The sequence below is a fragment of the Streptococcus parasanguinis genome, assembly GCF_023109675.1.
GTDB lineage: Bacteria > Bacillota > Bacilli > Lactobacillales > Streptococcaceae > Streptococcus > Streptococcus parasanguinis_I.
Map to the genome: position 1 here is coordinate 113481 of NZ_JALDUR010000002.1, position 189529 is coordinate 303009.

At 41.0% G+C, this 189529-nt stretch carries 197 protein-coding genes, 4 tRNA genes, 1 CRISPR repeat array, 2 riboswitches and 1 other annotated feature (1 of these 205 running past the window's edge); of the genes, 166 read left to right on the forward strand and 35 right to left on the reverse strand.

Annotated features, from left to right (window positions below; all coding sequences use genetic code 11):
• The 9 genes from M1G14_RS02105 to M1G14_RS02145 all read left to right on the forward strand — a co-directional run.
• On the forward strand, nt 1–40 hold the 3' portion of the coding sequence (locus M1G14_RS02105) for a DUF2142 domain-containing protein (RefSeq protein WP_049496030.1). 1262 nt of this gene lie to the left of the window's left edge; 40 of the gene's 1302 nt are visible here — the last part of the coding sequence; its start codon lies off the left edge, out of view; its stop codon occupies nt 38–40.
• Nucleotides 41–48: 8 nt separating this feature from the next.
• Entirely contained in the window at nt 49–1281 is a 1233-nt protein-coding gene (locus M1G14_RS02110; RefSeq protein ID WP_049496028.1) for a glycosyltransferase family 4 protein, read from the forward strand.
• Between the two features lie 99 nt (nt 1282–1380).
• Nucleotides 1381–2529 carry a beta 1-4 rhamnosyltransferase Cps2T gene (cps2T, locus tag M1G14_RS02115; protein WP_247926229.1) on the forward strand — a complete coding sequence of 383 codons (1149 nt, stop codon included), beginning with the start codon at nt 1381–1383 and terminating at the stop codon, nt 2527–2529.
• Nucleotides 2526–3467 (forward strand): glycosyltransferase family 2 protein, encoded by a 942-nt coding sequence (locus tag M1G14_RS02120; protein ID WP_247926230.1) that lies wholly within the window; start codon nt 2526–2528, stop codon nt 3465–3467. The genes cps2T and M1G14_RS02120 overlap by 4 nt, the downstream gene beginning before the upstream one ends.
• Nucleotides 3467–4276, forward strand: a complete 810-nt coding sequence (locus M1G14_RS02125; protein WP_247926231.1) for an ABC transporter permease — start codon at nt 3467–3469, stop codon at nt 4274–4276. Before M1G14_RS02120 ends, M1G14_RS02125 begins: the two co-directional genes overlap by 1 nt.
• Entirely contained in the window at nt 4276–5484 is a 1209-nt protein-coding gene (locus tag M1G14_RS02130; RefSeq protein ID WP_247926232.1) for an ABC transporter ATP-binding protein, read from the forward strand. Before M1G14_RS02125 ends, M1G14_RS02130 begins: the two co-directional genes overlap by 1 nt.
• Nucleotides 5477–6343 carry a rhamnan synthesis F family protein gene (locus M1G14_RS02135; protein ID WP_247926270.1) on the forward strand — a complete coding sequence of 289 codons (867 nt, stop codon included), beginning with the start codon at nt 5477–5479 and terminating at the stop codon, nt 6341–6343. The genes M1G14_RS02130 and M1G14_RS02135 overlap by 8 nt, the downstream gene beginning before the upstream one ends.
• The gene (locus M1G14_RS02140) at nt 6343–8016 is read left to right on the forward strand and encodes an LTA synthase family protein (RefSeq protein WP_247926233.1); all 1674 of its coding nucleotides are present in this window, start codon (nt 6343–6345) and stop codon (nt 8014–8016) included. The genes M1G14_RS02135 and M1G14_RS02140 overlap by 1 nt, the downstream gene beginning before the upstream one ends.
• Nucleotides 8017–8129: 113 nt before the next feature.
• Nucleotides 8130–8606, forward strand: coding sequence for an EbsA family protein (locus tag M1G14_RS02145; protein ID WP_023917814.1), 477 nt, complete (start codon nt 8130–8132; stop codon nt 8604–8606).
• A gap of 9 nt (nt 8607–8615) precedes the next feature.
• On the opposite strand, the gene M1G14_RS02150 is transcribed toward M1G14_RS02145, so the two are convergent.
• Nucleotides 8616–8816 carry a ferredoxin gene (locus M1G14_RS02150; RefSeq protein WP_003006690.1) on the reverse strand — a complete coding sequence of 67 codons (201 nt, stop codon included), beginning with the start codon at nt 8814–8816 and terminating at the stop codon, nt 8616–8618.
• A 45-nt stretch (nt 8817–8861) separates the two neighbouring features.
• Here M1G14_RS02150 and M1G14_RS02155 point away from each other — a divergent pair, with 45 nt between their 5' ends.
• The 17 genes from M1G14_RS02155 to M1G14_RS02235 all read left to right on the forward strand — a co-directional run bounded on the left by M1G14_RS02155 (nt 8862) and on the right by M1G14_RS02235 (nt 22749).
• Complete coding sequence (locus M1G14_RS02155; RefSeq protein ID WP_003006692.1) at nt 8862–9317, forward strand: SAG1386/EF1546 family surface-associated protein; 456 nt, start codon at nt 8862–8864, stop codon at nt 9315–9317.
• Between the two features lie 14 nt (nt 9318–9331).
• Nucleotides 9332–10012, forward strand: coding sequence for a (d)CMP kinase (gene cmk, locus M1G14_RS02160; protein ID WP_031574170.1), 681 nt, complete (start codon nt 9332–9334; stop codon nt 10010–10012).
• 23 nt (nt 10013–10035) lie between these two features.
• Nucleotides 10036–10164, forward strand: a sequence feature (ribosomal protein L20 leader region).
• A gap of 16 nt (nt 10165–10180) precedes the next feature.
• Entirely contained in the window at nt 10181–10711 is a 531-nt protein-coding gene (gene infC / locus M1G14_RS02165; RefSeq protein ID WP_003003721.1) for a translation initiation factor IF-3, read from the forward strand.
• A 33-nt stretch (nt 10712–10744) separates the two neighbouring features.
• Entirely contained in the window at nt 10745–10945 is a 201-nt protein-coding gene (gene rpmI, locus M1G14_RS02170) for a 50S ribosomal protein L35 (protein ID WP_001125942.1), read from the forward strand.
• Nucleotides 10946–10994: 49 nt separating this feature from the next.
• On the forward strand, nt 10995–11354 hold the full coding sequence (rplT, locus tag M1G14_RS02175) for a 50S ribosomal protein L20 (protein ID WP_000124830.1): 360 nt from the start codon (nt 10995–10997) through the stop codon (nt 11352–11354).
• A gap of 104 nt (nt 11355–11458) precedes the next feature.
• Nucleotides 11459–11926 carry a deoxycytidylate deaminase gene (locus tag M1G14_RS02180; protein WP_129824413.1) on the forward strand — a complete coding sequence of 156 codons (468 nt, stop codon included), beginning with the start codon at nt 11459–11461 and terminating at the stop codon, nt 11924–11926.
• Nucleotides 11927–12097: 171 nt separating this feature from the next.
• Nucleotides 12098–12538: a hypothetical protein gene (locus M1G14_RS02185; RefSeq protein ID WP_247926234.1), complete on the forward strand. Its 441-nt coding sequence runs from the start codon at nt 12098–12100 to the stop codon at nt 12536–12538.
• Between the two features lie 135 nt (nt 12539–12673).
• Nucleotides 12674–13105: a hypothetical protein gene (locus M1G14_RS02190; protein WP_247926235.1), complete on the forward strand. Its 432-nt coding sequence runs from the start codon at nt 12674–12676 to the stop codon at nt 13103–13105.
• A gap of 139 nt (nt 13106–13244) precedes the next feature.
• Nucleotides 13245–14480, forward strand: a complete 1236-nt coding sequence (locus M1G14_RS02195; protein WP_247926236.1) for an ABC transporter permease — start codon at nt 13245–13247, stop codon at nt 14478–14480.
• A gap of 390 nt (nt 14481–14870) precedes the next feature.
• Nucleotides 14871–16061, forward strand: a complete 1191-nt coding sequence (metK, locus tag M1G14_RS02200; RefSeq protein WP_155125101.1) for a methionine adenosyltransferase — start codon at nt 14871–14873, stop codon at nt 16059–16061.
• A gap of 192 nt (nt 16062–16253) precedes the next feature.
• A complete protein-coding gene (murA, locus tag M1G14_RS02205) occupies nt 16254–17513 on the forward strand; it encodes a UDP-N-acetylglucosamine 1-carboxyvinyltransferase (RefSeq protein ID WP_155125100.1) in 1260 nt (419 codons plus the stop codon).
• Nucleotides 17514–17569: 56 nt separating this feature from the next.
• Complete coding sequence (locus M1G14_RS02210; protein ID WP_024055817.1) at nt 17570–18121, forward strand: GNAT family N-acetyltransferase; 552 nt, start codon at nt 17570–17572, stop codon at nt 18119–18121.
• The gene (gene spxR, locus M1G14_RS02215) at nt 18114–19391 is read left to right on the forward strand and encodes a CBS-HotDog domain-containing transcription factor SpxR (RefSeq protein WP_049515543.1); all 1278 of its coding nucleotides are present in this window, start codon (nt 18114–18116) and stop codon (nt 19389–19391) included. Before M1G14_RS02210 ends, spxR begins: the two co-directional genes overlap by 8 nt.
• A 20-nt stretch (nt 19392–19411) precedes the next feature.
• Nucleotides 19412–20272, forward strand: a complete 861-nt coding sequence (locus M1G14_RS02220; protein WP_049483232.1) for a methionyl aminopeptidase — start codon at nt 19412–19414, stop codon at nt 20270–20272.
• Between the two features lie 83 nt (nt 20273–20355).
• Nucleotides 20356–21327, forward strand: coding sequence for a YihY/virulence factor BrkB family protein (locus M1G14_RS02225; protein ID WP_155125098.1), 972 nt, complete (start codon nt 20356–20358; stop codon nt 21325–21327).
• 253 nt (nt 21328–21580) lie between these two features.
• On the forward strand, nt 21581–22045 hold the full coding sequence (locus tag M1G14_RS02230) for a MarR family winged helix-turn-helix transcriptional regulator (protein WP_155125350.1): 465 nt from the start codon (nt 21581–21583) through the stop codon (nt 22043–22045).
• Nucleotides 22042–22749, forward strand: a complete 708-nt coding sequence (locus M1G14_RS02235) for a B3/B4 domain-containing protein (RefSeq protein WP_155125349.1) — start codon at nt 22042–22044, stop codon at nt 22747–22749. The genes M1G14_RS02230 and M1G14_RS02235 overlap by 4 nt, the downstream gene beginning before the upstream one ends.
• A gap of 24 nt (nt 22750–22773) precedes the next feature.
• Here the strand turns inward: M1G14_RS02235 and M1G14_RS02240 are convergent, their stop codons facing one another.
• Entirely contained in the window at nt 22774–23217 is a 444-nt protein-coding gene (locus tag M1G14_RS02240) for a GtrA family protein (RefSeq protein ID WP_129824171.1), read from the reverse strand.
• Between the two features lie 28 nt (nt 23218–23245).
• Nucleotides 23246–23352, forward strand: a riboswitch (PreQ1 riboswitch).
• On the opposite strand from M1G14_RS02240, the gene M1G14_RS02245 reads away from it, so the two are divergent.
• From M1G14_RS02245 to pulA, 4 genes are all read left to right on the forward strand, one after another.
• Nucleotides 23350–23859: a QueT transporter family protein gene (locus M1G14_RS02245; RefSeq protein WP_049471983.1), complete on the forward strand. Its 510-nt coding sequence runs from the start codon at nt 23350–23352 to the stop codon at nt 23857–23859. It overlaps the preceding riboswitch by 3 nt.
• Nucleotides 23860–23943: 84 nt before the next feature.
• Nucleotides 23944–25902: an NAD-dependent DNA ligase LigA gene (ligA, locus tag M1G14_RS02250; RefSeq protein WP_155125348.1), complete on the forward strand. Its 1959-nt coding sequence runs from the start codon at nt 23944–23946 to the stop codon at nt 25900–25902.
• Between the two features lie 9 nt (nt 25903–25911).
• Nucleotides 25912–26874: a diacylglycerol kinase family lipid kinase gene (locus M1G14_RS02255; RefSeq protein WP_021153031.1), complete on the forward strand. Its 963-nt coding sequence runs from the start codon at nt 25912–25914 to the stop codon at nt 26872–26874.
• Nucleotides 26875–26952: 78 nt separating this feature from the next.
• Complete coding sequence (gene pulA / locus M1G14_RS02260; protein WP_247926237.1) at nt 26953–29262, forward strand: type I pullulanase; 2310 nt, start codon at nt 26953–26955, stop codon at nt 29260–29262.
• A 52-nt stretch (nt 29263–29314) separates the two neighbouring features.
• Here the strand turns inward: pulA and M1G14_RS02265 are convergent, their stop codons facing one another.
• Nucleotides 29315–31474 (reverse strand): LTA synthase family protein, encoded by a 2160-nt coding sequence (locus tag M1G14_RS02265; protein ID WP_049474753.1) that lies wholly within the window; start codon nt 31472–31474, stop codon nt 29315–29317.
• 230 nt (nt 31475–31704) lie between these two features.
• Here M1G14_RS02265 and M1G14_RS02270 point away from each other — a divergent pair, with 230 nt between their 5' ends.
• The 15 genes from M1G14_RS02270 (at nt 31705) to msr(D) (ending at nt 47752) form a co-directional block, all read left to right on the forward strand.
• Nucleotides 31705–32868 carry a class I SAM-dependent rRNA methyltransferase gene (locus M1G14_RS02270; RefSeq protein ID WP_247926238.1) on the forward strand — a complete coding sequence of 388 codons (1164 nt, stop codon included), beginning with the start codon at nt 31705–31707 and terminating at the stop codon, nt 32866–32868.
• Nucleotides 32865–33542, forward strand: coding sequence for a type I 3-dehydroquinate dehydratase (gene aroD / locus M1G14_RS02275; RefSeq protein ID WP_003014374.1), 678 nt, complete (start codon nt 32865–32867; stop codon nt 33540–33542). The genes M1G14_RS02270 and aroD overlap by 4 nt, the downstream gene beginning before the upstream one ends.
• On the forward strand, nt 33532–34404 hold the full coding sequence (gene aroE, locus M1G14_RS02280; protein ID WP_247926239.1) for a shikimate dehydrogenase: 873 nt from the start codon (nt 33532–33534) through the stop codon (nt 34402–34404). The genes aroD and aroE overlap by 11 nt, the downstream gene beginning before the upstream one ends.
• 162 nt (nt 34405–34566) lie before the next feature.
• Nucleotides 34567–35640 (forward strand): 3-dehydroquinate synthase, encoded by a 1074-nt coding sequence (gene aroB, locus M1G14_RS02285; protein ID WP_247926240.1) that lies wholly within the window; start codon nt 34567–34569, stop codon nt 35638–35640.
• A gap of 6 nt (nt 35641–35646) precedes the next feature.
• Nucleotides 35647–36813: a chorismate synthase gene (gene aroC, locus M1G14_RS02290; protein ID WP_223344517.1), complete on the forward strand. Its 1167-nt coding sequence runs from the start codon at nt 35647–35649 to the stop codon at nt 36811–36813.
• A 16-nt stretch (nt 36814–36829) separates the two neighbouring features.
• Nucleotides 36830–37936, forward strand: coding sequence for a prephenate dehydrogenase (locus tag M1G14_RS02295; protein WP_247926241.1), 1107 nt, complete (start codon nt 36830–36832; stop codon nt 37934–37936).
• Between the two features lie 99 nt (nt 37937–38035).
• On the forward strand, nt 38036–38374 hold the full coding sequence (locus M1G14_RS02300; RefSeq protein WP_003014453.1) for a YlbF/YmcA family competence regulator: 339 nt from the start codon (nt 38036–38038) through the stop codon (nt 38372–38374).
• Between the two features lie 172 nt (nt 38375–38546).
• Nucleotides 38547–39830, forward strand: a complete 1284-nt coding sequence (gene aroA / locus M1G14_RS02305; protein WP_247926242.1) for a 3-phosphoshikimate 1-carboxyvinyltransferase — start codon at nt 38547–38549, stop codon at nt 39828–39830.
• A complete protein-coding gene (locus tag M1G14_RS02310; protein WP_049506069.1) occupies nt 39823–40308 on the forward strand; it encodes a shikimate kinase in 486 nt (161 codons plus the stop codon). Before aroA ends, M1G14_RS02310 begins: the two co-directional genes overlap by 8 nt.
• Nucleotides 40299–41153 (forward strand): prephenate dehydratase, encoded by an 855-nt coding sequence (gene pheA / locus M1G14_RS02315; RefSeq protein ID WP_049522892.1) that lies wholly within the window; start codon nt 40299–40301, stop codon nt 41151–41153. Before M1G14_RS02310 ends, pheA begins: the two co-directional genes overlap by 10 nt.
• Nucleotides 41150–42463, forward strand: a complete 1314-nt coding sequence (locus tag M1G14_RS02320) for an LCP family protein (protein WP_049490723.1) — start codon at nt 41150–41152, stop codon at nt 42461–42463. Before pheA ends, M1G14_RS02320 begins: the two co-directional genes overlap by 4 nt.
• 62 nt (nt 42464–42525) lie before the next feature.
• Nucleotides 42526–43881 (forward strand): 23S rRNA (uracil(1939)-C(5))-methyltransferase RlmD, encoded by a 1356-nt coding sequence (gene rlmD / locus M1G14_RS02325; protein WP_049522891.1) that lies wholly within the window; start codon nt 42526–42528, stop codon nt 43879–43881.
• A 514-nt stretch (nt 43882–44395) separates the two neighbouring features.
• Nucleotides 44396–44566, forward strand: a complete 171-nt coding sequence (locus tag M1G14_RS02330) for a hypothetical protein (RefSeq protein WP_000873143.1) — start codon at nt 44396–44398, stop codon at nt 44564–44566.
• 385 nt (nt 44567–44951) lie between these two features.
• Nucleotides 44952–46169 (forward strand): macrolide efflux MFS transporter Mef(A), encoded by a 1218-nt coding sequence (mef(A), locus tag M1G14_RS02335; RefSeq protein ID WP_000417519.1) that lies wholly within the window; start codon nt 44952–44954, stop codon nt 46167–46169.
• A 119-nt stretch (nt 46170–46288) separates the two neighbouring features.
• Nucleotides 46289–47752, forward strand: coding sequence for an ABC-F type ribosomal protection protein Msr(D) (gene msr(D), locus M1G14_RS02340; protein ID WP_000420313.1), 1464 nt, complete (start codon nt 46289–46291; stop codon nt 47750–47752).
• 117 nt (nt 47753–47869) lie between these two features.
• Here the strand turns inward: msr(D) and M1G14_RS02345 are convergent, their stop codons facing one another.
• From M1G14_RS02345 to M1G14_RS02360, 4 genes are read right to left on the reverse strand one after another with little or no spacing between them, the layout of a single operon-like run.
• Complete coding sequence (locus M1G14_RS02345) at nt 47870–48169, reverse strand: DUF5960 family protein (protein ID WP_001072467.1); 300 nt, start codon at nt 48167–48169, stop codon at nt 47870–47872.
• Nucleotides 48156–48524 (reverse strand): hypothetical protein, encoded by a 369-nt coding sequence (locus M1G14_RS02350; RefSeq protein ID WP_000567222.1) that lies wholly within the window; start codon nt 48522–48524, stop codon nt 48156–48158. Before M1G14_RS02350 ends, M1G14_RS02345 begins: the two co-directional genes overlap by 14 nt.
• A 12-nt stretch (nt 48525–48536) precedes the next feature.
• On the reverse strand, nt 48537–48872 hold the full coding sequence (locus M1G14_RS02355) for a DinB/UmuC family translesion DNA polymerase (RefSeq protein WP_000806926.1): 336 nt from the start codon (nt 48870–48872) through the stop codon (nt 48537–48539).
• Entirely contained in the window at nt 48869–49114 is a 246-nt protein-coding gene (locus M1G14_RS02360) for a hypothetical protein (protein ID WP_001813542.1), read from the reverse strand. The genes M1G14_RS02355 and M1G14_RS02360 overlap by 4 nt, the downstream gene beginning before the upstream one ends.
• A 378-nt stretch (nt 49115–49492) precedes the next feature.
• Here M1G14_RS02360 and aac(6') point away from each other — a divergent pair, with 378 nt between their 5' ends.
• From aac(6') to M1G14_RS02495, 26 genes are all read left to right on the forward strand, one after another.
• Nucleotides 49493–49921, forward strand: a complete 429-nt coding sequence (gene aac(6') / locus M1G14_RS02365) for an aminoglycoside 6'-N-acetyltransferase (protein ID WP_002912789.1) — start codon at nt 49493–49495, stop codon at nt 49919–49921.
• Nucleotides 49922–49968: 47 nt separating this feature from the next.
• Nucleotides 49969–50577: a Type 1 glutamine amidotransferase-like domain-containing protein gene (locus M1G14_RS02370; RefSeq protein WP_070465751.1), complete on the forward strand. Its 609-nt coding sequence runs from the start codon at nt 49969–49971 to the stop codon at nt 50575–50577.
• A 180-nt stretch (nt 50578–50757) separates the two neighbouring features.
• Nucleotides 50758–51510 carry a CPBP family intramembrane glutamic endopeptidase gene (locus M1G14_RS02375; RefSeq protein ID WP_070465753.1) on the forward strand — a complete coding sequence of 251 codons (753 nt, stop codon included), beginning with the start codon at nt 50758–50760 and terminating at the stop codon, nt 51508–51510.
• 88 nt (nt 51511–51598) lie between these two features.
• Nucleotides 51599–52090: a phosphoribosylanthranilate isomerase gene (locus M1G14_RS02380; protein WP_247926243.1), complete on the forward strand. Its 492-nt coding sequence runs from the start codon at nt 51599–51601 to the stop codon at nt 52088–52090.
• Nucleotides 52091–52365: 275 nt separating this feature from the next.
• Nucleotides 52366–53142 carry an alpha/beta fold hydrolase gene (locus M1G14_RS02390; protein WP_247926244.1) on the forward strand — a complete coding sequence of 259 codons (777 nt, stop codon included), beginning with the start codon at nt 52366–52368 and terminating at the stop codon, nt 53140–53142.
• 32 nt (nt 53143–53174) lie between these two features.
• On the forward strand, nt 53175–53912 hold the full coding sequence (locus M1G14_RS02395) for a DUF4336 domain-containing protein (RefSeq protein ID WP_023917879.1): 738 nt from the start codon (nt 53175–53177) through the stop codon (nt 53910–53912).
• A gap of 259 nt (nt 53913–54171) precedes the next feature.
• The gene (gene relB, locus M1G14_RS02400) at nt 54172–54465 is read left to right on the forward strand and encodes a type II toxin-antitoxin system RelB/ParD family antitoxin (protein ID WP_023917881.1); all 294 of its coding nucleotides are present in this window, start codon (nt 54172–54174) and stop codon (nt 54463–54465) included.
• Entirely contained in the window at nt 54458–54796 is a 339-nt protein-coding gene (locus M1G14_RS02405) for a type II toxin-antitoxin system RelE/ParE family toxin (RefSeq protein ID WP_247926245.1), read from the forward strand. The genes relB and M1G14_RS02405 overlap by 8 nt, the downstream gene beginning before the upstream one ends.
• 14 nt (nt 54797–54810) lie before the next feature.
• The gene (locus tag M1G14_RS02410) at nt 54811–55248 is read left to right on the forward strand and encodes a hypothetical protein (RefSeq protein ID WP_024054822.1); all 438 of its coding nucleotides are present in this window, start codon (nt 54811–54813) and stop codon (nt 55246–55248) included.
• Nucleotides 55249–55266: 18 nt separating this feature from the next.
• The gene (locus tag M1G14_RS02415; RefSeq protein ID WP_049483189.1) at nt 55267–55707 is read left to right on the forward strand and encodes a GNAT family N-acetyltransferase; all 441 of its coding nucleotides are present in this window, start codon (nt 55267–55269) and stop codon (nt 55705–55707) included.
• A gap of 184 nt (nt 55708–55891) precedes the next feature.
• Nucleotides 55892–56911 carry a DNA/RNA non-specific endonuclease gene (locus tag M1G14_RS02420; RefSeq protein ID WP_049506078.1) on the forward strand — a complete coding sequence of 340 codons (1020 nt, stop codon included), beginning with the start codon at nt 55892–55894 and terminating at the stop codon, nt 56909–56911.
• Nucleotides 56912–57030: 119 nt separating this feature from the next.
• The gene (locus tag M1G14_RS02425; RefSeq protein ID WP_141760623.1) at nt 57031–57207 is read left to right on the forward strand and encodes a hypothetical protein; all 177 of its coding nucleotides are present in this window, start codon (nt 57031–57033) and stop codon (nt 57205–57207) included.
• Complete coding sequence (locus M1G14_RS02430; protein WP_023023568.1) at nt 57207–57818, forward strand: Fic/DOC family protein; 612 nt, start codon at nt 57207–57209, stop codon at nt 57816–57818. The genes M1G14_RS02425 and M1G14_RS02430 overlap by 1 nt, the downstream gene beginning before the upstream one ends.
• Nucleotides 57819–58071: 253 nt before the next feature.
• Nucleotides 58072–59820, forward strand: a complete 1749-nt coding sequence (locus M1G14_RS02435; RefSeq protein WP_070845502.1) for a glycoside hydrolase family 13 protein — start codon at nt 58072–58074, stop codon at nt 59818–59820.
• Between the two features lie 84 nt (nt 59821–59904).
• Complete coding sequence (locus M1G14_RS02440; protein WP_049483183.1) at nt 59905–60444, forward strand: RDD family protein; 540 nt, start codon at nt 59905–59907, stop codon at nt 60442–60444.
• Nucleotides 60445–60835: 391 nt separating this feature from the next.
• On the forward strand, nt 60836–61423 hold the full coding sequence (locus M1G14_RS02445; RefSeq protein WP_049483180.1) for an Ltp family lipoprotein: 588 nt from the start codon (nt 60836–60838) through the stop codon (nt 61421–61423).
• On the forward strand, nt 61411–61746 hold the full coding sequence (locus tag M1G14_RS02450; RefSeq protein WP_003006842.1) for a hypothetical protein: 336 nt from the start codon (nt 61411–61413) through the stop codon (nt 61744–61746). Before M1G14_RS02445 ends, M1G14_RS02450 begins: the two co-directional genes overlap by 13 nt.
• A gap of 150 nt (nt 61747–61896) precedes the next feature.
• Nucleotides 61897–62208 carry a hypothetical protein gene (locus M1G14_RS02455; RefSeq protein WP_049485929.1) on the forward strand — a complete coding sequence of 104 codons (312 nt, stop codon included), beginning with the start codon at nt 61897–61899 and terminating at the stop codon, nt 62206–62208.
• A 148-nt stretch (nt 62209–62356) separates the two neighbouring features.
• Nucleotides 62357–63133: an Ltp family lipoprotein gene (locus tag M1G14_RS02460; RefSeq protein WP_229099231.1), complete on the forward strand. Its 777-nt coding sequence runs from the start codon at nt 62357–62359 to the stop codon at nt 63131–63133.
• 200 nt (nt 63134–63333) lie between these two features.
• Complete coding sequence (locus M1G14_RS02465; RefSeq protein ID WP_049483176.1) at nt 63334–64221, forward strand: DUF4300 family protein; 888 nt, start codon at nt 63334–63336, stop codon at nt 64219–64221.
• Between the two features lie 3 nt (nt 64222–64224).
• On the forward strand, nt 64225–64641 hold the full coding sequence (locus M1G14_RS02470) for a hypothetical protein (RefSeq protein ID WP_247926246.1): 417 nt from the start codon (nt 64225–64227) through the stop codon (nt 64639–64641).
• 22 nt (nt 64642–64663) lie between these two features.
• Nucleotides 64664–65419 (forward strand): CPBP family intramembrane glutamic endopeptidase, encoded by a 756-nt coding sequence (locus tag M1G14_RS02475; protein ID WP_049483172.1) that lies wholly within the window; start codon nt 64664–64666, stop codon nt 65417–65419.
• The gene (locus M1G14_RS02480) at nt 65416–66171 is read left to right on the forward strand and encodes a CPBP family intramembrane glutamic endopeptidase (protein WP_049523031.1); all 756 of its coding nucleotides are present in this window, start codon (nt 65416–65418) and stop codon (nt 66169–66171) included. Before M1G14_RS02475 ends, M1G14_RS02480 begins: the two co-directional genes overlap by 4 nt.
• Nucleotides 66172–66329: 158 nt before the next feature.
• Nucleotides 66330–67001, forward strand: coding sequence for an ankyrin repeat domain-containing protein (locus M1G14_RS02485; protein ID WP_049483168.1), 672 nt, complete (start codon nt 66330–66332; stop codon nt 66999–67001).
• A gap of 187 nt (nt 67002–67188) precedes the next feature.
• Nucleotides 67189–68697 (forward strand): glycerol kinase GlpK, encoded by a 1509-nt coding sequence (gene glpK, locus M1G14_RS02490; RefSeq protein WP_049483166.1) that lies wholly within the window; start codon nt 67189–67191, stop codon nt 68695–68697.
• Nucleotides 68698–69022: 325 nt separating this feature from the next.
• Nucleotides 69023–69787: a (S)-acetoin forming diacetyl reductase gene (locus tag M1G14_RS02495; protein WP_049483164.1), complete on the forward strand. Its 765-nt coding sequence runs from the start codon at nt 69023–69025 to the stop codon at nt 69785–69787.
• A gap of 114 nt (nt 69788–69901) precedes the next feature.
• Here M1G14_RS02495 and M1G14_RS02500 read toward each other — a convergent pair whose 3' ends face one another.
• From M1G14_RS02500 to M1G14_RS02510, 3 genes are all read right to left on the reverse strand, one after another.
• Nucleotides 69902–70144 (reverse strand): type B 50S ribosomal protein L31, encoded by a 243-nt coding sequence (locus M1G14_RS02500; RefSeq protein WP_003016441.1) that lies wholly within the window; start codon nt 70142–70144, stop codon nt 69902–69904.
• Between the two features lie 161 nt (nt 70145–70305).
• A complete protein-coding gene (locus tag M1G14_RS02505; protein ID WP_239682951.1) occupies nt 70306–70854 on the reverse strand; it encodes a lantibiotic ABC transporter permease in 549 nt (182 codons plus the stop codon).
• 45 nt (nt 70855–70899) lie between these two features.
• Nucleotides 70900–71844: a DHH family phosphoesterase gene (locus tag M1G14_RS02510; protein WP_049474861.1), complete on the reverse strand. Its 945-nt coding sequence runs from the start codon at nt 71842–71844 to the stop codon at nt 70900–70902.
• 148 nt (nt 71845–71992) lie between these two features.
• Between M1G14_RS02510 and M1G14_RS02515 the strand changes: the two genes are divergently transcribed.
• The 17 genes from M1G14_RS02515 to M1G14_RS02595 all read left to right on the forward strand — a co-directional run bounded on the left by M1G14_RS02515 (nt 71993) and on the right by M1G14_RS02595 (nt 89331).
• Entirely contained in the window at nt 71993–72262 is a 270-nt protein-coding gene (locus tag M1G14_RS02515) for a TIGR04197 family type VII secretion effector (RefSeq protein ID WP_049474993.1), read from the forward strand.
• 17 nt (nt 72263–72279) lie between these two features.
• Nucleotides 72280–72639: a DUF3958 family protein gene (locus M1G14_RS02520; RefSeq protein ID WP_049474862.1), complete on the forward strand. Its 360-nt coding sequence runs from the start codon at nt 72280–72282 to the stop codon at nt 72637–72639.
• On the forward strand, nt 72629–74548 hold the full coding sequence (locus M1G14_RS02525; RefSeq protein WP_247926247.1) for a DUF3114 domain-containing protein: 1920 nt from the start codon (nt 72629–72631) through the stop codon (nt 74546–74548). The genes M1G14_RS02520 and M1G14_RS02525 overlap by 11 nt, the downstream gene beginning before the upstream one ends.
• 34 nt (nt 74549–74582) lie before the next feature.
• On the forward strand, nt 74583–75116 hold the full coding sequence (locus tag M1G14_RS02530; RefSeq protein WP_229100811.1) for a cobalamin biosynthesis protein CobN: 534 nt from the start codon (nt 74583–74585) through the stop codon (nt 75114–75116).
• A 116-nt stretch (nt 75117–75232) separates the two neighbouring features.
• Nucleotides 75233–75676 carry a flavodoxin gene (locus M1G14_RS02535; RefSeq protein WP_003007049.1) on the forward strand — a complete coding sequence of 148 codons (444 nt, stop codon included), beginning with the start codon at nt 75233–75235 and terminating at the stop codon, nt 75674–75676.
• 63 nt (nt 75677–75739) lie between these two features.
• Complete coding sequence (locus M1G14_RS02540; RefSeq protein ID WP_049523030.1) at nt 75740–76012, forward strand: chorismate mutase; 273 nt, start codon at nt 75740–75742, stop codon at nt 76010–76012.
• 46 nt (nt 76013–76058) lie between these two features.
• Entirely contained in the window at nt 76059–77222 is a 1164-nt protein-coding gene (locus tag M1G14_RS02545) for a chloride channel protein (RefSeq protein ID WP_193389409.1), read from the forward strand.
• Between the two features lie 123 nt (nt 77223–77345).
• Nucleotides 77346–77693, forward strand: a complete 348-nt coding sequence (gene rplS, locus M1G14_RS02550) for a 50S ribosomal protein L19 (RefSeq protein ID WP_003003254.1) — start codon at nt 77346–77348, stop codon at nt 77691–77693.
• A 43-nt stretch (nt 77694–77736) separates the two neighbouring features.
• Nucleotides 77737–77808: transfer RNA gene (locus M1G14_RS02555), tRNA-Arg, on the forward strand.
• Between the two features lie 302 nt (nt 77809–78110).
• A complete protein-coding gene (gene cas9, locus M1G14_RS02560; RefSeq protein ID WP_247926248.1) occupies nt 78111–82211 on the forward strand; it encodes a type II CRISPR RNA-guided endonuclease Cas9 in 4101 nt (1366 codons plus the stop codon).
• Entirely contained in the window at nt 82211–83077 is an 867-nt protein-coding gene (cas1, locus tag M1G14_RS02565; protein ID WP_049523027.1) for a type II CRISPR-associated endonuclease Cas1, read from the forward strand. The genes cas9 and cas1 overlap by 1 nt, the downstream gene beginning before the upstream one ends.
• The gene (gene cas2, locus M1G14_RS02570) at nt 83074–83418 is read left to right on the forward strand and encodes a CRISPR-associated endonuclease Cas2 (protein ID WP_065427741.1); all 345 of its coding nucleotides are present in this window, start codon (nt 83074–83076) and stop codon (nt 83416–83418) included. The genes cas1 and cas2 overlap by 4 nt, the downstream gene beginning before the upstream one ends.
• Nucleotides 83408–84070 (forward strand): type II-A CRISPR-associated protein Csn2, encoded by a 663-nt coding sequence (gene csn2, locus M1G14_RS02575; protein WP_049523025.1) that lies wholly within the window; start codon nt 83408–83410, stop codon nt 84068–84070. The genes cas2 and csn2 overlap by 11 nt, the downstream gene beginning before the upstream one ends.
• Before the next feature lie 90 nt (nt 84071–84160).
• Nucleotides 84161–86110: direct repeats of the CRISPR family, unit length 36 nt; unit sequence GTTTTAGAGCTGTGTTGTTTCGAATGGTCCCAAAAC.
• Between the two features lie 50 nt (nt 86111–86160).
• Nucleotides 86161–86448, forward strand: a complete 288-nt coding sequence (locus tag M1G14_RS02580) for a hypothetical protein (RefSeq protein ID WP_239683031.1) — start codon at nt 86161–86163, stop codon at nt 86446–86448.
• Between the two features lie 287 nt (nt 86449–86735).
• On the forward strand, nt 86736–87704 hold the full coding sequence (locus M1G14_RS02585) for a DUF6287 domain-containing protein (protein ID WP_247926249.1): 969 nt from the start codon (nt 86736–86738) through the stop codon (nt 87702–87704).
• A gap of 169 nt (nt 87705–87873) precedes the next feature.
• Nucleotides 87874–88365 carry a hypothetical protein gene (locus M1G14_RS02590; RefSeq protein ID WP_003007074.1) on the forward strand — a complete coding sequence of 164 codons (492 nt, stop codon included), beginning with the start codon at nt 87874–87876 and terminating at the stop codon, nt 88363–88365.
• Between the two features lie 153 nt (nt 88366–88518).
• Nucleotides 88519–89331: a PrsW family glutamic-type intramembrane protease gene (locus M1G14_RS02595; protein ID WP_049523022.1), complete on the forward strand. Its 813-nt coding sequence runs from the start codon at nt 88519–88521 to the stop codon at nt 89329–89331.
• Nucleotides 89332–89527: 196 nt separating this feature from the next.
• Here the strand turns inward: M1G14_RS02595 and mnmE are convergent, their stop codons facing one another.
• On the reverse strand, nt 89528–90901 hold the full coding sequence (gene mnmE, locus M1G14_RS02600) for a tRNA uridine-5-carboxymethylaminomethyl(34) synthesis GTPase MnmE (RefSeq protein ID WP_037607860.1): 1374 nt from the start codon (nt 90899–90901) through the stop codon (nt 89528–89530).
• 162 nt (nt 90902–91063) lie between these two features.
• Between mnmE and rpiA the strand changes: the two genes are divergently transcribed.
• The 9 genes from rpiA (at nt 91064) to M1G14_RS02645 (ending at nt 99009) form a co-directional block, all read left to right on the forward strand.
• Entirely contained in the window at nt 91064–91735 is a 672-nt protein-coding gene (rpiA, locus tag M1G14_RS02605; protein WP_049497341.1) for a ribose-5-phosphate isomerase RpiA, read from the forward strand.
• A gap of 248 nt (nt 91736–91983) precedes the next feature.
• Nucleotides 91984–93195: a phosphopentomutase gene (locus tag M1G14_RS02610; protein ID WP_049522569.1), complete on the forward strand. Its 1212-nt coding sequence runs from the start codon at nt 91984–91986 to the stop codon at nt 93193–93195.
• Nucleotide 93196: 1 nt separating this feature from the next.
• Entirely contained in the window at nt 93197–93742 is a 546-nt protein-coding gene (locus M1G14_RS02615; protein WP_049474872.1) for a DUF1697 domain-containing protein, read from the forward strand.
• 12 nt (nt 93743–93754) lie between these two features.
• Entirely contained in the window at nt 93755–94564 is an 810-nt protein-coding gene (locus tag M1G14_RS02620) for a purine-nucleoside phosphorylase (RefSeq protein ID WP_003007090.1), read from the forward strand.
• Between the two features lie 4 nt (nt 94565–94568).
• Nucleotides 94569–95801: a chloride channel protein gene (locus tag M1G14_RS02625; RefSeq protein ID WP_193389403.1), complete on the forward strand. Its 1233-nt coding sequence runs from the start codon at nt 94569–94571 to the stop codon at nt 95799–95801.
• The gene (locus M1G14_RS02630; protein ID WP_186821440.1) at nt 95801–96511 is read left to right on the forward strand and encodes a type 1 glutamine amidotransferase; all 711 of its coding nucleotides are present in this window, start codon (nt 95801–95803) and stop codon (nt 96509–96511) included. The genes M1G14_RS02625 and M1G14_RS02630 overlap by 1 nt, the downstream gene beginning before the upstream one ends.
• A 288-nt stretch (nt 96512–96799) precedes the next feature.
• Nucleotides 96800–97510 carry a purine-nucleoside phosphorylase gene (gene deoD / locus M1G14_RS02635; protein WP_049474996.1) on the forward strand — a complete coding sequence of 237 codons (711 nt, stop codon included), beginning with the start codon at nt 96800–96802 and terminating at the stop codon, nt 97508–97510.
• Complete coding sequence (locus M1G14_RS02640) at nt 97510–98277, forward strand: hypothetical protein (RefSeq protein ID WP_053091124.1); 768 nt, start codon at nt 97510–97512, stop codon at nt 98275–98277. The genes deoD and M1G14_RS02640 overlap by 1 nt, the downstream gene beginning before the upstream one ends.
• Entirely contained in the window at nt 98278–99009 is a 732-nt protein-coding gene (locus tag M1G14_RS02645) for an NAD-dependent protein deacylase (RefSeq protein WP_247926250.1), read from the forward strand.
• Nucleotides 99010–99046: 37 nt separating this feature from the next.
• Here the strand turns inward: M1G14_RS02645 and M1G14_RS02650 are convergent, their stop codons facing one another.
• Nucleotides 99047–99955, reverse strand: coding sequence for a LysR family transcriptional regulator (locus M1G14_RS02650; protein ID WP_049474876.1), 909 nt, complete (start codon nt 99953–99955; stop codon nt 99047–99049).
• A gap of 243 nt (nt 99956–100198) precedes the next feature.
• Between M1G14_RS02650 and M1G14_RS02655 the strand changes: the two genes are divergently transcribed.
• The 22 genes from M1G14_RS02655 to M1G14_RS02760 all read left to right on the forward strand — a co-directional run bounded on the left by M1G14_RS02655 (nt 100199) and on the right by M1G14_RS02760 (nt 120429).
• Nucleotides 100199–101638 (forward strand): DUF6688 domain-containing protein, encoded by a 1440-nt coding sequence (locus M1G14_RS02655; protein WP_049522567.1) that lies wholly within the window; start codon nt 100199–100201, stop codon nt 101636–101638.
• A 190-nt stretch (nt 101639–101828) separates the two neighbouring features.
• Nucleotides 101829–102635, forward strand: a complete 807-nt coding sequence (locus M1G14_RS02660) for a dihydroorotate dehydrogenase electron transfer subunit (RefSeq protein ID WP_049522566.1) — start codon at nt 101829–101831, stop codon at nt 102633–102635.
• 9 nt (nt 102636–102644) lie between these two features.
• Nucleotides 102645–103583, forward strand: a complete 939-nt coding sequence (locus tag M1G14_RS02665; protein WP_049483142.1) for a dihydroorotate dehydrogenase — start codon at nt 102645–102647, stop codon at nt 103581–103583.
• A gap of 179 nt (nt 103584–103762) precedes the next feature.
• A complete protein-coding gene (gene pyrF, locus M1G14_RS02670; RefSeq protein WP_013903499.1) occupies nt 103763–104455 on the forward strand; it encodes an orotidine-5'-phosphate decarboxylase in 693 nt (230 codons plus the stop codon).
• Nucleotides 104456–104883: 428 nt separating this feature from the next.
• Nucleotides 104884–105516 carry an orotate phosphoribosyltransferase gene (pyrE, locus tag M1G14_RS02675; protein WP_024055762.1) on the forward strand — a complete coding sequence of 211 codons (633 nt, stop codon included), beginning with the start codon at nt 104884–104886 and terminating at the stop codon, nt 105514–105516.
• Between the two features lie 142 nt (nt 105517–105658).
• A complete protein-coding gene (locus M1G14_RS02680) occupies nt 105659–106258 on the forward strand; it encodes a hypothetical protein (protein WP_049483137.1) in 600 nt (199 codons plus the stop codon).
• 56 nt (nt 106259–106314) lie between these two features.
• On the forward strand, nt 106315–106806 hold the full coding sequence (locus tag M1G14_RS02685) for a DUF3592 domain-containing protein (protein ID WP_031575802.1): 492 nt from the start codon (nt 106315–106317) through the stop codon (nt 106804–106806).
• A 66-nt stretch (nt 106807–106872) separates the two neighbouring features.
• Complete coding sequence (locus M1G14_RS02690; RefSeq protein WP_239683021.1) at nt 106873–107370, forward strand: hypothetical protein; 498 nt, start codon at nt 106873–106875, stop codon at nt 107368–107370.
• 274 nt (nt 107371–107644) lie between these two features.
• Nucleotides 107645–109147 carry a glycosyltransferase family 39 protein gene (locus tag M1G14_RS02695; RefSeq protein WP_049522564.1) on the forward strand — a complete coding sequence of 501 codons (1503 nt, stop codon included), beginning with the start codon at nt 107645–107647 and terminating at the stop codon, nt 109145–109147.
• 130 nt (nt 109148–109277) lie between these two features.
• The gene (locus M1G14_RS02700) at nt 109278–109931 is read left to right on the forward strand and encodes a uracil-DNA glycosylase (RefSeq protein ID WP_023917989.1); all 654 of its coding nucleotides are present in this window, start codon (nt 109278–109280) and stop codon (nt 109929–109931) included.
• A 9-nt stretch (nt 109932–109940) separates the two neighbouring features.
• Nucleotides 109941–110405, forward strand: coding sequence for an NUDIX hydrolase (locus M1G14_RS02705; RefSeq protein WP_049522563.1), 465 nt, complete (start codon nt 109941–109943; stop codon nt 110403–110405).
• 11 nt (nt 110406–110416) lie between these two features.
• Nucleotides 110417–111685, forward strand: a complete 1269-nt coding sequence (locus M1G14_RS02710; RefSeq protein ID WP_049522562.1) for a dihydroorotase — start codon at nt 110417–110419, stop codon at nt 111683–111685.
• A 14-nt stretch (nt 111686–111699) separates the two neighbouring features.
• A complete protein-coding gene (locus tag M1G14_RS02715; RefSeq protein ID WP_049522561.1) occupies nt 111700–112542 on the forward strand; it encodes an SGNH/GDSL hydrolase family protein in 843 nt (280 codons plus the stop codon).
• The gene (locus M1G14_RS02720) at nt 112511–113143 is read left to right on the forward strand and encodes a YpmS family protein (protein ID WP_049522560.1); all 633 of its coding nucleotides are present in this window, start codon (nt 112511–112513) and stop codon (nt 113141–113143) included. Before M1G14_RS02715 ends, M1G14_RS02720 begins: the two co-directional genes overlap by 32 nt.
• A 568-nt stretch (nt 113144–113711) precedes the next feature.
• Nucleotides 113712–115274 (forward strand): 2-isopropylmalate synthase, encoded by a 1563-nt coding sequence (locus M1G14_RS02725; RefSeq protein WP_049522559.1) that lies wholly within the window; start codon nt 113712–113714, stop codon nt 115272–115274.
• Between the two features lie 12 nt (nt 115275–115286).
• Complete coding sequence (leuB, locus tag M1G14_RS02730; RefSeq protein ID WP_049522558.1) at nt 115287–116324, forward strand: 3-isopropylmalate dehydrogenase; 1038 nt, start codon at nt 115287–115289, stop codon at nt 116322–116324.
• A gap of 1 nt (nt 116325) precedes the next feature.
• Nucleotides 116326–116604 carry a DUF1294 domain-containing protein gene (locus tag M1G14_RS02735; RefSeq protein WP_042766154.1) on the forward strand — a complete coding sequence of 93 codons (279 nt, stop codon included), beginning with the start codon at nt 116326–116328 and terminating at the stop codon, nt 116602–116604.
• Nucleotides 116605–116628: 24 nt separating this feature from the next.
• Nucleotides 116629–118011 (forward strand): 3-isopropylmalate dehydratase large subunit, encoded by a 1383-nt coding sequence (gene leuC / locus M1G14_RS02740; RefSeq protein WP_049522557.1) that lies wholly within the window; start codon nt 116629–116631, stop codon nt 118009–118011.
• Between the two features lie 11 nt (nt 118012–118022).
• A complete protein-coding gene (leuD, locus tag M1G14_RS02745) occupies nt 118023–118613 on the forward strand; it encodes a 3-isopropylmalate dehydratase small subunit (RefSeq protein ID WP_049522556.1) in 591 nt (196 codons plus the stop codon).
• A 98-nt stretch (nt 118614–118711) separates the two neighbouring features.
• Nucleotides 118712–119497, forward strand: a complete 786-nt coding sequence (locus tag M1G14_RS02750) for an L-threonylcarbamoyladenylate synthase (protein WP_003003291.1) — start codon at nt 118712–118714, stop codon at nt 119495–119497.
• A 99-nt stretch (nt 119498–119596) separates the two neighbouring features.
• A complete protein-coding gene (locus M1G14_RS02755) occupies nt 119597–119962 on the forward strand; it encodes a hypothetical protein (protein ID WP_049474893.1) in 366 nt (121 codons plus the stop codon).
• A 56-nt stretch (nt 119963–120018) separates the two neighbouring features.
• Nucleotides 120019–120429, forward strand: a complete 411-nt coding sequence (locus M1G14_RS02760; RefSeq protein WP_049474894.1) for a hypothetical protein — start codon at nt 120019–120021, stop codon at nt 120427–120429.
• 74 nt (nt 120430–120503) lie between these two features.
• Here the strand turns inward: M1G14_RS02760 and plsY are convergent, their stop codons facing one another.
• Complete coding sequence (gene plsY, locus M1G14_RS02765; RefSeq protein ID WP_024055815.1) at nt 120504–121148, reverse strand: glycerol-3-phosphate 1-O-acyltransferase PlsY; 645 nt, start codon at nt 121146–121148, stop codon at nt 120504–120506.
• A 187-nt stretch (nt 121149–121335) separates the two neighbouring features.
• On the opposite strand from plsY, the gene parE reads away from it, so the two are divergent.
• The 9 genes from parE (at nt 121336) to M1G14_RS02810 (ending at nt 130374) form a co-directional block, all read left to right on the forward strand.
• Nucleotides 121336–123285, forward strand: a complete 1950-nt coding sequence (parE, locus tag M1G14_RS02770) for a DNA topoisomerase IV subunit B (protein WP_049522553.1) — start codon at nt 121336–121338, stop codon at nt 123283–123285.
• Between the two features lie 55 nt (nt 123286–123340).
• Nucleotides 123341–124159 (forward strand): aminoglycoside 6-adenylyltransferase, encoded by an 819-nt coding sequence (locus M1G14_RS02775; RefSeq protein WP_049522552.1) that lies wholly within the window; start codon nt 123341–123343, stop codon nt 124157–124159.
• Between the two features lie 172 nt (nt 124160–124331).
• Nucleotides 124332–126785 (forward strand): DNA topoisomerase IV subunit A, encoded by a 2454-nt coding sequence (gene parC, locus M1G14_RS02780; protein ID WP_049522570.1) that lies wholly within the window; start codon nt 124332–124334, stop codon nt 126783–126785.
• Nucleotides 126786–126960: 175 nt separating this feature from the next.
• A complete protein-coding gene (locus M1G14_RS02785; RefSeq protein ID WP_049522551.1) occupies nt 126961–127983 on the forward strand; it encodes a branched-chain amino acid aminotransferase in 1023 nt (340 codons plus the stop codon).
• Between the two features lie 234 nt (nt 127984–128217).
• The gene (locus M1G14_RS02790; protein WP_021153135.1) at nt 128218–128448 is read left to right on the forward strand and encodes a DUF2969 domain-containing protein; all 231 of its coding nucleotides are present in this window, start codon (nt 128218–128220) and stop codon (nt 128446–128448) included.
• 52 nt (nt 128449–128500) lie between these two features.
• Nucleotides 128501–128581: transfer RNA gene (locus tag M1G14_RS02795), tRNA-Tyr, on the forward strand.
• Nucleotides 128582–128630: 49 nt separating this feature from the next.
• Nucleotides 128631–128702, forward strand: a tRNA-Gln gene (locus tag M1G14_RS02800).
• 168 nt (nt 128703–128870) lie between these two features.
• Nucleotides 128871–130070 (forward strand): 30S ribosomal protein S1, encoded by a 1200-nt coding sequence (gene rpsA, locus M1G14_RS02805; RefSeq protein ID WP_003011990.1) that lies wholly within the window; start codon nt 128871–128873, stop codon nt 130068–130070.
• Between the two features lie 232 nt (nt 130071–130302).
• Nucleotides 130303–130374: transfer RNA gene (locus M1G14_RS02810), tRNA-Arg, on the forward strand.
• An 88-nt stretch (nt 130375–130462) separates the two neighbouring features.
• Here the strand turns inward: M1G14_RS02810 and M1G14_RS02815 are convergent.
• On the reverse strand, nt 130463–131449 hold the full coding sequence (locus M1G14_RS02815; protein WP_023918022.1) for an L-lactate dehydrogenase: 987 nt from the start codon (nt 131447–131449) through the stop codon (nt 130463–130465).
• 198 nt (nt 131450–131647) lie between these two features.
• On the opposite strand from M1G14_RS02815, the gene gyrA reads away from it, so the two are divergent.
• The 4 genes from gyrA to radC all read left to right on the forward strand — a co-directional run bounded on the left by gyrA (nt 131648) and on the right by radC (nt 136053).
• Nucleotides 131648–134104 (forward strand): DNA gyrase subunit A, encoded by a 2457-nt coding sequence (gyrA, locus tag M1G14_RS02820; RefSeq protein WP_247926251.1) that lies wholly within the window; start codon nt 131648–131650, stop codon nt 134102–134104.
• 13 nt (nt 134105–134117) lie between these two features.
• Nucleotides 134118–134861, forward strand: coding sequence for a class A sortase (locus M1G14_RS02825; protein WP_003007173.1), 744 nt, complete (start codon nt 134118–134120; stop codon nt 134859–134861).
• A gap of 175 nt (nt 134862–135036) precedes the next feature.
• The gene (locus tag M1G14_RS02830; protein ID WP_003003299.1) at nt 135037–135315 is read left to right on the forward strand and encodes a hypothetical protein; all 279 of its coding nucleotides are present in this window, start codon (nt 135037–135039) and stop codon (nt 135313–135315) included.
• 54 nt (nt 135316–135369) lie between these two features.
• Nucleotides 135370–136053, forward strand: coding sequence for a RadC family protein (gene radC, locus M1G14_RS02835; protein WP_045759397.1), 684 nt, complete (start codon nt 135370–135372; stop codon nt 136051–136053).
• 202 nt (nt 136054–136255) lie between these two features.
• On the opposite strand, the gene M1G14_RS02840 is transcribed toward radC, so the two are convergent.
• The 6 genes from M1G14_RS02840 to M1G14_RS02865 form a co-directional block, all read right to left on the reverse strand.
• Entirely contained in the window at nt 136256–136903 is a 648-nt protein-coding gene (locus tag M1G14_RS02840; protein ID WP_003007178.1) for a redox-sensing transcriptional repressor Rex, read from the reverse strand.
• A gap of 129 nt (nt 136904–137032) precedes the next feature.
• Nucleotides 137033–137248, reverse strand: a complete 216-nt coding sequence (locus M1G14_RS02845) for a DUF4649 family protein (RefSeq protein WP_049484051.1) — start codon at nt 137246–137248, stop codon at nt 137033–137035.
• 1 nt (nt 137249) lies between these two features.
• Nucleotides 137250–137597, reverse strand: a complete 348-nt coding sequence (locus M1G14_RS02850) for a DUF1831 domain-containing protein (protein WP_009730974.1) — start codon at nt 137595–137597, stop codon at nt 137250–137252.
• Between the two features lie 9 nt (nt 137598–137606).
• On the reverse strand, nt 137607–138719 hold the full coding sequence (locus tag M1G14_RS02855; RefSeq protein ID WP_049485620.1) for a cysteine desulfurase family protein: 1113 nt from the start codon (nt 138717–138719) through the stop codon (nt 137607–137609).
• 9 nt (nt 138720–138728) lie between these two features.
• The gene (locus tag M1G14_RS02860; RefSeq protein WP_003007186.1) at nt 138729–139685 is read right to left on the reverse strand and encodes a ribose-phosphate diphosphokinase; all 957 of its coding nucleotides are present in this window, start codon (nt 139683–139685) and stop codon (nt 138729–138731) included.
• Nucleotides 139686–139757: 72 nt separating this feature from the next.
• Complete coding sequence (locus M1G14_RS02865) at nt 139758–140315, reverse strand: CYTH domain-containing protein (RefSeq protein ID WP_049523196.1); 558 nt, start codon at nt 140313–140315, stop codon at nt 139758–139760.
• Nucleotides 140316–140409: 94 nt separating this feature from the next.
• Here M1G14_RS02865 and yjbM point away from each other — a divergent pair, with 94 nt between their 5' ends.
• From yjbM to mutY, 5 genes are all read left to right on the forward strand, one after another.
• Entirely contained in the window at nt 140410–141081 is a 672-nt protein-coding gene (gene yjbM, locus M1G14_RS02870; RefSeq protein ID WP_009730977.1) for a GTP diphosphokinase, read from the forward strand.
• On the forward strand, nt 141065–141883 hold the full coding sequence (locus tag M1G14_RS02875; RefSeq protein ID WP_282184817.1) for an NAD kinase: 819 nt from the start codon (nt 141065–141067) through the stop codon (nt 141881–141883). The genes yjbM and M1G14_RS02875 overlap by 17 nt, the downstream gene beginning before the upstream one ends.
• Nucleotides 141880–142773 (forward strand): RluA family pseudouridine synthase, encoded by an 894-nt coding sequence (locus M1G14_RS02880; RefSeq protein WP_049484048.1) that lies wholly within the window; start codon nt 141880–141882, stop codon nt 142771–142773. The genes M1G14_RS02875 and M1G14_RS02880 overlap by 4 nt, the downstream gene beginning before the upstream one ends.
• Before the next feature lie 21 nt (nt 142774–142794).
• Nucleotides 142795–143769: a phosphate acetyltransferase gene (gene pta, locus M1G14_RS02885; RefSeq protein WP_049484047.1), complete on the forward strand. Its 975-nt coding sequence runs from the start codon at nt 142795–142797 to the stop codon at nt 143767–143769.
• A 92-nt stretch (nt 143770–143861) separates the two neighbouring features.
• Complete coding sequence (mutY, locus tag M1G14_RS02890; protein ID WP_049484046.1) at nt 143862–145016, forward strand: A/G-specific adenine glycosylase; 1155 nt, start codon at nt 143862–143864, stop codon at nt 145014–145016.
• Nucleotides 145017–145043: 27 nt separating this feature from the next.
• On the opposite strand, the gene M1G14_RS02895 is transcribed toward mutY, so the two are convergent.
• The 5 genes from M1G14_RS02895 to M1G14_RS02915 form a co-directional block, all read right to left on the reverse strand.
• The gene (locus M1G14_RS02895; protein WP_023918049.1) at nt 145044–145391 is read right to left on the reverse strand and encodes a DUF6568 family protein; all 348 of its coding nucleotides are present in this window, start codon (nt 145389–145391) and stop codon (nt 145044–145046) included.
• A 256-nt stretch (nt 145392–145647) separates the two neighbouring features.
• Nucleotides 145648–147363 carry a phospho-sugar mutase gene (locus M1G14_RS02900; RefSeq protein WP_049499034.1) on the reverse strand — a complete coding sequence of 572 codons (1716 nt, stop codon included), beginning with the start codon at nt 147361–147363 and terminating at the stop codon, nt 145648–145650.
• Nucleotides 147364–147513: 150 nt separating this feature from the next.
• Nucleotides 147514–148074, reverse strand: a complete 561-nt coding sequence (locus M1G14_RS02905; RefSeq protein ID WP_024056113.1) for an ECF transporter S component — start codon at nt 148072–148074, stop codon at nt 147514–147516.
• Nucleotides 148071–148610 carry a phosphopantothenoylcysteine decarboxylase gene (coaC, locus tag M1G14_RS02910; protein WP_024056114.1) on the reverse strand — a complete coding sequence of 180 codons (540 nt, stop codon included), beginning with the start codon at nt 148608–148610 and terminating at the stop codon, nt 148071–148073. Before coaC ends, M1G14_RS02905 begins: the two co-directional genes overlap by 4 nt.
• 10 nt (nt 148611–148620) lie before the next feature.
• Nucleotides 148621–149298: a phosphopantothenate--cysteine ligase gene (locus M1G14_RS02915; RefSeq protein ID WP_024056115.1), complete on the reverse strand. Its 678-nt coding sequence runs from the start codon at nt 149296–149298 to the stop codon at nt 148621–148623.
• A 175-nt stretch (nt 149299–149473) separates the two neighbouring features.
• Between M1G14_RS02915 and M1G14_RS02920 the strand changes: the two genes are divergently transcribed.
• Entirely contained in the window at nt 149474–151144 is a 1671-nt protein-coding gene (locus M1G14_RS02920) for a formate--tetrahydrofolate ligase (RefSeq protein ID WP_049485605.1), read from the forward strand.
• Between the two features lie 68 nt (nt 151145–151212).
• On the opposite strand, the gene M1G14_RS02925 is transcribed toward M1G14_RS02920, so the two are convergent.
• On the reverse strand, nt 151213–152556 hold the full coding sequence (locus tag M1G14_RS02925) for an MATE family efflux transporter (protein ID WP_049484040.1): 1344 nt from the start codon (nt 152554–152556) through the stop codon (nt 151213–151215).
• A gap of 96 nt (nt 152557–152652) precedes the next feature.
• Here M1G14_RS02925 and M1G14_RS02930 point away from each other — a divergent pair, with 96 nt between their 5' ends.
• The 4 genes from M1G14_RS02930 to M1G14_RS02945 all read left to right on the forward strand — a co-directional run bounded on the left by M1G14_RS02930 (nt 152653) and on the right by M1G14_RS02945 (nt 156357).
• Nucleotides 152653–153207 carry a GNAT family N-acetyltransferase gene (locus M1G14_RS02930; RefSeq protein WP_031576258.1) on the forward strand — a complete coding sequence of 185 codons (555 nt, stop codon included), beginning with the start codon at nt 152653–152655 and terminating at the stop codon, nt 153205–153207.
• A 145-nt stretch (nt 153208–153352) separates the two neighbouring features.
• Nucleotides 153353–154669, forward strand: a complete 1317-nt coding sequence (gene brnQ / locus M1G14_RS02935) for a branched-chain amino acid transport system II carrier protein (protein WP_049507731.1) — start codon at nt 153353–153355, stop codon at nt 154667–154669.
• Nucleotides 154670–155064: 395 nt separating this feature from the next.
• Entirely contained in the window at nt 155065–155772 is a 708-nt protein-coding gene (gene ccdA2 / locus M1G14_RS02940; protein WP_045759415.1) for a thiol-disulfide oxidoreductase-associated membrane protein CcdA2, read from the forward strand.
• 21 nt (nt 155773–155793) lie between these two features.
• Complete coding sequence (locus M1G14_RS02945; protein ID WP_080978242.1) at nt 155794–156357, forward strand: TlpA family protein disulfide reductase; 564 nt, start codon at nt 155794–155796, stop codon at nt 156355–156357.
• 30 nt (nt 156358–156387) lie between these two features.
• On the opposite strand, the gene M1G14_RS02950 is transcribed toward M1G14_RS02945, so the two are convergent.
• The 3 genes from M1G14_RS02950 to M1G14_RS02960 are packed head-to-tail and all read right to left on the reverse strand — an operon-like array spanning nt 156388 to nt 159205.
• Complete coding sequence (locus tag M1G14_RS02950) at nt 156388–157632, reverse strand: NAD(P)H-dependent oxidoreductase (protein ID WP_049507732.1); 1245 nt, start codon at nt 157630–157632, stop codon at nt 156388–156390.
• An 18-nt stretch (nt 157633–157650) separates the two neighbouring features.
• Complete coding sequence (locus M1G14_RS02955) at nt 157651–158256, reverse strand: NADPH-dependent FMN reductase (protein WP_045759417.1); 606 nt, start codon at nt 158254–158256, stop codon at nt 157651–157653.
• 25 nt (nt 158257–158281) lie between these two features.
• Complete coding sequence (locus tag M1G14_RS02960; protein WP_193389408.1) at nt 158282–159205, reverse strand: FAD:protein FMN transferase; 924 nt, start codon at nt 159203–159205, stop codon at nt 158282–158284.
• Between the two features lie 225 nt (nt 159206–159430).
• On the opposite strand from M1G14_RS02960, the gene nox reads away from it, so the two are divergent.
• The 15 genes from nox to ilvD all read left to right on the forward strand — a co-directional run bounded on the left by nox (nt 159431) and on the right by ilvD (nt 176639).
• Nucleotides 159431–160807: a H2O-forming NADH oxidase gene (gene nox, locus M1G14_RS02965; protein WP_247926252.1), complete on the forward strand. Its 1377-nt coding sequence runs from the start codon at nt 159431–159433 to the stop codon at nt 160805–160807.
• A 117-nt stretch (nt 160808–160924) separates the two neighbouring features.
• Entirely contained in the window at nt 160925–162469 is a 1545-nt protein-coding gene (locus M1G14_RS02970; RefSeq protein ID WP_247926253.1) for a ClC family H(+)/Cl(-) exchange transporter, read from the forward strand.
• Between the two features lie 109 nt (nt 162470–162578).
• Nucleotides 162579–163451, forward strand: coding sequence for an iron uptake system protein EfeO (gene efeO, locus M1G14_RS02975; protein WP_049490869.1), 873 nt, complete (start codon nt 162579–162581; stop codon nt 163449–163451).
• Nucleotides 163452–163456: 5 nt separating this feature from the next.
• Nucleotides 163457–164662 (forward strand): iron uptake transporter deferrochelatase/peroxidase subunit, encoded by a 1206-nt coding sequence (efeB, locus tag M1G14_RS02980; RefSeq protein WP_049490868.1) that lies wholly within the window; start codon nt 163457–163459, stop codon nt 164660–164662.
• A complete protein-coding gene (locus M1G14_RS02985) occupies nt 164640–166325 on the forward strand; it encodes an FTR1 family iron permease (RefSeq protein WP_247926254.1) in 1686 nt (561 codons plus the stop codon). The genes efeB and M1G14_RS02985 overlap by 23 nt, the downstream gene beginning before the upstream one ends.
• A complete protein-coding gene (tatC, locus tag M1G14_RS02990; RefSeq protein ID WP_031576239.1) occupies nt 166312–167031 on the forward strand; it encodes a twin-arginine translocase subunit TatC in 720 nt (239 codons plus the stop codon). Before M1G14_RS02985 ends, tatC begins: the two co-directional genes overlap by 14 nt.
• Nucleotides 167031–167228: a Sec-independent protein translocase subunit TatA/TatB gene (locus tag M1G14_RS02995; RefSeq protein WP_023918087.1), complete on the forward strand. Its 198-nt coding sequence runs from the start codon at nt 167031–167033 to the stop codon at nt 167226–167228. Before tatC ends, M1G14_RS02995 begins: the two co-directional genes overlap by 1 nt.
• Before the next feature lie 713 nt (nt 167229–167941).
• Nucleotides 167942–168559, forward strand: coding sequence for an SAP domain-containing protein (locus tag M1G14_RS03000; RefSeq protein ID WP_023918090.1), 618 nt, complete (start codon nt 167942–167944; stop codon nt 168557–168559).
• A 314-nt stretch (nt 168560–168873) separates the two neighbouring features.
• The gene (locus tag M1G14_RS03005) at nt 168874–169389 is read left to right on the forward strand and encodes a hypothetical protein (protein WP_247926255.1); all 516 of its coding nucleotides are present in this window, start codon (nt 168874–168876) and stop codon (nt 169387–169389) included.
• Nucleotides 169390–169428: 39 nt separating this feature from the next.
• Complete coding sequence (locus tag M1G14_RS03010) at nt 169429–170154, forward strand: alpha/beta fold hydrolase (RefSeq protein WP_024055829.1); 726 nt, start codon at nt 169429–169431, stop codon at nt 170152–170154.
• Nucleotides 170155–170336: 182 nt separating this feature from the next.
• Nucleotides 170337–171320 carry a GMP reductase gene (guaC, locus tag M1G14_RS03015; protein ID WP_021153179.1) on the forward strand — a complete coding sequence of 328 codons (984 nt, stop codon included), beginning with the start codon at nt 170337–170339 and terminating at the stop codon, nt 171318–171320.
• A riboswitch (purine riboswitch) is annotated at nt 171310–171405 on the forward strand. Its footprint overlaps the gene before it by 11 nt.
• A gap of 90 nt (nt 171406–171495) precedes the next feature.
• A complete protein-coding gene (locus M1G14_RS03020; protein ID WP_049522975.1) occupies nt 171496–172077 on the forward strand; it encodes a xanthine phosphoribosyltransferase in 582 nt (193 codons plus the stop codon).
• Nucleotides 172077–173336: a nucleobase:cation symporter-2 family protein gene (locus M1G14_RS03025; protein WP_247926256.1), complete on the forward strand. Its 1260-nt coding sequence runs from the start codon at nt 172077–172079 to the stop codon at nt 173334–173336. Before M1G14_RS03020 ends, M1G14_RS03025 begins: the two co-directional genes overlap by 1 nt.
• 114 nt (nt 173337–173450) lie before the next feature.
• Nucleotides 173451–174794, forward strand: a complete 1344-nt coding sequence (locus M1G14_RS03030; RefSeq protein WP_247926257.1) for an MATE family efflux transporter — start codon at nt 173451–173453, stop codon at nt 174792–174794.
• A 126-nt stretch (nt 174795–174920) separates the two neighbouring features.
• The gene (ilvD, locus tag M1G14_RS03035) at nt 174921–176639 is read left to right on the forward strand and encodes a dihydroxy-acid dehydratase (RefSeq protein ID WP_049474932.1); all 1719 of its coding nucleotides are present in this window, start codon (nt 174921–174923) and stop codon (nt 176637–176639) included.
• Nucleotides 176640–176698: 59 nt separating this feature from the next.
• Here ilvD and M1G14_RS03040 read toward each other — a convergent pair whose 3' ends face one another.
• Nucleotides 176699–176881 (reverse strand): 4-oxalocrotonate tautomerase, encoded by a 183-nt coding sequence (locus tag M1G14_RS03040; protein ID WP_001117401.1) that lies wholly within the window; start codon nt 176879–176881, stop codon nt 176699–176701.
• A gap of 114 nt (nt 176882–176995) precedes the next feature.
• On the opposite strand from M1G14_RS03040, the gene M1G14_RS03045 reads away from it, so the two are divergent.
• The 9 genes from M1G14_RS03045 (at nt 176996) to M1G14_RS03085 (ending at nt 184734) form a co-directional block, all read left to right on the forward strand.
• Nucleotides 176996–177580 carry a thymidine kinase gene (locus tag M1G14_RS03045; RefSeq protein WP_049474933.1) on the forward strand — a complete coding sequence of 195 codons (585 nt, stop codon included), beginning with the start codon at nt 176996–176998 and terminating at the stop codon, nt 177578–177580.
• A 21-nt stretch (nt 177581–177601) separates the two neighbouring features.
• Entirely contained in the window at nt 177602–178075 is a 474-nt protein-coding gene (locus tag M1G14_RS03050) for a GNAT family N-acetyltransferase (protein WP_247926258.1), read from the forward strand.
• 15 nt (nt 178076–178090) lie between these two features.
• Complete coding sequence (prfA, locus tag M1G14_RS03055; protein WP_003007273.1) at nt 178091–179170, forward strand: peptide chain release factor 1; 1080 nt, start codon at nt 178091–178093, stop codon at nt 179168–179170.
• The gene (gene prmC, locus M1G14_RS03060; RefSeq protein ID WP_049474935.1) at nt 179170–180006 is read left to right on the forward strand and encodes a peptide chain release factor N(5)-glutamine methyltransferase; all 837 of its coding nucleotides are present in this window, start codon (nt 179170–179172) and stop codon (nt 180004–180006) included. The genes prfA and prmC overlap by 1 nt, the downstream gene beginning before the upstream one ends.
• On the forward strand, nt 179993–180604 hold the full coding sequence (locus tag M1G14_RS03065; protein ID WP_049474936.1) for an L-threonylcarbamoyladenylate synthase: 612 nt from the start codon (nt 179993–179995) through the stop codon (nt 180602–180604). Before prmC ends, M1G14_RS03065 begins: the two co-directional genes overlap by 14 nt.
• 38 nt (nt 180605–180642) lie before the next feature.
• Nucleotides 180643–181899, forward strand: coding sequence for a serine hydroxymethyltransferase (gene glyA, locus M1G14_RS03070; protein WP_247926259.1), 1257 nt, complete (start codon nt 180643–180645; stop codon nt 181897–181899).
• Nucleotides 181900–181907: 8 nt separating this feature from the next.
• A complete protein-coding gene (locus tag M1G14_RS03075) occupies nt 181908–182882 on the forward strand; it encodes a nucleoid-associated protein (RefSeq protein WP_247926260.1) in 975 nt (324 codons plus the stop codon).
• Complete coding sequence (locus M1G14_RS03080; protein ID WP_003007284.1) at nt 182882–183484, forward strand: lysozyme family protein; 603 nt, start codon at nt 182882–182884, stop codon at nt 183482–183484. The genes M1G14_RS03075 and M1G14_RS03080 overlap by 1 nt, the downstream gene beginning before the upstream one ends.
• A gap of 239 nt (nt 183485–183723) precedes the next feature.
• Nucleotides 183724–184734, forward strand: a complete 1011-nt coding sequence (locus M1G14_RS03085; protein ID WP_247926261.1) for a DUF1002 domain-containing protein — start codon at nt 183724–183726, stop codon at nt 184732–184734.
• Between the two features lie 269 nt (nt 184735–185003).
• Here M1G14_RS03085 and M1G14_RS03090 read toward each other — a convergent pair whose 3' ends face one another.
• From M1G14_RS03090 to M1G14_RS03110, 5 genes are all read right to left on the reverse strand, one after another.
• Entirely contained in the window at nt 185004–186242 is a 1239-nt protein-coding gene (locus M1G14_RS03090) for a tyrosine-type recombinase/integrase (protein WP_247926262.1), read from the reverse strand.
• Nucleotides 186242–186436, reverse strand: coding sequence for a DUF3173 domain-containing protein (locus tag M1G14_RS03095; RefSeq protein WP_049473220.1), 195 nt, complete (start codon nt 186434–186436; stop codon nt 186242–186244). The genes M1G14_RS03090 and M1G14_RS03095 overlap by 1 nt, the downstream gene beginning before the upstream one ends.
• A 259-nt stretch (nt 186437–186695) precedes the next feature.
• Nucleotides 186696–186956: a hypothetical protein gene (locus tag M1G14_RS03100; RefSeq protein WP_247926263.1), complete on the reverse strand. Its 261-nt coding sequence runs from the start codon at nt 186954–186956 to the stop codon at nt 186696–186698.
• Nucleotides 186956–188056: a hypothetical protein gene (locus M1G14_RS03105; protein ID WP_247926264.1), complete on the reverse strand. Its 1101-nt coding sequence runs from the start codon at nt 188054–188056 to the stop codon at nt 186956–186958. The genes M1G14_RS03100 and M1G14_RS03105 overlap by 1 nt, the downstream gene beginning before the upstream one ends.
• Before the next feature lie 330 nt (nt 188057–188386).
• A complete protein-coding gene (locus M1G14_RS03110; RefSeq protein WP_007521711.1) occupies nt 188387–189397 on the reverse strand; it encodes a site-specific integrase in 1011 nt (336 codons plus the stop codon).
• Nucleotides 189398–189529: the final 132 nt, after the last annotated feature.

Below are 189529 nucleotides of genomic sequence, written 5' to 3' on the forward strand. Positions count from 1 at the left end.
TTCTCTTTACTTATTAATTCCATTTTATTGGGTATTTTAGGAGTTGCGATGACTAAAACAATTTTATTTATTTCACCTACTGGAACAATGGATAATGGCGCCGAAATTTCAATTTTTAATTTAATGAAATTTTTAGTTAGTAAAGGCTTTCGAGTCTTAAACGTTTTCCCTGATTATCGTGTACCAGTTCAAAAAAATTATTTGGAGCAGATGAAGAAAGCTGGAATTCAAGCTATTGGTATTCCAGCAGTTAAGTGGTGGTGGGAAGAAGCTCCAGGTGGATTACCTGGGACACATTATCAGCGAGTAAAAAGTTACGAGGATAATATTAAAAGAATTCGAGATATTTTGAATCAGAATAAAGTTGATTTAGTTATTAGTAACACAGCTAATGTCTTCCAAGGAGCTTTGGCTGCAGCTGAAGAAAATATTCGTCATTTTTGGCTAATTCATGAATTCCCTGAGGGAGAATTTGGTTATTATAAAGAAAAACTTGGATTTATTGAATATTATTCTGATCAAATTTTTGCTGTGTCTGGTTCTTTGCAAAAGGAATTATCACAATTATTAACTGATAAGAATATTTTAAGTTTTATACCATACTCTGAAATAAGTGGTACAAATTTAAAAACCTCTAATTCTCATAGGATTATTCAGATTGGAAGAATAACTGAAAATAAAAATCAGTTGGAATTAATCAAAGCTTTTCACAATTTAAATATTTCAAATATTCCATTGATATTTATTGGTGCAGAAGATGAAGAATATGCAAAAAGATGTAAAGATTATGTAAAAAATAATAGCATTCAAAATGTTCATTTCATAGGTTTTCTTGAAAAACCTTGGGAATTTTTAACCGATAAAGATATATGTGTATTTACGTCAAAAATAGAAACGTTTGGAATGGTATATATTGAAGCACTAATAAATAGCATTCCAACAATTGTATCGAATAACAAGGGATATAGATCTGTTAAAGACCTCTTTATACAAGGAGAAATGTACTGCTTGGGCGATATACCTGATTTATCAAGACATATCTTAAATTTATTGACAAATTTTTCTATGAAGAAAAATGAAATGGTACAAAATAAAGAAAAAATAACAGCAATATACAATTTAGAAAATGCTTATAAGTGTATATTGAAACATGTAAATGAGGATGTAGAGATTAATGTAAAAGAAAAAGATAAATTTTTAAATATTAAGGGTGTAAAATCATCTAAAATTGATGTATTTAAAAATTTTATTAAAAAATTATTTGTATTAAAAAAGTTATAGAATGATTGCAGACAAATACCGTCACTACAAAATGGTTATACAAGCTTTCTTTAAAATGGTATAATTGAATAGACTGTGAATGATCTGAAAGGGAACTCTATGCAACACGTTTTTATTATCGGAAGTCGTGGACTTCCGGCTCAATATGGTGGTTTTGAGACTTTTGTGGACCAATTGGTCTCGCATCAAGTATCTCCAGATATCCAGTACCATGTTGCTTGCCTTTCTAATGATCAAGCCTATCATCATTTTGACTACAAGGGTGTCGATTGTTTTACGATTAAAGCTCCGAAGCTTGGGCCTGCGCGTGTCATTGCCTATGATATGATGGCCATCAACTACGCCTTGAAGCTTATTAAGAAACAAGGAATTAAACAGCCGATTTTTTATGTCTTGGGCAATACAATCGGAGCCTTTGTGGCACCTTTTGCGCGCAAGATACATAAAATGGGTGGTCAATTCTATATCAATCCAGATGGACTGGAGTGGAAGCGGGCCAAGTGGACCAAACCGATCCAAGCTTATCTCAAGTATTCTGAAAAAATCATGACACGCCATGCTGACTTGGTGATTTCTGACAACCCTGGTATTGAGTCCTATATAAAGGAAGCCTATCCTTGGTCCAAGACGACCTATATTGCCTACGGAACGGACCTATCTCCGACCAGCCTAAACAGTCAGGATAATAAGGTCCGAGAATTCTATCACAAGTGGAAGACTCAGGGAAAAAACTATTACCTAATTTTGGGCCGTTTTGTCCCAGAAAATAATTATGAGACCGCCATTCGTGAATTTATGGCCTCTTCCACCAAACGGGATTTGGTGATCATTTGTAACCAGGAAGGCAATCCTTATTTTGAGGAGCTCCGAGATCGAACTGGATTTGATCAGGATCCTCGTGTTAAGTTTGTAGGAACGGTCTATGATCAAGACCTGTTGAAGTATATCCGTAAAGAAGCCTTTGCCTATATCCATGGTCATGAAGTGGGCGGAACCAATCCAGGTCTCTTAGAGGCTCTTGCTCACACAGATCTGAATTTAGTTTTAGGAGTCTCCTTTAACCAAACGGTCGCTAAGGATTCGGCTCAATATTGGACTAAAGAAACTGGAAATTTGGCGCATTTGATTGATCGGGTTGATTCTTTAGAAGATGTATCTGAATGGGGTCAACGTGCCAAGGACAATATGAAGCAAAACTTTACCTGGGAAAAAATTGTAGGTGAGTACGAGGAATTATTCTTATCATGAAAGTAAATATCTTGTTGTCCACCTATAATGGTGAACAGTATCTAAAAGAGCAGGTCAAAAGTATCCAAGACCAGACCTATCAAGACTGGCAACTCTTGATCCGAGATGATGGATCGACAGATGGTACGGTGGAGATCATTCAAGAGTTGGTGGCCCAGGATGAGCGCATTCGCTTTATCAACCAAGGAGCTATCGAAAATCTCGGTGTTATCAAGAGCTTCCATGCGCTTCTGAAATATGAAAAAGCTGATCTTTATTGCTTCAGTGACCAAGATGATGTCTGGCTTCCTGAAAAGATTGCTCTTCAAGTAGCAGAAGCGGCCAAGCATCCTCAAGAAGTGCCTTTGCTGGTCTACACCGATTTAAAAGTGGTCGATGAAAACTTGAATGTTCAACATGAGAGCATGATTCGTACCCAGTCTGATCATGCCAATACAGAACTGATTCAAGAGTTGACGGAAAATACGGTAACTGGCGGAGTGGCCATGATTAACCACGCGCTGGCTGACTTATGGACAGGTCAAGAAAAACATGCGCTCCTTATGCATGATTGGTATTTGGCCTTGTTGGCAACTGCCTTTGGGAAGCTCATCTATATCGATCAGCCAACAGAATTGTACCGGCAGCACAGTAGCAACGTTCTGGGTGCTCGTACCCTTAGAAAACGGGTCAAAAACTGGGTTCGCCCTCATATTCTTTTTGCTAAGTACTGGAATCTCATTGAGTCCAGTCAAGAACAAGCAAAAAATCTATTGGATCTGCCTGTCAGTCTCCAAAATAAAGAAATCATTGAAAACTTTGTGACAATCATGGACGTCCCGTTCAAGGAACGTTTGGCTCGTATTCGCAAGTATGGTTATCGTAAGAACCGAGCCTTTCACACCTTTGTGTTTACCAGCTTGATTCTGACAAAGTTTGCATATCGAGGTAAAAAATAATGTTTGACGTTTTTAGTCAGAAAAATCGAATTTTATTACGAGAGTTAATCAAAACAGACTTTAAATTACGCTACCAAGGATCAGCGATCGGTTATCTTTGGTCTATTTTAAAGCCCCTGATGATGTTTAGTATCATGTATGTGGTATTTGTTCGCTTCTTAAGATTTGATGATGGAACACCGCATTATGCTGTTGGATTGCTTTTATCAATGATCTTTTGGACGTTCTTTACGGAAGCAACAAATATGGGAATGTTGTCTATTGTTTCAAGAGGAGATTTGCTACGCAAATTGAATTTTCCTAAGCAAACAATTGTTGTCTCTTCAGTTTTTGGAGCTGCAATTAATTTTTCTATTAATCTTTTAGTAGTAATTGTATTTGCTCTCATAAATAATGTTTCATTTGGTATTCATTCTCTAATAATTATTCCTTTATTTATTGAGATGTTGATCTTAGCTATGGGGTGTGCATTTATCCTATCGGCCTTATTTGTTAAATATCGAGATATTGGTCCGGTTTGGGAAGTTGTTCTTCAAGCAGGTATGTACGCCAGTCCTATTATTTATTCGATTACCTATTTATTGCAACGAAATCATTTGGCAGTTGCTAAAATGTTGATGATGAATCCAATAGCTCAAATGCTACAAGATATGCGTCATTTTATTATTGATCCAGTTAATCCACGTGGTTGGGATATCTTTGATAATAAAATGATAGCTTGTATTCCATATTGTATTCCAGTATTCATTTTTGTGATTGGTTTGATTGTATTCAATAAAAATTCGAAACGATTTGCGGAGATTTTATAATGTCAAGTAATGTAGCAGTTAAGGTAGACCATGTAAGTAAATTTTTTAAATTACCAACAGAGTCAACTCAAAGTTTACGAACAACACTAGTAAACCGTTTTAAAGGAATTAAAGGTTACAAAAAGCAAGAAGTTTTGCGAGATATTTCCTTTGAAGTTCAAAAAGGAGATTTCTATGGTATTGTAGGAAGAAATGGTTCTGGAAAATCTACTCTCTTAAAAATTATTTCAGAAATCTATGTGCCGGAAAAAGGTTCTGTCACCATCGATGGGAAATTGGTGTCTTTCATTGAGCTTGGAGTGGGCTTTAACCCAGAACTGACAGGTCGTGAAAATGTCTATATGAATGGGGCCATGCTGGGCTTCTCAACATCTGAAATTGATGCTATGTATGATGACATCGTAGACTTTGCTGAGTTGCATGAATTCATGAACCAAAAACTCAAGAACTACTCATCAGGTATGCAGGTTCGTCTAGCTTTTTCGGTCGCGATTAAGGCCCAAGGCGATATCTTGATTTTGGACGAGGTCCTTGCAGTAGGAGATGAAGCCTTCCAACGCAAGTGTAACGATTACTTTATGGAGCGTAAAAAATCAGGTAAGACGACGATTCTTGTTACCCATGATATGAATGCCGTAAAAAAATATTGTAATAAAGCTGTTTTGATTGAAAATGGCTTGGTTAAAGTAGTTGGAAACCCTGACGATGTTGCAAATCAATATAGTTATGATAATGCATCAAGTCAAAGGGTTTCGAATGATGATGTTATAGTTGAGGATTCAGCTGTAAGCAATTTAAATATAAAATTGCTTTCGAATAAAATGTCAAGTCCTGAAGATCCCATTGAGTTTGAGGTGTCATATGATGTTAATCAGGAAATTAAAACTTACATAGCTTTCTCACTAACTGAAATTGACCGCGGACTTTGGGTATATAACGATAATTCTTTAGATTTTTTGACGGCTGGAAAAGGAAGAAAGAATTTCCGTTACTCATGTAGTTTATCAAGCTTGAATGATATCAAATTAAAACTTCAAGTTTCTGTAAGAGATAGTTCGAATACAATGCTTGCATTTGCAAAGGGAAATAATTCACCTATAATTTTGTTAAATCGAACTGACATTTCTGATGATGATATTTCTGCAAAAGACTCTGCTACTGGATTGATTCAGAGGAATGGTCATTGGGAGACTTTAGTTGATGAATAGAATTCTTTTGTACATTCATTATAATAAATTTGATGAGGTGAGTGAGCATGTTCTTTATCAGTTAGAGCAAATAAAACCACTTTTTTCTCGTGTAATTTTAATATCCAACAGTCGTTTAGAAAAGAATTACATGCGAAAATTAGAAATAATTGGAATAACTGAAATTATTCAAAGAGCAAATATCGGATTTGATTTTGCAGCTTGGCGAGATGGAATGGATTACGTTGGTTTTGATCATTTGGAAAAGTATGATTCTGTGACATTAATGAATGACACTTGTATAGGTCCTCTTTGGCCATTAGAACCTTATTTTAGATCATTTGAATCCGCTATAGATTGTGATTTTTGGGGAATGACAAACTTTAAAAAAACAAAATATTTTCGAGAACATGTGCAAAGTTATTTTGTTTCCTATTCCCGAGAAGTTGTTTCATCAAAAGTGTTTAAAAGTTTTTGGATGAATGTAAAATCTTATGATAATGTGAGACAAGTTATTGATAATTATGAAACGAAATTTACATCTGAATTAAAAAGAACAGGATTTAACTACCAGGTTGTATTTAATACTTTAGGGGAAAAATCAGATGATATGCTTCATCCCGATTTTTCTTACTATAGGCCGTTTGACATCTTGAATCATAGGGTACCATTTTTAAAAATAAAAGCGCTACAATCACATCAAGAACAAGCAAATCAATTAAAATGTGAAATAAAATCAATTTCAGACTTTCCTTCTGAAATCTTGGAAAATGTGTATTCATCAATAGAATTTTTCTCAAACGAAATTGTGAGAAATGAGAAAATTAGTATCTTTAAAAAAGTAGTTAATAAATTAAAGAGAGTAGTAGAGAGAAGTTAATGGAATTAAAGAGAAAGATAATAAAGGCTAAAGAGTTATATTATTTGAAGAATTTATTTTTGATAAAATATTTATTTTCACTAATAATTTCATTACTGGCTATCAGTAGTACAAAGGATTTTGGTTATACAATCATATCTTTAATTGAATTGTCATTAATTTTTTTTCTGAGTAATTTCTTTATCAAGAGATTTCAAGTTATCACTCAAATTTTCAATAGTGTGTTACTGCTGTTATATAATACACAAATACTTGTGTTAAATTTTGGAACTTCGTATGTTACATTGACTATGGTTGATAACATAAGTTCATGGGAAGCATTGGGTGGTAGAGCGTTTATCTATGGTTTTGCTATTTTACTATTATTGTTTTTTAGTTTTTTACCGATTAATAAAATTGAATTGTTAGATACCTCAAAATTCAAAAGAGCAAGTCTGCAAGATGACCCAATATGGAAATTCCAAGATCTTATTTTTGTTATTTTGATTTTTGTATTTGAATTAATTGTATTACAATTTTTATCGGTAAAAATGTCTCCTACTGTTTCAACATATAATTTGGTACAAGATAAAATTGAGTTTGAAAAAGTAAAACGAGAGACCCTAATAAAATCAGAAAAGCTTAAACAAAAATTTCTTAAAGATGGAGTTCAAGATTATGTTAAAAAACCATCAAACCTCCCTGATAAGCCAAATATAATCTTAATTTTTACTGAGGGATTTTCACATCATATTATCGATGACAGTAGAAATATTACTCCAACAATTAAAGAATATGAGTCGAAATCTATATCGTTTAGAAATTATTATAATCATACGTTTGCAACATACCGAGGTATAGAAAGTCAATTATTCTCGGGTTATCAAATTGAGAATAATTCACGGAATTACTTAATTTCTCTTCCTAAATTTTTAAGTGGACAAGGATATAAAACTGAATTTATAAATACTGAACCTAAAAATAAAGAATTTACAGATTACCTTTCTGATTTAGGTTTTGATAATATTTATAGTTCAAAGTTGGAAAATGGTAGAAAAATCTCATTTGACAAAGAAGCGTATGAGGAACTGTTCTCACAAATAGAGAATTATTCAAAAAATAAATCTCCGTTTCTAATTTCAATGTACACATTTGGGACACATGTAGGTTCTGATGGATATAATTATAAATTAGGAGATGGTAATGATAGAGTTCTCAATCGATTCTATGAGATGGATCAGCAGTTTAAAAAATTCATGGATCGATTTAATTCAAGTCCAATCTCAGAAAATACAGTCCTTATTTTCACCACTGACCATGCGACGTATGTTGATGATGAATATAAAAAAGCATTCCCAAATGAAAACCGTGATCATGTAAGTTTGGATAAAATTCCATTTTTTATATACTATAAAGGTGTATCGTCTCAGACAATAGACGTGAATGGGAAAAATTCTCTTAATATGACACCAACTGTTCTAGATTTTTTAGATTATTCTTCGACAAATTATTTTTTAGGCACCTCCCTATTTTCACAAGATAACAATGACAATATGTTCAGTTCTATATACTCCGAAGGTACTGTTTTGAAAAAAACGTCAGGGAGTAAGGTAGAGGAAATTCCTGAAAGTGAATTAAAAATGATCAAAGAAAAAGTTTATGAATACTTTAAAGTATCTCAAAATAAAAACTAGGACAGAATGAAACTTTTAAAAGGAGTGCTAGCAGTTAAAAATCTTTGTGATTTTGGCTGTCTGGCTCCCTTTTTTTTGTTTTTTATGCTAAACTATTAGATGGGGGTACGCTCATGATTAAGATATTTGGAAAGGTCCATTATCATTGGCAACCGGACTTATCTATTCTTGTGACTTATTGGTCCATTGCAGTGATTCCGGTCTTTATTGGACTGGCCTTGATGTATGAGAGTTCTAGTGTGCCAACGCTAGTTTTGTTTTCGTTCTTTTTATTTATGGTCTTGCTTGCGATTGGGGTCCATCGTTACTTCACGATCTATGAGGATGGGATCTTGCGGATTATTACAGCCAATCCTTTTACTCCAATCAAAGTGAAGATTGACTCGATCGAAAAGGTCGAAGTAAATAAGAAATCGATCAAGCTCATATTTAATGATGGATCGCGCAGTCGAACATTCTGTATGCGTAAATGGCCGAAAAAATACTTTATCAATGCACTTGCCTTAAATCCTTATTTTAAGGGAGAAGTAATCCTGACGGACAATTTCATCCATGTGGATTACTACGAGATGTATTATGCAAACAAATAAAAAGCCCTCTTAATCTTTTAAGAGAGCATGAGTGGGGCATTCTTTAATAGCCTCGAGAACATCGTTTGTGACAGGGACTTCCTTTTCAAGGAGGTCGTCCTCTTCAGCAGCAAATTTAACGATGCCATTGTCATGGTAATCAAATAATTCAGAATAGGTCTGACAGAGACCGCAAGCGATGCAACGATCTGGAATTAACGTAACTTTCATACTTCTATTGTAATGATTTTTACGAGAAAAAACAAGGAGGAAGTCATGGCAAAAGAACCATGGGAAGAAGATATTTACGATGATGGAGAAGAAACATTGAAAAGAACGAGTAAGTTAAACGGAATCAAGGCAGACCGTCTATTGACGATTTTAGCCATTATTTTCTTTGTAGTAGTAGTGGCGATGGTCTGCTTGTTGATTTTCCTTTCAACAGGTGGCAGCAACAAATCAAAACAAATGTCTGGTTTCTACAATGGAGAGACTAAGGTTGAACAGAAATCATCAGCCCCTGCAGCACAAACTGACCAAGCGGCTAAAGACGATAGTTCAAAAGATGAGAACTCTGAAGAAGGTACGATCACTGTTCAAGCAGGTGAAGGGGAAGCAGCGATTGCTGCGCGTGCTGGTATTTCCATTGCCCAATTGGAACAGTTAAATCCTTCTCATATGTCTACAGGATCATGGTATGCGAATCCTGGTGATGTCGTTAAGATTCAGTAGGAGTTGAGGACAGCATGAAACAAATTCAAATTGCCATTGATGGACCGGCTTCTAGTGGAAAATCCACAGTCGCAAAGATCATTGCCAAGGATCTAGACTATACGTATCTAGACACGGGAGCTATGTATCGTGCAGCGACTTACCTAGCTTTGCAAAATAATCTGACAGCTGAACAGGTTGATGACCTCTTAGCCCTTTTAGATCAGTATCCAATTAGTTTCGGTCGTTCAGAAGAAGGAGAGCAGCTTGTCTTTGTAGCAGACGTGGATATTACCCACCCAATTCGCGATAACCAAGTGACCAACAATGTTTCATGGGTTGCAGCGCTTGCGCCAGTCCGTGAAAAACTTGTCGCTCTACAGCAAGAAATTGCAGCAGAGGGGGGCATCGTTATGGATGGACGCGATATTGGGACGGTCGTCCTTCCACATGCAGAGTTGAAGATCTTTTTGGTTGCTTCGGTTGAGGAGCGGGCAGAACGTCGTTATAAGGAGAATGTTGAAAAGGGCATCACAGCGGATCTTGAATTGTTGAAAAAAGAAATCGCTGAGCGGGACTATAAGGACAGCCACCGTGCCGTTTCTCCTTTGAAACCTGCAGCTGATGCCATTCATTTTGACACAACGGGTGTTGGAATTGCAGATGTTGTTGCCTTTATTGAAGAAAAAGCAAAAAAACTTCTTGACAAAGAATAAAAAACTTGATATCATATAAAAGTTGAGAAAAGCAGAAGTGAGAACTTCTCGCCTTGTGACGCAAGTTGCCTGGCCCCTACGGATCAAGTTTCAGTAATGAAATACATCATGTAGTTCGGGCCTGTATTGCAGGTCCGTTCTTTGTTTTTCTCGAATAATAAAAAAGAGGTGAAAACCATAGCAAAGCAAGACTTATTCATCAATGATGAAATTCGTGTACGTGAAGTTCGCTTAATCGGTCTTGAAGGTGAGCAATTGGGTATCAAACCACTTAGCGAAGCGCAAGCACTTGCAGACGACGCTAATGTTGACTTGGTTCTCATTCAACCTCAAGCTAAACCTCCTGTTGCGAAAATTATGGACTACGGTAAGTTCAAATTTGAGTACCAGAAGAAGCAAAAAGAACAACGCAAAAAACAAAGCGTTGTGACCGTGAAAGAAGTTCGATTGAGCCCAGTGATTGACAAGGGTGATTTCGATACAAAACTTCGCAATGCTCGCAAATTCCTTGAAAAAGGAAATAAAGTGAAGGTATCCATTCGCTTTAAGGGTCGTATGATTACCCACAAAGAGATTGGTGCTAAAGTTTTAGCCGACTTCGCTGAAGCGACACAAGATGTGGCGATCATCGAACAACGTGCTAAGATGGATGGACGTCAAATGTTCATGCAATTGGCGCCAGCAACTGACAAGAAATAATCTGTCAGAAAGTTAAAAAAAGGAGAAAATATCATGCCAAAACAAAAAACACACCGCGCATCAGCTAAACGTTTCAAACGTACAGGTTCTGGTGGACTTAAACGTTTCCGTGCTTACACTTCTCACCGTTTCCACGGAAAAACTAAGAAACAACGTCGTCATCTTCGTAAAGCATCTATGGTGCATTCAGGAGATTTCAAACGTATCAAAGCAATGCTTACTCGCTTGAAATAATTGCGTATTCGTAAGTAAAGAATTCTAGGAAATATTGGAGGAAATATAAATGGCACGTGTTAAAGGTGGCGTTGTATCACGCAAACGTCGTAAACGTATTCTTAAATTAGCTAAAGGTTACTATGGAGCTAAACATATCTTGTTCCGTACTGCAAAAGAACAAGTAATGAACTCTTACTACTATGCATACCGTGACCGTCGTCAAAAGAAACGTGACTTCCGTAAATTGTGGATCACACGTATCAATGCGGCAGCTCGTTTGAACGGACTTTCATACTCACAATTGATGCATGGTTTGAAATTGGCTGAGATCGAAGTGAACCGTAAAATGCTTGCTGACTTAGCTGTTAACGATGCAGCAGCTTTCACAGCTCTTGCAGATGCAGCTAAAGCAAAACTTGGTAAATAATATTTATAAGGCTGAGGAGTTTTCCTCAGTCTTTTTTTCTTGCTGATTTCATGCTATAATGAAAATAATCGTAACCGATATGAGGAGAGATGGAGGATACAAAGGTGACACACAATCGACTAGCATGGGATGAATATTTTGCAGCACAGGCCTTACTGATTTCGAATCGAGCGACATGTAATCGAGCGAAAGTAGGTGCTGTTCTGGTTAAGGATAATAAGGTCATTGCAACAGGGTATAATGGATCCGTTTCTGGGACAGATCATTGTCTAGAGGATGGCTGTCTTATGGTCGAGGGACACTGTGTCCGGACGATTCATGCGGAAGTCAATGCGATTTTGCAAGGAGCTGAACGTGGAATTCCTAAAGGCTTTACAGCTTATGTGACGCATTTTCCTTGTCTCAATTGTACCAAGCAGTTGCTTCAAGTCGGTTGCAAGCGAGTGGTATACATTCATCAGTACCGCATCGATGAATATGCCGAATACCTCTACCGCGAAAAAGAAGTAGAACTGGTTCATCTGCCGATTGAAGAAGTCAAAAAGGCTATTGCAGAGGCTGATTTTATTTAGGGAAGGCTTCCAGTCTATTTCATGATATGTTAGCAATCTAACTGGAAACCTGTCCAAATTAATGTTTAAGAGATAGCATTGAATAGATGGCTATCATGAAAAGAATGATGGAATCAAGAATAATGGTGTTAACGGAAAAACATAAAAATATAAGAAAGTTAGGAGAAAGTGATGACAAACCAAGAGAAACATCTTGAGGAAAATAAAGAACATAGTAAGATAAGTGAAGATTATCCTAATTCTGTATCTGTTCAGAATCCTCCAAAAGAAAATAGCTTACATTCTATTCTTCTTTCAGCGACATTTTACTTATCTATTATCTATCTTGTATTGTTTGTCTTTTACTTTGCACCTTGGGGTGATGGTTGGGGATTTGTCGTTTTGATTTTCCTTGGTCCAAACTTATTAAGTCTTGCGATTGGGGCCTTTCTAATTCGACTAGGGATGAAGAAGAGGAATAAAAGTCTTCTCTATGCGAGTGTTGGACTCTATCTGCTGTCTATCATCTTGGCTTTTGATCCGGACTGGGAAATATTTCGAATTGCTCCCTTATGTTTAGGTATTTTGGATTTAATCGGAACACTCCTGGTTAAAGAAGAGAAAAGCTCTTAATCAAAAAATGGGTATGGTCAACTCTACTCAATAAAAAGTATTCGGGTCGATCAAAGAGATAGTTAAATCAGTTCTTCCGCTCTATTTTTAAGCGCTATTATTTGAAAGAATAACTAAAAATGTTAGAAGAAAGTTATGACAGATCAACAAAAAAATCCTGAAGTAGATAAAGAAAATGAAGCATATGCTTCAGATGAAAGTCTTTTTCCGAACAATGAAATGAAGCCAGAGAAGAGAATTGGAAATTCTGTAATCCTTTCTATTGCTTTGTTTTTGGCCATTGTTTATATAGTTTTACTTTTATTAGGTCTCTTTTCAATGGGAGCGTGGGCTGGTGGCTTTTTGTACTTTTTGGGAATCCATATGATTAGTTTTGTGATTGCAACCATCCTGCTTTGGAATGGAATAGTGAATGCCAATAAAGCAACTCTTTTTATAGCAGTAGCTATTTATGTTTTTTCATTTATTGCTGCGGGTGATCCGGATTGGGTGATTAATCATATACCACCGCTTGTGGTAGAAGTGCTGGTATTGATTGGAACTGTATTGTTAAAAAATGAAGAGTGATGATAGGAGGTAGGGTGTTCAATCCTATCTTTTTTATTTATTTAGTACTGATAACGCACGAAGAAAACGGTTACAAATTGTGTTATAATTTAAATAAATGAATCGTTAAATACTGTTCTTAGAAAGTGGAGGAGAATCTATGTCTAGAAAAAAATGGTATGGTATACTGTTAATTTTTGAAGCAATTCTTTATTTTGTTTCTTATGGTAGTAGTATAGTAGTGAACTATAGTCCCCAAAATTTAAATGGAAATACACCACTGTTCACTGTCTCTAGTATTTTTTCTATATGGAATGGAATGATTATTTGCTGGGTAATTTGGAGAATCATGAAGCAGCGTTTAAATGTTGAAGGATTGATAGCTGCTCTTCTCCTCTCAATTACCCAACTACTGATGTTTTTTTTACCACCTTTCTCCCCAACAAATCTGATGAACATTTCCTTTGTGCTAAATATCATTTGTTTAATATGGATTTGCTTGCTTATAAAGAATGTAGAAATGAGGGAGCTTTTAAACAATTGGAAAAGTAAAGATGGTTGGAAATCATCGATAGCTTATTTAGTACTATTTGTTTCCTCTACAAATATTTCTCCACTATTTATATTGATTGGTATGGATAGAACGAGTGATATTTACGCTTTTACACTTCGATACAGTGTAATGGAGTTAATGTTTTTACTTCTGATTAATGTTATGATCACAAGTACAAGTGATAAACTTCAGAAAGTCTCTTCTCTTTTACTCATTTTATCTTCCCTTGTTGAAATAGGTATAGTATACTCTTTCATCTCTCGTATAAGCTTTTACGGTCTCTTTTATCTTCTCCTATCGATTTATATTGTTTGTCGTGTTTTTGGTTTGCTTGAGAAAGTTGCAGATGGCTGGGAGTCCAAGGTGAAAGTACAAGATCTATCATCTATTGAAACTAAACCAGAGATGGCGGACTCTCAAGTAGAAGGAGAGATAGATGTAAACGATCAGTTGAATGCTGAGATACGATCAAACAATGATAAAGAAAATTTGCCAAAAAGAATTATTCTTCAGTCGTCCTGGTTATGGAGCGCCCTTATAATAGCAGTCTGTCACCTTGGTATTATGATTTTTCCTTTATTTTTAGGAAACCCCATGTATCTACTGATCTTATATATTGGTGCCATCCATTATATTTGTTTTATGATTGCGACTATATTACTTTTCATTGGTATGAGAAAAGGAAGTAAAGGACTCCTAAATGCGGCAGCTATCTTATTTGTTATTTCCATTATAGGTACGCCAGATACTTATTGGATAGGTCCAAATATTTTATCCTTTATTCTTGGGGTCTTGGTATTTATTGGAACTATATTATTTAAAAATGGAGACTTATTAAAGTAGATAGGGTTGAAAATTTTTAAAGATATGTTATCATTTAAGTAGGTGGTAGGTCATCGAGCACCCATAGGTGCGCGGTAGCCTACCATTTTTGAAGATAAAAAAAGCACCGTGTGAGGGTGCTAGATCTTGCCTGCTGAACTCGTCAATTGATAGATACCCTACGGGGTATTTTTGTGAACTTTTTAGGAACTTTGAGGACTGTTTAAGTCAGTTTAACTGGGTAGTGCATAGACTGAAAAAGCTGATTTAATGGGCTTTTTGAAAAACCATTTTCCATATCATATGTAATGTGTTATAATGAAGTGTTATATGGTCCCGATAAGGTGGTAGAAATCTTCTATCAGTACTTTGTAACTCTATAACAATATTTTTTTAAGGGGGGACATTTTTATGTCAGAACGTAAACTTTTCACGTCTGAATCAGTATCTGAGGGGCATCCAGATAAGATTGCAGACCAAATTTCAGATGCTATTTTAGATGCTATTTTAGAGCAAGATCCAGAATCACACGTTGCGGCTGAAACAGCTGTTTATACAGGTTCAGTCCATGTTTTTGGTGAAATTTCAACAAATGCATATGTCGATATTAACCGTGTTGTTCGCGATACGATTGCAGAAATTGGCTATACCAATACAGAATATGGTTTCTCTGCTGAAACTGTTGGAGTACACCCATCATTGGTGGAACAATCTCCTGATATCGCTCAAGGGGTAAACGAAGCCCTAGAAGTACGTGGGAATGCGGATCAAGATCCACTCGATTTGATCGGTGCAGGAGACCAAGGTCTCATGTTTGGTTTTGCGGTGGATGAAACAGAAGAACTCATGCCATTGCCAATTTCACTCAGCCATAAGTTGGTTCGTCGCTTGGCAGAATTGCGTAAGTCAGGTGAAATCAGCTATCTTCGTCCAGATGCGAAATCGCAGGTCACTGTTGAGTACGATGAAAACGACCGCCCAGTGCGCGTGGATACGGTTGTTATTTCAACCCAACACGATCCAGATGTCAGCAATGAACAAATCCACGAAGATGTGATTAACAAGGTCATTAAAGAAGTGATTCCAGCTTCTTACCTAGATGATGAGACTAAATTCTTCATCAACCCAACTGGCCGCTTTGTTATTGGTGGACCTCAAGGGGACTCAGGATTGACAGGTCGTAAGATCATCGTCGATACCTATGGTGGTTATTCACGTCACGGTGGTGGTGCCTTCTCTGGTAAGGATGCAACCAAGGTGGACCGTTCGGCTTCTTATGCAGCTCGTTACATTGCTAAAAACATCGTAGCGGCAGGTCTTGCTAAGAAGGCAGAAGTGCAATTGGCTTATGCGATCGGGGTGGCACACCCGGTATCTGTTCGTATCGATACTTTCGGTACAAGTACTGTTGCTGAGAGCAAATTAGAAGCAGCAGCGCGTGAGATCTTTGATCTTCGCCCTGCAGGGATTATCCAAATGCTGGACCTCAAACGTCCAATCTACCGTCAAACAGCAGCATACGGTCATATGGGACGGACAGATATCGATCTTCCATGGGAACGTTTGGACAAGGTAGAAGCTTTGAAAGATGCTGTAAAATAATTCGTTGAAATGGAAAAGTTAGGGTCAAGTTGATCCTAGCTTTTTTTCGTTTTGAAAATTCCTACAGATGGAAAAATAGGTCGATCTGTGGTATAATAGATGCAGTATTTTGAATACGTTGTCCCTTTTATTTCCGTTACAAAAAACGATAGTAAAAGGAAAAAGACTTGAAAGAGCTAATAAATTATTAAGATGAAAAAAATTGTAATAAATGGTGGTCACCCTCTAAAAGGAGAGGTGACCATTAGTGGTGCAAAAAATAGTGTAGTAGCCCTGATTCCGGCGACCATTCTGGCGGATGATATCGTGACCCTTGATGGGGTACCGGATATCTCTGACGTGGCGAGTCTGATTGAAATCATGACCATCATGGGGGCTAAGATCGAGCGCAAAGAAGACAGTTTGATCATTGATCCACGTGGGGTGAAGAATATGCCTATGCCATTTGGAAAGATCAATAGCTTGCGAGCTTCCTATTATTTCTATGGTAGCTTGTTAGGACGTTATGGTCAAGCAACTGTTGGACTACCTGGAGGGTGTGACCTTGGACCACGTCCGATCGATTTGCATTTGAAGGCCTTTGAAGCAATGGGAGCCGCTATGACCATGGATGGCTCTAGTATGAAACTTGCGACTGATGGCAAGCCTCTTCAAGGAGCAAACATCTACATGGATACTGTTAGTGTCGGTGCAACGATCAATACGATTTTGGCAGCGGTCAAGGCTGAAGGTCGGACAGTGATCGAAAATGCTGCGCGGGAACCTGAGATTATCGATGTGGTAACCTTGCTCAACAACATGGGAGCCCATATTCGGGGAGCAGGTACGGATATCATAATCATTGATGGTGTTCCACAATTGCATGGAACTAGACATCAGGTGATTCCAGATCGCATCGAAGCTGGAACCTATATTGCCCTTGCAGCTGCTATTGGAGAAGGTATCCAGATCAATAATGTCCTGTATGAGCATTTGGAGAGCTATATTGCCAAGTTAGAGGAAATGGGTGTGCGCATGACCATTTCTGAAGATAGCATCTTTGTAGAAAAGCAGACGGGCTTGAAGGCGATCCAGATTAAAACGTCTCCTTATCCTGGTTTTGCGACTGATTTGCAACAACCGATCACACCTTTGCTCTTAACGGCTGCAGGACGTGGGCGCATTGTTGATACGATTTATGAAAAACGGGTCAACCATGTGCCAGAATTGGCTAAAATGGGAGCCACCATTTCGACCTTAAACGACCACATTATCTATGAAGGGCCAAATCAATTGACAGGATCCAGTGTGAAAGCGACGGATCTTCGAGCTGGTGCGGCTTTAGTGATCGCCGGTCTCATGGCTTCTGGAACAACAGAAATTACAAATGTGGAATACATCCTTCGCGGGTATTCAGATATTATTCATAAATTGACCCAACTTGGAGCAGACATCCAGTTGGTAGAGGAATAGTGACAGAACTAGGGATCTGATAGTGGCGGCTGGATACACGAACAATGGAGTTTGAAATGAATATTTGGACGCACTTAGCTGCCTATTCACTAATTGAAACACAAAGGTTGTATTTACGACCTTTTCTCTTTGAGGATGCGGAAGATTTTTATAAGATTGCTTCGAATCCTGATAACCTACAATTTATCTTTCCTGCACAAGCCGATCTTTCTGAAACTCAATATGTACTAGCCAACTATTTCATGAAAAATCCTTTGGGGGTTTGGGCGATCTGTGATCAGGAAACCAATCAGATGATCGGTTCGATCAAGTTTGAAAAGTTGGATGAAATCAAGGGTGAGGCTGAGTTAGGCTACTTTTTACGCAAAGATTTTTGGGGAAAGGGTCTGATGACAGAAGCGGTCAAAGAGTTGGTCTATCTATCATTTGAGAAATTTCAACTGAAGGAGCTTAAGATTGTCACCCATGTTGAAAATGCAGGGAGTCAAAAGGTCGCTTTGAAGGCTGGTTTTCGTCTCTTTCGTCAATTCAAAGGGAGTGACCGCTATACGCGTAAAATGCGCGATTATTATGATTTCCGCCTAGGTAGAGGGGACTTCTATGAGTAAACACCAAGAGATTTTAGACTATCTCGAAAAATTACCGATTGGAAAACGGGTCAGTGTCCGCAGTATCTCCAATTTTTTGAATGTCAGTGATGGGACGGCCTATCGTGCCATTAAAGAAGCTGAAAATCAAGGAATTGTCGAAACGCGTCCTAGAAGCGGGACCATCCGTGTCAAATCGCAAAAAGCTGTACTAGAGCATTTGACCTATCGGGAAATTTTAGAAATCACCGGCTCTGAAATATTAGCAGGTGAAGAGGGACTCGAAAAAGAATTTAATAAATTTTACATCGGTGCCATGACGGAAAAGCACGTCCTAGACTATGTGTCTGAAGGGGGACTTTTGATCGTGGGTGACCGCACTAGCATCCAACGATTGGCTCTTAAGCATGACAATGCGGTCTTAGTGACAGGTGGCTTTGAAGTGAGTGAGGATGTGATTGATCTGGCCAATCAGGTACAAATCCCAGTCATCCGAACTTCACACGATACCTATACCGTCGCGACTATGATCAATAAGGCCTTGTCTAATATGCAGATCAAGACGGATATCTTGACAGTCGAGCAGGTCTATCGGCCCTTCCATGAGTACGGCTATCTTTCTGAGACGGATACGGTCCGGGATTATTTAGATTTGGTTCGAAAGAATCGCTTTAGTCGTTTTCCGGTTGTCAATCAGCACCAGATGGTAGTGGGCGTCGTAACCATGAGAGATGCTGGAGATAAGGCGCCTCAGACGACCCTTGATAAGGTGATGTCACGGACCATTTTTACCACTAATTTGTCCACCAGCATTGCGACGATTAGCCAACGGATGATCGCTGAAGATTATGAAATGATTCCTGTTGTTCGTAATAACCAGACCTTGCTGGGTGTTATTACGCGTCGGGATGTCATGGATCGGATTAGCAAGGTGCAGTTTTCGAGCTTACCAACCTTTAGTGAGCAAATTGGTCAAAAGATTCAAACAGAGAACGACCATTACCAATTCACAGTGGAGCCAAGTATGCTGGAGAAAAGCGGTGTTTTGGCCAATGGAGTCATGATCGAAGTGCTGATGAAGGTTATTCGCAAGATGATGCAACACAGTGGGCGTAGCTTGATTGTCGAACAGTTGATCATCAATTTTTTACAGGCTGTGCAGGTGGATGATGTGATCCGCATTGAACCACAGCTTGTTCGGCGAACCAGACGTTCGGCTTTGGTTGATTTTAGCTTGTATTTAGATCTGCAGCTAGTCGCGAAAGCAACCATTACGATTAAGATTAATTAAACAAAAGAAATGAGGAGACAATGATTACATTAAAATCACAACGTGAAATTGAAGCCATGGATCGTGCAGGAGATTTCCTTGCCAGCATCCATATTGGATTACGTGACCTGATCAAGCCAGGGCTTGACCTATGGGAAGTTGAAGAATATGTCCGTCGTCGCTGTAAAGAAGCCAATGTCTTGCCGCTTCAGATCGGTGTAGAAGGTAGTCTCATGGACTATCCTTATGCGACTTGCTGTGGTTTGAATGACGAAGTAGCCCATGCTTTTCCACGTCACGTCATTCTCAAAGATGGGGATCTCCTCAAGGTAGACATGGTCTTGTCAGAACCACTGGATAAATCTGTTTTGGATGTATCGAAATTAGATTTTGACAATGTGGCGCAAATGAAGAAATACACTGAGTCATACAGTGGTGGCTTGGCGGACTCTTGCTGGGCTTATGCGGTTGGCAATGTTTCCCAAGAAGTCAAAGATTTGATGGACGTGACCAAAGAATGTCTCTATAAGGGAATTGAGAAAGCGGTCGTTGGCAATCGCTTGGGAGATATTGGTGCAGCGATTCAAGAGTATGCGGAAAGCAAGGGCTATGGCGTGGTGCGTGACTTGGTAGGACACGGTGTTGGGCCTACCATGCATGAAGAACCAATGGTCCCACATTATGGTCGTGCTGGACGTGGTCTTCGCTTACGTGAAGGCATGGTCTTGACGATTGAGCCAATGATTAATACCGGTACTTGGGAGATTGATACAGATATGGAAACTGGTTGGGCCCATAAGACCCTTGACGGTGGCCTTTCTTGTCAATACGAGCATCAATTTGTGATTACAAAAGATGGTCCAGTGATCTTGACTAGTCAAGGTGAAGAAGGAACATACTAAAAAATAGAGAGGAAAGAATGGAGCTGAAGGCAAGTGTCTGGTTTCGCTCTTTGCTCTTTTTTAGTAAAATGGGGAGGTGACGAATGAAAAAGGTCCTACAAAAAATACTGGGACAGCCATTTATAAAGGGCTTCGTGCGGTTTTATCAGAGTGCAGAGTCTGATATCACTAGCATTGCGGTGGCCTATTATTTGCTGATCTCCATTTTTCCATTGATGCTGATTGCAGCCAATATTTTACCCTACTTTCATATTCGTCCCACTCAGATTCTTTTAAGCTTACAGAAAGTTTTGCCAGCCTCCTTATATCGAATAGTGGCACAGATGATTTCGAGTGTGTTGACCAAACCTTCGACAGGCTTACTGAGTTTCTCGATTATTTCTGCTTTGTGGATCTTCTCTCAGAGCATTGCCTACCTCCAAAAAGCCTATAACAAGAGTTATGGGGTGGAAAAGGAGCGTGGTATTATCTGGGGGCGACTCTTTAGCTTTCTGATCAGTTTTGCCTTGCAGGGTTTGTTTGGACTCTCGCTGATCCTTTCCATGTTTGGGAAAATGATCGTTCGCTATCTCTATCAGACTTTTTCGTTTGATCGGACGATTTATGTGCGCTTACTGAATTTGACAGAGCCAACCATCTACCTCTTACTCTTTGTTAGTCTGGTCTTGCTCTATTACACCCTTCCAAATGTCAAAATTCCAAAATTTAGATATGTATTGCCAGGGGCGACCTTTGTTGTTGCTGTCCTGTATGCGATCTTAAATATCTTTTGGAAATATGTGGATCGCTATGTGAGTCATTTCTTAGATGCCCGTTTCTTTGGTTCGGTCGTCCTAGCGGTCATTATGTTCTGGTTCATCTTGGTGGCAAAAATCATGATTATTGGTTGTATTTTAAACGCCAGTATCCAATTTGCCAGAGAAGACAAGTTCCAAACGCGCAGTGGAGAAATTGTCTCTAAGTTAAAATCAGAAGAAGTGGACTTTCGACATAGAGAAGTTTCACAAAAATTAAAGCGTCGGTTACGCTTGATAAAAAAAGAAAAAACGGAATAAGGGAGAGTGGGACAGAAATCGGTAATTCGTTAGAATTCGATTTCGTCGTCCCACCTCCGCACAGTTGAGTAGGGCTGTAAAAGCTGATGGGATCAGCGTAGTAGAGCCCACTCAACCACTGCGTCTTGCTCGACAATTCAAAAATAATTGAGAGGCTAGGACTTTTGTCCCAGCCTCTTTTTTTCTTATTTATTTTTATTGCATTTGCAACAAAAATATGTTATGCTACTGTTAATAGGAAAGGAGGAGTGAGATGAGTATTTTGCGTGAGATCGGCATCATTGCGCGAGCTCTGGATTCTATAGCAAATATTGAATTTCGAGATTTGGATTTGGCGCGTGGTCAATACCTTTACCTGGTGCGAATTGCCGAGCAACCTGGAATGATTCAGGAAGAACTCTCTGAAGTCTTGAAAGTAGATCGATCCACCGTTGCAAGGTCCGTAAAAAAACTAGAAGAGCGTGGCTTGATTCAGCAACGTCCGAGAAGTGAAAATCTCAAAACAAAGGAATGGGAGTTAACTGAAAAAGGTAAGCAGATTTACCCCTTCATTTTAGGGGAGCATCTTTACTCTGAGAGAACTGCTTTAAAAGGATTTTCCAAAAAAGAAGTCTCACAGTTAGAAGAGTATCTCATCCGAGTTCGTGAGAATATCACCTTGGATTGGGAACTAGTTAAAAAAGGTAAAAAAAGAAATTATAGTGAGGTAAAGCAATGAAAGTAACAGTCGATCAAGCATTTTGGGATTTGTTCCCAACAGCTAGAATTACAGTGATGTCCTTGTATGGCATTGATAATACAGTAGATGAAGCCAAGGATCCTTATTTCAAAGAATTGTTGGACAAGGGTGCCAAGAGAGCATGGGAATTTATCGATGAAGAAAACTATACCCAGAGTGGGTTCGTTCAAGAGTGGCGCCAAGCTTTTAGCAAGTTTAAAACAAAAAAAGGAGCCCGATCTTCAATCGAAGCACTCTTAAAACGGGTTCACCAGGGTCGTGAATTTTATCCGATTAATCCCTTGGTTGATTTATACAATAGTGTGTCTATGGCTTATGCCCTTCCTTGTGGAGGAGAAGACATGGATAAATTAGTGGGTGGACTCTCTCTAGGACAAGCGAAAGGAGGCGAACCGTTCTTTCCATTAGGAGCCGAAGAAGATGCGCCAGCTTTGGAAGGGGAGATCATCTACTATGACCAAGAAGGAGCCGTTTGTCGTTGTTTGAATTGGCGAGAAGCTCAAAGAACCATGCTAACTGAAGATACCAAGGATGCTATTTTGGTGATTGAAGCCATTGATGAGGAGCAGGCCAAACGTGCACAAACAGCTATGCAGGAATTGAAAGACCTAGCCAAGGATTATTTTGGAGTCGAAGGAACGATCTATCAATTAAGTGCAGAGGATGCAAGTATAGAAGTTTAAAAGAATAAGGCTGAAACAAATGTTTCAAGCCTTGTTTTTATTTTTAAAGACAAAGAGTTTACTAAAGACATAATTGAGGACCACTATAGCAACTTGCGCAAAGAGGGTTTCAATTAGATTAATTTGACTCTTGTTGTTGTGGACAAATTGCCCGATGATTCCTGGGAATTGCTTGACAAAAATCTCGGTCAAGACCATGTCTAGTATAAAGGTCCCAGAGCGCGCAATCGCAAATCGGATCAAGCGCTGAAACCAGCCCTTTCTTTCTTGCTTAAAGACGATGGTATCGTTGGTCGCAAAGGCAAAGAGGATCCCAGCAATGTTTCCAATCGCTGTCGCCAATCGTTCATCACGAGACATATGATAGATGAAGAGGCGGGTTCCGACGGAAACAAGGGTTGTTGCCACACCAAAGAAGAGATAGGATAAAATTTCATTATCAAAAAATTTTTTAATTAGTGTTTTCATAAATTCAGTCTACCATAAAACCTCAAAATATGCTATACTTGAAAGGTTGAAGAAATCAAACCTTCGACCCTTGGTGCTTAAAATCCTTTCGCCAAGCATATTAAACGCGGGAAAACCGCTAAAGGAGAATAGATGAAACAGTTAACTGCTCGTGATATGGCACAAATTGCCATTGTTGCTGCGATTTATATCGTATTGACCATTACCCCACCTCTCAATGCTATGGCCTACTATGGCTATCAATTCCGTGTTTCGGAGATGATGAATTTCTTAGCCTTCTACAATAAGAAGTACTTGATTGGAGTGACTCTTGGTTGTATGATTGCTAACTTATTTAGTTTTGGATGGATCGATGTCTTTGTCGGTGGAGGTTCGACCTTTGTCTTCTTAGGACTCGGACTCATTTTATTTGGTCGTTTTAAAAACAAGTTCTTGTTTGACGGTCTTATTCGCTTGGACCATTTCTTGTTTGCGATTTTCTTTTCCATTTCCATGTTTACGATTGCCTTGGAACTTTACTACCTTCAAGGCCAACCATTCTTCTATAACTGGTTGACCATGGGATTGGGTGAATTCGCATCCTTGATTTTTGGAGCGATTGTGATCAATCAACTTTCTAAACGGATCGATTTTACAAAATAAGAAAAGGGAGCTTTGGCTCCTTTTTTAATGCTAAGAATGCAGTAAATTCAAGGCTAAATTAAGATTTTATGATAAAATAAGAACATGAAAACCAGAATGAAAGAATTAGTGGAATTACTCAATCGTTATGCTTACGAGTATTACACAAAAGACGCTCCATCTGTTTCAGATAGTGAATATGATCAATTGTATCGGGAGTTGGTGGAACTAGAAACCGCTCATCCTGATGAGATCTTACCAGAGAGTCCAACTCACCGTGTAGGTGGGGTGGTTTTAAAAGGCTTTACCAAATACCAGCACCAGTATCCCCTTTATAGTTTGCAGGATGCTTTTTCGCGTGAAGAATTAGAAGCCTTTGATCAGCGTGTCCGTAAGGAATTTCCTTCTATCAGCTATGTATGTGAGCTGAAAATTGATGGCTTGTCCATTTCCCTCACCTATGAAAATGGAGTCCTCGTAACGGGGGCGACACGTGGGGATGGTTCTGTCGGTGAGGATATTACAGAGAACCTCAAGCGGGTCAAGGACATTCCTTTAGTGTTACCAGAGCCAGTGAACATCACGGTTCGAGGCGAGTGCTACATGCCACGGGCTTCCTTTGATCGGGTCAATCAGATCCGTCAAGAAAATGGTGAGCCGGAGTTTGCTAATCCGCGGAATGCTGCTGCAGGAACGCTTCGCCAATTGGATACGAAAATCGTGGCCAAGCGAAATCTCGCAACCTTCTTGTATCAAGAAGTGAGTCCAACTGATCAAAGCAGTCAGGAAGGCGTGCTTGAGAAATTAGCCCGCTTAGGCTTTGTCGTGAACCAAGAGCGAGTGCTGGCTGAGGATATGGAGCAAATTTGGGACTTCATCCAAAAAGTAGCTCAGCTTCGAGAGGATCTTCCCTACGATATCGATGGGATCGTCATCAAGGTCAATGACCTAGCTGTTCAAGAAGAACTAGGCTTTACTGTTAAAGCCCCTAAATGGGCTGTCGCCTATAAGTTTCCAGCTGAAGAAAAAGAAGCGAAAATCCTATCGGTGGATTGGACGGTTGGACGGACCGGAGTTGTGACGCCAACTGCCAATCTAACTCCAGTCCAGCTAGCCGGAACCACTGTTAGTCGGGCAACCTTACACAATGTGGACTATATTGCCGAAAAAGATATTCATCAGGATGATACCGTCATTGTCTACAAGGCTGGTGATATCATTCCTGCGGTCTTGCGTGTTGTTAAAGATAAGCGAGTCTCTGATCAAGCATTAGCCATTCCAACTCATTGTCCGAGCTGCCAGAGTGAGTTGCTTCATTTTGAGGATGAGGTGGCCCTTCGCTGTATCAATCCACTCTGTCCAGCGCAGATCAAGGAAGGATTGAACCACTTTGCAAGTCGGGATGCTATGAATATCACAGGCTTGGGTCCAGCTGTTGTAGAGAAACTCTTCGCAGCTCAGTTGGTAGAGGATGTAGCTGGGATCTATCGTCTTACAGTCGATGATCTATTGACCTTGGAAGGCTTTAAAGAAAAATCTGCTGAAAAACTCTATGAAGCCATTCAAGCTTCAAAAGAGAATTCAGCTGAGAAATTACTCTTTGGTTTGGGGATCCGCCATGTCGGTAGCAAGGTTAGTCAAATCTTGCTCCAAGAATTCCATGACCTCGATCAATTGGCTACAACTGATCCAGAACGAATTGCCAGCATTGATAGTCTCGGTATGGTCGTGGCTGAAAGCCTCAAGCGTTATTTCGCGCAAGAAGGATCCAAGCGTCTCTTGCAAGAGCTTAAAGAAGCTGGCGTCAATCTGGCTTATCTTGGTGAGAAAGTCGCTGCTGATGCAGCCCTATCAGGAATGACAGTCGTTTTGACTGGGAAGCTAGAGCGCCTCACGCGTTCAGAAGCGAAGGCAAAATTAGAAAGTCTGGGCGCTAAGGTAACTGGATCAGTTTCCAAAAAAACAGATTTGGTCGTTGCAGGTAGTGACGCTGGTAGTAAGTTAACCAAAGCACAAGAATTAGGAATCCAGGTAGAAGATGAGGCCTGGCTTGAAAGTTTGTAGAGGATCTTTATGGTAGAACGAATCAAAAAAGCCCGTTTAATTTATAATCCGACCTCTGGGCAAGAAATTATCAAGAAAAATATTGCGGAAGTCTTAGACGTACTTGAAGACGTGGGCTATGAAACCAGCGCCTATCAAACGACTCCAGAACCATTTTCTGCCCAAAATGAAGCAGAAAGAGCCGCTAAAGCCGGCTTTGATTTAATCATTGCTGCTGGTGGAGATGGCACGATTAATGAAGTGGTCAATGGAGTTGCAGGTCTGGAGAATCGTCCGCAGATGGCCTTTATCCCAACCGGCACAACCAATGACTATGCGCGTGCCTTGAAGATCCCGATGGGAGATCCAGTGGCAGCTGCCCGCATTATCGAAAAGAATCAAACCATTCAAATGGACATTGGTCGTGCTTATGGCAGTAAGTATTTTATCAATATTGCTGCAGCAGGGACCATGACAGAATTGACCTTCAGTGTCCCAAGTAGTGTCAAATCTCGCCTGGGTTACTTTGCTTATGTAGCTGAAGCAGCTAAAATGTTGCCGAGGAACAAGGCTCGTAAGGTACGGATCGAACACGATAATGGCGTTTTTGAAGGTCCAGCTTCGATGATTTTTGTGGCTTTGACCAACTCTATTGCTGGCTTTGAAAGTGTCGCACCAGATGCTAAGCTCGATGATGGAAACTTCACCTTGATTATCGTAAAAACTGCTAAGCTCTTTAACATGTTGTCCTTGATGATTCAGGCCATTAATGGAGGCAAGCATGTGCACGATGAAAATGTAGAATATCTCAAGACCAAGAAGTTGTCGATCGAAATGTTAGGGAAAAATGCTCAACCATTCCGCATCAATCTAGATGGCGAATATGGGGGAGATACTCCAGTTGAATTGGAAGTCTTTCATAATCACTTGGAATTCTTTGCGAATATTGATGAAATCAACAACGATGCTTTGGTTCACACATCTGAAGAATAAAAACAAATAGTTGGAACCATGTACGTGTTTCACGAGCGAATGGTTCCTTCGGTATCAAATTGGAAATAGGAAAATGTTATGCGACAATACCATGTAAAGCTTCATTTTCATAAGCAAAAAGGAAATTATTTTGCCTATGATATGTGGCAATGGCAGGATCAAGTAGAAGGAAAATCAGTCTCTTTCTCCAAGTTGGATTATTTTGGAGTAGAGGGAAATCTGGTATACGAGAGTGAGGATGCCTTGAATCGGGGTCATGTCTTGGTTAAAGAAGGAGATTGGCTCACCAAAACCCGTGATTTTGAAATCGAACTCTTACCAGAAGGGCATGTTCGAGAAGTTTGGATTCTCGATGGGGACGATACTGTCTATTATTCTTTGCAAGCTGCTTTGACGAGTCATGCTTATAGCCATCGTCAGCCTCATGCCTACGATATGGCGACCCATGCCAAGGAATTTGACACCAAATGGGCTTATCAAGGCTGGCTTGGTTATCGTGACGAAGAAGGGGAGTATTGCTTTAAGCTGTGGGCCCCTACTGCTAAGAAAGTTGAATTGTTGCTCTATCAATCAACAGAGTTGGATGCGCCTATTTGGAAGACTATTCCGATGATGCGAGGCAAACAAGAGTCTAGCTACCATCCAGAAAACACCCAAGGTGTTTGGATTCTAGATTTTCTAGGAAATTTAAGTGGCATGGCTTATCAATATCGTGTGTATTTTGAACACCAGACTCAAGTGACGCGCGATCCTTATAGCATTGCAACGACAGCCGATGGAATGCGCTCAGCCATTCTCTCAAGAACAGATCGTCAGTTTGATTGGGGCACTAAAAAAGGCGCCGATGAGACTCCCTGGCGCCTGGATAATCCTTGTCAAGCAGTGATTTATGAGATGCACCTTCGGGATTTGACCAAGTCACCGACATCAGGTGTGGACGAGTCTTTGCGTGGGACCTATCTGGGGGCTTGCCAAGAAGGAACTGTCAATAGCCATGGCGATGCGACTGCCTTTGATTATATCCGTCAGTTAGGGGTCAATGTCGTGCAATTGCAGCCGATATCTGATCGCTATAAACAGTACGATGAAGAAGGTCGTGTGACCTACAATTGGGGTTACGACGTTCAGAATCATTCTGCACCAGAAACCAGTTTTTCAACGGATCCATCCAATCCTAAGCAGACGATGAAAGAGCTTAAAACTATGATCCGGGCTTATCATGAAGCTGGGATTTCTGTAGTCATAGATGTGATCTACAATCATACCTACTCAACTGAGAATGGTCCTTTCCAAAGTACAGTTCCGGATTATTATTACCGGATGGAGCCAGATGGGCGCTTCCAAAATGGGACAGGTGTCGGTAATGAGACGGCAAGTGAGCATGAAATGTACCGCAAGTACATGATTGATTCCCTTACGCACTGGGTAAAAGAGTACCAGATCGATGGTTTCCGCTTTGATTTGATGGGCATTCACGATGTGACGACAATGAATGCTATTCGGGAGGCTATGGATGCTCTGGATCCTCGCATTCTCCTTTATGGAGAAGGTTGGGACATGGGAACTGGTCTCGCACCAGAGGATAAGGCTAAGAAAGACAATGCGGCGCAATTGCCACGTATTGGATTCTTTAACGACACGGAGCGCGATGCTATTAAAGGGGCTGAGGTTTATGGTTCTATCAAACGTGGCTTTGTCAGCCGAAAATCAACAGAGAATATCGTTGCGCGTGCTGTTCTAGGTAGTGCGGAGCTGGGTCATTATTTAAGTCCCAATCAGGTCTTGAATTATGTGGAGGCTCATGACAATTATAATCTCTATGACTTGCTTCAGACTCTTCATCCGAATGAAAAAGTAGCAGGATTGGTCAAGCGCTCAGAGTTGGCTACGGCCATGAATCTGCTCTTTCAGGGCATGACCTTTATGCAATTGGGTCAAGAGTTCATGAGGACCAAATTGGTAGCGACAGGTCCTGATGGAGAAATCACTCCTTTGGATCGTGAACGGGCCATGAATTCCTACAATGCTCCAGATTTTGTGAATCAGGTCAACTGGGATCTGGTCAGTCAAAACAAGGAATCAATTGCCTATATCCGAAGCTTGATCAATTTGAAGACAAGTCTTCCTGTCTTAGGGCTTGAAAGCTATGATAAAATCTATCAACAAGTCTTTATCCAATCTGCAACTGATTGTAGTGGACTTCTGATATTTGAACTAACAGGAGACAAGAAGTACTTGGTCATCTTCAACGCCAGCGGGCTTCCATATTACCTCCAAAATTCAAATAAATTGAAATTGATGGTTGGGAATAGTCGTCATAAACGACCATTCTATGTGGAGAATTTAACAGCTTCTGTTTTTGAAGTCCTAGATGAAGGTAAAGCGTAATCTTTTTAAAGAAATCACAAAATCCCTGAGTTTTTAAACTCAGGGATTCTCTTTATTTAGAAGAACTGCTACTGGTCTCTGTTGAGGAAGAACTATCGTCTTCTGGGTGCAATTCTTTATAAGTAGGTGCCTTGAAGAGATCAACGGTGGACTGATTGCCACGTTGGTTATAAAGGCTGGTTGATTTGTCACCTTTTTCCTTTTCAATCTTCTTCAATGCCTTGAAGGAATTAGTGTAGGAATAATCATCTGGATTGACTTTTCCAAGATCATTGCCCTTGAAGAAGCGAAGGAGGTCACCGGTCTGGATGCTATCGCTAATCTTCAATTGCAGGTTAGCAGCCTCCCTAATCTTGTCCAGTTCTTCCTTGGTTTTTTCGTCTGGGTTCGTGATTTCCTCACCTGTTTTGGTGTAATAGGTCCGGCCACTATAGCTCGTATACTCAGGAGTCACAAAGTAGTTAGCGGAGCGGAAGGCTACGATTTGATCATGATCTGGTGAGAGCATATCTTGACCAACTTGGAGGAATTTGTTGGATTCAATGCCTAGCAAATGTTCCAAGGTTGGGAGCATATCAATTTCGCCACCATAGGTGTTGATAATGCCTCCCTTGTCCATTCCAGGAATAACTACCATATAAGGAACGCGTTGCAACATGGCATTGTCATAGCTTGACCACGTTTCAGAGTTCTTACCAAGTAGAGGGGCAAGAGCTGGGTTGCGGGAGTTTGAAATTCCGTAGTGGTCCCCATAGAGAACGATGATGGAATTTTTGTAAAGACCAGATTCTTTCAGGTAATCAAAGAAGGCCTTGATCGAAGAATCTAGGTAGTTAGCGGTCGCAAAATAGCCATTGATGGTTTCGTCCTGAGTCTTAGCTAGAGGGAAGCCGAGATCATCTCCTGACAAGCTAGTTGTATAAGGATAGTGGTTGGAAACCGTAATGAACTTCGTATAGAAAGGCTGTTGCAATCTTTCTAGGTATTTGATGGAATCCTTGAGCATGTATTTGTCATTAAGACCATACTGGAAGGAATTGCTGCTGTTTTGTTTGGTGAAGTAGCTGGCATCAAAGAAGTAATTGTAGCCCCATTGTTTATAGGCGGTATTCCGGTTCCAGAAACTTCCAGCATTCCCGTGGAAAACAGCGCTCGAGTTGTACCCATTTTTTGAAAGAATAAATGGTGCAGCCTGTTGGGTATTAGTTCCACCATAGTTCACCATAAAGGAACCTTGGTTGAGTCCGAAGAGGCCTGTTTCAATCATGGTCTCAGCATCGGACGTTTTCCCTGCCTTGACTTGGTTAAAGACGTTTGAAAAGGCAAAGGTTTCTTTCGAGTGGTAAAGTGAGTTTAAGAAAGGTGTCACTTCATATTCTTTATCGTCTACTTTCAACTTGTAATCGATCAAGAATTGTTGGAAACTTTCCAAGTGAATGTAGATAACATTACGGCCTTTGGCCATTCCAAAGTACTCAGGATTAGGCTTGGCATAATGCTGTTGGATATATTCTTCCACCGGTTTTAAATCTGCTTCGGAGGCTTTGGAACGTTCTTTGTTGGCAGCATAGGTCTGATTAGCGCTATAACCCAGAAAGGCTGGTAAGCCTAGGGCACGAACGACATAGTAGTTTGAGAACCCACGAGTCAAGAGCTCAGGTCGGTCAATTTCTGCGAGGAAAAGGTTGGCCGAAAAGAGCATAGCCGATAAAGAGGTAACCGCAAAACTAGCTCGTTTATTGAAGGGACGATTGTCCATTCGAATCCATTTCTTAAAGAAGAAGAAAGCTAGAATAGGGAAATCTAGAATGTAGATCACATCCCAAGGTCGGAACAATTCTAAAGCAGCAGCTCCGAGACCGGCAGAAACCTTGCTGGAAGCCAACATGGTATTGACCGTTACGAAGTCTGTAAACTCTCGATAATAGATGGAGTTGGAAATCAACCAAATAAATAAGAGAAGGTAGATCCCAAAGGCCAAACTATAAAAGAGCTTGGTTCGTTTGATATAAAGTGCAAGACCAATGAAGAGCAGACTAATCGGCAATGGGTTGATCACTGCTAGAAAAATCTGATACGGTCCCTGAATGTCTAAATTAAAATCAACTGAATAGGCCCACATGGTTTTGAACCAGTAGAGCAACAGAAGGGTCAAGACAAATCCTAGTCTGGTACTCATGAAATTGAGTATCGAATTCGTAATTTTTTTCACAAAATGTTACTTCCTTGTCTTATTTCCTAAAAATTTTCATATACAAGTATACCACAATTTTATGGAGAAAGAAAAAAATGACTGTAAAGGAGAGGAAAGAAATAGGAAAGATCCGGCATTTTATATCATTTGAAGCTAAATGATGAAAGCTAGGATAAAACGGTAAAAAAAGTTCCAGTAAATAAAGCCTCTCTTTGTGAAAACTGCAGACTTTTGCTATAATAGAGGATATGAAAAAACTCACAGTTAGTCGCCAAGTCGCAACAAAAATCAAACAAGGACAATCCCTTCTTGAAAAGCAAGATTTTGAGTCACTTCCTGCTTTGGATCAAGAGGTTCAATTGCTTTCAGGAGATGGACAATACCTCGGAGTCGGATACTTATCTGAACAAAATAAAGGGATTGGATGGTTTGTTTCACAAGAGTTGGTCGCTTTTGATCAAGACTTTTTTAAAAAGCTTTTCATCAAAGCCAAGCAATACCGTCGTTCTTATTATGCGGATGAAACGACGACGGCCTTTCGTCTCTTTAACCAAGATGGAGATGGTTTTGGTGGCTTTACGGTTGACTTATATGGTGAGTTTGTTGTTTTTTCTTGGTACAATCCCTTCGTATTTCAGATTAAGGAAACCATTCTAGCAGCCTTTCAAGAAGCTTTTTCAGAAGTCCGAGGCGGCTATGAAAAGATTCGCTTTAAAGGTTTGGACTATGAATCGGCTCATGTCTATGGAGAAGAAGCTCCGCAAGAATTTTTGATTCTTGAAAATGGGGTCTCTTACCAAGTCTTTCTCAATGATGGCTTGATGACGGGGATCTTTTTGGACCAGCATGAAGTCCGAGGAAGTTTAGTTGAGGGGCTCGCTGCTGGTAAGTCCTTGCTCAATATGTTCTCCTATACGGCGGCCTTCTCTGTGGCTGCGGCAATGGGTGGAGCAGTTGAGACAACATCGGTCGATCTGGCTAAGAGAAGTAGAGAACTATCAGAAGCGCATTTTGTGGCAAATGGCTTGGCGCTGGATGCTCATCGTTTTGTCGTGATGGATGTCTTTGACTATTACAAATATGCCAAACGCCATGACCTAAGCTATGATGTGATCGTGCTCGATCCGCCTAGCTTTGCGCGGAATAAAAAACGGACATTTTCAGTCGCTAAAGATTATCATCGATTGGTCAGCGAGGCTCTTGAGATTTTACATCCAGGTGGGACCTTGATTCTCAGTACCAATGCGGCAAATGTCGACAAAGATAAATTTAAAAAACAAATCGAAAAGGGATTTCAAGGTCGTAAGCATCGCTATGTAGCGGAATATGGACTTCCGGGTGATTTTCGATGGAACAAGAAAGAAGAAAGTAGTAATTACTTAAAAGTATTTACGATTAGGGTGGATGTATGAAGTTAGTTGTTTCGATTATGCCTCGCTCCTTAGAAGAGGCGCAACAACTAGATAGTTCGCGTTACGAGGATGCAGATGTTATTGAGTGGCGTGCGGACTTTTTAGAAAAAAGCGAGATCTTAACCGTTGCTCCTGCAGTTTTTGAGAAATTTGCTGGACGCGAGATTTTATTCACCTTGCGGACTCGAGCTGAAGGTGGAGAGATGGAGCTGACCAACGAGGAATATGTTGGAATCCTGAAAGATATTCAATCCATCTATCATCCGGATTATATCGATTTCGAGTATTATAGTCACCGTGAAGTCTTTGAAGAGATGTTGGAATTTTCAAATCTTGTTCTCAGCTACCATAACTTCCAAGAAACTCCGGAAAATATGATGGAGATCTTATCGGAATTGACCAGCTTTTCTCCAAAATTAGTCAAAGTATCTGTCATGGCCCACAATGAACAAGATGTTCTTGACTTGATGAATTATACGCGTGGTTTCAAGACACTGAACCCTGAGCAAGAATATGTAACGATTTCCATGGGCAAGGTCGGGAAGATTTCGCGCTTGACAGCTGATTTGACAGGCTCTTCTTGGTCTTATGCTAGAGTCGGAGATGAAAGTGCTCCAGGTCAAATTCCTCTTGAAAATATGAGAAGAATTCGGGAGTTATTAAATGAAGATTGACGGATATACTCGGATGGCAGCGGTCATTGCCCATCCCATTCGTCATAGTATTTCTCCTTTCATCCATAATCTAGCCTATGAATTAACAGCGACCAATGCTGCTTATCTAGCTTGGGATATTGCTGAAGAAGACTTAGAAAGCACCATCAGCCAAATTCGTAAGTTGGATATGATTGGGGCCAATATCTCCATGCCCTACAAGCAGAAGGTCTTTCCTTACTTAGATGAAGTGGATGAGATGGCCCGAAAGATCGGTTCTGTCAATACTATCGTTCACCGCGATGGTAAGCTTAAAGGCTATAATACGGATGGGATTGGTTTCTTTCGTAGTTTACCTCCTGCTTTCTCTATTAAGGGAAAAACAATGGTTCTCTTAGGTGCAGGTGGTGCAGCTTTAGCGATTATTGCACAGGCGATTCATCTAGGTGTAAAACGTATCCTTGTCTTTGTGAGAGAGGAAAGATTGGTTCATTATCGTTCAATAGTTCAGTTGATTGAAGAAGGCTTTGATTTCTTGATAGAATTGTATGCGATTGAGAAAGATGAAGACGTTCAAAACTTTTTTCATCAAGCTGATCTCATCTTAAATGCCACTGGTGTTGGAATGGATGGTCAGTCTCTTCCAATAGCGAGTCACTTGACCTTTCCCCCACATGCCTTAATCGTAGAGATGGCTTACTATCCGGCAGTGACCCCCTTTCTGCAATTGGCAGTGAATCAAGGAAACCAGAGGGAAAATGGGCTGGGAATGCTCTTTTATCAAGCTGAAGCAGCCTTTGAATTAATGACTGGGAAAGTATTTCCTACAGAGTCTGTATGGGAAGCATTGACAACAGAATATCGCCAATTTGTATGTGACTAAGAGAGGGTTTTACCTTTTCCTATTGAAAAAGCTTTATGAGATTAGAACAGGAACTGATTTTTTAAAAAACAGTCTTGCTCTAGTCTCTTTTTCATTTTGATTGAGACATGTGCCCTATTTCATGATAAGATAGAATCAAAGAAAAACGTGAAGGAGATTCCTATGAACGTATCGGTACCTATTCCAGGACATTCCTATGATATTGTGATTGAAAGAGGTGGTCTTAACCAGGTTGGAGACTGGTTGCGCACTCTTTGGAGCGATAAAAAAGTCGCCATTATTTCCGATAACCGCGTGGCTAAGCTATATGCGTCTATCGTAGAGAAGAGCCTTGAGAAAGCTGGTTTTCAAGTGGTGCGCTTTGAGTTTCTTCAAGGGGAAGCCAGTAAGAATCTAACCACTGTTTCAAAAGTTTATGAATTTCTAGCTACCCAGGGCATGACGCGCAGTGATGGAATCGTTGCTCTTGGGGGTGGCGTAGTTGGTGATTTGGCTGGTTTTGCTGCCTCGACCTATATGCGGGGAATTTCCTTTGTTCAGATCCCGACTAGCTTGACCGCACAGGTAGATTCTTCTATCGGGGGAAAGACGGGGGTCAACACAGCACTTGCTAAAAACATGGTAGGGACCTTTGCTCAACCAGACGGTGTGTTTATTGATCCTGAAGTGTTGAGCACGTTGGGGCACCGTGAATTGATCGAGGGAATGGGCGAAGTCATTAAGTACGGCCTCATCCAAGATACGGAACTTTGGGAAGAATTGGAAGCCATGGATGGTTCTGTCCAGAGTATTTTAGAGCATGCAGAGAGCATCATTTCCCATTCTTGCCTGGTGAAGCGTGACCATGTGGTGGCAGATGAGTTGGACAATGGTATTCGACTGTATCTCAATTTTGGTCATACCATCGGGCATGCCATTGAAGCGACAGCTGGTTATGGTCAAGTTATGCATGGAGAAGCTGTCAGTATGGGCATGGTGCAGCTCTCCCGAGTTGCAGAAGAAAAGGGCTTGATGCCAAAAGGAATCAGCCAACAAATCGAAGAAATGTGCCGGAAATTTGACCTTCCGGTGACCTATGAGAACTGGGATAAAGAAGCCCTTTATCAAGCCTTGACCCATGACAAAAAGGCGCGTGGGACGAACTTGAAATTAGTAATTGTTCCAGAGTTGGGGCAAGCAGCGATTCATCAAATCCCTCTTCAAGAAATGAAGGACTTTTTAGAAAGAAAGGAATAAGGTCGTATGAGATATTTAACAGCAGGAGAGTCCCATGGGCCTCGATTAACAGCCATCATCGAGGGCGTTCCAGCAGGCCTTCCTTTATCTGAAGAGGATATTAATAAAGAGCTCAAACGTCGACAAGGTGGCTATGGTCGTGGTGCTCGGATGAAAATTGAGAGTGACCGGGTTGAGATCACATCAGGGGTCCGTCATGGCTTGACCATGGGAGGTCCGATTACTCTGAACGTGACCAATCTGGATCATCAAAAATGGCTAGAGATCATGAATGTAGCACCGGTCGAAGAAAAAAAGAAAAATCTGCGTAAGATCACCAAGCCACGTCCTGGTCATGCCGATCTAGTCGGAGGGATGAAATACCGTTTCGATGATCTCCGTAATTCCTTAGAGCGTTCTTCTGCCCGTGAGACGACCATGCGTGTAGCCGTTGGTGCAGTTGCTAAACGGATTTTAGAAGAGATCGGCCTTGAAGTAGCCAGCCACATTGTGAATTTTGGGGGAATCGAGATTGCAATTCCCGAGAATCTAACCGTTTCAGAAATCAAGGAAAAGGCAGGTCAGTCGGAAGTTTCGATCGTTGTGCCAGAACAAGAAGAAGCCGTTAAGGCCTATATTGACCAAGTGAAAAAAGATGGCGATACCATAGGGGGAATTGTGGAAACCTTGGTTGGCGGTGTGCCTGTTGGACTAGGATCCTATGTGCAATGGGACAAGAAATTGGATGCCAAAATCGCTCAAGGAGTGGTCTCTATCAATGCCTTTAAGGGTGTTGAGTTTGGCCTTGGTTTTGAAGCAGGTCGCCTAAAAGGTAGTCAAGTCATGGATGAGATCATCTGGTCTCAGGACACTGGATATACCCGTCGCACCAATAATCTTGGTGGTTTTGAAGGGGGCATGACCAATGGTGAGCCCATTCTGGTTCGTGGTGTCATGAAGCCTATTCCGACCCTCTACAAACCTTTGATGAGTGTGGATATTGAAACCCATGAGCCTTATAAGGCAACGGTTGAGCGCAGCGACCCAACGGCTCTGCCAGCTGCAGGAGTGGTGATGGAAGCAGTGGTCGCAACAGTCCTTGCTACAGAAGTGCTTGAAAAATTCTCATCCGATAACTTGGAAGAATTGAAAGAAGCTGTTGCTAAGCACCGGGACTTTACGAAGAATTTTTAAGAGAAAGAGTTTTCCTTTGGAGAAGAAAGTTGTCTATATTGCAGGACTGGGCTTGATTGGTGCTTCACTTGCGCTAGGCATTAAGAGGGCCCACCCACATGTGACCATTCTTGGTTACAATCGTAGTGAAGCCTCTCGAACCATCGCCCTTGAAAGAGGAATGGTGGATCAGGTGACGGATGATTTCGCAGCCTTTGCCCCTTTAGCAGATATCATTATTTTGGCCCTTCCCATCAAGCAAACCAAGTCTTACTTAGAAACCTTAGCTGGCCTGAATTTGAAAGACCAGGTACTGGTGACTGATGCAGGCTCTACCAAGGCAGAAATTGTCGCACAAGCTGAAAAAGTGTTTACAGATAAGGATGTACGCTTTGTGGGAGGACACCCCATGGCTGGTAGTCATAAGACAGGTGCTGCAGCAGCAGATGCCACCTTATTTGAAAATGCCTATTATATTTTTACCCCTTCTAGCTTGACCACGGGGGGTGCCATGGAAGAGTTGAAAGAGCTTCTGAGTGGATTGAGATCTCGCTTTATTGAAGTCGATGCCGAGGAACACGATCGGGTGACTTCCCAGATCAGCCATTTTCCTCATATTTTAGCCTCGACACTGGTCGAGCAGGCCGTAGCTTATGGGGAAGAGCATGAAATGACCCGCCGTTTTGCGGCTGGTGGCTTTCGGGATATGACACGGATTGCGGAAAGTGAGCCAGGCATGTGGACTTCTATTCTCTTGTCCAACCCTCAAGCGATATTAGAGCGGATTGCAGATTTCAAAGAGCGTTTGGATCAGGTGGCTGAGACCATTCAAGCAGATAACGAGGAGGCCATTTGGTCCTTTTTCCAAGAAGGGCGGAAGCACCGAAAAGAAATGCAGATCCATCAGCGTGCTGGCCGCGATAGTGCCTATGATCTCTTTATCGATGTCCCCGATCAGGAAGGCGTGATCCTCGAAATCTTACAACTCCTACAAGGGATTTCCTTGGTCAATATTCACATCAATGAAGAGAATCGTGAAGATATCCACGGAATTTTGCAGCTGACCTTTAAAAATGCAGAGGATCAGGAGCAGGCTCAAACATTGATCAGCCAGGCGACGTCTTATACCGTCCTTGCTCGCTAGGTCTAAAGAAGGATTTGCGTCAAAAGGCCGCTTCATTTTAGGAATATTGAAGGAAAAGCAGTATAATAGAAGTATCTTATCAGTAAAGGAGCCTAGAAAATGGCAAATATTTATGATGTAGCAAACGAACTCTCTCGGACCCTGCGAGACCTTCCTGAATACAAGGCTGTCGTAGAAAGCAAGCAAGCGATCGAAGCAAATCCAGAAGCGAAAACGCTGTTTGACGAATACGTCGCTTTCCAAAATCAACTGCAAGGCTTGATGCAATCCGGTCAACTTCCAACAGAAGCTGTGCAACAAGAAATGAAGGACTATATGGAAAAAATCCAAGCAAGTCCGATTGTGAATGAATTTTTCACCAAACAACAACAATTGTCTATTTATCTTGCAGATCTTGAAAAGATCATCTTTGAGCCGATTCAAGATTTATACAAGTAGAAATTTCTACCAGAGTTGTCATTTCGACTCTGGTATTTTCGTTCGCCACTAGAGGAAAACAAGCTCAAAAAATGCTTGGAAACATTCGTTTTTTGTTCCAAATTTTTGATCAAAAATTGAATTCATGTCCTATTTATGATAGAATATGTGGAAAAGCACTCTGGAGATGGCAATGAAATTAAGAACCAATAGCAAGGGTCTAAAGGGAACCATTCGAGTCCCTGGTGACAAATCCATCAGTCACCGATCCATTATTTTTGGAAGTCTTGCAAAGGGCGAAACTAAGGTCTATGATATCTTGCGAGGCGAAGATGTGCTTTCTACCATCCAGGTGTTTCGAGACTTGGGAGTTTCTATCCAGGATGATGGGGATGTGATTCGGATTCAAGGAGTAGGCTTTCAAGGTCTTCAAGCCCCGACATCTCCCCTTGATATGGGCAATTCAGGAACTTCTATTCGTTTGATCTCAGGTGTACTAGCAGGTCAGGATTTTGCAGTGACCATGGTCGGAGACGACAGTCTTTCCAAACGGCCCATGGATCGTGTCGCGATCCCACTGCGTCAGATGGGGGTAGAGATTACTGGTCAGGGAGATCGCGATTGCCCACCTTTACATGAAAAAGGGACCCATCAGCTTCAACCCATTCATTACCGTTTGCCAGTGGCATCGGCCCAAGTCAAGTCGGCTCTCATCTTTGCTGCTCTACAGGCTGAGGGTAAATCGACGATTATCGAGAAGGAAAAGACCCGTGACCATACAGAGGATATGATTCGCCAATTTGGTGGGGAGATCCAGGTAGACGGAAAAACTATCCACATCCAGGGTGGACAAGAGTTCAAAGGTCAAACAGTCATTGTTCCTGGAGATATTTCCAGTGCGGCTTTTTGGTTAGTGGCTGGGCTCATCCTTCCAGATAGTGAGATCAAGATTGAAAATGTTGGCATCAACCAAACGCGGACAGGGATTCTCGATGTCATCCAGGAAATGGGGGGAAATCTCACTGTTGAGGATCGTGATGAAAAAGCTGTCTCGGCAAGTCTTACCGTCAAGACTTCGTCCTTAAAAGGGATTCGGATTGATGGGGAGTTGATTCCACGCTTAATTGATGAATTGCCGATTATTGCCTTACTAGCGACACAAGCCAATGGTCAAACTGTGATTGCGGATGCTGAAGAGCTTCGTGTGAAAGAAACGGACCGCATCCAGGTCGTAGCAGATAGCCTCAATGCTATGGGAGCCAATGTTGTGCCAACGGAAGACGGAATGCTCATCACTGGTCCGACTCCCCTGCATGGAGCTGACTTAGAGACCTTTGGAGACCATCGGATTGGGATGATGGCTGCCATTGCTGCCTTATTAGTGAGTGAAGGAAATGTGATGCTGGATCGGGCAGAGGCCATTAACACCAGTTACCCTAGTTTTTTTGAAGATTTGGAGACCTTACTGCATGGCTAAAATTTTACTTGGTTTTATGGGAGCTGGAAAAACGACCGTTGGCCGGATTCTTGATCCAAAATTCCATGATATGGATGAATTAATTGTTAAAGAGATCGGCATGTCGATCAATGACTATTTCGCAGTGGAAGGAGAAGCTGCCTTTCGTCGCCGCGAGGCTGAAATGCTGGAACGTTTATTGGAAAACGAGGCAGCCATTATTTCCCCTGGTGGCGGGATTGTCGTCAATCCTCATAACCGTGCCCTCTTGGAAAAAAATCCATACAACATTTATTTGCGCGTGGATTTTGAAACCTTGTACAGTCGCATTCAAAATGACAAAGCTATGCAACGTCCCCTCTTTTTAAACAATACCAAAGAAGAATTCAAGAAGATTTTTGATGGCCGTTTGCCTTTGTATGAAGCGATTGCTACCCATATTGTGGATGTTAAGGACAAAACACCTGACGAAATTGCGGAGATTATTCGATGCTTGTAGGCTATCTAGGTCCCAAGGGATCTTTTACCCACGATGTGGTGACTCATAGTTTTCCAACTTCTGAACGCATCGCTTATCGAACGATCACAGATGTTATTAAGGCCTATGAAAATCAAGAAATTGATTTTGCAGTCGTCCCCGTTGAAAACTCTATCGAAGGCAGTGTCCACGAGACCATCGATTACCTCTTTCACCAAGGGACCATCCAGGCCGTTGCAGAAGTGGTCTATCTCATTAAGCAACAGCTCTTGGTGGCTAGAAAAGATCGGCCTATTCGAACGGTCTATTCGCATCCACAGGCCTTGGCCCAAGGGAAGGCTTTTCTAAGAGCCCATTATCCAAATGTGGCTATGGAAATGACGGCTTCAACAGCCTATGCGGCTCGCTATGTGGCAGAGCATCCAGACTTGGAAATTGCGGCGATTGCCCCTCTGGCAGCAGCTAGTGAGTACGGCTTGGAAGTCCAGGCCAAAGACATCCAAGAAATCGAGGACAATTATACACGTTTTTGGATTTTAGGGGCAACAGAGCCAGCGATCTCAGAAGCATTGAATCCCTCTCTTCAAAAAGTTAGCTTGGCCTTGACCTTGCCAAGTAACCTAGCAGGAGCCCTCTATAAGGGTTTGTCCACCTTTGCTTGGCGGGGGATCAATTTAACCAAGATTGAAAGTCGCCCCCTAAAAACAGCTTTAGGAGAATACTTTTTCATTATTGACCTTCTAAATCAAGCGCCTGATCTTCTGCAGTTTGCCTATCAAGAATTAGACAGTTTGGGCATTCAGACAAAAGTCCTGGGTCAGTATCAGGTCTATACCTTAAAAGATAACGGAATGGAGAAAAGATGAGTAACGAATCCAACTTTCTATCTCACCACGAGCGAAAGCGATTAGAGTACTTATACTCAAATTTTCATTATTTGAATGAACGAGAACAACTAGAATACAATTACCTGCTCAAGAAGAGCCAAGGAGCTTATGAGGAAGCAGAAGCCCTTCAACCTGAGGTAGACGCTACAGAAGAAGTGCAAGGTGAGATTGCTGAACCAATTGGGGATCTCCCTGTTTACCAATCACGTAGCAAAAAGTCTAAGAAGAAAGCAGTTGCTGCGACGAGCGATATACCTAAGAAACCACGGAAAAAGATCCGCGTCAAACGGATCCTCAAGTGGCTTGCTCTCTTTTTCTTGCTCATTATCGGTGGCATGGTCTTCATGTTTGTGAAAGGCCTCAACAGCAAGCCGACAGGTCCAGATGCCAAACCAGCTGTCGTCGAGAAATTTAACGGCAAGAAGTCGCGAGATGGGGTCAATATCCTGATCTTGGGGACAGATGGTCGGATCGGTGAGAAATCAGATGAGACTCGGACAGACTCCATCATGGTGGTCAATGTCAATAACAAAGAAGGCAAGATCAAGATGGTCAGCTTCATGCGGGATACACTGGTCCATATTGATGGGGTGAGCCAGCAAAATATTCCTGAATATGATGGCTACTATGATCAAAAACTGAACACTGCCTTCACCATAGGGGAGCAAAATAACAACCAAGGGGCTGAATTGGTGCGTCAGATGCTCAAAGATAACTTTGACATTGACATCCAATATTACGCCATGGTCGATTTCAAGACCTTTGCGACGGCGATCGATACCCTCTTCCCGAATGGGGTCGAGATGAATGCACAGTTTTCAACGGTTGATGGCGAGAAGGTCAGTGAAGTAGAAGTACCAGATGATTTGAACATGAAAGACGGTGTCGTTCCGCAGCAAACCATCAAGGTTGGAAAGCAACGGATGGATGGCCGGACCCTTCTCAATTACTCGCGTTTCCGTAAGGATGATGAAGGGGACTTTGGTCGGACCCGTCGCCAACAAGAGGTCATGTCCGCCATCATGCACCAGATCAAAGATCCAACAAAACTCTTTACGGGATCAGAAGCCCTCGGGAAAGTCTTTGCTATGACGTCTACCAATGTACCTTTCTCCTTCCTATTGACTAATGGACTTGGCTTAGTCGGTAGTGCTGGAAAAGGAATTGAACGAGTGACCATCCCAGAAAATGGGGATTGGGTCGATGCCTACGATATGTATGGGGGCCAAGGCTTGCTCGTCGATTTCGATGCTTATAAAAAGAAATTGTACCAAATGGGACTGAGATGATATAATAAGGGGATAGGAGTTTTGAACTCCACCCCTTTTAATTTGTAGAAAGATAGAACACCATGTTAAAGAAAAATGAAATTGTAACCGTTGAGATTGTCGATTTGACCCACGAAGGAGCAGGAGTGGCTAAGGTCGATGGCCTGGTCTTTTTTGTGGAGAATGCCCTGCCAGGAGAAGTTGTCCGCATGCGCGTGCTTAAAGTCAACAAAAAGATCGGCTACGGAAAAGTAGAGGAGTACCTAGAAAAATCGCCTCACCGTAATGAAGAGCTTGATCTTGCCTATTTACGAAGCGGAATCGCCGACTTGGGGCACCTGGCTTATCCCGAGCAACTGAAATTCAAGGCCAAGCAGGTCAAGGATAGCCTCTACAAGATGGCAGGAATCTCTGATATCGAAGTACCCCTGACCTTGGGAATGGACCATCCTGTCCAATACCGTAACAAGGCCCAAGTCCCTGTTCGTCGGGTAAATGGTCAGGTCGAAACAGGCTTCTTTCGGAAGAACTCTCATGATTTGATGCCGATTGAAGACTTTTATATCCAAGATCCAGTCATTGATCAAGTGGTCTTGGCGCTTCGTGATTTGATTCGTCGGTTTGACCTCAAGCCTTATGATGAAAAAGAACGGTCTGGCCTGATTCGTAACCTTGTTGTTCGTCGAGGCCATCATTCTGGACAAATCATGGTCATTTTGGTCACCACTCGTCCCAAGATTTTCCGTGTGGACCAGTTGATCGAGCAGCTGCTCAAGCAATTCCCAGCCATCAAATCTGTTATGCAGAATATCAATGACCAGAATACCAATGCCATTTTTGGGAAAGAATGGCGTACGCTTTATGGTCAAGACTATATTACGGATCAAATGTTGGGAAATGATTTCCAAATCTCTGGACCAGCCTTTTATCAGGTCAATACCGAAATGGCAGAGAAGCTCTATCAGACAGCCATTGACTTTGCAGAGTTAAGTAAAGATGATGTGGTCATTGATGCCTACTCCGGAATCGGGACCATTGGCTTGTCAGTTGCCAAGCATGTCAAGGAAGTTTATGGTGTTGAAGTCATCCCCGAAGCAGTAGAAAATAGCCAGAAGAATGCTAGTCTAAATGGCATCACCAATGCCCACTATGTCTGTGACACAGCTGAAAATGCTATGAAAAATTGGCTCAAGGAAGGCATCCAACCAACAGCCATCCTGGTCGACCCACCACGCAAGGGCTTGACCGAAAGCTTTATCAAAGCAAGTGCCCAAACAGGAGCTGACCGCATCGCCTATATCTCTTGTAATGTCGCGACCATGGCGCGTGATATCAAACTCTACCAAGAATTGGGCTATGAATTGAAGAAAGTACAGCCGGTGGATCTTTTTCCGCAAACGCATCATGTTGAGGCGGTAAGTTTGCTAGTCAAGGAGTAAAACGACGAAGATTAGCATTTACTTCCGCCCATGCGATAGCTGTCCGTGATTGACAAGTGCTAGCACGCAGACAGAACGGAGATAGCGAACCGCTGAGTGTGTCGCTCTGCTCGTAAAAGCTTAGAAACCTTTGAACGAAAGGGATAATGAAAGCCTTGATTGCAAGGCTTTTTGCTTTATGGTGGGTAAGTATCAGAGTGAGAAAATTTTTGGAATGAGTAGAAGTGATAGCTAGAAATTATCAGTTTCTATTTCCATTTACCCTGTGGGTACGTGTTTGTTTCCATTGACAAGGAGTTTGTGGGAATAGAAATGTACCCACCTTGTTTGAATCAAGTGAAGTGTAGTTGAAGGAAATCTGTTGAAAGCAATACTTCATTTTACCGAATAAGTAATAATTTAGGCAACTTCAAATCGATTAAAAAAAACTATTTTAAAGGTTAAGAGTAGACAAAAATTGTCCACTCTTTTTTGCAAACTCAATTTATCAATAAATGAAATGAGGGAATGTAAAATGAAATATTTTGAGGTTGAGTTAGAAAATCCTGATGAATTTTTAAAACTACAAACAGAAGATTTTGTGAAAGCTAATCGCTTGCTACTAAGGAAGATAATCCAGAGCGTTACAGTCTATGAAGAAAACTTCGTCATATCCTTTAAATCTGGCATCGAATTGGAAGTATGAGTCTCATTCCATAACTTTTATATTGAACATATCATCTTGTTGTGTTATACTATAAATTGATATAAACAAAGATGTAGGAGGAACCGAAACTATGACAGCCTCAATGCGTTTAAGATAAGCTGGCAATAAAAAAAGCAGAATCTATACCCGATGATAGGCTTTTTTGTTGTGCTTATTTATACGATATTGAGCATTCATTAGTTACGGTGAGGATATTGGTTATTTAACTATACCTTTATTTAACTATGTCTTTAATATGAATGTTTCCAAATTGTATGTATGCAGACCAAAAGCCACATTGTGGGGTTTGGCCTGCATTTTTTATTGCCTAGAATGCTATTCAAAATAGAAATTCAAGCAAAATAATATGCAGGAGATAATATAAATGGAAAAATACAACAATTGGAAACGAAAATTTTATGCAATATGGGCAGGGCAAGCAGTATCATTAATCACTAGTGCCATCCTGCAAATGGCGATTATTTTTTACCTTACAGAAAAAACAGGATCTGCGATGGTCTTGTCTATGGCTTCATTAGTAGGTTTTTTACCCTATGCGATTTTGGGACCTGCCATTGGTGTGCTAGTGGATCGTCATGATAGGAAGAAGATAATGATTGGTGCCGATTTAATTATCGCAGCAGCTGGTGCAGTGCTTGCTATTGTTGCATTCTGTATGGAGCTACCTGTCTGGATGATTATGATAGTATTGTTTATCCGTAGCATTGGAACAGCTTTTCATACCCCAGCACTCAATGCGGTTACACCACTTTTAGTACCAGAAGAACAGCTAACGAAATGCGCAGGCTATAGTCAGTCTTTGCAGTCTATAAGCTATATTGTTAGTCCGGCAGTTGCAGCACTCTTATACTCCGTTTGGGATTTAAATGCTATTATTGCCATCGACGTATTGGGTGCTGTGATTGCATCTATTACGGTAGCAATTGTACGTATACCTAAGCTGGGTAATCAAGTGCAAAGTTTAGAACCAAATTTCATAAGGGAGATGAAAGAAGGAGTTGTGGTTCTGAGACAAAACAAAGGATTGTTTGCCTTATTACTCTTAGGAACACTATATACTTTTGTTTATATGCCAATCAATGCACTATTTCCTTTAATAAGCATGGAACACTTTAATGGAACGCCTGTGCATATTTCTATTACGGAAATTTCCTTTGCATTTGGGATGCTAGCAGGAGGCTTATTATTAGGAAGATTAGGGGGCTTCGAAAAGCATGTATTACTAATAACAAGTTCATTTTTTATAATGGGGACCAGTTTAGCCGTTTCGGGAATACTTCCTCCAAATGGATTTGTAATATTCGTAGTTTGCTGTGCAATAATGGGGCTTTCGGTGCCATTTTATAGCGGTGTGCAAACAGCTCTTTTTCAGGAGAAAATTAAGCCTGAATATTTAGGACGTGTATTTTCTTTGATCGGAAGTATCATGTCACTTGCTATGCCAATTGGGTTAATTCTTTCTGGATTCTTTGCTGATAAAATCGGTGTAAATCATTGGTTTTTACTATCAGGTATTTTAATTATTGGCATTGCTATAGTTTGCCAAATGATAACTGAGGTTAGAAAATTAGATTTAAAATAAACAATATTGGAGGAATATTTATGTATCTTATTTTCATGTAACTCTTCCTGCTAAAATCGCAGGGTTTTCCCTGCATACAAGCAAATGAAAGCATGCGATTATAGACAGGAGGAAATGTTATGGAATTAATATTAAAAGCAAAAGACATTCGTGTGGAATTCAAAGGACGCGATGTTTTAGATATAAATGAATTAGAAGTATATGATTATGACCGTATTGGTTTAGTAGGAGCAAATGGTGCTGGAAAAAGCACTTTACTCAGGGTACTTTTAGGAGAATTAACTCCCCCAGGATGTAAAATGAATCGTCTGGGTGAACTTGCCTATATTCCCCAGTTGGACGAAGTAACTCTGCAGGAGGAAAAAGATTTTGCACTTGTAGGCAAGCTAGGTGTTGAGCAATTAAATATACAGACTATGAGCGGTGGTGAAGAAACAAGGCTTAAAATAGCACAGGCCTTATCGGCACAGGTTCATGGTATTTTAGCGGATGAACCTACGAGCCATTTAGACCGTGAAGGAATTGATTTTCTAATAGGACAGCTAAAATATTTTACAGGTGCACTGTTAGTTATTAGCCATGACCGCTATTTTCTTGATGAAATAGTAGATAAAATATGGGAACTGAAAGATGGCAAAATCACTGAGTATTGGGGAAACTATTCTGATTATCTTCGTCAGAAAGAGGAAGAACGTAAGAGCCAAGCTGCAGAATACGAACAATTTATTGCGGAACGTGCCCGATTGGAAAGGGCTGCGGAGGAAAAGCGAAAACAGGCTCGTAAAATAGAACAGAAGGCAAAAGGTTCTTCAAAGAAAAAAAGTACTGAAGACGGAGGGCGTTTAGCTCATCAAAAATCAATAGGAAGTAAGGAAAAAAAGATGTATAATGCTGCTAAAACCCTAGAGCACAGGATTGCGGCCTTAGGAAAAGTAGAAGCTCCGGAAGGCATTCGCAGAATTCGTTTCAGGCAAAGTAAAGCATTGGAGCTCCATAATCCATACCCTATAGTCGGTGCAGAAATTAATAAAGTATTTGGGGATAAGGCTCTGTTTGAAAATGCATCTTTTCAAATTCCGTTAGGAGCAAAAGTGGCGTTAACTGGTGGTAATGGAATCGGAAAAACAACTTTAATCCAAATGATCTTAAACCATGAAGAAGGAATTTCTATTTCGCCTAAGGCAAAAATAGGTTACTTTGCACAGAATGGTTACAAGTACAACAGTAATCAGAATGTTATGGAGTTTATGCAGAAGGATTGTGACTACAATATATCAGAAATTCGTTCAGTGCTAGCATCTATGGGGTTCAAACAGAACGATATTGGAAAAAGTTTATCTGTTTTAAGCGGTGGAGAAATTATAAAATTGTTGCTTGCTAAAATGCTCATGGGTAGATATAACATCCTAATAATGGATGAACCCAGTAACTTCCTTGACATACCAAGTTTAGAGGCTTTGGAAATACTAATGAAGGAGTACACCGGAACTATCGTGTTTATCACCCACGATAAACGATTACTCGAAAATGTAGCAGATGTAGTTTATGAAATTAGAGATAAGAAAATAAATCTGAAACATTAAATTTAAGGTAGTCGCTGGTCAGTATAGTCTGTTCTGGTTGGCGACTCCATTGTTAAAGAGTATAAAGACTTTAGATTTTATGAATATTAAAAATAGGAACAGTCAATTGAACTGCTCCTATTTTTCTGCTAAATATATTGTAGTTTTCTTATATGTATAATGATAGATTAGCGGATTCTCATCTACGGTACTTACTTCAAATATGAAGAAGTGATCGCGGTTATCTCTGGACTTTTCCTTATTGAGGACAAAGTAATTCTTACGTGAAGTCGCCATTGTTTTTAGGATATCATCAGTTAGGAAGGTCAATGGAATATTCATGTTAGAGTAGCGGTAGAAGTCACGTTCAAAATCTTGGTAGCTCTCGCTATAATAGTCCATTTGTAGGTGATTACGCTGAAACTCAAGCTGATTCATAGAGCACCTCCTCGACAAGTTCAATACTAATAATGTCTTTTAATTTCAAATTGATGTGACCTGTTGTAGTTTTTATCAAAATGAAATCTTTGGTCAGACTTGGTATTGTTCCAGTGTAGGAAACACGCTTGTTTTTTTCAATCACTTGAATGCGTGTGCGTAGCTGCCCGGCGTATACTTGACTGAGGAGTAATAATTTCTTCTCTAGTGATAAGTCAGACATGTACGTTACTTTGTTTGTATCATCAGAGAGTGCTGATGCATGTTCAGATAGGAAAAAGCCCATCCATTTTTGCATCTTTGTATCCTGGTACTCTCTTGCTGATTGAAATGGTAAATATGAACGGTCAATCATATCAAATCCTTTCTATGCAGAGGCAAGGGTATTTTTATCAAATTGAATCGTAAAACCTTGAATTCCCCCACCTGTGTAACATTCTTTAAAGCGATTGATTACCTCAGTATAGATTATCACAGATGAGCTTGTTGGCTTAATGCTAAATGTAAATTCCAATGGTAATCGGTTTTCAGATTTAGCATGTACTAGTCGTATCGATATTTCAGTTGTTTTGAGTTTTCTCTGACGAAGTTTTGAAGTTGCTGTTTCAACGATTCCATGTAAAAATCTTTCAAGCATTTCAATATCATTACATCCTTTGCTACGGATTTCTGAAAATTGTACTGTATTTTTTTCTTGTTTCATTTTAATCCCTCCAATCCACCCGCGGAATGACCACCGATAAGTTTACTGCGTTCAATATTTCTGGAACCTTCAGTTAGGACGGTTCCTTTTTGTATGGCTAAAAAACCAAACTGTTCTCTGACAACATCAATAGCTGTCTGAAGTCTATTATCTTTTTCAATTTGTTCTACATCATCAAAGAGTGATAGTAGAGTATAGCTTTCATCTACGAAGCCACTATAAGATACACCAATTTGTCTCACTGCACCAGAGGTGTATTTTTTCGGAATAATACAAGTACATGACTCACCATTGTTTTGGGGAGATTTGCGGGTTCAATTTTATTCTGAGCATTTATAGATTTTTTCATCTCAGTCCTAGAATAGCCAATATGAATAGAAACGACAGTAGTCAATACTAGGGCTACTGTTCCGTTCCACAGTATCATTTAAAAATCATTTTCACACCCTTTCGTCTATTAGTATAGAAGAAAGCTCTCAGCACAAGTTGAGGCAGTATCACTGCTCTTCCAATCTGAGACAGCGATAAATAGAAGGGGATGGTATTGGTGTCAATCAATGAGTAACAAAGTAACAGCATGATTTGAAACATTTGCCTGTAATTTGCGGAGGAACATCAATATGGATGGAATAACAAAAGATTCTATAAAAACGGCTAAACTAATGAAACAATTATGGCCCCAATTAACCGATAAAGAAGCTATTGATGAAGTAAAAAGATATACGAATGGCAAAAATACTGCAATCTTTACTGAAGTTGAAGGTGACACAATTGTAGGTCTAGCACTATGTTCACTCAGATTTGATTATGTTGAAGGTTGTAAATATAGTCCTGTTGGATTCTTAGAAGGGATTATTGTCGACGAGGAATATCGTTTAAAGGATATTGCTAAAAATCTCTGTACAAAATGTGAGGAATGGGCGAAAAATAAAGGATGTAAGGAATTTGCAAGTGACTGTACTTTAACGAATACGGATTCTATAAGATTTCATCTCAATATTGGATTTCAGGAGGCAAATAGAATTATTCATTTTAAGAAGAAATTATAATTTCAGTACGTGGTCAAAATTTATGTATCTTTAGGAAGTGTGAAAGATTGGACGAACAAATTTTTTTGATGGGTGGAAATCCGCCGATAAAGAACCATACGATTGTTCATAAAATTGTGTCATCAAGGAAGATTGGAAGACTTGTTATTTTTACAGTTTATCGAGAAAATTGGGAACCGTATATGAATAAGTACACGGAAGTTTTCCAAAGTCAACTTCCTAATCTAAACACTGATTACTTACTTTTGGACTCTGAGCAGGTTGATTTTGATAGCTATTTAGATGCTGATCTAATTATCATCGATGGTGGAAATACAGAAAAGTATCTAGCTACTTATGTCAATCAAGAGTTCAAAAATTATATCAAGCATATGCTGAATAAAGGGGCAAAAGTTATGGGATTTTCTGCAGGAGCCCTATTATTAGGAGAAAAGGTCTATATCTCACCTAATGATAATTCAGATCATCAGATAAAGATAAAAAATGGATTAGGACTCTTTAGTCAGTTTTTAATTAGTGTCCATTATGATTCCTGGAATGATAAAGCTAATAAGGATAGAGCTGAAGAACTCGTTAATGTTCCCATAATTCCACTAAATGATCATTCCTGTCTTGTATTAGATAAACTTGGAAACATTATTGAGAAAATTGACTAGTTTTAATCATGCGAATCTGAATCTACGAAACTAAAGTATTGACGAAATGAATAATGAAAAGCCTTGATTATAGGGCTTTTTTTTGCATTTTTGTGATAGAATATAGGTAGTTATAATCGAGAGCAACTAAGAAGCAGTAACAAATATTACATATAAAATAATAAAAATAAGGGCAATAAAATGACAGAAATTGACAAAAAGAATTTAAAAAAATATCTTTATTGTACATTTGGAATTACTTATATATCTTGGGGGATTCTTGCCATCTTTACTCAATCTCATATTTTGGGTTTAGAAACAATCATAGGAAGAATATTACATATAGTAGGTGCACTTGGACCAGCTATTGCAAGTGGCTTTTATTTGAAAAGGAATAATATAAAATTTAAACATTTTTTATTTAGTAAGAAAGAAAATAGTAGTATTTATTTCATTATTCATTTGTTAGCAATTTTGATACTATTTTCTGTATCTTCCTTAGAATTTAATGGAGTATCCATTTATCTAATGCCACTATTCTTTATTCAATTAATTTTTTTTGGTGGTGGACATGAAGAATTAGGATGGAGAGGAATATTACAGCCGTTACTTGATAAAAAATATACATATTGGCAATCTAATTTGATTGTAGGATCAATTTGGGAAATATGGCATCTGCCTTTATGGTTTATAGTTGGAGAAAGTCATCAAGGATTTCCTTTTATTTTATTTTTTATATATACATTATTTTTAAGTTTTGCTTTAGGACTTCTTTACCGTCAAACCCAATCAGTGGGTTACTGTATATTATTTCATGCGTTCGCAAATTTGTTAAATCTCTATTTTGTGTTAAAAATTAATCTTATTTTTATTATCATTTTTATTGGTTATTTGATTTATACGATATTGGCGAGTAATAGAATTAGTAAGGAAAAGAATTTGTATCCAAAATAAATGGATACACTCTAGAAAATGAAGATGATTATGTTCAAGGTAATAAAGTAGAAATAACGAACATTTAGATGAAAGGTTTAGAGTAAATATGAGTCTCTTATTTGAAGAATTTAAAACCATTTGTTTCCATTTAAATCGAGTCGGAATTACACCGACACTGATGGGGTCTTTGGGATTGGAGTTTAGAACGAAAGAAAATTGGGGGCCGTCTGACATTGACATTCATGTGCCTGGTGACCCTAGAGGTTGGGAAGCGCCTGATCCTCTCAGAATTTATGACTGGGACAAGATAATGAAAGTGATGAAAGACTTAGGCTACGTTTTAATAGATATTCATGAGCATGAATTCCAAAAGGATAGAGTGAGTGTTGAATTTGGTAGTATCGATTCCTTACCTGATTTTGCAGGAGTTTCGGAATCGGATATAGAGCTTATTCACATTGAAGGCATCACTTTTCGTCTTCCAAGTCTGGAGCAGTATCTAAGTATTTACAAAGCTTCTTCTCATGACTCCTATCGAAATGATCACAATGACAATAAGGATTTTAAAAAGATCGAGTGGCTGGAAAGACATTTGTAAATTCTCATATGAAAAGTAGTAAGTTGTAAAACTGGCTGCTATGTTATTTTTATTATCATTTTGGTTGGTTATTTAATTTATAATATATTGGCTAGTAATAGAATTGGTAAGGAAAAAATATTTTAATTTTTAGAACAGGAAATCCATTATTAAAGGTAACATTCTATCTAGATAATCGATGTTAGAGATTTTCTGTTTAAAGTGGTATCACTGCTTGTTCAAACAGATTAAACAAGGATGTATCTAGTGAAAGTCTCACAGTAAGGAGTTTAAACATGAAATTCCATGAATTTGGTGATAAGAATTTGCCTCCTATCTTACTGATACATGGCGGTGGCAGTTCTTGGTGGAATTATCTTCGTCAAGCACGGATTTTATCAAAAGGCTACCGTGTTATTTTACCTACTTTGAATGGCCATGGCGAAGAATATCCACTCGATTATGTTTCTACGGAAGATTCTGCTTTGGAGATCCTAGACTATGTCAAAGCAAACTGTGGTGGAAAGGTGTTTGCGATCGGTGGCGTTTCACTTGGTGGTCAAATTGCCATGGAGCTTTTGTCCTTAGACAGCGAGATAGCTGAGAAGGTCATCATAGATGGAAGCCTCTGTATTCCTCAACCAAAGCTAGCTAAAATCAGCATCTTTCTAGTATCATTATTTGGTAAACTGATGTTCAGTAAATTCTCTTGCAAACTTCAATTAAGCATGATGAACAAACTCTATCCTAAACTGGCTTATCCAGAGGAGATAAAAGCATATTATTTAAAGGATCTGCCAAGGACACCTATCAAAACATTGGTGACCATTTACAAAACCTATATGGGACGTTACAAGCTAAAGGAGACAATTTCTGCTAGTAAGGCGCAGGTTCTGTATATCTATGGTGAAAAAGAATTGAACTGTGTGAAAGCATCGGCGAAATTATTTCAGCAGCTCCATCCCAATACGATCCTGTATGAAGCTAAGGGCTATAACCACGGCTATTTATCAGCTTATCTACCTCAAGAGTGGATTGATTTGGTGGTGCCATTTTTGGAGAATAACGATTGATTATACTTTATTAATTTAGAAAGCAGAGTTTCATGAAAGTCAGAAAATATAGTCCCCTCAATTCCTTAAAAAAGATAGCAGATAATCTATGGATTGTGGATGGGGAAGAAGTACTGATGGATTTTAAATTCTTCAAAGTGCCTTTTTCAACTAGAATGACAGTTATCCGTCTACAGAACGGTGGTCTTTGGGTGCATTCACCGACTAAGCCTAATGACAATTTACTTTTTGAAATCAAGCGATTAGGTGAGGTAAAACACCTTATTGCACCCAATGTCTTACATTATAGTTATATAGATGAATGGCATCAACTATTTCCTGAAGCAAAAGTTTGGCTAGCTAGTGGTGTTCAAAAGCGTGCCAGAAAATCGGGAATGAGTTTGGATTATGGTCAGGAATTAAGCAAGGCCAATTGGAACGAAGAAATTCTTTTTACAACATTTGAGGGAAGTTTTTATGTAAAAGAGGTTGTTTTTTTCCATAATGAAAGTTCAACTCTGATTTTAACGGATCTTATTGAAAACATAGAAACTGAGAATGTATCGATTTTTGAAAAGCTACTGTTTAAAATAGGCGATAATCACTATCCAAATGGTAAAACACCAAGAGATTTAAGAATGACTTTTTTATTTAGTAAAAAACAGGCATTGAAGAGTTATCGTATAGTAAAGAAATGGGAACCTAAGAATATTATTATTTCTCATGGACCGTGTATAGTTGGACAAGCAAAAGAAATGCTAAACCAAGCGTTCTCTTGGCTAGAGAAATAGTAATTTACTATAAAGAAATTAATAAAATATATCTAATATAATTGACTACAATTACTTGGAGTTGTCAAATTAAGATGTGGAATCTACTTAAATTGTTGATTCTAGGAGGTATCAGATGACACGAGAGAAAGAATATAGATTAGCTATCGGTATCTCTTAATTAGATTTAGTGAAAGAAGAATCCATTTTTTACTTGATTCCCCTCTCTATCTTATGGTAGTATGTATATACAAATTGTATGTACAAAGGAGAGGTAGAAATGGCAAACACGAAAGCAGTGAATTTTCGAGCAGATGCGATGTTTTACCAAAAAACAAAAGAGGTGCTTGCGGATAAAAAAATTTCTGTGTCAGATGTCCTAAATGCAGTACTTCGAAAAATTGCTAATGGGACTGTGGATCCAGAAGAATTTGTTTCGAGTGATTTGCAGGACAAACAGTATCAGGTAGCCTTTGAAGATTTGAAGAAGGAGATTTTAGTGGGGCATCAGGAAATCGCTCAAGGAAAAGTTACTTCTGTAGCCGATGTGAGAAAGGAATTTGGTCTTGACTAACTTGAAACGTTATCAGGTCTTTCTTTCAGATCGTGCTAAGCAGGACTTGCGTGACATTCACGACTATATTCTTGTGAATTTTTATAGCCAGCAAGCTGCAGATGGCAAAGTCGATTTGCTATTGAGCGCTCTTGAGACCCTAGAACTCTTTCCAGAAGCCTGTCCTCTGGTATCAAGCCGGGGCTATGGTGAGATGACGAATGATGGAAAACCCTATCGTTATATGCCAATAGAGAACTATCTTACATTTTATTATATTGAGAAGCATAGGGTGTATGTTGCTCGTATCCTTAGTGCAAAGCAGGATTGGGTCAAGATTTTTTATAAGTAGGATGCGGAACCTCCATGTTAAAATCAAATAAGCTAATCATTTTTTTAATTTCTCTCCCCTTTCTGATGGTCATTGTTTTCTATTCTCTTAGTGAGCATCCTGGATATAGTGATGATGGGAATTTCGTCAGAAATCATGAGGCTACTATTAAGGAGGAGATCATCGCACACTTAGCTCAGGAAAAGCAAGACATAAAATCTGTGACGCTCTTACCAAATACTGCTAGAGGAGAGTATGATAATGGTGGTGATGTTAGTGGAAATTACCATATCTATTTTACAGCCTACGTTGATCATAATCGCGAGCGAACGATAAGCGTAGAACTATTCTTCCCAGATGCCAGCATTCCCCCTTTCACCTTGTTTCCTCCCAATCCTTATAAAGACAAGGGCAAAAAGATGTCCAATTGGTTGATTGGGAATATTGAAGTATCGGAAGAAACCTCTAAATAGAAATAAGAATAAGTAATAATGAATAGAATAGTAGATGATCAGATCACTCTTATACCTTATTATAGGAATGATGCCATCTCCCTTCTTTGGTATCAAGATAGTGATGTTTGCAAACAAGTGGATAATACTGATCAGATTTACGATATTACAAAACTTCATAAAATGTATGATTATCTAACTTCACATGGTTCTTGCTTTTATATCCAATATGAGGGAGTGTTAGTTGGAGATGTGACTCTTCAAGATAATTCAGAGCTTTCTATAGTGATCAGCAAAGAGTATCAGAATTTACAGATCGGAAGACGGTGTATTTCTGAAATGATACAGATGGCCAAAGAGAAAGAAATGGTTAGGGTAACTGCTCAAATTTATCCTTTTAATACTCAAAGTCAAAGAATGTTTTTGGCTTTGGGATTTCAGAAAGTAGATGAAGAGTGGTATGAATATAAGTTGATTTAGGAAAGCTGTGTATTATTTTATGTATTTAAATAATAGTCCGTATTTTATATACTAAAGAATATTAAAGTGAGAATAAACTCATTAAAAACATATAATTGAAATAGGAGAAGAAATTATCTATCTTCTATGTCTGTAACCGTTTTTTCTGCTATAATAATACTAGATAGTAATACGGGAGTTTATCATGGTTACAAAACGGTTTTTGAAAAATGTTATTGTTGCGATAGTCTCGGTTTTTATGTTCTTGGTCGTTGTTCAAGGGGCCCAAGCTCAGCAAACTGGACTCGATTACCAGAGTCTTCATCTACTGCCTTTTAATGGCAATAAGCAGCTAGTACTGGGGGATTTTGATCATTTGGGTCGTGCAACCTCCGCTCATATTCAGCTGCAGGACAAGGATGAGCCAAAGAAAAAAAGAGAACCACGTCTCAGCTATAATCCGGTTGGCTGGCACAATTATAAGATTGCTTATGGAAATAAAGGAAAGAAGGCCTGGTTGTTCCATAGAGGGCATTTGATCGGCTATCAGTTTAGCGGTCTGACCAATGAAGGGAAAAATCTGGTTCCTCTAACTGCCTGGACCAATACGGGGAATTATAAAGGGACAGCAGATAGCAATGTGGAGGGCATGCTCTACTACGAGAAACGACTCGATAGCTGGCTATCCACCCACCCCAATTATTGGCTGGACTACAAGGTGACTCCGGTCTATACGGGGGATGAATTAATTCCTCGGCAGGTGACCTTGCAATATGTAGGAATTGATCGAGATGGCAACCTTCTACCAATCAATTTAAGTAGTCCCAAAGAGTCAGTAGATGCTTATGGGATCACCACCGTTACCTTGGACAACTACTCTAAGAATGCGACCATTGACTATCTCAAGGGGACTGCCAAGCCATCTTTAGTGCCGACAGAACCAAGTAGTCAACCTCAACCTGCTAGTCCTTCTGTAGAGACGCAACCAAGTCAAGCCCCTCAACCGAGTCAAGCAGTAGAGCCAGTTCAGCCAGTCCAACCTGTCGAGCCTGCAGCACCAATTCCTCAACTAGCTCCAGTTGTTTATGTGGCCAGAAATGGGAGTGCGGATGTTTATTGGTATTCTAAAGATAGCATGCCACGAAATACCAACTTTGCGAAAGTAGTTGAAATGTCAGAAGAGCAAGCGCTAAGTCTTGGAAAGCGGCATACAAGTAAGGAATGAGTATAAGTTATTATGATAATGAGAAAGCCCAATCGCTGGGCTCTTTGTGTAGGGTAAGTACTAAATAGGAGAACTAAAATGATTGAAAATATGCTATAATAATAGGACGGAGGTAGAATATGACCTTAGATATAGATAAAGAAAAAATGATGATTATGGGTGTGATTTTTGACAACAAAAAGGTTTTTAAGAGCGTCTGGTTTGCTCTGAGCACCAATATGATTGAAGGATGGCATCCCACGGTAGAAGACGTGGAGCGACTGAGAGAAGAGGCAGTTGCATTAGGAGTTGGATAATGGTCAGAAAAATATATGATGGGTATGATTATATAGACCCTGATAATTTATACACCTATCCCCATTCATCTGTTCTCATAAATAAATTTAATGAGAAAAATGATAATAAAGCACGAGAATTAGAATATCGTTTAGTAGCAAGCCAAAGTTTAAAACTGTTTATTAATCCAATTGAAGTAAATACTGTTTCAGATATTTTAAAGATTCATAAGTTTCTTTTTGAAGGAATGTATACTTGGGCAGGTCAATACCGTCAAGTAAATATCTCTAAAAGTGGAAATGCTTTTATGCCAGTTCAGTCTTTTGATATGGCAGAAAAATTTTTAAATACCTTGCTTTCAAACTATTTACTTAACGCAAATAATAAAATTGAGATTTGTAAAAGTTTAGCTGAGATATTAGATAATCTAAATTATTTTCACCCATTTCGAGAAGGAAATGGTCGTACTCAACGAGAAGTTATCCGTTCTTTAGCTTTGATGAAAGGGTATGAATGTGAAATTTCAATTGGTTTAGATGATGATATCTATCACTTATATATGGATGGAACAGTTTATGGAGATACTAGTAAGCTCGAACAACTGTTCAATAAACTATTAACAGAAATATAGATCTGTAGTATATTTTAGTAGGAAACAGTATAAAGTGATGCTTATAAGGTAAAGTCATTGCTTCAACAAAAATCTTTAAGCCCAATTGCTGGGCTTTTTGTTTTGCAATACAATTATAAAAAGTGAGTAATCTAAAATGATCTCTCAGAATCTTGCAAACGTTTTTATAAAGTAGTATACTAGAAATAGTTTATGGAATCGTTTGCATAAATTGGTAAATGATGAAAAGAGAGTATAGTAGGAGACGAGACAGATGGAATTAACAGCGATTTATCACAGGCCTGAATCGGAGTACGCCTATCTTTATAAGGACGGCCAGCTTCACATTCGCATCCGGACCAAGAAAGAAGATATCAAACGAATTGTCTTGCACTATGGGGATCCCTTTATTTTTATAGAGGATCTTTATGAGGCAACTAAGGAAATGGACAAGGTGACGACAGACGACCTCTTTGATTATTGGCAAGTGTCGGTATCTGTCCGCCATGCCCGGATCCAGTACCTCTTTGAATTAGAGGACACAGCGGGAGAGAAGGTCTTGTACGGAGATCGGGGTGTGGCAGCCTACAACAAGGAGAACCTGGACTTCGTCATGAACGGTTTTAAGCTTCCCTTTATCCATGAGATTGATGGGTGTGCTGTTCCAGATTGGGTGGCTCAGACGGTTTGGTACCAAATCTTTCCTGAGCGCTTTGCCAATGGGAATCCAGCCATTTCCCCAGAAGGTGTTCGTCCTTGGGATGCCTCTATTGCTCCTCAAGTATTGGATTTCTTTGGTGGTGATTTGCAAGGGATCATCGATCACTTGGACTATTTGCAGGATCTAGGGATTACAGGGCTCTATCTTTGCCCGATTTTTGAATCGCCGAGCAATCACAAGTACGATACCATTGATTATTTTGAAATTGATCGACATTTTGGAGATAAGGAGACCTTCCGCCAGCTAGTGAAAGAGGCCCATGCGCGTGGGATGAAGATCATGCTGGATGCCGTCTTCAACCATATTGGCTATGATTCACCCCAATGGCAGGATGTGGTCATATACGGGGAGGATTCGATTTACAAGGACTGGTTCCATATCAAAGAGTTCCCTGTCTCCTCAGAAAATCTGTGGAATAGTCGCAACTTATCTTACCATGCTTTTGCCTTTGCGGGCTTTATGCCTAAGCTCAATACGGCTAATCCTGAGGTGAAGGCCTATCTCTTGAAGGTGGCGACTTACTGGATTGAAGAGTTTGATATTGATGCTTGGCGACTGGATGTGGCCAATGAGATCGACCATCAATTCTGGCGGGATTTCCGTAAAGCGGTCTTGGCCAAGAAGCCGGATCTCTATATCCTCGGGGAAATCTGGCATTCGTCCCAACCTTGGCTCAAGGGCGATGAGTTCCATGCGGTGATGAACTATCCCCTCTCTGAAAGTATCAAGGATTATTTCCTGCGGGGGCATAAGGAGACGCAACGCTTCATTTGGGAAATCAATAGCCAGTCCATGTATTACAGGCAGCAGATTTCTGAGGTGATGTTTAACCTCTTAGACTCCCATGATACAGAGCGCATCTTGACGACGGCCAAAGGGGATCTTCAGTCTGTCAAGTCTGCTCTCACCTTCCTCTATCTGCAACGGGGTACGCCTTGTATCTATTATGGGACGGAGCTAGCCCTCATCGGCGGCCCAGACCCGGATTGCCGGCGTGTCATGCCTTGGGAGCGCGTGTCAGCAGACAATGACATGCTGAACTTTATGAAGGACTTGATCCAGCTCCGAAAAGAAGTAGCGGGCGTTATCCAGCATGGTAAAGTGAGTCTGAAAGAAGTAGAGCCAGATGTAGTGGCAGTAGAATGGCAGCATGAAGGTCACATTCTCAAAGCCTACTTTAACCACTCTAAGAAAGAATTTGTATTAGAAAGAAGACAAGCAGATCTGATCAGCCATGGGACCATTTCCGATGATCGATTGATCATCCAACCAAATGGATTTGTTATTTATAGGGAAGATTAGTAAGAAAGAAGCCTGGAATCGAGAGATTGCGGGCTTCTTTTTATAAATAGTATCTTTATTCGCACCCTTATATTATAATAGGAGATGAGAAGGGGGGAGACGGTGATGAAGATGTTAGCAATCAATCCTATTTCGTTAAAAAAAAGAATGACAGAATTTCTGTTTGATTATCTTTTCATTTTAGCTTACCTAGTTCTTCTGTTTTTAGGTTCGATGCTTATTTACATCATCTTTTTTAATGGTGTCCCAGAGTTTACAGAAATTCAGTCGCAGTGGCTTGTATTTTTCACCTCTATTTTGCCAATCACGCTCCTTTTCACATTCTTTGATTATAAAAATGGTGGCAGTTTTGGGAAGGTAAAAGCGGGACTTGAATTGGTCTACCAGAAAAAAACAGTGCAGGCTAGCTTGATTAGAAATGTCATCAAATTTTTACCTTGGCAACTCGGTCATATGGGCACGATTCATGGTTTCTATAGTGATTTTGATGTGTTATCCATTATCCTCTCGTTTTCAGCAACTCTACTCGCAGTTTTGCTACTGGCAATGACAATGTTTAGAAATGATAAGAGGCATCTAGGAGACCTGCTAGCCCATACGCAAGTGCAACTAAAAGGTGACTAGGATGAAATGTTAGGCTGTCGATAAGAAAAAATGGAAACATAGCTAGGAAATAGGGCTATGAATGAGACTCTAGAATTCACAAATCTTTGTATGGTAAGAGACGGCGATAGAGTTCTTGTTATGGATCGTGAGAAAGAGTCTAGGCAAGGAATGACATTGCCTGGTGGTCCTGTCACAAATGTTGAGTCTTTTATGGAACCAACTCATTTTTTAACATCATTAAGAATGAGTTGCTATATTTAAACAGGGATTAATAAAACCGTTATTGAAGGATTCTATAGGAATTGTTTTGAGTGACTGGAGAAGTTAATTCTCCTAGTGTTGAGTGACAATATTGTTTTATTAAGCACAAAATAACAAATTAGACTAAAAACAAGTAAAGGTATTCATTATGAAAAAATTTTTGATATTTATTTTTACAATGTTTGGATTGATGTTAGGAATGTTAGCTATGATATATAATGAATATATTCGAGCTTATGAAGCGGCTCATCATAGATCAAGCTTTCCAGAACCGAAAGAAAATTTACTAGTACCAGTAAGTACAAGGGCATATGCAAAAGCTAAATCTTGGTCAGAGAAATCTCCTTTATCGAAGCAACAAATTAAAAATTATCTTACTAAGTATGGCAGGTATTCAGAGTATACTTCCCAGTCCGCTGTCAATAAGCTTAATATAGACTGGAAAGAGCAGGCTGTTTTAAGAGCAAAATCATATCAAAAGTTTCATTATTCAAAAGAAAAGTTAGTTGGGCAACTTGTAGATGTTGATCTATTTACTCCAGAAGAGGCTGACTATGCTATAGAAAAAGTTCATTTCGATTGGAAAGAGGAAGCTGTGAAAGAAGCGGAATCTTCTGCAAACGGTGGCAATATTTCGAAAGAAAGGTTATTAGAAATACTTGTTGAAAATAGAAAATTTACTCAAGAGGAAGCGGAGTACGCAATAGAACATGCTCAAGTAGATTGGTTAAATTAAACAATAATTTTACTATTGATTTGAAGAACTTAAAAGAGGCTGATGAATCTAAAATAGCTACGATAGAAAGTAATGAAAAGTGGCATAATGAAAATAAGGACACAATTTCTATTTATGATCGCTATTTGAACAGTGATGATTACAAAACAAGTCCAATGAAAAATATTCAAGATCAACTGAAAACATTTTTGATGGACCATCACTACTATGAGGTCGCTATTCCGCTGATTAGACAATTTAGTAAGAGTTACGATCATTATTATAAAAAACTAACTGAGGCAAGTGACTATTATTTAAAGCAAAAGGGTGATGCTCCACAGTAAATCGGAAATTAATATCCTTCATAAGATTTTACGATTAAGAGATAGAGTGAGGGATGACTTGCCCTTGCTCTATTTTTCGGTTCCTTTAGTTGTAGTTTTCACTACATAGGTGTATAATGTGTCCTTAGATAAACAAATGAGGAATTTACTATGGAATTAAAAGATTTTACAGAAAAAGAACAAGAACAAATCAACCAAGGTTTGAGTACAGCTGAGATTACTGATAAAGAAGCGGCGAAGAAGTTGCTCGCTTTAGTCCCGCAAGAATGGATCAAACGTATTCCATTCTTTGTCAGAGGGCATGCGACGACCAAGACAGTTGAGCGTGTAGCCAAGCAATCCCCTGAACTCTATGCCGTGGCTAAACGTCAAGGGGACCTTCCTGAAAAAGAAGGAGAAGAGCTCCGCAAGATTATGACAGCCATCTTTGAAGAAAAGATGAACAAACACAAGATTAAATAATCCTTTATTATTTTTTATCTCACATTGAACGAGTGATTGCAGTTGAAATGCAGTCACTTTTTTATTTACTAGCATAGAGACTTTTACACTAGTAAATAAAAATGAACAATATTTCATGGTATAATACTAATGAATGTAGTTCAAGAGGATGAAAGATTCCATTGGAAAAAAACAAGTAAAGGTAGTCATTATGAAAAAATTTTTGATATTTATTTTTACAATTTTTGGATTATTTGCAGGAATGCTAGCTCTGATGGCAATTGAGTATCAAATAAGTTATAATAAATGGATAAATTCACGTTCAGGATCACAGTTGACTAATCCTGTACAAAAATACTCTTCTTCAAGTGATGGAAATAAGGATGATTTAGAATCATCAAAACAAGAATACGCTTCTTCAAGTGATAGAAAAAATAAGGATGATTTAGAATCATTAATGAATATGTTTATGAAAAGACTATTTCCTCCAACTTTACTAGATCCAGATTATACATATGCATATGAAGAAGCTAAATCTTGGTCAAAAAAGCATTTATCGAAGGAGCAAATTAAAATTTATCTTACTAAGTATGGCAGCAGCTATTCAGAGGATGCTACTCAGTACGCTTTAAATAAGCTTAATGTAGACTGGAAAGAGCAAGCACTTTTAAGAGCAAAATCATATCAAGAGTTTCATTATTCGAAAAATAAATTGGTTGAGCAACTTATAAATATTGACAAATTTACTCAAGAAGAGGCTGATTATGCCATAGAACATGTTCATTTCGATTGGAAGGAGAACGCTGTGAAAGAAGCAGAATCTTCTTCAAACGGTGGCAACATTTCGAAAGAAAGGCTATTAAAAATACTTGTTGAAAATAGAAAATTTACTCAAGAAGAAGCTGAGTATGCAATAGAACATGCAAAAATAGATTGGTTGAATTAAACAATAGTTTTAATTTTGATTTTTATAACATATTGAAGAGCTGGACAATTTGCCAGCTCTTTTTGCTGTTTATTAACTTTTCTCATTTCGTAAAAAATAGTTGGAGCAAAGCCAGTTTTAAACTATAATATAGGAGAAGGATTATCAATATGAAAAATTTATGGTACAAATATTTTAATCAATAGAGAAGGAACCAATCTATGAAACCATCTAAAAAAATCATGCTCCTTACTAGCTGTGCTTTGGCGATCTTTGCTTTAGTAGCTTGTGGGACCAACCAAAAGCAATCCAAGGAAAAGAAGGAAACTTCCACTGTGCAGAAATCTAGTTCAGACAAGGAGCACTACAAGGGAACATACAGCAACCTCAATAGCAAGGCTAGTGTCGAAGAAGTGCGCACTCTCTTGTCTGCTTATTTGGATCAGGAGAGTGTAGACAAGTTTCTTGGTCTAGTAACGGACTATGATAGCATTGTCGGCTCGGTCGGTTTGACGGGTGACTTCAGCAAGTTCAAGAAAACAGACTACAATGTCGAGAAGATCAGTGACTTATGGACCAAGCAGAAGGGCGATTTTGTCGGGACCAACTGCCGGATCAATAGTTATACCTTGCTGAAGAATCGCATCGAGATTCCTAAGATGAAAGCGGATAGTGAACTCTTGTTCGTGGATAATGATGCCATTGACAAAGGGAAGATCTTCGATGAGGCAGACAAGGAAGTTTTTAACATTCTGTATTCACGGGTTCCGACAGAGGCGACAACGGATGTCAAAGTCCATGCCAAGAAGATGGAAGAGTATTTTTCAAACTTCAAGTTCAATGAAAATGCACGCATGCTTTCCGTTATCGTTCATGATAACCTAGACGGAAATACCCTTTTTGTCGGCCACGTCGGTGTCTTGGTTCCTGCAAAGGACGGCTATCTCTTTGTTGAAAAGCTAACCTTTGAAGAGCCTTACCAAGCCATCAAATTTGCGACCAAGGAAGATGTTTACAAATACTTGGAGACCAAATACCAGGACTACACAGGCGAAGGTCTAGCTAAGCCCTTTATCATGGACAATGAAAAATGGGTAGAGATGAAGTAGAAGATGAAAGACAGCGTGTTAGAGTTTAGAAAGATGATGGAGTATGCTCCAATTCTATATGTGCTAGTTTTCTTGCTCTTTTTCACTCTTCTCCTTATCTTGAGAAGAAGGGCAATCGCGAGACGTAGTGGTGGTCCCTTCTTTGCGCCCTTCCATATTAACCGTGAAATCTTCTATATCCATGTTGCTCTGTGTTTCAGTCGTCGCAGGATCCCACTGAAAGAGATCAAGCAAATCACCTATGCAATTTTTCGTGGACGATCTGGTGGTGGGGCTCGCTATGCTTTTTATATCGAGCTTAGAAATGGAAAGACTATTCCCTTCTTTTTTGGAAAAAGCAAGCGGAATGAAGAGCTAGTGGACAAGCTCAAACGAAATGCAGGTAGGTATGGGTTTAAGGTAGATAGCACTGGTAATTAATTGAAAGAAAAAGGAATCGCGAATGAATAGAAAGCAAGCCCTATCTATGTATTTGTTAGGGACCTTTGGTCAAGTATTAGGAGTCAGCCTTCTGGTTTGTTTTTTAAGAGCAGGAGGAGTCAAGGTTGATTTTACATCATCATTGGGGATCATCGCTGTTGCTTTAGCTGGCTTATCATCTGCTTTTTGGGGGAGTCTTGCTAGTATTGGCTACCATCAATCTAGTTTCAAACAAGTTCTCAAAGATTTTTTTCAAGTCAAAGACAGTTTATCTAATTATTGTTTAGTGCTCGTTTTCTTGCTGCTCGACTTTTTCCCCTTTATCTTTGGTGGTAAGATAACCACTCAATCGTTGGTCTTGCCAGTAGTACTCTTTTTTAAGGCTCTTCTTTTTGGTGGAGTTGAAGAAATTGGCTGGCGTTATTTCTTTCAGCCAACTTTGGAGGAAAAAATACCGTATCTTTCAGCTACTTTAATCACCTTTTTAGCCTGGTCTAGTTGGCATCTGTTATACTTCTACATTGATGGTTCTTTAGGTGTCATTCAGTTGCTTCCGTTTCTAGTAGGTTTGCTAATTAACTGCTTTATCTTATCGGCCTTGTATCATAAAACGCAAAATTTATGGCTCAGTGTCATGACCCATGCCTGTATCAATTCCTTGTCTCAGATTCTAGTGAATGAAGAGGTATGGCTATCTATCGTCAGTAAAATTCTTATTATTAGTTTAGCAATCTGGATTGCAAGAAAGAAGTATGTAACTGTAAAGGAAGAAAAATGAGCAAATTTATTTCAAAACAATCAGTCGCTATCTGGTATGCATTGACTGCCCTCCTTGCTACTTTTCTAGTAGGTCAAGTTATCCTTTTCTTTTTCCCAGATAGGAGTAGTTTGGGTGCCTCACTACTGTTTATCCTAATGAACTTGATTCCCATGATTGTGGCGGCTGTTTTTTCTCTGGTGTTGAGTGAAGTCAACTCCTTGGGTGAATTTTTCAAAAAGGTCTTTCTTCAAAAAGAAAGTCCCCTATCCTGGATCCTAGCATTCTTCATCCCCGTCATTTATTATGGGATTTCCATCCTGCTCATGAATGTTCGCTTTACTGGGAACTCCCTCTTGGCCTTCTTCCTTTATTTCCCCTGGACATTATTATATGGCGGTCTAGAAGAAGTCGGTTGGCGTTGGTTTTTACAAGATCATCTTTCCTTTAGTAAGCACTTTATACCTAAAATGATGCTTCTTTCCATTGTCTGGTTCCTCTGGCATATTCCTATCTATCAACTCCCTTGGATTACAGCAGGTTCGTCCAACTATCTCATCTTTTACCTGATGATTTTAGGGAATACCTTCCTATTTGGAGCGCTCAAGGAGTACTCGAAAGGTGCTGTTCCTTGTATCCTCGCTCACATGCTGATTGATAGTCTAGCTGTCCTTATGCTGGTTCAGAGTTCTCTTCCTCAGATTATCCTTCTGGTTATGTTCGAAATCCTAGTATCCTCTTGGCTAGTAGCAATACGAAAATCGGAAAAATAAAGTTTAACCTCTTTCTGTGAGAGTCTGTCATCTTCACCCTTTAGGACTTCAATGTAGAGTCCATAAAATGGTATAATCAGTTTAACGAAGAAACTAGAGGTAGGACCATAGTTTTAACACAGTCTGATATTTATTTACTAGGTAAGGGGGGAAAGACCATGCAAAAAACCTTTCAGTTATTGCGAAGAAGAGATATAGAGGGAGTCCGTCAGATATTGGATAAAAAGCCTGAAGAAGTCAATGCTGTTTCGGGTGACAAACCTAAAAGAGATCAAGGCCAATCCCTTCTTCAAGTCGCTATTAAATCGGGACATTTAGATATTGCGGACTTACTTATTGATAGAGGGGCAGATCTTAACTTTATTGAAGAACCTACAGAGCTGAATCCATTTTGTCAACCGGTTATCCAAACTGCCGGTGGAAGAGCTGTATTTGACTGCAGGCGCATGATCAAACGTTGGAATGGTCAATATGAGATGTATTCGTCTAAGGAAAAGGCTGACCAATCCTTCAAGGTTTTTAAAAAAATGTTAGAACTTGGAGCAGATATCTCTCAGAAGGATAGTCATGGGGGAACTTTATTGCAAACTATTTTAATAGAAACCAAGGAAGTGCTGCCATCTTATTATTGGAAAACAAAAGAAACCAGCGATAATGTCCTCATAACGGATGAATTACGACATGATTTAAATCGTATTTATGATCTATTAATTCGTTACGGTGTGACTGCGGACGAAATAGCTGTCTATCAGAAGATTCCTCTCAAAGAACTTTACCAAGACAGCCCTACCATGGAGTTCTTAAATCGGTTAGATCAGAGCAGATCTTGATAAGCATTTGAACTACTAGTTTAAAGAGCCTCGGGGCTCTTTTTGCTTGGTCTGATAGAGCTGGAAGTACTAGGAAAATGTTAGACCGAATTTTCTTTAAAAAATGGATACAAATCCATGATGAAATAGAGTATACTAGTTTATGAAAGAACAAGATTTTTAAGTACCTAATTCAGGAGGGCAGTTTATGTCTCAAGAAACTTTCATCATGGCGATTGACCAGGGAACCACTAGTTCGCGGGCTATCATTTTTAATAAAAAAGGCGAGCAAGTCAGCTCTAGTCAAAAGGAATTCACTCAGATTTTTCCGCAGGCTGGTTGGGTGGAGCACAATGCCAATGAAATTTGGAACTCGGTGCAGTCGGTGATTGCTGAGGTTTTTATTGAAAGTGGCATCAAGCCCAATCAAATAGAGGCGATCGGCATTACCAATCAGCGAGAAACGACAGTTGTTTGGGATAAGAACACGGGGCTTCCTATTTACAATGCCATTGTCTGGCAATCACGGCAAACTGCTCCACTGGCTGAAGAACTTAAAAACCAAGGCTATGTAGAAACCTTCCATCAAAAGACAGGTCTAGTTATCGATGCCTACTTTTCAGCGACTAAAGTCCGTTGGATTTTGGACCATGTTGATGGGGCGCAAGAGCTTGCGGAGAAGGGCGAATTACTTTTTGGAACCATTGATACTTGGTTGGTCTGGAAGCTGACGGATGGAGCTGCCCACGTGACAGACTATTCCAATGCAGCCCGTACCATGCTTTACAATATCAAGGAACTGAAATGGGACGATGAAATCTTAGAAATCCTCAACATTCCTAAAGCCATGCTTCCTGAGGTGCGGTCAAACTCTGAAATCTATGGCAAGACAGCGCCTTTCCATTTCTACGGTGGACAAGTGCCGATTGCAGGAATGGCGGGGGACCAGCAGGCTGCCCTCTTTGGCCAATTGGCCTTTGAACCTGGGATGGTCAAAAATACTTATGGGACTGGATCTTTCATCATCATGAATACGGGTGAGGAGATGCAGTTGTCAGAAAACAACTTGCTGACGACGATTGGTTATGGGATTAATGGTAAGGTCTACTATGCCCTTGAAGGATCTATCTTTATCGCTGGAAGTGCCATTCAATGGCTTCGTGACGGTCTGCGTATGATCGACAGTTCTCCTGAATCTGAAGCTTACGCTCTGAAGTCTCAGAACCAGGATGAAATCTATGTGGTCCCTGCCTTTACTGGTCTTGGAGCACCATATTGGAATCAAGAGGCGCGTGGTTCTGTCTTTGGGCTTACCCGGGGAACGACCAAGGAAGACTTTATCAAGGCAACCCTTCAATCCATTGCCTATCAAGTACGCGATATCATCGACACCATGCAGGTAGATGCAAAAACTCCTATCCCTGTCTTAAAAGTAGACGGAGGGGCAGCGAAAAATGATTACTTAATGCAGTTTCAGGCAGATATTCTTGGGATTGCGATTGCCCGCGCGAAAAACCTGGAAACAACGGCTTTAGGAGCAGCCTTCCTAGCAGGTCTGACCGTAGGCTATTGGAAGGACTTGGAAGAATTAAAATCTCTTCATGGAGCAGCCCAAATCTTTGAACCCAAGATGAATGAATCCCGAAAGGAAGAGCTGTACAAGGGGTGGAAGAAAGCAGTCAAAGCCACTCAAGTATTTGCGGAATCTGATGACTAAAGGGACCCATCAAACGAATAGTTTAAGAGAAGCCTTCGAAAGAAGGCTTTTTATGTAGCTTTTACAGAATAGAACAGTTATCTGTTTGGCTAAAAGCTTTACTCTATTTCACGCTTTCGTTCATTTATCACTAAATAAAAATATCATATAAATAAACTTTTTTTAAAAAATAACAGGCCAGAGTTTGACACTTTTTTCACAAAGGAGTATACTGTTAGCATAGTTTTGTCGGAAATTTATAATAGACCCCATCAAAACTAGTTGTCAACCCTTGCTGTTCTGATAGGAACGTTTGCTGGTATCGTTGATACCAAGGAGGAATCATATGTCTAAAGTAGCTATTGTCACAGGTGCTGGTCAAGGAATCGGTTTTGCAATCGCAAAACGCTTGGTGCAAGATGGCTTTAAGGTTGGAGTATTGGACTACAATGCTGAAACAGCTGAAAAAGCAGTTGCTGAGTTATCGGCTGAAAATGCTTTTGCGGTTGTTGCTGATGTATCTAAAAAAGAAGAAGTGGCTGCAGCTTTCCAAAAGGTTGTTGACCATTTTGGAGATTTGAATGTTGTCGTAAATAATGCAGGTGTTGCGCCAACTACACCACTTGATACAATTACAGAAGAACAATTTACACATACATTTGCTATTAACGTTGGTGGCGTGATTTGGGGTGCTCAAGCTGCACAAGCTCAATTCAAAGCGCTTGGCCATGGCGGAAAAATCATCAATGCAACTTCACAAGCAGGTGTTGTCGGAAATCCAAACTTGACTGTTTATGGTGGTACTAAATTTGCAGTTCGTGGTATCACACAGACTTTGGCGCGTGACTTGGCTGATTCAGGCATCACTGTCAATGCCTACGCACCAGGTATCGTCAAGACTCCAATGATGTTTGACATTGCCCATGAAGTTGGTAAGAACGCAGGTAAAGATGACGAATGGGGTATGCAAACATTCGCTAAAGATATCACTTTGAAACGTCTTTCTGAACCAGAAGATGTAGCAGCGGCTGTCAGCTTCCTTGCTGGACCTGACTCAAACTACATCACAGGTCAAACCATTATCGTGGATGGTGGTATGCAATTCCATTAAGATGAAAAAAGAGGTTGGGATCAACATCCTAACCTCTTATTTTGTGCGTTCACAATAAAAGAAACAGATATCAAAAAAACCACTCCCGAAAGGGAAGTGGTTCTGTGTTGGTTCTTATTTGAGACCGTATTTTTTGTTGAAACGATCCACACGTCCATCTGCTTGAGTGAACTTTTGACGTCCAGTGTAGAATGGGTGTGAGTCTGATGAAATTTCAACACGGATCAATGGGTAAGTTTCACCTTCGAATTCAACTGTTTCGCTAGAGTACTTAGTTGAACCGCTGAGGAACTTGTAACCAGTAGTAGTGTCCATGAAGACAACAGGGCGATATTCTGGATGGATATCTTTTTTCATTTTGCAATATTTCCTTTCTGCCATGGTCTCTTTCCGAGCCATAGATTGTTACTAAGCTAGTTTACCAAATTTCCAGGATCTTGACAAGTATTTTCACTAATTTTATTTAAATTAATGATCAAAAAAATCACCCTGTCTAAGCCAAGGTGATGATAATTTTATTATTGTTCAGATTGATTTGGATCTTTTGGTGCTTCCACTGGTTGATCAGCTTGTCCCTCAGTGTGTTCGTGTGTTTCTTTTTTGATTTCATTTACAGCAGTTTTTACAGTAGAAGTTGTCACGCGTCCAACAGATTGGGCAAATCCTTTACCAGATTCAGCAAGTTCTTCGAATGTTCCTTTAGTGATTTTACCACCTGACATCGCCAAGAGACCAGTTACAACAATAGCGATTGATGCGATTAAAGCAAGGATCAAACCAAAGCCAATTGAAACGCCATAACCATTGAAGTCAACAGCGTACTTGTTCACACCGAAGACATCGATCAATGTTACGATAGTTGAGAGAGCTCCTGCTACGATAACACCAATTGCAAAACCTTTTGGTAGTGAAGATTTTACATCGTTCAAGCAAGCAAGGACAATCGCAACGACTGCGAAGATAATAACAAACCATCCATCTCCGCGAAGGCCATTCCAGCTGTATGAACCAAAATTTCCAGCATTCAGGCTTGCCCATGGCAAGAAAGAGCTAAGAATCGCTACCACAAATGAATACCCCGTGACCAAGATAAAAAGGCTGAGAATCGGTTCTCAGCCTTCGTTCGTGCGAGCTACTTCTTGTAGCTCTTTGTAGATTTGGTCGTTTTCCTCAAGAGAGTAGGAGTTGGCTCCACTGGCTAGTGGATGGCCACCACCATTATGACGTTTGGCAATTTCGTTGATCACCTTTCGTTTGCTACGCATCCGGACACGGAAGTGACCGTCGGCCTGCTCGACAAAGATAGCCCAAACAGACACGGTATCAATGCGCCCAGGAGCCCCAACAATCGCAGCAGTCTCTGAATCACGTAGATCGAATTTCTTCAAGAGCTCTTGTGTCAAGGTCACACGCGCAGCACCATGTTCATCGATCTCAAGATGGTCATAGACATAGCCTTGAAGCTTAGCTGTTTTGAGATTGATCGTATCCATCTGACGAGCAAGGGCTGTAAAATCAAAGGGAATGCTTCGAAGAGTTGCAGCGATCTCAAAGGTCCGAGTCGAAGTAGCAGGATAAAGGAAGCGACCAGTATCGCCGACAATCCCAGCATAGAGAAGACGCGCAGCACTCACAGGAAGTTCAAGATCCAATTCCTTAGCAAAAAGTGCGATTAACTCACTGGTAGAGCTAGACTCAGTATCGACCCAAAGCAGATCGCCATAAGCATCGTCATTTGGGTGGTGGTCGATCTTGATCAGGAAATCACCATTCGTATAGCGCTTATCATCGATGCGGGGAGTATTAGCCGTATCACAGACAATCACCAAAGCTCCAGCATAGTCCTCGTCCTTGACCTCATCCATCTCAGCAAGCCAAGTCAAGGTCGGTTCATCATAGCCAGTTGCCAAGACCCGCTTTTGAGGGAATTGCGCACGCAGGAGATCCCGCAAGCCCACCTGGCTACCAATCGCATCCGGATCCGGATTCTGATGGCGGTGGATAATAATCGTGTCATAAGCTTGAATCTTTTCAAGAATTTCATTCATTACGTTCATACATTACCTCATTTTCTCTGTCAATTTTAACATAAGAAAGGCCCATCCAGCAAGCATTTATCACTAATTAGGAGCTATGGAAGCGGTTTTACAGAAGATCAATATTTTGGTAGAATGGATAAATAGATTTAGTATGGGAGGGACTAGGATGATTGAAATTAAAAGTAATGCTGATACGGCGCAAGAGTTAGCGGCTTCTTTAAAAAGTAGTGGAGATGCACTTTCGGGAGTTTCATCAGCTTCAAAAGATGAACAAACCAAACTATCTGGTAATGATGCGGCCCATCAAGCCATTGATACTGCTAAAACCAAAGCAGAAGAAATTGCAGCGGCGATTGAATCAATCGGGACCAACTTGCAAAGTGTTTCAATTGGATTTACAGCAGTGGATGAAGCGACTGCTGCGAGCATTCAATAGCTTGAAAGAGTAGGAAGATGAATCACGATCAACAACTATCGGAATTAAGAATACAAGAAGACCAACTTTCCCAAAAAGAAAGAGAAATTGTAAGAGAAAAAAGAAATCTGGAAGATGAGTTGAACCGCTTTGAGGGCTATAGGTCTGATGCGCACCGTTATTTATGGGATGCATTTGAATCCTATCCTTCCTCTAGAAATTTTTTTGACCAACTTCAAGAGGGATTTCTTCATGAATCGCGAAAAATTTCAAATAGTTATTTAGAAGAGCTGGATGAATTAGCTATTCAAAAAAGAAAAGTCGAAGATGATTTAAATGATATCTATCATGAACGGAAAAAATTAATGATTGAAAAGGAGTGTGACGATGGGAATTGAAGTTTATCGCGGTAGTTTGGATAGCCAAGCTAGTAGCACAGGTACTATGATTGAGCAACAATTGAAAGCCTATGAATCACTAGAAGCATCATTAACTCAAATAGAAAATTCTGCCTCGCGCTTGTCTGGCCAAGCTTACGACTCTTTTAGAAGCTTTGTGACAAGTGTTGTCCAGCCATTGAAGGAGGCCGGAGTAGCTTTAGCAGAAGCTACACAAGAAAGTGTGAAGAAGCTTCCAGCATCCTATCGCTCGGAGGTGGCTGACGAGGACTTACAGGAAGAAAAGTTGGTTTCTGATATTGAACAGTGTGATCGGATGATTGCTATCTTTCATGCAGAGATCAATGAAATTGCTGCTAGTAAATCGACTAGTGCTGGAGATTTTCAACGGTTGCAGAGATTACAAAGGATTCAAGGATTAAATGTATTAAATGGTATTTTTCAGGCTGCTAGAAACAAACTACAAGAAAAATTAAATAAACTCAGAGCATTTAATGCGACATCGCCAAGTATCTTCTGGGAAATTGATGTCTTAGCCCAAGCTATTCAAATAGCTGTCAATCAAATTAACGTAGCGTGGGATCCAAATACTGGAATGTATTCTATTCCAAAGGATTTATCCTGGTCAGATCTCGTAAATGAAACGATTAAGAATAAAGAGTTTGAAAATGAATATTTGCCAAAGAAACCAAAGGATGTAACAGCGTTTGAATATAACCAATTTCTTACGGGATTACGTGAACAATCAGTGAACCTTAAAAAAATAGATGGCTGGGATAAGGACGCTATCAAAGGTTATGTCAAAGGCGTTTCAAAAAGAACAGCTGATATCAAGACAGGCAGTGAGTTAAATGCAAGGAGAGATGCTTTGTATGCGGAAACCAAGGAGATTGGATCCGATATCTATACAGAGATGTACGCTAGTAGTAAACTCGATTTAGAAGCGAAAGTAAAACTTGTTCTTAAGCAATTAGGTGCAGAAACGGATGGTAATCAGTTTATGCATTTGACAAGCAAAACGCATAAGATTTCAGAGAACCTACCACCACACGGTGATTTCAACATGTATTTCAGACGTGATGTTGTAAAAGCATTCGGTGATAAACATCTTAATTACAAAGAAGATTTACTTAGGCAGCAAGTCCATTTCTTCCGCTACTATCTGGATCGTCAAGCGATTTACTATATTCGGAGTCACTACGAAGGCGCAAATGATTACGAGAAACTGTTAGCATATGGTAAAGAAAATAATATTGAATTTGATTACACAACCGGCTCTAACTACCATAATCGCTTTACTCCTAAAGATGGCTTTAAACGTCCCTATAATATGAAGGTTCAAGTCCCTCAGGGCAATTCAGCTAAAGGAAAAGATTTGAACAATGCGCGGATGGTGGAGTTTATTGTGAATTTAGATACCGGCGAGTTTGAGAGTCAATGGGATGCCTATGACAATCATAAACTAGCAGATGGTCGCTATGATTCCAATCCAGGAAAATATTCTAATGAAGAATTAAGAGAAATCGCCAATACGGAGTCCTTTAACTATGGTCCCTCAACAGGTCAAAATTCAGATGTTACTAAGTTTTACGAAGGTAAACATGGAATGCTCGATGTGGATGGCACTCCTGAACCAGCTACTCGAGTTAGAGCTAAAGAGTTATTCCGTTATGAAAAAGACTTGGGCAAAAAAGATGAAAATACAGGACATGTTGGTCAATTTGCGGATATTGTAAGGAAAGGGAACCAAGATTATGAAACATGGCAACGAAATACAAAAGGAATGTCAGAAGAAGAAAAAGTGGAAGAGTATAATAAATTTAAGAAATCTCTTAATGGCAGTGCTGATAATAATACTGGCTATTATGACTATACTCAAAGTCAATTCTATCCGAAAGACCACCAGTAGTGCGTATGATATTTTACAGAAACAGAGATTTGTTTTGGTACAAGATAAAAATGACTGGGGAAAAGAGTGGAGTACTGGAGTAGGATTTGATTTAAAAGATAAGGAATTGTACAATTCGTATTTTGCAGTTATTAAGAGGAATAAATTATATGGTGGTTATGGAAATTATGGAACTAAAGAAATGTACCAACGTTCTTTTAACAGAGAAATATCATCCATTTTAGTTAATCTGAAAATTTCACCAGATGAAATCAAAAAGAATAATTATCAAATTACACGCTCACCAGATTCTTTAGTAAATAAAGAATTATTGAAAGAGGAATATCCGCCAGAATTTGAAGGTAGATATTCTATCAAGGATAGTCAGTTTTCCAAAGTTCGTATCACCTACAACAAAGAATTCTTACCCACTAAAATCGAATGGTACTATAAGGGTGAAGAAGGCCTCAAATGGTACACTTGGCGCACCTATTCGTATCCCTTCAAAAATAAGGCTAATTTTGATAAGAAATTAGATGAAGAAATTAAAACTATTAAAGCAATTCAAGAAGAAAACGAGGGCGATTAGGTTGAATCGGTCCAAATTCTTGAAACGTGTCCCTTCTTTCAGCTTATCGGGAAAGGTTTCGTGCAAAATGCTTGAAAAAGTGGTATAATACGGGAAATAGCTTTTGGGAGGAAATTATGACTGTAGCGAAGATTGTTTTTGCTAGTATGACTGGAAATACTGAAGAAATCGCTGATATCGTAGCGGACAAATTCCGTGATCTTGGTGTCGAAGTAGATGTGGATGAGTGTACAACTGTGGATGCGGAGGACTTCCTTGATGCGGATATCGCAGTAGTAGCGACTTATACATACGGCGATGGAGAGCTTCCAGATGAGATCCAAGATTTCTACGAAGATTTGGCTGGCCTTGATCTCAAAGGCAAACTTTACGGTGTTGTAGGATCAGGTGATACCTTCTACGATGAATTCTGTAAAGCAGTTGATGATTTCGACCGTTGCTTCGCTGCGACTGGTGCTGAAAAAGGTTCTGAGTGTGTCAAAGTTGATTTGTCTGCAGAAGACGAAGACATTGAAAAATTAGAAGCCTTTGCAGAAGAACTTGTAGCAAAAGCAAATTAATGACAAAGAGGCTGGATAGATGGATTACAGCCTCGATTTATATCCAAAATAAAGAGGAGACACATGGATTTAGATCAGATTCGTAAGGACATTGACCAGATCGATCAAGAGCTTGTAGCCTTGCTGGAAAGACGGATGGTCTGTGTCGGTCAGATTGTAGAATATAAGGAGCAGCAGGGCTTGCCAGTGCTCGATCAAGGAAGGGAGAGAGAAGTGCTTGAGAAAGTCGGCTCTCTCGTGACGGATGAGCAGTATCGGGCGACTATTCAAGCTCAGTTTCAAGATATGATGAAGCGCTCGAGAGATTACCAAGAGGAGGTGAGGGTGCGTGACTAGTCTATCGATCAAGCAAAAAGCACAACAGTATGTGGTCCTAACAGGTATGGCTCTTTTCATTGGACTCTTGGTTGGTGCCATTGACATGATTTTTGGTCAAGGTCTTCTTCTGATTGGAGATTTCCGAAGTCAGCATTGGCCCTTGATTCTTTTTCTAGCCATAGCGGGTCTTGTCATCGTTTATCTTTATAAACGTTTTGGTGGCAAGGCTTCAAAAGGGATGGGCCTCATCTTTGATGTTGGACACGCGCGTGAGGAGAAAATCCCCTTGGTCTTGGTGCCTTTGATCATGCTGACGACCTGGATGAGCCATCTCTTTGGTGGTTCGGTCGGTCGGGAAGGTGTAGCGGTCCAGATCGGAGCGACCCTTTCGCACCGTTTTGCCCGTCATATCAAGATCCCAGATGCTTCGCGTATCTTTCTCATGACTGGGATGGCAGCCGGTTTTGCGGGGCTCTTTCAGACGCCGCTCGCAGCAACCTTTTTTGCCCTTGAAGTCTTGACAGTTGGGGAGTTGCAGTTGATGGCTCTCTATCCAGCGCTCATTGCCTCAATCGTGGCTAGCTTCACCTCTCATGCCCTTGGTTTAGAGAAATTTGCTGTGCCACTAAGAGAAACGCTGAGCTGGACACCAGAGACCTTGATCAAAGTTGCCATTCTTGGCCTGGCTTTTGGCCTTGCTGGGAAACTCTTTGCAATTAGCCTTTCCTGGTTGAAGAAAACGGTCGCTCAAGTCTTGCCCAATCCTTATATCCGGATTGCCCTTATAGGGGCCGGACTCAGCTTGGTCCTCTTGACCCTCCAGCTGACCAAGGTCGGCACTTATAGTGGACTTGGAACCAATCTGATTGATGTAGCTTTTCATCAGGGCAGTGCGCAGAGTTATGACTGGATCTTGAAGCTCCTCTTTACCGTAGTGACGATCTCTGCTGGATACCAAGGAGGAGAAGTGACACCGCTCTTTGCGATCGGAGCTACACTTGGAGTCTTTCTTGCTCCGATGTTAGGTCTACCAGTCTTAGTCGTGGCCGCTATCGGATATGCCAGTGTCTTTGGCAGTGCGACGACGACCTTGCTCGCACCGATCTTAATCGGAGGAGAAGTCTTTGGCTATGCCAACCTGCCATTCTTCGTCATTGCTTGCGCCATCGCCTATTGCCTACCAAAAGAGTGGAGCATTTATTCCGGTCAAAAAGTTGCGAAAAAGTAGAGAAAAGAGCTTTACAAACCTGAAATTATCTGATATGATAGTTTCTGTGCGTAATGGAAGCACAAAAATACAGTTTATCCGCTGAGGGAGGTCCCTCAAGATTGACGAAGATAGGAGAATAAAATGAATCCATTAATCCAAAGTTTGACTGAAGGTCAACTTCGTACTGATATCCCTGCATTCCGTCCTGGTGACACTGTTCGTGTACACGCGAAAGTTGTCGAAGGATCTCGTGAACGTATCCAGATCTTTGAAGGCGTTGTTATCGCTCGTAAAGGTCAAGGACACACTGAAATGTACACTGTTCGTAAAATCTCTAACGGTGTCGGTGTTGAACGTACATTCCCAGTACACACTCCACGTGTAGAAAAGATTGAAGTTGTACGTTACGGTAAAGTACGTCGTGCGAAATTGTACTACCTTCGTGCATTGCAAGGTAAAGCAGCTCGTATTAAAGAAATCCGTCGTTAAGACGAACAAGGAGGCGGGAGTGATCTCGCTTCTTTTTTTATCGGTCCCCTTAGTTCAATGGATATAACAACTCCCTCCTAAGGAGTAGTTGCTGGTTCGATTCCGGCAGGGGACATAAAGAAAAAGGAACTCGTGCATGCGAGTTCCTTTTTTGTGTAAGAAAGAAGTTAATAATAGATGGAATATCTCCATATAATGAATTGATTTTTGAGGAAGGAAGGAGTAAAATGTAGTTAATATAATGACTAATTAGGGATAGATGAAAATAGGCACAAAAAAAGCACCGAATCGGTGCGCACTTTTTCAAGTTGGATACGGACAAAGCCTTATTTTAACTTGCTGTGTTGTTTCGAATAACCCCAACACTATTATTCTACAACTTTATCATCGCAAATGCAAGACATAAAGGAGAAAATTATGAAAAAACCATATTCAATTGGCTTAGATATCGGTACAAATAGCGTAGGCTGGGCAGTTATCACAGATGATTACAAAGTTCCAGCAAAAAAAATGAAGGTTCTTGGGAATACCAACAAGGAGTCTATTAAGAAAAACTTAATAGGTGCACTTCTTTTTGATGCAGGAAATACTGCTGCAGATCGTCGGTTAAAAAGAACTGCCAGACGTCGCTATACAAGACGTCGGAATAGAATTTTGTATTTACAGGAAATATTTGCTGCAGAAATGAATAAAGTGGATGAGAGTTTTTTCCATCGCTTAGATGATTCATTCCTAGTTCCTGAAGATAAGAGAGGAAGTAAATATCCAATTTTTGGAACCTTAGAGGAGGAGAAAGAGTATCATAAACAATTTCCAACCATTTATCATTTGAGGAAGATTCTTGCAGATTCGAAAGAGAAAGTTGATTTGCGTTTAATCTATTTAGCTTTGGCACATATTATTAAATATCGTGGGCATTTCTTGTATGAAGACTCATTCGATATTAAAAATAATGATATTCAAAAAATCTTTAACGAATTCACAATTCTCTATGATAACACTTTTGAGGAAAGTTCACTTAGCAAAGGAAATGCACAGGTAGAAGAAATTTTTACCGATAAGATTAGTAAATCTGCTAAAAGAGACCGTGTCCTAAAACTATTTCCTGATGAAAAATCAACGGGTTTATTTTCTGAGTTTTTAAAATTAATTGTTGGGAATCAAGCTGATTTTAAGAAACATTTTGACTTAGAAGAAAAAGCTCCACTACAATTTTCTAAGGATACTTATGAAGAGGACTTGGAAAGTTTGTTGGGGCAAATTGGGGACGTATATGCTGATCTTTTTGTTGGGGCTAAAAAACTCTATGATGCCATACTACTAGCAGGTATATTATCTGTTAAAGATCCTGGGACAAAGGCTCCACTATCTGCTTCTATGATAGAACGTTATGACAATCATCAAAATGATCTTTCAGCATTAAAACAATTCGTAAGAAGAAATCTTCCAGAAAAATATGCTGAAGTTTTTTCAGATGATTCTAAAGATGGATATGCTGGATATATTGATGGAAAAACTACTCAAGAAGGATTTTACAAATATATCAAAAATCTCATTTCTAAAATTGAAGGAGCAGAGTATTTTCTTGAAAAAATTGAACGTGAAGATTTTTTGAGAAAACAACGTACTTTCGATAATGGTTCAATTCCTCATCAAATTCATCTTCAAGAAATGAATGCCATTCTCCGGCACCAAGGAGAATATTATCCATTCTTAAAGGAGAACAAAGATAAAATTGAACAGATCCTAACATTCCGTATTCCTTATTATGTAGGCCCATTGGCACGTGGCAATAGTGATTTCGCTTGGCTTAGTCGAAACTCTGATGAAGCAATCCGACCATGGAATTTTGAAGAGATGGTTGATAAATCAAGTTCTGCTGAAGACTTCATCCACAGAATGACTAACTATGACCTGTATTTGCCAGAAGAAAAGGTTCTGCCTAAGCATAGTCTTCTGTATGAAACTTTTACAGTTTATAATGAGTTGACAAAGGTGAAATACATTGCTGAAGGGATGAAAGACTATCAATTTCTTGATAGTGGACAGAAGAAGCAAATTGTCAATCAATTATTCAAAGAGAAAAGAAAAGTAACTGAAAAAGACATCATTCATTATCTACACAATGTTGATGGATATGATGGAATCGAACTAAAAGGAATTGAAAAACATTTTAACTCTAGTCTTTCTACTTATCATGATTTGCTCAAGATTATCAAAGATAAAGAGTTTATGGATGACCCTAAAAATGAAGAGATTTTTGAAAATATCGTCCATACTCTCACAATCTTTGAAGATCGAGTGATGATCAAACAACGCCTTAATCAGTATGATTCTATCTTTGATGAAAAAGTGATCAAAGCACTAACTCGTCGGCATTATACTGGTTGGGGAAAACTTTCTGCTAAACTGATTAACGGTATCCGTGATAAAAAAACCAGCAAAACGATTCTTGATTATCTGATTGATGATGGTTACAGCAATCGTAACTTTATGCAGTTAATTAATGATGATGGACTTTCTTTCAAAGAAACTATCCAAAAAGCACAAGTGGTTGGTGAGACCAATGATGTGAAGCAAGTTGTCCAAGAACTTCCAGGAAGTCCTGCCATTAAAAAGGGAATTTTACAAAGTATTAAAATTGTTGATGAACTTGTCAAGGTTATGGGCCATGCTCCGGAGTCTGTCGTAATTGAAATGGCGCGTGAAAATCAGACTACTAATAAAGGAAAAAGTAAGTCACAACAACGCTTGAAGACACTCTCAGATGCTATTTCTGAACTCGGAAGCAATATTCTAAAAGAACATCCAACGGATAATATTCAACTTCAAAACGACCGTCTCTTCCTTTACTATCTACAAAATGGGAAAGATATGTACACTGGAGAAGCTCTTGATATCAACCAATTGAGCAACTATGATATTGACCACATCATTCCACAGGCCTTTATAAAGGATGATTCTCTTGATAATCGTGTTTTAACTAGTTCAAAAGATAATCGTGGTAAATCCGATAATGTTCCAAGTCTTGAAATAGTTGAAAAGATGAAAGGTTTTTGGCAACAATTATTAGATTCTAAATTGATTTCAGAACGTAAATTCAATAATTTAACCAAGGCTGAACGAGGTGGATTAGATGAACGTGATAAAGTTGGTTTTATCAAACGCCAACTAGTTGAAACACGACAAATCACAAAACATGTTGCACAGATTTTAGATGATCGCTTCAATGCAGAAGTGAATGAGAAAAACCAAAAGCTTCGTAGCGTTAAAATCATCACTTTGAAATCAAATCTAGTTTCCAACTTCCGTAAAGAATTTGGATTATATAAGGTACGGGAAATCAATGACTACCACCATGCACATGATGCATACTTAAATGCAGTGGTAGCTAAGGCTATTCTTAAGAAATATCCTAAACTAGAGCCTGAATTTGTCTATGGTGACTACCAAAAGTACGATCTTAAGAGATACATTTCAAGAACCAAAGATCCTAAAGAAATTGAAAAAGCAACAGAAAAGTATTTCTTCTATTCAAATTTATTAAATTTCTTTAAAGATAAAGTATATTATGCGGATGGCACTATCATTCAGAGAGGAAACGTTGAATACTCTAAAGATACTGGCGAGATTGCTTGGAATAAAAAGCGTGATTTTGCTATTGTCCGTAAAGTGCTTTCTTATCCACAAGTGAATATTGTTAAAAAAACTGAGGAGCAAACTGGAGGTTTCTCTAAAGAATCTATATTACCTAAAGGGAATTCTGATAAGTTAATTCCAAGAAAAACTAAGAATGTTCAATTAGATACTACGAAATATGGTGGTTTTGATAGCCCTGTTATTGCTTATTCTATTCTATTAGTTGCTGATGTAGAAAAAGGAAAATCAAAAAAATTAAAAACTGTTAAGTCTTTAATTGGCATCACTATAATGGAAAAAGTTAAATTTGAGGCAAATCCAGTTGCTTTTCTTGAAGGTAAAGGGTATCAAAATGTTGTTGAAGAAAATATCATACGGTTACCTAAGTATAGTTTGTTTGAGCTTGAAAATGGGCGGAGACGGATGCTAGCAAGTGCCAAAGAACTTCAAAAAGGAAATGAAATGGTGCTTCCATCGTATTTAATAGCCTTACTTTACCATGCTAAAAGAATTCAGAAAAAAGACGAACCAGAGCATTTGGAATATATCAAGCAACATCATAGTGAATTTAATGATTTATTAAATTTTGTATCTGAGTTTTCACAAAAATATGTACTTGCAGAGTCCAATCTAGAGAAAATTAAAAATTTATATATAGATAATGAACAAACTAATATGGAAGAGATTGCAAATTCATTTATCAATCTGTTGACCTTCACTGCATTTGGTGCTCCTGCCGTCTTTAAATTCTTTGGAAAAGATATTGAAAGAAAACGCTACTCAACTGTTACGGAAATTCTTAAAGCTACCCTTATTCATCAATCTCTCACAGGCCTTTATGAAACTCGGATCGACTTGAGCAAATTAGGAGAAGAGTAATGGGCTGGCGTACAGTAGTTGTAAACACTCATTCTAAATTAACCTATAAAAACAATCATTTAATTTTTAAAGATGCATCTCGGACAGAACTAATCCATCTGTCTGAGATTGATATCTTACTTCTTGAAACAACTGATATAGTCTTTTCGACCATGCTTGTAAAACGGCTTATTGATGAGAATGTGTTAGTGATCTTTTGTGATGATAAAAGACTTCCAACTGCCCATTTAATGCCTTATTATGGACGTCATGATTCAAGTTTACAATTATCTAAACAGATTTCTTGGAATGAAGAAACTAAAGGTTTTGTATGGACAAGCATCATTTCTCAAAAGATATTGAATCAAGCAATATATTTAGGAAGTTGTGGTTTTTATGAAAAATCACAATCTATCATAAAGTTATATGACGGGTTAGAAATTTTTGATCCAAATAATCGAGAAGGACATGCTGCGCGAATATATTTCAATACCTTATTTGGAAATGATTTTAGTCGTGAGCAAGATAATGATATCAATGCTGCATTGGATTATGGGTATACTTTATTAATGAGCATGTTTGCGCGTGAGATTGCGTTATCAGGCTGTATGACTCAGCTAGGATTGAAGCATGCGAATCAGTTTAATCAATTTAACCTCGCAAGTGATATTATGGAGCCGTTTCGACCAATTATTGATCGTATTGTATATGAAAATAGAGGTTCAGAATTTGTAAAGATCAAAAGAGAATTATTCTCGATATTTTCAGATACTTTTCAATACAATGATAAAGAAATGTACTTAACGAATATTGTCAGTGATTATACGAAGAAAGTCATTCAGTCATTAAATAATCCTGAGAAAGGGGTTCCTGAGTTTAGGATATGAGTTATCGATATATGCGAATGATTTTAATGTTTGATATGCCAGTTGAAACAGCAGAGGAGAAGAAAGCCTACCGTAAATTTAGGCAATTTCTGATTGATGAAGGATTTATCATGCATCAGTTTTCTATCTATAGTAAGTTGTTGCTAAATAATTCAGCAAATAATGCAATGATTGAACGATTAAAAAACCATAACCCTAAAAAAGGGAGTATTACATTGCTGACAGTTACGGAAAAACAGTTTTCCCGTATGATTTATTTATGCGGTGAAAGAGATACAAGTGTAGCAAATTCAGATTCACGTTTAGTATTTTTAGGAGAGGAATTTTCAGATGAAGATTAATTTCCCTATATTAGATGAGGCAATAACGATATCAAATGCTACCTTCTTAGCTCTTGAAGATCAGCAAGTATTTTCAGAACTTGTGAAGCAATTTTATCAATACAATGGTGATAGTGATTTAAAGATATTTGACTCTCGTCTGATATCATTAAAAGAATCCGAACTTCTGGTAATAACTGATATTTTAGGCTATAATTTGAATTCAATTTCCATGCTAAAATTGATTCATACTGATTTAGAAAATCAATTGAATGAAAAACCAGAAGTGAAGTCAATGATAGAGAAATTAGTCGTAACAATTACGGAATTATTAGCTTATGAGTGTTTGGAGAATGAATTGGATCTAGAATATGATGAAATCACTATTCTAGAGTTGATCGAAGCATTAGGTGTTAAAGTAGAAACAATAAGCGATACTGTATTTGAAAAGTGCATGGAAATTGTACAAGTTTTCAAATATCTATCTAAAAAGAGACTCCTTGTTTTTATAAATGTAGCTGCTTACTTATCAGAGAACGAAATTGAAAGTTTAATAGAATATATTGGATTAAATCAATTATCTGTCTTATTTTTAGAACCAAGGCAAGTCTACAATTTTCCCCAATTTATACTAGATAAAGATTATTTCTTAAATGCTGAAAATATGCTATAATAGCAGTAATGACGGGATTCAGACGGACTGAAGTCTAGCTAGGACGAATGGCGCGATTACGAAATTTCGAAAGAAAAATCATTCTACGAGGTTTTAGAGCTGTGTTGTTTCGAATGGTCCCAAAACATCCATAAAGCACTACTTACACGAGCATCTGTTTTAGAGCTGTGTTGTTTCGAATGGTCCCAAAACTCTCGCAGAATCTCGCAAATGCTATCGTTGGTTTTAGAGCTGTGTTGTTTCGAATGGTCCCAAAACCGGAAGATTTAAATATAAAAATCATTGACGGTTTTAGAGCTGTGTTGTTTCGAATGGTCCCAAAACGATGCTAAGGCTAGCATCCGTGAACGTGCTGTTTTAGAGCTGTGTTGTTTCGAATGGTCCCAAAACTTTGACCATTTCGTACGATACATTCAATGTGTTTTAGAGCTGTGTTGTTTCGAATGGTCCCAAAACTTCAATACCTGTATATATGGACCCGATGGAGTTTTAGAGCTGTGTTGTTTCGAATGGTCCCAAAACGTTACCTCCAGATGATTCCCCACCGTCTTTGTTTTAGAGCTGTGTTGTTTCGAATGGTCCCAAAACATTACTTGAATCCGTTTCAAATGTGCGCATGTTTTAGAGCTGTGTTGTTTCGAATGGTCCCAAAACTACACCTTTCTTGTTGTATGCTCTACAACTGTTTTAGAGCTGTGTTGTTTCGAATGGTCCCAAAACAAATACTGATCAGGTTGAAACATGGGACCGGTTTTAGAGCTGTGTTGTTTCGAATGGTCCCAAAACGCTGCAAATAATAAATAGATAAAGTTTTGTGTTTTAGAGCTGTGTTGTTTCGAATGGTCCCAAAACATTTGCTAAGGGCCTTGGAACGATTGCTAAGTTTTAGAGCTGTGTTGTTTCGAATGGTCCCAAAACGTTATCAAGAAGTCAGTATCGACTGGCTAAGTTTTAGAGCTGTGTTGTTTCGAATGGTCCCAAAACGCGATTCGGGCGCCTGATACGGTAAAATCAGTTTTAGAGCTGTGTTGTTTCGAATGGTCCCAAAACGTGGACCGAAGCAGGAGATAAAGCCAAGGAGTTTTAGAGCTGTGTTGTTTCGAATGGTCCCAAAACTGCCTTTGGGATAATCCAGCGATTAGCCCTGTTTTAGAGCTGTGTTGTTTCGAATGGTCCCAAAACACTAAAAGCCCTTATAAGATCATACATAGAGTTTTAGAGCTGTGTTGTTTCGAATGGTCCCAAAACGTAAAACGCTAGTTATTGACACGATCGATTGTTTTAGAGCTGTGTTGTTTCGAATGGTCCCAAAACCCAGTTGATCGGTAGCCTCGTTCAAGGCGTGTTTTAGAGCTGTGTTGTTTCGAATGGTCCCAAAACGTGTCATGTACACGAACCACCGGCCAGCATGTTTTAGAGCTGTGTTGTTTCGAATGGTCCCAAAACATGTCATTACTGAGTTCGACAAGATGAGCAGTTTTAGAGCTGTGTTGTTTCGAATGGTCCCAAAACCTAGTGTCTGGTAGCGTTCCGGCTTTCTTTGTTTTAGAGCTGTGTTGTTTCGAATGGTCCCAAAACAAAGAAAGTTCAGAAGTCGCTTCCAACTCTGTTTTAGAGCTGTGTTGTTTCGAATGGTCCCAAAACATTCGGGCGTACTTGCTGATATTCAGTTAGGTTTTAGAGCTGTGTTGTTTCGAATGGTCCCAAAACACTTTTTCCATCGTCAGTCTCAGAAATAAAGTTTTAGAGCTGTGTTGTTTCGAATGGTCCCAAAACAAGAAGATATTGATTTTATTACAGCGGTATGTTTTAGAGCTGTGTTGTTTCGAATGGTCCCAAAACACGACCTTCTACAAGGTAACCATTGATACCGTTTTAGAGCTGTGTTGTTTCGAATGGTCCCAAAACCATCCGTGGAGGAAGACTGACAGCAAATTCGTTTTAGAGCTGTGTTGTTTCGAATGGTCCCAAAACCATCTAATAGGGCATTTAGCGGGTCAATTTGTTTTAGAGCTGTGTTGTTTTGAATGATCCCAAAACTTATTTTTTGTATGATATAACAGAATATTTTAAAAATGAAGGTTTTTTCTATGGAAGGTGATGTGTTTTTTGATTATTATTTAAAATCACTTAGGTTTTATTTTGGTGATAGGTGTAAGGAAATTGGATTTATAAAATTTTTCAAAGATGAAAACAATAGTTTTATTACTATAGAGGATTATGTTTTGGAATCATTTGTAGTATTGTCAAATATTTTGAGTACGGATAGGATTGTGTTTTCTTGTGGAATTATTCATAGTAAGGGGGTAGTTACTGGAGTAGAAGTATGTATGAATGTATCAGAGTTAGAGAGATTAAATAAATTGTATAAGATATAGTTTTGATGAATATTAAAAAACATAAGGGTATTTATCTACGTGGGATGTGTGGAGTGATAGGATTAATGTTTCCTAGTTCTAGAGCTCTGTTGTTTTGAATGATCCCAAAACAAGAAAAACAAAAAATGATTGTCTAGGAGCTCGATACATTGAGCTTCTTTTTCTTTAGAAATTCAAATCATAATTTTACAGACTTTTATGTCATTAATTTATTTCCCCCCTCCGCTTTTTCTTTGACTCTCCTTTCTTATTTTTCTAAAATAGTAGGTATGTGAAGGGAGATTGATATGAAAAAAGGTTTGGTAATTGTGCTTTCTGCTTTGGTCTTGGCTTCGTGTGGTCGTCCTCAGAGGACGGTGTCGCCTAAGAGTTCGGATACCAAGCAGACCAGCACTTCGGAAAAGAAACAGTCTGGTATGGATTTGAAAGCCATTAAGGCTAAGGACTACTCGAGTATCAAGGGGACTTGGATCGATGGTCGTGGCAATGAGCTGGTCTTTGATGACAAGGGCTTGGTCAGCGAGGATGTTGAGCTTGATGCATCGAGCTTTAAGCAGAAGGACCAGATCGCTGAGATGACGGTTAGTGCCAAGTCGGGTGTTGGTGGCTACGGTCTCTTGCTCCTTCCAAAAGGTCAGAAAGCGGGCAAAGACGATGCTTCGGATAAGTCTAAGGATCGGATCTGGGCTGGTCAGTCACCGGCTTATGGCGATGATGGCAATTTCTATTATCGCAAGAAAGAGCAGCCGAAAGATCGGGAACAAGCTGATACAGATGATAGCAGTAGTACGTCTAAAACGAGTAAGGCTAAGAAGTGGAATACTCGCCCGGATGGCGAGGTCAAATCTTCGAAGAAGGCAGATCAAAATGATTATCCAGGCTACACCGATGCTCAGGTCGAAGCTGCGCGTGTCTGGGCTTATGTGATCAAGTCTGTACCGACAGAATTGAGTATTAATGAAAAGAGTGCTGGTACAAAAATTTACTTTGGTGGGCTAGGAGTTGACTATCCTAAAGATGTTCGTCAGCTGTTTACACCAATTTCTGCAGAAGGTCATGTGACTTATGCATCCAACGGTGATGGGACAGTGACGATCTATCCTGTACCGAGCCACTGGCAACAGTCTGCGGATGAGCTTAATAGTGAAGAGTTTATGACGCAATTTACCCAAGGGATCTTGGACCATGCTGAAACGGTGACTTTGCCAGATGGGGATCCAGACATGATTCGCCAGATTCTTGCAGTACTGAAGTAAGAGAGATTATGGTAGAATAATATTAGATAAAAATTTTTTAAACTATTAAAGTTCTAATGACCTATTAGGTTATAAGATTAAAGGTTTGGAATATCTTTTACAGGAAGCTTATGCAATTTTGGTCAATTACAGGTCGTTTTCTACTTGTAAAAATAAAAGGAGAAAATCTATGAAAAAAACTATGTTTGCAACAATGACCATTCTCTCGCTATTTCTGTCATCGTGCGCGCAAAAAGAAGTGAAGAATGAAGACAAAAAAGAGCAGTCTACTGAACAGAATGTAAAAGATTCTACAAAGGAAAGTAAAGAATCAGTGGTCAAAGGGATGAATCAAGCCCCTACCTCATTGGTTGGAAATGAAAAACCTAATGTAGTATTTGCTTATATGCTTCAAAATCAAATCAATGGCGAAATTGAGATGGCGAAAGTGTATTATAATGAAGAGTATGTGATCCTTGTCTTCTCTGTATCAGAAAATATGCTATCTTTAGCAAATATAAATCCAAAAGATTATTGTAAGACGCTTTTTGATTTAAAAGAAGAGATAGTAAAGCAATACAATGCAACTCAAAACAAACCGAGCAGTATAAAACTTAAAATATATGATAAAGATGAGAAGCTCTTGGCGACGGAGGAAAATGGAGCGTTGGTGATTAAGTAACTAAATTTAGTCAAACATTTGTCGCCATCTACGTTTTATATTTTTCTCACTAATCCACATTTATTGTTTTTTTAAGCTGATCCTGTTACAATGATAGTACTCGGAAAAGACTGGGCTTCCAGCCTTTTTCATTTCACTTTAGAAAGGTCTTTTATGAAACGCAAATCGATTTTGTTTCTCTATTTACTCTTGCTAGCGATCGGCCTAGCCTATGAGACCCAGTCACTGACAGAAGGCTGGATGTCTGGTAGTCAGTATGGGATTGTGGGACTTTCTACCCTGATCCTTTTGGTCTATGCGCTTCCTGCTGTCTGGGCCCTCTTTCATTTTGCTAAGAAGTGGAAGTTGTCTTGGGTACCGGTTCTCTTTTCTCTATTAGGTGGGGGCTTTGTTGCCGGTTGGTTGTCTAGCTTTGCCAATACCTATTTCCATGACATGATTCAAGCGATCGCTCCAAATAGCGACTTTTGGAACCAGTACGAGAGTGCCATCGCTGCGCCTCTCTTTGAGGAACCCTTTAAGTTGATTCCGATCTTCTTTGTCCTCTATTTGTTCAGTGTTCGTCGCATCAAGTCGATATTCCTCTTAGCTATTGCGTCTGGTCTTGGCTTCCAGATCGTAGAGGACTTTGCCTATATCCGTCAGGATCTGCCGGAAGGTTTCTCTTACACGGTGTCAGGGATTCTCGGTCGTGTGGCTAATGCGCCCATGTCTCACTGGGTCTACACAGGTCTTGTTATGCTAGGGCTCTTCTTGATTGTCCAAGCAAGCAGAGGACGCAAGGATCTACGTCTATCAGGCTGGGGATATTTAGTAGCAGGGTTTGGACTCCATTTTGTTGGCAATTCACCCTTCTCACAAATCGTGACCGAGTTGCCGATTGCGATTCCAGTCTTGAATGCTACGGGGCTCTTCCTAATCTACCAAGCTTATCAAGACGTCGAGCGATTAGAACAAGCAAAATAAAACAAAGAAAGAATGAGAGTGGGACAGAAATCGGTAATTCGTTAGAATTCGATTTCGTCGTCCCACCTCCGCACAGTTGAGTAGGGCTGTAAAAGCTGATGAAATCAGCGTAGTAGAGCCCACTCAACCACTGCGTCTTGCTCGACAATCCAAAAATAATTAAGAGGCTAGGACTTTTGTCCCAGCCTCATTTTTGTTATTTTCCAAGACAGAACTGGCTGAAGAGTTGGGTGATGAGCTCATCTGGTGCAGCATCCCCAGTGATTTCTCCGAGGATTTCCCAGGTGCGGGTGAGGTCGACTTGAAGCAGGTCTACCGGCATACCGAGGGCCAAGCCTTCGTTGACCGCTTGCAGGCTTTCAACAGCTTTCTCGATAAGGGAGATGTGACGGGCATTAGAAAGATAAGTCGCATCTTGCTCAACCAGCCCAGCATTTTCGAAGAAGAGGGCGTTGATCCGGTCTTCGATTTGATCGATGTTTTGGTTTTTCAGAACGGAAATCTTGATATGATCTTCCGGCAGTTGGTCGATTTCGATCTTCTCTGGGAGGTCGACCTTATTGAGGAGAATGATACGGTTGCTGTCTTGAGAGATTTCAAGGAGTTGGCGATCTTGATCAGTCAAGGGTTCGCTGGCATTGAGGACCAGAAGAACCAGATCAGCTTCCTTGAGGGCTTTTTTCGAACGTTCGACACCAATTTGCTCGACGATGTCTTCGGTTTCCCGGATCCCGGCTGTATCGACTAGCTTGAGGGGAACCCCGTTGATGTTGACGTATTCCTCGATAACGTCACGGGTGGTTCCTTCGATATCGGTCACGATAGCTTTTTCTTCGCGAAGAAGATTATTGAGGAGGCTGGACTTGCCGACGTTTGGTCGACCGATGATAGCAGTAGAGATCCCTTCACGCAAGATCTTACCGCGACGGGCAGTCTTGAGGAGGTTGGTCAAGAGGGCTTCAAATTCACTGGTCTTTTCCCGGATGATCTCAGTGGTTGCTTCTTCGACATCATCGTACTCAGGATAGTCGATGTTGACTTCGACCTGGGCCAGAGTATTGAGGATCTCTTGGCGCGTGTTGTTGATGAGGTCAGACAGTGAGCCATCGAGTTGCTTAACGGCGATGTTCATAGCCTTGTCGGTCTTGGCGCGGATGATGTCCATGACGGCTTCGGCCTGGGTTAAATCGACCCGACCATTTAGAAAGGCCCGCTTGGTAAACTCACCAGGCTCAGCCAAACGAGCTCCTTCACGGATGACCAATTGCAAGATTTCATTGGTTACGGCAATCCCGCCGTGGGTGTTGATCTCGATGATGTCCTCACGGGTGAAGGTCTTCGGCGAGCGCATGGCTCCCACCATGACTTCGTCAAGAATCTCGTCCTTATCAGGATCCACGATATGGCCGTAGTTGAGCGTGTGGCTCGCCACCTTGCTTAAGTCTTTTCCCTTAAAGATTTTTTGCGCAATGGCAAAGCTGTCGGTTCCGCTCAAGCGGACGATTCCGATAGCCCCTTCACCGAGAGGAGTCGAGATGGCAGCAATGGTATCAAATTCTTTAGTAATCATGTCATTTCTCTTTTCCTGTAGATTCATCTCTATTCTATCGTAAAGTCAGCGGACGGGCAAGATTTTGCTTTTAGAACTAAAAGATGGAAAGGTTTTCAAATAATTAGTGAAATCTCTTTCAGAATATGCTATACTGTAATAGAATATAAAAGGAGGTCTATGATGGTAAACCTAAAAGAACAGGTAGGAATTAAAGCGGCTGAGTTTGTCAAAGACGGCATGATTGTCGGTCTCGGTACAGGGTCAACTGCTTATTATTTTGTGGCTGAATTGGGTCGTCGCATCAAAGAAGAAGGCTTGCAGATCACAGCTGTCACAACGTCGAGTGTGACCTATGATCAGGCTGAAAGTTTAGGCATCCCGCTCAAGGCTATCGACGATGTCGAAGTGGTCGATGTGACAGTGGATGGCGCAGATGAAGTGGATCCTCAATTAAACGGGATTAAAGGGGGCGGTGGGGCTCTCCTCATGGAAAAGATCGTCGCAACCAATTCAAAAGATTGCATTTGGATCGTGGATGAATCCAAACAAGTCGCAACTCTTGGGGCTTTCAAACTTCCAGTGGAAGTAGTGCAATACGGAGCTGAAAATCTCTTCCGTCACTTTGAGCAAAAAGGTTACCATCCTGCTTTCCGTATCGCGGATGACCAACGTTTTGTCACCGACCAAGGCAACTTTATCATTGACTTGGATCTCAAGGTGATCGAGGATGCAGAAGCTCTGGCCAATGAACTGGATCACACCGTAGGCGTCGTAGAGCACGGTTTATTCTTGAACATGATTTCAAAAGTGATTGTAGGGACACCAGATGGTCCTGTCATCATAGAAAAATAGAGAGTGGGACAGAAATCGGTAATTCGTTAGAATTCGATTTCGTCGTCCCACCTCCGCACAGTTGAGTGGGGCTGTAAAAGCTGATGAAATCAGCGTAGTAGAGCCCACTCAACCACTGCGTCTTGCTCGACAATCCAAAAACAATTGAGAGGCTAGGACTTTTGTCCCAGCCTCGGATCAAATAACGGCTCTCTTCTTATAGGGATATGGTATAATATAGCTAGTTTAATAAAGGAAAGAGGCAGTATATGTCAAAATTTAAACGCATGCACTTAGTTGTGCTGGATTCAGTTGGGATCGGTGCTGCACCAGATGCCAATAACTTTGTCAATGCAGGAGTTCCAGATGGAGCATCTGATACATTGGGTCACATCTCTAAAACCGTCGGTTTGAATGTACCAAACATGGCCAAAATCGGTCTTGGAAATATTCCTCGTGAAGTACCATTGAAGACTGTGCCAGCTGAAAGCAACCCAACTGGTTATGCGACAAAATTGCAAGAAGTCTCTCTTGGGAAAGACACCATGACTGGTCACTGGGAAATCATGGGGCTCAACATTACAGAACCGTTTGATACTTTCTGGAATGGTTTCCCTGAAGAAATTTTGACTAAAATTGAAGAATTCTCAGGACGTAAGGTCATCCGTGAAGCCAACAAACCTTATTCTGGTACAGCGGTTATCGATGACTTTGGACCACGTCAAATGGAAACTGGCGAGTTGATCATTTATACATCAGCAGACCCTGTGCTTCAAATCGCAGCTCACGAAGACATCATTCCTTTGGATGAACTCTACCGTATCTGTGAATACGCTCGTTCCATCACTTTGGAACGTCCAGCTCTTCTTGGTCGAATCATTGCTCGTCCTTATGTTGGGGAACCTGGAAACTTCACACGTACAGCCAACCGTCGTGACTTAGCTGTTTCACCATTTGCGCCAACTGTTTTGGATAAGTTGAACGAAGCGGGTATTGATACCTATGCAGTTGGTAAGATCAACGATATCTTCAACGGAGCTGGTATCAACCACGATATGGGCCACAACAAATCAAATAGCCACGGTATGGATACCTTGATTAAGACCATGGGACTTCCTGAGTTCCAAGAAGGGTTCTCATTTACCAACTTGGTAGACTTTGATGCTCTTTACGGTCACCGTCGCAATGCTCACGGCTACCGCGATTGCTTGCATGAATTTGACGAACGCTTGCCAGAAATTATTGCAGCTATGCGTGAAGATGATCTCTTGATGATCACTGCAGACCACGGGAATGACCCAACCTACGCTGGTACAGACCATACGCGTGAATACATCCCATTCTTGGCTTATAGCCCATCTTTCAAAGGTAGCGGCTTGATTCCAGTTGGCCACTTTGCGGATATCTCAGCTACTGTGGCGGAAAACTTTGGTGTTGAGAAAGCCATGATCGGAGAAAGCTTCTTAGATAAATTGGTCTAAGATGATGCTCTTTGCTCTCCTCGTAAGAGGAATCAATGTTGGCGGCAAAAACAAGGTCGTGATGGCAGAACTTCGAGAAGAGCTTCAAACGATCGGGCTGGATGGGGTAGAGACCTACATCAATAGTGGCAATATCTTCTTTGAATCTGCTGGTTCTAAAGCAGAATTGGTGGATTTGCTGGGACATTTCTTTTGTGATCACTACCCCTTTATCCAGTCTTTTTCTCTCTTTTCAGCTGAGGACTATGCGCAAGAACTCGCTGCTCTACCAGCCTGGTGGCAGGAGGATCTGGCCCGCAAGGATGTTCTCTTTTACACAGAAGGCCTCGATCAGGATGCTGTCTGGGAGCTGGTCTCTTCTTTTTCGCTCGGTGATGAAATCATCCATCGTGGGAATCTAGGGATCTACTGGGGCAAATACTCAGAAGAGACCTATACAAAGACCGCTTACCACAGACAAGTCCTCAAGATGCCGGATTACCGTCTTTTGACCATTCGCAATGCCAATACATTTGACAAAATTGGCCAATTTTTAAGGAAATCATAAAGGAGATATGCAATGACATTATTAGCAAAAATCAATGAAACAGCTGCTTTTTTGAAAGGCAAAGGAATGGAAGCACCTGAGTTTGGCTTGATCCTTGGATCAGGTCTTGGAGAACTGGCTGAAGAAATCGAAAATCCAGTCGTAGTAGACTACTCTGAAATTCCAAACTGGGGTCGTTCAACGGTTGTCGGCCATGCGGGTAAATTGGTTTATGGTGATCTTGCTGGACGCAAGGTTTTGGCCCTTCAAGGACGTTTCCACTTCTACGAAGGAAACCCACTAGAAGTAGTGACTTTCCCAGTTCGTGTCATGAAAGTTTTGGGATGTGAAGGGGTTCTTGTTACCAACGCTGCCGGTGGTATCGGCTTTGGTCCTGGTACTTTGATGGCCATCACAGACCACATCAATATGACTGGTCAAAACCCATTGATCGGTGAAAACTTGGATGACTTTGGTCCACGTTTCCCAGATATGTCAAAAGCCTACACTCCAGAATATCGTGAGACTGCTCATAAAGTAGCAGACAAATTGGGTATCAAATTGGATGATGGGGTTTATATCGGTGTGACTGGTCCAACTTATGAAACTCCAGCTGAAATCCGTGCGTTTAAGACACTTGGCGCAGATGCTGTCGGAATGTCAACCGTTCCGGAAGTCATCATTGCAGCACACTCTGGTTTGAAGGTTCTTGGTATTTCATGTATTACCAACTTTGCGGCTGGTTTCCAAGAAGAGCTCAACCACGAAGAAGTGGTAGAAGTGACAGAGCGCGTCAAAGGCGACTTCAAAGGATTGCTGAAAGCGATTCTTGCTGAACTCTAATCCAATGAAAGTACGACTCCAAAGTCTGCCCTACGGACTGAGGTTACTTCTAGCTACTTTATCCTTGGGAATAGGAACAGGTCTGGTCGGAATTGCCTGTCATTATCTACTAGAAGGAGTGCAGGGACTGGCCTTTGGCCAAGCTAGTTCCGATTTACTCCATCAATTCCAAGAAGCTGGAGGTCTCCGTAGATTTCTGGTCTTGTGTGTGACTGGGTGCTTGGCAGCTGGCTTCTGGTATCTCCTGCAAAGGCGTTATCAGATCCTGTCTATTCGCCAGCAAATGGACTTACCTGGAGACAGGGAACCAGCGCCCTTAGCCCACCTCCTTCATGCAGGGATGCAGGTGGCAATTGTCGGAGCAGGTGCATCGGTCGGAAAAGAAGGAGCCCCACGTGAGATCGGGGCTCTTCTAGCTGGTCGCTTGGCGAAGGGATTCTCACTAGCTCTCAAAGAGCGAAAAGTCTTGATCGCCTGTGGGGCTGGAGCTGGTTTGGCTGCGGTCTATCAGGTCCCCTTTGCCAGTAGCTTATTTGTCTTTGAGACCTTAGGACTCGCCTACAGTTGGCAGAACTTTCTACTGGTTTTGACCAGCACTTATCTGGCCACCTGGGTCGCTCAGTCCATCGTTGGTCAGGAGGCCATTTATCACCTGTCCGCAGTTTCATGGTCGGCTAGCAGTTTCTTACAGGCTATTGTGATTGCTTTCTTAGTCACTCCCTTGGCTCTGGTCTTTGCTTTCCTCGCCAAGCGGGCTAGTCACAAACGGCGGAAGGACGGGACGATTCTTTTGGCTCTTCCTCTAGCCTTTCTAGTCTTGGGGAGCCTAGTAGCCTTTTTCCCTATCTTTATGGGAAATGGCCAGGTACTAGCGCAAGCCCTCTTATCTAGCCAGTCGATTCCTTATCTTCCACTGACTCTTGCAGTGAAGGGGCTTCTGGTTTATCTCCTCTTGCGCAATGGTGCCTATGGGGGAACCTTGACACCATCATTTGCCCTTGGGATTGGATCTGGCTATTTAGTGACCTTGCTTTTGACAGCCCTTGGGATTCATCTGGATCCTGCTCTAGGGATGTTACTTGGAGCGACCGTCTTTTTAGGAACGACCCTAGAAGCTCCTTTAACAGCTATTGCCCTAAGTCTTGGATTTACAGGCCAACCTTTGAGTTTGACAATCCCGCTTGTACTTGCGGCTGGTTTGTCTTACGTGATTCGAAAAAGATGGGAGAAGAAATAATGAAGGTACATTTTGTACTGCATGAAACCTTTGAAGTACCGGGCGCTTATCTAAAATGGGCGCAGGAGCGTGGTCATCAAGTGACCACGACCAAAGTCTATGAGAATGAAGCTTTACCAGAGACAGTGGATGAGATTGACTTCTTAATTGTGATGGGAGGTCCTCAATCGCCAGATGAAGATCGGGAAGCTTTTCCATACTACGATCCTCAGGCAGAGATCGAACTGATTCAAAAGGCCATGAAGGCAGATCGTTATATTGTTGGAGTCTGTCTGGGTGCCCAGCTCCTGTCTGTTGCTTATGGAGCGGAGTATGAACACAGTCCAGAACGTGAGATTGGGGTTTATCCTGTGACCTTGACGCCTGAAGGACTTACAGATCCACATGTCGGTGAGTTTGGAGAAACTCTTGAAACTGGCCACTGGCATGGCGATATGCCAGGATTGACAAAAGATGCTGTTGTTCTTGCGACCAGTCAAGGGTGTCCACGTCAGATTATCCGCTTTAGTCCGAAACATTATGCCTTCCAAGCTCACTTGGAATTTGATCCAGAAGCAGTCAATCTCTTGATTGCTGCAGACGGGGAAGATGTTATAGAAAAACAAAGTCAAAAATTGACCTTTGTTCAAAAACCTGAAGCCATTCGTGCTTACGATTATCGAGAAATGAATGCCAAACTCTTTACGTTTTTGGACTCATTAACAAAATAAATATAAAAGAAAGGTAGAGCATGTGTTCTAATTTGAACACGAGCGGAAAGCTCGGAAAATAGATAATCTGACTGAGAAATCAGGATTTCTCGTCAGATTCCTAATTTTCAGTCGCTTTCTGGTCGCTCTCCTAATTACTCAATAAAAAAAGAAAGGATGGGTTTACCGTATTCGCTGAACTGAATACGGGCGGAGAACTGTGTAAAAAAGATAAACTGTCTAGCATCTGCGATGCGTCGTCAGTTTCCTATTTTTACTTTGTTCTCTGTCGCCCTTTATATCTTAATTATGTCTATCCATATTGCTGCTAAGCAGGGTGAAATTGCTGATAAAATTCTTCTTCCTGGGGATCCTCTTCGTGCGAAATTTATTGCTGAGAATTTCCTTGAAGACGCTGTTTGCTTCAACGAAGTCCGTAACATGTTTGGTTACACGGGTACTTATAAAGGTCACCGTGTATCTGTCATGGGTACTGGAATGGGAATGCCATCCATCTCCATCTATGCGCGTGAGCTGATTGTCGACTACGGTGTGAAGAAATTGATCCGTGTGGGAACGGCTGGTTCTTTGAATGAGGATGTGCATGTTCGTGAATTGGTCTTGGCACAAGCTGCCGCAACCAACTCAAACATCATCCGCAACGACTGGCCTCAATACGATTTCCCACAAATCGCTAGCTTTGATCTTTTAGACAAAGCTTACCACATTGCCAAAGACCTTGGCATGGCGACTCACGTCGGCAATGTCTTGTCATCAGATGTCTTCTATTCAAACTATGGTGAAAAGAATATCGAGCTTGGTAAATGGGGTGTGAAAGCTGTAGAAATGGAAGCGGCAGCCCTTTACTATCTTGCTGCTCAACACCATGTTGATGCGCTTGCTATCATGACGATTTCAGACAGTTTGGTTAATCCAGATGAGGATACAACTGCTGAAGAACGTCAAACTACTTTCACAGACATGATGAAAGTTGGTCTTGAGACCTTGATTGCAGACTAATGGCAAAATTCCTTCATGATGAATGGCTCTACGATCTCCAAAATTATCACTACAGCCGGGCTCTGCGATCTATCAAGCAGCAGGAAGAAGTACCGGATTTGTTGGTGAGCTTACTGCAGTTAATGGCGGAGCGTCGAGAGCTTAATATCCAACCCGTCATGAATCAAAAGTTGAGAACTGAGTTGCTAGAAGCGACTGGTTTTCAGCTTTTTTGGCATGAAGATCCAGAAGACGAGCAGTTGGCCAACTACCTTTATGACTTAGAGGCGAAGTTGCGAAATGAGCAGATTATTGACTTTGTTCGTGCCGTTAGCCCAGCCATCTATCGGATCTTTATGCGATTGATTCAGTTGAAAATTCCTGATATTACCAACTATATTCATAACTCCAAAGAATCGAGTTATGACCGTTGGAAGTTTGAGAGCCTGCATGCGTCTGACAACCCTATCCTGCAGCAATTCCACAGCGAAAGTGTGGTCAATTCGTCCAGTTTGACGGAGTTGATTGCGCAGTTGGACTTGCCAGATAGCGTCAAAGTTGCGGCCCAACAATTGCGGGAGTTAGAAAAATCAGTTCGCAACCCCTTGGCCCACTTGATCAAGCCCTTTGATGAAGAAGAGCTCCATCGGACGACGGGTTTCTCTTCTCAGGATTTTATGAAGAATTTGATTGACCTTGCAAGCTACACAGGCATCCATTATGATCAAGCTAACTTTTATTTTGATCAGGCCAATGCTGTCATGGAAAAGCTACTAAAGGAGAAGTAGATGGATAAGATTGCTCAACTACAGGAGATGATTGATCAGAGTCAACGGATCGTGTTTTTCGGAGGGGCAGGAGTTTCTACAGAGTCAAATATTCCAGATTTTCGAAGCTCAGACGGTGTCTATAGTGTTCAGGTGGGGCGGCATTTGACAGCTGAGCAATTGGTCTCCCATACCATGTTTGCGCGCTATCCAGAGGACTTTTTCGACTTTTACAAGAAGTACTTGCTCTACCCAGATGCCAAGCCCAATGCTTCCCATCAGTATTTGGCTCGGCTTGAAGATACAGGTAAGCTCCAGGCAGTTGTGACACAAAATATTGATAGTCTCCATGAAATGGCTGGTTCTAAAAAAGTTTTGAAGCTCCATGGCAGCGCCGATCGCAATTACTGTACGGGTTGCCAGCGATTTTATGATTTGGAGGCCTTTCTAGCTTTAGAAGGCCCGGTTCCACACTGTCTGGACTGCGGCAAGGTGGTCAAACCTGATGTGACCCTCTACGAGGAACCTCTCGATATGGACGTCTTTAGCCAAGCAGCCCAAGCAATCCAAGAGGCTGATCTCCTGATTATCGGTGGAACTTCCCTTGTGGTCTACCCAGCGGCTAGCTTGATCCAGTATTTTCAAGGGAAGAAGCTGGTTGTCATCAATAAAACCAGTATCCCTCAAGACAAACAAGCAGACCTGGTTATTGAAGGGAAAATTGGCCAAGTATTTTCACAATTAAGACAATAAAAAATATCTGAGTGAACATGAGACACTCAGATATTTTTTATTTATCAAACTTCACTTCCTCAAGCAAGTACTCGATGAATTTTTCTCCCATTTTTGAGAGAGCTGTTTTTTCATGTTTGATGTAGACCAACTCGATTGTGTCTTCGATATCAAGGGGAATGGAGACGATGTTATTTCCGTTGAGATTGCTGTTGAGGATCCCGGTCGCAATGGTGTAGCCATCCAGACCAATCAAGAGATTAAAGAGGGTCGCCCGGTCACTGACAACGATGGATTTCTTATGATGCTCTTGAGAGAGAATCTCTTCTGAGAAGTAGAAGGAGTTGTGGGTTCCTTGGTCATAGCTAAGGTATGGGAAATCTTCCAGATCTGACAAGTGGACGATCTCCTTCTTGGCAAGAGGATTGGTCTTGCTGACAAAGATATGAGGTTGCGCTGTAAAGAGGTGGGTGGCAATCAGGTGATTATCATCCAGCATCTTAGAGAGGACATCTCGGTTGTAGCTATTCAAAAAGAGTACGCCAACTTCGCTTCGGAAATTCTTGACGTCATCGATGATCTCCCAAGTTCGCGTCTCCCGTAGGAAGAGCTCGTATTTTTCCATGTCGCTTTTCTTGAGGAGAGAAACGAAGGCCTCAACCACGAAGGCGTAGTGCTGTGAAGAGACACTGAAAAGCTCACGAGAACCCACGGGATTTTTATAGCGCTCGGATAAGAGGTCGATTTGCTCCACCACCTGGCGGGCATAAGAGAGGAACTCCATCCCATCGCGGGTCAAAGTGATCCCTTTAGGATTCCGGATAAAGATTTCAATTCCCATCTCATTTTCCAAGTCCTTGACGGCATTGGAAAGGCTAGGTTGCGTGATGAAGAGTTGTTTTGCGGCCTCATTCATAGAGCCGGTTTCGACGATTTTGATAATGTATTGTAATTGTTGTATTCTCATGCTTTTATTTTAACATAAAAGAGCGCGTTTTTCCCGTAAAATGTGGTCTTTCAAGGACTGTATCAGAGAATAAGACAGGCTAGAATAGGTAATAGAAATTAGGCTAGATCAAATAGTTAAAAAATAGAAGATTGGAAACAAAATCTACATCTGGGGACTGATTTTGATGGAAAAATACAGTTTTGCCTTGCTGAAGGTAAGATCTGATTGATAGAATGGTAAAAAATTGATTGAGGAGATCTTATGAAAAAACTCGTTTCCTGGTATAAGAAAAAGGATAAGGAATTGGAAACCCATTTCACAGCTGGTCTGTTGCAGATCAATTTTGTGACCAATGCTCTGATTCTATTGGCCTTTTACATCTATTTGGTTATTAGTCAGTCGCTCTACGCAATAAAGGATCCATTCATTCAATTTAGTGTTTGGGAGGTCATTGCCTTCACCATGGAGATCTTTCCTTACGGTTTGACTCTGGCCCTCTTTGTCCCCAATATTTTTGTCATCATTTATGGGATTGGTCGGTGGTCTAGCCTCCAGTTCAAAGAATCTGAGGAAGAAGCTCTCGAAGATCCTGATTTGTTTGAAGATAGAATTCCAAAGGAAGGAGAAGGGACAAGAGAAGATGACGCATTCCTTATGAAAGAAAGGCAAGAATCACCTAGTCCTAAGCCTGTCAAAAAGAAAAAGCAACAGCCTACCATTGTTCTTTGGTTTGGACTCTTTGGTTGCTTTCTCGAAGCGATTTTCATTTACATCGTCAAGGATATGACCTTTTACGAATGGAATGAGCCTTTGATCAATTCTCAGAAGCATGCTCTGATCTGGTCAGGTGCCTATCCAACCTTCTTCACCTTTGCTGCTCTCTCCTTACTAGCCTTGATCATCTATTCCTATCGGGATGCGAATTCACTCTCGCCGCTAGCGAACGTCTTCTGCATCAGTGGCATTCTAGGAGGAGTGGTTCTCCTCTTAGTTTTTGATAATCAACTGCAGGTAGCAAGTTTTCACACCTTTTTCTTACTGATCTATTCCATCCATCTCTTATGGGTTCGCATTAAGGAGTGGCAGGAAGATCGAACAGAGATAAGCTATGAGAATCGTCTACTTCAATGGCTCCATCAGCTCTTAAACAAGTCACGGAACTGGCCTTGGCTAGCGGTTTTGCTTGCCCTTCCGACGCTGGCTCTCATCGTCCTCATTCTCATGCTCTTTGGGCAGCAGCCTGATTCCATGATCAAGGCCTGGACCAATACAGCTGACTGGGCCTTCTCACAAAAGATCCCTCCTCAGAATCTCATCATTGATGAGCACTATCTCTGTACGGTTGCGGCTGGTGGGCATGAAAAAGTTGTCAAACCCCAACGGATGGGAGTCCGGCACGGTCATCCTGTTGTGGTGAATCGCCAGCTCTGTATTGCCAATGCCTTTGAGCAGGTGCTAGAAGAAAAGACGCCACGATTCCATCACTTCTTGCGTCGCAATTATGACCGCTATGGCTATCCCTTTGCCAAACATATCAAGAAGAAATGGGCTATGGACCTGATCTATTACCTGATGAAACCCTTGGAATGGCTCTTTTTACTGGTTCTTTATCTAGTTGATCGTAAGCCTGAAAATCGAATCGCTTTACAGTATATTCCACCGGTACCAGAAGGGTTTTCTCCTGAGACAGATGGGAAATGAGCGGAGCCATCGGCTTCTACTTGACAAGCGACAAGGAGAGCGATATAATGAGACAAATTTAACCTTTAAGAGGTCCAGAGAGGCCTGCAAGGAAAGACAGAAAAAAGATCAGCGGACGGAGTCTAGCTGATGATTTGTAGGGCCTTGCTTTTGCGAGGTCTTTTTTGCTGGAAGAAAGAAGAGGAAATCAATGGTCAGTGACAGTTGTAAAAAACGCTTTGGCAAAATCATGATGGAGGAGATGGAGCTGGTCGCTCAAGAAGAGATCGCTCCTCGCATCTATTCTATGATCTTAAAAGGGGAAATGGTGGAGCAGATGCTGCCAGGTCAATTCCTTCATATCCGCGTCCCTGATGGGTCTAAGCTCCTTCGCCGTCCGATTTCAATTTCTGAGATTGATCCTGAGACACAGACGTGTCGTTTGATCTACCGCATCGAAGGTGGGGGAACAGCTATCTTTTCCCAATTGCCAATCGGTAGCAAACTAAGCGTGATGGGGCCTCAGGGAAATGGCTTTGATCTCACCAATCTCGGCCAAGGTCAGAAAGCCTTGATCATCGGTGGCGGGATCGGTGTTCCTCCTTTGGTCCAAGTGGCCAAACAACTTCATGAGCAAGGGGTAGAAGTTGAAGTGGTTGTCGGCTTTGCGACCAAAGAAGCTGTCATTTTGGAAGAAGAGCTTTCTCAGGTGGCTCATGTCACTGTAACGACAGACGATGGGACTTATGGCACTAAGGGCTATGTCTCAACCATCGTTGATCAGATGGACCAGGAGTTTGATGCTATCTATTCTTGTGGAGCACCTGGCATGCTCAAATATGTCAATACCAAATTCCATGACCATCCTCGCGCCTATATTTCTATGGAATCGCGTATGGCTTGTGGGATGGGTGCTTGCTATGCCTGTGTAGTGCATCTGGAAAATGAAAGTCAGGCAGCTAATAAGCGCGTGTGTGAAGACGGACCGGTCTTTGAAACCGGTACGATTGTGATGTAGGAGGACCTTATGACAGCAAATCGACTAGCCGTATCCTTACCTGGTTTAGACTTGAAAAACCCGATTATTCCGGCATCTGGCTGTTTTGGCTTTGGTCAAGAATATGCCAAATACTATGACTTAGACCTGCTTGGATCCATCATGATCAAGGCGACAACTGCTGAGGCTCGCTTCGGAAATCCGACTCCACGAGTTGCTGAGACGCCTGCCGGCATGCTCAATGCTATTGGTCTCCAAAATCCAGGCGTAGACGTGGTCCTAGCAGAGAAACTCCCTTGGTTGGCTCAACATTATCCAGATCTACCGATTATTGCCAATGTAGCTGGCTTCTCCAATGAAGAGTATGCAACGGTATCAGGCAAGATCTCGAAAGCGCCAAATGTCAAAGCAATTGAGCTCAATATCTCTTGTCCAAACGTAGACCATGGGAACAACGGTCTTTTAATCGGGCAAGTTCCTGAATTGGCCTATGCGGCTGTGAAAGCAGCGGTAGAAGCATCCTCCGTCCCTGTCTATGTCAAATTAACACCAAGTGTAGCAGACATCACGCAGGTCGCAAAAGCAGTAGAAGATGCAGGGGCGACCGGCTTAACCATGATCAATACCTTGGTTGGGATGCGCTTTGACCTCAAGACTGGTAAGCCTATCATTGCTAATGGAACCGGAGGCATGTCGGGTCCAGCTGTTTTCCCAGTTGCTTTGAAACTCATCCGCCAGGTTGCCCAATCCACTAAACTTCCGATTATCGGAATGGGAGGTGTGGATTCAGCAGAAGCAGCCATTGAAATGATGATTGCAGGAGCCTCTGCGATTGGAGTTGGAACCGCTAATTTCACCGATCCTTATGCTTGTCCAACCATCATCGAAGATCTGCCACAGGTCATGGATCGCTATGGTATTGACACCCTTGAGAACTTCCGAAAACATGTACGGGAAAATCTACTGTAAATCCTTGACTTTTCCCAAATATCGTACTACAATAAATAAAAACCTTTAAAGCAGTCCAGAGAGGCTCCTAAGGTCTAGACGGTGAATCATGGTAGTTGTTCCTACCTAATTTTCGTGTAACCTTGCCTCGTGCAAGGTTTTTTTGTAGACAAAATGATCAATCAAAAAAGGAGTAATCCATGCGTGAAGAACGTCCTATTATCGCCCTTGACTTCCCAGCTTTCGAGGATGTCAAAAACTTTTTAGAGCATTTTCCAGAAGACGAAAAATTATTTGTAAAAATCGGAATGGAATTTTTCTATGCAGTTGGTCCTGAAATTGTACATTACCTCAAAGGGCTTGGACACAGCATTTTCCTTGATTTAAAATTGCATGATATCCCAAATACAGTCAAATCAGCCATGTCCGTACTGGGGACCTTCGGAGTAGATATGGTGACAGTTCACGCAGCTGGTGGTGTAGAGATGATGCGCGAAGCCAAGGCAGCTCTTGGTGAAGGAGCTAAATTGGTAGCCGTGACCCAGTTGACTTCTACCAGTGAAGAAGACATGCGTGATTGCCAAAACATCCAAACAACGGTCCAAGAGTCTGTAGTTAATTATGCTCGCAAGGCCCAAGAAGCAGGCTTGGATGGCGTTGTCTGTTCAGCCCATGAAGTAGCCTTGATCAAGGATGCCACTTCATCAGACTTTGTCTGTGTCACACCAGGGATTCGTCCTGCTGGAGCTGAAATCGGCGACCAAAAACGGGTCATGACCCCACAAGAAGCTCATAAAATTGGATCTGACTATATTGTCGTTGGACGCCCAATCATCCAAGCAGAAAACCCATGGGACGCTTACCATGAAATTAAGAGACAGTGGAATAGTTAAGAACGTCTAAGAAGCTATGCTTCAAGACGTTCTACGGAAAGTCCGATGGGATCTTTCCTAAACTATTCACTAACTTAGTTGAAAAAAAATGATCGTTTCTTTCAACTAAGTGTCGGAATTTAAAAAGTCCTATGGGACCTTCCCTAACGCATTCACTAGATTACAGAAGAGAAAATGATCGTTTCTCTTCTGTGATCGTCGGAATAATCGGAGCCCGATAGGGCCTTCCCTAAACTATTCACTAGATTTAGAGGATAAAAATAATCGTTTTATCCTCTAAATCGTTGGAAGACTAATCGCTACTAAAGTAGCTCTACGGGAAGTCGGATGGGATCTTCCCTAACGCGTTAACTAACCTTTAATGTTGTTGTTTAAATCTAAAAATGATTTAATTCGTATATGATTAAAATCGTAAAAAAGGAGTCGTCATGTCATTAGCTAAAGATATTGCTAGCCATCTTTTGAAAATTGAAGCGGTTTATTTGAAACCAGAAGAACCTTTTACTTGGGCATCTGGGATCAAGTCCCCTATTTATACAGATAACCGTGTAACCCTCGCTTATCCAGAAACTCGTACCTTGATCGAAAATGGATTTGTAGATAAAATCAAGGAAGCTTTCCCTGAAGTGGAAGTGATTGCAGGTACAGCAACTGCAGGGATTCCTCACGGAGCCATTATTGCGGACAAGATGAATTTGCCATTTGCCTACATTCGTAGCAAACCAAAAGACCACGGTGCTGGAAACCAAATCGAAGGCCGTGTACCACAAGGTCAAAAGATGGTCGTAGTGGAAGATTTGATTTCTACTGGTGGATCTGTCTTGGATGCTGTCGCAGCTGCCAAGCGTGAAGGAGCAGATGTCCTTGGTGTCGTAGCTATCTTCACCTACCAATTGGAGAAAGCTGATAAGAAATTTGAGGAAGCTGGCGTTCAACTTGAAACCTTGTCTAACTATACAGAATTGATTCATTTGGCAGAAGAACAAGGTTACATCACTTCTGAAGGATTAGAGTTGTTGCACCGTTTCAAGGAAAACCAAGAAACTTGGCAAAATAAATAATAACACGGAAGCGTTTCTAACGCTTCTTTTTTATACTCTTTTCACTAGTTGGTGGTTAACTTGAATCTCAAAGTAAAATCCGGTATGATAGTAGTAATTGTTTTTATGGATGAAGAAAAAACTATTTTTAAGGGAGAATAAGATGACGAAAGAAGATTATTTGCAAATGAAGAAGGAATTTAAAATTAGATTTACAATTATTATCGTCCTAGGTATAATTGCTAGTGTATTTTATATTCAGATATTGCTTAGCCACTCTCGTGAAGTGCCCTTTTTTATAACCTGTCTTGGAACTCTCACCTTCATCAATCAGTCATTGATTGCACCTGTCTTTTATGAGAAAAAAGCAGCTGAGAAGGAACATCCAGAATGGAAGAATTTATCAACAAAAGGAGTAGAAATTCCTCAGGAAGAAATTCAAAAACGAAATGGGATATCGATTCTATCTTTCATCATTGTAATTATTGGTTTCTTCATGTTCTATCGTCCTCTTCCGACAACAGACGCAGGAACTGAAGTGATCAAAACCTATCGCGAGATCCAGTCTGTGCCAGAAAATTCAATAGAAAAAAGATCTAGCACAGTCTCTAATTTAACTCCGAAAGACGTTCAAACCTTGCAAGAATTGAAAGAAGAAATCGAATCCAATGCCCCATCAGATTCAAATTCACTGGATCTTAATAAAGCAAAAGATCTTGCAGAAAAAGCACAGCAACAGAATTGGTTGAAAAGAGGAGAGTAAGATGACTTTTCAAGTGGTTTGAATTCAACTAGTTTATGTGAAAGGGTAAAAAACAAATGACAGTAACAACATTCTGGCTTAGTTTGGGAATCTTGACCCTTGTTTTCTTGATCATGCTGCTTATCTTTTACACCTTGTATCGCCGTGAAATAAAAGTGAAAACAGAATCAACCGCAAAAGTTCTGGGAGAAGTAGTTGCTTTTGATTCCAAAAATCAACTGCTTATTTCTCTGCCTGTGGTGGAGTATCAAGTCGAGGGTGAAAGATACCAAAAGACCTTTACCTACGCTTATTTCAGAGAGACTTCTTCTAAGTCAAGACAAACCAATGTTTTCGATAGAACCTATGTTCTTGGGGCAGGTAAAAATCTGGATTTGCGGATGATATTCCCAATTGGGTTTCCTATGACAGTCTTTTATAATCCAGTCGACCCACAGATTGGTTTTGTCGAACGGTATGCCGGCTTAGTCGGTTTCTATAAAATCGGAATGACTCTAACGGTTGGAATTTATCTTGGGTTAGTATGCATTCTAGCTTTGTTAGGTTGAATTGTTCGGACCCATCTTAAATAAAAAGCACATTCATATATATTTGGTTGAATGAGAGGATTTTCAATGCTCACAAAAGGAACATGTTTTAATATCAGTTTGAATGGGAAAAGGCCTCTCTGGGGCTACTTTTTGTTGGTAACAGATCAAGGGGAAGAATTTATTATCAAACGCAATAGTAAAATCCCTTTCGACAGATACCGAAAAGTGTACCAGACCAGTTATTCGTTTAAAGATCAAATTTTTTCAAAGAAAGCACCAGCAAATGTTTCTTCTTTGATTGGTGTTCCATTAGGTTTATTATTAGCAAGGACATATAGAAAGATCCTTCCCATGGATCTTTTCTTTGGGAAAGCAAATCTTGATTTGAATGTTAGAGAAGGAGCGATAAATGTCCTTTTGTTTCTCTTTGCAGTTATGATCACTTTATGGTTGGTCACTATTGCCAGATATGTGCAGTTGAAATGGTTTGTTGAAAAAAATGGAGCAGAACTAGCATTAGTTGGTCAGATAAAGCCTACAGAGTATCTTCAAAAAACAGCAAATGGAACCGAGGTGTGGTGAATGCGAAAAATGAGAAAACGTCAATTGTTTGCCCTGATTTGTTTAAGCATGATAGTCCTGTTTTTAGCATATTTTGTTCAAATGCGCTTGTTTTTGGGATTGATTTTATATTTGTTGGTCGTTCTCTTTTATAGGGGCCTTGAATTCACAGAGCCTCGGGAAATAGAGTTTGATTTTAAGGATGATCGAAAATAACAATGATATTTCCCTGAACTGAATGATTTCGTACCACCCCAAAACAGCAGAAATGCTGTTTTTTTGATATAATGGACCTATGTTATCGAAAAGTAAACGTATTCTATTTGGGATGCTTCATGTTGTCATGTTGCTAGTGATGGTCCACTGGTTCTTGATCAGTGTGACCTATCTGAGAGAGATTTCGTGGCTAGCCATTTCAGGTGCTGGATTGCTATTTCTGCTAGCCTGGCTGAAACGCGATGGGCTAAAGAGTGCCTTTGCTTGGTTGACTCGGCATAAAAAAGGCTTCTTACTTGGAGCGGTTGTCTTTCAGTTGATTGTTATGGTTTGTGCGGAGCTCTTTATCCGTCGGGATGCTGCGGTTGTTTTCAAAGGGGCTTTTGATCTTCTTAAGCAATCCTCTATCACCAACTATCTCAGTCGCAATCCCAATAACATTCCGCTCTTTCTTTACGAGAAGTTTTTCTATGTCTTATTTGGCTCTAGCGGTCTGTGGGTCATGCAGGCTCTCAATATCCTCTATGTCAATCTGGGTGCAGTCCTCTTGTACAAGCTGTCCCAGAAGCATTTCAATCAAAAAACGGCTGATCTGGTCTATCTCTTCTATGTGAGCTTGATCTGTTACTCGCCTTATTTCTATTCCATGTACACGGACATTCCGCCACTTCCTTTGATCGCTCTTCAGTTATGGTGGGCTTTGGATCTCTTAAAGGAAGATCAAGCAGTCTCCTGGAAGAAGATTGTTGGCTTGGGGATCTTATCTGGCGTGACCATGTTGATCCGTCCAACGACGATTATTGTCATGATTGCCTTTTGGGCTGTACTCTTCTTCAGAGGAAATTGGAAGGCCTTTGGAAAGATTGCTACGGTGACCGTGATGATGACGGGTTTTGTCTTTGCAGGATTGAATACAGCGGTCAATCATCAAAGAGTTGTGCCGATCTTGAAACAAGAAGGGCTGGCTAAAGGACCGCTCTTATTTATCAATCTGGGCTTGACGGATATGGGGCATAACCAAGAAGATATGAAAGAAGGCTTGTTGTCCTATATCGATGAGGATAAGCGCTCGGATTACAACAATGGCCTCTTTAAAAAAGAAAATGTGATCAAAGAAATCAAGCGCCGTCTCAAGGAGTACGGACCGTTCGGTTTGATCGGGCATATCTACTACAAGCAATCCTTGACGGTAGCAGAAGGGACCCTGGGCTGGCTGTACCGAGATGTAGAGTATGAGAAGACGCCTTTTATCAATCCTCTCTACGCACCCCTGACTAAAAATAATGGTTTGGCAAAATGGGTGCGGACCTATTTCCTTAGCATTGATCGCCCGCAGTACAAGTATTATGAATTTGTCAAGCAGGTGATTTGGATCGTCCTATCGGCTGGTTTGGTTGGAGCTTATCTCAAACGTCGAGATACAGATGATTTTAACTTCCTTTCCTTAGCGGTCTTTGGTGGCTTACTTTTCTTAACCATCTTTGAAGGCGGGAAGACCCGCTACCTCATCCAATTCTTACCGCAAATTTTACTAGTCGCTTCGATTGGTCTTGCAGGATATTTTAAGAAAGAAAATACATAAAAACTCTGGCTTGTTTGGCAGGCTGAAAAAGAGGTTGGATAAAATTGTCCAGCCTCTTTTTTATCCAGTGGATCTGTGCCAAATGTGGTATAATGGAAGGTAAGAATTTATTGGATAGCGGAGAGTTTCCATGCAACATTCACCCTGGCATGAAGCCATCAAATCCCATCTTCCAGAAGGGTATTTTCACCAGATCAATGACTTTATGAATGAAGTCTATAGCAAAGGAGTGGTTTATCCACCGCGTGACAAGGTCTTTAAGGCCTTGCAGACGACAGAGATGGATCAGGTCAAGGTCTTGATCTTAGGCCAAGATCCCTACCATGGACCGGATCAAGCGCAGGGCTTAAGTTTTTCTGTTCCGGATCATGTACCAGCACCGCCTTCTTTGCAAAATATTCTCAAAGAATTGCGCTCAGATATCGGAGAGAAGCGTTCTCATGATCTGACTTCTTGGGCAGAGCAAGGAGTGCTCTTACTCAATGCCTGTTTGACGGTGCCTGCTGGTCAGGCCAATGGTCATGCAGGACAAATTTGGGAGCCTTTCACAGATGCTGTGATCAAGGTGGTTAATGAGTTGGAGGAGCCTGTTGTCTTTATCCTCTGGGGATCTTATGCCCGTAAGAAAAAGCCTCTGATTACCCACGATCGACATTTGGTCCTTGAATCAGCTCACCCAAGTCCTTTATCGGCCTACCGAGGATTCTTTGGTTCCCAACCCTTTTCAAAAACCAATCAATTTTTGAAAGAGGCGGGACGCGAGCCGATTGATTGGTTAAGATAGGAGAAAGAAATGCCACAATTAGCAACAATTTGTTATATCGACAATGGGAAAGAATTTCTCATGTTGCATCGCAATAAAAAGCCCAATGATGTCCATGAAGGCAAATGGATCGGAGTGGGTGGAAAATTAGAACGCGGGGAAACCCCTCAGGAGTGTGCTGCCCGTGAGATTTTTGAGGAGACCGGCCTTAGAGCCAAGCCAGTCTTGAAAGGGATCATTACTTTCCCTGAGTTTACTCCAGATCTGGATTGGTACACCTATGTCTTCAAGGTAACTGAGTTTGAAGGGGATCTCATCGAGTGTAACGAAGGGACCTTGGAATGGGTACCTTATGATCAAGTCCTCTCAAAACCAACCTGGGAAGGGGACCACACTTTTGTCGAGTGGTTGTTGGAAGATAAACCCTTCTTTTCAGCAATGTTTCGCTATGATGGGGATCGCTTGCTAGAGACCCATGTTGATTTTTATAAATAAAGGAGAATGCAATGGTTGTCATTAAAAATGGTCGTGTCATGGATCCAAAGACCGGTTTGGATCAAGTCTGTGACCTTCGCATCGAAGGAAAGAAAATTGTAGAGATCGCTGAAAATCTCCCAACGGATGGACAAGAGGTCCTTGATGCGTCTGGTCTAGTGGTAGCTCCTGGTTTGATCGATGTGCACGTGCATTTCCGTGAACCCGGTCAAACCCATAAAGAAGACATCCATACAGGTGCTTTAGCAGCAGCTGCGGGTGGGTTTACCCGAGTGGTCATGATGGCTAATACCAATCCGACCATTTCAGATATTGCTACCTTAGAGGAAGTCTTAGCTTCTGCAGCCAAGGAAAATCTCCACATTCATACGGTTGCGACGGTGACCAAGAATTTTGACGGTCAACACCTGACAGATTTTGAGGGCTTGCTTAAGGCTGGTGCGGCTGGTTTTTCAGATGATGGGATTCCCCTTCAAAGCACCAAGGTTGTCCGTGAAGCCTTGGAAGAAGCTAAGCGTCTAGGAACCTTTATTAGTTTGCATGAAGAAGACCCTGAGTTGAATGGCATTCTTGGGTTGAATGAAAACATTGCAAAGGAACATTTCCATGTCTGTGGAGCGACGGGTGTGGCCGAATACTCGATGGCTGCGCGGGATGCCATGATTGCCCATGCGACAGGTGCCCACCTTCATATCCAACACCTTTCCAAGGAAGAAAGTGTCAAGGTTGTAGAATTTGCCCAAGGATTAGGAGCTCATGTGACGGCAGAAGTGGCACCTCAACACTTTTCGAAAACCGAGAGTCTCCTCTTAACAAAGGGAAGCAATGCCAAGATGAACCCACCTCTTCGCTTGGAATCTGACCGCCTAGCAGTGATTGAAGGCTTGAAGTCAGGCGTCATATCCGTAATTGCGACAGATCACGCGCCTCACCATGCGGATGAGAAGAATGTTCCTGATATTACCAAGGCACCATCTGGAATGACCGGTCTTGAAACCTCACTTTCTCTTGGTTTGACCTACTTGGTCCATGCAGGACATTTGAGCCTCATGCAATTGCTAGAAAAGATGTCCTATAATCCAGCACGTCTCTATGATTTTGATGCTGGCTATATCGCAGTGGATGGACCGGCAGATTTAACCATCTTTGATCCAGAAGCAGATCGTCTGGTATCGGATCATTTCGCTTCAAAAGCAGGCAATTCACCATTTGTAGGTGAAACATTAAAAGGAAAAGTTGCTTATACGATCTGTGATGGACAAGTGATTTTTCAAGGATAAGTGATCGTATTCATATGAATCTTAAAAAAATGATGCAAGGCTTGGTTTTCTTTTTAACCAGCCTTCTTGTCTTTGTCTTTCTATTTTGTGCTTTGCTACCAATTGCATCTCCTCGCATGACCAAGCCCAAAACGGCTGCGAAAGAAATCACCTATACTTATGTAGCTCTAGGGGATTCACTGACCGAAGGAGTAGGGGATAGCACCAAGCAAGGGGGCTTTGTGCCCATCCTTGCCCAAAGCCTGTCCAATGAAAATGACGGCCAGTACCAGCCTGTCAACTATGGAGTAGCTGGGAATACAAGTTCTCAGATCTTAGATCGGCTCAAGAAGCAAACAGATCTTCAGAAGGATCTCAAAAAGGCGCGTGTCATGACCTTAACGGTTGGGGGAAATGATCTGCGCAAAGTAGTTGTTGATCATCTGAGTGATTTTTCTCTATCAGATATTCAAAAACCGCTCAAGAATTATACAGCGAACCTCAAAGAAATTATTACAAAGGCCAGAAAGGACAATCCCCATCTTCCCATTTATGTAGTGGGGATCTACAATCCTCTTTACCTGAATTTTCCTGAATTAACTAATATCCAGACGGCTGTCGATCGTTGGAATGAGACGACGGAAGAAACCATTGCGCAATTTGATCAGGTTTATTTCGTTCCGATCAATGACCTACTCTATAAAGGAATTGATGGCAAAATGGGCGTATCAGAAGTCAGTGACGGGAAGACAACCGTTATCAATGATGCCCTGTATGAAGAGGATAGTTTTCACCCCAACAATACGGGCTATGAAAAGATAAAACAAGCAATATTGGAGAAAATCAATGCCACGAAGAAAACTTGGAGTCAAAAATAATCCCATCAACGAGAAGGTCCCCTTCCTTCAAAAAATCAATATTTGGAAATGGTTATTTTTAGGTTTAGTCAGCCTTCTCTTAGCCTTCGCTTTAGTTGTGCAAGGACGCTTAGCGACGCCAAGAGAAGATGTTAGCCAGCTTCATCAATCAGTTGGCACCAAAGATGTCAAAGTTGGAACCATGACAACGACTCGAGATCAACTCAATGACACCATCAAATCGCTTCTGAAAAAATATAAGCTGTCCGACTACAAGGTCTATGCAGACAATCAGCAAATCCTATTAGAAGGGCAGTTGAGTCTCTTAGGGAAGGATTATCCCTTATACATTTACTTTCAACCATCCAAATTGGAAAATGGGAACATCCTCTTGACGGTGAAAGATTTTTCAGTCGGAACCTTTCAAATTCCACAAAGGATGGTCTTGCAGCTCTTGAGTAAAAATAAAAATATCCCAAAATTTGTTCAGATCTCACCCAAGCAGTCTACCATCACCATTGTATTGCCAGAAATTGACAATGACTTTGGAATCTATGTTAAGGCCAATACCATTGACCTCTATAATGACAAGATCGTTTTTGATTTGTATCAGAAGAAGTAGGGCGAAAGAGGCTATTCAAATTGAATTCAAAGTCATCTTAAAAACTTTCCTTAGGTGAGTACGGACGTCAGCGAACTTCTACTAAGTTCCATGACTAATTATTGAGCCTAAGGTCTCAATAATTCCGAGTGCTAGAAACAACCGTGTTTCTAGCACTTTTCTCACGGCGGAAAGTTTCATTATATGATGTGTTTGAATGATCCTAATTGTTTAGATCATTATAATTTTTTTAATAGCATCTCGGTTTTCTTATGTAAAAACAGGCTGTCTATAGTCTAAGAAGATCAGAAAGAATTATTTTGTTTCTATTCAAAAAATTCAGAATATTACGGAAAATTCTTGACATTGTTTTTTCCCTATGCTAAAATACTAAACAAGACATTGAACAAAGGAGAAAGTCAAACATGAAAACAGCTAAGTTTATTCAATTTGCTTTGTTGTTGAGGTATAAGGGCTAGTGCAGAAGCATTAGTCCTGTTTGGCTTACCAAGCGGGCAACAACATCTCGCTTGGTTGACCGAGTGAGATGTTTTTCTTTATATCCACTACATAGAAATGAGGAGACCCTATGCGTAAAGTTGAATTTTTAGATACCAGCCTTCGGGATGGCGAACAGACTCCAGGAGTTAATTTCTCTATCAAAGAAAAGATTGCCATTGCTAAACAATTGGAAAAGTGGGGCATTTCTGCTATTGAAGCAGGTTTTCCTGCAGCTAGTCCTGATTCCTTCACAGCTGTTCAAGAGATTGCCAAGGTCTTGACCAAGACAGCCGTGACAGGTTTGGCCCGTTCTGTCAAATCAGATATTGATGCTTGTTATGAAGCCTTGAAGGATGCTAAGTATCCACAAATTCACGTCTTTATCGCAACCAGTCCGATTCACCGGGAGTTTAAACTCAACAAGACAAAGGAAGAAATCCTTGAAACGATCAAAGAGCACGTTTCTTACGCTCGCTCAAAATTTGAGATTGTGGAATTCTCTCCCGAAGATGCGACCCGGACGGAATTGGATTTCCTCTTGCAAGTCGTACAGACTGCAGTCGATGCTGGTGCCAGCTATATCAACATTCCTGATACAGTCGGTTTTACGACACCAGCAGAGTACGGTGCCATTTTCAAATACTTGATTGACCATGTCAAGACAGACCGCGAGATTATCTATTCCCCTCATTGCCATGATGACCTAGGTATGGCCGTGGCGAATAGCCTCGCTGCTGTTAAAAATGGTGCCCGTCGTGTCGAAGGAACCATTAATGGAATCGGGGAGCGGGCCGGCAATGCGGCGCTTGAAGAAGTAGCAGTTGCTCTCAATATTCGCGAAGACTATTTCCAAGTGGAGAGTCCGATTGTCCTTAATGAAACCATCAACACTTCTGAGTTGGTCTCTCGTTACTCTGGTATTCCAATTCCTAAAAACAAGGCAGTTGTTGGTGGCAATGCCTTCTCACACGAGTCTGGAATCCACCAAGATGGGGTCCTTAAAAATCCTCTTACTTATGAAATCATCACCCCTGAGTTGGTGGGTGTTAAGAGCAACAGCCTTCCGCTTGGAAAATTGTCTGGTCGCCATGCCTTTGTCGAAAAACTGCATGAGTTGGGACTGGAATTTACAGAGGAAGACATCAAGCCATTGTTTGCTAAGTTCAAATCTCTGGCAGACAAGAAACACGAGATCACAGATGCCGATATCCGCGCCCTTGTTGCCGGTACAGCAGTGGAAAATCCAGAAGGATTCCAATTTAATGATCTCCGCTTAACCACCAATGCAGACGAAACGATTACAGCAGCGGTTAGCCTCCGCAATGAAGAAGGGGAAGTGCTTGAGTTCCTTGCCAATGGTCAAGGGTCGGTTGAAGCCATCTTTAATGCGATTGATAAATTCTTCAACCAAACTGTTCGCTTGACCTCATACAATATCGATGCAGTGACAGATGGGATTGATGCCCAAGCCCGTGTCTTGGTATCCGTGGAAAATGTCGATACAGATACGATTTTCAATGCCTCTGGTTTGGACTTTGACGTATTGAAAGCCTCTGCCATCGCTTATATCAATGCCAACACGCTGGTTCAAAAAGAGAATGCGGGTGAGATGGGACGAGCTGTCTCCTACCGTGATCTTCCGCAAGCCTAAGAGGAAATGAACATGACAAAGAAAATTGTAACACTTGCAGGAGATGGGATTGGCCCTGAGATCATGACAGCTGGACTAGAGGTCCTCGCAGCCGTCGCTCCCAAAATTGGCTTTGATTATAGTCTAGAAGACAAACCTTTTGGGGGTGCTGGAATTGATGCCTCTGGCCACCCACTTCCCCAAGATACTCTAAAAGCAGCTAAAGGAGCGGATGCTATTCTTCTCGCAGCCATCGGGAGTCCTGAGTATGACAATGCTCCTGTTCGTCCAGAACAAGGCCTGCTCGCTATTCGTAAGGAATTAAACCTTTTTGCCAATATTCGTCCTGTACGGGTTTTCGACGCCTTGAAACACTTGTCTCCTTTGAAGCCAGAGCGTATTGAGGGGGTCGACTTCGTGGTCGTGCGTGAATTGACAGGTGGGATTTACTTTGGAGAGCATATCTTGAAAGAAGATACAGCGCGTGATATCAATGATTACAGTGCAGAAGAAATTCGTCGGATTATGCGCCAAGCCTTCAAGATCGCGCAAGGACGTGGTAAGAAAGTGACCAGTATCGATAAGCAAAATGTCCTTGCAACGTCTAAATTGTGGCGCCAAGTGGCAGAAGAAGTTGCCAAAGAATTTCCAGATGTAACTTTAGAGCACCAGCTTGTCGATAGTGCGGCCATGATCATGATTACCAATCCAGCCCGCTTTGATGTTGTAGTGACAGAGAATCTATTTGGAGATATCCTATCTGACGAATCCAGCGTCCTTCCTGGAACACTAGGTGTGATGCCATCTGCCAGTCATTCTGACCAAGGACCAAGTATGTACGAACCGATTCATGGTTCAGCACCTGATATTGCTGGTCAAGGCATTGCCAATCCGATTTCCATGATCCTGTCCGTTGCTATGATGCTCCGAGACAGTTTTGGAGAAACAGCAGGTGCAGAAATGATCGAGGAAGCCGTCAATCAAACCTTGAATCAAGGAATCTTGACACGAGACTTAGGTGGTCAGGCTTCTACTGCAGAGATGACTGCAGCCATTATTGGGAATCTCTAAGATGACATGGAGAGATCGCTGTTTAGTTCTTATTGCTATTTGGAATAGTATCGTATTTCTGACCTATGGTTTAGATAAACGAAAAGCTATCCAAAACAGGTGGCGGATTCCTGAAAAGGTCCTGTTACTCGAGAGCTGGGTGCTTGGTGGATTCGGAGCTCTACTAAGTGGATATCTCTTTCACCACAAGGTGCGGAAATGGTATTTTCAAGCCACCTGGTGGGGCAGTAGCCTTCTTTTAGCAGGTGCCCTTTTTCTAATCCTTCAATGGATTTCATAACAAGAAGATAAATGGAGAAAGACGATGAGTGGAAAATCTATCTTTGATAAACTTTGGGACCGCCACGTGATTACAGGAGTGGAAGGACAACCCCAACTCATGTATGTGGACCAACACTACATCCACGAAGTGACGAGTCCGCAAGCCTTTCAAGGATTACGGGACGCAGGACGCAAGGTTCGACGACCCGATTTAACCTTTGGAACCTTTGATCACAATGTTCCAACGGTCAATATTTTTGATATTCGAGATGTGATTTCAAAAGCCCAGATTGATAAATTAGCTGAGAATGTGGTGGACTTTGGGATTGATCATGCTGCCCATGGTTCTGCTAAGCAAGGAATCGTTCATATGGTGGGCCCTGAAACCGGTCGGACCCAGCCTGGGAAATTTATTGTCTGTGGAGACAGCCATACCGCAACCCACGGAGCCTTTGGTGCCATTGCCTTTGGGATTGGAACCAGTGAAGTGGAGCATGTCTTTGCTACCCAAACCATCTGGCAAGTCAAACCCAAGAAAATGTTGGTTGAATTCACCGGAACCCCACAAAAAGGGATCTATTCAAAGGATTACATCCTAGCTTTGATAGCGCGCTACGGTGTTGCTTGTGGAGTTGGCTATGTCGTAGAGTATCGGGGAGAAGCAATTGATCGTTTGACTATGGAAGAACGCATGACCATCTGTAACATGTCGATCGAGTTCGGGTCCAAAATGGGGATCATGAATCCAGATGAGACGACCTTTGACTACCTCCGAGGACGTGAATGTGTGCCAGATGATTTTGAGGCCGCAGAAGCTGATTGGAAGACTCTGGTTAGTGATGACGACGCCGTTTATGATAAGGTCATCCGTATGGATGTATCTGATCTTGCTCCGATGGTGACTTGGGGGACCAATCCTTCTATGGGAGTGGACTTCGAGACTCCTTTTCCAGAGATTCGCGACATGAATGATGAACGGGCTTATCATTATATGGATCTCAAACCTGGCCAAAAACCAGTAGACATTGAATTAGGCTATATCTTTATCGGTTCTTGTACCAATGCGCGTCTCAGCGATTTGGAGTTGGCAGCCAAGTTTGTGAAAGGCAAAAAAATTGCGCCAAACTTAACTGCTATTGTGGTACCTGGCTCTCGTCCAGTTAAGCAAGCCGCTGAAAAATTAGGCTTAGACAAGATCTTCATGGATGCGGGCTTTGAATGGCGTGATCCAGGATGCTCCATGTGTCTAGGAATGAACCCAGACAAGGTTCCAGATGGCGTCCACTGTGCTTCTACTAGCAACCGGAACTTTGAAGATCGTCAAGGATTTGGGGCTAAGACCCATCTCTGTAGCCCAGCAATGGCTGCAGCAGCAGCAATCGCTGGTCGCTTTGTCGACGTGCGCCAAATGCCAGAAGTCGAGTAAAAGGAGGAGTCATGGAGAAATTTACCATTTATACGGGGACTACGGTTCCTTTGATGAACGATAATATTGATACCGACCAAATCCTCCCCAAGCAATTCTTAAAGCTGATTGATAAAAAAGGCTTTGGGAAATACCTCATGTATGCTTGGCGCTATTTGGATGACCAGTATACCGAGGATCCAGATTTTATCTTTAACAAGCCAGAATATCGTCAGGCAACCATTTTGATCACTGGCGACAATTTTGGGGCTGGTTCCTCTCGGGAGCACGCAGCCTGGGCTTTAGCTGATTATGGCTTTAAAGTCGTTATCGCCGGATCGTTCGGAGATATCCATTACAATAATGAGCTCAATAATGGCATGCTGCCGATTGTCCAACCACTAGAGGTTCGTCAAAAATTGGCAAGTTTGAAGCCGACAGATCCAGTGACAGTAGATTTGGAAGAACAGAAGATCATCTCGCCTGTTGGAGAGTTTCGCTTTGAGATCGATCAAGATTGGAAACACAAGTTGCTCAACGGCTTGGATGATATCGGGATTACGCTTCAGTACGAAGACTTGATTGCAGCTTATGAGAAGAACCGGCCAGCTTACTGGCAATGATAAAATTGTATACTTAATTACGAATTTTCTGAAAATATATTGAATTTGAGACTATTTTTTGATACAATACTAAAAAGAATAGAAAAGGAAAGAGACTTATGACAAAACACATTCAATGGGACGGACAACTTTCACAAGAAGGATTTGATATTCTTAAAGGAGAGGGTGGCTGTATCGTCTGCCCTACCAAAGTTGGCTATATCATCATGACCAGTGATAAGGCTGGCTTGGAACGTAAATTCGAAGCCAAAGAACGTAACCGCAACAAACCAGGTGTGGTTCTTTGCGGAAGTATGGATGAACTTCGTGCCCTTGCGCAATTGAATCCTGAAATTGAAGCCTTCTACCAAAAACATTGGGATGAAGATATTTTGCTTGGTTGTATCCTTCCTTGGCGTGAAGATGCTTATGCAAAATTGCAAGCCTTCGGAGATGGACGTGAAGAACTCATGACAGACGTTCGTGGAACTTCATGCTTTGTCATCAAATTTGGTAAAGCTGGTGAGCAAATTGCCAAAGAAATGTGGGAAAAAGAAGGCAAAATGGTTTACGCTTCTTCAGCCAACCCTTCCGGTAAAGGTAACCGCGGGAAGGTCGAAGGAATCGGTGAGCGCATCGAAGGTGCCGTGGACTTGGTCATTGAAGCCGATGATTATGTAGCTTCTATCCAACCTGACAAAACCATTGAAACTCGCTATGAACAAGGCGTGATGGTCTCTATGGTTGATGCCGAAGGAAAACTCATCCCAGAACAAGGAGCAGGTAGCCGTTCTGTCAATACTTGTCCAGTTGTGATCCGTAAAGGATTGGATATTGATAAGATCATGATGCACTTATCTGATCATTTCAACTCTTGGAACTACCGCCAAGGGGAATACTATTAAGAAACAGAAAAAAGCATTCCATTTGGGATGCTGTTTTTGTGAAAGGTTAAAAGATGGTATAATAGAGTCAAACGATGTTCCATTAGAAGAGGAGTTAGTATGGTCTCCAGAAAAGCATTTATCGACAAAGCCAATCAGGAAGGTTTTTCCTTCAACATCCAAATCCCATGGTGGCGGTACAATAACTTCAAGTCATTGGTTTGGAGAAAAAGGCTCTCTGAGGAGCAACTCTATCAGATTTTTCTTTTACTTTGTAGAGAGGTAGAACACCGGCAAATGAAAGTAGTAGCGGATAAGAGGAAGTATCAGACTGGATTTTATGTAGCTGCATGCAATGGTCGGGAGTTTCGCTTTGAGTTTGTATTCAAAAAGAATCAACAACTAAGAGTTTTTAATCTATTTGAGACAGTCAATGGTCGGAAGAAACTAACCTTGATGGATTTGCTTGATTACATAATGGATTGACGATTTATAGAAACAATAAGGGTTCACTACAGATTGATAAAAGAAAGAGTGGTTCTATGATTTCAAGAGATGCATTTTTAGAAAGAATCAATCAGGAGGGCTTCTCATTTAGTATTGACATCCCGCGCAGAAATTTTTCGGATTTTACATCATTAGTTCGGAGAAGAAGAATTTCAGAAGAAGACCTCTATCAGCTGTTTTATAACTATTGTCAAGAACTAGAAAACTGTTTGAAAGAAGCAGGGGAGAAACGACGCTTGCTCTTCAATAAGTTTCCAGTTAGCCCCGTTCATGATAAATATAAAACGAAATTTGATACAGTGGCACCCAACGGACGCGAATTCCGCTTTGAATTTGTCTTTAGCAATGACAATCGTTTAAAAGTTTATCACATGATCGAAACTGTTAATGGTCGTAGGAGAAAAACTCCAATGGAAATATTGATGGACTTAGTCGATACTTTATAGTTGATACAGATTTCAGAGCTTGAGAATTGTAAAATGACTTCCGTTCAAATCATAAAAAAACTAGAGCGCTTGCTCTAGTTTTTTGGTTGTTGATGGGTGATGTTCTTTCCCCAAGGGATGAGATTTTCTTTTTTCTCTTTGATCCGTTGGATATTATCCTTGTGACGAAGAATGATCAAGGTCGCTAAGGCCAAGACAATGACTGTAAAAAGTGGATCATAGTTGTGCAAGATCCATCCAGTCAAAGGGAGAAGGAGGACCGATAGAATTGCGAGTAGCGCAACGGTAACACTCGAAAACGAAATCATGCTGGTTAAATAAAGGCTGGCTACAAAATAAACAGCTAAAATGAGTAGCAGGATAGGCGAGAAACCAAGTAAAACACCAGCACTCGTCGCCACTGCTTTTCCACCCTTGAATCCAGCAAAAATTGGGAAAGTGTGCCCCAAAACGGCTAAGAGACCAAAGACCATCGGCGAGATCCCCTGAATTCCAAAGAAAGTCGGAAGGAGAACGGCCAAAGTTCCTTTCAAGAAATCAATCGTAAAGACAATGACCCCAGCTTTCTTCCCTAAAATCCGAAAGGTATTGGTCGTTCCTGTATTGCCCGAGCCATGTTCCCGTAAATTAATATGGAAAAAGATTTTCCCAATCCATAATCCCGAAGGAATGGAGCCTAACAGATAGGCTAAAATTAAAACACTTATTTCTTTTATCATACTCTCATTATATCAAAAAGCCATCGATAGAAAAAGCAATTTCTGGAGTTCAAGTGTGACATCTGAAGAAAGTGTCAAGCCAGCTTTTTTTACTGAGATATAGAAATCTCCATATAAAGAGAAAAAATTTTGCAAAATTTCCTAAAAAACTGTAATATAGAAAAGATGAACAAACAGGAGGTTCCTTGTGGCAAAAAAGGAAATCAATATTAATAATTATAATGACGATGCCATTCAGGTACTAGAAGGGTTGGATGCGGTCCGTAAACGTCCAGGGATGTATATCGGATCGACCGACGGAAATGGCTTGCATCACATGGTCTGGGAGATCGTGGATAATGCGGTCGATGAAGCCTTGTCTGGCTTTGGATCACAAATCGATGTAACGATTAATAAAGATGGTTCTCTATCGGTAGAAGACCAGGGACGTGGAATGCCGACCGGGATGCATGCTATGGGCAAACCAACCGTTGAGGTGATCTTTACGGTCCTCCACGCCGGAGGGAAGTTTGGCCAAGGAGGCTATAAGACATCTGGAGGTCTTCATGGAGTGGGATCTTCTGTCGTCAATGCCCTTTCTAGCTGGCTAGAGGTAGAAATTACGCGTGATGGAGCTGTCTACAAGCAACGTTTTGAAGATGGGGGAAAACCAGTTACGACCCTTGAAAAGATTGGCTCTGCTCCCAAGTCTAAGACAGGGACCAAGGTCACCTTCATGCCAGATCCAACCATCTTTTCAACGACGGATTTCAAATTCAATACCATTGCTGAGCGAATCAAAGAATCAGCCTTCTTGCTGAAGGACGTGACGCTGACGCTGACCGATCTCCGCAAGGAAGAAGACAACCATGTGGCCTTTCATTATGAAAATGGTGTCCAAGATTTCGTAGAGTACTTGAACGAAGACAAGGAAACTTTGACACCTGTTCTCTACTTTAGTGGCGAATCAGATGGTTTTCAGGTAGAAGTGGCCATGCAATACAATGATGGCTACTCAGATAATATCTTGTCCTTCGTTAATAATGTTCGCACTAAAGATGGGGGAACCCATGAGACGGGTCTGAAGACAGCCATTACCAAGGCTATGAACGACTATGCAAGAAAGACAGGGCTCCTCAAAGAAAAAGACAAGAATCTGGAAGGATCAGATTACCGTGAAGGTTTGTCTGCGGTTCTTTCGATCTTGGTTCCAGAAGCTCATTTGCAGTTTGAAGGACAAACCAAAGACAAATTAGGAAGTCCCTTGGCTCGTCCAGTAGTCGATAGCATTGTTTCTGATAAATTGACCTTCTTCCTCATGGAAAATGGGGAGTTGGCTTCTAATCTCATTCGTAAGGCTATTAAAGCCCGGGATGCGCGTGAAGCTGCTCGAAAAGCGAGGGATGAAAGTCGAAATGGCAAGAAGAGCAAAAAGGACAAGGGACTTTTGTCTGGTAAATTGACACCAGCCCAGTCTAAAAATCCTAAGAAAAACGAACTCTATCTGGTCGAAGGAGACTCAGCCGGCGGTTCTGCCAAACAAGGACGGGACCGGAAGTTCCAAGCGATTCTTCCACTTCGTGGGAAGGTTCTTAATACTGAGAAGGCCAATATGAGTGATATCCTCAAAAACGAGGAAATCAACACCATGATCTATACCATCGGTGCTGGAGTTGGGGCTGACTTTACGATCGAAGATGCCAACTATGACAAGATTATTATCATGACCGATGCGGATACGGATGGTGCCCACATTCAGACCTTGCTCCTAACTTTCTTCTATCGCTATATGCGTCCCTTGGTCGAAGCAGGACGTGTCTATATCGCCATGCCTCCTCTTTACAAGATGTCTAAAGGCAAAGGGAAGAAAGAAGAAGTGGCTTATGCCTGGACAGATAGCGAATTAGAGGAGTTGCGTCGGACCTTTGGCCGTGGAGCAACCCTCCAACGTTACAAAGGGTTGGGGGAAATGAATGCGGATCAGCTTTGGGAAACCACCATGAATCCAGAGACCCGTACCTTGATCCGTGTCACCATTGATGATCTAGCTCGTGCAGAACGCCGTGTCTCCGTCCTCATGGGCGATAAAGCGGCCCCTCGCCGCCAATGGATCGAAGATAACGTTAAGTTTACCTTGGAAGAAAATACGGTATTTTAATTACTTTCTACTATAAAAAAAATAAGCCGTAATGTAGAAATGTTAAGGAATCGACATGAGAACTGAGACAGAAATGATGGCCCTGATCTTGCAGATAGCCGAATCCTTGCAAGTGGAAGCAGTGGCCTTATCCGGATCGAGGATCAATCCACATTCCCAAAAAGACGAGTTTCAAGATTATGATGTGGTCTATATTGTTGATGATCTGGAAGACCTGATTTCAGATTTATCATGGTTGGACCAGTTTGGTAAACGTATCATTGAGCAAGAAGTTACTCTTGGGCACCGACGACTTTACCTCATGCTCTTTGAAGATGGAAATCGCATTGATTTGACCCTCTGTCCCAAGGAGTCTATCCAAGAGTGGGTGGATAGCGAGGCTGGTTTCAAAGTTTTAAAAGACGACAACGGTTTGTTTGAAGCCTATCAGCCTAATCTGAAGCGCTATTGGACCTGTCCGCCTACCGAAGAAGAATTTGTAGCATCCTGCAATGAATTTTGGTGGGTATCGGCTTATGTTGTCAAGGCCATTCGAAGAAATCAGCTTATCTATGCGACCGACCACCTCTATGGCATTTGTCAGCAAGAACTCCTCAAGGTCTTAGCTTGGCTGGTGACAAGCGATAGGGGAGTAGTTGATATCGGAAAGAACTACAAGTACCTCTTCCAGTATCTACCAGCCGGGCAAGAGAAGGAGTTCTCAGCTTTGCTTGATTTATCTAGTTTCGATAAAATCACACAGTCTTTATTTGCTACCATGGGGCTATTCGATCGAGAAGCTCAAATTCTGGCCCAAAAGATGGGGTTTACTTACGATATGGAAGTTGCAGAGAAAATGATTTCTTATGCTAAAGAGAAACTTTCTAATCGTTAATGAATCTATTTTAAACTAAAAAAATGATCCTTTGGTTGCTTGTGGTAACCGATTGCCTTTTTCTACAAAAGACTACTCAACATTCTTTGAAAGGAGTTGAACACGCCCTGAGTGCTGTGTGAAAAAGATAAATTTCTTATTTTCACTATGTATTTTACGGGCTTTGTATCTTATGTCTAATATTCAAAATATGTCCTTGGAGGACATCATGGGGGAGCGCTTTGGTCGCTACTCCAAATACATTATTCAAGAGCGGGCTCTTCCTGATATTCGGGATGGCTTGAAACCTGTACAACGGCGGATCCTTTATTCTATGAATAAGGATGGCAATACCCATGACAAAGGCTATCGCAAGTCTGCCAAGTCTGTCGGTAATATCATGGGGAATTTCCACCCTCACGGGGACAGTTCCATCTATGATGCCATGGTCCGCATGTCTCAGGACTGGAAGAACCGTGAGATCCTTGTGGAAATGCACGGAAACAATGGTTCCATGGACGGTGATCCACCAGCGGCTATGCGTTATACCGAGGCGCGCTTGTCTGAAATTGCGGGTTATCTTTTGCAAGATATCGAAAAGAATACAGTGCCTTTTGCCTGGAACTTTGACGATACAGAAAAAGAGCCAACTGTTTTGCCGGCAGCCTTTCCAAATCTCTTGGTCAATGGGGCAACAGGGATTTCAGCTGGTTATGCGACGGATATTCCACCACATAATCTTGCTGAAGTCATTGATGCCGTGGTCTACATGATTGACCATCCATCTGCCAAGGTAGACAAGCTCATGGAGTTTTTACCTGGACCTGATTTCCCAACTGGCGCCATTATCCAAGGCCGGGATGAGATTAAGAAAGCCTATGAAACTGGTAAGGGCCGAGTAGTTGTCCGATCTAAAACAGAGATCGAGCAGCTCAAGGGCGGTAAGCAGCAAATTGTGGTTACCGAGATCCCTTATGAGATCAACAAGGCTGTTTTGGTCAAGAAGATCGATGATGTTCGTGTCAACAACAAGGTGGCCGGTATCGCTGAGGTTCGGGATGAGTCTGACCGAGATGGTCTTCGTATTGCCATTGAGCTCAAAAAAGATGCCAATGCAGATTTGATTTTGAACTACTTGTTCAAGTACACAGACTTGCAGGTCAACTACAACTTCAATATGGTGGCGATTGACAATTATACCCCTCGTCAAGTGGGGATTGTACCGATTCTCTCTAGCTACATTGCACACCGTCGGGATATCATTGTCGCTCGCTCGCGCTTTGATAAGGAAAAGGCCGAACGGCGTCTCCATATCGTAGAAGGCTTGATTCGCGTCATTTCCATCCTTGATGAGGTCATCGCCTTGATCCGCGCTTCTGATAACAAGGCAGATGCTAAAGAAAACCTCAAGGTCAGCTACGATTTCACGGAAGAACAAGCTGAAGCTATCGTTACCTTGCAATTGTACCGCTTGACCAATACGGATATTGTCACCTTGGAAGAAGAGCATGCTAGTCTCAAGGAGCAAATCGCGACCTTGGCAGCCATCATTGGGGATGAACGGACTATGTTTAACCTTATGAAGAAGGAGTTGCGTGAAGTCAAGAAGCTCTTTGGGAATCAGCGTCGCAGTGAATTGCAAGACACTGCTAAAACGATCGAGATTGATACAGCCAGTCTCATTGTTGAAGAGGAAACCTTTGTCAGCGTAACCCGTGCTGGTTATATTAAACGGACCTCGCCTCGTTCTTTCAATGCCTCAACACTGGAAGAAGTCGGTAAGCGAGACGATGACGAGTTGATTTTTGTAGAGCCTGCTAAGACCACTCAGCATCTTTTACTCTTTACCAACTTGGGGAATGCCATTTATCGACCAATTCATGAATTGACAGATACCAAGTGGAAGGATATCGGAGAGCACCTCAGTCAGACCTTGACCAATTTCGAGCAAGAGGAAGAAATTCTCTTTGCGGAGATTGTCGATCAGTTTGAGGGAGTAACCTACTTTGCGGCAACTCAACAAGGACAAATCAAGCGCTTTGAACGCAAGGAATTGAGCCCATGGCGGACTTATCGTTCTAAATCGACTAAATATGCTAAGCTAAAAGACCAAGACGACCGTATCGTAGCAGTTGCGCCAGTTGTTCTTGAAGATATCATGATCATTACTAAAAATGGGTACGGGTTGCGCTTCAATATTGAGGAGGTCCCTGTCGTAGGAGCCAAAGCAGCAGGGGTCAAAGCCATTAACCTCAAAGACGGAGATCAAGTTGCTGCCGCCTTTAAGTCGACGACTCCAAGCATGTACATTCTGACCCAGCGAGGCAGTCTCAAACGGATGTTACAAGACGATATTCCTGTGACCAGTCGGGCTAAACGGGGACTACAGGTCTTGCGTGAGTTGAAAAATAAACCACACCGCGTCTTCAAGGCAGGTCCAGTCTTCACTGACCAGGGAGATTTTGATCTCTTTACGAGCCAAGATGAAGTGGTAGAACAAGATCAAATTCTTCAGATCACTTCTACAACAGGTCAGGTGACAGAAGTTGATTTGACACAATTAAGTATTTCTGAAAGAACAAGCAATGGATCCTTTGTCAACGATACCATTTCGGATCAAGAAGTTTTTTTAGCTACTATCAAATAAAAGAAAGCGTCGGTCCATTCTAGGACTGACTTTCTTTGAAAATAAATTTTCTGAAAATTGAAAATTTCTCTTGAAATTCTCATGAAATGGTGTACAATAGTGTACATAGATTGAGAAACTAAATCGACCTACATCAGATCGACAAGGAATAGAAAGAATTAAAAGGAGCACTATCATGACAGTATCACTTGATTGGGAAAACCTTGGCTTTTCATATATGAAATTACCTTATCGCTATTTGGCACATTATCGCAATGGAGCTTGGGAAAAAGGGAAATTGACAGAAGATGCGACTTTGCATTTGTCCGAATCTTCTCCAAGTTTGCATTACGGTCAGCAAGCCTTTGAAGGGTTAAAAGCCTACCGTACAAAAGACGGAAGTATCCAATTGTTCCGTCCAGATCAAAACGCCAAACGTTTGCAACGCACAGCAGATCGTTTGCTGATGCCTCAAGTACCTGTTGACATGTTTGTGGATGCTTGTAAGGCAGTGGTGAAAGCCAATGAAGAGTATGTTCCACCATATGGTACTGGAGCTACCCTTTACCTTCGTCCACTTTTGATTGGGGTTGGTGATATTATTGGTGTGCATCCAGCAGATGAGTATATCTTTACCATCTTTGCCATGCCTGTCGGTAACTATTTTAAAGGTGGTTTGGTTCCAACGAACTTCTTGATTCAAGATGAGTATGACCGTGCTGCACCAAATGGTACTGGGGCTGCAAAAGTTGGTGGGAACTACGCAGCTAGTATGTTGCCAGGTAAGATTGCGCATGATCGTAACTTCTCTGACGTGATTTATCTCGATCCAGCGACGCACACCAAGATTGAAGAAGTTGGTTCTGCAAACTTCTTTGGTATCACTGCTAATAACGAATTTGTGACGCCATTGAGTCCGTCTATTTTGCCATCGATCACCAAGTACTCTTTGCTTTACTTGGCAGAACACCGTCTTGGTATGACACCAATTGAAGGGGATGTCTTTATTAATGAGCTGGATCGCTTTGTAGAAGCAGGAGCTTGTGGTACCGCAGCTGTCATCTCTCCGATCGGAGGTGTTCAACACGGTGATGACTTCCATGTCTTCTATTCTGAAACAGAAGTAGGTCCTATCACACGTAAGCTCTATGACGAGTTGACCGGTATCCAATTTGGCGATGTCGAAGCGCCAGAAGGATGGATTGTCAAAGTCGATTAAACCGAAAGCATCTGAGATAAAAGTGTCCAGGCTTCAATGAGAACGAGTCTTAACGAAGGACGTAGTAGCTAAAGTTTCTCTTCATTCGCTTTTAGGCTCAAAAGAGTGCCGAATGACCTTTTCGGGGGTGGGAGAAAGAAGGAATTTCTAACTAAATTCTTTCTGCCCACTCCCTTTTCTCTTGCGTCATCAAGAGAATTTTTGTAAAATAGAAAAAGTGAAAAGAGGGTTGAAATGAGTAAAAAAGATAAGAAAATTGAGATTCAAATCGTTGATAGTAAAGTAACCGTCGGAAAAGACACTTTTGATGGATTCACTTTGTCCATTGGCAAGAAAACGATTGGTGAAATTGCAGACATGGGTGGGCAATTTGCCATTATCAAAAATGGAAATGTGGATTCTCTTTACAAAAAACTTGAAAAAGCCGTTGAAATTTTGATAGAAAATTATAATTTGAATAAATAAGGGCTTGCAATCATAATAAATCAATGGTATAATAGATCCTGTTGATTTATATGGAGAGATAGCGAAGAGGCTAAACGCGGCGGACTGTAAATCCGCTCCTTCGGGTTCGGGGGTTCGAATCCCTCTCTCTCCATTAGCGTTCATTGTGACGATGATAAAGTGACTATTGTCAGCGCTCTTTTTGGGGTATAGCCAAGCGGTAAGGCAAGGGACTTTGACTCCCTCATGCGTTGGTTCGAATCCAGCTACCCCAGTTCTTAGGTAATATCAGATAAGTGATAAAATATCTATCCAGGTATTTTATTTCTTTATAGGATGAGTCGTTAAAGATTGTAGTTGATCTCATTGCGAGTGCTTGCTTAGGAAAAATAATTATAAGTATGTCAAGTTTTAGAAAACTTGATTGTTGGAGGATTTTTTAGATGAATGAATTTGAAGATTTGCTAAACAGTGTTAGCCAAGTTGAACCAGGTGACGTTGTTACTGCTGAAGTATTGACAGTTGACGCGAACCAAGCTAACGTTGCAATCTCTGGAACTGGTGTCGAAGGTGTCTTGACTCTTCGCGAATTGACAAACGATCGTGATGCTGACATCAACGACTTGGTAAAACCAGGTGAAACACTTGAATTGCTTGTTCTTCGTCAAGTAGTTGGTAAAGATACTGATACAGTAACTTACCTTGTATCTAAAAAACGTTTGGAAGCTCGCAAAGCATGGGACAAATTGGTTGGACGTGAAGAAGAAGTTGTTACTGTTAAAGGAACTCGCGCTGTTAAGGGCGGACTTTCAGTAGAATTTGAAGGACTTCGTGGATTTATTCCAGCTTCAATGCTTGATACTCGTTTTGTACGTAACACTGAACGTTTCGTAGGTCAAGAATTTGATGCTAAAATCAAAGAAGTAGATCCAAAAGAAAACCGCTTTATCCTTTCACGTCGTGAAGTTGTTGAAGCTGAATCAGCTGCAGCACGCGCAGAAGTATTTGGTAAATTGAACGTTGGTGATGTCGTAACTGGTAAAGTTGCACGTATCACAAGCTTCGGTGCCTTCATCGACCTTGGTGGTGTTGATGGATTGGTTCACTTGACAGAATTGTCACACGAACGCAACGTATCACCTAAATCAGTAGTAACTGTCGGTGAAGAAATCCAAGTGAAAGTTCTTGACTTGAACGAAGAAGAAGGTCGTGTATCACTTTCATTGAAAGCTACAACACCTGGACCTTGGGATGGCGTAGAACAAAAATTGGCTGCTGGTGATGTTATCGAAGGAACTGTTAAACGTTTGACTGACTTCGGTGCATTCGTTGAAGTATTGCCAGGTATCGACGGACTTGTACACATCTCACAAATTTCACACAAACGTGTTGAAAATCCAAAAGATGTTCTTAAAGTTGGACAAGAAGTAACTGTTAAAGTTCTTGAAGTAAATGCTGCAGATGAACGTGTATCACTTTCTATCAAAGCTCTTGAAGAACGTCCAGCTCAAGAAGAAGGCGAAAAACAAGAAAAACGTCAATCTCGCCCACGTCGTCCAAAACAAGAAAAACGTGACTTTGATCTTCCAGAAACTCAAACTGGATTCTCAATGGCTGACTTGTTTGGCGATATCGAATTGTAATATTCAAAAGAGGCTGGGACAAAAGTCCTAGCCTCTCAATTATTTTTGGATTGTCGAGCAAGACGCAGTGGTTGAGTGGGGCTCTACTACGCTGATTTCATCAGCTTTTACAGCCCTACTCAACTGTGCGGAGGTGGGACGACGAAATCGAATTCTAACGAATTACCGATTTCTGTCCCACTCTCTTTTTTACTTGTAAAATTTTTGAAAATTTGATATACTATAACAGTTGCCACCCTTAGTGTAATGGATATCACGTAAGATTCCGGTTCTTGAGATGGGGGTTCGATTCCCTCAGGGTGGAAAGAAAAAAGGTTGAGAACTCTCAGCCTTTTTTGTTCGTTTCAAAGCTCAAAAAAGACTCTCAAAGTATGAGAGTCTTTTTAATTGAATTAGTTGATTGAAGCTTCTTGGAATTCAGGGTTTTTCCATGCTTCATCAATGATTGCTTGCAATTCATCAGCAGAAGCTTTCATTTTTTGTTGTTCTGCATCGTTCAATGGGATGTTCACTGGACGTACAATACCGTGTGCACCTACGATGGCAGGTTGACCGATAAAGACGTTGCTAACACCATATTGACCTTCTTGGAATACAGAAAGTGGAAGTACTGCATTTTCATCATCAAGGATTGCTTTAGTGATACGAGCAAGGGCAACAGCGATACCGTAGTATGTAGCACCTTTTTTGTTGATGATGGTGTAAGCAGCATCACGAACACCTTCGAACAATTCGATCAATTCAGTTTCTTGAACGTTTTGAGTGTCTTTAAGGAATTCTTCAAGGTTTACACCAGCGATGTTAGCGTGTGACCATACAGCGAATTCTGAGTCTCCATGTTCACCCATGATGTAGGCGTGCACTGAACGAGCATCAACGTCCAATTTTTCAGCAAGTGCTTGACGGAAACGAGCTGAGTCAAGAGAAGTACCAGAACCGATAACGCGTTCTTTAGGGAATCCTGAGAATTTCCATGTAGAGTATGTCAAAACGTCAACTGGGTTAGCAGCTACAAGGAAGATACCGTTAAATCCTGATTCAATAACTTGTGTTACGATTGATTTGTTAATGGCAAGGTTTTTACCAACAAGATCAAGGCGAGTTTCACCTGGTTTTTGAGGAGCACCTGCAGTAATTACAACAAGGTCAGCATCCGCACAGTCAGCGTACTCAGCCGCATAGATCTTCTTAGGTGAAGTGAAGGCAAGGGCGTGGCTAAGGTCAAGCGCATCTCCGACAGCTTTTTCGTGCAATTGAGGAATTTCGATAATTCCAAGCTCTTGTGCAATTCCTTGGTTGACAAGTGCAAATGCATAAGATGAACCTACGGCACCGTCACCGACAAGGATAACTTTTTTGTGTTGTTTAGTCAAATCCATGAGTCTAAACGTCTCCTTCATTTTTTTTTGAGATAGATTCTCATACGACTTCATTCTACCACTTTTGAAAGTCTTTGTCATCTGAAACAGTATGAATCCTTGATGTAAACGTTTTTACGTTTGTGTTCCTAAGAAGAAAAATAGGCTAAAATGTGTTATAATAGTATGGTGAATTAAGTAAAGAGAGGCATTTTTTGAATGCAGGATAATAATCTAATTGATGTGAATTTAACATCAGAAATGAAGACGAGTTTTATCGATTATGCGATGAGTGTTATCGTAGCTCGTGCCCTTCCTGATGTTCGTGATGGTTTGAAACCTGTTCACCGTCGTATTTTGTATGGAATGAATGAATTGGGTGTTACGCCAGATAAACCACATAAGAAGTCAGCCCGTATCACAGGGGATGTTATGGGTAAATACCACCCACACGGGGACTCCTCGATTTATGAAGCCATGGTTCGGATGGCGCAATGGTGGAGTTACCGTTACATGTTAGTGGATGGCCATGGTAACTTTGGTTCTATGGACGGTGATGGCGCCGCTGCACAACGGTATACCGAAGCTCGTATGAGTAAGATTGCTCTTGAAATGCTGCGGGATATCAACAAAAATACAGTTGATTTCGCTGATAACTATGATGCCAGCGAGCGTGAACCTTTGGTCTTACCTGCACGTTTTCCTAATCTTCTTGTCAATGGTGCTACAGGGATTGCCGTTGGGATGGCAACCAATATTCCTCCACACAATCTGGGAGAAACCATTGATGCAGTGAAGCTGATGATGGATAATCCTGAGGTAACGACCCGTGAACTCATGGAAGTTCTTCCTGGTCCAGATTTTCCGACAGGTGCTTTGGTCATGGGGAAATCAGGTATCCACAAAGCCTATGAAACCGGAAAAGGATCAATCGTTCTTCGTTCTCGTACAGAGATTGAAGTAACCAAGAGTGGCCGTGAACGGATTGTTGTCACTGAGTTCCCTTATATGGTCAATAAAACCAAGGTGCACGAGCACATCGTTCGCTTGGTGCAAGAAAAACGGATCGAAGGGATTACAGCTGTACGTGATGAATCAAACCGTGAGGGGGTTCGTTTTGTGATTGAGGTCCGCCGAGATGCTTCGGCTAACGTTATTTTGAACAATCTCTTTAAAATGACACAAATGCAAACCAATTTTGGATTCAATATGTTGGCGATCCAAAATGGTGTTCCAAAGATTCTTTCTCTTCGCCAAATTTTAGGTGCTTATATTGAGCACCAGAAAGAAGTGGTGACTCGCCGGACTATCTTTGATAAAGAAAAAGCGGAAGCACGTGCCCATATTTTAGAAGGTTTGCTCATTGCCTTGGATCACATCGATGAAGTGATCCGGATTATCCGCAATAGCCAGACAGACGCTGAAGCACAAGCTGAATTGATGGCTAAATTCAAGCTTTCTGAACGTCAAAGCCAAGCTATTTTGGACATGCGTCTTCGTCGTTTGACCGGTTTGGAACGAGACAAGATCCAAAGTGAATACGATGATTTGGTTGCCTTGATTGCTGATTTGGCTGATATTTTGGCGAAACCAGAACGTGTGGCGACCATCATCAAGGAAGAACTGGAAGAAGTCAAACGCAAGTTTGGCGATGCTCGCCGAACTGAGTTGATGATCGGAGAAGTCCTTTCTCTTGAAGATGAGGACTTGATTGAAGAAACAGATGTCTTGATCACCCTTTCTAACAAAGGCTACATCAAACGTTTGGACCAAGCGGAATTTACGGCTCAAAAACGTGGTGGACGTGGGGTTCAAGGAACTGGTGTCAAAGATGATGACTTTGTCCGTGAATTGGTCTCTACGAGCACCCATGATCACTTGCTCTTCTTTACCAATAAGGGACGTGTCTATCGTCTGAAAGGTTATGAGATTCCAGAATATGGCCGGACAGCTAAAGGATTACCAATCGTCAATCTCTTAAAATTGGACGAAGGTGAATCGATTCAAACCATTATCAATGTGGAGCAAGACCGCAGTGACGAAGCTTATCTCTTCTTTACGACGCGACAAGGTTTAGTTAAGCGGACCAATGTAGCTGAATTTTCAAATATTCGTCAGAACGGTCTCAAAGCTCTGAATCTGCGTGATGAGGATGAATTGATCAATGTCTTCCTTACAGATGGCAATGCTGACGTCATTATCGGTACCAAGTATGGTTATTCTGTCCGCTTTAATGAGGCTGTAGTCCGCAATATGGGACGTTCTGCCACAGGTGTACGTGGTGTGAATCTCCGTGAAGGAGACAAGGTTGTTGGGGCTAGTGTCGTTACGGATCAAGATGAAGTATTGATCATCACTGAAAAAGGGTATGGTAAGCGTACAATGGCTAGCGAATACCCAACCAAAGGCCGTGGTGGTAAAGGTATCAAAACAGCCAATATTACAGAGAAAAATGGTCCTTTAGCTGGTCTTTTAACCGTTAAAGGGGATGAAGATCTGATGATCATTACCGATACCGGAGTTATGATCCGGATAGGTGTGGCTAACATTTCTCAAACGGGTCGTTCAACTCAGGGTGTGAAAGTCATGAGACTGGATCAGGATGCGAAAATTGTGACCTTTACAACAGTCCAGCCCGATGAAAAAGATGAAGAAGTAGTGGAAGAAAACGAATAGATAAGGGGACAGCATGTCACGCAAAAGAAAAAAGAAAAAGAGTTTACGCAATACTCTTATCAACATCGTTGCAACACTTTTGATTATTCTCTCGCTTCTCTTGATTTTCAATGCTCCGATCCGAAATATGATTATGGTTTGGCATACCAACCAATACCAGGTTAGCAAGGTCGATAAAAAGACTATTGATAAAAACAAAGAAGTGAAGACGAGCTTTGATTTCCAACATGTCCAGTCACTCTCGACAGAGGCCGTGATCAATGCCCAATGGCAGGCTCAAAAACTTCCTGTAATTGGGGGAATTTCGATTCCTGAATTGAACATGAACCTTCCAATTTTTAAAGGACTCGAAAACGTAGCCCTTTACTATGGAGCAGGGACTATGAAGGAAAACCAAGTCATGGGACAAGGCAATTATTCTCTTGCTAGTCACCACGTATTTGGCCTTACTGGAGCAAATGCCATGTTATTCTCACCATTAGAGAAAGCCAAGGCGGGAATGAAGATTTACATCACGGACAAAGAAAAAATCTATACTTATGTCATCTCGTCTGTTGAGACAGTGACTCCAGACCGTGTAGATGTGATTCAAGATCGTGAAGGCGTCAATGAGATCACCTTGGTGACCTGTGAGGATGCTGCAGCGACTTACCGTACGATTGTAAAAGGGAATTTGGAAACTTCTGTTGACTATGACAAGGCTCCAAAAGACATCCTGGATTCATTCAGCAAGACTTATAATCAAATGCAACTTTAAGAAAATAAAGCCCATGGCAGAGATGCCAGGGCTTTTTCTATGTAGGAAGCAAAACTAGGAGAAATTCTTGTAAAATTGTAAGAGATTGGTAATATTATGTAAGGAATTTGTCATAACATTAAGGGAAAATCAGTATATAATAAGAGGAGAAAGAGTATGATAAGGAGGTAGAATAGTGACAAAAGAGCGAATTTACCATCTCTTGCATCATTTCTATAATCTCTTAGTAAACGATTTTCCACGAAATGGTTTAATTACGAAAGGAATCTATGAAGTAGAGCAGGTCTACCAAGCTTTAGAGGCCATTCCTCAGAGCCAGGAGTACTTGATTCGCTGTGAAATTCAACAGTTTTTAAAAGAGCTTGAACAAGTTCAAACAGGTTACCAGATCCGCTTTAATAAAGATGAAGTCTTAGTGTTAGATGATTTGAAGCAAGAAATTGCCTGTAAATAATGCAAGGTCGTCGTTTTCTCTATTTATTACGAATTAATAAGTGAGGAGGAAATTATGTACGACATATCATTTATTGAACCATCTTTGCTTCCTAGAGAACGTTTGGTTTCTGAAGGGGTAGATAAGCTGAGTCATCAAGAATTGCTATCCATTCTCTTACGGACAGGCAATAAGAAAAAAAGCGTTTATGAGATTGCACAAGGTCTTTTGAGTTCGGTTAATAGTTTAAAGGAGTTAAGTCAATTAACTCTAGAGGAGCTACAGGAAATCTCAGGTATTGGCCGGGTGAAGGCCATCGAACTTCAGGCTGTGATTGAGTTTGGACGAAGGATTCATAAAGACGAATTGATGAGTTCTGAACAGATCATGAGCAGCCAGAAATTGGCCCATAAAATTCAACAGGAAATCGGCCATAAGAAACAGGAGCACCTGGTTGCCCTCTATTTAAATACGCAGAATGAAATTATTCATCAGCAGACCATTTTTATTGGAACCGTGAATCGAAGTATTGCGGAGCCACGTGAAATCCTGCATTATGCACTGAAGCACATGGCAACCTCTATCATCTTGGCTCACAATCATCCATCTGGTGCCGTATTTCCCAGTAAAAATGATGATGAAGTAACGCAACGAGTTTTAGAGGCCTGTGAAGTGATGGGTTTAACCCTATTGGATCACTTGATTGTATCTGAAGAAAACTATTATAGTTACCGTGAAGAGACAGATTATTTGGTATAAAAAAGAGAGTGGGACAGAAATCAGTAATTCGTTAGAATTCGATTTCGTCGTCCCACCTCCGCACAGTTGAGTAGGGCTGTAAAAGCTGATGAAATCAGCGTAGTAGAGCCCACTCAACCACTGCGTCTTGCTCGACAATCCAAAAATAATTGAGAGGCTAGGATTTTTGTCCCAGCCTCTTTTCTTGTTAATGTATAAATCTTTATTCTTCGTTTTTTCGCATGAAATAAAGGAGTGTTTGCAATTCACTAGTGAGATCGACATATTGGACAACAACGTCTTTAGGAACTGTCAGATGAACCGGAGAAAAGCTTAGAATTCCTTTGACACCGGCATCTACTAAAAGACTAGCAACTTCCTGCGCTTTAATACTTGGGACAGTTAAAATTGCTGTTTGAATGTCTTCTTGTTTGAGCTTTTCTTTGATCGTAGAAATCCCATAAATGGGGATCCCATCCTTACTTTTGGTATTAATCAGTTCATGATCATCTACATCAAAAGCCATGACAATTTTCATCTTATTGCGTTCATGGAAGCGATAATTGAGGAGCGCACTTCCCATATTTCCGATCCCCACAATAGCGACATTGGTAATGGCATTATCATTTAAAAGATCGGCAAAGAAGTTCATCAGTTTTTTTACGTCATAACCAAATCCCCGTCTTCCTAATTCACCAAAATAAGAAAAATCTCGGCGAACGGTAGCAGAGTCAATCCCAATTGCATCAGCAATTTGCTTGGAATTGGCGCGCTCTATTTTTTCAGAGTTAAAGCGTTTAAAAATGCGGTAGTAGAGCGATAAGCGTTTTGCTGTTGCGCGTGGAATTGGAGTATTTTTATCATGTTTCACAATATCACAACCTTTCCCTCTTATTGTATAGGAAGATTGTGAAAAAATCAACTATCTAGAGCGGTTTTTCAAAAATATTTTTGTCTAAAGAAAAAGCTGATGGCGATGGAGAGTTCCATCAGCATCAGCTTAGTTTTCAGCTTGTTCTACCTTTTTCAAAAAAGCATAGAGTCCATCGACTCGCCCTGTATAGGGGAGCTTTTTCCCCTTGTATTCAATGGATACGATTGAGTAAGAGTCAGGCAAGGTTACACAGCCTGAAAAAGCTAGAATGCAGGCTGCAAGGTTGGGATAAGTAGTTGTTCGTTCTACTTGGTAAGCGTCGATATAAGTTAAGGTTACCATATTAGGCCTCTGTTTTGTTGAAAATTTCTCTTTCGACAAGACTATCCATTAAGAAATAGAATTTTTGTTGGATAATGTCATTTTCTGGATTTTTAAAGATATTAACCAGGCGAAGTCCAGACTTGTCTGTAATATTGATCTTAAAACCTGTCAAATCTTTATTGAAAATAATTTTAAGTAGGAAGCCTTCGCCGCTATTTGGAACGGCTTCGAGCAAACGATTTAACTCGTAATTTCCAACTTTTGTAACAGCGAATGTATTGTCACGTAAGGTATATTTTTTAACATTTGGGTGTAGACTATAGGTATATTTGCAGTCTTTCAATGAAACACTTGTTTCAAAAGCCATATTGTTCTCCTATAATAAAATTTCTTTAAGTTTTGTGAGGAAGTCTTGGACCTCCTCTATGGTATTGAGTTCTGAAAAACTAATTCGAAGGGATTCTTTTAGGCGTGAGCTATCTTTTCCATAGAGCGCCTCAAGGACATGGCTGGGTTGAACTGTACCAGCGGTACAAGCAGAACCTGTAGAGACAGAAATTCCAGCAAGATCGAGTCGCATCAGTAAAACGTCATTTTGGAAACCCGGAAAGCCAAGGTTCCAAACAAATGGAAGATGATCGTCATTCGCATTTACGTAGTAGTCGTAGGCTGCTAAACCATTGACTAGCTCTTGGCCGAGTTTTTGAACCTGGTTGAAATTTTCTTCTTGATGAAGTGTAGCTTGCTGAAGCGCGGTTGCCATCCCGACAATAGAAATAAGATTTTCCGTGCTGGCTCTCATCTTACTTTCCTGATCCCCACCATGGATGAGATTATCAAAATCTGGGACGGCTGCATAAAGGAAGCCGACTCCCTTTGGTCCGTGGAATTTGTGGGCAGAAGCACTGAGAAAATCAATTCCCAACTCTTCGGGATAGACAGGGACCTTTCCGATTGCTTGGACCGCATCAACGTGAAAGGCAGCTGGATGATCTTTTAAGAATTCTCCGATTTTTTTAATCGGTAGAAGATCGCCTGTCTCGTTATTGGCAAACATGGTAGAGACAAGAATGGTATCCGGTCTAAGTGCAGCCTTGATATCACTAGCCTGAATGCGTCCATCTCTTGGTTGGACGATCGTAACTTCAAATCCGAAACGTTCTACAAGGTATTCGATGGGTTCGAGAACCGCATGGTGTTCCAAAGCGGTCGTAATGATGTGTTTGCCATCTGCTTGGTGTTTCAAGCAGTAGCCTTTTATAACGGTATTATTACTTTCTGATCCACCTGAAGTGAAGAAAATACGATTTGGAAGAGTATGGAGAGACTGAGCAATCTGCTCGCGAGATTCTCGGAGGAGTTTACTAGCCATCCGTCCATGAGCATGAAGGCTCGATGGATTTCCAAAAGTGGTCTTCATAGTTTCAGACATTTTATCAATGACTTCAGGTAGAAGGGGAGTTGTTGCGGCATTATCAAAATATATCACATTAAGACCTTATTTCTTGTGGTAGGCAAATAGAGGACTAACAGGTTTTCTTTCTTGAATGCGAACAATAGCTTCAGCGATCAGTTCGCTAGCTGTTAGATAGTTAATATTTTTTGGTGTTGGTCCATTTGGAGCAACAGAATCGGTTACTAAGATTTCTTTGATCGGAGCTTGGTCTAATAATTCAACAGCTCCTTTTACAAATAAACCATGGCTTGATACAGCATAAATTTCAGTAGCACCTTCGCGTTCGACGATTTTCGCAGCTTCTGAGAATGTCTTACCAGTATTGAGGATATCGTCAATCAAGATCGCTTTCTTATCTTTGACATCCCCGATAATATAGCCATAATCACGGTTTGCATCATCTTGCTCGTAATCAATGATCGCAATCGGTGCATCAAGATATTCAGCTAAACTACGAGCCCGTTTAACACCTGAGTTTTTAGGGCTGACGACTACAACATCAGGACCAGTTAGACCTTTGTTGATGTAGTGCTCTGCAAAAAGTGGAATGGTAAAGAGGTTATCTACGGCAATATCGAAGAAACCTTGAACTTGCACTGCATGGAGATCCAGTGTGACGACGCGATCCACCCCAGCTTTGACCAACATGTTTGCGACGAGCTTAGCTGTGATTGGTTCGCGAGGAGCAGCAGTTCGGTCTTGGCGAGCATAGCCAAAATAAGGCATGACCACATTGACGGTGTTTGCGCTAGCCCGTTGGCAAGCATCCACCATGATTAACAATTCCATCAAGTGATTGTTAACAGGAAAACTGGTTGATTGAATGATATAAATATCATATCCACGAACACTTTCCTCAATATTGACTTGGATTTCACCATCTGAAAACTGACGGGATGAAATTTTCCCAAGTGGAACCCCAGCATGATCCGCGATTTTTTGCGCAATCTCTGGGTTTGAATTGAGAGAGAAGAGCTTCATATTTTTTTTATCTGACATGTGATTCCAACCTCATTTAGATTTTTAATCTTAGCACTATTTTAGCAAAAATTTGCGATAATTTCAGCTATTTTACAATCTTTCCGCTAATCTAGCGATTTTATTTTTTGCTGCTTTGTAGACGATTCCATGCTCTTTGATGAACTGATGGAAATTTTCTTCCTGCTCAGCAGTTTCGACCTCGATTTCTAATTCATAATCTTCAGTGTCTAAATAGAGACTGTGGTCTAGTGCCACCAATCCTGCAGCTGTTTCTTTTTCGAAGCGTTCTGTTGTTAGGCTTCCCCAGACAGCGAGTTGCTCAACAGGGATTTCTTTAGATATCAAGAGGTTTTTGATTTCCCCGTCAGGAAACTGTTGGTGTTGAAGGATCGCTTCGGTTTCTTCTGGGCTGAGGTCTTGATTGTACTCGAAATGGCCAACTGCTTCAGGAACCTTGAGAGTCAATTCAGCTTGATCTGTGAAAGTACGCACCCGCAAAGCCATTTTTTCCTTACGCATGAGCTGGTCGGGGGTATCGATATAGTGATTGGTTTGGACAACCAATTCTGTATCAGCAAAAAGTGGAAGGAGGGATTGGTATTCCTCCTTATCTAGCAAGGTTTTGTATTCAATTTCTAAATGGTTCATTTGTAGTCCTTTGCTTTTTTTCGAAAGCGATTCATGATATAATAAGATATGTGTTTATTGTATACAAAAATGGTTCAGATTACAAGGTGGTAGGATGGCAATTGATTGGGAAAACTTCTTAGATCCTTATATCCAAGCAGTTGGGGAATTAAAAATCAAACTGCGTGGGATTCGTAAGCAATATCGTAAGCAACAAAAGCATTCTCCAATTGAGTTTGTCACAGGACGGGTCAAGCCGATTGAGAGCATCCGCGAAAAGATGATCCGAAGAAATATTTCTGAAGAAAATTTGGCTCAGGATATGCAAGATATTGCTGGTCTTCGCATCATGGTCCAGTTCGTAGATGACGTCGAAGAGATCCTAGAGGTTCTGAGACAACGGCAGGATATGCACGTGGTCCAAGAGCGAGACTACATCCGCCATAAGAAATCAAGTGGCTACCGGAGTTACCACGTTGTGGTCGAGTACCCGGTCGATACCATTGATGGAAATGAAACGATCTTAGCAGAGATTCAAATTCGGACTTTGTCCATGAATTTTTGGGCAACCATTGAACACTCGCTCAATTATAAATATAAAGGAGACTTTCCAGACGAGATCAAAAAACGCTTAGAGACGACAGCAAACCTGGCTTATCTCTTGGATGAAGAGATGGGGGCAATTCGGGATGCGATTCAGGAGGCTCAAGCCCTGTTTGATCCACTTCATCGTAAGTTAAATGATGGCGTTGGAAATAGTGATGACACAGATGAAGACTACAGGTAAAAAAGTATCCATTATTCGCAATCGCAAGCGTCAAAGTGAAGAGGTTTTTCAGCAGTTGCGCTACAAGCTTAGGAAAAATAATTTTATTTTGACGGAGAAGCATCCGGATATTGTGATTTCAATTGGTGGTGATGGGATGTTGCTATCAGCCTTTCACAAGTATGAACACCAGTTGGATCGAGTTCGCTTTGTTGGCGTCCATACCGGACACTTAGGATTCTATACGGATTACTTAGATAGTGAAATCGATAAGCTGGTTGAGAACTTAAAATATGATACTGGAGCCAAGGTTTCCTACCCCATTTTGAATGTCAAGATCACTTTTGACAATGGGGAAACCCGTACCATGAGAGCCTTGAATGAAGCAACAATCAAGAGAAGCGACCGGACCATGGTTGCCGATCTTACCATCAATGGAGTTGATTTTGAGCGCTTTAGAGGAGACGGCATTACAGTTTCGACTCCTACAGGAAGTACGGCCTACAACAAATCCTTGGGAGGAGCAGTCCTTCACCCAACTATTGAGGCGCTGCAGATTGCGGAAATTGCCAGTCTCAACAACCGTGTTTATCGTACCTTGGGTTCTTCTGTTATTGTCCCTAAAAAGGATAAGATCGAGATTACACCGACGCGTCCTGGCTTCCACATTATCTCTGTCGACAATTCAACCTATTCTTACCGCAATATTGCAAAGGTAGAATACCAGATCGACAACCATAAGATTAATTTCGTGGCAAGCTCCAGTCATACCAGTTTCTGGAATCGGGTCAAGGATGCCTTTATCGGAGATGATAGAGAATGAGATTTGAATTCATTGTCGATGAGCATGTCAAGGTCAAGACTTTTCTGAAAAAACACGAGGTTTCTAAGGGGCTCTTAGCAAAGATTAAGTTTCGTGGTGGCAAGATCCTTGTCAATGGACGTCCGGAGAATGCGATTTATTTGTTGGATATTGGGGATCGCTTGGTCATTGATATTCCAGCAGAAGAAGGGTTCGAAACTCTAAAACCCATGGATCGGCCTTTGGATATTTTGTTTGAAGATGATCATTTTTTGGTCTTAAACAAACCCTTTGGGATCGCATCGATTCCAAGTGCGATTCATTCCAATACCTTAGCCAATTTTGTAAAGGGCTACTATGTGAAGCAGGGCTACGAGAACCAGCAGGTTCACATTGTTACTCGTTTGGACAAGGATACAAGTGGCGTTATGCTCTTTGCCAAACATGGCTATGCCCATGCTCGCTTGGATAAGCAATTGCAGTCTAAAACGATTCAGAAACGCTATTATGCCTTGGTCAAGGGATCTGGGAAGCTTGATCCTGTCGGAGAGATTATTGCTCCGATTGCGCGTGATGAAGATTCAATTATCACCCGAAAGGTAGCTAAAGGTGGCAAGTATGCTCATACAAGCTACCAGGTTGTTCAATCTTTTGGTGATATTCACCTAGTGGTTATTCAGTTACACACAGGTCGAACCCACCAGATCCGCGTTCATTTTTCCCATATTGGTTTTCCGCTCTTGGGAGATGATCTCTATGGCGGAAGTTTAGAAGACGGCATTGAGCGCCAAGCCCTTCATTGTCATCGTCTATCCTATTATCATCCATTTCTTGAGGAAGAATTGGTCATAGAAAGTCCACTGCCTCCAGATTTCCAAGCTGTATTAACACAGCTTCAAACTAGTTATTAATTATTAAAAGGAGTAAAACTCATGGAAGTTTTCGAAAATCTCAAAGCCAACCTCGTTGGTAAGAATGCACGTATTGTATTACCAGAAGGTGAAGAGCCTCGTATTCTCCAAGCGACCAAACGCCTTGTAAAGGAGACAGAGGTAACCCCTGTTTTGCTTGGTAATCCGGATAAAATTCGGATTTACCTTGAAATTGAAGGGGTTTTGGATGGATATGAAGTCATTGATCCGCATTCTTATCCAGGTTTTGAAGAGATGGTAGCTTCCTTGGTAGATCGTCGTAAGGGAAAAATGACAGAAGAAGAAGCACGTCAAATCTTGAAAGACGATGTCAACTACTTTGGTGTCATGTTGGTACATCTGGGAATCGTTGATGGGATGGTGTCAGGTGCGATTCACTCAACAGCTGCAACGGTTCGTCCAGCTCTTCAAATTATTAAAACTCGTCCAAATGTCAAACGGACTTCTGGTGCCTTCCTTATGGTACGTGGATCCGAACGCTACTTGTTCGGGGATTGTGCCATCAACATTAATCCAGATGCTGAAGGCTTGGCTGAAATCGCCATCAACTCTGCTATCACAGCTAAGATGTTTGGCATTGATCCAAAAATTGCCATGTTGAGCTATTCAACCAAAGGCTCTGGTTTTGGGGAAAGTGTTGATAAGGTTGTTGAAGCGACTAAGCTTGCTCATGAACTTCGTCCAGACCTTGAAATTGATGGGGAATTGCAATTTGACGCAGCCTTTGTCCCAGCAACTGCAGCCTTGAAGGCTCCAGGAAGCAAGGTGGCAGGACAAGCCAATGTCTTTATCTTCCCTGGTATTGAGGCAGGTAACATTGGATACAAGATGGCTGAACGTTTGGGTGGGTTTGCAGCGGTAGGTCCTGTCTTGCAAGGGTTGAACAAACCAGTGAACGACCTCTCTCGTGGCTGTAATTCAGATGACGTGTACAAATTGACCTTGATTACAGCGGCACAAGCAGTAGAACAATAAGAATGATTGAAAGGCTCAGGATGATCTTGAGCCTTTTTCTTTATAAAATCAGAATTTCTAAACTCTAAGCCGTTCTATGGTATACTAGGAATATGATGGATTTAAAAGATTACGGGATTATCATGTGGGAGGATGAAAAAATTGCTTCCTTCCGAGAAAAGTTATTAGCCTGGTATGATGCCAATAAACGGGATCTCCCCTGGAGAAGGACCCAGGATCCTTATAAAATTTGGATCTCAGAGATTATGCTCCAGCAGACACGTGTCGATACGGTTATTCCCTATTATGAGCGCTTTCTGGACTGGTTTCCAACTGTCGCTGATTTGGCTCAAGCTCCTGAAGAAAGGCTCTTAAAAGCATGGGAAGGCTTGGGCTATTACTCAAGGGTTCGCAACATGCAGAAAGCTGCTCAGCAGATGATGGAAGATCACGGTGGTGTGTTTCCATCAAGCTATGAGGCTATCTCAAAACTTAAGGGAATTGGGCCTTATACAGCTGGTGCCATTGCTAGTATTGCCTTTGGATTAGCAGAGCCAGCAGTAGATGGCAATGTCATGCGTGTTCTATCCCGTTTGTTTGAAGTGGACTACGATATCGGAGTTCCGACCAATCGCAAGATTTTTCAAACCATGATGGAAATCTTGATCGATCCGGCCCGGCCGGGTGATTTTAATCAGGCTTTGATGGATTTGGGATCCGATATTGAATCGCCAGTCAATCCACGGCCGGAAGAGAGTCCTGTTAAGGAGTTTAGTGCGTCCTACCAACATGGGACCATGGATCGTTATCCCATCAAGGCTCCTAAGAAGAAACCTGTACCTGTCTATCTAACAGCTTTTATTATCAAGGATAGTCAAGGCCGCTACTTGCTGGAGAAAAATGAGCGAGAAGGGCTTTTATCTGGTTTTTGGCATTTCCCCTTGATTGAAGTGGATGGCCTATCTGAGAACCTAGGTCAATTATCCCTACTGAATGGGCAAGGTCATGCAGAAGTCAACCCAGAAATTCTTTCCTTTGAACAAGACTATGACTTGGCTATTGAATGGCAGGACAGATCGTATCCTATCGTCCAGCATGTCTTTTCGCATCGCAAGTGGCAGGTTCAACTTCGTTACGGCCTAGTAAAAGAAGGAGAGCAACCAGCAAGTGAATCGACTGTTTGGTTAACACCAGAAGAATTTTCGGACTATCCTTTTGCTAAACCCCAGCAAAAGATTTGGACGACTTTTACGGAAAATGAAAAATAGCTAGAGATTATTCTCTAGCTATTTTTTTTATAGATGAGCGAATGCTTTGATTTCTTCTTCAGACATGGATGAGTCGCAACGAACACTGACTTCACCAGATTCGACATGTAAAAATCCTGGGACAGTTGGGATGCCGTAAGTTGAGCGGAAGGCTTGTAATGCGTCTAGCTGACTTGGTTCTTCACTATTAATAAAATAGATATGAGCTTTTGTTTCAGCTACGACAGTTGCTAATTTAGCAGCGAACTTCCGGCAGTAAGGGCAAGTCTTGCGTCCGATAAAGAAGGTCGCTGTTTCTTTTTGATCGATCGCTTCTTGCGCACGCGCGACAGTTGTGACTTCAAGATCTTTAATATCTTCTAAAAATTGTTCCATGAGATTACCTCGCTTTCTTCTATGTCTAGTATGCCATATTTTCTATAAAATCGCTGGTATTTGCTACGAAAGAAAGAGAGAGTGGGACAGAAATCGGTTATCGTTAGAATTCGATTTCGTCGTCCCACCTCCGCACAGTTGAGTAGGGCTGTAAAAGCTGATGAAATCAGCGTAGTAGAGCCCACTCAACCACTGCGTCTTGCTCAACAATCAAAAAATAATTGAGAGGCTAGGACTTTTGTCCCAGCCTCATGTTTTAGCCTACAAAAGCATTGATTTCTGCTTCGATATTCGCAATTTTTTCTTTAGCATCTGCTTCAGATTCACCAACTGTGGCGATGTAGAATTTGATTTTTGGTTCTGTACCTGAAGGACGAACGGCAAACCATGAATCATCAGCCAAGATGTATTTAAGAACGTTGCTTGGAGGAGTTGTCAATTTTTCAACGCCGTCAGCAGTAGTAGCTGTTTGTTCCAAGAAGTCTTCTGTCTTAGCAATGTCTGTGTTGTTAAATTGTTTAGGAGCATTGCCACGGAATTTATCCATAATTTTCTTGATTTCAGCAGCCCCGTCCACACCTGAAAGGGTAACAGAGATGGTTTTTTCTGCGAAGTAACCGTATTGTTTGTAGATTTCTTCGATACCATCTGCCAAAGTCATACCACGTGAGCGGTAGTAAGCTGCGATTTCAGCAACGATAAGAACGGCTTGGATAGCGTCTTTGTCACGTACGAATGGTTTGATCAGGTAACCGAAGCTTTCTTCGAAACCAAGCATGTAAGTGTGGTTGTGTTGTGTTTCAAATTCATGGATTTTTTCACCGATAAATTTGAAACCAGTCAAGACGTTAAACATAGTTGCGCCGTAGCTTTCTGCAATCTTAGTCACCAACTCAGTTGATACGATTGATTTACAGAGGGCAGCATTGGCAGGAAGGGTACCAGCTGTTTTGTGAGCTTCAAGAATGTATTTAGCAATGATCGCTCCGATTTGGTTACCAGAAAGGTTGAGGTAAGAACCATCTGGTTGGCGGATTTCAACACCAAGGCGGTCAGCATCTGGGTCAGTTGCAACCAATACATCAGCGTCTACTTTGCGGCCAAGTTCTTCAGCAAGAGCAAAGGCAGCTTGGTTTTCAGGGTTTGGAGATTTAACAGTTGAGAAGTCAGCATCTGGAACGGCTTGAGCCTCAACAACTTGAACAGCTTCAAATCCAGCTTGGGCAAGAGCACGACGAGCCAACATTTCACCAGTACCATGAAGTGGTGTGTAGACAATCTTCATGTCGCGACCGTATTCATTGATCAAGTCTTGGTTGATGTTAACGCCTTTCACTTCTTTCAAGTATTCAGCGTCGACGTTTTCACCGATAACTTCAATCAAGCCACTAGCTTTGCTTTCTTCAAGGTCAGCCAATTGTACAGTGAAAGGATTTTCGATAGCACGGATGTAATCTGTCAAAGCATCGGCATCTGCAGGTGGCATTTGTCCACCGTCTTCACCATATACCTTATATCCATTAAACGGAGCAGGGTTGTGGCTAGCGGTTACCATAATCCCAGCAAATGTGTGGAGATGACGAACAGCAAATGACAATTCAGGTGTTGGACGTAGGCTTTCAAATACATAAGATTTGATTCCGTGTGCAGCCAAAACTTGAGCAGATTCAAAAGCAAACTCAGGAGAGAAGTGACGGCTGTCGTAGGCGATCGCAACACCGCGTTTCTTCGCTTCCTCACCTTTTGAGTCGATTAATTGGGCCAACCCTTCAGTTGCTTGGCGAACAACATAGATATTAATACGGTTGGTACCAGCACCGATTAATCCACGCATACCAGCTGTACCGAATTCAAGGTTGGTATAGAAGGCATCTTCTTTTGTTTTTTCATCCATTGCGACCAACTCATCACGAAGGTAAGCTGGTAATTCAGCAAAGTCGAGCCATTTTTGGTAGTTTTCTTGATAGGTCATGCAAGCGTCTCCTTTTTGCTTATAATTTAATCGCTTACATTATAGCAAATTTTTTCTGAAAATTCTAGCGATAAATGTAAATCTTTTCAAAAAAATAGAGCTAATTCACCATCAAATAAAGCCAAGATAAATTGGTCTTGGCTTGAAAGGTTATTTTAATTTTTCAAGAGATGGAACGACGGCACTGGTAATGAGGACTGTAGCAATGACTTCGATGAGAGAGTTGGTAGATATAATCAAGGCTAGGAAATGTTGAATTCCACCACCGAAGCTATTTCCAAAGAAGAAATAAATCCCACTTAGAACGAAAACAGTATTGGTCATAGAGCCGACAATTCCAGCGATCATAAGTCCTGTACGATTGCGAATCCAGCGATAGACGAAGTAAGGGGTTACCCCAATGAGAATCCGAGGGACTATGGCAATGATAAGGGAGTAGAGATTCCCGTGAGGGACAAAGGGACTAAAGAGATAGCTGGCTGGTGTTATAACCAGGGTATTCATGGTGAGGCTAAAGAGTCCCATGAGGAGTCCTAGAATTGCTCCAGTTCGAGGTCCGTAGATAATAGAAGCGATCACGACAGGAATATGAACCAAGGTTGGTTGAATTCCTGATGGGACAAATTGCAAAATGAAGGACGTCACAAAGTGAATGGTGATCATCACGGCAAAAAAGATGGCAATTCGTGAAATAGAGGCTGATTTTCTCATAAACAATTCTCCTTAACAGCTTGGATGATAGTGTCGACAGTGGCTAGAGCTCCAGAACCTTGATCTCCACAAGCGAGAGTAGCCTCTCGAGGTTGGATGATCTGGTAACCATAGTCTTGTAAGAGTTTTAGATTTCGTTGGGTAGCAGGATGATCTAGCATTTTTGTATTCATAGCAGGGGCCAGTAATTTTTTAGTCCTTTGAGGCAAGGCTAGAGCTGTGCTTGTGACCATATTATCTGCAAGTCCCATGGCCAATTTAGCAATGGTGTTGGCACTGGCCGGCGCTACAAGAAAGAGGTCAGTTTCTTTCCCAATGTCGATGTGCTCGATCCGCTGTGGATCGTCTTCCACCATAACCTCTAGGCCTACTGGATTTTTTGAAAGAACTTGCAAGGTTAAAGGGGTGATAAATTTTTGGGCTGAAGGAGTCATGAGGACCTTCACTTCAAATCCCAATTTGGTTAGTTGGCTGGTAATATCAGCAGCCTTATAGGCGGAAATACTACCGGTAACCGCTAAAGTAATGTGTGTCATATGTACCTTTTTATTTGATATAACGTAGGATAGCCTCTGCGATTTCTGTTTTCGTAGAAGCTTCTAGAACGTGATCATCTGTTACTAGATAGGCTTGATGCTGACCGTTCTGAATCTTGGTCAGATCATTGGCAACGATCATGCTGGCATGATTTTTAACCAGGCTTTCACGTGCTACCTGGATCAACTCTTCAGAAGAAACGTCGACTAATAGCTTAAAGCCGATCAGTTGAATAGCAGGGTTCCATTCTTTGACGAGCGAGATAATCTTCGGATTTTTCTTTAGAAAGAGTACTTGGTATTCTTCTTTGGAAGAGATTTTAGCTTCCTGATTTTCGCGATGGATAAAGCTATGAAGGTCTTGAGCTTTCTCAACTTCATCAAGGCCTGTCATGTAAACAGGTGTGTAGTCTGAAACAGCCATAGCGTGAATCAAAACCTGATGTTGAGGGACTTCCGTTTTCATTTGTGCGAGAAGTTCTTCGACATTCTGGATCAATAGAAGTCGAAGCTGTGGGTGAGGATCGGGTTTAAGCGCGGTAGGCGTTGTGATCAAGGTCACCTGATGTCCCTTTGCAAGAGCCATTTCTGCAAGGATTTTCCCTAGGCTCCCGGTGGAATGATTGGTGATCGAACGAACACTATCAATGGCTTCGCTCGTCCCACCTGATGTAATTAAAATATGCATATGCTTATTTTACACAAAAAAGATACGTAAGTAAAGTTCTGAAGCTATTAGGATTAACTATGTATAGCCATAAAATTTAGATAAAAAACGAACGTTCGATTCAAAAGGTGGAAAAACCATGTTATTTTCGCGAATTTTAGGTATAATAGATCTATCAAATATAAAGGAGTCCCTTATGAAAACAGATATCGAAATTGCTCAAAGCATTGAACTCCAACCGATTGTGGATGTTGTGAAGAAAATTGATTTGGTTGACGATGATCTTGAATTGTATGGAAAATACAAGGCAAAATTGAGCTTTGATAAGATTCATGAAGTTGAGAAAAATCCAGTAGGAAAACTTATCTTAGTCACTGCGATCAACCCAACTCCAGCTGGAGAAGGGAAATCAACCATCACCATTGGTTTAGCAGATGCTTTGAATAAAATCGGTAAAAAAACCATGATTGCCATTCGCGAACCTTCTTTAGGTCCAGTTATGGGGATTAAAGGTGGTGCTGCTGGTGGTGGCTATGCCCAAGTTCTACCGATGGAAGACATCAACCTTCATTTCACAGGGGATATGCATGCGATCACAACGGCTAATAATGCCCTCTCGGCATTGATTGATAATCATTTGCACCAAGGAAATGAGCTAGGAATTGACCAACGTCGGATTATCTGGAAACGGGTAGTGGACTTGAATGACCGTGCTCTTCGTCATGTCTCTGTCGGTCTTGGCGGTACTTTAAATGGGATTCCGCGTGAAGACGGATTTGATATTACCGTTGCTTCTGAGATCATGGCCATCCTTTGCTTGGCGACAGATATTGAAGATTTGAAACGTCGTTTGGCCAACATCGTGATTGGTTACCGTTTTGATCGTAGCCCGGTCTATGTCCGTGATTTGGAAGTGGAAGGGGCACTTGCCTTGATCCTCAAAGATGCGATCAAGCCAAACTTGGTTCAAACCATCTATGGTACACCTGCCTTTGTTCACGGTGGTCCATTTGCCAATATCGCCCATGGATGTAACTCTGTATTAGCAACGACGACAGCTCTTCATTTAGCCGACTATACGATTACAGAAGCTGGTTTTGGGGCTGACCTTGGCGCTGAAAAATTCCTTGATATTAAAACTCCAAACTTGCCTACATCACCAGATGCGGTTGTGATCGTAGCGACTCTCCGAGCTCTTAAGATGAACGGTGGAGTGACCAAGGATGCTTTGACTGAAGAAAATGTAGAGGCTGTTCGTGCTGGTTTTGCCAACTTGAAACGTCACGTTGAAAATATCCGTAAGTTTGGCATTCCTGCAGTGGTTGCCATCAATGAATTTATCACCGATACAGAAGCAGAAATTGCTGCTTTGAAAGAATTGTGTGCTGAAATTGAGGTGCCAGTTGAGCTTGCGAGTGTATGGGCGAATGGTGCTGACGGTGGAGTTGAACTTGCTGAAACCTTGGTTAAAACCATCGAAACAAGTCCAGCTAACTACACACGCTTGTATGATAATAACCTTTCTGTTGAAGAAAAAATTGAAAAGATTGTTACAGAAATTTATCGCGGTACTAAGGTGAATTTTGAGAAGAAAGCCAAGACACAAATTGCCCAAATCGTGAAAAATGGTTGGGATAAGTTGCCAATCTGTATGGCCAAAACACAATATAGCTTCTCTGATAATCCAAATGCCTTGGGAGCTCCTGAAAACTTTGAAATCACTATCCGTGAAGTGGTTCCAAAATTGGGAGCAGGCTTTATTGTAGCTTTGACTGGGGATGTGATGACCATGCCTGGTTTACCAAAACGTCCAGCTGCTTTGAATATGGATGTGGCTGCTGATGGAACAGCCATCGGTTTGTTCTAATAGCTAGATATCTAAAAACAACTTCTGTTCAAATGAGCAGAAGTTGTTTTGGTCTTGTTAATCTATCATTATTCAGTAAGGAGTTGGTACCTGATTTTTCGATAGATTATGATGAGCTGTAGGGTCATGGGAATCCAGATAAGGGGTTCGCAGAGAATGACCCCCATGTAGCCGGTGTGAGGAATAATCCACAGAACGAAGAAAATTTTTCCAAACAATTCAATAAAACTGGATGTGAGTGGGGTTAATTTTTTACCCATTCCCTGTAGGGCATTTCTCAGGATGATGAGACTCGCCAAAATAGGATAAAAGCAAGAGCTGATCTGGAGATAAAGACTGGCATTTGCAATGAGATCAGGATTTGTCGAGCCGGAAATAAAGCTGGTTAAAGACGGACTTGTGAAGAATAGAAGAGCAGCAACCAAGACAGACCAAACCCAAGAAAGAAGGTTGGCAATGGTAACGCCTTTTTTGATCCGCTGGAATTGCTCTGCGCCAAAATTCTGCGAGATAAAGGTTGTGATACTTGAGGCGATAGCTGTAATCGGTAAAACGGCAAAGGACATGATACGACGGGCTGCGACCTGTGCACTGATAATGGTTGTTCCAAGCTGATTAATAGCGGATTGGAGGATAACCGTTCCAATCGAAACGATGGAAGTCATGAGGCCCATGGCAAGGCCCTGACTTAGCAGATCCTGATAAAGCTCCTTGTCCCAAACAAAATCCTTGCGATGCGGGAGCAGAAAAGGGACCTTCTTACGAATATAGAGAAGACAAAGAAGGGCCGAAATACCCTGGGCGATGATGGTCGCAATCCCAGCAGATTGAACTCCAAGATGAAGTTGGGTAATAAAATAAAGATCAAGAAGAATATTGAGAATGGCAGCGATAATCAAGAAATAGAGTGCTGCTAGGCTATCGCCAACCGCTCGAAGAAGTCCAGCACAAAGATTATAGGCAAAGGTCACAGCTACACCATTGACAATAGTGGAGATATAGAGATAAGACTGAGCTACAATAGCTGATGGGGTCCCTAAAAATTGGAGCATTGGATAAAGCCCCACGGCACCAATGAAGATCACAAAGAGACTGAGGATGTTACCAATAACAGCAGTTGCTGCGACAGATTTTCGTAATTGGTCCTCGTTTTTGGCTCCATAATTTCTTGCGATAATAATGCCCATCCCATTGCCGACACCGACAGCAAATCCAACGATCAAATCAAATATGGCAGAGGTTGCTCCAACGGCAGCCAATGATTTTTGACCTAAAAAACGCCCTACAATCATAACATCCGAGGTATTGTAGAGTTGTTGAAAGATATTGGACAAAAGAATAGGAAAGGCAAAACTCAATAGAGCGGGTAAAATAGGACCATCTATGAGGTCCACACGTTGAATTCTTTTCATAGTGTCATTATACCAACTTCAGGAACCAGCGACAAGCGTCGATAGTTGAAGGCCCTTACATTTTTTGGTATAATCAGGGCAGAAAAGGAGGCTTTTATGAGCTTAACCAGCCAATTAATCACTGAAACGTTCCCAGATCTGGACAAGGTCGAGAGGCTGAATATCGAGGCATTCCCAGAAGAAGAGCGAGTCCCTTTGTCGGAATACCTGCGTTATACGGACAATGACGATGCTAATTTTTTTGCTTTTTATAACGAAGAAGAATTTGTCGGATTTGCTTTTTCTATCTATAATCAGAAAGCTTTTTATGTTAGCTTCTTTGCCATTATGCCCCACCTACGTAGCCACGGTTATGGTCAAGAAATCATTGAAAAATTGGTAGAATTTTACCAAAGAACCATGATTCTTGAAGTGGAACGTTTAGATGAAGAATGTGACAATCTAGAGCAACGTCAGTCTCGGATGGATTTCTATAAGCGAAATGGATTTAAAACTGCCAATGCCTTTTTAGAATACGAAGGACTTAGCTTTGAAATTCTCTATCGGGGTGACCACTTTGACGAAGAGGCTTATCGCGATATTTTCCGTAAACTGCAGGAAGAAAATTATTTCGATTTCCGCATTAAATATAGACGCTTTAGTGACCACTAGAAAAAAGATGGAGAATCTCTAGGGAAAACTAGAATCTCCATTTTTTATTTAATTTTGATGAGGGTTCCTAAATGAGTATGCACATTAGTTGCATCAGTGCCATAATTTTGATAAAGTAAAACTTATTACTTTTTAAGGAGATCGTATGTTACGAAAAGGTTCCCTGACAGGTTTATTACTGTTTGGTATTTTTTTTGGTGCTGGAAACCTGATTTTCCCACCGGCTCTTGGTGCTTTATCGGGTAATCAATTTTGGCCAGCTATTGCTGGGTTTGTCCTTTCAGGCGTGGGAATTGCCATTGTGACCTTGATTATCGGTACACTTAATCCCAAAGGATATATTGATGAGATTTCTCGTAAGATTTCACCTGTTTTCGCGATTGTATACTTAGTTGCGCTTTATCTTTCGATTGGTCCTTTCTTTGCCATTCCAAGAACGGCGACGGTATCTTTCGAAGTGGGGATAGCCCCCTTATTAGGTGGAATGAATGCCAGTTTAGCACTTTTCATTTTTACCCTGGTCTACTTTTTGCTAGCCTTTCTGATTGCTTTGAATCCATCTAAGATTCTAGATCGGATTGGTCGTATATTGACCCCGATCTTTGCGATTCTCATTTTGATCTTGGTCGTTCTTGGAGCTCTTAAATATAGTGGACACGCTCCAATGGTGGCCACAAAAGCCTATCAGGCATCTGCCTTTGGGCAAGGATTTTTAGAGGGGTACAATACCTTGGATGCCTTGGCATCTGTTGCCTTTAGTGTGATCGCAGTGACTACCTTGAATCAACTTGGATTTTCAAGTAAGAGAGAATACATCAAGACTATTTGGTTGGTTGGAATTGTTGTAGCCCTTGGTTTTAGTGTGCTGTATATCGGTTTAGGATATCTGGGGAATCATTTTCCTATTCCAGCTTCTGTTATGGCATCTGATAGCAATAAAGGGGTGTATGTATTATCAGAAGCGACCAAAGCGATCTTTGGTCCGACTGCTCAGATTTTCCTAGCAGGAATGGTGACGGTAACTTGCTTTACCACAACTGCTGGTTTAATCGTCTCTACCAGTGAATTCTTCCAAAGCACCTTCCCTAAGGTTTCTTACAAGGTCTATGCAAGTGTCTTCACTTTGATTGGTTTTGCGATTGCAAACCTTGGCTTGAATGCCATTATTGCTTTCTCATTGCCAGTCTTGATGATTCTTTACCCAATCACCATTACCATTGTATTGCTTGTGATAGTGAATAAATTTGTGGCTCTTTCAAAACCAGGAATGCAACTGACTATTTTCTTGGCCAGCTTTGTCTCTGTTGCGAGTGTTCTGGCAAGTACCTTTAAAATTTCACTTGTAGAAAAGTGGATTGCTTTGCTTCCATTTGCGGCTCAATCTCTTCCATGGTTAGTGCCAGTAGTTATCGGAATTCTTTTATCGCTCGTATTACCAAATAAACAAACGGCAGAAGAATAAGTTATATTAGAAACTCTAAAGTTTTATGCTTTAGAAATAGATTGAAGATAATATCTTCTTAGAAACTTTCCTTAGGTGAGTACGGACGTCAGCGAACTTCATAGAAGTTCCATGACTTAGTTTTGAATCTAAGGTTTCAAAACTCCCGAGTGCTAGAAACATCACTGTTTCTAGCACTTTTCTCACGGCGGAAAGTTTCAATGTATACTTGAATGTGCCTTATATATTCTTTTAGTTTTTCACCACAACTTAGACTCTAAAGTTATTGGCTTTAGGGTCTTTCTTTTGAAACTAGTATCTAAATCCAAACTTTAGTAAAAAAACGTAGCAGAAATTTTTATTTTAGGTCAGTCAATGTTATACTGAATGTAGCATATCAATATACGGAGTGAACTATGAATCCAATCATTTTTTCATTGACAGTTTTTCTTGCGGGTATTCTGTCTTTCTTTTCTCCCTGTGTCTTTCCTTTGCTACCGGTATATATTGGAATCTTGCTAGGAAGTGATCAGGAAAAGGCTATCCTATTGTTCGGGAAAAAAATTCGCTGGCATGGCTTGTTGAAAACCCTTTGTTTTATTGCCGGTATTTCTGTTATTTTCCTCCTCATTGGTTTTGGAGCGGGCTTGCTTGGAAAGATCATGTACACCAATTGGTTCCGTTATCTGATGGGAGCCCTCATCATTATCCTTGGTCTTCATCAAATGGAAGTCTTTCATTTTCATTTCCTTGAAAAGCAAAAAACAATGGATTTTGGAGCCAACAAACAGAAGAATGAATTGTTTTCAGCTTTTCTCCTTGGTCTTGGTTTTAGTTTTGGTTGGACGCCTTGTATTGGTCCGGTATTAGGATCAGTCCTTGCTTTAGCAGCATCAGATGGGCAAGATGCTCTTATGGGTGCTATTTATCTCCTTGTATATACATTGGGAATGGCTCTTCCGTTTTTACTGTTAGCCTTAGCATCTAGTCTGGTCCTACCTTACTTTAATCGTCTCAAACCCCATTTGTTATTGCTGAAGAAAATCGGCGGAGCCATCATTATTCTGATGGGAATTCTCTTACTCTTGGGACAATTGAACAGTTTGTCATCTATCTTTTCATAAAAATAATCGGAGGTTTAATGCATGATGAAAGGTTTTAAATATGCTTGTTTCTCAGTTCTTTCTTTAGCTTTGCTGTCAGCTTGTTCCATGAATCAATCCAGTGAGACTAGTATGGACAATCAGACAACAATGAATACAACAACGAATAAGAATCCTTTGGTAGGAAAAGACGCTAGTAACTTTGAACTAAAGGATATGAAGGGGAATACGGTCAAACTTTCAGACTACAAAGGGAAGAAGCTTTATTTGAAATTTTGGGCAACCTGGTGTGGCCCTTGCCGGCAAAGTATGCCCGAATTAGAGAAATTGGTCAAGGATACGGATAGAGACTTTGAAATTCTGACCATTATGGCACCAGGACTCCAAGGTGAAAAAACAGAAGAAGAATTTGTTAAATGGTTTGATCAACAAGATTACAAGTCCGTACCGGTCTTGTACAATCCAGATGGTTCTGCATTTGCAGATTATCAGGTTCGCTCTATTCCTACAGAGGTCTTTATAGACAGTCATGGGAAAATTGGACATGTCCAATTAGGGGCTATTTCAAATGAAGATGCTAAGAAGATCATCAAAGAGTTACAATAAAAAAATGAAGCACGAAGCTTCATTTTTTTATTAGTTGCTTGCACCAGAAGTTGCATCGGCATCTCCGTGCCCTCCGTCACCATGTCCTCCAGCATCAGAAGCACCAGAAGTTGCATCTGCACTACCGTGTCCACCAGCAGGAGCAAATGGACCGCTTCCGCCAACTAGACGTTGGCCGGTTGTTTGCAGGTACCAGTCCAACCATGGTTTGAAGTTGAAGACAATCTCATTGATACCAGCGTATGAACCATCTTCATAGTACATAGCTTGGTAGTTGTGAGTGTTGATCACGCCTTCAGGAGATCCTGGAACAATAGTCCGAACATAGTCTTGGTTACCGTTACGAAGGGTACCAATCACCCATTCCACGTTTTTCATACGTGCTGGTGGTAGGGAACCATGAACGGTTGACATCCGGCTTCCTGATTGAGGTGGCACGCGTTTGGCAAACATGGTATCAGGATCTTGATGGGCATTGTTGTAGTAGAGGAATTGGTTGTTATCATCGGCATAGGTCAATTCAAATGGCATAGCCTTTAAGAACATATCAATTTGGTTAACGGTTAGGATACCGTGGTCGAGTTTGACATAGGTATCGCCGGAAACGGCACCAGTGATTTCAGCTACTTTTTCTACCCAATCTGGATCGTCAGGATCGACCTCAGTAACAGTTGTAGCGATTGGATGATTACAATCCAAGTCTTCTGGTTCAATTGGTTTTGGTTTTTTCAATTTAGATACAACCTCAACGTATTTCATAAAATTATCCAAGCAGGTTTCGAGGAATTTGACGGTTCCTTCGTTGATGATATTGCCGTTTTCGTCAAAAGCTTCTTTTGCTTTTCCAAGAAGGAATTCATTACCTGGAAGAGTATAAGCATTGACACCTGGAGCATCAAGGATCTTGCGGAGGTGAACCTGAGCACGTGATGTCCCTTGATCATAGTAGGAAGCACCAACAATCATTACTGGTTTGTTTTCAAATGGATGCACCTCAAAAGATAGCCATTCAAGAACAGATTTAAGAGCAGCAGAGATCGTATGGTTGTGCTCTGGAGTAGCAATGATGACACCATCTGCTCGAGTAATTTTATTGTACAAAAGACGTAATTGGAAACTTTCGTCCCATTTTTCATCTTGATTAAACATTGGAACTTCATCGATTTCAAGAACTTCCAATTCAAATTTGATCTTAAATTGGCGGCGAATGAATTCCAAGAGTTTACGGTTATATGATTGATCGTAGTTTGATCCTACAAGTCCTACAAATTTCATTCTTTTCTGTCTCCTATCTTACAAGTTTTCCCAGTCAAATTCTTCAGCATCTTTGCGAAGCAATTCTTGGGCGTTGCGTAATTTGTCTGTGATTTTCACAAACACACGGAAATCATTGAAGATGGCATCTAATTTTTGAATAACATCCAAATCTACCAAGTCTCCATTTTGATCAAAGGCTTGTAATGAATGAGATAGCAAGAATTCATCTGGCAAGACATTCGCCTTAATTTCTGGAGCATTTAAGATTTGACGGAGTTGGAGTTGGGCGCGTGAAGATCCCAAGGTACCGTATGATGCCCCAGTAATCATGACTGGTTTGTTCAACAATGGGAAAACTCCGTATGAGAGCCAAGCTAGAGCACTCATCAAGACTGCTGGAATAGAGTGGTCGTATTCTGGAGTCCCAATAATGACTCCATCAGCCTCTTCAATTTTTGCAACAATATCCAAGACAGCGTCAGGTACTTGTTTGTCGGCTGGTTTGTTAAAGACAGGGATATCTTTAATTTCGACCAATTCGATCTCAGCCTTATCAGCAAAATGTTTTTGCATGTATTGAAGCAGTTGACGGTTTGTAGAACGTTTGGAGTTAGTCCCCACAATCGCAATAAGTTTTACCATGGAAATTTCCTTTCTGATAACAGAATTATAAATAAGATTGAAGCCCACTTGTATAGGCGATCTTGCCTGATTGTGAAACCAATAAGGTCTCTATACCAGGAAGTGATTCAACAGTGTTGAGGATAGAAGTAGGAGAGTCCCCGAACAGGCGGGTAGTCCATATCTCCCCGTCTACGGATCGATCAGATATAATGGTGATACTGGCTAAGTCTGTCTCAACCGGATAGCCTGTCGCGCTATCAAAGATATGGTGAAACGATTGGCCGTCGACTTCTAAATGACGCTCGTAGATGCCAGAGGTGACAACAGATTTATCCTTGACTGAGAGGACCAGTAAGTGATTTCCTCTTTTTTCGATAGGATTTTGAATGCCAATCCGCCAAGGCTGCTGTTTAACGGGGTGTTGACCGACGGTTAGGATATTTCCTCCAAGATCGATCAAGGCATCCTTGATTCCCTTACCTCTCAGATAGGTAGCAATTAAATCTGCGCTATAGCCTTTTGCTAAAGCTCCCAAGTCGATCTTCATTCCAGGACGTTTCAAAAAGACTGTATAGTTTTCTTGGTCTAGTTGAATCTGCTGGGGATCGATCTTTAAAAGCGCTTGTTCGATTTCTTCTGGTGCAGGACGTCTGGCATCTGAAAATCCGATCCGCCAGGTTTGCACAAGAGGGCCGATAGCAATGTTTAAATGGCTATTTTTAGCTTGACTATGCAAGGTACCTAATGCGATCAGTTCAAAAAGATCTGGATGAACTTGAACAGGAGCAATACCAGCTTGGTGATTGACTTCCATGAGTTCAGAACTTACATCATTAGCACTGAAGCGATGTTCGTAGGAGCGAAGAAGTTCAAAGCAATGCGCAAGGAGTTCATCCGCTTGTGGGTCACAGATCGAAACGGTGATGGTGGTTCCCATCAGACGTTCGGATCGACTACTTAGGTCCACTAAAAATCTATCCTTTCCAATTTTCACTTACCTACAGTATACCAAATAGAGACCGTTTTCACAATCCTTTCAGACAAATTATTTGACATTTTATGAAAGCTGTGAGAGGAAGTTTTCAGAAGGTTTGAAGAAAAGATCACAAATATTGAGCAAATATCTTGTAACCGATATCATTTTTATGATATACTCAAGAAGTAAATTTTAATTAAAGGTAGGATTTATTCTATGAGTAAAATCGTTGTTGTAGGGGCAAACCATGCCGGAACAGCTTGTATCAACACTATGTTAGATAATTTTGGAAATGAAAATGAAATTGTGGTTTTTGACCAAAACTCAAACATTTCATTCCTTGGATGCGGGATGGCACTTTGGATCGGTGAGCAAATCGATGGTCCAGAAGGTCTCTTCTACTCTGACAAAGAAAAATTGGAAGCAAAAGGTGCAAAAGTCTACATGAACTCTCCTGTTCTTTCAATTGACTATGACAACAAAGTGGTAACTGCAGAGGTTGATGGAAAAGAACACAAAGAATCTTACGAAAAATTGATCTTTGCGACTGGATCAACACCAATCATTCCTCCAATTAAAGGAGTTGAAATCGTTCCTGGTAACCGCGAATTCAAAGCAACTCTTGAAAATCTTCAATTCGTTAAATTGTACCAAAACGCTGAAGAAGTGATCGAAAAATTGAAAGACAACAGCAAACACTTGAACCGTATCGCCGTAGTTGGTGGTGGTTACATCGGTGTTGAACTTGCTGAAGCTTTCGAACGTCTTGGTAAAGACGTTGTCTTGGTGGATATCGTAGACACTGTCTTAAACGGCTACTATGACAAAGACTTTACAGACATCATGGCGAAAAACTTGGAAGACCACAACATCCGTTTGGCTCTTGGACAAACTGTTCAAGCAGTTGAAGGAGATGGTAAGGTAGAACGTCTTGTAACCGATAAAGAAACCTTCGATGTAGATATGGTCATCTTGGCTGTTGGTTTCCGTCCAAATACAACTCTTGCAGATGGTAAGATCGAACTCTTCCGCAACGGTGCCTTCCTTGTTGATAAGAAACAAGAAACGTCACTTCCAGGTGTCTATGCAGTTGGTGACTGTGCGACTATCTATGACAATGCACGTGGTGAAATGAGCTACATCGCACTCGCATCTAATGCGGTTCGTTCAGGTATTGTCGGTGCCTACAATGCGACTGGTCATGAATTGGAAGGAATCGGTGTTCAAGGTTCTAACGGTATCTCTATCTATGGCCTTCACATGGTTTCAACTGGTTTGACTCTTGAAAAAGCAAAAGCTGCCGGCTTCAATGCTACTGAAACAGGCTTCAATGACCTTCAAAAACCTGAATTTATTAAACATGATAACTATGAGGTTGGTATCAAGATTGTTTATGACAAAGACACTCGTCAAATCCTTGGAGCTCAAATGGTATCACGTGATAGCGCCATCTCAATGGCCATCCACATGTTCTCACTTGCTATTCAAGAACAAGTGACGATTGATAAGTTAGCCTTGACTGACTTGTTCTTCTTGCCACACTTCAACAAACCATATAACTACATCACAATGGCAGCTTTAACTGCTGAATAATGGCTAAATGAAAAACAAAGCTAGCGGTGCTAGTTTTGTTTTTTTTGTCTTTCCAAGTATTCAGAGTCAGTGAAATAAGGTATAATGAATAGGATAAGAGTTTGAAGGAGTTAGGGAATGTCTGAAAAAGAAGAAGCCTTAAAAAATGAATTTCGTTTTGCCTCTAGTTCGATTGTGGCCCATATTGTCAGAGGTGTTCTGGTTGGGATCGTTGTGGGCTGTGTCGTCTCTAGTTTTCGCTTTTTAATCGAACATATTTTTCATTTTGTTCAAGGCGTCTACAAGGAGATGTCTGGTCAACCACTTTATTTGCTGGCGATGCTGTTGGGGTATGGGGTGATCGTACTGATTGCTGGTCGTCTCATAAGCACCAATCGGGATATCAAGGGATCGGGAATTCCGCAAGTCGAAGCAGAGCTCAAGGGTCTTTTGGCGGTGAGCTGGTGGGATACCTTGTGGAAGAAGTATATTTTAGGTGTCTTGGCCATCGGAAGTGGCTTGATGCTTGGTCGTGAAGGTCCTAGTATTCAATTAGGGGCTATGGGTGGAAAAGGAGTGGCCCATCATTTGAAGGTCAGCCCAGTTGAAGAGCGGTCTTTGATTGCAAGTGGAGCTGCTGCAGGCCTTGCAGCCGCCTTTAATGCGCCTATTGCTGGTCTCTTATTTGTGGTTGAAGAGGTCTACCATCATTTTTCACGCTTCTTTTGGATTTCGACCTTAGCTGCTAGTTTGACGGCTAATTTTATTTCACTCAATGTCTTTGGTCAAACACCAGTGCTTCATATGCCACAAAATATTCCGCCACTCCATCTGTCTCAGTACTGGATTTATCTTTTTCTAGGAGTCTTTTTAGGGGCAGCAGGGTATGTCTACGAAATAGTGGTTCTCAATATCGGTCGATTGTATCGCTTACTTGAGAAGATTTTCCATGTTCCTTCTCATTATTCTTCTTTATTTGCCTTTGTCTTGATTCTTCCAATCGGCTATTTTCTTCCCCAAATTCTTGGTGGTGGGAATCAATTGGTCTTGGATTTAGCTCGAGTACCGTATCCAGTGCTGACCATCCTTCTTTATTTTGCGATCCGTTTCATCTGGAGTATGTTGAGCTATGGTAGTGGCTTACCAGGTGGCATCTTCCTGCCTATACTAGCATTAGGATCACTTTTAGGGGCCATCGTTGGAACCTTCCTCCAAAACATTGGCTTTATCTCTCAAAATCAGCTGCCTCTTTTCATCATTTTAGGAATGAGTGGGTATTTTGGGGCTATTTCAAAAGCGCCATTAACAGCTATGATATTGGTAACAGAGATGGTCGGTGATATTCGCAGTTTAATGCCCCTAGGCATGGTGACCTTGCTAGCTTATATGATCATGGATCTCTTCCATGGAGCGCCAGTCTATGAAGCCATGCTCGAGCAATTATTGCCGGATAAGGCGCAAGAAGAAGGAGAGTTGACTTTAATTGAGATCCCTGTATCAGAAAAGATCGCAGGAAAGCAAGTCCATGAACTGCACCTCCCTCAAGATATCTTGATCACCACGCAAATGCGAAGTGGTAAGAGCTATACGGTCAATGGTGCAACCCGCTTGTATCTAGGTGATAGCATCTTTGTGGTGGTGAAAGAATCAGAAATTGGACGAGTCAAAGATATTCTTTTGTAAAAGACTGATTCTCAGAAAAGTTTTTCTATTATTAAATTTTCAGACAATTATTGAAAAATGAGAAAATATCTGGTAAAATAAGGGAAGAACAAATGAGGAGAAGTCTTTCATGAAAAAATATAGTCTACTCTTATTGAGTGTTGCTCTTTTAGCAGGGTGTGCGAATTCTACTAGCAAACAGTCAAGTCAAAAGACACAAACCAGCTCAACGGTGCAGTTGTCAAAGGCTGACCAGAAGACCTTGGACAATGCGACAGCTGAATACAAAGACTTTGTTGAAATGCAAATTGACCAATTGCTCAAAGATACAGAAGGATTCCGAGCTACCCTAAAAGACGGGAATTTGGAAGAAGCTAAAAAGCAATACCCCTTGATCCGCATGGCCTATGAACGTTCCGAACCGATTGCTGAAACCTTCGGAGAATCGGATGTCAAAATCGACTACCGTTTGGTGGATTATGTGGATGAAAATAAATCAGAAGATGGCTGGTCAGGTTTCCATCGGATTGAGCGTATCCTTTGGGAAAACAATACTACAGATGGAACAGACAAATACGCTGACCAATTGGTGAACGATATCAAGGAGTTGAAAGCTAAAATTGCTACAGTAGAAGTCACACCGGATATCATGTTGACTGGAGCTGTCGATTTGCTCAATGAAGTGGCAACGCAAAAGATTACGGGTGAAGAAGAAGTCTTCTCTCATACAGATCTTTACGACTTCCGCGCCAATATTGAAGGGGCTGAAAAGATCTTCTCTCTCTTTAAACCTTTAATTGAGAAAAAAGATGCCAAATTGGTTAAAACCTTGGAAGCAGAATTCAAAAATGTCAATGCTCTATTGGACAAACACATGACAGATGATTCAAACTACAAATCTTACACAGAGTTGTCTAAGGAAGATACGAAGGAATTGGCTGAAGCTGTGACCAAACTCGGTGAACCCTTGTCTCAAATGGGTGTGATTTTAGATGGGAAATAAGAAAAATGGCTGACGAAAAATTTTTAGATAAAAAAATGGACCGTCGTGAATTTCTTAAAAAAGCAGGTATTGGAGGGGCTGGTCTAGCGCTGGGTCTCTCTGGTGCATCTGCTTTTTTCACTAATCAAGACAATTCCAGCAAAAAAGCTTATGATGGGGATGAAGATATCTCCTTTTATGGTAAGCATCAAGCAGGGATTACGACGCCCATGCAGAAGGCTTGCTACTTGGTGGTGTTAGATCTTCACACGACGGACAAAAAAGAAGTTATCCAGCTCTTTAAAGACTGGACCGATTACAGTAGTAAATTAGTCGAAGGAGAATTGGTCAAAAAAGATGGTTCCAATGCCCTCTTGCCACCAACAGATACAGGTGAAACAGTGGGACTCAACCCCTATCGGTTGAGCCTGACGTTTGGGGTATCGGCTTCCTTTCTAAAGAAACTAGGCTTGGAGTCCAAACGTCCCAAACTCTTTCGTGATTTGCCCCCATTTCCAAAGGAGCAGTTGCAGGACAAATATACAGGTGGCGATATCGTCATTCAGGCCTGTGCAGACGATGAGCAAGTAGCCTTTCATGCGGTGCGAAATCTGATTCGTAAGGGTCGCAATACCATTACCATGAAGTGGAGCAAATCAGGATTTGCGGCTATTGGTGACCGAAAAGAAACGCCCCGTAACCTCTTTGGTTTCAAGGATGGAACAGCAAATGTCACGACTGAGAAAGACTTTGACAAGGTCGTCTGGACTGACAGCAAGGACTGGATGAAGGGTGGTTCTTATATGGCTCTTCGCCTAGTTCAAATGCACTTGGAAACTTGGGACCGAACCAATTTGCAGGAGCAAGAAAACACCTTTGGTCGCTACAAGGAGTCCGGTGCTCCCTTTGGTAAAACCAACGAATTTGATGAAGTAGATTTATCTAAACTACCAGTAGATTCACATGTCCGTTTGGCCAAAGAAGTCGATCGACCGATTTTACGGAGGTCATATTCCTATTCGGATGGCATCAATGAACAGACTGGGCAATTTGATGCTGGCTTGATCTTTATCGCCTTTCAAAAGGATCCGAACAGCTTTGTCAAAATCCAAACCAATTTGGGCGCAGTAGACAAAATGAACGAGTACATCACCCATATCGGAAGTGGACTCTTTGCTTGCTTTGCAGGCGTTGAGAAAGGAGGGTATCTTGGTCAAGCACTCTTTGAATAAATTCTTGATCTTGTTCGGCCTTCTTGCCTTGTTCTGGACTCATCCAGTAGCTGCGGAGTCTTATAGCGATCTCTTTATCAAGATCACAGATGCAACAACAGCTGTACAAAATAAGAACCAGGATAAGGCCAAGGAATTGATCGCTGAGATTCAGGCTGATTTTGAATCCAAAGATCACCATGATTCCAAGGCAGGGAAAAAAGTTAACCAAGCCCTGGCTATAAAAGGGGAGGTAACCAAAGACGATCTTACCAAGATCTCATCAGCCTTGCTCGCTTTTGAAAAAGAGCAAAATCCGGTCGATTTAGAGGCGGAAAAAGACAAACTTGTCAGTCGGCTCGCTCCTTATTTTAAGAACCTACAAGAGGCCATTACAGCTAAGGATCTAGATAAAACCCGTCAAACCTATGCTGATCTTAATAACACCTGGACGCGAAACGAAGCGGTAGTAAGAGATCACAGCACAGCCTACTATGGCAAAATCGAGACGGCTTTTTCGCTCTTACGCAGTAGCATTGTAACAGAGCCTACCGATTTCACCAACATCCAGTCCTCTTATGATGACCTCAAAAATGGGATTGATGCCTTTGTAAAAGGAGAAGCCATTAGCAGTGCCAGTACGGATTTGACGTTGAACGATGGAATCAAGCTTTTGGAGAAGGCGCAAAGCCAATTTCAATCCGGCGACGATAAAACTGCTGCAGCGACTATGAAGCAGTTCATCACGATCTGGCCAACTATCGAAGGGGATGTTAGCACGACCAATCCCGGTCTCTACACGCGCGTAGAGAGCGAATCTCCGGTTATTATGGTCAAGGGGAAAGAAAAGGCCTATCAAGAGAAATTACAAGCCTTGATCAGGGACCTGTCTGCGATCGATACGACAGCTTCTTACAACGCTTTTGATGCCATGTTGATTCTTCTGCGTGAAGGAGTGGAAGCGCTGCTGATTGTCATGGCGCTTGTGACGACCCTTAAGGCCGCTAAGATGAGGAAAGGCCTCAAGTGGGTCTACGGTGGAGCTATAGCTGGTGTTCTTGCCAGTGCAGCGATTGCTCTTGTTCTGCAAGTAGCATTTCCAGCCGTTACTTCGGGGTCTAATCGGGAAATCATTGAAGGTGGTGTTGGGATTTTCGCTGTGGTCATGATGATCCTCATCGGAATTTGGCTCCACAGCAAGTCCTCTGTCAAACAATGGAATGCCTTTATGGACCGTCAAATGAAGACCGTAACGGCTACAGGAAGCTTTGTCTCTATGTTTGCCCTCAGTTTCTTAGCAGTCTTTCGTGAAGGGGCTGAGACCATTCTCTTTTATGTCGGGATCATTCCGCGGATTACAACCGCAAATTTCTTACTGGGAATCGGGCTTGCTATAGCTGTCCTCATCATCATTGCAGTGGCCATGACCAAGGCTAGTCAAGCTATCCAACCTCATCGAATCTTTTTCATTCTGACATGGTTGATTTACGTCTTGGCTTTCAAGATGCTCGGTGTCAGCATCCACGCCCTGCAGTTGACCAATATCCTACCAAGCCATTTGGTCAATGGACTTCCAACCATCGATTGGGCGGGCATCTATCCAAGCTGGGAAGTTCTTCTTCCCCAACTAATCTTTGTGGCTCTGATCGCCCTCATCACGGTGAGACAACATGGCAAAGAGTAGAGCAGATGAAATGACCATTGTTGAGCACTTGGTCGAATTTCGAAAACGATTGATCGCAGTGGTCTTATGTTATATTATCGTCTTCATCGTAGCCTTTGTATTTGGAGGAGAGCTCTACCAAGCCTTGACGGCTAGCCTGCATCAAAAACTGCTGGTGCTGGGACCGAATGATATCCTCTGGATCTATGTATCGCTGGCCAATCTCACAGCCTTTAGCCTGACCTTGCCCTTTATTGTCTACCAGATCTGGCAATTTGTAAGGCCGGCTCTGAAGGAGAAGGAGGCGCGTGCAATCTTTGCCTACATCCCAGCTAGCTTTATTTGCTTTGTGCTGGGGCTTGCATTTGGTTATGTCTTTGTCAGTCCAGCTATTTTAGAGGTCTTGATGCGTTTAGGAGAAGGGCTGTTTGATACCCAATTAACAGCACAAAATTATTTAACCTTCTTATGGCATACTACCTTGCCTTTAGGGGTCTTGTTCGAGTTACCAGTTTTGGTCGCTTTTCTGACCTCGATTGGACTTTTGACACCACAGTTTTTAATAACCTACCGACGTTACGCTTACTTTGTTCTGCTGGTCTTAGCCGTCGTGTTAACCCCTGCAGACTTTATCAGTGACTTGGCCATGACACTCCCTTTGATCCTCTTATTTGAAGTCAGTGTCGCCATCAGTAAAGTCATCTATTCAAGAAAAAGGAGAAACTAATGGGAATTTTACGTGATATTGGAGCACCAGGTTTGATCATCATCATCCTGGGCGCCCTCTTGATTTTTGGACCAAAACGCCTGCCTGAGTTGGGCCAGTCTATCGGCAAAATGTTTGCTGAATTTAAGACAGCTGTCAATAAAGGCAGTGAAGAAGCAGATCAAGACGCCAAAGAAGCTAAAGAAGAAAAAGAATAATCAGACAATTTTCAAAATTCTATTGAGTTCGATTGCATAAAAAGGTATAATAAGACAAGTACTTGCAATCGACGAAGGAGGAAACCATGATTATTACGATTTTGTCACTCATTTTCTATTTTAGCTATATCGGATTCTTATGCTGGTTGGTCGTAAAAATTGTCGAAAAATTGTTCAATTTCTTGTTGAACCGTTAATGAAGAAACAATCCATTTCACCCCGAGTGAGTGGATTTTTTGTGTCCAATTCAGTTAGAAAGATTCAAACAAAGAGGTTTTAACGGTCTCAGATTGAAGATAAAGTCATATAAAAAACTTTCCTTAAGTGAGTACGGACGTCAGCGAACTTATTAGAAGTTCCATGACTAAATCAAAATACAAAGGGCGTCTGCGGATAAAGTCAAAAGAGGAAATTAGAAAGCAAGTGAAACAACACAACAAAACCATCGTTTTACTGACTGTTTTGTTTATTGCTATGCTTTCCATTTAAATGTTTTTATATCTTTCAACTTCTAGTATTTCTTGTTACTAGTGATGGACTATATCGTTTGTTTTTCTTATTTATTTTATAAGAATGTTAAGCTTAATAGAAATACAGTAATTACAAGATTGTAATATATTCTGTTATAGCTTTATGTGGCATGGGTATAAATTGATATGACTTTTATTATCTATGGTATAATGAGATAAATTTGGAGTTGTAGAGGCGAGCATTTGGAAGAACATAGACCTGATTTTAGAGATATAAAATCATTTGAAGAATTTAACAGATACTACTGGTATCGAGAAGAGCTTTCACAAATTTGTAAGTACCTTGGATTAGAATACAGATGTACAAAAAAAGAATTAAATCATATTATAGAACAATATTTTAGGGGAAATAGAGTAGAAAAAGTTTTGAGGAAAAGAAACAAAAATCAAACCGAAATAATAACCCTAAATACATCATTACTTGAATGTGGGTTTTCCTTTAATCAGAAATTTCGTGATTATTTTTCAGCTGTAACAGGTGTTAATCCGTTTAAGTTTAATGCTGATATGGCAACTGCTTGGAGAAAAGTAAAACGGGACAACAACATAAATTTTACAATCCAAGATATGATTAAAATATACTATGGAGAGTCAGACTACGCCAAGTATGATAATTCAGCTTGCCAATGGAATCAATTTCTAAAAGACTTTTGTGCCGATGAATTTAGCAATCATTACTCCAACAAGTTAAAAGTTGCGGCTATCCTTTGGAATGAAGTTAGAGATTCAAAAAATAAAAAAATTTATTCACGGGGACTTCTAAAAGAATATAGCTACAAAATAGAGGAGTACTGTAAGTAAACAACTTCAAGTTTGTCGAACGGAATATAAAGTATTAAAGACGATAGCACTCTGTTTTTGCAGAGTGCTTTTTTGTTTTATAGAATATAAGAGAATGTGGGATACTTGCTTTCTCTGCTAGATGATCGAGCAGAGAAAGATTTATTAGATATGACATCAGTCAGCTAAACCCTTTTAGCTGGCTTTTTTGTTAGCGACTCGGTCATTAACTTGCTTGTCAAAATATAATTCGGTATCATAGATATATAATGTTTGGTAAGTAAGTCCTATTGTCAGTTCGGAACAAGTAGATAGGAGAAGGGGAGAAAAAACTAGTGAATAAAGACCAATTGATAGAGAAACCAGAAATAAATATTGTTGGGGTTATTGCAAATCATCAGTTTAACTGGTATATTTGTTCAAACGAAATGTGGACAATGGATATCGATAAATATATTCAGGCATACCAAGAAGCAGGTCTGGATGTTGATTTCTCCTATTTACCTGAGATTCAGCAGAATCTTCATGTGATTACAAAAAGCAATCTTGAGAGCTACTTAGAAATGTATAAAGATGATTGGCTGAAGGTGACGGTTGAAGAATTGATCTCAATGATCAAACGTTCAATAGATTGTGAGGACTTACATTCAGAGATTATTTTTGAAGGAAAAGCCTTGCTTCCGGATCTTTTCATCGATTTTGATAAAGAAGAATTTTATTCAAACCATCTGGGGATGAAAAACTACGAAAGATATGTGCCAAACGGATGGAAGTTTTTTTCAGGACGTTTTGATCATTTGATCCCCAAAGAGGAGCAATATTGGATTGAAAAGACTGGCGCTAACCAATGAAGGAATTAATTATAAAATAAAAAGGAAGAGACAAAACACATGCAGTTTTATTTTATTGGTGGCTTAGGTGGGAATGGCTACCATTTGGCGCCACTAATTGATGAGCTCGGCTTTCCTGTAACCTTTCTAGATCCTTACAGGGAAATGATTCAGACAGAAAAAGATCTTTGTGCTTGGTTTCAAGATCAGATTGGACAAGATGAAGAGATCTGTTTATTGGGGCATTCCTTGGGTGGAGATTTGGCTCGTTATCTAGCTGCTGAGTTCCCTCAGATTCGGGCTCTGATTCTCTTGGATGGGGGCTACCTGGATATGGAAAAGATTCTGCCTCTGGAGGAAGAACTAGAGGGTACATCGTCCTTCATGCAGCAACAAGTCTTTGCGACTGTAGAAGAAGCTGTGTCAGCAGAGCTCGGTGATGAAGTAGTTCCAAGCCCTATGACGCGTAAAGCTGTAGAGGCTAGCTATCGCTGGAATCCAGTGAGTGAACAATATGAATTAAATCTGGATCTCGAAAAGGTCATGGCCTTATTGCGTCTACGGCGTCAGATCAAAGCTAACCAGATTTCAGTTGCAGACAAGCCTGTCCTATTTATCGGGCCTCGATACCAAGAAGAGCCTGAATGGAGAAAAGAAGCTCTGAAGCAACTAGATCCCCAGATCGAGCAAGTCTTGCTAGATGGTTTGGGGCACGAACTGTATACAGAGGCGCCTGAAATTGTAGCTAGAGAAGTGAACAATTGGCTCCAAAATGTTCATAAATAAAACCTGTTTCTCTTTTTGAAACGGGTTTTTGTCTTGTAATTTCCGAACGTTATTTCCTATAAAATCATTCCCATTGCATTAGGTCCGTATATTTGGTATAATCTATCAAGGAAACGTCAAGAGACGTAGCGATGCGCTTGCGCATAGGTAGGTCAGTTTTTAGAAAAGAGATTTTTCAATCTATGTTAAATGAATTTCCTATTTTCGACTATGAAGATATTCAGTTGATTCCCAACAAATGTATCATCAATAGCCGGTCAGAAGCAGATACAACCGTCCAATTTGGAAAGCATACCTTCAAGCTTCCAGTCGTTCCTGCCAATATGCAGACGATTTTAGATGAGAATGTCGCAGAGCAGTTGGCGCGTGGTGGTTACTTCTACATCATGCACCGTTTTGATGAAGCGGGTCGGATTCCTTTTGTCAAACGCATGCATGATCAAGGTTTGATCGCTTCCATTTCGGTTGGTGTTAAGGAATACGAATACGACTTTGTGAGTCAATTAAAGGCAGATGCGCCTGAGTACATCACTATTGATATCGCACACGGTCATGCGGATAGTGTCATTCGGATGATTCAACACATCAAGAAAGAATTGCCAGATACCTTTGTCATTGCTGGAAATGTTGGAACACCTGAAGCTGTTCGTGAATTGGAAAATGCGGGAGCTGATGCGACTAAGGTCGGGATCGGCCCTGGTAAGGTTTGTATCACCAAAGTGAAGACTGGATTTGGTACAGGTGGTTGGCAATTGGCTGCTCTTCGCTGGTGCTCAAAAGCAGCGCGTAAGCCAATCATTGCGGATGGTGGTATTCGGACTCATGGTGATATTGCCAAATCGATTCGTTTCGGGGCATCTATGGTCATGATTGGTTCTCTCTTTGCAGGACATATTGAAAGTCCTGGTAAAACAGTAGAGATTGATGGAGAGTCTTTCAAAGAGTACTATGGATCTGCTTCAGAGTACCAAAAAGGTGCATATAAGAACGTCGAAGGTAAGAAGATTTTATTGCCTGCCAAGGGTCATTTGCAAGATACCTTGACAGAAATGGAACAAGATTTGCAAAGTTCGATCTCTTATGCAGGAGGCCGAAAATTAGCAGATTTGAAACATGTTGACTATGTGATCGTTAAGAATTCTATCTGGAATGGCGATGCACACTAATTGAATTACTTATTTATTTCACGAATAGGCGTGATGTTTCTACAAGGTGCCGGAACACCTAACAATAAGTAAGTCGGGATTATTTCTCTTTCTAGAGAGATTTCAAGGCTTGCTTAGCAGGCCTTTTTGTATTTTGTGAATGAAGTAGAGGATTTTTAAAAAAGTAGGAGGAAGTATGAAATTACTTGAAGAGCGCATCTTAAAAGATGGCAATGTTTTGGGTGAGAATATCCTCAAGGTGGATTCCTTTTTGACCCACCAAGTGGATTTCAAATTGATGAAAGAAATTGGTCAGACCTTTGCGGACCGGTTCAAAGATGCTGGCGTGACGAAAGTCGTAACCATTGAAGCGTCTGGAATTGCGCCAGCCCTTTATGTAGCTGAAGCCTTGGATGTTCCCATGATCTTTGCTAAGAAGGCGAAAAACATCACGATGAATGAAGGCATTTTGACGGCTGAGGTTTATTCCTTTACCAAGCAAGTGACCAGCACCGTTTCGATTGCGGGTAAATTCTTGGATCCATCAGATAAGATTTTGATCATTGACGATTTCCTTGCAAATGGTCAAGCAGCCAAAGGATTGATTCAAATCATCGAACAAGCCGGGGCTCAAGTCGAAGCGATTGGGATCGTGATTGAAAAATCCTTCCAAGATGGACGGGGATTGTTAGAAGAGTTGGGATATCCAGTTGTATCCCTCGCACGTTTGGACCGTTTTGAAAATGGTCAGGTTGTATTTAAGGAGGCAGACATCTAATGCAAAAACAAGAAAGCCATTCACAGGCAGCCATTTTAGGCTTGCAACACCTTTTGGCCATGTATTCGGGATCTATTTTGGTACCGATCATGATCGCGGGAGCTTTGGGTTATAACGCTCATCAACTGACCTATCTCATCTCTACAGATATCTTCATGTGTGGGGTCGCAACTTTCCTTCAAGTGCAGCTCAATAAATACTTTGGGATCGGTCTTCCGGTAGTCCTGGGGGTTGCCTTCCAGTCTGTAGCACCTCTCAGCATGATCGGGGCTAGTCATGGAAGTGGGGCCATGTTTGGTGCCTTGATTGTCTCAGGGATTTATGTCATCCTTGTATCTGGTTTCTTCTCTAAGATTGCCAATCTCTTCCCATCTATTGTAACGGGATCTGTTATTACAACCATTGGTTTGACTTTGATTCCAGTAGCGATTGGAAATATGGGAAATAATGCGCCAAAACCAACCGTTCAAAGCTTGATTTTGGCTGTGGTGACCATTCTCATCATTTTAGTTGTTAATATCTATACGACTGGGTTTATTAAATCCATTTCAATTTTGATTGGTTTGATCGTAGGTACTGCTATTGCGGCTTCTATGGGCTTGGTGGATTTCACACCTGTATCGCAAGCACCAGTCGTTCACGTTCCAACACCATTCTTCTTTGGAGCACCTAAGTTTGAAATTACTTCAATCTTAATGATGTGTATCATCGCGACGGTTTCTATGGTGGAATCAACAGGTGTCTATCTTGCACTTTCAGATATTACCAAAGATCCGATTGATAGCACACGCCTCCGTAATGGTTATCGTGCTGAAGGGTTGGCCGTTCTTCTCGGTGGTATCTTCAATACCTTCCCTTACACTGGATTCTCACAAAACGTTGGTTTAGTGAAATTGTCTGGTATCAAGACTCGTCTTCCAATCTATTATGCGGCTGGTTTCCTTGTTCTACTCGGTCTCCTTCCAAAGTTTGGAGCTTTAGCACAAATCATCCCTAGCCCAGTTCTTGGTGGAGCGATGCTGGTCATGTTTGGCTTCGTATCTATTCAGGGGATGCAGATTCTTGCGCGTGTTGATTTTGAACACAATGAGCACAATTTCCTCATCGCAGCTGTATCGATTGCAGCAGGGGTTGGTTTGAACAACAGCACCCTCTTTAATGGCCTTCCAACAGGGTTCCAAATGTTTTTTGCAAACGGAATTGTCGTCGCAAGTGTCTTAGCGATCGTTCTCAATGCGATTTTGAACCGCAATAAATAATTATCTCAAATTTACCGGAGGTCTTTGGATCTTCGGTTTTTTTTGACTTTTAAGGAAACATATAGTAGAGTGGAGGTGGAGAAAATCTTATTTGATGAGAAGAGAGTTAGAATCATGTATTTAACCTATCACTTTAAAGAACGCTTGCGCTTGTTTTTGAGTCTGTTTTTGCCGATTTTGATCTACCAATTGGCCAATTATTCAGCCAGCTTTGTCGATACAGCCATGACCGGTCATTACCGGACCCTTGATTTGGCTGGGGTTTCTACAGCTACCAGTCTGTGGAATCCATTTTTTACTTTCCTGACCGGGATTATCTCTGCTCTGACACCGATTGTCGGGCATCACTTAGGCAAGGGAAATAAAGAACGGATTGCTGGCGATTTTTACCAATTCCTCTATATGTCATTTGGTATGGCCATTCTCTTAATAGGCTTTGTTTGGGGCATTGCACCCATGATTCTCAAGCAGATCGGTTTAGAAAATGTTGTTGCCCAAATAGCCATTCGCTATTTATATTTCCTTTCTCTAGGAATCTTACCTTTGTTGCTCTTTAGTATCGTGCGGACCTTCCTCGATACCTTGGGAATGACGCGTCTATCCATGTACTTGATGCTCTTGCTTTTGCCTCTCAATGCTTGTTTTAACTATATCCTGATCTATGGGTCATTTGGCTTTCCTGAGATGGGAGGAGCAGGGGCAGGTCTCGGAACCTCTCTGGCCTACTGGGTCTTGCTGGCTATTGCAGTTTTGATCTTGTGCAAGCACCCTAAGGTAGCACCTTTCCAATTGTGGAAGCCGCAACCTTATGATTTTAAAGGGATGAAAGAAGTATTGCGCCTTGGGCTTCCAATCGGTGGAATTGTTTTTGCAAAAGTCATCATCTTCTCGCTGGTTGGCCTGTTAATGGCAAAATTCCCATCACTCACCATCGCTAGTCACCAATCGGCCATGAATTTTTCTACCCTGATGTATGCTTTCCCAGTCAGTATCTCGAGCACCATGGCTATTATCGTATCTTACGAACTGGGAGCAGGAAGACCAGAAGTGGTCAAACAATATTGCCGTTTGGGACGGCTGACAGCCTTTGGTTTTGCGATTGTCACCCTCGTCTTTCTTTATACATTCCGCTTCCAACTTGCGGGACTATACGGCAAGGATCCAGTCTTTGTGCAGCAAACTGCTATTTTCATGACCTATAGTCTCTTTTTCCAAGTAGCTGACACCTTTGCAGCACCCCTTCAAGGGATTTTGCGTGGTTATAAGGATACAACCGTTCCATTCTTATTAGGAGTTTTTAGTTATTGGTGTATTTCTATTCCTTTAGGGATTTTCCTTGATCATGCGACCAACCTTGGTCCCTATGCCTATTGGATTGGCCTAATTTCTAGCCTTGTCGTGAGTGGTATTTGCTACCAACTTCGGCTCTGGCAGGTCGAAAAAAAGCAAACAAACTAAACTAAAGTCTGGGAGACCAGGCTTTTTATGTACCGTAAATAGTATAAATTTTCTGAAAGTTCTTGACAATTGATATCAAAGTGGTAAGATTAGGAGGTAGAAATGAAGAACTAGAAGGAGAACAAGATGAGAAGTGATATGATCAAAATGGGGATCGACCGAGCACCAGCGCGTGGTCTCCTCTATGCAACAGGGCAAGTAAAATCAGCAAAGGATATGCAAAAGCCCTTTATTGCGATTTGTAACTCCTATATTGATATCGTTCCAGGGCATGTTCATCTGCGTGAATTAGCGGATATTGCTAAGGAGGCTATTCGCGAGGCTGGTGGGATCCCTTTTGAATTTAACACCATCGGTGTCGATGATGGGATTGCGATGGGTCATATCGGGATGCGTTATAGTTTGCCATCACGCGAGTTGATCGCAGATGCTGCTGAAACAGTCATCAATGCCCACTGGTTTGATGGTGTTTTCTATATTCCCAACTGTGATAAGATTACACCAGGAATGATTTTAGCTGCCATGCGGACCAATGTGCCTGCCGTATTTTGTTCTGGTGGACCCATGAAGGGCGGCGTTGACATGACGGGGCATCAGGCGACGCTCTCAAGTTTGTTTGAAGCTGTAGGTACTTATCAAGCTGGTGATATGGGCATGGATGAGCTGGATTTCTTGGAAAAAAATGCCTGCCCAACTTGTGGCTCTTGCTCTGGTATGTTTACTGCCAATTCCATGAACTGTTTGATGGAGGTATTAGGTCTTGCTCTTCCTGGAAATGGTACCATCCTAGCTGTTTCAGATGAAAGACGGGAATTGGTTCGCCAAGCGGCCAAACAATTGGTAGAGAATATTAAAAAGGATATCCGTCCACGGGATATCGTGACCAAAGAAGCCATCAACGATGCTTTTGCGCTCGATATGGCCATGGGTGGTTCAACCAATACGGTGCTTCATACGCTGGCTATTGCGCGTGAAGCGGGGATTGACTATGATCTCAAAGATATCAACGAAATTGCCAAGAAGACACCTTATCTCTCTAAAATTGCACCTTCAAGTGTTTACACTATGCATGATGTGCATGAAGCTGGTGGTGTTCCAGCCATTATCAATCAGTTGATCAAAAAAGGAGCCATCAAGGGTGATCGTATCACAGTTACTGGTAAAACCTTGAAAGAAAACGTAGCTGGTGCTGAAATCAAAAATAAAGAAATTATCCATCCAATCGAACATCCGATTTCACCTGTAGGTGGTTTGTCGATCCTTTACGGAAATATCGCTCAAGATGGGGCTGTTATCAAGGTCGGTGGGGTCGATCCATCTGTGACTACTTTCCGTGGTAAAGCTATTTGTTGCGATTCACAAGATCAAGCCCTTGAGTTGATTGACAATGGAACAGTTAAGAAGGGACATGTCGTTGTCATTCGTTACGAAGGTCCTCAGGGTGGTCCTGGTATGCCAGAGATGCTAGCACCAACTTCTAAGATTGTCGGGCGCGGTCTTGGTAAGGATGTGGCACTGATTACGGATGGTCGTTTCTCAGGAGCTACTCGTGGAATTGCTATTGGTCATGTTTCTCCAGAAGCAGCAGAAGGTGGGAATATCGCCCTAATCGAAGATGGGGATGAAATCGTGATTGACCTTCCAAATCGTACTATTGATTTGCTTGTCGATGATGCAACTCTTGCAGAACGTCGCAAACATTTGAAACCTTTCAAATCAAAAATCTCCAGTGGTTGGTTGCGTCGCTATACAGCCTTTGCCAAATCAGCCAATGTCGGCGGAACTTTGATGAGTGACGAAGAATTCGAAGAACGGAAAGCAGAACGTCAAGCTCAAGAAAAATAAGGAAAAGCCTTTCCTGCTATGTGATATCACAAGCAAGAAAGGCTTTTTTAGTGGAACCATTATTTGGTGCGCATTTCACCTTGAGGGAAGTAGGTTCCTTCAGGCATATCGTTAATGATGACGTGAACAGCTGACTGAGGAGCGCCAGTATTGCGGACAACAGCTTCGGTTACTTCCTTGGCCAAGGCTTTCTTTTGTTCCAAGGTGCGTCCTTCAAATAGGTCAATTCGTACAAATGGCATATGGCCACCTCCTAAATTTTTTATAGGACTATTTTATCACATTTTGGGATACAAAGCTTAGCAAAATTATGGTAAAATGATAATGAAACACATTTTAGAGAGAACAAAAGGAAAATGGCACAATTATATTATAAATATGGGACCATGAACTCGGGGAAAACCATTGAGATTTTGAAGGTGGCCCATAATTATGAAGAGCAAGGCAAGAGCGTCGTCATCATGACCTCGGCAATCGATACACGAGATGGAGTAGGAGTGGTTTCTAGTCGGATCGGTATGAAACGAGAAGCCGTTGCAATTGAAGACGATACGGATATCTTTGGCTTTATTAAAAACCAAACAATCAAACCTTACTGTGTGTTAATCGATGAAGCTCAGTTTTTGAAACGCCACCATGTCTATGACTTGGCAAGAGTCGTGGATGAACTGGATGTGCCGGTTATGGCTTTTGGCCTCAAAAATGATTTCCGAAATGAACTCTTTGAAGGTTCCAAACACCTCCTCTTGTTAGCCGACAAGATCGAGGAGATCAAAACCATCTGCCAATACTGTTCCCGCAAGGCAACCATGGTCTTGCGTACCCAAGCAGGTAGACCTGTCTATGATGGAGAGCAGATCCAGATCGGTGGACACGAGACCTATATCTCCGTTTGCCGCAAGCATTATTTTAATCCAGACATTCCAACTGAAAGCGTCTAGAACGTTTTAGAGAGGATAATAATGTCTATTTGTTTAAAAGATATTACAATAGAGAATTATTTTGACGTTTTAAATCTAGAAGTTCATCCAAACCAAAGGAATTTTATTGCATCCAATTCCATTAGTTTAGCTGAAGCCTATGTATATGATAAAAATGGTGATTTTATAGCTCCCTTAGCAGTTTATGATAAGGAAGTATTAGTTGGTTTTGTTATGATTGCCTATGACCAGAAAATTGGGATCAGCAAGGGGAACTACTTGTTATTTCGTTTTATGATCGATAAACGATTTCAAGGTTTAGGCTATTTTAAACCGACTATGGATGCAGTCATTGACTTTGTTCGAACAGAGCCAGCTGGAAAAGCAACAAGTCTTTGGTTATCTTATGAACCGGAAAATAATCAAGCGAGATCTTGCTATCTCCATTATGGATTTAAAGAATCTGGCGAAGTCATAGAAGACGAAATTGTAGCAATCTATGATCTAACAACCTAGAATTAAGGAGCAAACATGAATATCTATGATCAACTACAAGCTGTAGAAGACCGATACGAAGAGTTAGGAGAATTGTTGAGTGACCCCGATGTGGTCTCTGATACCAAACGCTTTATGGAGCTTTCAAAAGAAGAGGCTTCCACTCGTGATACGGTGACAGCATACCGAGAGTACAAGCAAGTCCTTCAAAACATTGTCGACGCTGAGGAAATGATTAAGGAAGCAGGCGGAGATGCTGATTTGGAAGAAATGGCCAAGCAAGAGCTAAAAGATGCTAAGGCTGAAAAAGAAGAGTACGAAGAAAAACTGAAAATCTTACTTCTTCCAAAAGATCCAAACGATGACAAGAACATTATCTTGGAAATCCGTGGAGCAGCAGGAGGAGACGAAGCCCAATTGTTTGCTGGCGACCTCTTACAAATGTACCAAAAATACGCAGAAAGCCAAGGCTGGCGCTTTGAAGTCATGGAAGCCTCCTACAATGGCGTTGGTGGGATCAAAGAAGTCGTAGCCATGGTTTCTGGTCAATCAGTTTATTCAAAACTCAAGTATGAATCTGGTGCCCACCGGGTGCAACGGGTTCCTGTGACAGAAAGCCAAGGTCGTGTCCATACTTCGACTGCCACAGTTCTGGTCATGCCAGAAATCGAAGAAGTCGAGTACGACATTGATCCAAAAGACCTTCGGATTGACATCTACCACGCATCTGGTGCGGGTGGACAGAACGTCAACAAGGTCGCAACAGCCGTTCGTATCGTCCACTTGCCAACCAATATCAAGGTCGAGATGCAAGAAGAACGGACGCAACAGAAGAACCGCGAAAAAGCCATGAAGATCATCCGTGCGCGTGTGGCTGACCACTTTGCTCAGATTGCCCAAGACGAGCAAGACGCTGAGCGGAAGTCTACTATCGGGACTGGTGACCGTTCAGAGCGGATCCGGACTTACAACTTCCCTCAAAACCGTGTGACCGATCACCGGATTGGCTTGACCCTTCAAAAACTGGATACCATCTTATCTGGTAAATTAGATGAAGTGGTCGATGCTTTGGTCTTGTATGACCAAACACAAAAACTAGAAGAGTTGAACAAATAATGTTGTTGGGACCATTATTAGCCCAGTATGAAGAAGAACTAATAGCCGTTGGAGAGGAAGCAGAAAGCCTCTCCTTCGCGTATCGTGCTTTAAAAAACTGGACCTTTACAGACTTTGTCCTTGCCTTGCAAAAAGAAGTGGAAGTAGAGGATCAGGCCTTGCTTGATTCCATCTTTGAGCAGTTGAAACATCACGTCCCTGCCCAGTATATTATTGGCAGTGCAGAATTTTATGGCCATGTTTTTACAGTGGATGAGCGCGTCTTGATCCCACGACCAGAAACAGAGGAGTTGGTGGATCTCATACTGGAGGAAAACGATGGGGAAGCCTTACGAGTTCTAGATATCGGAACAGGAAGTGGGGCCATTGCCATTAGCCTAGCCCTTGCTAGACCTTCCTGGCAGATTCAAGCTAGCGATGTCTCAGAAGAGGTTTTAGCACTGGCTCAAGAAAATGCCAAGCAGTTAGAAGCTGTCCTTGAATTCAAGTCGTCAGATGTACTGGACGAACTAGAAGGTCCTTATGACCTGATTGTGTCCAACCCTCCCTATATCTCTCGGGATGATGTAGAAGAGGTTGGAGCCAATGTTTTAGCCTCTGAACCCCACTTAGCACTTTTTGCGGATCGTGATGGATATGCCATCTACGAAAAGATTGCCCAGCAAGCACCAAGTGTTTTAACACCAGATGGAAAGATTTACCTAGAAATTGGCTATAAGCAAGGAAGCAAGGTAAAAGAGCTTTTTCAAGAGGCATTTCCCGATAGACGCGTTCGGGTTATGAAAGACCAATTTGGACAAGATAGAATGGTAGTAGTAGACAATGGATCACATTGAGAAAGAATTAGAAGCAGGACGTGTGGTTATTCTGCCAACTGAAACAGTCTATGGTATTTTCGCTAAAGCTTTGGATAAAGAGGCAGTTGATTACATTTACGAATTAAAACGTAGACCTAGAGAAAAGGCTCTGAATTTAAATGTAGCTGGCGAAGAAGATATTCGACTTTATTCGAAAAATCAACCTGGCTATTTAACAAAACTGATTGATTCGTTTTTACCAGGGCCTCTCACTATTATTCTTCAGGCGAATGACAAGGTGCCAGACTGGATTCATTCAGGCTTGGATACAGTTGGTTTCCGTATTCCGGCTCACCCAAAAACGTTGGAATTAATTCGTAAATACGGTCCTTTAGTTGGTCCTTCGGCCAATCTTTCAGGTCATGCAAGTGGAACAAAGTATAAGGCTATTATAAGCGAATTTGATCAAGTGGTTCCTGGTGTCGAGGATGATGAATTTCTGACTGGACAAGATTCAACTATTTTGGATATCTCTGGTTCCAAAGCAAGGATTTTGCGACAAGGTTCAATTACCAAAGCTGATTTGCTTGCACATGTGCCCGAGCTTTCCTTTGAGGATGATGAACTTCCTCAGTGATAATGTACATAAATAATTTTTTATAAAGGAGTAGACCCATGATTTTTGATAAAGAAGATTACAAAGCTTATGATGCAGACCTATGGAATGCGATCGCTAAAGAGGAAGAGCGTCAACAAAACAATATTGAGTTGATTGCTTCTGAAAATGTTGTCTCTAAGGCAGTGATGGCTGCTCAAGGGTCTATTCTGACAAATAAATATGCTGAAGGCTACCCTGGCCGTCGTTACTATGGCGGGACAGATGTGGTCGATGTGGTCGAAAGTCTCGCGATCGAACGGGCCAAAGAAATCTTTGGGGCTAAATTTGCGAACGTTCAACCGCATTCAGGAAGTCAGGCAAACTGTGCTGCCTATATGGCCTTGATTGAGCCTGGTGATACCGTAATGGGGATGGATCTAGCTGCCGGTGGGCATTTGACGCACGGAGCTTCTGTGAGTTTCTCTGGTCAAACCTATAACTTTGTGTCTTATAGTGTAGATCCTGAAACAGAGCTCTTGGATTTTGATGCCATCTTAAAACAAGCCCAAGAAGTGAAGCCAAAACTCATCGTTGCTGGTGCCTCAGCCTACTCTCATATTATTGATTTCTCAAAATTCCGTGAGATTGCTGATGCAGTAGGAGCTAAGCTCATGGTTGATATGGCCCATATCGCTGGTCTCGTGGCAACAGGTCTTCATCCAAGTCCAGTTCCTTATGCCCATATCACGACTACGACCACTCACAAGACCCTTCGTGGACCTCGTGGAGGCCTAATCTTGACCAATGACGAGGAATTAGCTAAGAAAATTAACTCTGCTATTTTCCCTGGTATTCAAGGAGGACCGTTGGAGCATGTCATTGCAGCCAAAGCTGTCGCCTTCAAAGAAGCGCTGGATCCTGCCTTTAAAGAGTATGCAGCTAATGTGATTAAGAACAGTCAGGCCATGGCTGATGTCTTCTTGCAAGATCCTGATTTCCGTGTCATTTCAGGCGGAACAGAGAACCACCTTTTCCTTGTCGACGTCACTAAAGTCGTTGAAAATGGGAAAGTGGCGCAAAACTTGTTGGATGAAGTTAATATCACCCTCAACAAGAACTCTATTCCTTATGAAACCTTGTCTCCTTTTAAGACCAGTGGGATTCGGATTGGTGCAGCAGCCATCACCGCTCGTGGTTTTGGTGAAAAAGAAAGTCGCACCGTTGCTGAACTCATGATCAAAGCGCTGAAGAATGCGGATAATCAAGAAGTATTAGATGAAGTGCGTAGCCAAGTCAAAGCCTTGACAGACGCTTTTCCACTTTACGAGGACTAAACCATCTTATGGATATTTACGTAAAAAAAGCCATCATTCATCAATTTAGCCCTGACGATACCGATCTCTATCTAGCAGATAAATTTCTCAATATCACACCTAAAATTGAGGAATACTTGCGTAAGAAGATTGAACGGGTCTATTCCGATGAAGCCAGGACCGGTATTTTCGAAGAGGACAATCCTTTTCTTGAGATGATCTCAGATGACCTATTAGAAACCTCGGTTGCAGTAGCGAATCGTTGGAAGGAAGAATTTATCGTTTCTGAGAATCAAAAGACCAACGATTTGGTGTTCATTCAATTCTCAAAAGAAGGGGTAGACCATTTTGCCTTTCTTCGGATCGCCTTACGGGAAACCCTGACGCATCTTGGTGGTGAAGTGGACAATCCGATTAAGCTGACGCAAAATAATCTACCTGGTTTTGGGACTGGTGCTGATGAGGCCTTGGTCATCAATCTTCAAAGTCGCAAATACCACTTGATTGAAAAAAGGATCAAGTACAACGGGACGTTCTTGAACTATTTTTCGGAAAATCTGTTGCAGGCGCAACCCAAGATCTCTCCTAAAAAATCGATCAAGGCACTGGAAAAAACAGCCCAGAAGATTGCGGAAAGCTTTAACACAGACGATTTTCAATTTCAATCAAAGGTTAAATCAGCTATTTTTAACCATATTGAGGAAGAAAATAAACTCTCTCCTGAGAAATTAGCGGATGATCTCTTCAACGACAATCTGACAGCTCGCCTCAGTTTTATTGACCAAGTCAAAGAAGCTGTACCAGAGCCTGTCACCTTTGAAGAGATTGATGCAAGTCGCCAGTTGAAGAAGTTCGAAAATCAGAAATTGTCATTGTCAAATGGAATTGAACTAATCGTTCCGAATAATGTCTATGAAGATGCAGAATCTGTTGAATTTATTCTAAACGAGTACGGAACCTATTCTATTTTGATCAAAAATATTGAGGATATACAGAGTAAATAATGATTAAACGTATAGTGAAGATCTTCTTATTCATCTTACTAATATTTGGAATCTACAAGGGAATTCAGATCCATCATGACGTCAAACAAGTCATGCAGTACCGCTCCCTGGTTAGAGAAGTCCTTGCTGAGGAGGACACCACGGCCAATGAAAACCTCATTCTGGCTATGATCTATACGGAGACCAAAGGCCGTGAGGACGATGTCATGCAGGCGAGTGAGAGTGCAAGTGGTGAGACCAATACCATTAGTGATAATAAGGCTAGTATTCGCCAAGGAATTCAAACTCTTTCAGATGAGTTAAAAGAAGCCAAGAAAAAAGGCGTTGATAGCTGGACAGCGGTTCAAGCCTATAATTTTGGGAAAGACTACATCGATTACGTCGCAAAACACGGTGGAACAAATTCCCTCGAGTTGGCCCGCGCTTATTCACGAGATGTAGTGGCACCAAGTCTTGGCAATGTAACCGGTGAAACTTATCTTTACCTCCACCCTATCTCTCTTTTAAACGGGATGGAACTCTACATTAATGGGGGCAATATTTATTATTCCCGTTTGGTAGAAACCAATATGACGATTATGAAGTTATTTTCATGGTTTTAATCATTTTTCAAAGAGCCGATTGGCTCTTTTTTTAAGTCGATCAGTTCTGCCTCCGATTTTGAGGGATAATAAAAATGTCATGCATTCTTAAAAAAACTGTAAGCTAGTTTTAAGAAACCGACTGTATAATAAAAGTCTAAGTGGGTAATCTCTTTATTTACTTCTTTTTTCATCTCTAGTGAGGTGAGAAAAGTAATATGAGATGCCCAGAGTTGATTTGAATTAGAAAGAAGAAAAAGATGAAATTAAAGAAGATTGCATTGTTTGTAACGACGACTTTGGCTTTGTTTACAGCTGTCCCACGTGTTTCTGCAGATAGCAATGTGCAGAAAGTCATCGATGAAACCTATGTCAAACCAGACTATGTTTTGGGCTATTCGCTGGACCAAAGTCAAATCGAACAAACCTTGAGTCTCTTGAACTACGATAGTTCAAAAGATAAAGAAGAGTGGAAGACCATGACACCAGAGGTTTATTCTTCGATTATGAACGTTGCCAACGATGATAGTTTGGAACTTTATTCCTCTGTCAAAATTCAAAAATTAGGCAAAAATAAGCCACTAGAAGTCAATATCGTGACACCTCAAAATATCACCAAGGTCACTGCAGATATGTATCGTAATGCAGCCGTTACACTTGGATTGGAGCATGCTCAAATTACAGTAGCTTCCCCTATCCAAGTGACCGGAGAAAGTGCCTTGGCTGGGATCTATTACTCGCTTGAGAAAAATGGTGCCAAAGTTTCTCAAGAAAGCAAGGATCTAGCCCAAGAAGAGTTAAAGGCTCTATCCGGAATCAATGAAGAAAACGCTGGTAAGAAAAACTTCGATGCGGATAAGTTAAACGTAGCATTGACCGACATTAAAACAGCAGTAGCCAATGCCAAACAGAACAATCAGGATTTAAGCAAGGATGATATTCGAAAGATCGTCGAAGAAACCCTGAAAAATTATAAGCTGGATACAACTGTGACAGGTGATCAGATTAATTTGATCGTGAATTTCGCAGTCAACCTCTCAAAGAGTAGTGTTATCAGTAGCAAAAGCTTTACGAAGACCTTGTCTGACTTGAAAGATAGTATCGTAGACAAGGCAGGCGATACCTTTAATAATATCAATCTCAATTTTGATACAAATGCTATTCTAAAAGACAGTGGAAACTTCTTCACAAATGCGTGGAATGCCATTGCTGGCTTCTTCGGAGCCATCTGGAATGCCATTGTCAAATTCTTTAGTGGTTTAGTTGGCTAAAAATAGCACGAAAGCACTGCAGACAATAAGTCAGAGTGCTTTTTGTGTGTGATTTCCTATTTTTATACTTAATTAGATATTTTATGTTATGCTCGTGAATCAAGGTCCCCCGGACCTTAAACTCGCTTTTCTATTTCTTGGCTCGTGAAAAAAAGGTCCCCCGGACCTTTTTTTTATTCCCACTCAATGGTTGCAGTCGCCTCAAAAAGCTTTATAGAACAGGCTTTTTAAGGTGTTAATTGTTTTTGGTGGGGTTTTTGGTGGGAATGTTATTTTAAAATTGATTGGTTCCCGTTGAAATGTACTAAGCTAGAAGATGGGAAAGAAACATTAATAATTCCTACCATTTCATTAGTGATAACTTCATCAGCGCCATCCCATAGATGTGAGTAGTGTTTCAAGGTGATTTCAGGAGAAGAGTGTCCTAATCGTTTTGATAGAATAAGTACAGAAACATTTAATTCATTAATTAGCAGTGATGCATGGCTGTGTCGGAGACCCTTCGCTTGGATAGGCTTTACGTGAGCAATCTTGGCGTACCTTTTAATTATCCTTGAGATTGTAGATTTCAACATAGGTAAGCCATCGTATGAAAAGATAAAATCGTTCTCGTGTCCTAGTCCAATCTTTTTTTGAGCTTCACGCCATTTTTTTAACACATCAATAGTATCTTTATCTAAACTAATCATCCTTCTTCCGTCTTTAGTTTTCGAATAGGAATTACGTGTCCATTCTTTTTTGTTTTTAACAATAAGCATATGATGAACTCGTAGGCGTTGCTTATCAAAGTCAACATCATTCCATTGAAGGGCACAACCTTCATTTACACGTACGCCAGTCATGAAATATACCCAAATCATCACGAAGTTTAAATGTTCATATACATCTTCAATGTAAATTTTCGAAATAACAGCTTCAAATTCGCTCTTAGTCCAATATGGGACATTACTTTTTCCTTTAGGAATTGCATTAGATTGCTTAGAAATGTTTTTTTCCACATATCCCATTTGCAAAGCATAGTCCAATGATTTCCTAAACATGCCAAAGATGAGGCTAGCATATCCTTGTGAATATCCGGCACCATCCTCATCTTGACTAGTCAGTAACCACGTGCGAAACATCTGAACTTGTTCAAGGGTTATCGAACGAAGCATGGTGTCACCAAAACGATCACAAAGCTGTAAAAGATTTTTCTCTCGCACTGAAAATGTACTGTGCTCAACTGTTGTTCTATAGTATGGAATATAATGGTCTTCCATAAATTGCCGATATTTCATACGGTAGTTAGAATAACCTTGAGATTGATGATATTCATGTTTCAGGCGAGTTAATTCTTTATAAGCATCTGAGGCCGATTTAAATGGTTTTCCATGCTGATCTACCCTAGATTTCTTTCGTACACGTTTCCCAGTAACTCTATCTCGACCAAATTCGGTTTGAAGAAAATATTTTCCGTCTTTATCAGAATATACTCCAGGAAATTTTGTTTTCTGTTGATATTGTGGCATTATCCCTCCTCGTGAAGTGAAACACCCAGAATTTCTTCAACAGCACTGATTGGGACGTGCCCTAAACGTCTATTATTATAAAAGGCATACCCCTTTTGTACCATAATTTGCTTAGCTTGTCTAATGATTGAAACCGCAGTATAGGGATTGTAACCCATATTAATCAAATCCTCTTTATTCATTGTTTGTTTCATAATTAATAATCCTCTTGAATTTTCTAAATTTTATTGCGATAATAGAAAAAGGTAATAGATATTATTACTGTTATTTTTTGAGTTTGTTTCTGATACCGGCCAAAGTTTAGAAACAAGCTCTTTTTTGTTCTAAAAAATTCACACATATCTATTTCCTTTCTCAAATAATCAAACGAAAACTGTGTACATATAAATACATGTTTGTTGTTGTATCAAGGTTTACAGCCATAAATGTAAAAAAATTATTATTTAATTTGCTTTATTTTTTATTAATATCTAAATCTACATCAGGGAATTCTTTTAAAACATGGTTTCTAATTTTATTCTTTTGATTTCGAGTATTAGATCTTATAGTTTTATTTAAAATTTTATTTCTATTATCTAATGAATAATCTTTTAAAACATGCTTAAATGTATGAGTCGACTTAGCATCTTTATGACATCCTAAACCTTTTTCTTTAGCAACTTCTAGTGATTCATAAAATAGTTTAAATATATCTCGAACGTGCCAAGTAATCATTAATCCGGTCTCGTTTTTTTCAAAATATTTTTTTCACTATTTTGGAAGGAGTCTATTATTGTTCTTTTGGTTCTACCTTTATTTTTGAAAGGAGCAATATTCGACAATGCTATAATTTCTTCGTCTAACACCAAAGGAGACAAAAATCTAAGAGAATGATTATTTACTTGATTTAAAAGTTCTTTAATATAACTTTTAGGACCGTATTTGTTATAAACATCTTGAATCACTTTTTTAGTTTTTGCACTTGATTCTTCAATTAACTTTATGTACACATTTATTGTTGAATGAAGTTTTGTTTCCAAATATTCTATCAATTGTGCATCATTCAGTAAATCTAAAGAATTGGTTCCCAAAAATTTTTTAATTTTATTTTTCTTTAATACTAGTTCAAATCTTTGGACATTAATATTATCTAGTTTTGAACCATTTCTTCTGATTTGTCCTTTTCTTTTTGCTTTTTCAATTTTATCGTAAGTAACGGTTAATTCTTCATTACTAATCTTACAACTCAAAATTGGATAGTCATAGTTGTTCTTTTTACTTTTCTCATTTCCAAAATTTGGAGGGTATCCTGATGAAAGACATTTGTGTAGAAAACTTCTGAGCTGTAAGTTTGGAGTTTTATCAAAGGCAATTGTATAAGCAAGTTCCATTTCGAGAAAGAGGGCAGTCGAGTAAGTAATCAAAATACCGTAATTATTTTTAATAAAATCGATTGCGTTTGCTAATCTACTTTTAATCCCCTCAATACCAGCCGTTTCGATATTTAACCCCCCATGAATTAATTCAATGTAACAGTACGATGTTTTAAAATTTGATTCATCAAAAGAAATAGTGATTTTCCCGAAAAATTCTGATTTAATATCTAAACTAAGCAACTTTCCATCTATAGATGTCTTTAAGTTACAAGTACTATCATATTTTAAATTCTTTATTTCTTTACACTCTAAAGAAAAATCCTGTAGGGATAATTTACATTTATCTATTCCAGCAAAACAAGGCATTGATGAGAAAGCCTCTAGTATCTTTTTTTCATTCTCAATTTTTACTTCTAAACGTTTTTGTTCTTCTTCCTGTGTTAATTTTCTTCTAGCCATTCGATTAAATTCCTTTCACATAGTATTTTGATAAAGTATGTTGTTTGGGGTAAGATTAAAAATTTTTTCTTTTTATACCCCCTATTCTTTAGTATGCCAGGAACTTGTTCAAAAACCCTTTTTTTTTTCAAAAAAAATAATGAAAAAATGAAAAAAATTTTTTTAAAACAAAAGAACTTAATGTTTGATTGTTTGAAAAACGCGTAGTGATAATGGTTTGAAGAAAGAAGTAGGTTCTTATCTACTTTATTTTTCATTTAGATTAAGAATAAAGATGTGAAAAAAATGATTTTAGATTTGATACACTTAAAACATTACAAAGTAAGTTTATTAGTTTGCTTGTGCGATTAACTTATATGCATACGATTTTTGAAATTCTTCTGGTCGATTGTGTCCGAGAGCACGCGATACAATTAAGCTGGCCTTTCGATCCAGGACGACTCCCCTTAATTCTCCTCTTAGAAAAATTTTTTCTTTTTTATCTTTGATATCTTTGGGATCTCTCGCGACAAGAAGATAAAGACGTTTTGCGTATTCAGCACGATATTTATGAGGTTTTAAAGCAGATGGAACTTGAAACACACGCTTTTTACCAGCTAGCTTAAACTCCTCAACAAGCCTCTCTAATTCTTCTTTGTCTCGTGTGATAATCGGAACCCAACGATCTCTAGCTCCTTTTGTTTTATGCTTTTTACCAATGATTTTAAGATAATATCGGCCATCCTCACGTTGGTAGAGTGAGTCACCAGTAATTGCTTTTAGCTCATTTTTTCGTAGTCCAGTGGCAGATACGATTGAAAACCATCGATTATTCGTTTCTTCAGACATTCTATCGTCATTAGATTTTAAGCGATTATTTTTTTTGTTGGCTCGATATCGAATATCTGTTGCAATAAAAGCAGTAGAAGATATTCCTAAAACTTTCGCCAATGCTGCTTTATAGGTTGACTGAGTAGGAGCAGAAAGCCCTGATTTTTTACAATGTTCTAAATATTGATTTACCAAGTCAATCCATCCCTCTTTATCGTTAGATTTATCAAGAGCTTCTAACTCTTCGGCAGTAGCTGTTGTAGCAACAAAGGAAGCAAATCGGCTCCAGGAACCAGCGTAGTTATGAAGAGTTCGGTCGGTATGGATTAAATGAATGTCCTCTCCCGTTTTTTTGGATTCATTTCGCTTGATACCCTTTCCTTTTTTAAAGCGCGTGACTAGATTAGTTAGTCCTTTTGATTGGACGAATTGTTTACGGCCTTCGAAAGTAGTTAGAGAACCCATCTGTTGTTTCTTAGCTTTCTCTTTGGCTTTTCGTCGATCAGCACGACTACGTCTCTTCTTTGCCATAGTTCTTTCCTTTCTATTATAGATAATGTGCTTTTAAAGAAGGTCTTAAGAAAATTGAACTGCACCCCAAAAGTTAGACAGAAAAAAATCTAACTTTTGGGGTGTTTTTATTATGAAATTAACTTATGAAGA

Excerpts from the sequence above, each read along its gene's own strand:
- M1G14_RS02595 (WP_049523022.1), top strand. The coding sequence starts at position 88,519 with ATGAAACGCAAATCGATTTTGTTTCTCTATTTACTCTTGCTAGCGATC.
- deoD (WP_049474996.1), top strand. The coding sequence starts at position 96,800 with ATGTCTATCCATATTGCTGCTAAGCAGGGTGAAATTGCTGATAAAATT.
- M1G14_RS02410 (WP_024054822.1), top strand. The coding sequence starts at position 54,811 with ATGTTAAAATCAAATAAGCTAATCATTTTTTTAATTTCTCTCCCCTTT.
- M1G14_RS02255 (WP_021153031.1), top strand. The coding sequence starts at position 25,912 with ATGGTAGAACGAATCAAAAAAGCCCGTTTAATTTATAATCCGACCTCT.
- M1G14_RS02510 (WP_049474861.1), bottom strand. The coding sequence starts at position 71,844 with ATGAACGTAATGAATGAAATTCTTGAAAAGATTCAAGCTTATGACACG.
- radC (WP_045759397.1), top strand. The coding sequence starts at position 135,370 with ATGTACGACATATCATTTATTGAACCATCTTTGCTTCCTAGAGAACGT.
- ligA (WP_155125348.1), top strand. The coding sequence starts at position 23,944 with ATGAAAACCAGAATGAAAGAATTAGTGGAATTACTCAATCGTTATGCT.
- M1G14_RS03110 (WP_007521711.1), bottom strand. The coding sequence starts at position 189,397 with ATGGCAAAGAAGAGACGTAGTCGTGCTGATCGACGAAAAGCCAAAGAG.
- aroC (WP_223344517.1), top strand. The coding sequence starts at position 35,647 with ATGAGATATTTAACAGCAGGAGAGTCCCATGGGCCTCGATTAACAGCC.
- leuD (WP_049522556.1), top strand. The coding sequence starts at position 118,023 with ATGGAGAAATTTACCATTTATACGGGGACTACGGTTCCTTTGATGAAC.
- M1G14_RS02925 (WP_049484040.1), bottom strand. The coding sequence starts at position 152,556 with ATGAAAAGAATTCAACGTGTGGACCTCATAGATGGTCCTATTTTACCC.
- M1G14_RS02155 (WP_003006692.1), top strand. The coding sequence starts at position 8,862 with ATGGCAAAAGAACCATGGGAAGAAGATATTTACGATGATGGAGAAGAA.
- M1G14_RS02485 (WP_049483168.1), top strand. The coding sequence starts at position 66,330 with ATGCAAAAAACCTTTCAGTTATTGCGAAGAAGAGATATAGAGGGAGTC.
- M1G14_RS02525 (WP_247926247.1), top strand. The coding sequence starts at position 72,629 with ATGGGAATTGAAGTTTATCGCGGTAGTTTGGATAGCCAAGCTAGTAGC.
- M1G14_RS02645 (WP_247926250.1), top strand. The coding sequence starts at position 98,278 with ATGGATAAGATTGCTCAACTACAGGAGATGATTGATCAGAGTCAACGG.
- coaC (WP_024056114.1), bottom strand. The coding sequence starts at position 148,610 with ATGACACACATTACTTTAGCGGTTACCGGTAGTATTTCCGCCTATAAG.
- M1G14_RS03040 (WP_001117401.1), bottom strand. The coding sequence starts at position 176,881 with ATGCCATTTGTACGAATTGACCTATTTGAAGGACGCACCTTGGAACAA.
- M1G14_RS02655 (WP_049522567.1), top strand. The coding sequence starts at position 100,199 with ATGAAAAAACTCGTTTCCTGGTATAAGAAAAAGGATAAGGAATTGGAA.
- M1G14_RS02875 (WP_282184817.1), top strand. The coding sequence starts at position 141,065 with ATGAAGACTACAGGTAAAAAAGTATCCATTATTCGCAATCGCAAGCGT.
- rplS (WP_003003254.1), top strand. The coding sequence starts at position 77,346 with ATGAATCCATTAATCCAAAGTTTGACTGAAGGTCAACTTCGTACTGAT.
- M1G14_RS02970 (WP_247926253.1), top strand. The coding sequence starts at position 160,925 with ATGTCTGAAAAAGAAGAAGCCTTAAAAAATGAATTTCGTTTTGCCTCT.
- M1G14_RS02125 (WP_247926231.1), top strand. The coding sequence starts at position 3,467 with ATGTTTGACGTTTTTAGTCAGAAAAATCGAATTTTATTACGAGAGTTA.
- M1G14_RS03010 (WP_024055829.1), top strand. The coding sequence starts at position 169,429 with ATGCAGTTTTATTTTATTGGTGGCTTAGGTGGGAATGGCTACCATTTG.
- cas2 (WP_065427741.1), top strand. The coding sequence starts at position 83,074 with ATGAGTTATCGATATATGCGAATGATTTTAATGTTTGATATGCCAGTT.
- M1G14_RS02615 (WP_049474872.1), top strand. The coding sequence starts at position 93,197 with ATGATGCTCTTTGCTCTCCTCGTAAGAGGAATCAATGTTGGCGGCAAA.
- M1G14_RS02720 (WP_049522560.1), top strand. The coding sequence starts at position 112,511 with ATGCCACGAAGAAAACTTGGAGTCAAAAATAATCCCATCAACGAGAAG.
- M1G14_RS02700 (WP_023917989.1), top strand. The coding sequence starts at position 109,278 with ATGCAACATTCACCCTGGCATGAAGCCATCAAATCCCATCTTCCAGAA.
- M1G14_RS02640 (WP_053091124.1), top strand. The coding sequence starts at position 97,510 with ATGGCAAAATTCCTTCATGATGAATGGCTCTACGATCTCCAAAATTAT.
- M1G14_RS03090 (WP_247926262.1), bottom strand. The coding sequence starts at position 186,242 with ATGCCACAATATCAACAGAAAACAAAATTTCCTGGAGTATATTCTGAT.
- M1G14_RS02480 (WP_049523031.1), top strand. The coding sequence starts at position 65,416 with ATGAGCAAATTTATTTCAAAACAATCAGTCGCTATCTGGTATGCATTG.
- M1G14_RS02440 (WP_049483183.1), top strand. The coding sequence starts at position 59,905 with ATGAGAAGGGGGGAGACGGTGATGAAGATGTTAGCAATCAATCCTATT.
- M1G14_RS02520 (WP_049474862.1), top strand. The coding sequence starts at position 72,280 with ATGAATCACGATCAACAACTATCGGAATTAAGAATACAAGAAGACCAA.
- prfA (WP_003007273.1), top strand. The coding sequence starts at position 178,091 with ATGAATATCTATGATCAACTACAAGCTGTAGAAGACCGATACGAAGAG.
- tatC (WP_031576239.1), top strand. The coding sequence starts at position 166,312 with ATGGCAAAGAGTAGAGCAGATGAAATGACCATTGTTGAGCACTTGGTC.
- M1G14_RS02825 (WP_003007173.1), top strand. The coding sequence starts at position 134,118 with ATGTCACGCAAAAGAAAAAAGAAAAAGAGTTTACGCAATACTCTTATC.
- glpK (WP_049483166.1), top strand. The coding sequence starts at position 67,189 with ATGTCTCAAGAAACTTTCATCATGGCGATTGACCAGGGAACCACTAGT.
- M1G14_RS02300 (WP_003014453.1), top strand. The coding sequence starts at position 38,036 with ATGGCAAATATTTATGATGTAGCAAACGAACTCTCTCGGACCCTGCGA.
- M1G14_RS02455 (WP_049485929.1), top strand. The coding sequence starts at position 61,897 with ATGGAATTAAAAGATTTTACAGAAAAAGAACAAGAACAAATCAACCAA.
- M1G14_RS02120 (WP_247926230.1), top strand. The coding sequence starts at position 2,526 with ATGAAAGTAAATATCTTGTTGTCCACCTATAATGGTGAACAGTATCTA.
- M1G14_RS03045 (WP_049474933.1), top strand. The coding sequence starts at position 176,996 with ATGGCACAATTATATTATAAATATGGGACCATGAACTCGGGGAAAACC.
- M1G14_RS02500 (WP_003016441.1), bottom strand. The coding sequence starts at position 70,144 with ATGAAAAAAGATATCCATCCAGAATATCGCCCTGTTGTCTTCATGGAC.
- M1G14_RS03025 (WP_247926256.1), top strand. The coding sequence starts at position 172,077 with ATGCAAAAACAAGAAAGCCATTCACAGGCAGCCATTTTAGGCTTGCAA.
- rpiA (WP_049497341.1), top strand. The coding sequence starts at position 91,064 with ATGGTAAACCTAAAAGAACAGGTAGGAATTAAAGCGGCTGAGTTTGTC.
- M1G14_RS02815 (WP_023918022.1), bottom strand. The coding sequence starts at position 131,449 with ATGGATTTGACTAAACAACACAAAAAAGTTATCCTTGTCGGTGACGGT.
- M1G14_RS02475 (WP_049483172.1), top strand. The coding sequence starts at position 64,664 with ATGAATAGAAAGCAAGCCCTATCTATGTATTTGTTAGGGACCTTTGGT.
- M1G14_RS02690 (WP_239683021.1), top strand. The coding sequence starts at position 106,873 with ATGCTCACAAAAGGAACATGTTTTAATATCAGTTTGAATGGGAAAAGG.
- M1G14_RS02625 (WP_193389403.1), top strand. The coding sequence starts at position 94,569 with ATGAAAGTACGACTCCAAAGTCTGCCCTACGGACTGAGGTTACTTCTA.
- pyrF (WP_013903499.1), top strand. The coding sequence starts at position 103,763 with ATGCGTGAAGAACGTCCTATTATCGCCCTTGACTTCCCAGCTTTCGAG.
- M1G14_RS02515 (WP_049474993.1), top strand. The coding sequence starts at position 71,993 with ATGATTGAAATTAAAAGTAATGCTGATACGGCGCAAGAGTTAGCGGCT.
- M1G14_RS02425 (WP_141760623.1), top strand. The coding sequence starts at position 57,031 with ATGACCTTAGATATAGATAAAGAAAAAATGATGATTATGGGTGTGATT.
- M1G14_RS02445 (WP_049483180.1), top strand. The coding sequence starts at position 60,836 with ATGAAAAAATTTTTGATATTTATTTTTACAATGTTTGGATTGATGTTA.
- yjbM (WP_009730977.1), top strand. The coding sequence starts at position 140,410 with ATGGCAATTGATTGGGAAAACTTCTTAGATCCTTATATCCAAGCAGTT.
- M1G14_RS02375 (WP_070465753.1), top strand. The coding sequence starts at position 50,758 with ATGACAGAAATTGACAAAAAGAATTTAAAAAAATATCTTTATTGTACA.
- M1G14_RS02860 (WP_003007186.1), bottom strand. The coding sequence starts at position 139,685 with ATGTCAGATAAAAAAAATATGAAGCTCTTCTCTCTCAATTCAAACCCA.
- M1G14_RS03095 (WP_049473220.1), bottom strand. The coding sequence starts at position 186,436 with ATGAAACAAACAATGAATAAAGAGGATTTGATTAATATGGGTTACAAT.
- M1G14_RS02580 (WP_239683031.1), top strand. The coding sequence starts at position 86,161 with ATGGAAGGTGATGTGTTTTTTGATTATTATTTAAAATCACTTAGGTTT.
- M1G14_RS02140 (WP_247926233.1), top strand. The coding sequence starts at position 6,343 with ATGGAATTAAAGAGAAAGATAATAAAGGCTAAAGAGTTATATTATTTG.
- M1G14_RS02995 (WP_023918087.1), top strand. The coding sequence starts at position 167,031 with ATGGGAATTTTACGTGATATTGGAGCACCAGGTTTGATCATCATCATC.
- mnmE (WP_037607860.1), bottom strand. The coding sequence starts at position 90,901 with ATGATTACTAAAGAATTTGATACCATTGCTGCCATCTCGACTCCTCTC.
- mutY (WP_049484046.1), top strand. The coding sequence starts at position 143,862 with ATGATGGATTTAAAAGATTACGGGATTATCATGTGGGAGGATGAAAAA.
- M1G14_RS02905 (WP_024056113.1), bottom strand. The coding sequence starts at position 148,074 with ATGAGAAAATCAGCCTCTATTTCACGAATTGCCATCTTTTTTGCCGTG.
- M1G14_RS02760 (WP_049474894.1), top strand. The coding sequence starts at position 120,019 with ATGATTTCAAGAGATGCATTTTTAGAAAGAATCAATCAGGAGGGCTTC.
- M1G14_RS02735 (WP_042766154.1), top strand. The coding sequence starts at position 116,326 with ATGACATGGAGAGATCGCTGTTTAGTTCTTATTGCTATTTGGAATAGT.
- M1G14_RS02270 (WP_247926238.1), top strand. The coding sequence starts at position 31,705 with ATGAAAAAACTCACAGTTAGTCGCCAAGTCGCAACAAAAATCAAACAA.
- M1G14_RS02540 (WP_049523030.1), top strand. The coding sequence starts at position 75,740 with ATGGATTTAGATCAGATTCGTAAGGACATTGACCAGATCGATCAAGAG.
- M1G14_RS02620 (WP_003007090.1), top strand. The coding sequence starts at position 93,755 with ATGACATTATTAGCAAAAATCAATGAAACAGCTGCTTTTTTGAAAGGC.
- efeB (WP_049490868.1), top strand. The coding sequence starts at position 163,457 with ATGGCTGACGAAAAATTTTTAGATAAAAAAATGGACCGTCGTGAATTT.
- M1G14_RS03105 (WP_247926264.1), bottom strand. The coding sequence starts at position 188,056 with ATGGCTAGAAGAAAATTAACACAGGAAGAAGAACAAAAACGTTTAGAA.
- M1G14_RS02750 (WP_003003291.1), top strand. The coding sequence starts at position 118,712 with ATGACAAAACACATTCAATGGGACGGACAACTTTCACAAGAAGGATTT.
- M1G14_RS02245 (WP_049471983.1), top strand. The coding sequence starts at position 23,350 with ATGAAACAGTTAACTGCTCGTGATATGGCACAAATTGCCATTGTTGCT.
- pulA (WP_247926237.1), top strand. The coding sequence starts at position 26,953 with ATGCGACAATACCATGTAAAGCTTCATTTTCATAAGCAAAAAGGAAAT.
- M1G14_RS02135 (WP_247926270.1), top strand. The coding sequence starts at position 5,477 with ATGAATAGAATTCTTTTGTACATTCATTATAATAAATTTGATGAGGTG.
- guaC (WP_021153179.1), top strand. The coding sequence starts at position 170,337 with ATGTTAAATGAATTTCCTATTTTCGACTATGAAGATATTCAGTTGATT.
- M1G14_RS02630 (WP_186821440.1), top strand. The coding sequence starts at position 95,801 with ATGAAGGTACATTTTGTACTGCATGAAACCTTTGAAGTACCGGGCGCT.
- M1G14_RS02390 (WP_247926244.1), top strand. The coding sequence starts at position 52,366 with ATGAAATTCCATGAATTTGGTGATAAGAATTTGCCTCCTATCTTACTG.
- relB (WP_023917881.1), top strand. The coding sequence starts at position 54,172 with ATGGCAAACACGAAAGCAGTGAATTTTCGAGCAGATGCGATGTTTTAC.
- M1G14_RS02195 (WP_247926236.1), top strand. The coding sequence starts at position 13,245 with ATGTCTAGAAAAAAATGGTATGGTATACTGTTAATTTTTGAAGCAATT.
- gyrA (WP_247926251.1), top strand. The coding sequence starts at position 131,648 with ATGCAGGATAATAATCTAATTGATGTGAATTTAACATCAGAAATGAAG.
- plsY (WP_024055815.1), bottom strand. The coding sequence starts at position 121,148 with ATGATAAAAGAAATAAGTGTTTTAATTTTAGCCTATCTGTTAGGCTCC.
- M1G14_RS02955 (WP_045759417.1), bottom strand. The coding sequence starts at position 158,256 with ATGGTAAAACTTATTGCGATTGTGGGGACTAACTCCAAACGTTCTACA.
- M1G14_RS02235 (WP_155125349.1), top strand. The coding sequence starts at position 22,042 with ATGAAAGTAACAGTCGATCAAGCATTTTGGGATTTGTTCCCAACAGCT.
- M1G14_RS03080 (WP_003007284.1), top strand. The coding sequence starts at position 182,882 with ATGATTAAACGTATAGTGAAGATCTTCTTATTCATCTTACTAATATTT.
- M1G14_RS02350 (WP_000567222.1), bottom strand. The coding sequence starts at position 48,524 with ATGATTGACCGTTCATATTTACCATTTCAATCAGCAAGAGAGTACCAG.
- M1G14_RS02665 (WP_049483142.1), top strand. The coding sequence starts at position 102,645 with ATGACAGCAAATCGACTAGCCGTATCCTTACCTGGTTTAGACTTGAAA.
- M1G14_RS02430 (WP_023023568.1), top strand. The coding sequence starts at position 57,207 with ATGGTCAGAAAAATATATGATGGGTATGATTATATAGACCCTGATAAT.
- M1G14_RS02395 (WP_023917879.1), top strand. The coding sequence starts at position 53,175 with ATGAAAGTCAGAAAATATAGTCCCCTCAATTCCTTAAAAAAGATAGCA.
- M1G14_RS03065 (WP_049474936.1), top strand. The coding sequence starts at position 179,993 with ATGGATCACATTGAGAAAGAATTAGAAGCAGGACGTGTGGTTATTCTG.
- M1G14_RS02845 (WP_049484051.1), bottom strand. The coding sequence starts at position 137,248 with ATGGTAACCTTAACTTATATCGACGCTTACCAAGTAGAACGAACAACT.
- cas1 (WP_049523027.1), top strand. The coding sequence starts at position 82,211 with ATGGGCTGGCGTACAGTAGTTGTAAACACTCATTCTAAATTAACCTAT.
- efeO (WP_049490869.1), top strand. The coding sequence starts at position 162,579 with ATGAAAAAATATAGTCTACTCTTATTGAGTGTTGCTCTTTTAGCAGGG.
- M1G14_RS02380 (WP_247926243.1), top strand. The coding sequence starts at position 51,599 with ATGAGTCTCTTATTTGAAGAATTTAAAACCATTTGTTTCCATTTAAAT.
- M1G14_RS02950 (WP_049507732.1), bottom strand. The coding sequence starts at position 157,632 with ATGAAATTTGTAGGACTTGTAGGATCAAACTACGATCAATCATATAAC.
- cps2T (WP_247926229.1), top strand. The coding sequence starts at position 1,381 with ATGCAACACGTTTTTATTATCGGAAGTCGTGGACTTCCGGCTCAATAT.
- spxR (WP_049515543.1), top strand. The coding sequence starts at position 18,114 with ATGAGTAAACACCAAGAGATTTTAGACTATCTCGAAAAATTACCGATT.
- aroA (WP_247926242.1), top strand. The coding sequence starts at position 38,547 with ATGAAATTAAGAACCAATAGCAAGGGTCTAAAGGGAACCATTCGAGTC.
- cmk (WP_031574170.1), top strand. The coding sequence starts at position 9,332 with ATGAAACAAATTCAAATTGCCATTGATGGACCGGCTTCTAGTGGAAAA.
- leuC (WP_049522557.1), top strand. The coding sequence starts at position 116,629 with ATGAGTGGAAAATCTATCTTTGATAAACTTTGGGACCGCCACGTGATT.
- M1G14_RS02865 (WP_049523196.1), bottom strand. The coding sequence starts at position 140,315 with ATGAACCATTTAGAAATTGAATACAAAACCTTGCTAGATAAGGAGGAA.
- M1G14_RS02145 (WP_023917814.1), top strand. The coding sequence starts at position 8,130 with ATGATTAAGATATTTGGAAAGGTCCATTATCATTGGCAACCGGACTTA.
- M1G14_RS02650 (WP_049474876.1), bottom strand. The coding sequence starts at position 99,955 with ATGAGAATACAACAATTACAATACATTATCAAAATCGTCGAAACCGGC.
- M1G14_RS02355 (WP_000806926.1), bottom strand. The coding sequence starts at position 48,872 with ATGAAACAAGAAAAAAATACAGTACAATTTTCAGAAATCCGTAGCAAA.
- M1G14_RS02420 (WP_049506078.1), top strand. The coding sequence starts at position 55,892 with ATGGTTACAAAACGGTTTTTGAAAAATGTTATTGTTGCGATAGTCTCG.
- M1G14_RS02790 (WP_021153135.1), top strand. The coding sequence starts at position 128,218 with ATGAGTAAAAAAGATAAGAAAATTGAGATTCAAATCGTTGATAGTAAA.
- M1G14_RS02685 (WP_031575802.1), top strand. The coding sequence starts at position 106,315 with ATGACAGTAACAACATTCTGGCTTAGTTTGGGAATCTTGACCCTTGTT.
- M1G14_RS03075 (WP_247926260.1), top strand. The coding sequence starts at position 181,908 with ATGGATATTTACGTAAAAAAAGCCATCATTCATCAATTTAGCCCTGAC.
- rpmI (WP_001125942.1), top strand. The coding sequence starts at position 10,745 with ATGCCAAAACAAAAAACACACCGCGCATCAGCTAAACGTTTCAAACGT.
- M1G14_RS02110 (WP_049496028.1), top strand. The coding sequence starts at position 49 with ATGACTAAAACAATTTTATTTATTTCACCTACTGGAACAATGGATAAT.
- prmC (WP_049474935.1), top strand. The coding sequence starts at position 179,170 with ATGTTGTTGGGACCATTATTAGCCCAGTATGAAGAAGAACTAATAGCC.
- M1G14_RS02695 (WP_049522564.1), top strand. The coding sequence starts at position 107,645 with ATGTTATCGAAAAGTAAACGTATTCTATTTGGGATGCTTCATGTTGTC.
- rpsA (WP_003011990.1), top strand. The coding sequence starts at position 128,871 with ATGAATGAATTTGAAGATTTGCTAAACAGTGTTAGCCAAGTTGAACCA.
- M1G14_RS02900 (WP_049499034.1), bottom strand. The coding sequence starts at position 147,363 with ATGACCTATCAAGAAAACTACCAAAAATGGCTCGACTTTGCTGAATTA.
- M1G14_RS02545 (WP_193389409.1), top strand. The coding sequence starts at position 76,059 with ATGGCTCTTTTCATTGGACTCTTGGTTGGTGCCATTGACATGATTTTT.
- cas9 (WP_247926248.1), top strand. The coding sequence starts at position 78,111 with ATGAAAAAACCATATTCAATTGGCTTAGATATCGGTACAAATAGCGTA.
- csn2 (WP_049523025.1), top strand. The coding sequence starts at position 83,408 with ATGAAGATTAATTTCCCTATATTAGATGAGGCAATAACGATATCAAAT.
- M1G14_RS02320 (WP_049490723.1), top strand. The coding sequence starts at position 41,150 with ATGAGTAACGAATCCAACTTTCTATCTCACCACGAGCGAAAGCGATTA.
- aroD (WP_003014374.1), top strand. The coding sequence starts at position 32,865 with ATGAAGTTAGTTGTTTCGATTATGCCTCGCTCCTTAGAAGAGGCGCAA.
- M1G14_RS02240 (WP_129824171.1), bottom strand. The coding sequence starts at position 23,217 with ATGAAAACACTAATTAAAAAATTTTTTGATAATGAAATTTTATCCTAT.
- M1G14_RS02755 (WP_049474893.1), top strand. The coding sequence starts at position 119,597 with ATGGTCTCCAGAAAAGCATTTATCGACAAAGCCAATCAGGAAGGTTTT.
- M1G14_RS02435 (WP_070845502.1), top strand. The coding sequence starts at position 58,072 with ATGGAATTAACAGCGATTTATCACAGGCCTGAATCGGAGTACGCCTAT.
- M1G14_RS02230 (WP_155125350.1), top strand. The coding sequence starts at position 21,581 with ATGAGTATTTTGCGTGAGATCGGCATCATTGCGCGAGCTCTGGATTCT.
- M1G14_RS02680 (WP_049483137.1), top strand. The coding sequence starts at position 105,659 with ATGACGAAAGAAGATTATTTGCAAATGAAGAAGGAATTTAAAATTAGA.
- M1G14_RS03050 (WP_247926258.1), top strand. The coding sequence starts at position 177,602 with ATGTCTATTTGTTTAAAAGATATTACAATAGAGAATTATTTTGACGTT.
- M1G14_RS02585 (WP_247926249.1), top strand. The coding sequence starts at position 86,736 with ATGAAAAAAGGTTTGGTAATTGTGCTTTCTGCTTTGGTCTTGGCTTCG.
- M1G14_RS02915 (WP_024056115.1), bottom strand. The coding sequence starts at position 149,298 with ATGCATATTTTAATTACATCAGGTGGGACGAGCGAAGCCATTGATAGT.
- M1G14_RS02725 (WP_049522559.1), top strand. The coding sequence starts at position 113,712 with ATGCGTAAAGTTGAATTTTTAGATACCAGCCTTCGGGATGGCGAACAG.
- leuB (WP_049522558.1), top strand. The coding sequence starts at position 115,287 with ATGACAAAGAAAATTGTAACACTTGCAGGAGATGGGATTGGCCCTGAG.
- M1G14_RS02495 (WP_049483164.1), top strand. The coding sequence starts at position 69,023 with ATGTCTAAAGTAGCTATTGTCACAGGTGCTGGTCAAGGAATCGGTTTT.
- M1G14_RS02610 (WP_049522569.1), top strand. The coding sequence starts at position 91,984 with ATGTCAAAATTTAAACGCATGCACTTAGTTGTGCTGGATTCAGTTGGG.
- M1G14_RS02775 (WP_049522552.1), top strand. The coding sequence starts at position 123,341 with ATGAGAACTGAGACAGAAATGATGGCCCTGATCTTGCAGATAGCCGAA.
- rplT (WP_000124830.1), top strand. The coding sequence starts at position 10,995 with ATGGCACGTGTTAAAGGTGGCGTTGTATCACGCAAACGTCGTAAACGT.
- brnQ (WP_049507731.1), top strand. The coding sequence starts at position 153,353 with ATGTTACGAAAAGGTTCCCTGACAGGTTTATTACTGTTTGGTATTTTT.
- pheA (WP_049522892.1), top strand. The coding sequence starts at position 40,299 with ATGCTTGTAGGCTATCTAGGTCCCAAGGGATCTTTTACCCACGATGTG.
- M1G14_RS02710 (WP_049522562.1), top strand. The coding sequence starts at position 110,417 with ATGGTTGTCATTAAAAATGGTCGTGTCATGGATCCAAAGACCGGTTTG.
- pta (WP_049484047.1), top strand. The coding sequence starts at position 142,795 with ATGGAAGTTTTCGAAAATCTCAAAGCCAACCTCGTTGGTAAGAATGCA.
- parC (WP_049522570.1), top strand. The coding sequence starts at position 124,332 with ATGTCTAATATTCAAAATATGTCCTTGGAGGACATCATGGGGGAGCGC.
- M1G14_RS02310 (WP_049506069.1), top strand. The coding sequence starts at position 39,823 with ATGGCTAAAATTTTACTTGGTTTTATGGGAGCTGGAAAAACGACCGTT.
- glyA (WP_247926259.1), top strand. The coding sequence starts at position 180,643 with ATGATTTTTGATAAAGAAGATTACAAAGCTTATGATGCAGACCTATGG.
- M1G14_RS02590 (WP_003007074.1), top strand. The coding sequence starts at position 87,874 with ATGAAAAAAACTATGTTTGCAACAATGACCATTCTCTCGCTATTTCTG.
- metK (WP_155125101.1), top strand. The coding sequence starts at position 14,871 with ATGTCAGAACGTAAACTTTTCACGTCTGAATCAGTATCTGAGGGGCAT.
- M1G14_RS02470 (WP_247926246.1), top strand. The coding sequence starts at position 64,225 with ATGAAAGACAGCGTGTTAGAGTTTAGAAAGATGATGGAGTATGCTCCA.
- M1G14_RS02185 (WP_247926234.1), top strand. The coding sequence starts at position 12,098 with ATGACAAACCAAGAGAAACATCTTGAGGAAAATAAAGAACATAGTAAG.
- M1G14_RS02130 (WP_247926232.1), top strand. The coding sequence starts at position 4,276 with ATGTCAAGTAATGTAGCAGTTAAGGTAGACCATGTAAGTAAATTTTTT.
- M1G14_RS02210 (WP_024055817.1), top strand. The coding sequence starts at position 17,570 with ATGAATATTTGGACGCACTTAGCTGCCTATTCACTAATTGAAACACAA.
- M1G14_RS02880 (WP_049484048.1), top strand. The coding sequence starts at position 141,880 with ATGAGATTTGAATTCATTGTCGATGAGCATGTCAAGGTCAAGACTTTT.
- M1G14_RS02850 (WP_009730974.1), bottom strand. The coding sequence starts at position 137,597 with ATGGCTTTTGAAACAAGTGTTTCATTGAAAGACTGCAAATATACCTAT.
- M1G14_RS02190 (WP_247926235.1), top strand. The coding sequence starts at position 12,674 with ATGACAGATCAACAAAAAAATCCTGAAGTAGATAAAGAAAATGAAGCA.
- rlmD (WP_049522891.1), top strand. The coding sequence starts at position 42,526 with ATGTTAAAGAAAAATGAAATTGTAACCGTTGAGATTGTCGATTTGACC.
- M1G14_RS02415 (WP_049483189.1), top strand. The coding sequence starts at position 55,267 with ATGAATAGAATAGTAGATGATCAGATCACTCTTATACCTTATTATAGG.
- M1G14_RS02660 (WP_049522566.1), top strand. The coding sequence starts at position 101,829 with ATGGTCAGTGACAGTTGTAAAAAACGCTTTGGCAAAATCATGATGGAG.
- M1G14_RS02930 (WP_031576258.1), top strand. The coding sequence starts at position 152,653 with ATGAGCTTAACCAGCCAATTAATCACTGAAACGTTCCCAGATCTGGAC.
- M1G14_RS03030 (WP_247926257.1), top strand. The coding sequence starts at position 173,451 with ATGTATTTAACCTATCACTTTAAAGAACGCTTGCGCTTGTTTTTGAGT.
- M1G14_RS03020 (WP_049522975.1), top strand. The coding sequence starts at position 171,496 with ATGAAATTACTTGAAGAGCGCATCTTAAAAGATGGCAATGTTTTGGGT.
- M1G14_RS02150 (WP_003006690.1), bottom strand. The coding sequence starts at position 8,816 with ATGAAAGTTACGTTAATTCCAGATCGTTGCATCGCTTGCGGTCTCTGT.
- nox (WP_247926252.1), top strand. The coding sequence starts at position 159,431 with ATGAGTAAAATCGTTGTTGTAGGGGCAAACCATGCCGGAACAGCTTGT.
- aroE (WP_247926239.1), top strand. The coding sequence starts at position 33,532 with ATGAAGATTGACGGATATACTCGGATGGCAGCGGTCATTGCCCATCCC.
- M1G14_RS03085 (WP_247926261.1), top strand. The coding sequence starts at position 183,724 with ATGAAATTAAAGAAGATTGCATTGTTTGTAACGACGACTTTGGCTTTG.
- M1G14_RS02945 (WP_080978242.1), top strand. The coding sequence starts at position 155,794 with ATGATGAAAGGTTTTAAATATGCTTGTTTCTCAGTTCTTTCTTTAGCT.
- M1G14_RS02895 (WP_023918049.1), bottom strand. The coding sequence starts at position 145,391 with ATGGAACAATTTTTAGAAGATATTAAAGATCTTGAAGTCACAACTGTC.
- murA (WP_155125100.1), top strand. The coding sequence starts at position 16,254 with ATGAAAAAAATTGTAATAAATGGTGGTCACCCTCTAAAAGGAGAGGTG.
- pyrE (WP_024055762.1), top strand. The coding sequence starts at position 104,884 with ATGTCATTAGCTAAAGATATTGCTAGCCATCTTTTGAAAATTGAAGCG.
- M1G14_RS02705 (WP_049522563.1), top strand. The coding sequence starts at position 109,941 with ATGCCACAATTAGCAACAATTTGTTATATCGACAATGGGAAAGAATTT.
- M1G14_RS02785 (WP_049522551.1), top strand. The coding sequence starts at position 126,961 with ATGACAGTATCACTTGATTGGGAAAACCTTGGCTTTTCATATATGAAA.
- M1G14_RS02345 (WP_001072467.1), bottom strand. The coding sequence starts at position 48,169 with ATGAATCAGCTTGAGTTTCAGCGTAATCACCTACAAATGGACTATTAT.
- M1G14_RS02535 (WP_003007049.1), top strand. The coding sequence starts at position 75,233 with ATGACTGTAGCGAAGATTGTTTTTGCTAGTATGACTGGAAATACTGAA.
- M1G14_RS02225 (WP_155125098.1), top strand. The coding sequence starts at position 20,356 with ATGAAAAAGGTCCTACAAAAAATACTGGGACAGCCATTTATAAAGGGC.
- M1G14_RS02460 (WP_229099231.1), top strand. The coding sequence starts at position 62,357 with ATGAAAGATTCCATTGGAAAAAAACAAGTAAAGGTAGTCATTATGAAA.
- ilvD (WP_049474932.1), top strand. The coding sequence starts at position 174,921 with ATGAGAAGTGATATGATCAAAATGGGGATCGACCGAGCACCAGCGCGT.
- aroB (WP_247926240.1), top strand. The coding sequence starts at position 34,567 with ATGAACGTATCGGTACCTATTCCAGGACATTCCTATGATATTGTGATT.
- M1G14_RS02465 (WP_049483176.1), top strand. The coding sequence starts at position 63,334 with ATGAAACCATCTAAAAAAATCATGCTCCTTACTAGCTGTGCTTTGGCG.
- M1G14_RS02715 (WP_049522561.1), top strand. The coding sequence starts at position 111,700 with ATGAATCTTAAAAAAATGATGCAAGGCTTGGTTTTCTTTTTAACCAGC.
- M1G14_RS03100 (WP_247926263.1), bottom strand. The coding sequence starts at position 186,956 with ATGATTACTTGGCACGTTCGAGATATATTTAAACTATTTTATGAATCA.
- M1G14_RS02220 (WP_049483232.1), top strand. The coding sequence starts at position 19,412 with ATGATTACATTAAAATCACAACGTGAAATTGAAGCCATGGATCGTGCA.
- M1G14_RS02330 (WP_000873143.1), top strand. The coding sequence starts at position 44,396 with ATGAAATATTTTGAGGTTGAGTTAGAAAATCCTGATGAATTTTTAAAA.
- M1G14_RS02920 (WP_049485605.1), top strand. The coding sequence starts at position 149,474 with ATGAAAACAGATATCGAAATTGCTCAAAGCATTGAACTCCAACCGATT.
- ccdA2 (WP_045759415.1), top strand. The coding sequence starts at position 155,065 with ATGAATCCAATCATTTTTTCATTGACAGTTTTTCTTGCGGGTATTCTG.